Genomic DNA, 229,679 nt, shown 5'->3' on the forward strand with positions numbered 1-229,679 from the left:
CAGATACCCACGCAAGATTGTGCCGGCAAGCACAATCTTTCCGAAAAATGAACTGGATGTGCGTTTAACGGTGCAGGCTGGTCGCGGGACGCTCCTCGCGTGACCTGACGTGATTCGGTAGTCCCGGTTCAACGTACCAGGGGAGTCGGGTTTGCGGCTTTAGCAAGCGGCGCCGACTGGTCAGGCGGCATAAACCACTGTGCCATCTCATACAGATCCTGCGGCGTCAATATCCCCGCTGCCCGCTTGAGTTGCAGATCCGCCTGCAAGTACTGAAAACGCGCGCGCGCCAGATCGCGTTTGGACTGATAGAGCTGTTCTGTTGCTGTCAGTACGTCGAGGTTCGTGCGCATGCCGGCCTGCACGCTTTTGCGGGTCGCCGTAATCTGCAGGGTGGCCGAGTCCACCGCGCCCCTGAGCGCGTCGATTCGTGTCAGACTGCTCACGCACAGGTTGTACTGTTTGCGTAAATCAAGCAACACGTTGTTGGTCTTGTCCTGCAATTCGAACTGCGCGCGCTCGTAGTTAGCCTGTGCCTGTTGGGACGACGCCTGCACGAGTCCGCCCGAATACAGCGGTATCGTTATTTCAACGCCGACCGATTTGGTCAGATAGCGCTGGCCGATCGAATAGACTGTGCTGGACTGGCTCTTGCCTATACTGGCCACAAGGTCCACGCGCGGATAAAAGCCCGCCCGCACGACCTTCACCTGCTGCTGCGCTGCCTCAACAGAGTGTCGTTCAGCGATCAATTGGGCATTGTTCTCCAGGGCAATATCGCGCCATTCGTCGAAGCTGGGCGGCGAGGGCAGTGTCGGTTGATAGCTGTCCTTCAGCCGGTCAAGACCGGCGACGTCCAGGGACGCGGGCAAACCCGTAATCGCCTCAAGCATGTGCGCCGCGTTATCGACGTTGTCGCGCGCGTCGGCCACGTCTGCCTGCGCCAGTTCCGCCTTCGATTTCGTCTCGAGGATGTCGGTGCGCGTTCCTTCACCGTTCCTGAACATAGCTTCGTTGCCCGCGAACTGCTCATCGAACGCCTTCTTCTGGGCGATAGCGAGTGCCAATTGCTCCTGGGCAAAGACGGTGTCTGTATAGGCGGCCAATACCCGTACGAGCAATTCCTGCTTACGGTCATCGAACGTCGCGTCGCCGGCCAGTGCCGTCGCCTTCCCATAGCGGTAACGCGCAATGCCTTCGAAATTAATCAGGGATTGCCGGAGCGAAACGCCCTCGGAATACGCGTGGTAGGTCTGTTGATCAGTCCCTTGTCCGAGAGTCGTCGTGCCGGTCGCATCGCGGTAGTTGGAATAGTTTGCCGACAGGTTCGGCAGCAGGTAGGAGCGGCCGATCGCAACGTTCGCGTCATCGGCTTCCTTCTGCTTCGCCGCCCCTGCGAAGACCGGATCGTGACCTAGCGCTGCCTCATAAACGTCGGCCAGACCAAGCGCGTGCGCCGCACGCGGCGCAATGAGCGCGGCGCCGATCGACATCGCAAGCGCGATGGCGCGCAGCCGTGGGCCGATGGGAACGGTCCGGCCAGGGCGGGCGCGAGACGACTTGCCCGTCAGTAGGGTTGTAAGCACGTCTCGCACTTCAGTCCTCCGTCAATGCGGTATGCGAGCGGTCGATGATCGGCTTGAGCAGATAGCTCAGCATCGAGCGCTGGCCTGCGTTGACGAATATTTCGACTGGCATGCCCGGCTTGACGTTCAGATTCCGTAACAGCTTCATGCCCTGCTGCGAAACCTTGGCGCGCACCCGGTAGTACGGGGCGCCGGTGTGATCGTCCACCAGACTGTCTGCGGACACGAAGGTCAACGTCCCAGGTATTCTCGGCGTACTGTTTTGGTTGAATGCGGTAAACATCAGGTCGACCGGCATGCCTTCGTGAACCTTGTCAACCAGATTGATCTGCAACCGGCCTTCTGCTTCAAGCGGCTCGCCGCTTGGCACCACGTCCATCAGCTTTGCACCTGCTGCAACCGTGCCGCCGTTGGTGAATACGTTCACGCCAACGACTGTTCCGTCGACGGGAGAGCGGACCTCGCTGTTAGCAAGTTCAAATTCGCTTTCGTTCAGACGGCTGCGCAGGGCCTCGGTATCGCGCTGTACCTCACTTAGCTGCGTGCGTACGTCTTTCAAATAGTCTTCCTGCTGCTGCGCGATATGCAGACGTGCTTCGGCCATCTGGCTCGCCATTTGCCCGGTGGCGCCGGTCTGCCTCGACATCTCGCTATTGAGCGCGGCTTCCTGGCGCTCGAGATCCTGTAGTTTGGTGCGTGGCACGTAACCTTCGCCCGCAAGTTGCCGCACGCCGGCCAGCTGATCCTGTAGCGTCTTGCGCTCTGCCAGTTGCTGTACGCGCGAATCGGCTTGCCCTGCCAGCTGGGCACGATATCCGGCGATGTTCTCGTCCAACGCGCCGACTGACGCCTTCAGTGCCAGTCGTCGTGAAGTCAGCAGTTGCTCTTGCAGCCTGACGTCGTCCTCAGCCTCCTGGTCGTGGGCCGCGACCCGATCCATCAGCTCGGGCGGAAAGGTGATCTCCTTCGCATTCGTTGTTTCGGCAACGAGGCGCGCTTTCGTTGCGAGTTCCGTCAGGTATTGCGCCCGGATGGTTGCGGCCTGTGACCGCGTCTGGACGTCGTTCATTCTGACGAGCACCTGTCCAGCCTTCACCCGATCGCCATCCTGCACAAGTATGTCGCGAATGATGCCGCCGGTCGGGTGCTGGATTGTCTTGCGGTTTCCTGCCACGACAACCGTTCCCTGAACCGCCGTACCTTTGCTAAGCGGGGCAAGCGCGGCCCACAGAAGCGAGCCCACTACGCCTACCAGAACGACGGTCCAACCGAGTTTGACGTATCGCGATTCGTCGATATCGACGACAGGCGGCAACGCGGAGCCGAACACCTCGACGGCGGGCACCGCTACTTTCTTGTTTGTGAAATTGAACATGAACACTCTGCGGTCAGCCTGCTGCCTCTGCCGTTTCAGCGGCGGATGGCTGATGGTTTTCGGGTTGTGTCGTTTTTGCCGCGGCCGGCTCTGCGGCGGCTGAATGTGCGGGGGCGTTCTGCAATGCTGCGAGCACGTGCGGCGTCGGGCCGTACATCCTGAGCTGGCCTTCTACGAGGAGCAGCAGCTTGGTGGTGGCCGCAATGATGCTGGTCCGATGAGTAATCAGCACAACGGTCTTGCCGGCGCCGTGCAAACGCTCGATTGCCTGCTTCAGTGCTGCCTCGCCTGTCTCATCCAGGTTCGAGTTAGGTTCGTCGAGTACGATAAAATTCGGGTCACCGTATAACGCGCGAGCAAGACCGATACGCTGTTTCTGACCTCCTGAAAGCCCCGCCCCACGGTCACCGACGAGTGTGTCGTAGCCCTGCGGCAAACGCAGGATCATCTCGTGGACGCCCGCGAGTTTCGCGGCATCGATGACTTTTTCCGATTCGATCTGGCCAAAGCGCGCAATGTTTTCCGCGATTGAGCCGCCGAACAGTTCAATGTCCTGCGGGAGATAGCCGATGTGCGGTCCCAGCTGGTCCTTGTCCCACTGATAGATGTCGGCTCCGTCAAGCCGCACTGTCCCCACGGCTGCGGGCCATACTCCGACCATGAGCCGCGCGAGCGTCGACTTTCCGGATGCGCTTGGCCCGATAACGCCAACGATGTCACCCGCGTCAATCGTGAAGGAAAGGCCATGCACCACAGGAAGACGCGAGCCCGGCGGCGCCGCGCTCACTGCCTCAAGCGTCAGGCGCCCTGTCGGGGCCGGCAGGCTCATGCCTATACGGCGCACCGGATTGTTTTCCAGCAGCTCGACGAGCCGGTCATACGCACTTCTCGCGCCGCTCCATTGACGCCAGACGGAAATGACCATTTCCAGCGGGCTCAGCACCCGGCCCATCAGGATCGAGCCGGCGATCATCATGCCCGGCGAGACCTTGCCGTCAATTGCGAGCAGTGCGCCGACCCCCAGTACCAGCGACTGCAGGGACAGCCGGAAAAATTTCGTGACATTGCCCACCACCGCTGCTTTCTCGCTCGCTTCAGCCTGCCGGGCGAGAAATCCGGCGTTGAGTACCGACCAGCGCGCCATCAGGTTGGGCAACATGCCCATCGCTTCGATGACTTCGGCGTTGCGCAGGTTCGAGGTGGCGAGCGTGGTTGAGCGGATCGACAACGCAGTCGCTTCGGCCAGCGGGCGGCGCGAAACCCGTTCGTTGGCGATCGCCAGCGCAATGAGAATCACAGAGCCGGCTAACGCAAAGACGCCGAGCCACACGTTGAAAATGAAAATGACGGCCAGGTAAATCGGAAACCACGGGGCGTCGAAGAACGCGAACAATGCATTGCCCGTCACGAATTGCCGGATAGTGGTCAGGTCGTTCAGCGACTGGCCAGCATTGACGCCTTGCTGCTTGAGATTCGTTTCAAACGCTGCCGTATACACCCGGGTATTCAGATGCATGTCAAGCTTGCGGCCAATCCGGATAACGATGAAACTGCGCACGTATTCCAGAACGCTTGAGAAAACGTACATGCCAAGCATCATCAGCGTCAGCATCGCAAGCGTGACGCCGTTGCGGCTGGGCAGGACGCGGTCGTAGACCTGCAGCATGTAGATCGACGGCACGAGCATCAGCAGGTTGATGAGCATGCTAAAGATACCTAGCGTGCGGAACACGCGACGGTAACCCAACAACGCCTGAACGATCTCGTTCGAAGGTACCCGGACTTTGTTTGTCATTTTCCTGTTGTCGCGTTGGCTGCCCGCGACACCTCTCGGCTGGTCTGCACTTTGATTTGTTTTCTGATCGACACCGCAGCGTCGACCGTTGCGAAGGCGCCCATTCTGATCCATCGACAAACCGAAAAATGTGATGGCTGTCACATCAATTCGGGAAAACAAGCCGGATACTTGCGCTGCTTTCAGAATCCCCAATTGCAGGCAGTAGATGCTCGAAAAACATAATTCTGACGCTCAACTCGATATCGCAATGGGTGGGCGTGCCTTACTCACACCACTCACCGGTATTGGGCAATACGCGTCGCATCTCGCCCGCGAATTCGTTCAGCTGGGACATAGCGTGCGGTTCTTTTATGGGACGCACTGGTCTTCATCCAGTGAGGGCGGCGGTGCCTCACCGTCGGCGGGGGCAATGGGAATGAGGTCGTGGCGCACAGTGGCTGCGGCGGGTGTCAAGCGTTTTGCGCGCAAATACCTGCCCGGCACCTACCGCTTCATGCCGCACGTCGAACAACATCGCTTTGATTCAGGCATTCGACGGCAGCGAGCCCCGCAGATCTATCACGATCCGAACTTCATACCGTTCCGGTTTCGCGGCCCCACTGTTATCACCGCACACGATGTATCCTGGGTGCGCTATCCCGAGTATCATCCGGCACCTCGCCTTGCGCTTCTGCGCGCAAACTTTCCGCGGGCTCTCGAGCGCGCGGACAGGGTTATCGTCGTATCGGATTTTGTGCGGGATGAATTGCAGGCCTGCTTTCCGGTCGCGAGCGATAAAATCAAGGTTGTGCAAAATGGCGTGTCGACGCGCTTTCAGCCGCATTCTTCCGATACGACCCGTGACGTGCTGAACCGCCATGGCCTTGTGCATGGCCAGTACTTTGCGGCAGTGGGCACGCTGGAACCGCGCAAGAATCTGCATACTGCGCTGGCTGCGCATGCACGCCTGCCTGCCGCGGTACGTCGCAGGTTCCCGCTTACCCTGATTGGTGTCGACGGGTGGCTGACCGACTCCCTGGACGTCGCAATCGAGCCCGGATTGCGCGAAGGTACCGTGCGCAAACTGGGCTATGTAAGCGACGATGAAATCCCGCTTCTGACTGCGGGTGCGCTTGCGATCGTGTATCCATCGGTCTACGAGGGGTTTGGATTGCCGGTCGTTGAGGCAATGGCTTCCGGCGTCCCGGTGCTGTGCTCGACTGCCCAGGCTCTGCGGGAAGTGGCGGGCGATGCATGTATCATGCGCGACCCGGCCGATGTCGACGGCTTCACCGAAGCCATGCAGGCATTACTCGACGACGGTGCGTTGCGCGACCGGCTGATTGCGGCCGGAAGCACCCGCGCTCGCTGCTTTAGTTGGCAACGTACCGCCGACGAAACGCTTGCCGTCTATCGGCAGATCGTCGCCTGACAGCGTCGGATCTGGCAGGCGTAGCGGTTCATTTCAAATTCGTTCATGCATACATTAAGAACTAGTCTCGCGCATGTACTGCTCCTCTCGCGCCAGGATCTCGTTGACCGGCACCGCGAAAACGCGCTCGGCGCCGCATGGCTGCTGATCCAGCCTTTGACTTTTGTGGTGCTGTTCAGCACTGTGTTTTCCCGTTTCATGCGGACACGAATTGGTGCGGATGCGGATCCCTATCTATATACGGTCTATCTGATAGGCGGCCTCCTCACATGGAACCTGTTCGCTAACCTGCTGAACCGGCTTACGCCTGTCTATGGTTCAAAGGCGCATCTGATCCGCAAGATCAGCGTCGACCTTTGGGTGATGCCGCTTCATATTGTGATCGCGGAGTGGGTGGTGTATGGCATCACCATGGCTTTTTTCGCTGTTTTCCTGGTGATTATCGGTCACCCGATCGGTGTGCAATGGCTGGTACTCCCCGTTATCGCACTGTTCCTTAGCGCATTCGCGTACGGTGTTGGCATCATCCTGGGTATCTTGGACGTATTCATTCCGGACATCAAGAATGTCCTTAATGTCCTCCTGCAGTTCGGCTTCTGGTTGACACCGGTCGTCTACCTCGCATCGATCCTACCTCCCTGGGCCGCGAACGCGCTGCACTTCAGCCCCATCTTCTGGGCCATCGATGCCGTGCACGGCATCATCGTATGGCACCAGTATCCGCCGGCGAAGGAACTGATCGGGCTCACTCTGGCAGCGTGCGTCAGCCTGCTTGCAAGCCGCCTGCTGCTGAGTCGTCTGCAATCCGATTTGAGGGATACGTTGTGACAGGTCGTGTGCAGAACGGTTCACCGGTGCTGGAAGTCGAGCGTCTGTCGAAGCGTTTCAGGATATACAACCGGGCCTCCGATCGTCTTATGGAAGGCCTCTTCGGGAAGAAGCGGCATCGCGTGCATGTCGCACTCGAAGACGTTTCGTTTGCGCTCGGACAGGGGGAGGCGATCGGCGTCCTTGGACAGAACGGCGCGGGCAAATCCACATTGCTTAAGCTCGTGAGCGGCGTGCTGATGCCCGATGCCGGAACGATCGAGCGCTGTGGGCGCATTGCCGGCCTGCTTGAGCTGGGTACCGGTTTCGACGGCAGGTTGTCGGGCCGGGAGAATATCGCCGTCAACGCACGGCTGATCGGAATGACCAGCGCTGAAATCGAGGAACGATTCGACGCCATCGTCGCTTTCTCGGAACTGGCCCAGTTCATAGACGCGCCGCTGCGCACCTATTCTTCCGGGATGGTCATGCGGCTAGGCTTTGCGGTGGCCATTCACGCGGACCCCGTTTGCTTCATCGTTGACGAGGCGCTCGCGGTTGGGGATGCTCGCTTCCAGCAGAAGTGTCTGAAACGAATCCGCGAGTTCCGCGACAATGGCGGGTCGATCCTGTACGTGTCTCACGACATCAATTCGGTGAAGCTGCTCTGCGATCGGGCGATCCTGCTGTCGGACGGCAAGATCGTATTCGACGGCTTGCCAGATGAGGCAGCGCAGATCTATTACCGGCTGATTGCCGGTATCGACGACGAAGCGCCGCAGGCGGACCAGTCGGCGCCTGATTCGTACGGTGCGTTGCGCACGCGGATCCGGAGCGTGGTGCTGGCAAACCAGTTCGGACCCGCCACGCGTTTTGCGTCTGGCGAAGACATCACGATCGACCTCGAATGCGAGTCAAACCAGAATGCCGACCTTTCGGTGGGAATCCTGATTCGCGACCGGTTCGGACAGGACGTGTTCGGCACCAATACCGCCCTGTTGCGCAGGGAAGCGCGCTTTTTGGCAGGCAACAGCGCGTGTTGCCGCTTCTCGCTGCCGTTGAATTTCTCTCCCGGCAAATATACGGTAACCGTCGCATTGCATTCGGATGATACCCATGTGCATGACTGCCAGCACTGGTGGGATGCCGCCGCGACCTTCGAGATCGCCGGCTTCAGTGACGTGCCATTTTCCGGACTGTGCTACGTGCCGGTCCGGTTTGAACAATACCCTGTACGGGATTTCGTAGAACCCACGTTACAAGAACCATGACAAACGCGGTACTTCAAGACCTCATTGCGCGCGTCAAGGCCGAGGCTGCCGCGCATGCCTCTCCCGGCGACACGGACGCAATGCTCACCCTGGATCGTCCGGTCTCCGGATCGGTATCAGCGCCGGATGCAGCAGACCTTGCCGATGGTGGCGCCATCGAACGCCTGTTCGTCATCGACAACCACGAGTTTGTCGACGCCGCGTATCGGCTCCTGTTGCGGCGCGAGCCTGACGGGGCGGGCCGCGCCAATTACACGAGCCAGCTGGCGCGCGGTACGGGCCGGCTCGTCGTGCTGGCGAAGCTGCGCAGGTCGGAAGAGGGACGCCGCGCTGCCGTGCCCATGGCAGGGCTGAAGCTCGCCGTCGCGCTGGCGGCGGCAGATCGCCTGCTGCGCCGCGCGGGACTGGGAGCTGTCGCCTCGCGTGCCGGGCGATATGTCGACCGACTTTACGCGCGGTGTGCGGTCAAGCGTTCGCTGGTCGCATGGCGAGGCCGCTTTGAAAACACCGTCGACGTCGTGCTGCGACACGGCCAGCAGGTCGAGAAACTGTCACGGCGCGTGCTCGATATGCAGGATGAGCTTGTACCCAAGCCGGTGGTGTCGCCAGAAATAATCGACACATACTATCTCGCGTTCGAAGATGCAAATCGCGGGACTCGCGAGAGTGTGCTCGGGAAACTGGGCATCTATAACGACTGGCTTGCGACATGTGTTCCACAAACAGGTGGACTGACGCATCAGATCGTGGATATCGGCTGTGGCCGGGGTGAATGGCTATCGTATGCACGGCAGAACGGCCGCGACGCGATTGGCATTGATGTCAACCGCGTGATGGTCGAGGCCTGCCTCGCACAGGGATTGAACGTACGGTGCACGGACGCACTCAATTACCTGCGCAGTCTCCCCACCGGCTCGGTCGCCGCGGTCACCGGCTTTCATATCATCGAGCATCTGCCGTTTGACTATCTGTTCGCGCTCGTGCAGGAGAGTTATCGCGTGCTGGTGGAGGGCGGCTCAGTACTATTCGAGACGCCAAATCCGGAAAACGTGCTGGTGGGCAGTCACACGTTCTATCACGACTTTACGCACCGCAATCCGGTCACGCCGAGCGCGATCTCGTTCCTGCTGAAGTATCACCGCTTTGAAGCGATTGACATCATTCGCAGCAGCCCTTACCCGGAAGAAGCGAAGGTGCCAGGCAACGATCCGCTCACGGAGCGCGTCAATGGGCATCTGTGCGGTCCACAGGACTTCGCAGTCCTGGGGCGCAAGGGGGCGGCAGCAGGGGTTCAGGCGTGAAAATTCTGGTGACGGCCAACCTCGTGCCGTTCATGCACGGAGGTGCTTCATATCACATCGCCGGCGTGGTCCGTGCGTTGCAGCAGGCAGGGCATGATGTCGAGTTATTACGCCTGCCGTTCCGGTTCTCGCCAGAACAGGACATCGTGCGAGCGATGGAACACGCAGCGTCGCTGGATTTTGTGCGCCCCAACGGCGTCACGATTGATCAGGTGATCAGCTTGCAGTTCCCGGGCTACGGGGTCGCCCATCCCGATCACCGGGTATGGGTGATGCATCAGCACCGCGTCGTCTACGAGCTGTACGACGCCTCGCAGGCGAGCGTTGAGTTGACCCGGCTGCGCGAACAGGTGATCGCGTTCGACAACGCCGCACTCTCACGTGCGAACCGGGTGTTCGCCAATTCGCGGCGTGTCGCCGCGCGGCTGCATGATTTCAACCGGATTGTCGCGACGCCGCTCTATCACCCGCCGGCGCAGACCGAGTCGTTCCGGTGCGAAGCCGCTTTGCCGTACGTGTTCTTTCCGAGCCGTCTGGAAACCCTGAAGCGCCAGTCGCTATTGATCGAGGCGGCACAGCGCATGCGCTCGTCGCTCAAGATCCTGCTTGCCGGCGAAGGTGGCCAGCGCGATGCGCTTGCCGCGCTTATCGAACGCCATGGTGTCAGCAATCGCGTATCGCTGATCGGGCATGTTACTGAGGCCGAAAAGCGTGCCTTTTACGCGCGTGCGCTCGCCGTCGCGTTTCCGGCTTTCGACGAAGACTACGGATACATCACACTCGAAGCGATGTTGTCGTCAAAGCCCGTTATTACCTGCACCGACTCCGGCGGCCCGCTGGAGTTCGTTCGCCATGGCGAGACAGGCTGGGTAGAAACGCCCGACGCTGACGCACTTGCGAAACGCCTCGACTGGCTTGCGGAACATCCGCGCGAGGCCGCCGATGCGGGGTTCCGTGGCCGCGAAGCCTACCGCGCGGCGGACATCTCGTGGCGTCACGTTGTCGACGCGCTTACCCAACCTCTTTGACCCGGTTTCCCATGAGAATTGCCATTGTTGCACCGAGCCCGGTGCCCTTTGTGATCGGCGGCGCAGAGAACCTGTGGTGGGGTCTGCTCGATGCGCTGAACGCGCGTCCGGGGATTCAGGCGGACCTGCTGAAGGTGCCGAGTCACGAGCGAAGCATGGGTGAGCTGCTGGCCAGCTATCGCCATTTTTCCCAGCTCGACCTTAACCACTTCGACCTGGTCATCAGCACCAAGTACCCGGCGTGGGCGATCCGGCACCGCAATCATGTGGTGTATCTTCAGCATACGCTGCGCGGCCTGTACGATTGTTATCCGCCTGGCATGCCGACGCACTTCGATCAGGACGCCCTGCTCTCACTTGGCGTGCCGGTGCGCATCATTGACGCGCTGGCGAACTGTCGTCCAGCAAATATCGAGTTCGACGATCTGCTCGATGCGCTCGACGCGGCCTGGCAGCGCTCGCCGCAGGCGCCTTGCTGGACCTTTCCCGGGCCTGTGACGCGCGCGGCCATCCGTCTGCTCGACGCAGTCGCGATGCGGCCTGACAAAATTGTGCACTATGCTGCGATTTCGCAGGTCGTCGCGGCGCGCGATGGCTATTTCCCGCCCGGCGTGAAGGTTGCGGTCCATCACCATCCGACCAGTCTGAAAGGTCTCGCACCGGGGCCACAGCAGACCCTGTTCAGCGCAAGCCGTCTCGATCCGGCCAAGCGTATCGACCTCATCATCGAGGCCTACAGGCAGAGCAACGTAGACGTGCCGCTGCACATTGCCGGCAGCGGACCTGATGAAGCACGGCTGCGCGAGGCGGCGGCTGGCCACAGCGGTATCCGCTTTCTCGGGCGGATTCCCGATGCCGTGCTGGCGCAGGAGTACGCGCGGGCAGTCTGCGTGCCGTTCGTACCACGTGACGAAGACTACGGTCTGATCACGCTCGAAGCGATGCTTTCGGCAAAGCCGGTCATCACCACAACTGATTCAGGCGGTCCGCTCGAACTGATCGAGCATCAGCGCTCCGGTCTCGTTGTCGAGCCCGACGCCGCAGCGCTGGCTGGCGCGATGCGCCGCGTCTGCGGCGATCTGTCGGCGGCACTGGACATGGGTCTGGCTGCCCGCGCGCGCATGGCGCACCTGAACTGGAACACCCTGTGCGATGCGTTGCTCACGGGCTGCCAGCAACCCGCCGCAGGCAGCCCGACAGCTGGCTCCGCGAAGCCGGCTGCGCCCAGTGTTGTCGCCCGGCGTGCAAAGCCTGTTCTCGGGGTCATCAACACCTATCCGATCGCACCGGTGATCAGTGGCGGAAAATTACGGTTGCACGGGCTCTATTCGCGTGTTGCCGAACAGTTCCAGGTGCAATTCGTCAATCTGGCGCCATCGAATCTGCGCGGCGTGCGCAGTCTTGCTGCCGATTTCAGCGAGGAACTGGTGCCGAAATCGCAGGCGTTCGCCGAGGCCGAGCAACAGCTGGAGAACACGCTCGGCACTTCCGTTGAAGATCTCGCAGCGGCGCTGCATCCGACCACGGCGCCTCAATGGCTCGACGCCATTGACGCGCTGGCACGCCGCGCCGACCTGATGGTGTGTTCCCACCCATACGCCATGCCGGCGTTGCGTAAGGTCTCATCCCGCGCTTTCGTCTATGAGGCGCACAACGTCGAGGCCGATCTCAAGGCGGATATTTACGGCTCGCATCGCTGGGCGATCGATCAGGTGTCGGCGCTGGAACGGCGCGCCGTGCTCGACGCGGCACTCGTCACAGCATGCTCGGTGCGGGACCGCGAGCGCATGGGCGAACTCTATGTGGCAGCAGAAGACGGCGCGAAGCTGATCGTCGTGCCGAACGGCATCGATGTCGCTGCGACGCCTTTGCGTGCTGCCCCGCAGACACAGAGTCGCCGCTCGGCGCTTCGCGTGGCGCATCCACTGGCGCTTTTCATGGGTAGCGCTCACGGCCCGAATATCGATGCCGCACGCCTCGTCATCGAGGCGGCCGCGCGGGTGCCCTCGGTCCATTTCCTGTTGCTGGGTTCGGTCTGCCACGCGGTCCAGGCATGGGAGCGGCCGGCGAACGTTGGCCTCGTGGGTATCGTGAGCGAAGCGGAAAAGGCCACCTGGCTTGCCATCTGCGACCTGGGCCTGAACCCGGTGATTTCAGGATCCGGGACAAACCTGAAGCTGCTCGAATATGCAGCAGTCGGCCTGCCTGTGGTGAGCACCGAATTTGGCGCACGCGGCCTGGGCTACCGCGCCGGTCAGGAATACGTGTCGGCCGACGCAGACGCTTTCGGCGATGGCATCGAAGCGATGTTGCAGCTTACGCAGGCAGAACGCGATTGCATGGTGCACAACGCACGCCGTCGCGTCGAAGCGGAGGGAGACTGGGCGGCAATTGCCGCAGCCTACTCGGAGGCGCTTGCGCAGATTCTTGCATGAGCGCGGGTGGTGGCATACCAGTACCGGGCGTCACTGCCTTACAGCAGATAATGGCTCAACGGCAGCAAGCCGTCATACTGGCCCACCACGGTGACTTCCACCGTAGCTGTATGGCCAGTGGATTGAGCCGGGGCCGCGTGGGTGAACTCGTGCAGCAGGCTGTCGACCGAGTCATACGACTGATGCTGCAATCCTTGCCATTCCAGGCACACAGATCTGTCTTCGGCTGTGGCCGCAGGCATCTGAGGAAATCTGACGGAGCTTTTCATGGCGCGAATGTGACGATGAGGGTGCCGCTATTCTAGCGATTGCTGCAGCGATTGTCGCGTCAGTACTTCCAGGACAGACCGAGTGAGCCGTTGTACACGGTGTAGGCGAACAGCGAGATCGAATCGGAAACCCGCTGTGCCGACAACTGCGTGTAGATGGACCAGCCGCGAAACACCGGGTAAGTGTAGCGCAGCGCCGCCGAGCGTATGGTCTGGTGCTGGGTGAGACTGCCGAAGAACAATGGGTCATATGCGGTCGCATCATTCAATGTGCGCTGCTGCAATATGGCTTCCAGCTGACCATGACGGTCCATGTCGTAGTCAAGTGACAGCCACGCCGAATAGCCGCGCTGCATTCCACCCGGGCGGCCGCCGTTTGGCTTGTCCCACGCTGGACCGACGAATAGTTGCATCGATGTGCGTTCGCCGACTTGCGCCTGGAACGCGGCACGCACTTCGAAGTACACAGCGTCGTAAAGTGAATTCCCGGGATAGGCGGAATCCACGACAGTCAGGTCGAGTCCGCTGCGCGCGAGCACCGGCCGCCATGCTGCTGGCGGTAGCCAGAAGCTCACGTGCCATCCTGTGTCACGCTGATAGACGCGGTTGCCGAGCCACAGCAGATTCATCGTGAGCTGGTTATACAGCTCGCCGTGCGTGAAACTTCTCCTGTCAGCGACCCCGATTGTCACAGTGCGCTGGTCGAAGCTGTGCAGGCTGCGGTACTGGCGGTCCGAGAGTCCCGCGAGCAGTTCCAGGCCCGGCATTGCTGAAATGGGCAACTCGCCCTGAACGGCGGATTCGATATACTGGTCGCTATGCGCGAGGCTTTGTGGCGCCAGCGTCAGCGAGTTGAATGGCGCGTCTGGTGCGAAGGTCACGATCGGATTAGATGGCCCGAAGTTCGCATTCGACGTCACGCCTGTTCCGACGCTTGCTGTCAGCTGAGGCCGCGATCCATCCGACGTGCAGGTACTTGCCCTGTAGTAGACGATAAGCTTTTCGATGGCGGGCGGCACCTCGTATTGTGTTTCAATACGGGTGAGCGTCCTGAGCGAGAGATCCCGTTCCCCTAGCTGGCAATACAGCATCGCCGCATCGAGCAAAGCCCCCGCCTGGCGAGGATCGCGCTGCACGAGTTCGTTCAGCAGCGCGAGTGCCCGCTCCCGATGGCCGTCGCTGATCGCGATCTGCGCCTGTGCCTGCAGATCGTCGTCAATGGTCTGCTCGAAGGTGTTGTCTGGCGTTTGAGCCACCGCATGGGGCACCAGGACACCCAGCGCCGCGATCCGGGCCGCAGAGAGCGCCAGCCTGACGATTACGCGCTGTATGCGGTCCAATTGCAGCGCTGGGGTGCGCTGCCTAATGAATTGCATCGGGCTCGCCTTGGTCCATCGTATAGAGCAGCTCAGCAGCAACGCGTCCGCGCAGCGCTGCCTGAGCGCATGCCTTCAGGCGATGACGTCCTGTCTGTCGTGCGGTTTCCTGTCCGATTAGCAAATCGGTTTCGAGCGTCCTGGCATACTCCTGGAGTCGCGACGCCACGTTGACCGTATCGCCAATCGCCGTATATGACTTTCGTAATGTCGAGCCTATTTCACCGACCACCGCGGTGCCGCTATTGACCCCGATCCGCACGCGCATCGTCCTGCCGTCGAAGACCGGCAGTGCACTGCGGTTGAGTGCCTTCAGCTCGCGCAGCATCGCCAGCGCGCAATCAAGTGCACGGTCTGCATGGTCGGGCTGGGCAAGAGGTGCCCCCCAGAATGCCATCAGGGCGTCGCCCATGTACTTGTCCAGCGTTCCCTGCGTTTCATGTACGCAGTCAGTCAGGCGCGTCAGAATGACATCGGTCATCCCGACGAGCTGCTCGGGAGGCATCTGCTCGGCAAGTCGCGTGTAACCTTCAATATCGACAAACAGCACCGAGATCTGCCGGCGCTCCGGTTTAAAGGTGGCGAGCCCGCGCTGCCGGATGATTTCGCGCAACACCGTCGGGGGCAGGTACCGACTGAAGCGGCGCTCAAATGAGTGTATTGCCGCCTGGGAAGAGATCCACTCGATGGGCGCCTGAACGAGCAGGAAGACCGCGGCGGGAACCAGTGGCAACGCAGCCAGACTCGCAGGCACGGCGCGCGTCGAGGGCAGCAGCATAAGCCACAACGACGTGGCCGCAATCAGTGTCGCAAGCGCGATGCTCGCGCGTTGTACCCGGAACAGCACCGCAAACGCGACAATCGAGCAGGCAGTCCACGCTATTGGAAGCCATGCTGCTGGCGAGGTAGCGCCTTCCTTTGACCCAAGATCGAGCAGTTCGCCAAGCAATTCAGCATGCACGATGACAGCAGGCAGCCACGGGTCGATCGGCGACGCGACGTGATCTGTCAATCCGAGCGCCGACGAGCCGACCAGCACATAACGGTTCGCCAGTAGCGCGGAAGGCGCAGTCTGGGCGAGCACATCGTAAGCGGGCACCACGTCGAATGCCTCGATCGAATGTTTGAACGGGATACGCATCAATCCCCGCGAGTTGACGGGCAACCTGTCGATCGGCACCGAGGGTGACTGGTAACCAGCGTGGCAATGTATCAATTGCCACGCAAGCATCGGGTAGAGCGCGTGCGCATACTGGATCAGTGGTGCAATCGAACGCACGACGCCGTCCATGCTGGCATGCGGCGTGACATGGCCGACACAGACGTCGGTCGCGTCAAAGAAGTTGCCAACAAAACCCGAAGCCATTGGTGCATGCGCCGCGTGGGTGCCCGCGGCGAGCGCGCCACCAATATGTCCTGCGTGAGGCGCATCAGCGTCGCCAGACAGTGCAAATGCCTGCGAAAAAACGAGCGGAAACTGATGCGCGACGGCGAGCAGCGCGCGATCGCCATCGGGCGATCCCGCTTCGGGGAACATGACGTCGAGGCCGACGGCCTTCGCGTGATACTGCGCGAACAGATTCTGTGCAAGCCGCGCCATGACAGCGCGCGGCCACGGCCATGGCCCGATCGCCTCGAGTGAGCGCTCGTCGATGTCGACCAGTGCGATGCGCGCGTCGGGTATGCCAGTCACCAATCGCGCTTGCCGCCAGTCGTCAATCGCGTAGCCGAGCCGGCGGTAAGGCTCGGGAGACCACACACCGGCCGCCAGCAGGCAGGCTGCCAGTGAAATCAGTCCGAATATCGTGAGGCGAATGCGGTCGAGCGTCGTCAGGCCTGCTACCGGGACCACTGGGTCGCTCCAATGGCCGTGTTTTTCCCATCAAGACCCTGTGTGAACAGGAAGCCGGCCTGCGTTGCATTCTTGCCGGCGAGCGCCCCCTGAACTGCGGCGGGTGACCCATAGTCGCTAAGTAGCTTGCCGTCCCGGGTAACTCCCCCTTGCGCCGAGATTGGATAGTTCGTGCCGTTCGCGCTGAGGTTGAGGTTCGTCTGGAAGGTGCCGGTGCCGAAATTGATCGATAGCAACGGATTGCTGATCTGCGCCTCTGTCGCTGCCCCCGTTGCCGTATTTATCACATAGGCGCTAGACGACTGCAGATCGAATCTGAACGTGCCGTTTGCAGGCATCACCATGTCCGTCTGCGGAGTGCGTGTCATTGCGAAAGGCGCGATCAGACCAACCTGGTCGCTGCCTTGTTGCAACAGCGCAGCCACTGTCGGCAGTGTTGTCGTATCCGCCTGTGCCGAGGCAAGCGGCGCGAAGCGTCCCCAGAAGATCTGCTGTGCTTCTGGCTGTTGGGCGGGCACAGGCGCGGGTGTCGGTGCGACGGGCGCAGGCTTCGCCTGGGGGGCAGCAGGTGTCAGCGGAAAAATCAACTCTGAAGGCGCAACACCCGGATTGGCCGACGGCTGCGTGGTTGCCGCGCGTGCGCTGTTTTCCTCGCTCTTTAACGCTGCGGCGGCCTGCTCCGGCATCAGCGGCGATAGTGTCGAGTCGACCACAACGGGGCGAGCGTTGCCGCGGTACACCTGCAGCAGTGCGTTGGGCTGCCCGGCGAACAGTTGTGCCGCAGCCGAGCCCTCGCACGGGCCTGTGCCAGTTGCGGCGCAGCCTGCGCCGAGTGGAGTCATCACGATGCCGCCGCTACGCACGTCGGCGCGTGTCACGTCGGCGTCAGTAAATACTGTGAAATCGGTGCCTCGCACACCGAGCGCAGCAACCGGCGTATTCATCCGATAGTGGTCGCGAGCGGCCTGAGCGCCCGTGCCGGATACCTCCCTCACCACGCCCTTATGCAGCGATAGCTTGATCACTGTTTTGCGAGGATCCGCGGGGTCGTATTCGTACCGCTCGAACGTCAGCGACGAATCCGGCCGCACGCTGACAAAACCATGATCGACCGTTGTGATGTACACATACCCATCTGTGCCAGTCTCGATCGTATCGCCCTGTGCAATGGCTGTGCCTCTGGCAAGAGGAGTGCAGTGCGTCTCGGCGCGTTGCGCACATGCCTGTCCAATCACAACAACTGCATTGCCGAGCGCCGCAGGCTGAGCGTGTGCAGTCTGCACGAAAAAAGTTGTGCTAACAACGAATTGCAGTGCGACCGCCCCGGGCGTTCGAATCATGCGTTTTCTCATTTAGTTCATTTTCCCGATATCCGCAATGCCCTGCGATCGACTGATCCGACGATGATTAGCTATATTTAGTCTGCAGGATGTGACGGCCATCACAGATATCTGCGCTCACTGCGCATATTGTCGGTCCGTGCCAAAGCCGGGAAAAAGAAGCGAGAAATGTCGACAGCAGACGGAGGAATCAACAGCGGCCCGTTAAAGGCCATCGATCTCCTGAAACAACAAAAGCTGCTACGCAACGTTGCGGACGATGTCATTGAAGAGACGGGCCGCCATATCCGGTACCGTCGCTTCAGTAAACGGGAATTCGTCGTCCATAAGGGCGATACCGGCTTGTCCCTGCTGATGCTGATGTCCGGGCGCCTGCAGGTGATCGCGCTATCAGAAGACGGCCGCGAGGTGGGACTCGATTTTGTTGAGCCAGGCGACTACTTTGGCGAACTGTCGATTATCGACGGTGGCCCCCGCTCGGCTTCTATTATCGCGACGAGCGAATCGGTCGTCGGTTTTCTGCCAAAGCTTCAGGCACAGGCACTGTTTTACCGCAACCCCGCAGTCGTCGAGGCGCTTTTACAACGGTTGTGCCGAACCATCCGCCAAGCATCGAACTACCGGTCGATGCTGGGTCTGACCCGCGCGTATGCCAGAGTGTATTCGGTGCTGGAAGGGTCGATGAGGAAGAGCACTGGAGACCTGCTGACGATCGAGAACCTGCCAAACCAGCAAGCCATTGCGATCATGGCGAACGTGAGCCGCGAAACGGTATCGCGGGCAATCCGCTCGCTTATCGACGGACAGGTGATCGAACGTGACTATCGACGCCTGATCGTTCGCAATGCCGCCATGCTCGCCAAGCTTGCACGGGGAGAGGCGGAGCTGCAACTGCGCAAGAGAGCGATGGGCGAAGACACCGGCTCCCAGCAGCCGCTCGTTCCATGAAATACGACTGCTGTTCCATATCAATCCGGCTTGAAGAAAACATGGGCATCCGATAGACGCCTTGCTTGAGTGACAGAATTATGCGCGTATTGCATTTTTACCGAACCTATCTGCCGGACACAATTGGCGGGGCAGAGCAGTCGATTTATCATCTGTGCCGCGCAGGTGCAGAGCTGGGGATCGAGAACAGACTATTGACTCTGACGTCCGGACGCGACGGAGATCGGCTCATCAGCATGCCTGGTCACGAGGTCGAACGCGTCAGGAGCCGGTTCAAGATCGCGTCAGTCGAACTGTCATGGCGGGCGCTGCGGCGCTTCCGTGAGCTTAGCGAAGAGGCAGATGTCCTGCATCTGCATTTTCCCTGGCCGATGGCAGACCTTGCGTATCTCGCTGCGCACACGCGCAAGCCGACGGTCGTGACCTACCATGCGGACATTCAGCGGCAACGCCGGCTGCTTGCAATGTATCGGCCGCTCATGCATCGCTTTCTCGGTAGCGTCGATCGCATCGTCGCGACGTCGCCACAATACGCTGCGACGAGTGATGTGCTGAAACTTCACCATGAAAAAGTCGAAGTGGTGCCGCTTGGTCTCACGCCTGGCTACTATCCCCTGCCCAATGACGCACTGATGCGTAGCTGGAAGGAGCGCATTGGTGGCCCGTTCTTCATTTTTGTCGGCGTGTTCCGTTATTACAAGGGACTGCCGATCCTGATCGAAGCGATCAGGCGAACCGGTTACCCACTTGTGCTTATAGGCGACGGGCCACTGACGGCGGAAATCCGTGCGCTGGTAGCAGAGTGCGGCGCGACCAGTGTCCATTTCGCCGGTCCCGTCTCCGACGTCGACAAGATGGCGCTGATCCGGCTAAGCCGTGCAATTGTCCTGCCGTCGCCAAATCGTGCGGAAGCGTTTGGCATATCGCTGCTCGAAGCCGCCATGTTGGGCAAGCCAATGATCACCTGCGAAATTGGCACGGGAACCAGCTTTGTGAACGAGCACGGAAAAACCGGACTGGTAGTCGCTCCAGATGATCCGGCTGAACTGGCGGAAGCGATGCACGAACTGTGGGACAACCCGCTGCTGTGTGAACGCATGGGCCACCGCGCAGCTCTGCGCTTTGAAGACCACTTTACCGCCAGTCGAACCGCTGCTTCGTACAGACAGATCTATCAGACAGTGATTGACGAACGCAAGTCCAGCAAACGCACGGTCGGGCCAACGGCGGCGCCGCATAATGAGCGCATTGCGATGGCATCTGCACCTGCGCGCCCGGATACGATATTGGAGAAGCAATAATGGATATGACGCTCCCCGATTTCAGTGAGACGGAACAGCGCGCCGTTGGCGACGATACCGCCGAAGCGCCCACCGAGGCACCGCTGATCTTGCCAGTGGTTCTCGCAGGCGGCTCTGGCACGCGGCTATGGCCTCTGTCCCGTGAGGGGTACCCGAAGCAGATGATCGGGTTGCTAGGCGATCGTTCGTTACTGGAAAACTCCGTCACGCGGCTAGATTGCGTGGCCACAGCTTTCGCCAATCGCGGGCTGTTGGTCTGCGCAGAGGAACACCGCTTCCTTGCTGCCGATCGGCTGAAGACGAGTTCGCGGGATTGGCAGATGATCGCCGAACCGGTGAGCCGCAATACCGCGCCGGCACTTACGCTAGCGGCACTGAAAGCGCAGTCAGACGGCAGCGATCCGGTGCTCGTCGTGACACCTGCTGATCATGCAATTGCAGACTTGCCGGAGTTCGAACGGGCGATAGGTGCCGCAGCGCGCCTTGCGCAAGCAGGACGGATCGTGACATTGGGCGTCGTGCCAGACCGTGCCGAATGCGGATACGGCTACATTGAGCTCGGTGAGCCAATCGCCTCGGAATCTGCGAGCGGAGCGCGCGCCCTGCAGCGCTTCGTCGAAAAGCCCGATCAGGACGTGGCAGTTGCATTCGTCGAAGGTAAGCGGCACTGGTGGAACAGCGGCATTTTCGTGATGCGGGCATCGGTATGGTTGCGCGCAGTCGATGCGTTGCGGGCCGATATTGCACGAGCGTGCAAGGCCGCATTCGAGCGCGCGAGTGTCGATCAGAATGTATTGCGTGTCGATATGGATGCATTCGTCACGTGTCCGTCGGACTCCATCGACTACGCCGTCATGGAGCAACTTGACCAGATCGGCCTGTCCGCTGCGGTGATACCGCTGAACGCGGGCTGGTCTGATGTTGGCTCGTGGGGCGCGGTGTGGAGCGCATTGCCCAAGGATGAGTCTGGCAACGTCACGCGCGGTGACGTGCTGCTCGAGAACACCTCTGGAACTTATGTTCATTCGGAGGGCCGTCTCGTCGCATGCGTTGGCGCGACCGATTTGATTGTCGTCGAAACAGCCGACGCAGTACTAGTCGCTGACAGGCACCATGCTCAAGACGTCAAGGTGGTCGTAGCCCGGCTTAAAGATCGAGGCTGCAGCGAGGCGAAGTATCACCGCAAGGTTCAGCGGCCATGGGGCTATTACGAATCGATTGAACAGGGCCCGCGCTTCCAGGTCAAGCGGATTGTCGTCATGCCCGGTGCGGCGCTGTCGCTGCAGCTTCACCATCACCGTTCTGAGCACTGGATCGTAGTCAACGGAACTGCGCGCGTCACCCGTGGTGAAGAGACGTTTCTGCTTGCGGAAAACGAGTCGACCTATGTGCCGCTTGGCGTTAAACATCGGCTGGAAAACGTCGGACGTGTGCCGCTTGAGATGATAGAGGTTCAGTGTGGCAGCTACCTCCGCGAAGACGACATCGTCCGTTTCGACGATTACTACGGTCGCGACTGCAGCGCCGAAACGGCTGGCTAAGGTAACTACTGCACAAAGGTACGATTACCCCACCCAGACCGCGCTGAAACATAAAAGGTGGCGACGTTGCACATCGGCAATTGTCAGCCTTCCTATTTAGAGGCCAGTTCAAAAAGAGCCCGGAAGGGCTGTTTACTTCTCCACGAAACGGTTAACCTTGGATGCCTGAACAACGGATCAAGGAATGCCGGCACCTATCATCGATGACGAACTGTGGGCACTGATCGAACCGCTGCTTCCACCGCCCAAACCGCGACGCAAGCGGTATCCTGGACGGCTGCCTGTAGATTGTCAATTACGATGGCCGCCCGGGGCCCATCGTAATTGACAATCTACAAACGCACGCGCAAGAGTCTCCAGCTCTTCCGCGATGCTATCGCGATCCAGTTCCGTGACCCTGCGGTCGCGTAGTTTCGCGGCCTGCGCTTCGGCCCACAGCGCGAAGTCGGAGTTGTGGCCGACAAACGGCACGGTTTGCCCGGCGCGCACCTCGGCAAGGCCTTGCAGCGCCTCAGCCACAAACGTCCGAGGTAAGTCGGAATTATCGCGAGCTGCACGGTCAACTGCAGCTTCGTCAGTTTCTAGCGGTGCATCGAAGGTGGCCGACATGCTGACCCGGCCAGTTAAAACGCCGAAGCGACGACGCGGTGCGCCTTCGACGCCCGGTTGAGTGCCGCCGAGATTGGCAAGCCGCTTTGCGGCCTGGCGGGCCGCGTCTGGATGCAGTGGCGCTCTCACTGCTCGCAGCTGCGCAATTGAATGCTTCAGATGAGCAAAGTTAGCCGGAGAGCGCAGCAGGTTCGCTATATCCAGCGAGCTTTCGTAATGCTCAATGAGGATGCTCAAAATCTCCAGCCTGTCGCCTTCCGGCGTGCCGGGTTCCGGGTCGAGATGGACTAGCGCCGACACTTCTGCCAGTGCTGCGCAATAGTCATCTTCGGTGTGTAGCGGTGGAATGTCCATTTCGAGCCCGAGGCGTTGATTAAAGTCCAGTGTAGGGGGCTGCCCCGCTGCGAGAACAGGTGTTATGTCAAAAAGTGGCGAGCGTTACCCGGCGCGAGCTCTATCCGGATCGCGCGCCGGCACCATGTTTTCGGTAACGACGGAACTGGCGCTTGACGTGATCCAGCGGGCACCATGCGGCACAGTCGCTAACCGTTGTTTTGATTAACCTGCCGCGCCACACGCCCTGCAGCCCCAACGTCCCGTGGAGAGTCGCCGGTAGCCGGCCTGAGCCCTTCTATTTGTATAAAGTTTTTTCGGACACATCCGTTAACCATTTACTACATTTAGTCAACCAGTCACTCTATGAGAGAAAGGTATGCGCGAAGATGATTCATCCCGACCGCCGCGCCGCAGCCTGATATCGCCCACGCGCCGCAAGGTAGTCGGATCGGTGGGCGCGGGTCTGGCGAGTGGATTGCTGTTCGGACGCGCCGAAGCGGCCCCGGCTGCCGGTCCGCTCGCGGTTCCAGCGTGGACCACGCAGCCCGGCGAACCGACGGACTGGCATCCGTACGGTGTGCCATCTGAATTCGAAAAGGATGTGGTGCGCCGCTTTTCGCAGCCGCCCAGGATGCCGGGCTCGGCGTGGACATTGACCCCGCTTGCGGATCTGTTCGGCACCATCACGCCGAGCGGTCTGATCTACGAGCGGCATCATGCAGGGATCCCGCAGATCGCTCCTGAGCAGCATCGCCTCGTCATCCATGGACGGGTGCGCCGGTCACTTGAACTCACGATGGACGACCTGGTGCGCTATCCCTCCGTCACGCGGACGCACTTTCTCGAATGCTCGGGCAATACCGCCAGTGAATGGAAAGGGGCGAGCGGGCTGCCGGTCCAGATGACGCATGGCCTGCTTTCATGCGCCGAGTGGACGGGCGTGACGCTTGCCACGCTGCTCGACGAAGTCGGTGTGCAGGAGGGCAAATGGCTGCTCGCCGAAGGGGCCGACGCCGCCGCGATGACGCGCAGCCTGCCGGTGGACCGCATTCTCGAGAATGCCATCGTAGTCTATGCACAAAACGGTGAGCGGTTGCGTCCGGAAAACGGGTATCCATTAAGACTGCTGGTGCCAGGCTTCGACCGATAGCGAAAACGCCGCGCTCGATCGGCTCATCCAGATACGAACGCCCTATGCCGATGCACTGAAGCCGGCCTACGCGCAGGTGGCCGCGCACGATACGAGCGGGGCGAGCAAGACCCTGCAGGGCACGGGGCCATTTCGAGACGCGACCCTTCAGGCACTGGACGACTTCAGCAATGCACAGCAGAGCTGGATGGCGGAAGAGGTTCAGCAGAGCACGGCGTCATATAACACGGCGCGCGCGGTTCTTTGGGGACTGGCCGTGCTGTCGCTCGTCGTCGCCGCGGTGCTGAGCACGATCGTGACACGCGCCATTATCGGCACGCTTGGAGGCGAGCCTGGCGATGCGGCCGCGCTGGCAAGCGCGGTGGCGGCCGGCAATCTGCACATCGCCGTGCATATCAAGGCAGGCGACCGGTCCAGTTTGATGTATTCGCTAAAAGTGATGCAGGATCAGCTTGCCACCATGGTGCGCGGGATCAAGACGTCAGGCGAAACGATCGCGGTGGCGGCGGGCGAGATCGCCCAGGGAAATACGGATCTATCGCAGCGCACCGAGGAACAGGCCGCGTCGCTGGAGGAGACCGCGTCCAGCATGGAGCAGCTGACCGCGACGGTGCGTCAAAACGCCGACAACGCAAGACAGGCCGACACGCTCGCGAGCGAAGCATCGGGAATTGCGCAACGCGGGGGCGAAGTGGTCGGACGTGTGGTGGAGACGATGCGCGGTATTTCCGGCAGCTCGTCGAAGGTCGCGGAGATCATCAGCGTAATCGAAGGAATCGCCTTCCAGACCAACATTCTCGCGTTGAACGCAGCGGTCGAGGCAGCGCGGGCTGGTGAACAGGGCCGGGGCTTTGCGGTGGTGGCAAGCGAGGTGCGTACGCTCGCCCAGCGCAGTGCGGCAGCGGCCAAGGAAATCAGGTCGCTGATCGAAGAGTCGGTGAATCAAGTGGAGGGGGGGACGCGACTCGTCGACGAGGCCGGGTCGACCATCCACGATATCGTCCGGGCTGTGAAGCGGGTGACCGACATCATCAGCGAGATTGCAGCAGCGTCCGCCGAGCAGAGTACCGGGATCGAGCAGGTCAATCAGGCGATAGGCCAGATGGATCAGACAACACAACGCAACGCGGCCCTCGTCGAGGAGGCCTCCGCCGCCGCGCATTCGATGTTGGAACAGGCGCAAGCGTTACGCAACGCTGTGTCGGTCTTCCAGACCGACGGCAGCGGCGCAAATGTTTCCCTATTCAAGGTCGACGACCGCGGGGCATCCGCATCACCGGTGCTTGCCCCGCGGAGCGAACCGCGTCGGCCGGCACCGAAAGTTCGCACCTCCCCTCCTGCCGCGTTGACAAAGCCAGAGACGGCGCCCCTGGTTACCCCCGACAGGAACACGCTGGTTGCGACCGACACCGGTGCTGCGGACTGGCAGGCATTCTGAGCGGGCCTGAAAATTGGACGATGCCAACGACGCGCTTGAACAGATCGCCAAGCTCGTGACCGCTAACACGAAGACCATGAGCGCGCTTGGCGCGCGGGTGATGGTTCTGGGCAAGTTTCTTGCTGCAGCCTTGCCGCACCTGACGACGTTGCAGCGCGCCGGAATCGCCAGGTCATTCCGACAGGGCATTGAGGAAGCCATGTCACTGATGGACGATGTGCCACTGTCCGCCGATTATCACTCCGCGCTGCTCGAACTCACCAATGGCATCCTCGCCACACTCGGTCACGGGTCGTCTAGGCATCGCATGGATTAGCCGCGACTGCTTCCGCCAGCAGTTCCCGAAGCTGGTCACTGGTGGCGCGACACGCGCCACCAGTAGTCCATGACAGTAGTGCCCCGGTTAGTCACGGCTACCTCCATCTGCAGGTCAGTCCATACTTACGGGCAGGCCCGTGTGTCGCGCATGAGACTTCGTGGATCGATCCGAAGCAGACAGCGGGTCAAGCGACCCGTGTCGACGTCAGCCGCGCTTATGCGGAGTGCTTTAGGCGGATAACCTGTTGAGCCTGTTCGACCAGGACGCGCCGGAAATTAGGTTTCTACAGCTCAGCTCAGCTCAGTTCGTGAGCCAAAACCGGTGAGGCCTTATTTCGACCGGATGCCTTGGCGTTGTACAGTGCCCCATCAGCGGCCTTGATCACAGCGGCGACATCTCCGTCCTGCTCTGGCGTCCAGCTTGCCGTGCCAATACTTGCCGTGATCCGTCCGTACTCGCTACCCGCGTGCTCGATGCCCAGTTCGCTGATGGCCGAGCGGATTCTCTCGGCGATTCGTGATGCACCCGCCGGCGAGGTATCTGGAAGGACCACGACGAACTCCTCGCCGCCGTAACGTGCCGCGCTGTCGATCGGCGTCCGGATGTTTTCGCCTATGCACCATGCCACGGCTCTAAGCGCATCGTCTCCCGCCTGATGTCCATAGGTGTCGTTGTAGGCTTTGAACCGGTCGATGTCGAGGAACAGCAGCGAAAACACATTCCCGGAGCGCCTGGCCCGACGCCACGCCCCGTCAAGGAGTTCGCTGAGCGTGCGGCGATTGAACAGTCCGGTCAGGCCGTCGGTCCTTGCGAGCAATTCCAGTTCCGATTCCGCGCGCATCCGATGACGCAACTGCGTGCGCAGCAGGAAAGTCAACGCGACAAACCCCCCGCTTATGGCGCCCATCAGCGAGCCGATCGTCAATGCACGCGGCCACCACGTCGCGTAGACGTCCTGTTCGGCCTCGGCGACCATGATGTTCAGCGGCAGATCCGGAAGCTTCTGGAACGTGTAGAGCCTGCGCACTCCATCGATTGAGACGCTTTCTGAGTAGCTTTCCTCTTTCTCCGATTCGAAGCGCCGGAACATGCTCGTCCGGCTGATATCCCCGCCAGGCACGCCCGGCCCATACGGCTGGCGCATGATCACGACGCCATCCCTGTCAAGTAACGCGACCGACCCATGGGGCCCGAGCGACAGGCCGGCGAGCAGATCGTGGAAATACTGCAGATTGACAGAAAATTCTGCGATTCCGGCGAACGTCCCGTTTGGATTCGAAAGGCGCCGGCTCAACGCTATGCTGGGCGAGCCGCCACGCAAACGGGACACGAACGGCTTGCTGACATACAGGCCGGCGTTCGGGTTATCGCGCTGGACCGTGAAGTATTTGCGATCCGCATAATTGCCCTTGCGCGGAATGTCGCCGCGGGCGTCAATGACGATGTTGCCCGATGCGTCCAGCACCAGCAGGGCGCCGAGATATCTGGCGGTAGCCGCGCGATCGAACAGCACCGCGCGGCGCAGATGCGCCGGCAGTGCCAGGACTTCCGGTTGGCTCACGCCGTCGACGACTGCCTGTAAAGACAGCGCGTACATCTCAAAATTGCGCTCAATGTCGCGCTCCGCGATCAGCGCCACGTTCCGGGATGCTTCGCTGGCGCGCGCGAGTGCGTCGAGGCGCTCCTGGTACAGCGTTGTCGCGCACAGACAGGCCATGAAGACGACAGTGACGATGCCGCCATACAGGATGGCATGGGGCGCGGGCAGGCGGCGTCGTTTCAGGTAGTCGCCCAAACGGGAAGATTTGCGATTTCTTTTATTCACAGGGTGCACCGTGGCTCAACAATGACAATGGGCCGGGACGAACGTTACGCCGACGCAGTCGACCCCGTCCGCGCTGGCAGCAAGCCGGTGCCGGCGGAATCGGAATCGGACAGGTCTGGTGACGGTTCACCCGTTATTGACGACCGGCGCTCCTGCTGCGTCGGGTTGTTCCACTCGCACCGGTCTCTGATAGAGATAACCTTGCCCGAACGGCACCCCCGCTGCTTGCAGCGCCCGATGCTGCGCTTCAGTTTCGACACCTTCGGCAATGACCTGCAACCCGAAGTGCTTCGCAACCGACACAATCCCCTTGATAAGCTCAGCGCCCCCTGTATCGACCTGACTCACAAACTGACGGTCGATCTTCACATAGTCGAAAGGAAATCGACTGAGAAGATCAAGGTTGCTATGGTGCGTGCCGAAGTCATCGATGGCGAATTTGATACCTTCTGCCTTCAGGATCCTGAAGACGGCCGCGGTATGGGCGCTTTCGCTCAGAACAAGCCGTTCGGTCAATTCCAGCACCAGACTGACGCCTTCCGGCAGCCGACGGCTCAACGCCAGGACCTCAACCGCGAAGCCTTTTCTCTCCAGATCCCGTGGGGCAATATTGACCGCTACGCGTGGCGGGAAGGTCGGCGCATAACGGTTCGCGTCCGCGACGGCCGTGCGCAACACAAATCCTGTCACCTCCGCAAGAAGCGAACTCGACTCAACCGCGCCCATGAAAAGCGACGGACTGATAGCACCCTTCGTAGGATGATCCCATCGTAACAACGTCTCCGCTCCGACCGGCTTGCGACTGGCGACGTCTACGATCGGCTGATAGACGACGTGAAACTCGTTGTGCCGTAACCCGCGATGAACCGCGCGCAGGAGCCGGCGATGTGGCGTCAACGCGAGGCGGTATGTGACAGCGATCAGGCTGTCCAGCAGGACGCCGACAGCACCAAAGGCTAGCCGGTACTTCCAGCGCAGCCGGGAAGCGAATTCCGCAGACGAGGTCAACGTGATCGAGAACGGCCAACGGCCGGACGCGACACGCGTTGAGTAAGACGGCGGGGATTTCGGGAGAGAGACGAACTTGTCGTTGTCGCTCAGGAACCCGACGCCAGCTACTGACAGAGCAACGTGCTGTGCGCCGAGTCTCAAGCCGTAGGAGAGAGCGTCCGCAATATTCTCACCGGAGATCAGGTAGAGCATGCCGGCACCGTTACCCGTCGCATCGAACAGCGCGAGGACCGGATGGTCTGGGTGAAATAAGGTCTGCGGCAAAAGGTTGATACGGGTATCCGGTGTGCTCGAAGGCACATAGACGGATAGCGGAAGATCGAGCGGCCCTTGGCCGGAAGAACAATAAACACGGTCGTCAGCCACGATATCCGCGTTGCGAACGAGACGCATGTATGTATGTAACTTTGCCAGCGACGAGAGGATATCCCCGCATGGTCGCCCCACGAGAGCCGCCAGTTCGGCTCGCTTGGTGGAGCTGACGCGGTTCAATATACGGTCGACGGATGCGACCAGCTCGTTGCCGGTTAGCCATTCCTGTTCAGCCACCGCGCGAGCCGCATCGCGCTCTCCGAGCAGAACAGCGGTCAGCAGGACAAGAGCGGCGCAAATGATTGCGGCCAATAGTGACAGGCGTGGCGAGATCCCGCGCCATATTGGCAGTGAGCCGATGGATTCGGGTGGCAACGTCGTGCTGGTAGCTTTCGATGCGCTGGACATGTCAACTTGGCTAAAGGGAACTACCTATAGCGGGAACGGACGCCATGGTCGACGGTGCGTCAGCGCCAGCCAGTCGGATCGACGCCGGGACAATCCGTGACCGAGTGTGGCGTCGGGGCCTTGAGCGAGAAGAACCTTTGCCCCCTTCTGGAACACCGACTTATAGACAGTCTCGACGTCGTCGAGCGCTGCGAAGAAATAAGCCTCGGGCGGCATGCGGTAGTCGACCGACGCGGCTGGTCTCGCCCGCTTGCCGATTACGCTGACCGCCACTAGATCGCTTCAACCAAAAACTCGCAACCGGTTGAAGGAAGCCATATTCACCACTGATTGACACCGACCATCCCGTGAAATCATAGCGGCTAGAACGTCTGCCAGTCCGGCTCGGTGGCCGGACTCGAGGCGCCAGTCGTGGAGATGGTCGCGGAGAGTCGCGGTGCGGCGGAGGCGGGCAGGGCTTTGAGGGATTTCGGCAAGGCTGGCCTCGTCAGTGTCGGGCGCGCTATCGCGGGCAATGACGGGTTTGTAGCCTGCCGGCCGTCGAGTTTGAATATCGCTACCGAGTCACGTAGTGCCTGGGCCTGTTCAGCCATCGATTGCGCTGCGGCCGCGGCTTCTTCGACCAGCGCGGCGTTCTGCTGGGTAACCTGGTCCATCTGGCTGACAGCCTGATTGACCTGTTCGATGCCGGTGCTTTGCTCATGGGATGCTGCGGAGATGTCACTCATGATGTCGGTCACGCGCTTCACCGACTGCACGATCTCCCGGATCGTGTCGCCAGCTTGCTCGACGAGTTGCGAGCCGACATTCACGCGACCCACCGACTCGCCAATCAGCTCCTTGATTTCCCGAGCGGCGGTCGCACTGCGTTGCGCGAGCGTGCGGACTTCGCTCGCCACCACCGCGAAGCCGCGGCCCTGCTCACCGGCCCGGGCCGCTTCGACCGCCGCATTGAGCGCGAGAATGTTGGTCTGAAACGCGATGCTTTCGATCACGCCGATGATCTCGGCAACTTTGGTGGAGCTATCGGAGATGTCCCGCATCGTCTCGACCACACGGCCAACCTCGTCTCCGCCACGCTGCGCGACCTCCGATGCTTTGCTCGCCAGCGTGCTGGCCTGCTGGGCGTTGTCCGCGTTCTGACGGACCGTCGCGGTCAGCTCTTCCATGCTCGAGGCCGTCTCTTCAAGCGACGCGGCCTGCTCCTCCGTGCGCTGCGACAGATCGCTATTTCCCGCCGCCACCTGTTCGGTGGCGGACGAGATCGCAAGGCTTGCCTGCTTGACTCCGCCGACGATGCCAGCCAGGTTGCCAATCGCCCGGTTCACCGACTCGGCCAGGTTGCCGAGCTCGTCGTGGGTCTCGACGTGTACCTGGACGCGCAGGTCGCCCTGCGCCAAGGCATTGGCACCGTCGATCACTCGCTGCAAAGGACGGACGATCGAACGCGTCACCACCGCGCAAAGTATCAGCGCCATCACCAGCGCCAGCACCGCCGCTCCCCACAGGACTGCGCGCGCCGTGTCATAGACGTCGTTGCTGTCCTTCACATCGGCGTCCATCATGTTCTGAACCAGACTCTTGAACTCGTCTTGCTGCTGGATAAGGGCGGTTCGTAGCAGGCCCGCCTTCAAGAGCGATGCGCGTGCCGCATCGTTCTCATGCGCCGCCAATTGCGCGTACGCGGGCTTCAGGGCCTCATCGTAAAGCGCACGCGCTTGCAGCACGCGGTCGAAGAGAGCGCGGCCCCTCGCCGTGGTGATCAGACGAGGGATGGCCTGATAGGCCGACTCGTTGTTCCTGAAGGCCTGGGCGTGTTCGATTCTATCCTGTTGTAATTCGGGCGTTGGTTCCTCGAGCGCGGCATACTCCAACACTGCTTCCCGGAGCGTCGCCACCTGGATTCTATTTATGAGCCTCAGTTCCTCGGCGCGAACACCGACTATAGTTTGCGTGGTCACATTCATACGCGCCATCTGCAGATGGGCGGTCAAGCAGATCGCCAACAGGAAAGCCAAGGCAACACCGAATGTACCCAGCAGTCGTGCGCCAATTTTCAATTTCATTATTCACACCTGTTTTGAACTTGCGAGAGAGTCGGCTTACCTATGGCGAGCCTCTACCTAAGATTGGGGCGCGCCCCGAGATGAGTGCTGTCCGGGGCGAGTCTTTGAGGCATAACGCGGCGCGCGACACCGTTTTTATTGACGGTGTCAGGCAAAAGGTTCGTCACATAACAGCTTGCTTGCATATCGCTTTTGTGAGTCTTTAGTCTCATGTATTGTGTGTTGTTGACCCTGAGGATGACCCACCCAGACCGGTTGTCGATAGACCGACGACTTCTCTTTCGGTAAACTTGCTCATATTGGATGGTTTGTTGGTTGCTGGTTTCCGACTTCGACAATCAGACTCTCAGCTGAAGCCTCCACCACCTTCAATCTCCCGCCTCAATCCCCCGGTACACCAGTTCCGACTTTATCTTTTCTGCGTTCCGTTTGGCACCTGGTACCTTTCACGCAAATCAGGACAGACTGGCGGTCTCGCACAGCGCCATCCTGATGAATCCCCCTGCCGGGTTGGTCACTACGTTGAAGTCTTCGGTGCCGCAACGAAAATCAGGAGTACGCCGATGACTGATATCGCGGCCATTGCCACGAAGCCGCCAACGAATGTCCCGGTGACCGTCTTGGCATAACCAAGGATGATGGGGCTGAAGAAGCCTCCGAACATACCAATGGTACTGATGCAGCCGATACCGGCAGCTTTAGCTGACGTCGACAGATACTGGGTCGGCATGGCCCAGAAAATCGCAAACGCCGTGAAGATACCAATGGAGGCGAGCGACAGAAGGATGATTGTTCCGTAGATGTTGGCGTAGAACAGACCAATCAGCGCAAAGCCGATTGCAGTCAGAGCAAAAGGAAGCGCGAAGTGCCAGCGCCGTTCGCGCATCTTGTCGGAGTGGCCCGCGATAGTAAGCATACCAATTGCCCCGACGACGTACGGGATGGCTGACAGTATGCCGATATTGAACACGTCGCGGATTCCCGCATCCTTAATCAAGGTCGGAGCCCAGACAGCCAGCGTATTGTTGGCGGCGACAACGGCAAAGTAAGCCAGCCCGAACGCATAAATGCGGGGAAGCCTGATGACGTCATGCAGTCCGACAGCATTGTGGTTTGCGCTCGCGTAGTCCTCGCTCAGGTCGTGCGCGAGAATGTCCTTTTGCTCCTTGCTGAGCCACTTTGCGTCGTTGGGATAATCCTGGAGGTAGTAATAGGCGAACACACCGAGAAGGACAGTGGGCACCCCTTCAACCACGAAGAGCCATTGCCAGCTGCTCATCAGGCCCCATGCTTGCGAAAACTTCAGTATCAGGCCGGAGATTGGGCCGCCGATAACACCGGAAGCGGTCGCGGCGAGGTAGAACAGCGATGTGATTCGGGCACGACGGTTCGCGGGAAACCAATAGGTCAGGTACAGGATGACCCCGGGCATGAATCCCGCTTCAGCCGCACCAAGAAGAAAGCGGACCAGATAAAACTGGGTCGGCGTATGGACGAAAGCAGTCAAGCCAGACAGTAACCCCCAGAGAACCATGATTCGAATGAAAGTCGCGCGCGCGCCTACCTTTTGCAGATAGAGGCTGCTCGGAACCTCGAAGATGACGTATCCGATGAAGAACAGCCCTGCACCGAGTGCGAACGAGAAGTCACTTAGCGCCAGGTCTTTCATGAACTGGAGTTTTGCGAAACTGATGTTGAACCGGTTGAGCTGGTTGATGCCATACGCCACAAAAAGAAACGGCGCGAGCCTCAGAATCAGTTTCCGGTACAGCCTGTTTCTTGTTACATCAACGGCTTCTGCGACCGCAGGTAGGTAAGCGCTAGTTGCCATGCCTCTCTCGTTATTGGATTGATTCGTTCAGGTTCAGTAGTGCCGGCGCAACTGCCTTGCCGGGGTGGCTACGCTGGCGCATCAACGTCCTGTTGCGCCGCTTTGCGGACAGCGTCCACGGACGCTGCCGCCTCGCGAATGCGCTCCCGCAATTCGGTCAGGTTCGGTTCGATACCGATTCCCGCAGCGTTTCCGAGACTCACCCGACCGTTGACGAGCGTGTCGAGCGGACCGTGCAGTAAGGTGCGAAGCGGATTCGGATTCGAATCGATTTCGAGCATCCCGTCCCCGCCAGTTGCGGCGAGCAGATGTGCGGAAGCAAGAAGGCCGACGCCACCGCCCAGGTAGTGCGGACAGTACGTAAGCGCGGCAAGCTGCGTTGACCGGACGACCCTCAGACAGCCAGAAATGCCGCCCCACTTGGCGGCGTCCGGCTGGATGACAGCGAACGCCCGCGACGCAATTGCAGCGTCGAATTCATCATGGCCGGCGATGTTTTCACCTCCAGCGAGCGGCACTGGAGAGCTATCTGCCAGCATTTGCCATTCGCGCAACGGACGGTCGCAGCGCAGAGGTTCTTCCAGCCAGCCAAGATTGAAGGGCGCCAGCAGAGGTACGATTTCGAGTGCTTGGGGCAGGGCCCACGCCTGATTCGCATCGACCATGAGCCGACGATTCGGGCCGATTATTTCCCGAAGCATTTTCAGGTTGTTCACGTCCCGGTCGACGCCAAACCCGACTTTCAGTTTGAACGCCTCGTATCCTCGCTCGAGCTTTTCAGCAACAAGCTCTGCCGACCCGACCGGATTAAGGCCGCTGGCGTAAACAGGGATGTTATCGGACGAACCACCGAGCAGCTTCCAGAGCGGAAGGCCGGCCCTACGGGCGCGGAGGTCCCAGAGGGCGAGGTCAACCCCCGCAATTGCCTGCGCAAAAGGGCCGGGCTCGCCGGATTGCAACGCGAGCACCGCCGTGCGTTCGGTCAGGTCACGGAAAACGTCGGCGGGATGTGCGACGAGGCGGCCGGTGAGCATCGGCGCCAATACGGTCGACACGATGGCCGCGCGATGCTCGGCGCCGCACGCCGGAAAATTCGACCAGATTTCGCCCCAGCCAGTGCAGCCATCCGAATCCGTCACTGAAACAAGGACAGCCGGGCGGTCGTGCATCGTGCCGAACGACGTGTGCACCGGGGTGGCAATTGGACAGCGCAGAACGTGAACTTCGACCCGCGCGACCGTCAACGGCCCAACCTGAACTTCGATTTCATCAATTCGCTTCATGTGGCGCAGGCCTCTTTATTGGGGGCAAATGTGGTTCAAAATTGCTTGTTATTAAAGTATCGTTTACCATACTATATGTATATTGTGCCGTTCAACCTCTGTGTCGTGGTCCCAGGGTTTACGTCCAGATTGGATGGAGCGGTCTGGCGGGAGCCTGCGTCGCACTCAGGGTCACCCGCGAGGGAGAAGTGCAAGTTTTGGCGCCGTTTGTGGCATCGGACTTTATTTATGTTGAACCCACATGACCGGAAACCTGCCGTCGACTTCTGTGCCGCTTATCTGCAAATCGCCGAAGCGCTACTACCTGACGCCCTCGGCCTCCCTAACGGCCTCACTCCACTCGAAGGTCCTGTCTCTACGATGTATCAAAGAATGAGGAACGCCCGGAAATGAACGCATTGCGAAAGAAAGTCGTGGTCAGCGAGTTTATGGATTCACTCGCTGTTGATTCATTGCGAGAGCATTTCAATGTGCTGGACGACCGCGCTCTCGTCGACGACCCCGAACGTCTTTTCAAGGCCGTGCATGACGCCGATGCAATCATCATCAGGAACCGGACGCAGATAAATCCCGCACTGCTCGAGCGCGCCCCGCGCCTATCTGTCGTGGGCCGGCTTGGTGTGGGGTTGGACAATATCGACCTGAAAGCCTGCGAGCAACGGCAGATCAGGGTCATTCCAGCGACAGGTGCCAACGCCCAAGCGGTCGCTGAATACGTGATTTCGACCGCGATGATGCTTCTGCGCGGCGCCTATATGTCATCCGCCGACGTGGCTTCCGGAGCATGGCCGCGACCGCAGCTCTCAAACGGCCGCGAGTTCGCCGGTAGCACGTTGGCAATAGTCGGTTTCGGTGACATCGGCCAGCTCGTTGCACGTCTGGCGACTGGGGTCGGTGTTCGGGTTATCGCATTTGACCCGCGTTTGACCGAGGACGCTCAGGCATGGCAACTGACGGGCGCGCAACGTGTCACCTTTGAGGAGGCCGTCGCCGGGGCTGATGTATTGACGCTGCACGTTCCGCTTCGCGAAGAGACTCGAAACATGCTGGGCAAGGTTCAGATGGAGAGCATGAAGCGCCATGCCGTTGTCATTAACACGGCACGCGGAGGAATTCTGGACGAGTCAGCGCTCGCAGTTGCGCTGCGTGAAGGGCGCTTGGGCGGAGCCGCACTGGATGTGTTCGAGGAGGAGCCCATGCACGACGGTTCCATCTTTGCGGGTTTGCCTAACGTGATACTGACGCCACACATTGCAGGGTTGACGCTTCAGTCCAACGAGCGGGTTAGTACGTTGATTGCCGCGCAGGTGATAAAAGCGCTGCGCCAGAACAACGACTGACTTCTTGCGCACGGAAGCGCGGTTGACCGCAATCAGCCTGGCATGAGTTCGGCGGGCGATTCGCGCTTCCGGGACCCCTGTTCCGGAAAAAGTTGACCTTCTGGAGCCGCAGTCAGTGTTCGGAGCCTCCCGTTATTTGTTTGAAAGACTGCAATCTGGTCTCCTGTAAAGGTGATGCGTGGGTGGGCGGTAGCATGGACCAGGAGTCAATTCGTCCCGGGATGCTGGAGAAGCTTTATAGTAGAAGTCTAAAGTCCATAAGTATCGATAATGTCACGCGCCTCGTTGTCAAGCCCGGTTCCGCTGTATCTGCAGATTGCTGACTCGCTTCGCGACCGGATTGTTCGCGGGGTCTGGCAGCAGGGCGAGGTAATTCCGACTCTCGAGCAGATTGCAGCTGAGTTTGATGTCGCGCGAGTGACAGCCCGTCAAGGCGTGCAATTACTGATGAGCGAGGGGGCACTCACTGCCCAACGTGGAAGGGGAACCTTTGTCTCCGCGACACCACGGAAAATGAAGCCGGTGCAGGTTGTCACGACCCTGGAGGCGCTGGTCGAGATGTATCAGGCGACCAGCCAGCAGCCTTTCACGGTGGAAGAAAGCAGAAGGAAACCACCCGTCACCGCGGCTGATGGGAAACTCGCGGATGAGTACATCTACATGAAACGGGTGCATTCCTCAGATGGTCTGCCCTACTGCGTCATCTCGCTCTATCTGGACGACAAGATCTTTTCGATGTGGCCTGACAGGTTCCGCAACGAACTCGTCATCCCGATTCTGGTGTCCCTCTCTCCGCAGCGCATTGCGAAGGCCAGGCAGACGCTGACCATCGGCAGCGCCGACGCAGAGACTGCGCGGTTGCTTCGCGTACCGACTGATGCGCCCGTAGCCCGGGTCCAGCGTGTTTTCAACGACCCTGATAATGTCGTTATCTACTATGCAGATGTCGTCTATAGGGGTGACGCAGTCAAGGTCGAAATGGATTTGGGAAGCGTGCCTTCCTAAGCTCGACGTATCGATACGAGGGCGAAGGAACCCTCCGGCTACTACACAACAGAATGAACAAGAACCCCTTCGCACCTCGGGCCTTCATCTGGAAAACACTGCGACAGCTGGACGGTCACGCAATGCTGCTATGGGCGGTCGTCGTAGGCGTTGCGGGCGCCTATGCCACTGCTGCCTTCCGCGAAGGTATCGACCTGCTGCAGAAGTGCTTTGGCGGTGAGCCCGGCAATTTTGTCGAGATGGCCCGGCACATGCCCTGGCCCGCCCGGGTTGCGTTGCCAACGGTCGGCGGACTGATTGCTGGCACCTGCCTCGTACTGGCGCGCCGCAGTTCTTCAAAGTCTGGTGCCGACTATATGGAGGCCGTCACGCTTGGTGACGGCGTTGTACCCGTCTGGCAAAGCATGTGGCGCAGCATCTCCTCCCTTTTCACCATCGCGAGTGGCGGCTCGATTGGCCGTGAAGGCTCGATGGTTCAACTGGCCGCTCTATGCTCGTCCATCATCGGACGCTGGGTGCACTTCGACCCGGCACGTTTGCGCACACTCGTCGCATGCGGTGCGGCTGCGGGTATCACCTCGGCCTATAACGCGCCTATCGCCGGCGCCTTTTTCATGACGGAACTGGTGCTCGGTTCCATGGCGATGGAACGGTTTGGCCCCATTCTGGTCTCGTCAGTTGTGGCCAATATCACGATGCGCGAATTCGCCGGTTACCGGCCGCCGTACGAGATGCCAGTTTTTCCAACCATTGCTGGCATCGAAGTGCTGCCCTTCATTGTGCTGGGGCTTCTGTGCGGGGTACTGGCGCCGCGATTTCTTCAGTTGCTTTCCGCGTCGAAGAAGGGCTTCGGCAACGTACCGTTGCCTCTGCCGCTGAAGCTCGGGCTCGGCGGTCTTGTCGTCGGCATTGTCTCCATCCGGGCGCCCGAGGTCTGGGGTAATGGCTACGAGGTGGTGAACTCCCTGTTGCACCAACCCTGGACGTGGACAGCGCTTCTTATCATACTCGTCCTCAAGGTGATTGCGACGCTGGCCACGGCCGGCACCGGAGCAGTGGGTGGCGTTTTCACGCCAACCCTGTTCGTTGGAGCCGTGGTGGGATGCCTCTTCGGGGTAGGCGTTCATGGAATCTGGCCGCACACGACTTCGGAGCCTTTCGCCTACGCAATCGTTGGGATGGGCGCATTTCTCGCTGCAGCCACCAACGCTCCGTTGATGGCCATCCTCATGATTCTCGAGATGACGCTATCCTACCAGGTCGTGCTGCCGCTCATGCTTTCATGCGTCATCGCTTACTTCACCGCGTGTAACGCGGAGCACACTTCGATGTACGAGGTCACCGTACGACGCAACCGTGCTCAGAAGGACCGGCTGCGCCTGGCGGCTACCCGGATGCGGGAACTCCTGAAGCCTGTCGAGACAGTCGTCACGCTTGACGCGAGTGTTGAGGAGCTGACCCGCATGTTCCTCGACCATTCGGTGAAGTACCTGTATGTGTTGAACCAACAGCAGCGCTTTTGCGGCGTGGTGGCCCTTGAGGACCTCGTATCCGACCTCGCTTCGCCCCGGAGCCCGCGGCGGATGATCGCGGCCGACTATCTGCTTCCCGATTTCCATGTGCTGACTCCGGACATGACGCTCGGCCAGGGCCTGCAGCTTTTCCTCAATTTCCGTGGTGAACGGCTGCCGGTCATTGACCCGGAATCCAAATCCGCTCCTATTCTCGGAGTTGTTCACAAGACGTCGTTGCTCGACGCCTATGCGCGGGTGAATACCGCAACACTCTGAATCGCGCCCACCGGCGGAAACGCCTGACCATTTCGTCGCGCGGGCGAAGACCAGCGCTGTTACTGGGTGACGCGACCTTCACCGCACTGCCGGCGCACGCCGAGCTGTTCTGCATTTCGAATTTCAGCTTCCTGCACGGCGCGTCGCACCGTGTTGCGCGATAAGCCCGTTTGCCTCGCTATCTCCCGCACCGCCGTCCCGCGTCTGGCCAATACCTTGATTTCCACTGTTTGCTCCTGAGTCAGCATCGGCGGGGCGGATTCAACCGGTCGATGCAACACAGTGAGCGCTGCACGAGCAGCGGGAGTGTTGCAAATGAAACAGCGACACCGGATTTACTACAGCGAGAAGCAGAAAGCGCTGATGTGGGAGCGCTGGCGGAAATGTGAGTCTCTCCAGCATATCGCCCAGCTTTTGGATTGCGCCCACTCGTCCGTGCAGCGGATTATCGGCGAAACCGGTGGAATCCGGCCGGCACAGTGACATCGTTCGCGGCTGGCGCTAACATTAGGGTTCTGTCGTAGGAAGGCAAGCGGGACAAGCTGTTGATGTTCGTTAATTCTGCTAGCCACATCCACACCTTGCGCTAGCGGAACAAAGGTCGACAAGCCATGCTCAGCAGGCCTTATGCGCGGCCGCCATAGCGATGGCTGCCGTTGCACGCCGACGGGGCAACAACCAGCTACCGACGAACGCGTCGATGGGGGACGGGAGTCGGAAAGCTGTGCCGGCTGGGATGGCTTATGCGCAGGCGGCAGGGATGCCCTCCGTCACCGGCCTGTATGCGTCGCTGGCAGCACTTGTCGTCTATGCGCTCTTTGGACCGAGCCGTATCCTTGTGTTAGGTCCGGATTCCGCGTTGGTAGCGCTCATCCTCGCGGCTGCGACGCCGCTAGCGCATCGTGCCGGCGCGGAAGCCGTCACGTTCGCAGCCGCGCTTGCCCTGCCTTCAGGCGGTCTTTGCGCAGCAGTCGGCTTGCTCAAACTGGGCTTCGTCGCCGATCTTCTTTCGACGCCGATACGCCACGGTTACCTCAACAGACTTGCTCGTTGCTTATGCCTGGCGGCATGGTGCTCGGGTGCTTCTCGTTCGCCGTCACGCATTCGCTCGCGGCGGCGTCGTCGGTGCAGTATGGTACGCGCGTCGAGATCGCAACCAAGCCGTGCATGCCGATCCAAGCGTAAGACGCGCTACTGCAGCGCGCCGATCAGCCGCGCGAGAAACGCATCGCACGCGTCGAGCTGCGCGAGCGCGACGTATTCGTCCGGCTTGTGCGCGACCTCGATGTCGCCGGGCCCGCAGACGAGCGTCGGCACCGCCAGACGCGTCGAAAAAAGCCCGCCTCGGTGCCGAACGCAACCTTGCGTTTGCGCGTGTCCGGCGGCAGCAGCGCTTCGAGAAAGCGCACCGCGTCGCTCGCGACATGCGTGTCGAGCCCCGGATACGCGTTCACATCTTCGATGTCGGGAAGCGGCGTGTGGCCGTCGTGAGCGGCGCGCGCGCGTATGTCGTCGAGAATCGCGTCGGCGCGATCGTTCGCGAGTGTGCGGATTTCAAAGTCGAGCATGCACTCGTTTGGCACGATGTTCAGCGCCTTGCCGCCGTGAATGGTGCCGACGTGAATCGTCGAGTATGGGACGTCGTAGCCGTCGTCGTATGCGCCGTGTTGCGCGAGCTGCTGCTGCGCCGCGCGCATCGCAGCGATCCAGTCGGTCGCGACGTGGATCGCGTTCCGGTACCTGGGCGCGAGCGCCGAATGGCCTTCCTCGCCGCAGCAGACCGCTCGATACGCGGCCTTGCCCTTGTGGCCGGTCGCGATCTGCATCATCGTCGGTTCGCCGACCACGCACAGTTCGGGCCGGACCGGCGCGGTCTCCAGCACGTCGATCAATCGCCTCACGCCGACGCAGCCGATTTCCTCGTCGTACGACAGGGCCAGTTGCAGCGGCTTTTCGAGCGTGCGTGTCGACGCATCGAGCATCGCGACGACTGCACACGCGACAAAGCCCTTCATGTCCGCGCTGCCGCGGCCGTACAGACGATCGTCGCGAAGCGTCGCCTGGAACGGCGGCGTCGTCCACGGCTGGCCTTCGACGGGCACGACGTCGGTATGTCCTGACAGCATCACGCCGGGCACGTCCGCTGGCCCCGTGCTCGCGAACAGATTCGCGCAGGCGCCCGCATCGTCCTTGACCATTGTACACGCGATGCCCGCCGCGCCGAGCACCCGAGCCACGTGCTCTATCAGCGCAAGATTCGGCGTGTGCGAAATCGTCGGAAAGGCGATCAACGCCTTCAGCAGTTCGGCACTGCGGCTCAGCGTCATTCCGGCTTCACCGCGACCACGTCGATTTCGACGAGCCATTCCGGGCGCGCTAGCGCCTGCACGACGATGCCAGTCGACACCGGGAACACGCCTTTGAGCCAGCGGCCCATTACGTTGTAGACGGCCTCGCGATAACGCGGATCGATGATGTACACCGTCACCTTGCAGATGTCTTCGAGCTTGCTGCCGCACTCGTCGAGCAGCATCTTGACGTTCGCCATCGCCTTCTCGGTTTGCGCGGTGACGTCGCCGATGCCGACCGACTCGCGCGTGTCGAGATCCTGGCCGATCTGGCCGCGCAAATAGATCGTTTTGCCGGCGATCACGGCCTGGCACAAATCGTTGTCGAGCTTCTGTTCTGGATAGGTTTCGCGCGTGTTGAATTTACGGATGCGGGTATGGGTGGTCATGTCGTTATGAACGTGCTGTCAGTGGTGAAGAATCTTTGAAAGGAAGCGCTTGGCGGCGGCGCTGGCGGCGTCCTGGAAGAACACGTCGGTCGGACTGTCTTCGATGATCGCGCCGTCCTCCATGAACACGACGCGGTGCGCAACGCGGCGCGCGAAGCCCATCTCGTGCGTGACGACCATCATCGTCATGCCTTCGCGCGCGAGCTCGACCATCACGTCGAGCACTTCGTTGACCATCTCCGGATCGAGCGCCGACGTCGGCTCGTCGAACAGCATCGCCGTCGGATCCATCGATAACGCGCGCGCGATTGCGACGCGCTGCTGCTGGCCGCCCGACAGTTGCCCCGGATACTTGTGCGCATGCGCCGACAAACCGACGCGATCGAGCAGCTCGCGCGCTTTCGTGCGCGCCTTGACTTCGGCACGACCCAGCACGATGCGTTGCGCGAGCGTCAGGTTGCGCGTCAGATCGAGGTGAGGGAACAGCTCGAAATGCTGGAACACCATGCCGACGCGGCTGCGTAGCCTCGGCAGATCCGTCGACTTCGCGGTGAGCGATGTGCCGTCGACGAGAATGTCGCCTTGCTGGAACGGCTCGAGAGCATTGACCGTCTTGATCAGTGTTGATTTGCCCGAGCCGGACGGCCCGCATACCACGACGATCTGGCCCTTGTTCACGTGCGTCGAGCATTGCTTGAGCACGTGGTGCGTGCCGTACCACTTGTCGATGCCGCGAATGTCGATGATCGGCGTCGTCATTTGTCGACTCATTTATCGAAATACCCCGCGCGGATCGACGCGCCGATCAGATTGAGGATCAAACGGCCTGCCGTCACGCACGAGATCAGATTCGCGTCGTCTTTCTCCGGCTGGATCTCGACGATGTCCATGCCGACCACGCGTCCCTTCTTCACCAGACCATGGATCAGCTTGCGCGCCTGCACGAAGGTGACGCCGCCCGGCGCCGGACCTGCTACTGCCGGCATCACCGACGGATCGAGTCCGTCGGCGTCGATCGTCAGGTAGTAGTTGCCGCCGTCCGGAATGCGCGCGAGTACCGCATCCATGCCGATGTCGTGCAGCTCGTAGGCGGTGACGAGTTCCGCGCCGTACGCGCGCGCGGCGACTAGCTCCGCGGTACGGCCGCTGCCCTGCGCACGCAGGCCGATCTGGAAGATGCGATCGACGTGCGTCATCTCCGAGGCGCGGCGGATCGGACTCGACAGGCCTTCGCGCACGCCGTTCACTTCGTCGCGCCAGTCGAGGTGGGCATCGATGTGCACGAGCGTGATCGGGCCCTTCGCATCGAGGCCGCGCAGCACCGGCGTGGTGATGCCGTGATCGCCGCCGAGCACGATCGGCATCGCGCCGCCAGCGACGATGCGACGCACGGCCGCTTCGGCGCGCGCGTAGTGCTCGCCGGGCCTCGTCAAGTCGGGGATCACATCGCCGCAATCGACGAAACGGATATCGGTGCGGCCTTGCAGCAGCGGACCATCGATATCGAAGTCGTAGTGATCGGGCTTGCGCACGACGCGATCGGTCGCCTGACGGATCGCCGACGGTGCGTTGGTTTGATCGTTGCTGTAATCGGACGGCGCATACGGCGCGCCGTATGGCATGCCGAGCACGGCGATATCGGCCTGGAGGTTATCGATATCGAGATCGAGTTCCGAGTACAGCAGCGTCGGGTGGCCGGTGCGTGGCGCAACGGTGTAGTTACTCATGCGAGTGTCTCCAGATGAAAGGCGGGATGCGCGTCAACCGTGGCGCGTGCGGCGTCCGATTACGGTCTCCAGTCGGCGGCCGACGCCAGCGAGAAGAACGCTGCAGATCCAGTAGATCAACGCCGTCGTGCCGAGCACTTCGGAATAGGCGAACGTGTTTGCGGTGAGCAGATTGCTCTGGTATGTCATCTCCGGCAGGCTCATCACGGAGAAGATCGCCGAATCCTTGAACATCATGATCACGAGGCCCGTGGTCGGCGGTGTGATGAACCCGAACATCTGTGGCGCGATCACATGACGCTGCGCCTGCCAGAACGTCATGCCGAGCGAGAAGGCCGCATGCGTCTGGCCGCGCGGCACGCTGCGCAGCGCGCCGCGCAGGATTTCGCAGAAGTAGCCGCCGGTGTAGAACGCCGTGCAGCCGATCGCGACCGTCATCGCCGATGCGGCCACGCCAAGTTTCGGCACGCCGAAAAACGACAGGTAGACGAGGATCAGATACGGAATGTTGCGCACCAACTCGACGTACGACAGCGCGACGGGCCGCAGCCACGTGCGCGACTGCGCCGCATACGCCGCGACGACGCCCGCCGCGATGCCGAGCGGTATGCCGATCGCGCTGACGAGCACGGTCACGCGCAAACCTTCTAGCAGCGGAGGAATCGCTTCGCGGACGATCGAAAAATCAATGGCCATGGGGCAACATCCTCGAAACGCGGCGCTCGCACACGCGCGAAGCGGCCGAGATCAGAAACAGGATCACGAAGTAGACGGCGGCGGTGATCGTGAACACCTGCAGCGGCAGATCGGTTTGTAGCGTCGCGTTGCGCGCGACCGTAGCGAGTTCGGGCACCGCGATGATCGACATCAGCGACGACGCTTTCAGCAGGATCGTAAATTCGCTGGTGAGCGGCGGAATTGACCGGTAGATCATTTGCGGCAGCAGCACGTGACGCCAGACCTGCGCGGTGCGCATGCCGATCGCGTAGCCGGCGGCCCGCTGTCCCGACGAGATCGTGACTAGCGAGCCGCGCAGAATCTCGACGATGTACGCACTGGTGTTGCACGCGAGCGCGGCGATGCCGGCGGCAATCGGCGAGATCGAAACATTGAGCAGCGCCGGCACCACGTAATACGCGATCAACATGTGTATCAGCGCCGGCGTGCCGCGGATCATGCTGACCCACAGCACGACCAGCGAGCGCAGCGGCGCGATCGGCGAGATGCGCGCGAGCAGGAGCACGATGCCGAGCGCAAGGCCGATCACGAACGCGCAGGCCGATGCGGCGAGCGTGAGGGCCGTGCCGGCGACGACGCCATCGAGGAACGGCATCATCGCGCCGCCTTTAGCGATCCAGTCGAACATGGTGGCGTCAGATCGCGCCGGCCGGCAGATAGTTGCTGCGAGGCGTGTCCATCGGCGCGCCGAACCACTTCGTCTGCAACGCGGCGAGCTTGCCGTTCGCGCGGAATTCGTCGAGCGAATCGTTGATGAACTTGCGGATCTCGGGGTCGCCCGGATTGGCGACCCACGCCAGCAGCTTCGGCTGGCCGATCGTGCCGGCGATACGGAACACGTTGGGCTGGCGCTTCATTTCCACCGCGGCGATGTTCGACGGCATCAGCGCGACATCGATGGTCTTGTTCGCGAGCGCGTTCGACACGTCCGGATATGCCTGGAACAGCTTGGTGCCCGCGTAACCCTTGCCGGTCTTTGCTTTCAGATCCTTTTCGAATTCGTCCGCAACCGGCTGCGAAGACGAACCCATCTGCGTGCCGATCGTCTTGCCGCCGATGTCGAACTCGCCTTTGATCGACGCGTCGTCGGCGCGCACCATCAGGACCGAACGCACGACACCGACCGGCTCGCTGAACGCGAAACGCTTGGCGCGCTCCGGCGTGATGCCGACACTGGTCGCAACGAAGTCGAATTTGTGCGCCATCAGGCCTGGCAGCAGGCCTTGAAACGGCAGGTTCATCTGTTCGAGCTTGACGCCGAGCTTCGCCGCCATCAGCTCCAGCACATCATGGCCGTAGCCGACAATCTGCCCGTTTTCGACAAATTCGAACGGCTCGTACGCGGCTTCGGTGCCAACCGTCAGCTTGCCGCGCTTCTTGATGTCGGCGAGCGTGCCGCCTTCGGCGAGTGCGATCTGCGGGAGCGCCAGAGCGGCGCCCGACGCGAGGGCCGCTTTCACAAAGGATCGTCTGGACCAGTTTCTCATTGCTTTCTCCGCGTAATAAACGTGTGGGTGCCGGCCAGGCACCGCGTGGTCGCCGCGACTTCGCACTTTGGACCTGGCGACCGAATGTACGACGTCATAAAGATCGTGAAAAATGATTTTTTTATCGGTATGGTTTCAAAAAACGAAACCTCTCCGATTTTTCTTAAGGTCCTTCAACTTGACCGATCGACAGACTCAACGAGCCGCAGCCGCGACCCGTCCCGACTTCAGCGAACGCGATTTGCGCTCGCTGCGGATCTTCTGCGCGGTCGCGCAGGCGAACGGTTTCGCCGCCGCCGAGAAACAGCTGAACATGTCGAAGGCATCGATCAGCCGCCATATCCGCGACGTCGAGGAAACGCTCGGCGTGCGGCTGTGCGAGCGGGGGCCATCCGGCTTCGTGCTCACGCATGCGGGCAAGGTCGCGCTCGATCTCGCGCGTGAGGCGCTGATGTCGCTAGAGCGCATTCGGCCGCAGATCGACGCGGTGCGCGGCGTATTGTCCGGTACGCTATCGATCGGCATGGTCGAGCACATCGTCAGCGACGAGGGTTGTCATCTGCCCGAGGCGCTCGCCGCGCTGAAGGAGCACGCGCCGGACGTGGACGTCGAATTGCGCGTGATGACCTTCAACGAACTCGATCTGGCGATACGCGAGCGGCGCGTGCAGGTGGCGATTCGCGGGATGTACCGGCGCGAAGCGGGCTTTCACTATCTGCCGCTGTTTGTCGAGCGTCAGCAGCTGTATGTGGCGCGGCACCGTTTGCGGGATGCGGCGACGCTGCCGCTCGTTTACCGGTCGCAACCATTCGTGCACGAGGCGCTCAACACGCTCGGCATGCAGCGCGGGCCGACGGCGTCGGGTCTTGAAGCGGTCGCGATGCTGACGCTGTCCGGGCACTATGTCGGTTTGTTGCCGCAATTCTATGCAGCCGCATTCGCAAAGCGGCACGCGCTCGTCAAGGTGCCCGAAGGTCCGCTCTTCGAGAACAGGATCAGCGCGATCACCGAGATATCGCGGCCGCGAACGCGTGCGCTCGACCTATTTCTCGATCTGCTGCAGCAATTTCATGGCAGTGAGTGACGCGAGCGTTCATACGCCGACGCGGTCGCGCACTCTTCGCGCTCCATATCGATCGCGTCCGCAAGCGCACCGTCAACCGGGCAGCTTCGCTGTATGAGGTTGCCAGTCGGCCTGCAGCAGCTGGGCCCGCGCGTAGACCTTCTCCATCTCCGCGCGCAGCGGCGCGACGGATTCATCCGCGAGGTCGAACTCCGCGCCCAGCGCATGGTAAGCGGCGTTGATCTCCCGCAGCAGCGCGCCTTCATCGACACACGTGAGTCGTCCGTTGCGCATGACTGCCTCGCCCGCAACAAACACGCTGTCGATAGCGGCGCCGCGCTCGGCATACACCAGTTGTCGCACCGGATCGGTTAACGGCGTGAAGCTGATCGCGTCAGTCCGGTAAGCGACCAGGTCGGCGCTATAACCCGGCTTGATTGCACCGAGCTTGCTGCCTAGTCCGAGCGCCGTCGCGCCGCCAATTGTCCCCGCATGCAGCGCTTCAGCCGCGGACAACCAGCGCGAATAATCGTCGCCGCGTATCTTCGACACCGCTGCTGCGCTGCCAAGCACGTTGAGCATATTGGCGGTGACCGTCGACGCGCAGCCGTCGGAGCCGAGACTCACGTTGACACCCGCATCGAGCAGCGCTCGCACTGGTTGAATGCCCGAACCGAGCATTAGATTGCTCCATGGATTGTGCTGAACGCTCGCACCCGATTGAGCCAGACTCGCGATCTCAGCATCCGACAACCAGACCGCGTGGATCAGCGACGTGCCTGGCCGCAGAAATTTCAGTTCGGCAAGGCGCATCACCATGGACTTGCCGTAGAAGGCTTGCGCCGTTACCACCTGCAGGCGCGTTTCCTGAACGTGGATGATGACCGGCAGATCATGCGTGTCGGCGAATTCGCGGCAACGCGCGAGAAATTCTGGCGTGCAGCGCTGCGGTGCGGAAGGGGCGATCAGCATGCCCACCCGATCATGCTGGGGATGGCGATGCGCCAACTCGCTTTCCAGCAGCGCGAAGAACGCATCGGGAGAGGGCCGCGGCTGCGCACGTAGTTGCGCAAGCAGCGCGGGCGGGAAAATGCTGTCGACCTCCGGGAAGTTATCGACGATCGCGCGATCCATCATCGAGAACCCCACGAGCGCGCGAATCCCCGCGTCCTCGTATGCCTGGAAGACGGCGTCGACGGCGGCGGGGTCAATGGCCTGACCGAGGCTCACGTCGTCGACGAGCGTGGTTGTGCCGCTGCGCAGCGATTCGAGAGCGCCAATCAACGTTCGCAAATAGATTTGGCGCGGCGTCAGCTTCACGGGGCGCGGCGCGCGCACGTAGTGCATCCACAACTCGAGCGGCAGGTTTTCGAGCCGTCCCTTGTGAAAATGCTCGTGCGAATGTTGATGGCCGTTGATGAGCCCCGGCACCAGCAGGCAGTCGTCGAGCGGTATGCATTCGCCGTCGGTCGCGCTGCCGCCCGGCACGATAGCGGCGATGCGCTCGCCTTCGATCACGACGTCGACGCGTCGCGGCTCATAACGCTGTTCGGTGCCGTGTAGTGCCCTGACGTTGGAGAGTATCTTGCGCACGGTTTCTGACTGATCGAAGGAAGGGGTTGACTGCGGCGGCTAGCGAAACTGCCGCGACAAGCCGGCGAGCCGCTCCATCAGCAGCATGGAAATCAGGGTGGCGATAATCAGCACACCCGAGGCCGCGGCCGCCCGCACGTCGAGGCTGTCCTCGATGATATGCCACAGGTGGATGGGCAACACTTCAGATCGCGCGTCCGACAGGAACAGCGACAGCGCGACGTTATCGAACGAATTCATGAACGCAATGAACGCCCCCGACGCAATGCCTGGCACCAACGCCGGCAGTACGACGCGGCGGAACGTGAACCAGCTGCCCGCGCCGAGGCATGTCGAGCTGTCGAGCAGCGCGGGATCGAGCTGCGCATAACTGGCCGACGTCGTGTAAAGCACATACGGTGCGCACAGCACGATATGTCCGGCGAGCAGACTGTAGAACGAGAGCCCCGCGCTTTCGAGGTTGAACAGGATCAGGATACCCAACCCCAGCGCCAGCGACGGAATGGTCAGCGGCGCCATGAAAAACGAATCGAGCAGTCGCGCAGAGAACGTGCGGCGGCGCGCGAGTGTCACCGCGGCGGCGACCGCCAGCACGGTCGCGCAGGCGGTCGCGGCGGCAGCGAGCTTCAGGCTCAACAGCAGGTCGTCGATGATCTCCGGCGAATCGAAGATCAGCGCCTGATACCAGCGCAATGACAGTCCCGGCGGCGGAAACTTCAGCGAGTAGCCCGACGTGAGCGACGTCACCAGTACGATCAGCGTGGGCCCGATCAGCATCAACAGCCCGATGCCGCCCATCAGGCCCATCACTGCATTGAAAGACAGGCGACCCGGCTGGGTGCGGCGCGCCGGCATGACGCCCGGCGCGGCAAGCGTGGAATTAGCCATGGACAAACCCTCTGGTCTTGCGGCCGAAATAGTTGAGCAAGGTCACCACGAGCAGCACGCTCACCAGCAGAATCACGGCAAGCGTCGCCGCAAACGGATAGTTCTGCGTCTGGATGGCCTGTTCGTAGATGTAGAACGGCATGTACATCAGCTGGCCGCCCCCCACCAGGGTTTGAACCACGAACGCACTGACCGCGCCGGTAAACACCAGCAAGGTTCCGCTGAGCAGACCCGGCATCGCAAGTGGCACGGTGATCTTCCACCAGGTGCGCCAGCTGCTGGCGCCCAGCGCATGCGACGCCTCGGGCAAGCGCGTGTCGAGCGAAGTGAGCGTGGTGACGAGCGGCAACACCATCAACGGCAATTCGATCTGCGCAAGCGAGAGGATCACCGCCAGCGGCGTGTACAGGAGCTTGACCGGCTGGCCCGTATGCCCGAGCGCCATCAGCAGCGCGTTGACCAGCCCTTCATTGCCGAGAATGACGACCCACGCAAACGTGCGCACCACCGAACTGGTCAGAAGCGGCAGCAGGATCAGCACGATCAGCACACGCCGCCAGTGCGGCGGGCTCACCACGTACAGATGCGCGACCGGATAGCCGAGCACGATCGTCACCAGCGTGGTCGCGACCCCAAGCCAGAGTGTTTGCCAGAGGATGCCGCAGTTATAGCTGTCGCCAAAGAAGACCATGTATTGGCGAAAGCCGAAATGCGTCATGGCAGTGTCGTTGTGCAGGCTGATCAGCGCGACGAGCAACAGCGGCACGCCCACAAACGCGATGAAGAACAGGCCCAGTGGCAGCACGAGCAGCCAGTCGCGCGGCATCCGGTGATTCTCGTTCATGATGCGTCAGGCCTTGACCAGACGGTTGAACCGGTCGATATATTCAGCGCGGCGCGGATTGATGCGTGCCCAGTCGACCTGCACGAACGACGTCATGTCATTGGCGTTATGAGCGACAGCGGCGAGCGCCGCACCAAACGGCACCTTCGTGTTGGTCGGCGCGACGTAGTAGGGCGCGCTCGTCATCTGCTGCTGCACTTCGACGCTCAACGCGGTGTTGATATACGCCGCGGCGAGATCTGCCGCCTGGGTGTTCTTCACGATATTCATCGTGCTGCGCACCATGCCCCAGTTGCTTTCGGGGCGCGCGAGCGCCACCGGCACGCCCTTGGCCTTCAGCGATTCCACATTGTTGATGTAGTGGCAGGCAATATCCACCTGACCTTGCTGGAACAGCGTGCCGAGTGCGCCCGGATTGGCGGCAACCGCGCCGACGTTCGGCATCAGCCGCTTGATGTAATCGAAGGCCGGGTCCATATGATCCTCGTCGCCGCCCAGCATCTTGGCGAGCGCCACCATCCATACCGTGCCCAAGGTGGAGTCGAGACTCACGAGGCCGACGCGGCCCTTGAATTCCGGCTTGAGCAGATCATTCCAGGATTTCGGCGCGGTCTTCACGCGCTCCGTGTTGTACGCGATGCCATAGACCTGCGCGGACACATAGACGCCCAGACCCTTCGGGTCGACGAACCGCGCGGGCAGATTCGCCAGGTTCGGCACCCGGGCTGCCGGAATGGGTTCGAACACGCCCTGCGCGATGCCCTGCAGGTAGGGACCCTCGTCCATCATGACCACGTCGAACGGCGGGTTGTTGCGCGCGGCCACCAGCTTGGTCAGCGTATCGACCGCTTGCGATGCGGTGAGCACGGCGCTCACGCCCGCAGCCTTGCGAAACGCGGGCAACAGGATCTTGCGTTGCGACTCTTCCCACGCACCGGGAAACGTGGTGGCGGCGAGGGATTGGGACGCGGCCATGGCAAGCGGGCTGCCTAGCGACAGGCCGACAGCCCCCGCTGCTCCCATCAGTTGCAGAAGCTTGCGACGTTGGTGATCGATCAGCGACATAGAACCTCTGGATGGATAGTTAAACAGGATGAACCGGCGATAACGAAGCGGGAGGCAGGTTGGACCAGGACGATCGTGACCATGCGCTAGACACCTGCGGTATTGGATTGCGCTGCCTTGAACGTGCGCACTCGCGCACCCGGCTTGAAATCGAGCGCGACGCGCATGCCAGGGCGCAAGTCGGCACCCTCTGCGCGTGGCACGGAAATCTTCACGGTCTGTCCGGCATCGGTCTGCAGATCGACCACCAGCGTGGGACCGATCGGCATCGCCAATTGCACTGTAGCCAGCAACTGACGCGCGCTGTCGCCGGGCTGCGGCAACTGCCACGCCCATTGCTCGGGGCGAACCGCCAGCAGCGCCGCGCCGGCGTCGCGCCACGGGCCGGGCTGGGCAACGGTCAGCACCGTGCCATCGTCGAAGGTCGCCAGGCACTGGTTGCCGTGCACGCGCAAGGTGACCGGCAGCAGATTCGCCGTGCCGACGAAGGTGGCGACGAAGGGGGTTGCGGGCTGATCGTAGATCGCGACCGCCGGGTCGTATTGTTCGAGCCGCCCGCGATTGAGCACCGCGACCCGGTCGGCCATGCTCATGGCCTCCTCCTGATCGTGCGTCACCATCACGGTCGTGATGTTCAGTTCGCGCTGCAGACGGCGGATTTCGATCTGCATATCGAGCCGCAGGTTTTTGTCCAGCGCCGCAAACGGCTCGTCGAGCAGCAGGATGCGCGGCTCGACGGCAAGCGTGCGGGCCAGTGCGACGCGTTGCTGTTGACCGCCCGACAACTCGCGCGGATAGCGTTTCGCAAATGCCTCCATGCGCACCATCTCCAGCATCTGCATGGCCTTCTGAGCAGCATCCCGACGCGCGACGCCGTTGGCTTCGAGACCGTAGGCGACGTTGGCGGCGACCGTCATGTGCGGAAACAGCGCGTAGTTCTGGAAGACGATGCCCACGCCGCGCTGGCGTGGCGCGAGGCCGTCCACGCGTTGCCCGCCGATATGCACTTCGCCCTCGGACTGAACCTGCAGACCGGCAAGGATGCGCAACAGGGTGCTCTTGCCGCAGCCCGATGGGCCGGGCTCTGGTGCAAATAGCGCGGGGGCGAATCGGTTAAGGTGTCAGGCTGAACGAATTGAGAACCGACGATGAGCAAGCTGAAGAGCCTTGACGAACTGTTCGCAGGCCGTCACTTTGACCGCGATGTGATCATTCTGTGTGTTCGCTGGTACCTGCGCTACAAGCTTAGCCTGCGCGATCTGGTCGAGATGATGGCGGAACGGGGTCTGTCGCTGGCGCACACGACGATCCTGCGCTGGGTGCGGCGCTTTGCGCCGGAGTTCGTGAAACGGTGGAACCGCTTTGGCAGGCCCACCGGGCGGTCGTGGCGTGTCGACGAGACTTACCTCAAGCTGCGCGGCAAGTGGGTCTATCTTTATCGAGCGGTGGATCGGGTGGGCCAGACAGTAGACTTCATGCTCAGCGCCAGGCGCGACGTGAAGGCGGCAAAAGCCTTTTTCAGGAAGGCAATCGAACATCAAGGCCAGCCACCGAAGACCATCACGCTTGATGGTTATGCAGCCTCGCACCGCGCCGTGCGCGAGATGAAGGCCGATGGCTTGCTGCCTGAGGACACAAACGTCCGATCCTCGAAATATCTCAATAATCTGGTCGAGCAGGACCACCGCAACATCAAGTCCCGGACGAAAGTCATGCTCGGCTTCAAACGTTTCAGGACCGCAGCGATTACTCTCTCAGGTATTGAGTTGGTCCATCGTATTCGCAAGGGCCAATTCAGCCTCGCGAAGCTCGGCCTCAAAGATACCGCTGCGCCCGCAGTTTGGGAGGTTGTCCTGTCTGCTTGATGAGGTATCCTTTCTATAACAAAAATCTCGTCCAGACCGCCTATTTGCACCAGAGCCATAATTTTGTCCATGGCCCGTCTCCTGAAGTTCTGCACCTGGCCCACCCAGGCGTATGTGGCTCGGCACACTTCGGTGCGCAACCCACGATACCCGAGACGGGCCCCTGCGGTGTTCACTCAGCAGCGACCATTATGTCTAGATTGCCCGGCAGGCTTCCGCGCATCTCCGGGACGCATCGCTGCATGTTCCGCAGTGCTCGGGTGCGTGCCGCGCACATTCATCGGCGCACTCGTCACAGATCCGTGCGCAGAGTTCGCAAAACTCGGGTGCGAAATGGCTTTGTCGAGCCAAGGCCGCAGATGTGAGGCGGCATAGCGAAGCGCAATCGGCGTTGAGGCGAATACATTTGGCCATGTTAACCCGGCCCGGTTCATCGAGGCAGGCGGATGCGCAGCGATCGCAGGCAGCGGCACAAGCATCGCAGGCTTCAATAGACGGCTGATAGATTTCGGGGTTCATCGACGAAGCTCCAGCTTGAATAGAGTTGTTCGGCGTCCGCCGCGTGCTCTCCTCGAAGGCAAGGCGCAACGTGTTGCGATAACTTCAGGGCGGACCAGCGCGGCTCTCATAGCAGCGTAGTCGCTCGTGTCGGTGCAGTAAAGCGAAGCTACGAGCCGGATTCCTCGCGAATAGCTTCGTTAAACGTTTCGAGTTTGATTCACTGTACCGGTTCGCCGCGGTTCCGGAAGAGATTCTTCGAGACAAGGTGAAAACTGAGGCACTAATCTCCCAGGTCGACGCTTTCCGCGATGGCCGCTCGGTGATCGACATTCGTCTCAACCGAAGCGTCCCAGTGCGGCCAACTTTCCTTGGACCAGCGGCGATAGCAGATGAGTGCAACGACCGCAACGGTTGCCGCCTGCTCCAGTGGAGCGGTGGCCGTTCTATCCTTGAAAGCTGCCGCTCAGTCTGCGCCTGCTCGAGGGGCGGCTCAGGGTCGAGCTTGTGTGAAAACACGCTGATCGCCTAGACTGGATTAACTCGGCTTTGTCACCCATTGAAAGGCCGTTGGAAAGCGGTACAGCACTACCCGCAAGGCGCGGCCTTGCGTTGTTGCAAAGCGGTCGCTGGCCCCGTGCGAAGCGAAACGTCGCGGCGCACCCGGTATTTCGTTCATCTGGTTGCGGAACTGATCCGCACCAGTCACCCATCGGGTTCAAGGCGAGTGCCGGTGTTCTGGCCTTCGCCCCTGGCTCACGTGGAGCCCCAGAAAACCGTCGGTACCAGGCCAATGTCCAAGGGGTGAGACAACAATGTGGTTACCCGTGTGGGTACCAGGCTTGCTCGGGCTCATGGTCTGGGCGTCTCAGTCGTTACGCTGCATCGGGAATGGCCGGGGGTGTGTCCCAATCAACTTGCTGGTTTGATGCCAACAATGCCGCCGGGCTCGTCACCCCCCGCCAAGGTCAGCCGAAACATCGGTTGAGGTCAAAGGGTTTGCCCTCCCTCATCATGTAATAAGCGGCACGCGCGAGCTTGTGTGCGAGTGCCTTCATAGCCACCCATCGGGTTCAAGGCGAGTGCCGGTGTTCTGGCCTTCGCCCCTGGCTCACGTGGAGCCCCAGAAAACCGTCGGTACCAGGCCAATGTCCAAGGGGTGAGACAACAATGTGGTTACCCGTGTGGGTACCAGGCTTGCTCGGGCTCATGGTCTGGGCGTCTCAGTCGTTACGCTGCATCGGGAATGGCCGGGGGTGTGTCCCAATCAACTTGCTGGTTTGATGCCAACAATGCCGCCGGGCTCGTCACCCCCCGCCAAGGTCAGCCGAAACATCGGTTGAGGTCAAAGGGTTTGCCCTCCCTCATCATGTAATAAGCGGCACGCGCGAGCTTGTGTGCGAGTGCCTTCATAGCCACGACGGGCAGGCGCTTTGACTTTTTGCGGTCATAGAAACGTCTGGCCTGTGGACAGCAGCGCAACGCTCCAGCGGCGGCCTCGACGAATGCCCAGGCAAGGTAACGGTTGCCATTGCGTGCATTGCCTTCGCCCTTTTTCTTGCCGTTGGAGATGCGCTTGCTGTCCACGCAGCGGCAATAGGAGCTGAAATGGCCAACGCTGGCGAAGCGTGCGATGGTGCCGGTTTCGAGCATGATGGTGGCCGCAAGGATGTTGCCGATTCCGGGCGCACTCTTGAGGATGTCGAACTGTGGGCGCAGCTTGACTTCCTTGTGGAGAATGGTCTCAAGCGCCTGAATCTCTGTGCACAGCGTATGGAGCACGGCAAGGTTAGCCATCAGCGCGCGCTCGACGTGCGGCGGCAACGCGAGTGCTCGCACCGCTGCGTCGTCGAGACGTTGCACGTGTTCTCCATTGATGCGTAGATTGAGCTGCCTGGCGAGCAGGCTTTCGATACTCAGGATGTTCAGGGTACGTTGCTGGACAAGCTGCATGCGCTTGCGCGCCAGGTCGCGTAACGCGCGTTCGTGAGACGGATAAATGTAGCCTTCGGGCAGCAATCCAAGCCGAAAAATGTGGGCAAGGAATACGGCGTCGTGTTCGTCACCTGAGTACTTCAGGCCCTCGTACTGCTTGATCGCTGCAGTATTGGCCAGATGTACGGCAAAACCGTCGGCCATCAGTCCGTCGACAAGCCAGTACCAGTTGAACGTTGATTCCACGATCACTCCCTGCAGTTCATCCCGATAGGGCTCCAGCGCGGCCACTATGAGTTGTAGATCATTGGCAAGCCGCTTGCAGTACAGCACCCGGTCCCGGTCGTCAATCACGGCGACTACGGCGTTGTTCGAGTGCAGATCGATGCCGCTATACTTCATTTCAGCCTCCTGAAAGGGTCGGTTGAGGGCTGCATCTCAACTCTAGACCCTGGCCGCCCCCTTTTCTTGGGCGGCCAGGAGGCCTTTCAATGATTATCAACTTGACGAGCACAGGCTATGTTTTTGGCTAAACGTAGGTATCCTGATCAGATAGCATGCTCGATTTCAGCATCCACGGCCCAACCATGCCAGACGGCGAGGCGTTTCTTGAGTATGGCGCGATGACATGCTGCGTTCATCTGATGTCTGGGCAAGGCGAAGTGCTGCCGGATCGGGCCAAAGCATGAGAGAAACGCCTGGGTGCGACGTGCATCGCGAAAGCCGCACATGTGCCGTTCGCGCCTGCGGGTCGGCTGATGGCTGTTCTCGGCGCGATTGTTCACGCGTGCAGCTGCTTTGACGAATACGTGCTTCACCTGAGCGAGTTCGGGAATATCAGCCTTTGCTGCCGGGTAACTGCGCAACTGGTCCGTAACAATCCTGCGCGGCACCGGGTTCGAACGCAGCACCCGCAGGAAAAAGCGCTTTGCCGCAGCCTTGTCGCGCCGCTTTTGCACCAGCACATCCAGTTCGGCGCCATGTTCGTCGACCGCGCGCCACAACAGATACGGCTCCCCCCGCAGCGTCACGAACATTTCGTCGAGGTGCCACGTACTGCCCGGCTCGCGCCGCACCGCCCTGGCGCGCCGAGAAAATCCAGCGCCGAATTTGTCGCACCAGCAACGGATCGTTTCGTATGTGACTACGACACCACGCTCGAGCAACAACTCCCCGATGTCGCGCAGGCTCAGGCTGAACCGGAAATACCAGCGAACAGCACAGCTGATGACGACAGCGGGAAACCGATGACCGTGATAAAGCGACTTCGTCTTTTTCATTGCTTCATTTTACCGCGGCAGGTCCTCTAACCTGACAGCGCCGTGCTTTCCATTCATTCAGGGCATCCATGAATCTGGACTTTGGCCGAACCGGCGCCCAATAGACGATCATCCAGTTCCTGCAAGGCTCGCAGACAAATTCGATCACTAGAAAAAAGGCGCAACCAGTTGATTGGAATAAGCGCTCTCGCCGGTCGTTTGCGCACACGCCGTCTCACCGGAGATTTCTGGCTTACACTGATCGGGTGAAGGGTCCGTCATCTACACGGCGGCGGATCTGACGTGTGGATACGAGGGGACGTATGATGCGGATCGCACGTTCGAGAAAAGGGCGTCGAGACTTTCTTCGCAAGTCGGGCGTGGTGGCGTCTTCAGTTCTGCTGGCGGTTTGGCGTGAGCCCGAGCACGCACTGGCCGACGAGCTTTCGCCGACGCCCGCATGCAAAGACCATCCGGAACAGACACCGCCGCAAACGGAAGGGCCGTTCTTTTTGCCGCGCTCGCCGCAGCGCGCCTCGCTGCTCGAGCCGGGGATGCATGGCACGAAGATTGTTCTGACTGGCCGCGTGCTGTCCACGCAATGCACGCCGGTAGTGAGCGCGCTGCTTGATTTCTGGCACGCGGACGACAGCGGCGAATACGATGTCGACGGCTTCCGGCTGCGCGGCCATCAGTTCACTGACAGCCAAGGACGCTACCGCCTCGAGACCATTGTCCCCGGCCTGTATCCGGGGCGCACGCGACACTTCCATGTGAAGGTGCAGGCGCCGAACCGGCAGGTCCTGACGACACAACTCTATTTCCCCGGCGAGCAGCGCAATTCGCGCGATTTCCTGTTCGATCGAAGGCTGCTGATGACGATCGACGACCGCAGTGATCGCAAGGCAGCCCAGTTCGATTTCGTGCTGACGCTTGGGTAGCTCCAGTTGACGGCTCTGATGTGATGGACGACTCCCCCAGCGATGCCGGCAGGCCTATGCCAAAGTAGAGACGTCGTTACTCGCCTTTAGGGGAAAGGAGCGTCCCTCACATCAGAGCCTTCCGGTCCAGCCCCAGGGGTTCACTCCAAACTACGGCCTGAAGCGTGTCAATTCTCGGTGAACGTCAGCGGCTGGTGCAACTCGCCATGACGCCGACCCAGCCCTGTCGTCTAGTGTCGCATTTGGACCGTCATTCACACGCGCTCAACCCCGAGAGTCAGGATTTAGGTGCCAGCGTGGAGCGGCAGCGGGATAGTACGTACCTGCTGCGTCGGGGCGCTTAGGGGTCTTGGAAACAATTCCAATCGAACGGCACCTCGTCGATGCCTGTCAGGTGGTGATAGCGCCGGGTTGCATCACGGTGCACAACACTCAAGGAGCGCCTTGCCGTCGGTCACCGGTGCGGCGCACGTGCGATTTCGGCACACGTAGGCGGCAGGCCGGCCCTTGACCGGGTGGCGCCCCCGGCCGATTGGTACGTCTTCGGCAAAGGCCAGCACGCGCGCGGGGAGGTATGCGCGGTGAACGCTTGTTACGAGCGCGGCGGCGCCCGATTTGTCGCCCGCAAAGACGATCTCGAGCGGGCCGCGTTGCGCGAAGTCCCGGGCGGCAAGGAGGTGCGCGAAGCCGGCTGGCGCCCTGGCGGCTGCGACCTCGTATCTCCGGAATTCGTGTTCGGCGCGGTCACGGTAGAGATCGTGGCCGGTGAGTTCATGCAGGCGCAAGAAGGCAAACACGCTCGTAGAGATGCCCGACGGCCAGGCGTTGTCGTAAGGCGCGCGCGGCCTGCGCACCAATGGCTCGCCGTCGCACGGGGTGAAATACAGCCCGTCCTCCCAGAACTTATCGAGAATGAGTGCCGCGAGTTCGATCGCACGATCGAGATAGCGCTTGTCGAAGCAGGACTCGTAGAGGTCGAGCAGCGCGTTGCAGAGGAAGGCGTAGTCCTCGAGAAACCCCGGCACCTTTGCTGTCCCGTCGTTCCAGGCCCGATAGACGCCACCGTCGGGCAGGGTCAAATTGCCCTGGATGAAATTCGCGGCGCGCTTTGCCGCGTTGAGATACTCGGGGATGCGCGTCGCCTGGAAAGCGGCACAGAGCCCCTCGATCATCAGGCCGTTCCAGCCGGTGAGAATGTTGTCGTCCCGAGCCGGGCGCACGCGCCGGCCGCGCGCCGCCAGCAACCGCTCGCGCCAGCCTGCCAGATGCGCTGCTTGCAGCCCATCCAGCTCGACCGCGAAGTGGAGCACCGTAGCACCGTGTTCGAAGTTGCCGTGTTCCGTCACACCGTAGGCCCGGCATGCCAGTGCACCGTCGGACTCGCCGAGGACTGCCTTAACCTCGGCGGGTGTCCAGACATAGAATTTGCCTTCCATTCCTTCGCTGTCGGCATCTTCGCCGGCATGAAAGCCGCCGTCGGGGTGCGTCATATCGCGCAGAACGTAGGCGATGGTTTCCTCGAAGATGCGGCGCCACGCCTGCTTGCCGGTCAGGCGGTAGGCGTCCGCGTACAGCTTAACGAGCTGGCCGTTGTCATAGAGCATTTTCTCGAAGTGCGGCACGGCCCAACGTGCGTCGACACTATAGCGGGCAAACCCGCCGCCGAGTTGGTCATAGATACCGCCCGCTGCCATCTGGTCAAGCGTGCGTCCCAGTGCGTCAAGAAGCGTGGCCTCGCCAGTTCGATGATAGACGCGCAGCATGAGATCGTAGCAGCCTGGGTTGGGGAACTTGGGCGCGCCGCCCAGCCCGCCATGGACCGGGTCAGTGTCCCGTGCCAAGGCGCGGCCTGTCTCTGCCGGCAGATCCGCGACTTCGGTGGCTTCACCGCCCAGGTTCGCTTGATCGAGCTGTCGGAAACCTTGCCGAAACTGCGCAATGGTGTCGCGCAGCTCTTCTCGCCGATGCCGCCAGGCTTCGCTCAGACTCGTCAGCACGCGCACGAGCCCGGGGCGGCCATAACGGTCGTCTGGCGGGAAGTAGGTGCCGCCGAAGAACGGCTCTCCTTGCGGCGTGAGGAACACGGTGAGCGGCCAACCGCCTCCCTGTCCCATCATCTGGCTGACTTGTTGGTAGATGTCATCGATGTCGGGACGCTCCTGCCGATCGACCTTGATGCTGATGTAGCGCTCGTTCATCAGGCTGGCAATACGCGGATTCTCGAAGGATTCGTGCGCCATGACGTGGCACCAGTGGCACGCGGAATAGCCCACGGAGAGCAGCACCGGCTTGTTTTCCTCGCGGGCGCGGCGAAATGCATCTTCGCTCCACGGATACCAGTCCACTGGGTTCTCCGCGTGTTGGCGGAGGTAAGGGGAGGTTTCGGTGGCGAGTCGGTTCGTCATGGCAGTCTCCAGCCGGACTTACGCGCCGGTCGTGATGACAAATGTCGCGCAGACTCGTGCGCCCTGCAAGCGCGGCTGGCGGACTTGATACGAGCGTCATCAGACTGAATTGGACGGCTTTTGCGCTTCTTCTCAGATGTCCGAAGGGTCCCTGGGAGGAGGGTGTCTGCTATTTCTGACGCAGGTTATCGTAGAGGATGCCCTTGAGATGGGGGAGCAGACCGACGTTTGAAGCGGGCGACGCGTCATGTGGCGACCCGGTGCCGGCCGCCGCGTGCTAATGGCCGTTTCCGGAAGCTGGTCAATCGGCGCGTTTGAACACCATGAGACGGACGCGTCCGCCAGCAGGCGGCCATGAACGGCCGGTCGACATACATCCCTGGATTGTTGACAATCGCTATCTCGAGCGGGAGCAGCCACCGGGTAGACTAAGGCCTCCAAAACAATGGTGTGACAGACGCTGAAGGACTTAAGCCGCACGAACGCGGCGACCCGGAAGATCCTCTGACCATGGAAGGAAAGGAGAACTCATGCCAAGCCTCGAGCGAGCGCGACCGGCCATGCTAATCGACTCTGTCTGGCGTATGGTGCTTCGCCTCGGCTTTCGGCTCGCCCGCACCTGGTGGTACCTTCGACGGCCTCACCATGAGGGCGCGCTTGTAGCAATCTACGTCGGGCGGGCGCTGTCGCTGGTGAAGTCATCGTACCGGGCCGAGTGGAATTTTCCGGGCGGTAGTGTCCGGCCCGGGGAGACGGCTGAGGCAGCAGCGCAGCGCGAAATGGAGGAGGAGATCGGTCTCCCGTCGTACCCGTTACTCAGTGCGGGCAGTGCCTGCGGCATCTGGGACGGGCGAAGAGATCGGGTGCATTTCTTTGAACTGCACCTCGATTCACTACCCGAGCTGCGGCTTGATAATCGTGAGATTATCGCCGCGCAGCTGGCATCGCGGGACGAATTGCGCGGCATGGCGCTGACGGAAGCGGTCGCTGCTTATCTTGGCGGAAATCTCCGCTGGTAGTAGCCAGCCTCGGCGGCCGGCTTGACCGCGGGTTTCTCACCGGCAGGGTGAACATGCCCTGCCAGCGGAGGTCCAAGTTATTGTTGTCTTCGACAGGTTTCCGCCAATGTTTCCCGCTTCGTTTGTCCACGCTCACGCTGCCCACGCCGATTGGCGGGTGGCCTTGGCCGAGTGCCAGCGGCAGGTTCAAACCCAGATTGCGGCCCGTGCGGCACAGCAAGACGAATCCGCACCGTTCACGCTCGGTTGGTGTTACCTGAGCGACTATTACGCACCCGCGTCCGAGGCGATCCTCGATGAACTGCAACGGGGTCAGCCCGGCGTCGCCTGGGTCGGTACGGTAGGCGTCGGCGTGGCCGCCAGCGGCATCGAATATATCGACGAACCGGCCCTGGTGCTGATGGTCGCGCCGCTGCCACGGGAATCGTTCCGGCTGTTTTCCGGTCTGCAACCACTGCCTCCGGCATCCTCCGGGTTTGTGGCACATACCGCGCTGGTGCATGCCGAGGGCAGCACGCCGGACGTGCAGGAATTGCTGCACGAACTGAGCGCCCGCACGACCACGGGTTATCTCTTCGGCGGGCTATCCTCGGCGCGAAACCGTCCGTTACACATGGCGGATCGCGTGTTCACCGGGGGTTTGTCCGGCGTGCTCTTCGGCCCTGAGGTCGGTCTGATCTCGCGCGTAACGCAGGGCTGTCAGCCCATCGGGCCGGTGCGCAACATCACTCAGGCCGAACGCAATCTGGTGGTCACGCTGGACGGCATGCCCGCACTCGATTGCGTGCTGCAAGATCTTGGACTCGACCGGGATCTGCCATTCGATGCGTTGTCGCAGGCGCTGTCCACCACCCTGGCGGGTTTGAGCATCGGCGCCGAAGACGTACCTAAAGGGCCTGGAAAGTTCGGCGCGGATACGCTCGTGCGACACCTGGTGGGCGTGGATCTCCAGCACCGGGTCGTGGCGATTGCCGATCTGGTCGAGCCCGGCATGCATCTGGCCTTTTGCACGCGTAACCCCGAAGCCGCCAAGGTCGATCTGGTGCGCATTGCAACGGAAATCCGCGCGGAACTGGAAGGCGGCACGGCGGGGCACATGTCGGGCGCCCTGTATGTCAGTTGCTCGGGACGGGGCGGCCCGCACTTCGGAGCGCGGCATGCGGAGTTGCAGACGGTGCGAAAGGCGCTAGGTGAGGTGCCGCTGGTGGGATTCTTCGCCGGCGGCGAGATCGCAAGGGATCACCTTTACGGCTACACCGGGGTATTGACGGTCTTTACGAGCCGGGACTGAGACCCGAGCTGTATTGATTTTTGCTCCGTAGCAGGAAGGAGACCCGTACCAGTTTTGTCCACCTGAGGGATGGGCCCATATGAGAGGACCGGTTGTTTGAGTGACGCGTCACTGGCCCCATATCGGAGCAGCTACTTAAACGACGCGGCGCGACTCCTCGAAGTCTACTGAACACTTGCCTGAACATGCATATAGACTCGGGATTCTTCCGATAACCGCTGACGCACATCTGCAAATCGAGGCGGAGGTCCGCGCCTCGATCGTCCCGGCGGTTCGGCCCGGTACGCCAACAACCATTCGTGCGTCGCGCTGACAGATCCATGCACGCCCTCTTCGAACCATGGCTTGTCAATGACGCGTTTGGCGACCCAGGTGTATACGTGGACTTTCGCGACGAGCGGCGGGCCCTCCTTTTCGATCTCGGCGATATCGCCAGGCTGCTGCCCCGCCAACTGATGCGCATATCACATGTGTTTGTCACCCATACGCACATGGACCATTTTTCGGGCTTCGATCATCTCTTGCGTGTGACGCTCGGGCGCAAGGCTGGCATCGTGATGTTTGGCGGACCCAACTTTCTTGCACAAATCGAACACAAGCTGAGCGCCTATACCTGGAACGTTGTGCATCGTTACGAGGTCGAGCTGGTGATCGACGCGCGCGAAATTGGAGTGGACGGAGGCGGGCAGCGCGCACTCTTTTCAAGTCGGCGACGGTTCGCCCCCGAAACCGTTCCATCCTTTGACCGATCAGGTGACGTGGTGTACGACGAAGCAACCTTTCGCGTACGTGGCCGCTTTGTCGATCATGGCATCCCGTGCGTTGCGTACGTGCTCGAGGAGAAGGTCCGCGTCAACGTCGCGAAGGACCGGCTCGCGACGCTGGGGGTGTCGACGGGTGGGTGGCTGCGCGAACTGAAGCACGCGGTGCTGACCGGCGCCCCTGACGAGGCAATAATTGACATGCGGTGGCGCGACCGGCGTGGCGAGCACGCCATGACCCGGCAGGTCGGCGAACTGCGTCACCTGATTCTCGACATCGTTCCTGGGCAGCGCATTGGCTACGTAACGGACTTGCGCTACACGGAACCGAACATAGAGACGCTGTCGCAGTTGATGCACGACGTGGACCTGCTTTTTATCGAGAGCGTATTTCTTGACGAGGACAAGGCGCATGGCCTGCACAAGAATCACCTGACGGCCCGCCAGGCCGGTCTGATCGCGCGCCGGATCGGAGCCCGGGCGGTTGTGCCGTTCCACTTCTCGCCACGATACGAAGGACGCTCGGCAGCACTGATTGCAGAAGTGCAGGCGGCATGGTCCGCTACGTCGGCGCTGGTTGGCGAAAGGCCTGGTTAGACCCGGGATGCTTCACTACCGATCGCTCGCTCATCGTCCAGGGACCACTTTGGCCACCCGGCCACAATTGGTAAAGGGGAGGTTGCCCGCGACGTTGCGATCGCACAAGGTTGCAAGGTCGAATGGAGCGCGTATCGGATGCCGCATACGGTGTGCGAGGAGGAGATCGAGGCGCTGCGCATGTGGCTCGGCGCGGGCCTCGCGCCGGGTTAAACGCTGTGGCGCAAAACTTGCGATGCCCGGCATGCCCCGCATTGCCATGAAAGACGATGGCTGTACCGCGCGCGGCTTCGGCCGGCTCGGCCACGAGACCCCGGGAGTTTTGTGGTGTCGCTTTGCCCTGGTTGGCCACCGGCAGAACGCATTCTGCGCAACGCTGCCTCCAACCTATAATCATTGTGTTGGACGAGCGCTCTGTTGACGCAATGAGTGGCTGCCAGGACAAAATTCGCGGAGATGGGTATGCACTTCGAAGCGTTTTCCTTTGGTTCCATCCGTATCGATGGCGTTACCTACCAGCATGACGTGGTGATCGACCATGGGCAGGTTCGCAAACGCAAGAAGAAGCCATCCAAGGCGTTCCGCGAGGCCTTTGGGCATACACCGCTATCAATGGCAGAGGCGATCCCATGGAAATGCCGGAGGTTGGTGATTGGCACCGGTACTGGAGCATTACCGGTGATGGACGAGGTCAAGCACGAGGCCGAGCGTCAACAGGTCGAACTGGTGATCCTGCCGACGGCGGAAGCCATTGCCAGACTGAAGGAGCAACCCGACGAGACCAACGCGATTCTGCATGTCACGTGCTAGGCGCAAGGGGCGCGGTGCGAGTCTGCATTGAACATGAGCAGCATTTGGTATGTCAGGTGAGCCCGTCCATCATGGGTCACGCGGTCAGTCTGCCGTTTCGAAATCCGATCCATGGACGTCGGGCCAGTCCTCAACAGCTCGAGCCGCCGAACGCTGCTCGCATTTCATGACGTAGCGACGCAGCCGGGCACGCTGCCAAGGCACGCGTCGAGGGGAAAGCGGGAGCGCTTCAGAGCGCCCCCTGGTAGTTCGCATCGTCTGGCCGACAAGCCGATTGAAACGCCACAGTTCGCCAGAACGCCTTGTCGCGAAGCGCGTGGCGGGCAGCCCCGTTACAGTGTCGCTATAACTACTGGTTGCAGGTTTTTCGCAGGGGTTAAAACGGGCGGGGAGGCCGGCTGGGTAAGGGATTGGAGCGGTTGTCGTCGAAGCGGCTAGAATCCATCAGCTTTGCTGATGGAAAATGGCCCAACGCCAAGCCCGACAACGGATTCCGGTGGAATTGAGCGAAGCGCAATTCAACGAATTTGTCTTGCCTCATTTGCCACGGGGTCGTCGAGGCCCGCTGCCGCGACTGCCGTTGTACAGGATCTTCAACTACATCCTGAAGGCGCTGTACCTTGGCTGCCAGTGGCACATGCTGCCGATCGACAGGAATCAGCAGGGTCGACGCGAAATCCATCCGACGAGCATTTACCGGATCTTTCGTCGCTGGCAGGCGAGCGGATGTTTCGACGCGATATTTCTGGCCTCAGTACGCCGACTCCAGCAGGACCAGTTGCTCGATCTGTCGATCATTTACGGCGACGGCACAACGACTGCGGCAAAGAAGGCGGCGACAATCTCGGTTTCAGTGGTCACAAAAAACTCAAGGGCTGCAAGGTCGTGGCTTTCTGTGACCGGAACTGCAACGTCATCGCACCGTTCGTGGTCGCACCCGGCAATCACAACGAATCGCCGATGTTACGCGAGGCATTGCCCACATTGATGAAGACCGCCCGCGAAGCAGGCCTGGCACTACACGGCACCATCGTCAGCCTTGATGGCGCCTACGATTGCCGGGTGAATCGCAAGGCCATCTTCAATCGTGGCATGGTGCCCAACATCAACCCGAACCCGCGACGCAGGAAAAAGCCCAAACCCGGCCGCAAGGCGCTGTTCGAGCCGGCCATTTTTAAAGAGCGCTTCAACACCATTGAGCGGCTGTTCGGCTGGGAAGACAAGTTTCGCCGTCTGCTATTGCGCTTCGAACGCCTCAGCCCTCTTCACTACGCGTTCAAGGCACTCGCGTACACGATGATCAACCTGCGGCACAATGCCGCATCTAATCGAACGGCGTCGCTGAGGTTTTCCGTTCCGGCGCAGCGCGTCGTGATCCAGCTCACGCGTACCTTGCCCCATTCACCCTTTATCACCTCAATCCGGTCTTCAATTCAGTCTGGTCTCAACCGTTTGCAATCCTGACGACATGGCGAAAGCCCATCATGGCCGATCACATCAAAACCTGCAACCAGTAGGGCATAATCCCTGCGAAAATTCCATTCGCCCGTTTGTCGTCGCACGCAAAAGCTTCCTGTTTGCCGATACAGTTGCTGGTGCACATGCGAGTGCGAATCTTTATTCGCTGGTCGAGTCAGCAAAAGCCAACGGCATCGACCCGTACTGCTACCTCACCTGGCTGTTCCAACGTCTGCCACTGGCGAAGACCATCGACGACTACGACGCGCTGTTGCCGTGGAAGATGCCCGCCAATCTCCACTGACCCTTCTCCCTGCCACACAATTTACGCCTCAGAGCACCCCTGAGTGGCGTCGTTCGTGGACCGCATACGGACAACCCGCGAGGCAACGCCGAATGGAGGACACGTTCCGCTGTAAAACTCAACCGCAAATCTATCCGTCGAAGCGGGTCAATCTCAAGACATCGTGACTCGCGGTCCCATCCGGCTCATCGCGCCCCGCTTGGGTTTGCAGGTTCCCATGGGGCGGCTACCGAAGTGCTGTACGGATTGAATGCGTCGCAACACTCCAGTTATCAACGTTGTCAGCTCCACGAGAGCAGCGGACTTTTTCTGATCACGTCGTCATGGCGCTCGATCTCCGCATACCGGGATCACAGAATGAACCCGGTATTGACAAATTTGGAGTCGCGGTCAGTAACAATTGCTTCCAACAGCGCCTTGCTGTTGTCCGTCTGTTTGGCAGCAACCATAGAACGGATCGAGAAGGCCCGTAGTGCGTCTGTCACAGACAATGTGCCTTCTGCCGAATCTTTCCGTCCGGCAAACGGAAACACATCTGGACCACGTTGACACTGGCAATTGAGGTTCACTCGGCACACCTGATTGACGAGTGGATCGACCAGCGCGCCGATCTGGGTCGGATCCGAACCGAAAATACTGACCTGCTGGCCGTGATCGGAAGCCGTCACGTACTCAAGTGCGGTTTCGACGTCATCGAACGGCGCCACCGGAATGATCGGACCGAACTGCTCCTCCCGGTACAGCATCATGCCCTCGCTGACCGGATAGACCACTGCCGGATAGAACAGCGTCTTGCAGAACAATCCACCTGCGTTGTTGACCACGCCTGCGCCTTTGGCTTTGGCATCGTCGATGGCCTCGGTCATGTAGGCGGTGCGGTGCATGCCTGGCAATGGTGTGATACTGACGCCGTGTTCCCATGGCATGCCCACCTTCAGCTTCGCCAGTTCCTCAGTGAAGCGCTTCAGGAACAGCTCGACGATCGACCGGTGCACCAGCAACATCTTCAATGCCGTGCAGCGCTGGCCATTAAACGACAACGCCCCGAGCAGGCACTCCTTCACGGTCAATTCAAGATCCGCGTCGGGCAAAATGATGGCGGCATTCTTCGCATCGAGACCGAGGATGGCACGCAGCCGATGCGACTTCGGATGCTGTTTCTTCAGATGGTCCGCCACCTTGCTCGAACCGATCAGCGCCAGTACGTTGATCTTGCCGGACGCGAGCATGTGCGGCACGACAACCGCACCAGGTGCGTAAATCGTGTTGATCACGCCTTTAGGAAACGCGTCGCGGAACGCCTCGAGCAACGGATAGAACAGCAACGTGCCGTATTGCGGCGGCTTGAATACCACCGTGTTGCCCATCAGCAGTGCAGGAATCAGCGTCGCGAAAGTCTCGTTCAGAGGATAGTTGTACGGGCCCATGCACAGCACGACACCTAGCGGTGTGCGCCGGATCAGACCAATGGTGCCCTCCGCGATCACAAAGCGCGAGTTGCTGTTGTCCAGGTCCTTGAGTGCATCGATTGTGGCGAGCATGTAGGTGACTGTGCGGTCGAACTCCTTCTGAGAGTCAGTGAGACTCTTTCCGATCTCCCACATGATCAGATTCACGATCTGAGCGCGCTGCGCAACCATGCGCTTGATGAAGTCCTGCATGCAGCCAATACGCTGGGCCACGGTCATTGTCGGCCATTCGCCGCGGCCCGCGTCGTAGGCACGCACGGCGGCGTCGAGTGCCGCGTCGCTCTCCAACTCGCCCATCACAGGGTAGCTACCGATTGCGAGTTGCTGTACCTCGCCGTCGGGTTGCCTCACGCAAACCGGCGACAGCACGGTTTTGCACGTGCCGACCCACGGTCTGAGCTCGCCGTCCACGAGCGACACACGCTGATGGATCGGTGAGGACAAACGGGCTTCTACCGGCACCTCGTCGGTGGACGGAAACAATTTCTGCAGACTTTCAAAGTCGATCGTTGACATGGATTTTTCTCCGTGTGCCTGGCATCGCATCCTGTCTCACACGCATGTGATCCGGATCGTAAAGAAGGAGAGCGGGTGTCCAGGGAATATTGAAATGGCACTTTCAGGGCAAATTCCGGGCGGCGTTCTCCCAAAAATCGTCAGCTGGCTTCTCCAATGGCACAACATTTCCCAATATCGCGTCGACCTGATTATTGAGTCAAGACCTCAAACCGGTAGGCGATTTCGACAGGCTCGCCTGGTTCGATCACGACGGCGGTCGGCACGCCACGCTCATTGATGGGGTTCACGGACAACGCGGCGCGGCAGCCGAGTTCAAAAGCACTGGCAACTGGCTCGACGCCAAGACACAGGTTCCTGCTATTCCAGGGACTATGGCTGCGGCCGCGATTGCTGATCCACAACAGCAGGGATGGAAGTACAGCGGCGTCCCAACTGAGCCGATACGCGACCTGCGATTCGTCATCGGTCAGAACGACAGATCCGTCAGTACCACAAAGCTGGACGATTTCTTCGGTATCGTGGGCGAATGGAAAACGATCAAACGCCCCCGTGCCGCCCGTGCGCAGTGGCACCTTGTCAAGCTCATTGAAAATCGCGCCAGGATCCGCGCGCGACACGCCGGGTTCGGGGCCGCCCGGGTGAACGACACCAAACTGGAACGTGCCCGGATGGATCTGAAATGCACCAGCGACCGACGGCAGCGCCAGATTGGGATGCAGACCGATCGGACGGCGCGTTCTTTTGCGCGCCTGAACCTTCAACACGAAATCGATCGCGGGCCCATCGGGGTCGGCGCGGATCACCCGTACTACGCGGGCGATCGACGAAGCAGGCGGATACTCGAGCGCGACCTGGATTTCCAGTTCCGTCTGTCGCACGAGGGTCCAGTCGCCCGTACACGCGTAACCGTGAAGCAGATCGTCGCTCGCATCGAGCGGGTAATCGTGTTCGCGGACCGGCGTCGCAAGGCTCTGCTGCCAGCTCTCCACGACGGTCTCGGCAGCCCAGGGAGTGCCGAAAGGCACACACGGAAATTCGCTTCTCATATGCCCGAGCAATCCTGGCGGATGGGCTGAGGCGTCGCCGATCCATGGCGCCTCGTAAAACGGCTGCAGTTGCCGCTTGTCTCGCACAAGCGTCACGTCGCTGAGCATCCCGCCTTTTGAATGAACATCAAGATGGCCATGGGGCCACTCAAGGTGCCAGACTGTATCCATGATTGTGGTTCGCTTAACAGATCAGCTGGACATAAGAGTCGTCACTGAAGATTTTGAGTGCGTTGATCGTTGCAGTAGGCGCATCGGGGCGTCACGAGTGCGACACCGCCGTGCCTGCGCACCTTAAACTCAAGGGCGGGCTGACCACGGGTTTGCTTGGCGGCTCAGTTTTCTTCCTCCTGCCAACAGGTGCTGTGCCGCGCAAGCAGCGCGCTTGCCGCGGCCGGGCCCCAGGTGCCGGCTGCGTAAGGTTTCGGCGGGTTGTCCTGGCTTGCCCAGTCAGCGAGGATCGGCGCAACCCATCGCCATGCGGCCTCCTGCTCGTCACGCCTTACGAAGAGTGCGAGCCGTCCCGCGATCACATCGAGCAGCAGGCGCTCATACGCCTCCATCCGCTCCTGCTGGAAGAACTGGTCAAATGCGAGGTCGAGATGCACGCCTTGCAGCGTCATGCCAGTCCCTGGCTGCTTGGCGAGCGCGCTGAGCCGGATCGATTCGTTCGGCTGCAGCCGGATCGTCAGCCGGTTCGAGCCCGGGCGTAATGCCATCGGGCCCAAAGCCGAGTGAGGTACGGGCCGGAAGTTGATGACGATCTCGGCCACGCGGCCCGCAAGCCGCTTGCCGGTGCGCAGGAAGAACGGCACGCCCGACCAGCGCCAGTTTTCGACCTCGACCTTCAACGCGACGAACGTTTCAGTCATGCTGTGCTGGCCGACACCCGGTTCCGTCTGGTAAGCCGGCACCGGTACGCCTTTGATAGCGCCGGCGTGATACTGGCCACGCACGACACTCTGCCTGATCTGCTCGCGAGTCACCGGTTTGAGCGCACACAAGACACGCAGTTTCTCGTCTCGCACCGCGTCTGCGTCCATTGAGTGCGGCGGTTCCATCGCGATGATGGAGAGTAACTGAAGCAGGTGGTTCTGCACCATATCGCGTAGCGCGCCAGTCTGGTCGTAGAAATTGCCGCGGCCTTCAACGCCCAGTTCTTCCGCGACAGTGATCTGAATGCTCTCGACCCATTCGCGACGCCACAATGGTTCGAATAACGAGTTGCCGAAACGTAGCGCGAGCAGGTTCTGGACTGCCTCCTTGCCGAGGTAGTGGTCGATCCGGTAGATCTGGTCTTCAGCGAAAATCTGGCCCACCGCATCGTTGATCGCATTGGACGATTCGAGATCGTAGCCGAGCGGTTTCTCCAGCACGACCCGCGAGCCCTCAGTCAGTCCGGCCGACGCGAGACCGCGGCAGATCGGCACAAACAGTGCAGGCCCGGTCGCCAGATAGAAGATCCTGCGGCCGCGCACCGCGCCAAGCGTATCGCGTAGCAGGGAAAACGCATCGGGCTGGCTCACATCGAGCGCGACGTACGTAATGCGTTTGAGAAAGCCTTCCCACACTGCATTATCGATCGCTGTTCCAGGCAGGTGGGGTTTCACGTGCTCCTCGACCCATTTCAGATAGCCGCTCCTATCGTTAGCCGTCTGTGAGAGTGAGACGATCCTGCCGTCTGGCGCGAGCATGCCGTCGCGGTGCGCGGCGTAGAGTGCAGGCAAGATCTTGCGCATCGCCAGATCGCCTGTGCCTCCGAACAGGACGAAGGCGAAGCCGGCATGCGCTGAAGGGCTGCCGGACGGAGTTTTCATGAGAGTCATTGGGGGAAATCCATAAACGGATCGGACGAGCCAGGGACAGTCGTCACCTCGTCCAGAGTGGGCGCATAGGCACCTTGATGCGCGCACGTCACGGCAGCACAGGCGGCAGAAAATTTCAGATGGGATGCCAGCGGCGCGTCGGGCCGGATGATCAGGCTCGCAATCCATCCGCCAACGCAGGCGTCGCCACAGCCGACCGTGTCGACGACCTGCGCCGCGAACGCCGGCTGAACAAGCTCCTCCTCCGAGGTGAGCAACCTCATGCCTGCGGCGCCGCGCGTCACGAGAATGTCGGCAGTGGGCGCCCACGAGCGAAGCTGGGCGAGTGCCGACGCTTCATCGAGTTCGGGGAACAGGCCTCGCAGATCCTCGTCCGATACCTTGATATAGCTGGCCAGTTGCGCCATGCAGCGCAGCGTCGACCGGTACGCGGGCCCTGCCATCAGATCCCGGTAGTTCGGGTCGAACGAAATCCGCTTGCCGGCCGCGTGCGCGGCTTGTGCGAGATCCAGCAGCTGCGATGCGAGCGGCTGACGTACCAGGCTGAGCGAGCCGAAGTGTACGATTTTGGCTGACTCCATCCAGCCGGACGGCAATGCATTGACGTCGAAAGCCAGGTCGGCGCTGTTGTCGCCGATAAAAAAGTATTTCGGCGGGTGTTTCGACACGACCATGGCAAGAAGCGGCGAGCGCTCCACCTGCCGGGTGAAACGCATGTCGAGACCGGCCTGTGCACTCTGCTTCATCAACTGGTCGCCGAACGGGTCATGGCTGACCGTGCCGGCGAAGCCGGTAGGCACACCCAACCTCGCGCCCACGCGGGCGACGTTCCAGCACGAGCCGCCCGGCGCGCTACGCCAGTGCTGCTCGTCTTCGCGGATAAAGTCGGTCAGCGCCTCGCCGAATACGACCAGTTCAGGAAGCTTCATGGCCATTCCGATTGACTCCGGTTGCCGATTCTGCCTTCGTCACCCGCCGCTGCCTGAAGCGCCTGATCAGACCGTAGGTGGAGCTGTCGTGGGTGCTTGCCGCGCCTGAGCTCCTGACTTCGCTCTCAATCACCACCGCCAGCTTCTTGCCGAGTTCCACTCCCCACTGGTCGAACGAATTGATGTTCCAGATGATCCCCTGCACAAACACCTTGTGCTCGTACAGTGCGAGCAGGGCGCCAAATGTCGCCGGCTCAAGCCTGTCCATGCAGATCGTATTGGTCGGGCGATTGCCGTCGAAGCTGCGGTGCGGTTGTCCCGCGACCTGCAAGCCGTTCATCAGCGCTTCGGTTTGCGCAAAGCAATTGGCCAGCAGGACATCGTGGTGGACATCGAGCGCATGCTGCGGCTGCATGCAGGCGATGAAGTCCGCCGGAATCGGCGCGGTTCCCTGATGCAACAACTGGAAAAAAGCATGTTGACCGTTGGTTCCGGGCTCGCCCCAGATGACCGGCCCTGTCGCATAGTCGACCCGCTCGCCCGACAGCGTGACGGACTTCCCGTTGCTCTCCATGTCGAGTTGCTGCAAATAGGCCGGCAGGCGGTGGAGATACCGGTCGTACGGGGCAATCAGCTGGCTGTTCGCACCGAAGAAATTCGTGTACCAGATGCCGATCAAGGCTAGCACGACGGGCAGGTTCTGCTTGAGCGGTGCCTCGGCAAAGTGCCGGTCCATCGCATGTGCGCCGCCCAGCAGCGCCTCGAACGCGTCCATGCCGATCTGCAGCGCGACAGGCAGCCCGATCGCGGACCACAACGAATACCGGCCACCAACCCAGTCCCAGAATTCGAACATGTTGTCGGGATCGATGCCGAACGCCGCAACCGCATCAGCATGGGTCGACACCGCGACGAAGTGTTGCGCGACGGCTGACTCGGGCGCACCGCTGCTCAGCAGCCAGTTGCGCGCGGTGCGCGCGTTGAGCAGGGTTTCGCGCGTCGTAAAAGTCTTCGATGAAATCACGAAGAGGGTCGTCTCGAGATCGACGCTTTGCAGCACTTCGGCAATGTCCGCGCCATCGACGTTAGAGACGAAGTGCATCGTCAGCCCCTTGTCGCCGTGGGGCTTCAAGGCCTCACACACCATGCGCGGACCAAGGTCGGAGCCGCCGATGCCGATATTGACCACATCAGTGATCGCGCGCCCCGTATGGCCGCGCCACGCGCCCTCACGGACCGCGTCGGTAAAGCGCCGCATTTTGGCGAGAACTGCAAACACATCCGGAACCACGTCCTTGCCGTCCACCAGAATCGGCGTCCTGCGACGCTCGCGCAGCGCGACATGGAGTACCGGCCGGTTCTCGGTGGTGTTGACGCGCTCACCCGCGAACATGGCGTGCCGCCGCTCCTCCACGCCGGCCTGGCGCGCCAGCGCGCCAAGCAGGTCCAGCGTGCCGGTCGTGATCAGATTCTTGGAGTAGTCGACGAAGATGCCTGCGGCTTCCAGCGAGAATCGCTCGAACCGTTCGCAATCCTGCATAAAAAGATCGGCTATCGAGACGTGCGCCATGTCCTCGCGATGTTCTGCGAGCGCCCGCCAGGCGGGCGACTGAGTGAGATTCGACATGAGTGTTTGAGTGTTTGAGATTAGTGGGGTGCAGACCAGCCCTTGTAGCTCTTCACGTTGTCGCGTGTCACGAGCGTCGAGGGAAGCAGGATCATCGAGTTGGCCGGCTTCTTGCCGTTCATGAGGCCGTATCCGACCGTGACGGCCGTTTGCGCCATGGACCACGGATCCTGGCTTGCGGAAGCCTGAACCAGCGTATCGGTTTTCAGAGCCGTTTCGATGTCCGGTGCGCCGTCAACGGACGTAATGAAGAGGTTCTTGCGGTTGAGCTGTTTGGCCGCCAGATCGCTGCCCACGGCCTGCGGGTCGTTGATCGCGAACAGGGCATCGACTTTCGGGAACCGCGTCAGATAACCCTGCATGGCATTCATGCCGCCTTCGCGGGAGCCCTTCGCGTCCTGATCGTCAGACAGCACCTTGATATCCGGATGTTTCGCGAATACCGACTTGCAGCCCTTCACCCGGTCGACCACTGCCGAGACGGGCGGCCCATTTTCGATGATGACGTTGCCCTTGCCATTGAGTTTTTTGGCAATGTAGTCGCACGAGATTTCGCCAGCCTGCACGTTGTTCGTCTGCACCGTGGCGTCGGCGCCCGCGGCGGCCACATCCACCGCCACGACCACGATGCCGGCGGCCTGGGCTTTCTTCACGGCAGGCAGGATCGCGTTCGGGTCGGCTGCGTTGATGAGAATCATGTCGACGTGAGCCGCGATGAAGTTGTCGATCTGCGTGAACTGTTTGTTCATGTCGTAATCCGCCGACACTGCAGTGACGTTCACGCCGGGATTGATCTGCTTGGCCTTGGCCTCGGCGCCTTTGACGATCGTGACGAAGTAGGGATTGCCGAGCGAACCGACGGTGATGCCGATCGCCTTGAGCGGTTTGTCGGCGGCATTAGCCGCGGGCAGCGTGAGGCTAAGACCCATTGCGAGGGCGATGCTGGCGATAGCAATTTTCTGCTTGAACATTTTCGTGTCTCCAGGATGATCCGTTGGATGAGTGGGGCGCAAGGGGACCGGCTTACGCCTATAGGTTGGTGAGGCAAGCGGGAACGGCGTACGGATGCGGTATTTCAGGTACGCGCTGATCCGCGTTGACGGAAACGGTCGAGCGCCACGGCGCCGATGATGACGAGGCCCTTGATGATGTATTGCCAGACGTCGGAGACGCCGAGCAATACGAGCCCGTTGGTCAGGACAGCGATGATCAGCGCGCCAACCAGCGTGCCAACGATCGAGCCCACGCCGCCGACGAAGCTGGTGCCGCCGAGAATCACGGCGGCAATCGCGTCCAGTTCGTACGACTGACCCATCTGAAGGCCGTTCGCCGCATACAGGCGGGCCGCGGACATCACGGCGCCGAGGCCGGCCAGCAGACCCGACATGGCATAGACGAACATCTCGATGCCCCACACCTTGATGCCCGAGAGGCGCGCCGCTTCAGGGTTGCCACCGACCGAATAGATGCGCAGTCCGAGGACGGTGCGACGCAGGATGAACCACGACAGCGCGACCACCACGATCGCGATTATCACCAGCCAGGGCACGCCGAGGACCGTGCCATTGCCGATGAAGGCGAACGACAGTTGCGGATTGAACACGGTCGTGTCATGGCCGAGCAGCCGGGCGATACCGCGCACCGCGGTCAGCGCACCGAGCGTGACGATAAAGGGCGGCAGCCTGAGCAGGGCGATCAGGGCACCGTTGATGAGGCCGAAGCCGATCCCGACGGCGAGCGCGGTCGGGATGCCGAGCCAACCCCAGCCCGGAATGTTCGACGCCAGCAGGGCCGTCACCGCGGCGGCCGACAGCACGGAGCCGACTGACAGATCGATCCCGCCGGTCAGAATGACGAAGGTCATCCCGGCGGCCAGCACGATGTTGATCGACGCCTGCTGCGTGACGATCGACAGGTTCTGCAGACTGAAAAAGCTGTCGGTCCCGACGCCAAAGCCGATACACAGCAGCACGAGCACGGGCAGCATGCCTGCCGTTCGCATCAGGGACTGCATGCGCTCGCGATGTTCGATACGCGATTGCCGCTGGGCCTGCGTGGATGCCTTCGGCGCCGGCACCGTGTCGGCGTCGTGGTGCTTGGTGGTATTGCTCATGTCGTCCTCCTGGATACTCGGGATCCTGTCTCTTATAGAAATCAGGCTGCTTCGCCCAGCGCGGGGCGAGAGCCCGTGGCCAGTTCGATGATGGTTTCCTGAACAATCGGCGTGCCGGTATGGCCGCCGAGTTCACCCGCAAATTCGCCTTCGCGCATCACCAGTACGCGATCGGCCACGCCGATGATTTCCGGCAACTCGCTCGATATGACGATGATGCCCACGCCTGAACGCGCGAGGTCGTTGATAATCCGGTAGATCTCGGACTTCGCGCCGATGTCTACGCCGCGCGTCGGCTCGTCGAGAATGAGCACGCGCGGTTTGGTCTCGAGCAGACGCGACAGCAACACTTTCTGCTGGTTGCCGCCAGACAGCGCGCCCGCGTTGACCTTCGAGTTCGGCACGCGGATGGAGAGCGCCGCGATCGCATCGCGGGCGCGCGAAGCGCCGCGTGCCAGATCGAGTACCCCCAACCGCGCGTCGCGGTTGCAGACGGCGACGTTGATGTTGTCGCGCACGCTCATGTCGAGAAAGAGACCCTGGCCCTTGCGGTCTTCGGTGAGGTAGACGAGGCCCGCGTCGATTGCATCGCGCGGCGTGCGCAACGCGAGAACCTTGCCACCCACCGACACTTCGCCGCGCACCCGCGGTTCCGCGCCAAAAATGAGCCGGGCCAGTTCGGTGCGGCCCGCGCCGACGAGGCCCGCGATGCCGAGCACTTCGCCCGCGTGAAGATCCAGACTGCAGCCACGCACGCGCCTTGTGTCGGCGACGTCGCGCACCGAGAGCACGACCTTGCCCGGATCGTAGGGCGCGTGCTGCTTCTTGTAGAAGCCGGAGATGTCGCGGCCCACCATCATTTTCACCAGACTCTCCGCCGAGAGTTGGTCGCGCTCCAGCGTGCCGACATAGGTGCCGTCCCGCAACACGGAAACGCGATCGGAGAGTTCATAGATCTCCGCCATGCGATGGCTGATGTAGATGATCGCGAGGCCTTCGGCGCGCAACTGGCGGATTAGATCGAAGAGGCGGTCCGTTTCGCGCGACGACAGCGGTGTGGTCGGCTCGTCCATCACGAGGATACGGGCGCGGGCGTGCACAGCCCGCGCAATCTCGACGAGTTGCCGCTCGGCGATCGACAGGTCGCCCACCAGAGTGTGCGGTTTGAAGGCCGCCCCAAGGCGCTTGAGCACGGCTTCGCAGGCCCGCTCCATGCCCGGCCGGTCGATCACGCCCCACCGGCCGCCCTTGCGCAATTCGCGCCCGGCGTGGATGTTTTCGGCAACCGACAGATTGGGGGCAAGGCTCAATTCCTGGTAGATGACCGCCACACCCAACGCCTTCGCCGCGAGTGGGCCGTCAATGACCGCGACTTTGCCGTCGATGAGGATCTGTCCGCCTGCGTCGGCCTGATAAGCGCCCGAGAGGATTTTCATCAGGGTGGACTTGCCCGCGCCGTTTTCGCCCATCAGCGAATGCACTTCGCCTGGGTGCACGGTCAGACGCACGTTGTCGAGTGCGCGAACGCCTGGAAAGGTTTTGCTAATGCCGCGCATCTCCAGCAGCGCAGATCGGGATTCAGAACTGGACATGGCTCACCTCCTGGGGTGTAGTCCCCGCGCCTTTGAGAATTCCCGTGCGCGGCGAAAAGTTGAAGAACATCGGCAGCGTCGCCGCGCCGAGCGCGCCGGCGTCCGGCCCGAACGTGCCCTGAACGAGCTCCGGGATGCCGCGCGCCTCCGGCGCAGCCGCGACCATGGCGGTGCGCAGGCGCTTCATTAGCGTACTGAGCAGGCCGCAGTCGACGTCGGCGTCCAGAATGACCACCGGAACGTCGAGCACGCAAAGCATTGAGCGCAGGGCGGGGGCAAGCGCATCGATGCAATCGTCGATCCATTCATCGACCGCTGGCAGATCGCGCGCCACGCAGGCTTCGAGATCCGCGCGCTTTTCAATCGACTCGCCGCTGTAGCGCAGATGCCGTGCGAGCGCGTTGAGGGACGCGCGCGAGAGCAGGATGTCCCATTGCCCGTTGGGCTGAAGAGCTGACGGCAGGCGGCTGGGTGGAACCGGCATGACGCCGATGTCGCCTGCATTGCCGCTCACACCGCGCAGACAGTCGCCGTCGATGGCGATGCCGCCGCCGATGGCTGGTCCTAGAAACAGGTAGACGAAGTCGTCAGATTGACGCCCGCGACCGTAGAACAGCTCAGCGATGGCAGCAGCATTGCCATCGTTCTCGCTGAATACGGGTAGCGAAACGGCTTGCCCGAGTTCGCTCGCAAAGTCCACTCCGTCCCAGGCGCGGAAAGTGTTGGCCGGCAAGCCAAGCTCGCGCAGCCAGCTTCCCAGGTTATATGGCTGTGCAACACCGACGCCGGCCAGCCGCTCACGCTCTTGCGGGGCGAGAATCTGAAGGATGTTGTGAATATCGTCCTGCACGATGTCGAGCACCTTGGCAGGGTGGGGCAGCACCAGGTCGTGCGCGCGCCGGGCCAGCAACTCTCCAGCGAAGTTCACCAGCACCGTTTCCATGCTGGTGCGGTCCAGCCGCACGCCGATGCCGAAAGCGCCGCGCGGGTGCAGGCGAATCAGGGAAGCAGGTTGGCCGCGCTGGCCTTCCAGGCGGCGGCCGGTGAATTCGATGAGTCCTGCCTCGCCGAGCGACGCGATGATGCTGCCCACTGCAGTGTTCGTCAGGTTTGCCTGGCGGGCCAGGTCGGCTTTTGAGGCGGGCTGGCCGCGACGCAGCGCCTGCAACAGCAGGCGTTCGTTGTAACGGCGCACGTTGGCGGAATTGCTGCCTTGGCCGATATGAGGACTTCTCACGCTTCCGCTCCGGGGTGGGCGCTGCTGGGGCGACTAATTAAATCATGTTGATTTATTTAATACCATGCGTTGCCCCCTGTCAGTTAGGGGAAGTCCTGGGCAGCCTCGCCGTGGAGCATCCGCCACGACCGCGCTGCCCGATTGAGCAGCTCAGGTCGCTTGAAGCGATTGAATTTTCGGTGCACTTCAGGCGGACACTCGTTAATGGGCCGTGTCACGTGAACGAATTTGGATATGGGCTCTCACGGAAGGGCTCCGCGACTGCCGGGAAGGCACACCTCAGCGCAACCGATTACGTCTTCAATACAATCCTGTGGCCAAGGCTGGCTCCCTTGACGCGTACTTATCCGGATATCGACATCGACCTTTCTATTACGGACTGACGCAGACTGTGGGGCAGCAGTTTGACGCCGGGGTACGTGGGTAGTTGTCCTTTTCGTGCAAAATCTGGCGCTTTGATCCTGAAAGCCCATACTTATCAATGACTTGAACAATCATGGTTTGCTTGGCGGTCGCCGACACGCAGCGCATTGCTGCAAGCGGCTCTGCGCGATGCTGCCGCCAGACTTTGCACGAAAAGGACGACTACCCCGGCTTGAAGATTGCGAAGTTCTCTACAGCGAAGACATGCAACACGGCCAGGTCATCTTCGACCGGCTGACGGTGGTTAATCCGTTCCGGTCACCCAGTTGACCGCCGTCTAGTTCGTTATCACGCGTCGCACGGTTTGTACCGTCCACGGGTACGTCACTCGGCGCCCGGAAGACATTCCCGGTCCTGCCCGGGTGAGCTGGGACTCGGGCATGCCTGATGCTGTACCGAAAAACATCTCTCACCAGTTTCGCGGGCAGTTGGCATCAACCGGCACAGGAAATCCGGTCCGATGTTTAGAAAGCATTCGGCGGCGCCAGATCTCGGGCGAAACGCAGGAATCTTTGCGGATCGGCATGCGGCAAAACCGCGAATCATGAGATCGTCGATCTGCTCAATGACCTGCCCGAAAAATGACTGCGGTCTCGTGCCACCGTGCAGGCGAATCGTAGTGACGAGTGCGTCACGTCATTTCCTGCATCCGTTATTGATAGTAAGGAGTGTTGTCATGAATCCGACCCTTCAGTCCGCCAATGAAGGCGGAGCACAGATCACGCGAACGAGTGCCGATCCGGCCGACGGGCCGGGCCGCGATGTCATGGCTGCCGCAACGCTCGACGGCAATACCGTGCTGAGCGCGGACGGCGACGACGTTGGCAAGATCAAGGAGATCATGCTCGACGTGCGCACCGGCCATATAGCGTACGCGGTGCTGGCAAGCGGTGGCTTTCTCGGCATCGGCGGCAAGCTACTCGCGATCCCGTGGGCCATGCTGACGCTCGACACGTCGCGCGAACGTTTTGTGCTGTCGGCATCGTCCGAGCAGATCAGGAATGCACCGGGCTTCGACAAGGATAACTGGCCGGCGATGGCGGATCCGAACTGGGCCACCACCGTGCATGCATACTATGGCAGAAAGCCATACTGGGGAAGCCGCACGGAACTACCCGTCGACGAGCGCGGCGATATGCGGATTGGTGAAAGCGTTGGGGATTCGCCTGCGTCGCCTGAACGAGGGGACGTCAAACTTTAACACTGGCGACGCCTATCTCGCGGAAGTAGTCGCTCCGTTTCGGAAGTAAGGTCAACCGCCGCGCAGAATGGCGAGTTGTGACGCTGCGGGCATAAAAAGTCTGGACTGGGAGTTGCCGGTCGGCTTCAAAAGCCTCGGTGAGGCTCACACCGGGGCTTTTTATCTTGAAGCTCTCGATGGAAGTTTGTGCTCTGCAGTGTATTTGCGACGTACCTTGTTGTAGCCTTTGGTCCGGGCCTTGTAGGCTCCAAGGCTGAGAACACCGGAAGCAAAGCTTGCTTCTCTTGTCATGCTGAGAGCTTCATTTCACTTCAAGCAGTGCCCACCAATCCTGCGCCGCATGCAGGATACGCACGATTGAAACACGTTCCGATCGCCGGTTCGGGCTGAGCGCCGCAGGAAGCCAGGGCACGCCACGGTGGTGCTGATGGTATCGCAATTTGAATGATATGAACGCCCCCACCCAGTCGGTCCGTGTGAGCGATCCACCGCTATGCGGAATTTCGACCGGATTGAGAAGTGGTTGATCATACTCATCTGCTCAACCGAACAGAGGGGATCTGTCATGGCACATATGATCGTGGGTGTGGACATCGCAATGAATGTAATGCAGGTTCACTGGGTGGATCCCGAAAGCGGCGAAATCGTGAACCGGTCCATCAAGCGAGCGGCGTTTCTCGAATACTTTGCCAATCGCAAACCGTGCCTTGTCGGCATGGAGTCGTGCAGCGGATCACAGCATTGGGCCCGACGGTTGATCGAAATGGGGCATCGGGTAAAGCTTATGCCGGCGAAGTTCGTCAAGGCGTTCAACATCCGCAACAAGAACGATGCGGCCGACGCGCGGGCAATCTGGATGGCCACCCAGATGGATTGCAGGGAAGTTGCCGTAAAAAGCGAAGCGCAGCAGGCCATCCTTGCACTGCATCGTATGCGTCAACAACTGGTGAAGTTTCGCACGATGCAAACCAATAGTCTTCGCGGATTGATCAGCGAGTACGGCGAGGTGATGGGAGTAGGGAGGGCGGCGTTGGACAAGGCAATGGTGGGAGTTCTGGAAAGATTGTCAGGACGCTTGCCTGCGATACTGATCGATACGCTGCGAGAGCAATGGAAAGGTCTGGATGACGTGGACCGTCAGATCGGCCAGATCGAGCGCCGGATGCGGGAGTGGATGAAAGGTGATCAGGCGGTCAAGGCAATCGCAGCAATCCCAGGCGTGGGGCTGCTTACCGCAACAGCTGCCGTGGCAACGATGGGGCATGCCAAAGCCTTCAAATCTGGCCGCGAGTTTGCGGCCTGGCTCGGACTTGTGCCGGGACAGACCGGATCGGGCGGCACGATCAAGCTACAGGGAATCAGCAAGCGAGGTGACACGTATCTCAGAACTCTACTGGTTCACGGCGCGCGGAGCATCATCTATCGCGCGAAAGAGCCAGATCTCTGGGTCGAACAGATGAAACAGCGGCGCCCGTTGAATGTCGTCATCGTCGCAATGGCCAACAAGCTTGCGCGAATAATCTGGGCGGTGCTGGCGCATCAACAGCCCTATCGGAAGGATTACGTCAGTACGAGGCCAGCCTGATCTCACCGGTCTGCTGGAAGGTTTCCTGTTTCAAGGGATGGAACGTCAAAAGTTGCGGCGGCATTCGAGTGTAATGACAAATCGGGCGGGACCCGGGATTCACCAAACCTGCTTTTATGTCTGAGCTTCACAAGCTCGCGATTTGAATGAGGCGTGAGTCAGCGGATTTCATAGGGGCCGGCAGCGAAGCGGAAGCTGCAAAGAGGCCGGATGTAGAGCTGCAGCCCGTTCTGGTGCGGCGATAGTAGTTGTCCGGCAAGTACAGAACAGGCTCAGCGGCCGCACTTGGGGATTTCCGGAGCATGCGATGAAGACGTAGCTCAAACGAGGTGGCAGGCCACCCGGCTCCGCGTCCCGAGCAGCTTGAGTTCCGGCTCACGCGTCTCACATATCGGCTTCGATAAAGGGCAGCGCGTGTGGAATCGGCAGCCCGATGGCGGCGAACTCGGACTAGGCGGGTCACCATCGAGCAGAGAGACGTGCCGCACCCGCTCAATCTCAGGGTCAGTCGAGGGAGCGGCATCGAGCAGGGCACGCGTGTAGGGATGCCGCGGCCTTGCAAATATCTCTGAGGTGGGTCCGGTTTCGACGATTTTGCCAAGGTACATCACGCTCACTCGCGTACATACCAGGCGAACAATCGCAAGATCATGTGCGATCAGCACGATCGTAAGGTCAAGTTTCTTCTGCAGATCCGCGAAGAGATTCAGAATCTGCGCCCGAATTGAAACGTCCAGCGCGCTCAGCGGCTCGTCACAGATAAGAACCCTCGGATCGAGCGCCAGCGCCCGTGCGATGGCAACGCGCTGGCGCTGACCGCCCGAGAGTGCCCGAGGCAATCGATCAAGGCAAGTCTCGGGCAAACTCACAAGCTGGAGGAGTTCCACTACTCGCGCACGGCGCCCGGAGGCAGTGCCCAATCCGTGTACTTTCAGGGGCTCCTCCAGGGACTCGAAGATCGTCTGGCGACTACTGAGCGATGCCAACGGATCCTGAAAAATGAACTGCACGTGGCGACTAAAGGCAAGACGATCCCTGCGCCATTCTTCTAGCTCACGGCCATCTATCAGCACGCGACCGCCGGTCGGTCGCTGCAGCCCGGCGATCGTGCGGGAAAGGCTGGTTTTACCGCAGCCCGATTCGCCGACAATACCGTGAAGCTCGCCCTGCTGGACCTCGAGATCCACCCCGTCAACTGCGCGTACGGGCCCACCACGCCGGCTCGCAAAGTGCACTTCAAGCTGCTTTACTGCAATTGTGTTCGATAGACTCACTTCAAATCCCCTGGCCGTTCGCGTGCATCACAAGGCACGCAACCTTGTGTGTTACAGGCTGAGACGAAACAGGCACCAGGGCCGGACGAGTCAGGTTGCATGAAGGCTTTGCGGCGAAGCAACGGGAAGCAAACCGGCATCCTCTTTCCAGATGAGAAAGGTCGGGAGGCGCACCAGGAATTTCGGTCAGCCGTTCGCCGACGGGCGTGTCAAGGTCAGGGACCGAAGAGAGCAGGCCTTGCGTGTAGGGGTGGATCGGATGCTTAAGGACATCCACGACTGCCCCTTGTTCAACGATCCGCCCTGCGTACATAACGGCAACCCGATCCGCCATTCCTGCCACCACGCCGATATCATGTGTGATGAGGATGATCGCCAGGCCGTCTTCGGCCTGGATTCGTTTGAGCAGGGCGAGGATCTGGGCCTGCACCGTTGCATCCAGCGCGGTCGTGGGTTCGTCGGCGAGAAGTATCTTCGGGCGGGACGACAGTGCCAACGCGATCATCGCGCGCTGGCGCATGCCGCCAGAGAACTCATGCGGATAGCGCCAATACCGGTCCGCTGGGTCTGCTATGCCGACACGGCCCAGATTCGCTATAGCATCCGCCTTCGCATCGTCAGCGGAGAGGCCCGCGAAGCGACGAGCCTGCTCCGCAAGTTGTGGCCCGATGCGTCGCATGGGGTTAAGTGCGCTCAAGGGATCCTGGAACACCACCCCAAACTCGTTACCCCGTATCTTCACGAGCGTTTTCCCACTCGCATGGAGAAGATCTCCCCGGGCCGTCTTTGCCTTGCCACGCATCTGAACCGCAATACCTTCGGGGAGCAAGCCCAGCGGACCAAGCGTCATCACGGTCTTGCCGCTTCCGCTCTCGCCGACGATCGCCAGAGTTTCGCCAGGCCTTATCGATAAGGAGCATTCGTCGACGGCGCGGATCGTCCGCTGTTCCGTGTAAAGATCGATGACCAGCCCTTCTATCTCGTAAAGCGGTCGGGCGGCCACCTGTTCAGTGATCTTTGACATTATTGGCTGCTCCCTTCAATGGCCTGTTCCTCACGCTCTCTTGCACGTACGCGTTTGAGCAGAGCCCGGCCTTTGATCGCGCGTGGCAGCTTCTGCAAGGCGATCGCCTCGCCCAACACGTTGAAGCTCACGACAACTAGCGTTAATGCCAGACCTGGCAGAATCACCATGCTCGGAAAGTCTTCCAGGTAGTTCATGCCGTCGACCAGCATCTGCCCCCATTCTGCGGTCGGTGGTGTAACGCCAAGCCCCAGAAAGCTCAGTGTCGCAATGGACAGGACAAGTGCACCGGCGTCGGCGCTCGCATACACGAGCACTACGCCGAGTACTGACGGGAGGATGTGGCGCGTAAAGACCCACCAATGGCTAGCGCCGATCACCCGGCAGGCCTCGACGTGTGGCTGATGGACCTCGCCTGCCACCACTGCGCGGCTCATCCGGGCGTAATTCGCCCACCATGCCAGCGTAAGGGCTGCGATCATCGACCAGTAACCAGGCCCGACGATGCCGATCAGCGCCAGCGCAATAATCAGACTCGGCAGACTCAGCATGATGTCAATGATGCTAATCAACACCAGATCGGCCTTCCCACCGAGATAGCCGGCCACCGACCCGACCACGACTCCGATCGCAAGTGCCGAAACCAGCACGATAGACATTGCCATGAGGGAAACGCGGGCCGCCCAGACAAGACGGCTGAAAAGATCGCGCCCCAGATAGTCGGTGCCGAACCAGTGCGACAGACTCGGTCCCTGCATTGCATCAGCAATGACCTGCGTCCCTGGAGGGTACGGTGCGAGCGCAGGTGCGAGTATCGCAACCAGCAAGAAGAGCAACACCGGAACCAGTGCGTATGGACTGATGCCTCCAAACCGCTTCCTAAGTCGATTAGCCATTTCAGGTGCTCGCTACTTGCGACCGGCGGATGCGCGGGTCAATCAACATACATACCATGTCGACCACAAAGTTCACCGACACAAAGAACACAACGAAAGTCATCAGAATGGCCTGCATCACAGGGAAGTCCCTGAACCGGATCGCGTCAATGAAGAATGCCCCGACGCCCTGCCACGCAAAGACCGTTTCAACCACCACAGCACCAATGATCATCAACGCGAACTGCGCACCAAACGTCGTCAGAAACGGAACGGCGAGATTTGGCAAAGCCTCGCGCAGCAGGACTCCTCTGCGACTGTAACCTTTCGCGAATCCGGTCGTAGTGAATGGGCGAGACATCAGCTCGTGGAGGCTGACGCGCACCACTCGACTGAGGACACAGGTTGGAAAGAGGCCCACGGTCAGCCACGGCATCACCCAGGACAGCAGTCCGGACGTACCGAAGCTCGGCAGCCAATGCAATTTCACGGAGAACAGAAGGACGAGCAACGCTCCAACGAAGAAGTTTGGCGCGGATGCTCCCACAAGCGCGAGCGCTCTCAACGTCCGATCGAGGATGCCACCGTTGCTCATGGCTCCGGCTACGCCCAGTATCAACGGCAGGAAGAATGCAATTACTCCCCCTCCCGCCAGGAGCCGAACTGTCGTCGGCAGCCGTTGCGCGAACTCCTCGGTGACAGGACGCCCAGTGCGCAGGGATTCGCCCCACTGGCCCCGCACGGCGTTTTCCACCCAGTGACCGTAGCGAAGGTAGAGCGGATCGTTCAGGCCGAGATCACGTTCGATCTTCTCCACCAGTTCATGTGTCGCTTTCGGACCGGCCGCGCGCTCTGCAAGGAAGTTGGCGGCATTGCCGGGTGCCAATGCGATCAGTGCGAAGGTTAGCGCACTTGCCACTGCGATGAGGCCAGTTGCGAGTGCCAGCCGCCGACAGAAGAGTTTAAACATTACGTCCGATTCCTATAAACCCAGAATGTGGCTGCCTCACTGATTCAGAGAGAGCCCCGACACAGGCATGTCGTACTCGGTAGGAGGCAAAACAAAACCCTTCACGCGTTTGTTGTATGCCCACAAACGCTGCGGATAGACGAGTGGGCAGATGGCGGCGTTCTGGCTCATCCAGTCATAGATCTTCTGGACTTTGGCCTTCCTGTCCTCTCCCGTTGCTAACAAGGCTGACTGGATGACTCCATCCAGTTCCTTCGAAACAAATATCTTTCCGTCCGGACCGCTGTCGGCAGTCGAAACCAGCATCGCAGACAGTGTGCCGTGAGGATCATAAGGCGCTGCATAGGTGGTAAAGAAAGCCAGGTCGTAGTCGAACTTCTGCCGGCGATCGTGATAGGTCGCATCATCAAGAGAAGAGACGCTCACCGTGATGCCCAAATCGGAGAGCTGGCCGAGAATCAGCTCGGAAAGGCGACGGGCACCCGGAAGAACCTGATCCGACGCGAGCAGGTCCAGTGTCAGTTCCTTGCCGTCCTTCCGTCTCGTGCTCCCGGATCTGACCCATCCCGCTTCGTCCAGCAGCTTGCTAGCAGTTGCGACGTCGCGTACGGGTACCGGTTGACGTTTGCCTGCATCGGGAATGGTTGGTGGGAAAAGGTTGCTCGCGGGGTCTGCATACCCTTGATAAAGAATCTTCGCGATCGACGCGCGGTCAAGCCCCAGGTTGATTGCCCGACGAACCCTAACATCTGCAAGTGGCCCGCGGGTATTGTTGAAGCCCAATAACACCGTCGAAACACCCGGTGCGGCAAATACCCCAACCCCCGGGTCAGTAACCAGAGCCTTGGCGCGATTCGGCAGAAGGGGTGCGACCCACTCACCGCCGATAATGTCGAGGTCGCCGGCACGCAGGGCATTTACTCGTGAAAGCTCATCAGGAACGACTGATAGCTCTATCCTGCTGAACGACGGTTTGACGCCCCAGTAGTCATCGTTTCGGACAAGCACGGTCCTGCTTTTGCCATTTTCGACGACCTTCCAGGCACCGGTGCCGATCGGCGCGGTTTGCTTTCCTTTGGCATCTACCGATTTTGGTGATAGGAACCGGACTGGACGCACGATTGAGAGTTCAGCCAGAGCAACGGGGACAGGAGCCTTGAGGAGTATCTTCAGCGTATAGGGTCCTGTCACCTCCATTTTCTGAAAGTTGTCGGATACCCCGATCCACGAGAAGTCACTCTTGCCGATCCAGCGCGCGAAATTCCATTCAGCCGCCTTCGCATCAAAGGGCGTGCCGTCGCTAAAGCCCACGTTCTTGCGCAGTTGAAAAGTGATGCTCTTTCCGTCCGCCGCCAACTCCCACTTCTCGGCCAGGCCCGGCTCGAGCTTACCTCCCGCACCATAGCGTACGAGTCCATCAAAAACCAGTCCGTATGCACTCAACGCCGATTCGTTCTGCAGCAGGTCAAGATTGCCGGCCTCCTGTGCCAGTGCAATATGCAAGGTTTGCGTATCCTTCGCGAACGTCGGAATCGCAGCCTGCAGGGACATCAGCAGCGACACGCAGACGAGTCCTGTCTTGCGGAGAGTGGTAGACATCACGATCTCTTTGTTCAAATGTAGAAACTCGGGGAGGCGAATGTAGATCTTTGCGGTGCGTTGACCCAAAGTTTCACGATTGATCGCCATTTCATTAGATAAGGGATACTAATCTTTACGATTGCTTCCGCAATACATCAATCTACCTCCCACGCTTCAGAAAAATCCTGCGCAAATCGTCCAATGCGTCGGTACGAACAGGCTGGCGTCAGAATTTGTGTTTCAGGCCTGCGACAACCAGAATCTGCTTGTTGGTCGAGGAAGCCTGGTCCAGTTCCGCGATCTCCGCATTCGTTGCGTCGCCTGCCGCACGCTGGTAGATACCGACCAGATATACCGCAGTACGCTTTGAGAGGAAATAGTTCGCGCCCAGCGCAGCTTCATGGAATTTCGGAGTCTGAGTCCCGGACGCCAGATTGCTCTTGCCTGTCGTATACGTGTATGCCAATCCCAACAGCAACGCAGGGGTCAGCTGGTATTGCCCGTTGATCTCGTAGTTGTCAAGGTGAAGACTGGTCTGGTCGAAGTAAGCGAGCTTGACGTTGGTATACACCGCGCCCAGAGTCGCCTTTCCTATCGTATAACCCCCGCCTGCGGCGATCACAGTCTGTGACGAGACGGCGGCTCCAGATTGCGGGCTGGTGTAGAGCGTCCCGCCATAGTCACCGCTCACCGCGCCGCTTGTGTTACTCGAAGCGCCCGGGTTATTCAGCTTCAGGTAGCCGGCGGCAAGATTGAGCGGTCCATTCGTGTATGTCGCGGCGGCACTGTATGCACGGTTGTTGGAAAATCCTGATCCCGTGTTGTTGCCTGCCTGGTTACTGAAGCCATACAATGCCTCGAATTGCAGCCCGGCATACATCGGACTGACGTACTTAGCCGCGTTGTTTATGCGGAACGAGCCGTCAAGATTGTCCGCATCGCCGATATGCGCGAAGTAATCCGTAGCCCATTGATTCTGCGCAGACAACCCGCTGACCATATCGACAAGCGGATCGTACTGGCGGCCGAGCGTCAGTGTGCCGAACTTTGAATCCGACAGGCCCACGTAAGCCTGTCGGCCAAACTCCCGGCCACCTTGGCCCATGCGCCCGGTATAGCCATTAAAGCCGCCTTCGAGCGTAAACACTGCTTTCAGGCCGGCGCCCAGATCTTCGGAGCCCTTCAAACCCCAGCGATTGCCGAACAGGTTCGCAGTCGAGGCCTGCCATGCATGGGCACCACCAATGTTGCTGACGTACGCGATGCCGTTGTCGATAATGCCGTACAGCGTCACGCTGCTCTGCGCGTGTGCTGAGGCGGTGATACCGCCGATCGCAATGGCTGCGAGGATGTGCCGGGTCTGCATGGAAGGCCTCTTCGTAAATAACACAGGTTGGTTTGTTGTCAGGCGGGACGCGCCACACCGTACTGCGACGACAGGTATCGACGGATATCGTCGGGCGAATCGATAAAGCGGGTCTGGTTGTGGACACGAATCTCCACACCGTCGTCGAGGGGTACCCGCCCCGTGCTGAGCACCAGCACGGGGGCAGACTGATTCGCCTCGCCGATCAACTCGATAATCGCCATGCGAGGCCGGGGAGCATCGATGTATTCAATGTCGATTTCACTGCGTAGCTGCGGGAAGAAACCAAGCAGGCCTTCAACTGCAACGGAATCGCCACAGTAAAATGGACCGTCCGAGCCTTGGAAAAAACCGGGGCGAAGCATAAATAGCTTGTCTTTCACTTTCTCTCTCACTGCGGGGGGAAATTGATGGCCGATGCGCGTCCCTTGGCTTGTGCATCGGCGACAGGAAAACGCGTGACTACCTCTTTTGACTCGACAGTTTGCGCACCAGTCGCTTCCAGCCGATCGTTACGCTCGTGGCGCTAAACGCGAAACCGAGCGCCAGCAGAATGAGCATCAGTGGCTTCCAGATCACGTTGTTTGACAGGAACGGAAAGTCGAGTGTGTGAAGACCAAAGTAGAGCCAGCGATAGGCGCGGCGGCTGGTATCCATCACCTCGATAACCTGGCCGGTAACCGGATTGACATATACCGCCGAGTTCCGGTCGTCGTGGACCACGACGCGCACGCCGTCGCCACCAATGCCATCGCTGCTACGCAGACGGGCGTAGATGTCATCCGCAGGAATCGATGTCGGAGCATCTACCTTGATGCCAGGCCATGCGGCGCGCACGGCGGCGAAAATATCCGTGTCAGCGAAAGAGTCCGATGGAATCGCCGCGCTTCCAACCTTCAGGACCTTCGGCCCGGTGCCTGCGCCACGGGCGACCACGTAAGGCTTGCCGTTAAGGGCCGCGATCTCGATCTCTGAGGCAGGCAGCATGCGACGAAGAAGATCCGGCGATACTTTCTTTGCAGCATCCAATGTTGAAATGCCGGTGTAGGCCGCAGCTTCTGCGTCGCTCATGTCGCCGGTCGAAAAAAGGCGTCCATGGTCCATCGACAGCCAGCCGCTAAAAATCCACGTGAAGACGAAACCTGCAACGACAAGACCGCCAACGTGATGCCAATTCATCCAGCCGCGATATGGCGTCATGCCACCACGCCCTGACTTAACCTGGTTGCGCCAGCGCACGATGCCCAGCCAGATGCCGGCAATCGTTACCGCCACGCCCACTAGCGAGAGCCACCACACGGTGCGATCCCATGTGACCCAGTTCTTACGCAGTACCGTCGGATAGATCCAGTGCAGGACGGCTCCGACGTAGTTCCACGAACGCTCGAAATGCGTGGACCGCTGGATCACTTCTCCGGAGCGCTGGGAAACGTAGAGTTGCGTGCCGGCCTCGTCCGCCAGGCTGACGCGATAAAGCGGACGATATCGGTCAAAGCGATGATGCACCACCCACTGATCGTAATCGAACGGCTCCGAAACGCTCAGCACCGGCGTCTGCGCAAAGTGCCCGGCAATCGCTTTCGCTTCTACGGGCGATATTCCGTCGATTCGCTTGCCCGTTGACGCCGAGACCACCGCCTGCGGGCCTTTAGGCGGATTGATCACGTACATCGCCTGGCCGGCAACTTCCAGCAATCGCACTCGCGCCGGATTTTCTATACCAGCAGCAGAAACAGCCGCAGCGGGAGCAACGGAAATCTGGTCGGCCCGAAGCGCCTCGATATGCGATATGCGTGCACCGTCGCCCAGAAACGGATACGGAACAAACATCATCACCGCGCCAGTCGCAAACCACATTGCAAAGAACAGACACAGAAGAATGCCGACCCAGCGGTGCCCAATGACGAGCGCCCTGAGGAAGTTCAGGCGCGACTTTGGGCGCGCCGCAGGACTAGCTGTTGTACTCATAAAAGCTCCTCTTGATCGCGCCGCGGCGCGGGCCGTATCAGCTCCTTCGGTTGTCGGACCGCGAGCCACAGATCACAGGGTAAGTAGCGGATATTGAACGCACTAGTGGCACAAATGACGTTTTGCGTAAAGATCGTGCCAAACTTAGGGGCGTGGCGATATTGTGTTGTTGTGTCAGCACTTCTGCTAAACGTTTTACTTCTATCCTTCAGAGTAAAACCGGTATGGGCTGTGCGTGGCGATGGTGCCGCTTTGCACGAGGTGCGTGACAGCCGCGATATCCGGTCCGAAGTAGTGCTCGAGCTCGTAGTGCGCGACGTCCTTGCGCACCGCGTCCATCACCTTCTGCAGGCTTGGGCTGGTCTTGTGCGGCGCGCGCAGATCGACGCCTTGCGCGGCGGCGAGCAACTCGATCGACAGAATGTTCGCGGTGTTTTCGGCAATGTCACCGAGCTTGCGCGCGGCGAACGTCGCCATCGACACGTGGTCTTCCTGGTTCGCGGAAGTGGGCAGCGAATCGACCGAGGCCGGATGCGCGAGCGTCTTGTTTTCCGAGGCGAGCCTGCAGCGGTCACGTGAGCGATCATGAAGCCAGAATTCACACCGCCGTCGCGTACGAGGAACGGCGGCAGGCCCGACAGCGTGGCGTCGATCAGCAACGCGATGCGGCGTTCGGCCAGCGCGCCGATTTCGGCGGCGGCAAGCGCGAGGTTGTCGGCGGCGAACGCGACCGGCTCGGCGTGGAAGTTGCCGCCCGACAGCACTTCGCCGGTGTCCGGGAAAATCAGCGGATTGTCGGAAACCGCGTTGGCTTCCAGCAGCAGCACGTCGGCCGCGTGGCGCATCTGATCCAGACACGCGCCCATCACTTGCGGCTGGCAGCGCAGGCTGTACGGGGTCCTGCACCTTGTCGCAGTCGGCGTGCGAGACGTTGATGCCCGAGCCTTGCAGCAGCAAGCGGTAGGCCGCCGCTGCCTCGATCTGGCCTTGGTGGCCGCGCAATTCGTGAATACGCGCGTCGAACGGCTTCACCGAACCCATTGCCGCGTCCACCGACAGGGCGCCCCGCACCAGCGCGGTGCGGTACAGATCTTCGATCGCGAACATGTTGTACAACGCGAGCGCGGTCGAAGCCTGCGTGCCGTTCAGCAGCGCGAGACCTTCCTTGGCTTGCAGCGTGAGCGGCTTGAGGCCGACGAGCGCGAGGCCTTCGGTGGCCGGCACGCGCTCGCCCTTCGCGAACACTTCGCCGACGCCGAGCAGCACTGCGGACATATGCGCGAGCGACGCGAGGTCGCCCGATGCGCCGACCGAACCCTTGACCGGGATCACCGGTAGCACGTCGGCGTTATACAGCGTGATCAGCGCTTCCATCACTTCGCGGCGGACGCCCGAGTGACCGCGGCCAAGGCTCGATAGCTTCAACGCGATCAGCAGACGCACGACCGGACGCGACATCGGCTCACCCACGCCGACCGCGTGCGAGAGCACAAGGTTCCGCTGCAGCAGTTCGAGCTGATCATGCGGGATATGGGTGCTGGCGAGCCGGCCGAAACCCGTGTTGATGCCGTAGGCCGGCTCACCCTTCGCGGCGATGTCGGCAACCGCCTGCGCGCAGGCGTCAATGGCGGCATGGCTGGCGGGATCGAGTCGCAGCGAACCGGACTCCCGTGTGACACGGCGCAGTTGCGGCAACGTCAGATGGCCGGGCAATAGACAAATCATCGTGAAGCTCCTGGCAGACGGCGACTGGAGGTCTCGTATTGATGGAGGAAAGCCTGAAGAATTTCGGCTTAAAGATCGAGCACCAACACTTGCGATTTCGAGCGTGAGCAGCAGGGCAGAAAACGGTCGTTCGCCTTACGTTCTCTACCTGTCAGGTATGTATCCCGGTGATCAGGCTCCCCCTCGAGGACTGTGGTCAGGCAGGTGCCGCACGTGCCTTCTTCGCATGACACAGGAATCCGTACGCCTGCGTCGACCAGCGCGTCAATGACCCGTTGGTTCGGACAAACCTGAATCGTCCTGCCGCTGCGTGCAAGCTTGATCGCGAAGCCCCCTTTGACACCGACCAACGCTGGCTGCGCGGCAAAGTATTCCCGATGCACCGTCGTGTCATCCCAACCGGACGCGTTTGCGGCGTTCAGACAGGTTTCAATAAGTCCGCCAGGACCGCACACATACAGATGCCTGGTGGGATGAGGCGCGCCGAGCGCCTCCGCCAGGTTCAGCGTCGCTGACCCGGCGTCGCTATCGAAATAGAGGTGCGAGTGGTCAATGAGGTCCATCTGGACAAAGCGCTCGCGAAAGGCAGCGCGTGCGCGATCACGTGCGCAGTAGTGCACTTCAAACGATGCCCCGATCCTTGCCAGGAACTGGGCCATGCACAGAATCGGCGTCACGCCGATGCCGCCGGCTATCAGGATCGAATGCTTTGCCCTTCCGTCCAGAGGAAAATGGTTTTTTGGCTCGCTGATTTCAATCTCGTCGCCTTCGACAAGCGCATGCATCGCGCGAGATCCACCGCGCGATGCCGCCTCGCGAAGCACGCCGAGAACGTAACGCCGGGTGTCGCGCGGGTCGTTACATAGCGAATATTGGCGAATCAGATCGCCCAGGAACACGTCGATATGGGCACCGGGGGAAAACGCTGGCAATGCTTCCCCACCGGCGAGCCCAAGATGAAACTCGCAGATGCCTTCTGCGGCATCGACCTTCCGAACAAGCTTCACTTTCATCAGATCTACTCCCGTACGGACAGATTTCGCAGCGCACTCAACGGATATTTTGAAGTTCTTGCGAGACGTAGAGTAGATAGGGCAAAATTCAGGCGACAGTGGCATCAATGACTATTTGCGTCCATATCGTGCCAAATATGAAATCACAAGCTTCTGCAAATGCGGGACTGGTTGCCGTTGTCGTGTATGACGGTCTGAGCCTGTTTGAATACGGCTGTGCCGTTGAAGTTTTCGGACTGCCAAGACCAGAAATGGGTGACGCCTGGTATCGCTTCGCGACCTGTGCAGCCGAATCCGGAATGTTGCGCGGTTCGGGCGGCATTCAGGTGCAGGCTGACGGCGGTCTTGAACTTCTGGCCAAGGCGAAGACCATCATCGTCCCAGGATGGCGCGGGATCGAAGAACCCGTCCCGCCGGGACTTTGTCGCGCGTTGAAAAAGGCAAACAAACGCGGGGCACGAGTCATGTCAATCTGTACAGGAGCGTTTGTATTAGCCGCAGCAGGGCTGCTCGACGGAAAGAGTGCGACTACGCACTGGCGTCACGCAGCAGCACTCGCGACACGATATCCGGAAGTCCAGGTGGAAGCGGATGTGCTCTACGTCGATGCCGGCGATGTCCTCACTTCCGCGGGAAGTGCGGCGGGAATCGATCTGTGCCTCCACCTGATTAGGCGTGATCTTGGCCCACGCGCGGCAAATCAGGTCGCACGCCGACTTGTCATGCCGCCACACCGCGAAGGCGGGCAGGCACAATATATCGACGAACCAGTCGCAAGGCGTAGCGGCTCCGCGCTGGCACCTCTGGTGGACGCGGTGCGCGCAACATTGGACGAAGACTGGTCGATTGTGAGAATGGCCGCGCAAACTGCAATGAGCGCCCGTACCTTTCAGCGGCACTTTGTAAGTACGATGGGCATGCCGCCGGGGGAGTGGCTGCTCACGGAGCGTATGGGCCGAGCCAGGGAGTTGCTCGAAGAGACGGGTTTATCCGTGGACAAAATCGCAGTGCAGGTCGGATTTGGTGCTGCGGCAACGTTGCGCAATCATTTCCGGACCCGACTTGGAACCAGCCCCGGATATTATCGGCGACGGTTCAACGCGTCCGAGACACACTAATTTGGTCAGGTAACTTTGCGTCGCTACACTAACTTCGCGGAAACGACGTGGTGGAACCGCCTCGTCCAGATACGCGACCGACACAAGTACCTCGTATTTCGATGCGGAACCAGCCGGCCGACCTTCGGCGGGCGTAGACCAATCAATGGTCGTCCGGGTCGTCAGCACAGCATCTCCTGAATCCCCGACGTTGTCGGCTCAACAAGCTGGGTCAATCGGCTTTCCTTGGAGGGAAGGTGCCGCTCACAGCAGATGATTGAAGAGGTCGATTGCTTCGCTGGCTCAGCGCAGTATCGCGACTTCCTTCCCGGTTTCGACATCCTCGTACGGCCGTTGTACCTCGTGAGCGGTCGATCGAGCCAACAAGGTGTGAGGCCGATTCCGAATTGCAGCGGACGTTCGCACTCGCACAGACATGATCCTGCGGGCGATCGCGAACACTGTGTCGGTCTTACGATTCCATCGGTATCATCTGAGATAAGCGAAGGCAACGATTACGGGGACCATAATCGGACACCAGTCATCGCCACCGCTCGCCCTTCGCCGAGAACGTGGTGAAAAAACTTTCAACACTTAGGAGAGTCCATGCGTCATTTTCGATTTATTGCGCTTGCGACCATCGGGATGATTTTTAGTCATGCTGTCCTTGCTATGAACTTCGGAACTTTCAAGAAGGCCGATAAAGGCGAGCAAGAGCGTCAGGCGCTAAATGCAACCTACAGCCTGGGAAGTCGACCGGGTTTTAGCGCAAATCGGACTAGCACTTGCATGAGCTTGTTAGACAAGGGCGCTGGCAGTTACGCCAGGACTATTGCCGACCGGGCACTAGCGGAAGCTCATGCTGACGGCGAAGATGTCGCGCCCGTTCTCGTAGCTACCTTCACAAAAGTGTGCAAATTTCTTAACGTCAATGTGCAGGAGACGGCTGATGACGTTGCCCAAGCGCACCGGTTCGACAATCTCACGTTCGGGCAGTTTCGCGCGCTTAGCCAAAATGAGCGATACGCGGCTTTCGTTGCGGCCAATGTATCGTTGCTCCACAACACCAAGAGTTTTAATGAAAATGCGTACCTAAGCTGTCAGCAAGCAGCAGGCGGCGGAAGTAAGTTCGCCGACTTTGTAATGCGCAACATATTTGGCAGCAGTTCCGACGACAGTCGTTTTTTTGATGACTTCGCCTCACAAGCTATCAATCTTTGCCAACAAAACGGATTTCGGGTTGTTGAGTTTTGAAGAATGACAGACACGACCTTAGTTGGATGGATTGACGAGATAGTCGACACCTTGGCCGGTATCCGTCTGCACCGCCTGATGTACCCGAGAAATTAACCATTTGCTCCGATCGGCGAATGTCCGGCCCACGACGCTTTGCCGTCGCCCGCTATTCATAGGCGGTGGACCGTTTCGGGTGTGCGCCGTGAAAAGGTGGCGCTTTCCAGCGGGTGCAAGCCCCGCCCGGCAAATGCTCCAGCCGGAAGCAACCGGAGCAGCTATGGAGGCAACGAAATGGCTGAAGCCTTCGGTGATGCGTGTCACAAATTGGTGACAGCGCGAGTGTGCAGGCCGTAACGCGAGTGAACGCCGAGCAAACCTCGAAAAGGTCGATGCGCAGGCCGACCCGACAACCCTATCGGGGAAGGCTGATACGGCTGGGCGAATGAGCAGGCTGGACGCCCAGTCGCTGCGCCGGGGTAGTGGCGACAGCATGTACACAAGGAAAGCGTACGCAACACGGGAAGTCCCTCGGCGTGGTCAGGGATGACCAACCGGACGCCCGTGAGGGACAGGCCGGGCGCCTTGGGATGACGGAGAGGCCCGTAGTACCGCTGAAGCCGGGTAATGCCGGTGGAGGGAAGGGGCCTCAGTTCAAGACGAACGCAATACGTAGTGAGGACGTGGAGATTGGGCAACCTATCAACTCCGATTCGTGTTCAGAAGCTGCAGATGGCGTTACACGCGAAAGCGAAGGCAGAAGCCGGGTATCGCTTCTACGCGCTGTACGACAAGATCTATCGCGAGGATGTGCTGGCGCATGCGTACGCCCAGTGTCGCTCGAACAGGGGCGCGCCGGGTGTCGACCGGCAGGACTTCGCGGATGTTGAGGCGTATGGGGTGCAGAAGTGGCTCGGCGAACTGGCGCTTGCGCTCAGGCAGGAGAATTACCGGCCGGACCCTATCAGAAGAGTGTTTATCCCGAAGGCCAATGGCAAGTTGAGGCCACTGTGATGGTCTAATTTCCTCGGACAGGTCGATAGGAGGACAATCCTGAATCGACGAGGAAAAACAATAGATGACAAGAAGGCGCCGACAATTTGACGCCAGCTTCAAGCTGGAAGTGGTACGGATGATACGAGACCAGGGTTTATCGGTCGGTGAAGTCAGCCGGTCGATGGACCTTGTTGAGACAGCCGTACGGCGGTGGGTGGCGCAGTACGATGCGGAACGTGCCGGCGGCCCCGGTGAGGGCAAACCGCTGACGGCGGAACAGCAGCGCATCCGGCAACTTGAAGCTGAGAACCGGCAATTGCGAGAGGACAACGCGCTGCTAAAAAACATCCAAAGGGCCATGCCCTCCCCAAGGAGCAGAAACTCCGGGCAAGTCCTACACTGGCCACGCTGAAGGGAGCGGCCGTCCGCTTACTGGTGACTCATCCCGTTAAAAAACATGGTCCAGGGACCGATGCGGACCCGGCATTGGTGACACCGTGAGGTGATCCCGTTCAGGAAAGTGATAGATACCGCAGTCCCGCCCTTTGGCACTTCCATGACCAGGAGGGCCAGACATGGCACAGCCCAAACCGAGGCGAACCGTCGCTCGCCGCACCGATATGTCCGTTGTCAATCGGCACGCCGCAGGCATCGATGTCGGCGCACAGTTTCACGTGGTCGCGGTTGGACCCGAATGCGCCGAGGACCCAGTGCGTTCGTTCCGCAGCTTCACCGCCGATCTTCACGAACTTGCCAGGTGGCTCAGGCAGGTCAAGGTCACGACTGTCGTGATGGAATCGACCGGGATTTACTGGCTTCCCGTGTTCGAAATCCTCGAGTCTTATGGTTTCGAGGTGTTGCTGGTCAACGCCCGGGAGGCAAAGAGCGTACCGGGCCGCAAGAGCGATGTGAACGATGCCCAGTGGCTGCAGAAGCTGCACCGGTACCGTACGCCTGCATTCGACTTTGGGCTATCTGTCGCCCGCTGCCTACGAGGCGAAACCGACAGTGAAAGAACCTATCGGCCTGTCCGAAATAACTTGACCACTACACACTGGGCATCTCGACCTTGCGAGATCGGGTGTGCATGACAGCAGCAATGCTGGTGCTCGAACCGATCTTCGAAGCGGACCTTCCATCAGAGCAGTACGCTTACCGCCCGGGGCGCAACGCCCAGCAAGCGGTGACCGAGGTGGAGGAACGGCTGCATAGAGGGCAAACGGACGTTGTTGACGCCGACCTCGCGGACTACTTCGGAAGTATTCCTCACGCCGACTTGATGTTGTCGCTCGCGCGACGCATCGTTGATCGGCGGGTGCTGCATCTGATCAGGATGTGGCTGGAATGCCCCGTTGAAGAAACCGATAACCGAGGCCGGAAGACACGTACGACGGAGGCCAGGGACAGCAGACGTGGCATTCCGCAAGGATCACCCATCTCACCTTTACTGGCAAATATGTATATGCGCCGGTTTGTGCTGGCATGGAAGAAGCTTGGACTTCAGCGCAGTCTTGGCAGTCGCATCGTGACCTATGCGGACGATCTTGTGATCCTGTGCAAGCGGGGTAACCATCGAGGATGTAGACGGCTTCGTGCACGCCGCACGGGATGAAGTGGCTGAACAGCGCGATGTACTTGTCCGACACGTGGTAGTAGCCGATGCCGCCATAGCCACCGTACCGGATGTGATATTCGGACAGCAGATTCTGCTCGTAGAGGTTCCACTTCGTGCCATCGGCCGACACGCGCTTGCCGGAACCCCAGAATTTCGGCAACGCGAACTGGTTGTACGCGTTGCGGTCTGGCTCGGCCCGAGATTGCACCCATAGCAGAACAGCGTCGTGATGAAGCGTTTGCGCGGATCGTCGATCTTCGCCTCGAAGCCCGACAACGGGCCGAACAGCTTATGCAGATCGAGCCACTGTTCGGTTTCGGTCAGGATGTCCAGAATGCTAACCGGCCGCATTGACGCGGTGATGGCCTGATCGATGAGCGTCTTGTTCGGTGGGTCGGGCTTTTTCTCGAGCTTGTGGAGAATGAGAATGTCGCATTGCCGCTGGGCAACAGAGTATGGTCAGCGCCCGCTTGCCACATGAACGGGCGCACATAACCATTCCAGGGTGAGATCACAGGACTCAATGCTGCCGCAACACCGACCGTGACAATCCACCAGGCCGCCGTGCGCCAGCATCGCCGCACGACGAGCCATATCAGGACGCCAGCGGTCACGAACAGACCCACGCCGTAGGTACTGAACCCGGCAATTCCTGCCATCACGTAATCGGTTGGCGCTGTCCGCAAGGTCTGCAGGAAGCTGTAAAGTGCCGTGTCAGCCCGAACCAGCGGATCATGAGCGACCACGTCCTGCAGGATGCCGAGAAACAGCCACACACTGCCAATGAAGAGCAGCGCGAAAACCAGGAGTGTCTGCGAATCTGGCCTGGCCGGGTCGACGAAGCGCGATAACCGGTCCGCCAGGCGTGGATGCCGCTGACTCAGGCGCCGAACAGCCAGCTGGCTGGCAGTCTTCAGAGGGGAGCGCCGCGCTCAATGGCGAAACGCGTCAGCCTGACGACAAACCAGAGCAGCCCCGCCAGCAGGAGCAGCATCGCCGCGAGGCGGCCGCTGACTGCCTCGGCCAGTTGTGCCGATGCGCCGAACAGGATTCCCGGGCCGATATGCGCGGGTGACCACAGCACCGCTGAGCCGGCGTTGATCGGATAAAACGTGCGCCGCGGCATGCGCGCCGCGCCGACCACAAGTGGCACGACCGCGCGCACGGGCGCGAAGAATCTGGCCAACACGATACTTTTCCTGCCGTGCTGGTGCACGAAGCGCTCGCCACGTTCGTACGCCGCTTCGTGCCCCTGGCCACCCACCATGCGCGTACCTCGTCGTGATAGCGGCGGCCGAGCTCGTAGCTGATCCCGTCGCCGGCCACCGCGCCGAGTGCGGCGACAGCGAGCGTGACCCATCCGTTCAGCGCGCCGGCCCCGATCAATGCGCCGGCGACAAACATCACGATGCCTGCCGGGACGAGCGTACCCACGACCGCCAACGACTCCGCGCAGGCGACGCCGAAGACAATCGCGAGCACAAGATGCGGATGGGTACTGATGCTGGTGAGCCATGCGTGCATGTGCGTCCCGGTTCTTATCCGTTCGATGACGCGGCCAGCGGCTCGGCCAGCGTGTCGCGCTCGAAGCGGCCATAACGCAGGGCGAGCGTGGGCAGCACGATGAGGTTCAGCACGGTGGAGGTAATCAACCCGCCCAGAATCACGATCGCCATCGGCCCCTCGATCTCGTTGCCGGCCGCGCCGCTCGTCAGCGCTAGCGGCAGCAGCGCCAGTCCGGTCACGAGCGCGGTCATCAGGATCGGCACCAGCCGCTCGGACGCGCCAAGCACTGCGGTGTCGGCACCCCAGGGCATTTCGTCGACATGCACCAGGTGTTCGTAATGGCTGATCAGCATGATGGAGTTGCGCAGCGAAATGCCGAACAGCGTCACGAAACCCACCATGCCACCTAGCGACAGGTCACCGCCGGTCAGCACCACGCTCAGCACTCCGCCCACCAGTGCGAACGGCAGATTGACCATCACCAGCACCACCCCACGACGACTTTTCATCGCCAGGAACAGCAGCAGTGCGATGCCCACTGCAGACATTGCGCCATACACAAGCAGGTCGTGCTGCGACTGCGCTCGCGCCTCACTTTCGCCGGAGAACACCGCGTAGGTGCCCGGCGGCATCGCGATCTCGCGATTCACGCGCGCCTGCGCCTCACTGACGAAATCGCTTACTGCGCGGCTGCCGAGATTCACGGACACGCTCTGCATGCGTCGCCCGCCGTCATGGGTGATCTGATACCGGCCGGAGACCTGGCCGATGGTTGCCAGCTCGCGCAAGGGGACGGCCAGCCCGTCCGGATTGCGCAGCATCAGCGAACCGATATCGCCGAGGGCCTTGCGCGCCCCGGGTGTGAGAATCACGGTAACGTCATAGGTGCGGTTGCCTTCATGGGTTTGCGTGACAGTGGCGCCCTGGTAGGCGCTTTGAATCGCATCGAGTACTTCGACCGGCCTGAAGCCCCAGCGGCTCAACTGGTCGGGCTTGAGTTTGACGTCCAGCTCGGGGATGCCCGGAGGCGATTCCACCCGCACGCTCGCTGCGCCGCGGATCGTCCCGAGTAACCTGGCAATGTCCTGCGCCTTGCGGTCGATGACATCGAGGTTGTCGCCGAACACATTGACGACGACGGGCGCGGTCGCCCCCGAAATTGTCTCGTCGATGCGCTCGACGAGGAACGTGTTGACCGACGTGGTCAGCCCGGGGAATCGCGAGAGCGTGTCCTGGATGCGACGAAGGGCCGCGCTCTGCCCTGATGCGCCCATCGGCGCGAGTTCGACCTCGAACTCGCTCAGTTGCACACCGACGGGATCGACCACCTCGTTGGCGCGGCCAGCGCGTTGCGCGACGTAGCGCACGCCCGGCACGTGCATCAATGCCTGCGAGACCTGCGTGCCGATGCGCATCGACTCGGCAAGCGATGTCCCTGGCGCCAGCCCCATATGCACGATGTAGTGGCCCTCGCGCAGTTCCGGGATGAAGTTACCGCTCATGAACGGCAGCGATGCCAGTGCCGCGACGCACATCAGCGCGACAACCACCATGACGGTCTTCACGCGCTGCTCGACCGCCATCAGCAGTGCGGTATAGCGCCCCTTGAGGCTCACAATCAGGCGTGGCTCGTGCGCCGGCAGCGGGCCGCGTGTGAGGAGGGCGAGCGCCATCGCGGGCGTGAGCGTCAGTGCCACGCCGAGCGAGGCCAGCACCGCAAGGATGTACGCAATGCCGAGTGGCGCGAACAACCGGCCTGCGACGCCTGAAAGCGTAAGCACCGGCAGGAAGACCAGCATCACGATGAAGGTGGCGAACACCACCGCGCTACGTACTTCGAGCGAGGCACGCAGCACGACGCGAAACGCTGGCAACGGGGTTGGCCGGGCGCGATTCTCACGCAGCCGCCTGTAAATGTTCTCGACGTCGATGATCGCGTCGTCGACCACTTCGCCGAGTGCGATCGCGAGGCCGCCAAGCGTCATCGTGTTCAGACTCACGCCGAACGCGCTCAGCACGATGATTGCGACAAGCAGCGAAAGCGGGATTGCAACAGCTGAAATGACGGCAGTGCGAACGTTGAGCAGGAAGAGGAACAGCACCGCGATCACCAGCAACGCGCCGACCAGCAACGCGGTGCGCAGGTGGCCAACCGCCACGTCGATGAAGTTGGCTGGCCGGAACACATTCTTGCGCAACTCGATGCCTTGCTTCGCGAGGACCGGCTGGAGTGCAGCCAGCGTTTTCTCGATATCGTTCGTGACGGCAAGCGTGTTGGTGCCGTACTGGCTTTCCATGACCAGCATCACACCGGGCTGGCCCATGATCGAGGCCGCGCCGACAGCGGGGGCGCTACCCCAGGTGACGGTGGCGACGTCACCGAGGCGGACCGCCGCGCCGTTGCTCCAGCGCAGCACGACGCCGGCGAGCTTGCCAGGCGTCGTGATCTGGCCGTCTACGTTGACCGCAATGCGCTGATTCGCGTTCTCGATGAACCCCGCGCCTCGCACGCCGGTCGACAGGCGTGCGGCGGCAATCACGTCCTGGATCGACAGGCCGTAACGCATCAGCCGGGCCGGATCGACCTGAATCTGCAACTGGCGCGTTTCGCCGCCGAACACGATCGCATCGGCCACGCCCGGCACGCTCAGCAGCTGCGGCTTGACCGTCCACTGCGCGATGTCGTACAGGTCCATCAGCGAGCGGGTCTTTGACGTCAGGCCGATAGTGCGCACCACACTCGTCGTCGTCGTGAGCGGCAGCAGCCGTGGCGGAAGCACGCCTGCCGGCAGCGTCGCGGCCAGCGCGTTCACGCGCTCGGACACCAGTTGCCGGGCCTGCATCACATTGGCGTGCGCGTCGAACACAAGCGTGACTGCGGACAGGCCCTGCAGCGACTTCGAGCGCATCGACTGCAGCCCGACCATCCCGCCAAGCGCGTTTTCGACCGGCTGCGTGATGAGCGTCTCGACCTGTTCGCTCGTCAGCCCCGGCGCTTCGGTTTGCACGATGCTCATGGGCGGTGCGAACTCGGGAAACACGTCGAGCTTCGCGCGCGTCAGCGTATAGACACCGTAGCCGGCCAGGAGCAGGGCCAGCGCGTAAATGACGCCGCGAAAGCGCAGCGAAAAACGGATGATCGCGTTGAGCATGAGCAGTGGTTAGGTTCGTGTTATGCAGAGCAGCCCTGGTCAGTCATCACATTCGGGCGGATCCTTGCAAGCCGTCGCAATGCCCTGCGGCTTCAGCTCCTCTGAGAGCAGCAACTGCGCGCCTTGCGTCACGACGGCGTCGCCGGCGTGAAAGCCGCTGGTCGCGACGAATCCCTGGTCGTTCTCGTTGGCAGCCGGCACATAGCGCCGCGTGAAGCGATCAGGTGCGGTGCGCACGTAGGCCCACGGCTGTCCGCCATACCACACGACGGCACGCTCCGGAATCACGAGCGCAGACGTGCTCTGGTTCGATGAAGGCACGTGCGCCGTCGTCCGGGTTCCAACCGGCAGCGCGCGTCCGGCCGCGTAGAACCACGGGCTGCCCTGGACTGCCGGGTCTCCCTGTGGCGACGCCGAGAGCTTTTGCGCCGACACTCTCTGGTCGTCCGGCGCATCGACCGTGATGCGCGCGGGCGCGTCTTCCCTGTCGTCGGCGGGTAGCGTAACGCGCAGCACGACGGCGCGGCCGCCCAGCAGGCGCTGGAACAGCCCGGACTGCGGCGCCATCGCGGCACGCGTCAAGGCGTCGCCGAATTGCTGCCGCAGTGTCGCGGTCAGCGCGCTCTGTGCCGCGTCGGCTGACTGCAGCTTCGCCTGGGCGGCCTGCATGACCGCCTGTGCGTCCTGCAGGCTCTTTTGCGAGATGTTGCGATCATCGGCGAACAGCACGCGACTGCGTTCATACTGCGCATGCGACGCGGCAGCCTGCTCCCGCGCGCTGTCTCGATCCGCGAGCGCAGCAGCCAGCCGGTTGCGCAGATCGAACAGCGGCTGCAGATCGACCACGGTCGCGTACGCGCTGCTCTCGGGCTGCACAGGTACAGCCGCAAGTGGCACAACCTCGATGTGGCTGGCGCGCTGCACGTCGGCGCCGACTACCACTACCGTTTCGCCGTTCACGGTTTGCACGGTGGGCTGAGATGCTGCCTGCACCGGCGTGCTCCGCGCGGGCGGGCTCGCGTAGAGGGACTGATAGATGTACCAGCACGCACCGGCAAGCAATGCCAGCGTGAAGGCGCAAAACAGGAATAGACGGTGTTTCATCGCTGTATCTCCTGTTCGGTCACGGTTGCATTTGCGATGTCAGGTGTGAGCGGGCGTTGCATTGCGTCTTCGAGTGCGCCGGCCGCCTGCTGTGCCGCCAACACGGCATCCAGATGGGCAATCGCGCTCGCCTGGTAGTCCGCTCTCGCCTGCGTCACTGAGAGACGGTCCGTATTGCCAGTATCGAAGCTGGCCGTCTGGCTGTTCAGCTGCTTGCGTGCAGCGGCCCGATGAGCCGCCGACAACTGGACTGCGTCGAGGCGCGCCTGATAGCGTGCAAGCGCATGGTCGAGGTCGCCGAGGATGGTGTCCTGCAACGCCGCCGTGCGCGCGGCGGCCTCCTTGCGCTTCGCCTCGGCTTGGGCGATGCCCCCCTGGTTCTGATCGAAGACCGGCAGAGTAATACCGGCGAGCCCGAACGCAATCTTGTTTGTACCAGTGTCATACGTATAGCCCGGGCCCAGGTGGATGTCCGGATATTGCTTTGCGACTTCGAGCTGTAAGGCAGATTCGTCGCCCGCATATTCGGCGAGCGACGCAAGCAGATCGGTACGATGGAGAATCGCCTCGCGCCGCGCGTCCGCGATGGGCGGTGCCGGCGGTTCATCGCCGGGCGCGTCGAGTTCGAGCTGGGCTGCGTCGAGTGTCGCGACTGGCACGCCGATCGCTGCAGCGAGCTGCGCGCGCGCATCCTGCTCCCCACTGCGCGCCCCGGCGAGGTCTGCCTGCGCCTGGGTTGACGCCAGCACCGCAGCATCGACGTCCGGTCCCGCGTTCTCGCCGACCGCGCGTCGCCTGGTCACCATCTCGACGATCTGCTGCTGCGCATCGGACTTGCTCGACAGGAATGCTACGCGCTGCTGCGCGGCGTACAGAGATAGCAGCGCATTGCGCACCTGGGCGCGCACCTTCCATGCTTCGCTGGCAAGATTCAGACGCGCGACTTCCGACAGGTGCGACGCCTGGTCGATGCGGTAGCCGCGCTTGTGGGCGGTCTCGATCGGAATGTCCAGTGACGGACCGGTCACGTAGGGCCCACCCGGTCCAGGATTAGGCGTCGCGTACTGGAACGGCAGTTGCAGCACCGGGTTCGGAATCGCTCCGGCGACGTCGATGCCTGCTCTCGCGGTGCCCCACTGGGCACGCGCGATATCGAGCGCCGGACTGTAGTACCAGGCCGCCGCCGTCAGCATCTCGCGGTTCCAATGCACGGGCGGCCACGGCTCAACGTCGTGCCCGAGCGCGCGCACCAGATAGGTATGCAGATCGGTGCTTGCAAGCGAACGCTCCTCGAACTGCTGGACAAGCTGGGCCGGCGCGACCGGCTGGGCGTGATAGGTCGCGCAGCCGGACAGCACCGCGCAAATAGCTAGCAACGCTCGGCGCATAGGGGCATCCATAGGGGTTCATTGCCGACCGGTACGGCGGCTTCAGGCTCGGATATTACGCAACCGGTTGTGAAGTTTTCGTCAAGAAGCGCGAACCGATCGGCGCTGCGAGCGGGTCATGCTGCGTTGACGACCTCGAGGCCAGTGCAGCATGCGTCGGTGAGCCTAGTGATGCGCGAAGAGTGTCTGGCCCGATGGCTGCGAAAGCGGGGCGCCTGCCTGAAAGTTCCCGGTTACTGGTGCTCCATAGCCGGAAGCGTCACAAGCCGTCCCGGACATCCTCGCCGGGGCGGGATAGTAATTTTTGGATTGACGAATCGGCGCCTGTTGCCCGGCACAGCCCAACTGGGACTGAACCCCGGCACGCGTGAGTTCATGAGTTTGCTGGGCAAACGAAAGCGAGGGGACAATCGTGATTGACGCGACGACCAGCGCGGCGATAAGCGATTTCATGGCGAGCTCCTTCACGGAGAGGTGAATGTGCTTTCCAGAGGTTCATGGAAAGGCCCATGACCCCATGCTACGCAGCGGGCCGTGAAGTTTTCGTCAAGGCGACGTCAATTTTTTGTGAAGTCAGGCGAAATGCGATTCGAGGGCGGCAACCGGAGCGAGACGCAGGTGCCTTTGCCCGGCTCGCTGTCGATCTGGATCGACCACCTGTAGCGGTCACAGATCTTCCTGACGATCGACAGGCCGATGCCGAAGCCCTGCGCGGCAGCGTCTGCCATGCCCGACCGATAATACCGGTCGAACACCCGCGGCAGCGCATCTGAAGGAATGCCACGGCCGGTGTCCCTGATCTGAAGCAAGCCGTCCATATAGGCGAAACTGACGTTGCCGCTGTCCGTGTAGCTGATCGCGTTGTCGACCAGGTTCGACATCACGAGCGCCAGTGCGGACCGATCGGCTTCAACGTACAGACCACGATTGACATCGATCCGTGCCTCGATATCCTTGGCTTTCAGTGTTGCTGAAACCGCATCGAGCGCGTCCTCTATCGCGCTGACGAGCCGCACCGGTCCCACCGCGGCGGGCGAGTCTTCGCGCGCAAGCAGTAGCAACGCGTTGACCAGATCTTTCATGTTGTCGGCCGCGCGCTCGATCTGTCGCAGGCGCGTCCGTGACTTTGCGCCGATCGAGTCGTCGTGCTCGAGGAGTTCGCAACTGGTCTTGATCGCGGTGAGTGGCGTGCGCAGTTCATGACTGACGTTACCGGTGAACTCCTTCTCCCGCTCGACCATGTCAGCCATGCGCCGGTGATAATCGTTGAAGGCGTCGACCAGTTCAACGACCTCGGCCTCATCATATTTTCCCGGGTTGATCGACGCCGATCCACCGAGCCGCAGTGTCTTGACCTGCTGCGCAAGGCCAGCCACCTGCCGGACCAGCATGCCGGACAACCAGAAGGCACACCAGATCGTTAGCAGTGCGAACACGCCAGTGCCTGCCATCAGCGCATTGATTACCTGCTTGAAACGCTGTTCGTAGGCGCTGAAATTGTAGACGCGATATAGCCGGGTCCCGCCAAATGACACGATCGCGACGTGGATTTCCCGTTCATCGAGAATGATCTCGTGCGTGCCGAACGGAAGGTTCCTGACTGATGCCGGTAACGCGTAATGTGGGCTGTCAGCTGCCGACAGGTACCCGTTCAAGTGCACGTCGAAAGGCGGTAGCAACGCAGGATCGCTACGGTAGGACTGCATCACATTGACCAGGTCGTCGTGAATGAGCGCGGTAATCAGTCGTTCTTCCTGCGCTTCCGCAAGCGTCTTGACGCCAAGTGCCTGGGCGACGAGCAGTATGATCGTCAGCGCCGAGAAGAACAGCGCAACCTTGATGCGAAGGCTACGACGCGTTTGCATCGCCCACCGCGAGCCGGTAGCCGAGACCATGGACCGTTTCGATCAGATCGTCCTCGCCGCGCGCGGTGAGCGCGCGCCGCAGCGTGTAGACATGCGCCCGCAGCGTATCGCTGTCGGGCAACTGTTCGCCCCAGATTTGCGTTTCGAGCTCAACGCGACCGAACACGCGGTTGGGTGACTGCATCAGGATGCGCAGGAGATGCAGGCACTTCGGGGGCAGCTTGAGCGGCCGACCGGCCCGTTCGACAGTGAGCGTGGCCAGTTCGAAACGCAGGTCCGCGCACCGTAGCTCGGACTGCGTCACCTGGCCGTTGTAGCGCTTGATCAGCGCAGCGAGGCGCGCGCCCACTTCCTTGAGCGAAAACGGCTTGACAAGGTAGTCGTCCGCACCCTGCCCGAACCCCTGCAGCTTGCCGTCCAGCGTATCTCTTGCGGTCACCATCAGAACCGGCGTGTCCTGATGCGCTTCTTCGCGCAGCTTGCGGCAAATCGTCAGGCCGTCCATGCCCGGCAACGAGAGGTCGAGCAGAATCGCATCCCAATGCTGTGTAGTGGCCAGTTCGAGGCCCATGACCCCATCGGTCGCGATGTCCGTCTCGTAGCCGGCGCTCTCCAGATAGTCATAGAGGTTGGTCCCGATATCTGCGTCGTCTTCGATAATCAATATCTTCATCGCGTGGCCTTCCGGGCGAACGGGTGTAGAACTCGCGGCCATCTTTACCCACGATCGCCACGTCGATGAGCTGGCAGGCGCTAAAAGCCGTGAATTCGGCGACGAAATGGCGGGATTTCCACGGACTGCGCGGGGGCATTCTTTTGTTCCCGAGTTGATTGTAGCGCGAGGCTTGAGCGCCTCCACTGCAATACATGCCATGTGTTGCACCGTCAGGTCGCCTGGCGGGAACGTCTCGTCGCGCGTGCCGGTACAGGCTCGGCGCGCGCGGCGAGCTGCCCTTGCAGTAGCGCGACCTGCTGTGCAAGCGCGACGCGCTCACGTCGCAGTTCGCGCGCCTCGTCCATAACGCTCGCGAGTTGCTTCTCGTGCCGTTCGGCCAGGCGCCGCTGCTCGCCCGCATCAGCCGTGAGCCGCTGTACCTCGCCGACGAGTTGCTCGTTGCGCTGCTGGATCTTGGCCACGGCCGCTTCCGCGCGGCGCTGCGCATTGCGCGCCTCCTCGGTCTGCAGCATCACGCGCTTTTGGACGCCCTCGAGCCGCACGGCCGCCTGATCGACCTGCGCGCGCAGGGCGGCTTCGCGCTCAGCGTGCTCAGCGCGAAGCGCCTCGAGCTCGCGCAGATTGGTGACCCGCGCCGTACGCTGGGCTTCCTCCGCGTCGGCGCGCGCGGCGTCTCGCTCGGCTGCGACAATCTGGACCTCGCGGACGGCCGCCTCGCCCCCGGCCTGGGCGCGCGCGAGTTCGGTGGTCGCCGTGGCGAGCCGCGCTTCGCGATCGTCGAGTTGCGAGCGCAGCGATCGCGCTTGAGCTTCGAGCGCCGCATGAGCCGTCTCCAACGATTCGGCGCGCGCCGTGGCGTCGGCCACTTCGCGCTCAAGCTCTTCGCCGCGCTGTGCGAAAACCGCTTCGCCGTGTTCGATGGCGAGCGCCCACACGGACAGCATCGCACTGGCGACCGGCGGTGGCAGTGCCGCGGCGAGCGCGTCGTTGCGCGCCTGCTCGTCCTTCCACAGCTTCAGTTCGTCGTTGATCGTGGTGCGGCTGCCCTGGCGAATCTCCGCGTAGATCAGGTCGACGGTGAGCTCATGGGGGAGCCTGCCAGCGCCGACGAGGCGCGCGGCGGCTTCACGGGTGCGCAGACGGGTGTCACTGATGCGGCTCATGGGCGGTTTTGCACCGTGAAAGTGGTCGAGGGCGTGGGCTTTCGATGAAAATTATATATGTATATCCATGTATCACGTTATATATGTAACGATAAGCTCTTGAAATTTGTGATAATCCGCATAATCGCAAGTATGTTTGCTGTACGCTGCCAAAACCTGATTCCGGAACGCGTCACACCATGAACCTCGCCGTCCCCGCCTCCGAACCCGCCCTGGCGATCACACTGCCGGCCACGCTCGATGGCAGTTGCGGCACGAACCGGGCACATGGCGCGCACAAACAGATCGCCGCCGGCACCGATGTCGAGGCCGTGCGGCTGTGGCTCGCCGAATACGCCGCGTCGCCGCATACGCTGCGCAGCTACCGCAAGGAAGCCGTGCGTCTGCTGCTGTGGGCCACCCAGGCGCTGGGCAAACCGCTGTCGAGCCTCACGCGCGAGGATTTTCTGCTGTACGAGCGCTTCCTGGCCTCGCCGACGGGCGACTGGGCCGATCCTGAACTGCCACGGCGCGGACGCACGCGCCGGCTGTTCGACGGGCCGTTGTCCGAACGTAGCCAGCATCAGGCGCTCGGAATCCTGTCGGGCATGCTGACGTATCTGGTGAGCGCCGGCTATCTGGCCGGCAATCCGCTCGCGTTACGGCGGGGCCGCACGACTGCCGGCAGGCGTTCGCGGCGCATCGAGCGCTATCTCGATCACGCGCTGTGGAATCACGTGCTCGCGAGCGTCGAGCAGTGGCCACGCCTGACCGAAAGGGATGAGCAGCACTACGAACGCAGCCGCTGGCTGATCCGCCTGCTGTACCACGCAGCCCTGCGCGTCTCCGAAGCCGCTCACGCGAAAGCGGCCGACTTCTACCTGCGTCGAGGCAAATGGTGGCTGCACGTTCTCGGCAAGGGCGGCGCCGAGGGCGAGGTGCCCGTCAGCGATGCATTGATGACTGACTTCGCGCGTTATCGCGTGTTTCACGGTCTGCCGCCCGCACCGTCAGCCCGCGAAACCGGCCCGGCCGTGATGAGCATCACTGGCGACGACACGCGGCACCTGACGCCGGCGGCGGTCTACCTGATCGTCAGGGAAGTGTTCCGGCGGGCAGCGAACGCCCTGGAGTTCACCAGTCCGGCTGGCGCGGCCACGCTGCATCGTGCGTCGACCCACTGGCTGCGACATAGCGCGGCCTCGCATCAGGCCGACGCGGGCACGGACCTGCGTTTCATCCAGAAAAACCTGCGGCACGCGTCGATCGAGACCACCGGGATCTACTTGCATGCCGAGGACGACCGGCGGCATGCGCAGACGGTCGGCGGGGCGGACCGGTCGGCGCCGGCCGACACCATCGAAACCCCATCAACGTCACTGGGACCGGCATGAAGCATTCGGATTTCCATATTGGCCTCGAATTCCTCGGCTCCGCCGGCTTCCGCTGGCGCTGCACCGATGTCGGCACGCGCACGATCCTGGCTATCCAGTTGGACCATGAAGACCCGAACTGGTATCAGGGTCCGCCCTACATCGCAAAGGAAGTCGTGTTCGATGAGCACGATCTGACGCACTGCCATCTGACCGAGGACGACGCGATCCGCGCTGCGCTCCACGAGGCCGACACGTCGGGACATCCGGGTTATCCCAACGCAGTCGTGAACCACATGATGCGTGCGCGGTTCGAAGAGCCTGGTGCACCCTATCCGCACAAGGGCGTGCTGCGTTTCGACCGGTTGCGGGCGGACGGCGAAATTCTGCATCCGTATGCGGCCACGAAGGATGGCGATGCCTGGACCGTGAGGCTGTATCTGCCGTTCCTGCACGTGTACGAGAAGATGGCTGAGCATGCGTTCATCGCGTTGCCGGTCGTGACGGCCGCCGACGTTCGGGCGCGGGCCGATCAAGCGCCCGCGCGTGAAGAAAAGCGCTAGCCGCGGTGCGCGCATACCCCGGAAGGGCGCTGGGAGCCAGTTCTGGCGCAGGTTATGGGGAGATTTTCAATTTTCGGGGGATGGTGGTAGGCAAAAATGGGCTATTTCACGGCTATCTGCACCGAAGGACACTTGACTGAACCGAAAGAGCAGAACACACAACAGTCGCCGGCCTTCGGTCGAAAGACCGTATGGCAATGCCTGCACTCGTGATAGAAGCGGCAGGCGTCCAGCGGCATCGTCTCCTCACTGGCGAACCCACAGTGCGGACAGGTCAGCACAGATTCCAAAATAACGTCGCTCATCGTCGCCTCACTTGCGCACGGTCGATGGATAGCCCGCGTCTGCAGTTGCACGGGTCAGGTTCTCCGCTCGCGTCTTGTCGGGGTCATAGGTGACGGTCGCCGTTTTCCTCGCGAAATCGACTTTGACGTCGTCCACGCCCGGCACCCGATCGAGCGACTTGCGGACCGTGATCGGACACAGTTCGCAAGTCATGTTCTGCACGTCGAGCGTCACGTGTTGAGGCGCGGCGGCGAACGCCGCCAGCGGCAACGCGACGATCGTAGCGGTCAGTAGCTTGCCCATGGGTGGCTCCTTTCAGTCAATCAGCGGAATGAGGGACGGCACGGCCAGCAGGCCAAGCAGCGGGATGGCGACAAGCCAGAACGTCGGTCGCTGCCGCCTGATCGTGCGCGGATTCGCGCAGACGGTTCCCGGCTCACACGCTTGCGGCATCCGGTAAAGCCTGCGGAACGCCAGACCGAGAAAGACCACCGTAAGCCCAACAAAGATGGGGCGGTATGGCGCCATCGCGGTCAGATCAGCGACCCATGACCCACCTATGCCCAGCGCAATCAGGATCAGGGGCACCACACAACACGCTGACGCTCCCACGGCGGCCAGCGCGCTCGCCATCAGGCGAGCACCGCCTCGATTTCGTTTCATCGTTCCCTCCTTGTTACGCGGAGCACCGGCCGGCTTTCATGATTTGACCTCTGCATGACCGTCCGCCCGCGCCAGGGCGGCCAGGATCGGGCACGCGTCGACGGCCAGGCTGCCATCGGTACATTCGGCAATCATCTCGTCCAGCGCAGCCGACATGGCCTGCATCGCGCGGATCTTTTCGGCCAGCTGATGCTTTTTTTCGAGGGCGCGATGTCGTACGTCCGCGCAGCACGCGTCGCCCGTCTGACGAAGGCTGAGCAGATCACGGATCTCAGCCAATGTGAAACCACAGCGCTGCGCGTGCCGGACGAAGCGTATCCGGTGTGCCGCGTCGGCATCGTAAAGCCGGTACCCCGCGGCGGTTGTCGCGGCAGGCGCAACCAGGCCCTCGCGTTCGTAGTAGCGCAGGGTGTCGCGGCTCACGCCCGCATATGCCGCCAGCTTGCCGATGCTCAACATCCCGTCACGGCTGGCCGAGTCCAGCTGCCTTCAGCGTTTGCTCATCGACGCCGCGCCCGGCACAGCAATCCGCGACCTGCCCGTCGATCACTACGGTGGGTACCGACCGGATTCCCAACCCGCGGGCGCGATCCGCGACCTGCACGTCGTTCATGTCGAGCACGTGCACCTCGCACGCGGAACCTGCAAGCCGCCTCACCACGGCCACGGCCTCTACGCAACACGTACAGCCGGCGCTGAAAACTTCCACCTGGCGTTTCGCAGTCATGTCACACCTCCCGGACGGGTACGACGGCGGAAACCTCTTTGCGCGATGAATAGCCCCGTCACCATCTTCAGGATAGACCCTGGAGCGTACTCCACGGTCAAGGCCGTGCCGGTCAGTTTCCTTCGGGTGGCGATCGGACCCAGCGCCGATAGATCAGGTAATCGAGCGACACGTTGCCGGCGCCGCGGCAGAGCAACACCAGCAGCATCGCCGCCCATTGGATGTGGGTTGGCCAGGCCTGCGGATAGACGAATATCTCGATGACCGAGGTCATGCCCAGCAGCACCAGTGCAGCAGGCCGCACACCCAGGCCGAGAACGAGAAGCACCGGGGCGCTGAGTTCGATCGAGACCGCCAAGTAAGCCGCTATGTCCGGCGGTAGCAAGGGGAACTGATACTCATCACGAAACAGTTCGAGTGCCGCGTCCCAATTTGCGAGTTTGGTCATCGCCGAATTCCAGAAGACCGTCGCCACCGCAAGCCGCAGGGGAATCGCGAGCAGCCAGTAGGGAATCCGGTCGAGACGCTGCGTGGCACGCAACATCCCGTTCACGCGAACGGGCGGACTTCCATCCGTTTGCAGCAGTCGGGGCATGATGGTGAATCTCCATTGAACGCATGACTGCCAGCGGAAAGCACGGCGCTCGTGAAGCATCCGCGTGCGAGAAGACCGGCGACGAGCGCGTAGCCGTCAGCCTCGGGGGCGCGGGCCAGTGCCGAGCAAATCGGCACGCTATCGAACAGGGCACCGGCAATTTGCCATTCCCCCGCACCGAGGCGACGCACGTCCGTGCCCGCGTCCGTGCGTTGCACCAGCAGGTGTGCGGGCCCATCGTCCAGCCGGATGACGCGAAGCGCACGGTCATCCTGTTCCAGCACCGCGCGCCAGATGAGTTCGGACGGGTATTGACAGCGAAGCAGTCGTGCCGCGGGATGCGGATGAAGTCGCAAGGCGCCGAGGGCCGCTTCGTCGAGATCGTTGAGACGCGCAAGATCGAGCACGGGCGCGTCCGGCGCATGCAGCACGCGATTGACTTGCCACTCGAGATCGGCGACATCCGCCAGATACAGCACTGCGCTGGCACGTGGCATCTGTACAACCAGAGACGGCCTCATTCGAGTCTGGAAGACCGCACGCCGGATGAGGCATACTTCGCAACACTGCCTGCGATCAAATTGGCAGCATGACTGCCCCGGACGTTCCACTTAAAAATATCGAGAACCTGTCCGAACAAGCGAGGCCACCTCTTAGTGGGACGTTGAAAGATGGAAGCTGTTATTGGATGCTCGCCATGCGGGTTCCCGTGATGTCGGCTTGACGGCGGAGTGGCATCCAGCAAACCATCGTTTCCCGGACTAGGCGTGGGCGACGCAGCCAGAAGGCCGAGTGCCGCCGTGATCGGCCGCAGGCGGCCAGGAACAATGGGATGGACTCCTCCTCACCCGACTAGCTCACGGCGCATGATTAACGACGTGTTCGACCGGTCAACGAGGAGGAACCCGAGATGGACATTATTCGCGTTGGGATTGATCTCGCAAAAAACGTTTTCCAGGTGCACGGCGTCGATCGAAGCGAGAAGCCGGTGTGGCGCCGCAAGCTTACCCGTAGGGAATGGCTGGACGTCTTGCAGCGAACCGTTCCTTTGCGCGCCGTGATAGGGATGGAAGCCTGCAGCGGTGCACACCATTGGGCGCGGCGTCTTCAGGTGATCGGATACACGGTCAAGCTGATCGCCCCGCAGTTTGTGAAGCCGTACGTCAAGAGTAACAAAAACGACGCAAACGACGCCGAAGCTATCTGTGAAGCGATGAGTCGGCCAGGCATGCGTTTCGTCGCCGTCAAGACCATCGGGCAGCAGGACGTGCAGGCAGTTCACCGCGTTCGCGCCGGATTGATGGAGCAACGTAACGCAAAGGCAAATCAGATCCGCGGCCTGACCTCCGAGTACGGCATCGTGGCGCCCAGAGAGATTCTCCAGTTGCGACGCGCTGTTCCTGTTTGGCTGGAAGACGTGAACAGCGGTCTGAGCGACCGTTTCCGGCGCCTGCTCACGGGGCTGTGGGAAGATCTGCGTTCCCTGGACGATAGGATCCGCGAACTCGACCGCGAAATTGCCGCAATTGCTGCATCCGATCCAGTAGCTAGACGTCTGCAACAACTACGTGGTGTCGGGCCGATGGTAGCAACCGCGCTAATCGCAACCGTGGGCGATGCCAGACAGTTCGCCAATGGCCGACAGATGGCCGCGTCGCTCGGACTAACGCCCAGGCAAAACAGTTCCGGAGGAAAGGAACGGCTGCTAGGAATTAGTAAGAGAGGCGACGCCTACGTGCGCTGCCTGTTAATTCACGGTGCGCGCGCGATGATCCAGATGGCCAGACGACGGACTGATGCACTAAGTCTGTGGGTTATGCGCATAGCGGGAGACCGGCACCCGAATATTGCAGCCGTGGCGCTGGCAAACAAGACGGCTCGAATTGCCTGGGCGATGATCACAAGGGAAACCGACTATCAGCCGGAGCTTGCTGCGCACTGAAACCGAGAGCAACCAGCTGTACCTTCATCCACGATTGCAAAACAAGCCGCACGATGGCCAACAGGTCGAACCGGCGCTGATCAAACCCGCGAAGGACCGAGGCCTCGAGCCCGTAGGAGCGATTGGGAGTCAGCGCGCGAATAGCCCATCAGGGTCCGTTGCCTCGCAGAGGCACATTTGTACGAGACCGGATATACGTCAGCGATCGACCATGAGGCTTGCTAGGCGACATGTTTGCAAACGAGGAGGAGTCCATATACGGTCCCTCGCTATTCTTTCTCGAACGCCCGCTCGCGCGGGATGAGCAGTCCTTTGAACGCGATAACGCTCGCACACGCGCCTTTCGAGGCTAGATCGGTCCAGGCCCTCAATACGGCCATAGCTGTAATGGCTGAGCCCAACGTCCTGCGGTTTCAACGCCGCTTCTGTCGCGCCAGCGTGTCGAACACCGAGCATGTTGGTGATGAGTTCCTCTGCGTGATCCGTGCCTGGGTATCCTGGGCCGGTCAGAAAGTACAGCGCGATACCGTATTGAACACATGTTTGGCACGGCCCGACTTTCATCCGATATTCGTCGGCCACACGACAACACTTCGCCAATCCGCATCCCGCCGATAACGCTGAAACCCGCGCCAGTCAAGTCTGGCGCCATGTGGCATGGACGCTGCATTACACAGCGTCCAGCCGTAGTACGAACCGCGCATCAATCCCACCCGGATGTCCCGCACTGAATGCACGCCTGGGCCCCATGTATCGCGCCCCGTTCGGGCCGATACGTAATCGACCAGCCCGACCGGAGGACGCTGTGTTCATCCTGTTTGTCTATCTGTACCCGTTGTTGGGGAAGGCGCTTGACCGTGCCGAACACAATCGTCGCGACGCGTATCTCGCGTCCGCCGTCGACATCGGTGAACTCGAACGCCGCATGCACACGATGGAGATTTGACCGCTGAGGTATGCGATCTCGAAGCGGACCGCCGATGGCATGAGTTGTGGAGACTATCGGGGCGCGGCGACTTCGTTCGCTAACTAACGGGGCGGCCGGGGCGCATGGGAAGCGCCGCGCCCCCCCGCTCACTAGCAGAGGTAGCACAATGAAACGCTCAAATATTGACGCACGGTTGCTCGTTGCGACGCTGACGACCGTAACGCTTGTGACCTTGAACGGGGTCACGCTGGCTGCCACCATGGGCGACAGTCCGGATGCCATTCGGGCGGAAACTGCGGCGACGCGTAATGCTCCAGCAAAGCATCAACAGGAAACGGCTATCACGCATTCACCGCTCACGTTGCTGGTTCAGTCCCCTAGTGGCAGCACGGTCCGACTCACCTACATCCAGGACGACGGTTGGATGTTTGACGACCGCGATGCCAGTCTCGAGCAGACCGAAGGGCGCGTTACGCCAGCGGTGGCGTCACAACAGAAGGAAGGCGCTATCGCAAACCGCCCACTAACGGTATTCATCGACGGTCCGAGCGGCTATACATACGTCTGGATACGCGACCAAGGCTGGAAGTTCGTCGGCCGTATCACTGATCAAATAAAATAGCGCCGCGCGAGGCGGAGCCCCTCAGCCGCGCGGAGTCGACGCAACGCTGGATCGTAGCACCGGTAAAGGACAATGCAATGGACAGCCACAATAGCGCGCGACTGTTGTCAAGGCGCTGCGCGGTTGTAGTCGTAGTCATGATTGCGGTTGCAAAGCCGGCCCAGGCCGATGTGAACGCCGAGCATGCTGGCCGTCCATTGACCGATGACGCCATCGTTAGCGCCTGGCGTCTCCTGCGCGCCGTCGACTGCGCCCGCTGCCATGGCAAGGATTATGAGGGGTTGGCCGCACCCTCGATCGTTGATTACGCGCGCACGCAGAGCCGTGAAATGTTTGTCCGGATGGTCCTTGACGGTGACCTGTCTCGTGGAATGCCCGCGTATCGCGACAACTCCTTGATTGCCGACCACATTGACGATATTTACCGATACTTTCTCGGCCGTGCCGACGGCACCATCCGCACCGATCCGCGGCCTCCGCGGCCTTAAGCGGCAGTGATGCGCCAGGGATGCCCAGCCCGGAACCCTGCATTCCGGATCACAACACGAAACGGCCGTTGTACTCCGAAGATCGGTCATTCAACTTCCTGTCCCGACAGCCCGCAATGGGTCGGCTATCGCCGATCGTCGTCAGGCGCGAGCCGGCCGAGGCCGTGTGAAAACGCATGCGGAATGCGGTGCTCGAAAAAATTGACCCTCCAGATCGCTCTGTGTTGGCCTAGTGGCAACTCGGGAAGGGTAAAGCGACACCCAAAAACCGAGTACTTTTGCGTTTTCACACGGCCTCGGCCATGAACGGCCAACCCGCCATCGATTTGCTCAGACACTCAGACGCCCGCTTCGGGTCCGATTTCGGTCGCTTGTCAGGCGCGAACCGGCGCACGTTCAGTGCCCGTCCGTCAAGGCGCGCTCGAGCGCATCGGCCGACATGGCGCCGAGGAGCCGTTGGCCGTTGGCCGTTGGCCAGAATGATCGTCGGGGTGCCCGTTCATGCCGTGTCCGAGAGCGAGATTCTTCTCGAGCACGCCTCGTGTCACATGCAGCGGGTACCGGGGACGGCGCGCGGCGACCGTGGAGTCGGCTGATACCTTCATGGATTTTGAGAGACCGTGATCGGGACGATTTTTTCCAGTTGGTCCAGCAACAGCTCCTTTTGCTGCTCCGGCAGCTTGACCAGACTGGGATACATGTTAATCAATGCCAGCCGTTGCGAAGACGACTTGGAGGGCAGCAGCATGAGCAACCCCGCCTTCTCATGGTCGGACAGCGATGACAGATGCGGTAGCGCGCTGAGTTGCACAAAACTGGCGGACTCTACCGAAGGTACGGCAGCTTCATCCGTCACGGCCGACGGTGCCGATTTTTCCCCTCCTGGCGACGTGCTTTGCGCGACCAGTGGGCTCGGTCCCGACGAAGCTTGCTGCGGGGCTGTCATGGATGCCGGGGGGGAATCCCCTCCGCCGCAGCCGGTAAGCAGCAGACTGAACAGCAGCATCCACCGGGCATGCAAAAAATGGCGCGGTGCATGTGGGACATGCCACACGCGGCAATTAAGGTGAACGTCTTGATGCATGGCCAAGCATCCGATGATTCAGGAAAAGTGGGCGTGGTACTGAAATGACGGTACCAGCCGCCACCGATTGCAGACGTGCCAGCGGATGCTGGCACGCCCATCCCTATGGCTTAGGACGCTCTCGCTAGTGTCGGGTTTTCCCGTATCAGTCGAATGTGCCGAAGCCTGTGCTAAGTCAATCAAGGACCCGTGACACTGATATAAGGCCCGGTGAAGCCCGCGAAGGCGAGCGTATACACGAAATTCGTAAGGGTTGGGCCTGCCTCCAGCTGCTTGGTCCAATTCCCGTTGGGGCAGGTGGCCTGGGCTAGTAACTGCTGGGCGGACGGCGCCGCCGCACTGAGCGGCGGCACTACCAGTTGCCCGTTTTTGGAAGCTGTCAGTTGTCCCGACGAACTAGCAGTAGTGGCCTGCGTCTTCACATCGACGATCTGGCCGCCATGGTTTCGGCATTGCACGGTGCCTGAGTAAGTCGCTGACAGCATCGCTGTCGCATTGGTGTGGCCGACCCCCCCGATGGTGGTCCCGCTACAGCTGACATCTTGGGCTTGATCTCCGGTGCCTACGGTGCATACCGGCTCGGCAGAGCCGCTCGCAAAATGTGCTCCGCTGGGCCCATTGGCGGCATTCGTTTCGGCCCAAGCTGCGGGAGCGGTCAGCACGGCAGCCAATGTAACTAAAGCTAGATACTTCATATTTGTCTCCAAGAAATACTTCGCTCCTTCTGTCGCTAAAGCTGTGGCTGCGACAACGAAAAGAGCCTCTGCTATTACGCCTGGTTCAATTTGAGCCTTGCTCAATGAAAAAGAAATACGAAAGCCTCGGCTTGCCCAAATCGCTTAAGCAATCTCGAGTTCAGTACTTGCACATTTCATAACAGAGTTTTCCCATAGGCACTCCTGGACAATTAACTGTCTTGACACGCTTGTTGCCATGAAGTAGTTGCAACTAGAATCTGTGTCGTAATCCTCAGGATAATGGGCCATCCTTTTTTAATAAAAAAATATCGAAGATTATTTATCACGATATGTCGAGCAGTGGCGCAACGAGTTGGCCGAAGTGTTGCCGGATTACTTAAATTCAAACAAATTCACCCTCGCGCGCTGCCGGCTTGAATTGAGCCGGGCACGAGTATTGAGGTATTGCCCGATGTGATGTCGACAAAGGACGTGACGAAGTGCTCTTAAGCAGTAACCTCTTGGACAGGACTGTTAGGCTTCTTTAAGCTGCCTGGAATGCAATATAGGTCAGGTGAGTTACCAAAAATTCTTTTTTTTATTTTTCCGATACGGGCGGTGTTATGGCGGAGCATTGCGATCCTTATTGTCTAGAATAATTACTTTGCCCGCCTTTGGTCGGGCCGCCCCGATCCCTCTCCCGATGCGCTTTGCGCACCCAGGACGGACTTCTCCCATGACGGGTCAACAACGATTTTTTGGCCAGTACCAAATTTGCCAGAGCAAACAGGCTTAACAACTGCGCAGTGTTCTTCGCCGGACCTTTGCAGCGTACCTTGGCCAAACAGATCCTTGATCACGTGGAAAGGATGCTCGACCCGCGGCCGGATCTGAGCCTGGTTCTCCGCATTAGTTGCAGATCCTTTGCGCTGATACCGGCCGACCGAGGCTGGCTGCCCGATAGAGGCATGGCCAAGTGCGGTTCTCAGTTTTTTAATAATAGATAGGACTTACGCAAATTTCATCTGAACACTCGGATTTTTGAGCTGCTGACGGAGGAAGTCATCGAGCATCTGGTGTTTGACCTGATAGAGGGTGCGGCAGGTCTGCCTGGCGATCTCAGCGAGACGAATCCACACGAGTACGGCGCATGCGATGTGATTGCGCTGGATGCGCGCTTTGCGGCATTGGCAGCGCTCGATCCCGGTCAGTTGTTTGGCCTCACGATGAAACTGCTCGATCTTCCAGCGCAGGCCGCACGCGTCTTGTGTGGCCTGCGAAGAATCCTGAGTGAGGTCGTTGGTGACGACCCAGTCCGTGCGGTGTGTCGACACCTCGACCCGGAACAGCTTCACCTTGTGATGCTTGGGAAAGCCTTTGATCTTGATGGTTTTGCCATGCGCGAGAGCGCTCGCATCCCACTCCAGCGAATCGACGCGCCGGTACGGCAATTGCGCGCCGGAGTCGTCCACCTGCCGGTTGGCGCGCAGCGGGCAGTAGTAGATCTTCTCCAGCGACTCGATGAACAGCATCAGATCGCGGGTGGCATACCAGGTATCCATCAGGACCCGACGGAATGGCAGACGCTTATGATGAACCAGGTTGGTCAGCATGTCGCGCACGTGATCCAGTTTCGTCTTGCCATCGCTGTCCGGATCGTAGATGCGGTAGTCGATGATCCAGTGCTCCTGAGTCAGCGGGTTCACGTACACGCAGTTCACCATGCCGATCCCTTTGATCAGGCCGTGGGCGTTGCCGCTGTACTGGCGTCGGACCAGTTCGATCCTGTGCGAGAAATCCTTGTCGATGATCGTGTCGTCGAACGCGATGCAACCTTCCTCGTGAGCCGTGATCTGCTCACGCACGTTGTCCCATACGAGACGCGGCGTCATCTTCTCGTTACGCAAAAACCGGTTGATGGCATCGTGGCTCATATCTTCAACGTGGTCGGCGAAGTTCGTCAGCGTGTGGTTGATCGGACTCACCAGCAAGAACTGGCAGTAATCCAGGCGGGTCGGCCGTTTCGTCATGCCCTCGACATTACGAACCTTGGCTTCGCTTTGGGTTTACGTCGCTTCGTAACAATTCGTTTCTGCGCTCAGGCGTGGCTGTTTGCGTAAGTCCTAATAGAAAAACGACAAAGCGTCGTACGGTTTCAGCGTGCGGCTCGGGACTCGTCGAAGCGGCGAATAAGTCTGCGTTTGAGTTGTACGTAATACACGCTATGCCGACAATGCAGCCGCAGAGGTGACGCCTAATTCAAGGTCCGGAGAGGGTCCGATACTAGCCATTGTCGCCAAGACGCGTCGGAAGACGGCTTCGGGTCGCGTGCCGCCAATCGCTGTCGGGCGGCTGGCGGCCAGTTTCAGACAGCGGCAAGCTGCACGGAAAGAGGCGCTCAACGCCTCAGAGCGGACGCGGCGTGGTCATGACGCCCCATCGGCACGACTCACCACGGTGTGACTCCTGAAGAACGGCCGCGGCGTGAGATCGTTGGCGGTATGGTGGAACTGTCCGCAGGTCTGGAGGATACCGGGGGAAACTGGTTGCTGAACTGAAACAGGCTATGGCCTGACGCTAGACGGCGGCCGCAGTCTCGACGGCGAGACCGGCCGCCTTCCATTCGGGGAATCCATCCTCGAGACGCATCGCCTTGAAGCCTTTTGCCCGCAATGCGGCGACAGCCTCGAAGGCCAGCACGCAGTAGGGCCCTCGGCAGTACGCGACGATCTCAGTGTCGGTCGGCAGCTCGCCCAGGCGACGTTCCAGCTCGGCCAGTGGGATGTTGCAGGCCCCGGGCAGATGACCCTCGGCAAACTCATCCTGCGGCCGCACATCCAGCACCGTGACCAGGCCATCGGCAAGACGCCGGGCCAACTCCTCTCGTGACACGGCTTCCATCGAATCTCGCGAATGGAAGTAGTCGTTCAGCGTCTGGTTGACTTCCGCGAGGTTTCGCTCGCCGATCCGGCCAAGGGACTTCATCAGACCGACAATCTCATTGTCGCCAGCAAGGCGATACACGATGTGCTTGCCTCGTCGCTCGGTGTCCACCAGGCGCGCTCGCCGAAGGATTTGCAGATGGCGCGAGGTGTTCGCGAAGCTCATGCCCGACAGCGCGGTCAGATCCTCAACGGACCGTTCGCGCTGCGCGAGGTGCTCCAGTAACTCAAGCCGGCCTGGATGGCCGAATGCCTGCGCTATCTCTGCGAGGCGCTCAAAGATCGCTTGCTTCGGTCCCACGCTTGACACTCCACCCTCATTGGTAAATCATTCTCGATAATGATTGAATGTTATCACCCCCATCAGTGAGGAGCAATCTAATGATCGTACGGCAATTCCTCCATTCCGATCCCGTTGGGATTTCGTACCTCCTGGGCTGCGGCGGCAAGGCGACGGGCGTTGTAATCGATCCGGTGGCCGCGCCCGGCATCTATCTGCAAGCGGCCGAGGTCACGGGGATGAAAATCAGCTACGTGATCGACACGCATGTGCATGCCGATCACGTCTCTACCGGGCGGGCCCTCGCCGATGCGGCAGGCGCTGAATATGTGCTTTCGGCGAAGGCCGACATTGCAGTGCCCTTCAAAGGCGTTGATGACGGCGACGAGATCCCGCTCGGCAATGTCGTCCTCAAGGTGCTCCACACACCCGGTCATACACCCGAGCATATCTGTCTGCTTGTGACAGACCGCACGCGCGCTGATGAGCCGTGGCTGGTCGTAACCGGTCACACACTCATGATCGGCGACCTCGGCCGAACTGAACTGGCCGTGAGCGCGGCAGAGGGCGCGAAAGACCTTTTCCGCAGCGTGCAAAAGCTCAGGGCGCTTCCTGACTACCTGGAAGTCTTGCCCGGTGCCTACGCGGGTTCGGCCTGCGGCCGCAGTCTTAGCGCAAACCCGACCTCGACACTAGGCTTCGAGAAGCGGCACAACCGGGCGTTCGGCATCGAGAGCGAGGAAGAATTCATCCGCTTCATGCTAGACGATGTACCGCCGCCACCGCCTGAAGCAGCCCGCCTGCGTGCGGTCAATTCCGGCCGCAGCGCCGCTGGAGCATAGCGTAATGAGAGAGCCAGCCGTTTCGTCTGCTCGGCCCTCAGTTCGGCTAGGACTCAAGGAAAACTGGCGGCAGTTCTCATTGCTCGTGCTGGTCAATGCATTCGTGGGGGGCATGGTTGGCATCGAGCGGACGGTCGTACCTCTGATCGGCGCGAAAGAATTCCACCTCGAGTCTGCGACGCTCATTACCTCCTTCATCGTCAGCTTCGGGGTGGTCAAAGCCCTCGCCAACCTAGTTTCGGGACAGTTAGCCGACACGTGGGGCCGCAAGCGTGTGCTGGTCGTCGGCTGGCTGCTTGCGCTTCCCGTACCCTTCATGATCATTGCCGCGCCACACTGGGAGTGGGTGGTCGCGGCCAACGTCCTGCTTGGCGCCAGTCAGGGCTTTGCATGGTCCATGACCGTGCTCATGAAAGTAGATCTGGTTGGCCCGAAAGGGCGCGGACTTGCGGTCGGCCTTAACGAGTTTGCAGGCTATTTCGCAGTTGGTCTGACCGCGTTTCTCACTGGCTATCTGGCGAGCCGGTACGGCCTTCGACCTATCCCGATCTACCTGGGGATCTTCTATGCGGCAGCCGGCCTGATGCTGTCGGTCCTTGTGGTGCACGATACGCGCGAACATGTTCGGCTTGAGGTCGCGGGCAAGCCCAGGGAAGCGTCGTCACTCTCGTTCCGCGATGTTTTCCTGCTGACCACCATCAGGGACCGCAATCTGTTCGCGGCGTCGCAGGCCGGATTGATCAACAACCTCAACGACGGCATGAGCTGGGGCATTTTCCCATTGTTTTTCACGGGACTCGGACTCGGCGTCGAACGGATAGGTATCCTCAAGGCTGTTTATCCGATTGTGTGGGGCGTCTGTCAGGTTGTCACCGGCCCGTTGAGCGACAGGTGGGGCCGCAAGGGCCTTATCGTCATCGGCATGTGGGTTCAGGCTGCCGGACTCTTACTGACTGCGCTCACCGGGCAGTTCTGGTGGTGGCTGGTTGCGAACGTGTTGCTCGGCCTCGGCACCGCAATGGTCTACCCGAGCCTGATTGCAGCAGTATCGGACGCCTCGGAGCCGAGCTGGCGGGCTCGATCACTTAGCGCATACCGGTTCTGGCGAGACCTCGGTTACGCGATTGGCGCGCTTTCGGCGGGCGTCATCGCTGATCGCTTTGGTTTTGCCGATGCCATTCTGGCAATCGCCGTCGTCACGTTCATGTCGGGCGTTGTCGTCGCGATCGCCATGCGAGAACCATCATTGAAGAATTCTGCGGCGACTCGCACGCTCTGATACCGCGTGGGGGCAGACAAAAGTGAGAGGCCGACGGGAGCGATTGATGGCCGCTCCCGGTTGCGTTTGAGTCATTCGTATTAGAGCTGATCGGGTGGCTGCTCAGGGTGAGTGCAGTCGATCGAGCTGCGCGTCAGCGCGGGCGTCGAATGTTGAGGTACCACCTGATCGTGCTACAGCGGCCGCGTTGCGCGACAAGATGCTCGCGGCCGGGCTGCCGATCTGAGTTCCGTCAGTTGCAGATAATGTGAGCACGCGACGATGGAATGCAAGCACGCGTGGCTGAATGCAAGCACAGTTGCAGATAATCCGAGCACGTGTGTTCCGTCAGTTGCAGTTAATCCGAGCAGGAAACCCCTTGGATTGCAAGCACGGCCGGTTTCAAATGCAAGTCGCTACAGATAGCGTCTGCATCGCCAAAACAGCGCGATGGGAAAGGGCAAAATTCCCACGTCAAATCAATGCCATAAACGAACTTTGGCGAAAAATTCACGAATCCCGGCCGACCCTCATTTAGCCCAGGCTCTGGGCCACTGCGCAGCCCGTCAAGGACGCGACGTGCTGTTCATCTCCCAGACCGATCTGCTCAAGAAGCTGCACGCAGCCCGTGCCACCGGTCTGTATGAACGCAAGTTCCAGCAGTTCGTGCGTGTGCCGCTGCTGATCGTCGATGACTTCGCCATCAAACCGCTGCGCTCACCACACGACGAAGACATCCACGATCTGGTCGCCGCCAGGTACGAACGTGCGGCGTCAATCCTGACGTCAAATCTCGACTTCAGCGAATGGGGCGACGCCTTCCCCGACAACCGTGTCCTTGGCGCCGCCACGCTCGACCGTCTACGCCACGGCGCCTATCGCGTCGTCATCGAGGGCGAGAGCTTCCGCAAGCCTAAACCCATGCCGGAAAACAGCGAAAACCTCGTTGCAAAATCCGGCAAAAAACCGCATTCTTGAGTCCCTTCGAAATCGCGTTTCGGGGCCATTCTGAGTGGCCTCATTATGCCGATCATCCCCGGCTCGATTAGGCCGATCCGTGACAACGTGGACGCATCACATGCGACAGGCCCCTGACGACGCTTGCTGGACAGCGTCAAGCAGTACGGCCGGCCGGCCAACATGTTGTCGCGGTCCAGCGTGCGACGCGATATCAACAAGATCCTCCACGACACGCGCCAAAATCGACCGCGGAAGAGATTCTTCGCCGCGAGCTAAGCCAACTCGCTTGACCCTCGCGCGGTGCGATGGCGGAGCACCGCAGCGCTCACGATGAGCCGACGTGCGCGGCGATGCGAATCCCGCGCGTTCGCGATCGCGAGGCTCCGTTCCCAGAGCCGTCTCCGGCATTCCGTGGAATATTTCGAAGTTCCCCCGCGTTCTTGTAGCGGAGTCGAAGTGCAATGGTGTTCACGGGTTTTCGATCTGCGATGCAGTCGAGCCTGTTGGCGCCATTGCGTGAATGTCGAGCTGTCTCCGCCACGAAGCAGCGGTATGGACAGGCCATGGGTGCGGTGCCGGTTCCTACCCATGCATTTCGGCGAGCTGCTTGCTTAAGTCTAACTAACTATCGAGAGAACACCTGACGCAGAGGCGCTCGGGGCCGATGTCCCCGACACTGTGCCCGGCACGTCCTGCGGCAACGTGGACCGTTCAAGGAGAAACATCATGACCGACAGATACCATGCTGCGTTCGTGCTGAGCGCGGTTGTGCTCGGCGTTGCTCCGCTAGGCAGTCACGCGGACGAAACGATACAGGTGAAGCTGACTGACACTACGATTCAACTTGATCCCGGAAGCGCAAAAGGAGGGCGCATCACGTTCGACGTGAGCAACGTGGCGAACGGCAACACCGAACATGAACTCGTGGTGCTGAAGACCGACGCGGACGACTCGCATCTACCTATCCACAAAGGTCAGGTCACGGAAAGCAAGTTCAAGAAGATGGGCGAGGTGGAGGACGTGAAGCAGGGTGCGAGCAAGCGCCTGTCGGTGAAGCTCGCACCTGGACATTACGTGCTGATCTGCAATCGCCCTGGACACTATGAGATGGGGATGCATGCATCGCTGGTCGTAGCGCGTTGATGAGGGCAACAGGCGTGTCCGCTGGCGGTTGCATCGCAGCTGCACGATCGCGTGGATCGAGCCCGAGGTCTCGTCACCGCATTGAGCCGGGCCGCGCAGCCATCGCTGGGCGGCCTGGCGGCGCCCACTTGTCCACCGTTTGTGCAACGCGCCTGTCCCACTTTGCCTCAGCACCGGGTCGCGCTGGAGCGGGGGAGGCAGAACCTCTGGCGGCGCGACCGTTCATCGCCCGATCGCCGGATCGGCGCGTTGTGCCAACACGTCAGCCAGTTTTTCCGGTAGTCGGTCCCCGGCAAGAATCTTCCATTCCCACACCACCAAGGAAACAATTGCGCTCATGGTGCCTCTAACCGTTCCTGTCCGCGTGCCTTACGGGGAGGTCTATGCTAATCTTGTCCGCGTGAGGGCACCTGCAGCCCCATCGCGGTGCACCCTCGCCACTTCCTGACGGTGACGAGGTCACCGTCAGGAAGCCACGCACGACTGCCGGCTATTGCCCGTTCTGAGTGGACGCTCGCGCCTTGGAGGCGCTCACTGGAGTTATGGTACCGAACAGTCCATTGGTCTCTTTGTTAGGACCTGCCGAGAAGTACAGCGTGTCTGAACTCGAATTGCGGCCGCCACCGAGAGTCAGAGTCCACAGGCCGTCGATGGCCAGTGGATTGCCGTACGCATCCTCCAACTGATCGACGAACGTGCCATCATTGTTAAAGACATTGATTCGGCCATCGCCGAAGTTGCCAATCAGGATCTTGCCGCTGAAGCGGCCGAATGCAAACGATGCGCGCGTGATTGCCCAAGGCGAGTTGAGCGGCCCTCGGCTGGCGAAGCGGCGCAACAGGTGGCCATCTGTATCGAATACATCGACGAATCCATGACCGCGGCCCGCATCATCGTCGTGCTTCTGATCGTCCTGCTTGGCATACGTGACGAAAAGATCGCCATCGATGTTCGCGATACCAAACGGCGCGTAGCCGGCTGGGAGGTTCGGGTCCGTGAAGCCGCCGTCCGTCGTCGCGGGCGTGAACAGGCCATTCGCGCCGCTCGGTCCGAATACATCGATCTGGGCGGAGCGGAAGTTCGTCGCAAAGAGGAATCCGCCTTTCGCGTTCACACCGAAGACGAGCCCCTTGTAGACGGCCCCGCTCGCGGCGGATGGAGAGGACGAGTTATCGACCGCGATCACGGCATTGTTCGCCGGATTCAACCCACCGGCCCAAGCGGAAATCGTGCCGTCCTCAGTGGCGAAAATGAATGCGGCCGCGATATTGGTACCGGGCACGAGAAATGCCGATGAGGGATTCCACACGATTCCGGTCGGCGCCGCAGGCGCGGTTTTGTGTGCATGGTTGGGCAGGACGGGACTACAGGCGCTTTTCGGTATGACATTGCCTGGCAGCGGGATCGAGACTTGCAGCGGCAACTTTGCCCCCTCGCCGTCATACAGCGTGGAGCAGCCTGTGGCATTGTCGTTGATCCAGAATGGACTTGCAGCCGGACTAAAGGCAATACCCCAGGCATTCCGTAGTACCCCGTCGACCTTGGGGGCAGCGCCTGCCACGTTCGACACGAGTGGTGTGACGACGTAAGCATCATCGCCAGCGGCATGCCCGCTTGTGAAAGCGGCGGCGAGGACGATCACGGCCGCCGCTTTGAGACCCCACGAGACCTGAGACATGACCACGCTCCTTAGTCTGACCGGTGAGAAACTGCTCAGCGAGTTAGCGCCAGAGGAGCGCGTAAACGACCGCTGTACTTCAAATTATTCCCGCTGTACTTCAAAAATCCCACTTGCCAACCGGTTGAATGGCGCGATCGGTCAACCGCAGCCCTTCGACTCGATTCATAGATCAGAACGTGCTTTAAGCAAGCTGCTTTGAGTGAGCGGGTCCTCTGATATCTCCACAATTGAGCCAAGTCGCTCCCTCATAGGGACACCTGGCGTTGTAGCCATATCTCCTGCCATTGTAGGAAACGAGGCAAGGCAGTCGGTTCGGTGACGCAAGGCGTCGCGCAGTCGGAAAAATGGTAGCAAACGATAACCTTCCCTCCGGCCAAAATCCGTTCCCGGCGCGCCAGTTACGCGACCGACAAGGCCGGCTTACGACCGGCGATAGGCGCCACGTTGCCGCGCCAGGGTGATCCCCTCACGCTGGCGTTCGTGAATCAGCGCGCGCTCGAATTCCGCAAAGGCCTCCATTACCGGCAACATCAGATTCGCCATCAGCGAATCCTCGCCCGTGAACGTCAAACATTCCTTGGCGAACTCGATCCGCACGCTGCGTTGGGTCAGCGTCTGCACGATATGGCGCAGATCATCCAGATTTCGGGCGAGCCGATCCATGCTGTGCACCACTTACCGTGTCGCCGCTGCGCACAAACGCCATCAAGGCGTCGAGCTGCGGCCGCTTCGTGTCCTTCCCCGACGTCTTGTCGGTAAAGGTGCGATCAAGCTCAATTCCGTCGAGCTCGCGCCCGGCGTTCTGCTCGAACGAGGTGACCCGGACGTAGCCGACGCGCTGACCGTTCATGGCGAATTTCCGGCGAAGGTGTCAGCCTGAAATCTATGACGTCGGTGAATCCGCGTCAATTGTCCACAAGGCTTCTATCCTGACAACTTTGACAGTCATTGTCTGACGTCCGGTTAGGCTACAGATCAAGTGGACATGAGGCGGATGTCCTATCCATAAGCCGAGCGGCAACCTGTTAGGCGTGGCTGATCTGTCGAAGAAATTGCGAGGGCGTGTCCATCAGGTTTCTTTCGTCGATGACGGCTGCTCTGCGCTGACATCCGCCGTGCGTTTCACGCTGGTTACGGAAGCTTTTTGATCAGCAAATTTCGAAACTGCGTCCGTGATAAGAAATCATGGGCCTGCAGGGCAATATAGCCCGTCTGCTCGCGTGCACTCTGGTAATCGTTCACCATCTGTCCGTTGAGCGTGACGCGGATACGCGCCCCGTTGGCCTCGATGACGAAATTGTTCCAGGCGCCGATCTGCACGACGGTTGACGCGGAAGGTGCCTGCAGGTCATAGATCGCACCGGTGATCTTCAGCGGATGCCCCTCCGTGTTATTGATTGAGTCGTAGCCTCGCTGATCTATCTGAATTTCATGCCCCAGAGCGTCCGCTTGCTGAAGTGCGTTGGGCAAATTCGGTCCGGGAATCCGAATGTAGATCCCGGAGTTTTCCTCGCGGCGGCTGATCCGCCAGTCGACAGACAGGACGAAATTCGAGAACTGCTCCTTGATGTACCAGTACAGGCCGTACCATCCGGACGTTTCCATCACGGAACCATAATGAATCATCGCGGCCGGGCTACCGGGTTGCTTGACCATGAGCCAGTCGGCCGGCGCCATCGACAGCGCAGCAAAGCCTGGAACCGGGCCCGGATTTGTTGCGGCCACGATGGTGGCGGCAGAGCGCCGGACTAGCGAGAGCGCGGTGAGAGACGGGTTCGCGGAGCCCAATGTCGGAAAGGCCGCCGGCCCCGCGATGTAGGCGTTGTTCAACCCTTGGAATTTGCCATTCGTATCGGTAATCGCGCTGCCGGTCTGCCCCATAAAAAGAGGCCCCGCCTCGTGGTGCGTTGTCCCCAACCGGTCCCGCCAGAATCCCTGTCCGTTGCCGTCCGGCTGTGGCCGTGAGGACTGCCACTGATTGGAGGACGCGTTCCAATACTCGATGCTCGCCGGCGATTTCGCAAGGGCGAGCGCCAGGTCAAACGCGGCGTTGTCCATTGCCGCCCACAACGACCTGTCATTCTGGGTCGCAGCAAGATGCACATAGGCGCGACGCATGCCCCACTGGTCTGTTTCTCCGCTGAGGTCGATCCAGCTCCGCGCCGGGTCGATGTTGTGGGTTAATTGTTGATCTTCCATTTCGCCGATACCGCGGAACGTGATGCTAATCCAGGTCGGATCCTGATTCGCAAGGAGGCTACCAATCACGTCGATGTCGGGCACCATGCTCCACATGTTTTTTTCGGGGTTCGGTCCGGCCAGTGACGCGGCGGTCACCTGGAAGTGATACCGCCTACCGAGCGCGCTTCCGCGCACGATCAACGCCACCGTTTCGAGGTCGCTTGGTGGAACGCCGAGCCCGAGCGCACTCCGCTTGATGCGGACGGTAATGTTGCTGCGCAGGTGCGCCATCAAATTGCCAAGGCGCGGTGAACCGAATTGCTGTGAACCGACGCCCAGCGATTCGAGCGCGAGGCGGGTGGCTTCAATGGTGCCGTTGGCGATCACCACCGCACACGTCGGCATGAGGGGGAGGGTCGTCCGCATGCCGTCGACGCTCAGGTCGATCGATGCCACGGTGGAATCAGCCACGTTCAGACGGTGCACTTGCACGCGGGGCACGAGAAAGATGCGGCGGGTTTGGTCGCCGGATGCAGTGTCCGAGGCGACATCGCTGCGCAACGCGTCCATCAGGAATGGAGCACTGCTGAATTTATCGAAAGCGAACAGACCCGAACGCGGGGCGGCGCCTTGCACAGCGAGTGGGGCTTCCTTGACCTCATCGATTCCATCAAGCGGAATCGCGCCGCCGATGCCATTCAACAGTGCGTCATAAAGCGCTGACTGCGTGATGAAGTCGGTCGTGCTGGCCGCCCCGATCTCCTGCGCCGTGTAGGCGTACCCGCCCGGGCTTTTGAGGTAATTCGCAACGTCGGCAGGCCAGTTGGCCAGATCGGCGTCGGTAAGTGCCGGAGACCAGCCCCCCCAGAACAGTGATCGCCCGCCGAAACAGTAAGCAAGCCCCGGAAACGGCTCATTGCTGATCCACGGCATGCCCCAGATCACGTTCTGCGTGCCGCTCGCGTCATCACGGGTCCGGAGGTAACTGGGCCCGCCCACCTTGCCTCCCAACTGCTGGGGCAAGTTCTGGATGTGAGCCGGTAGTAATACATCGCCTGCATCGAGCACCAATATCCGAAATGCGCTGGCCGTGCCGAAGCGAAAGAGCTTTTCCGCGCAGTAGCCGCCGAACATCCCCGCGCCGATGACGACCGCGTCGAACGGATAACCACCGGGGCCATTGGCTGCGGCGACCTCCTGCCAGTTGTTGCAGAGATATCGCCCTAGTACGTCGTAGCTAAAGGCAGTTTGCTGAACATCATCCCGGGCGGCATTGGGACCGTCGACGAGTTCCTTGAGAGGCATGGCGCGTCCTCCTGCAGGCATTGCGGTCCGACGCAATTGCCACCGCTGTCAATGGCGTGAGCCACACGACCTGCAGCGCACGAAGACGGCTCGGATATCCGCCCTCGTCAACAATCTGCCTCTAACGATAGTCGGTGCACAGGCGAAAATCCAAAAAATTTATTGTGAAGTATGCTACATGCATGTAGTGTAAATGACATGAATACCATAACCGCGTGGTCCGTGTTCGTCCTGACACTTTCCACAGAAAACGCCACGGCCCGCATGCGATTCTGGCGCGCGCTGAAGGCAAAGGGCTGCGCGGTGCTGCGCGACGGCATCTACCTGCTTCCTTACACCGAAGAACGCGAGGACATGTTGCGCGAACTGGCCGGCGCCATCGCCGACAGCGGCGGCACAGCGCACCTGTTGCGGGCACCCAGTCTTGATGCGTCTCAGGAAGCAGAATTCCGCGCGTTGTTCGATCGTGGCGACGACTACGCGAACTTCGTTCGCGCGCTCGCCGACGCGCGCAAGACGATCTCGGGTCAATCCGCCGCCGACCTGACCCGGCTGCTGCGTCGGTTGCGCAAGGACTACGAGACGATGGTCGCAATCGACTATTTTCCCGACGATGCGGCAACGCGCGCTAAGGCGGCCTGGCAGGACTTCGTCGCGCTCGTCGATACGGTGCTCTCGCCGGGCGAGCCGCACCCCGCGCAACGGACCATCCGTCTGCTGCCGCTTGACGGGTACCAGGGCCGGACATGGGCCACACGCAAGCGCCTGTGGGTCGATCGCGTGGCAAGCGCATGGCTGATCCGGCGCTTCATCGATCGGGACGCACGCTTCATCTGGCTCACGTCCCCCGATGCGTGTCCCACTGATGCACTGGGCTTTGACTTTGACGGTGCGGCCTTCACGCACGTCGGCGATCGCGTGACATTCGAGGTATTGGTTGCGAGCTTCGGCCTTGACAAGGACCCGGCGCTGCTGCGGCTCGGTGAAATGGTTCACGCACTCGATGTCGGCGGAGCGCCGGTGCCCGAGGCGGTTGGCTTTGAAGCGGTGATGGCCGGTGCGCGCGAACGTGCGCCGGATGACGATCAACTGCTCGATGAAATGAGCCGCGTACTCGATTCGATCTACACGCACTTTGCGGCGACCACAAAAAACGGCAGCGCGGGCAGCCGCTCATGAACACCACTGCAGCGACGGCGCCTGGCTATACCCTGGGTCAGATGATCCTGTACATGCTGCGACTGGGCACGTTCGGGTTTGGCGGACCCGTAGCGCTCGTTGACTACATGCACCGTGATCTGGTCAAGCGGCGGAGCTGGATCAGCGAGACCGACTACCGCGAGGGGCTGGCGTTGGCTCAAATGATGCCGGGGCCACTCGCCGCACAACTCGGGATTTATCTCGGCTACGTGCACTACCGCGTCGTCGGCGCGACGCTGGCCGGCATCGCCTTCGTCCTGCCTTCGTTCCTGATGGTCGTTGCGCTGGGTTGGGCCTACGCCCATTTCGGCGGGCTCTCCTGGATGCAGGCGACTTTCTATGGCGTCGGCGCCGCAGTGGTCGGCATCATCGCGATGAGCGCATACAAGCTGACCATGAAGTCCATCGGGACCAAGCGACTCCTGTGGGCGATCTACCTGACGCTCGCGGCGGTGACCGTTATCACCGAATCTGAAATCGCGTGGCTCTTTATCGTGGGCGGCCTGCTCAACTGGTTCTGGCGTGCTCCTCCGAAATGGCTCAGCAAAAGTGGGCTGAACGCGCTTGCAGCGACACAGGCGCCCACTGTGAGCGGCGTCCTCAGCGGTCTGGATCTGCCACTGCTCGGCCAGATCGGCCTTTTCTTCGCCAAGGCCGGCGCGTTCGTGTTCGGCTCAGGACTTGCAATTGTGCCGTTCCTCTACGGTGGCGTCGTGACTGAACACCACTGGCTCAACGACAAGCAGTTCGTTGATGCAGTGGCCGTCGCGATGATCACGCCGGGCCCGGTCGTGATCACGGTCGGTTTCATCGGTTACCTGGTCGCGTGCTTTGCCGGCGCCTGCGTCGCCGCGCTGGGGACCTTCCTGCCCTGCTATCTGTTCACGGTGCTGCCCGCGCCGTACTTCAAGAAATACGGCAAGCTGCCCGCCGTCAAGGCGTTCGTCGACGGCATCACGGCCGCAGCGATTGGCGCGATCACCGGCTCGGTGATCGTCATCGCGCGAAGGTCCATCGTCGACTGGCTCACTATCGCGCTCGCGCTTGCCACGGTTCTGCTGCTGTGGCGTTTCAGGAAGCTGCAGGAGCCTGTGATTGTCGTGGCAGCCGCGCTCGTCGGCTTGATTGCCTATCCACTTCTGCATCACTGATTTCCGCCGCACACGGAGACACTCATGACCTGTTCAATGAAACCACTAGCCTGCGATCCCGCCAGGCTCTCCGGCCTGTCGGAAAAACTGATCGTCAGCCACTACGAGAACAACTATGACGGTGCAGTAAAACGCCTGAACGCCATCACTGACCAACTGGCCGCGATCGATGTGGTGAGCGTGCCCGTCTTCGTACTGAATGGGCTTAAGCGCGAAGAGTTGATCGCGGCGAATTCAATGATCCTGCATGAGGCGTACTTCGAGTCTCTCGGCACCAGCGACCCGGTGGAGGGCGCACTTGGAGCCGCGCTGATGCGCGACTTCGGCAGCGTCGAGCGCTGGCGTGCTGAATTCGGCGCAATGGGCAAGGCGCTGGGCGGCGGCTCGGGCTGGGTCTTGCTGACATACTCGGCACGCCTGGGCCGGCTGGTCAACCAGTGGGCGTCCGATCACGCGCATACGCTGGCGGGCGGCATGCCGATCCTCGCACTGGACATGTACGAGCATTCGTACCACATGGACTTTGGCGCCAAGGCTGCCGCCTGCGTTGACGCGTTCATGCAGAACATTGATTGGACGCGGGCGGTGACACGGTTCGAGGCGCTGGGCATCTGAGCAATACGGGCCGCACTATCTCACGCGACAAGGAGCACATCATGTTGACTTGTACCAGGCAGTCAGCCATAGCGAGCATTGTTGTTTCCGTTTGCCTGACGCTGCTCGGTTGCAAGGAGAAGCCCGTCGGGGAGCGTCAGCAGGAAACGGTCAGCCTGCCGCAACTACCGCCCCCGGTCAAAGCCACGATCGATCAGCAGGCACAGGGCCGCACTATCGGCGAAATCGAAAAGCAGACCGCCAGGGGCACGACGCGCTATGCCGTCGCGCTGGGCTCCCGTGACCAGAAGCAGGAACTGCTCATCGACGAAAGCGGCAAAGTAGTCGCCACCAACGCTGGGGAAGAAGACGACGACTGAATGGTGCCAATAGCCATACTGCGTGCCGTCAGCGGCAACGCGGGAGCACATCATGAAATGGGTCACACGCGAACGCCCCAAAGTCGATCGGATCGCATGTCCGTGGCTGATCGTCAACTTCATTGACAAGGACGCCGAGTTTCTTTATGTGCCGCGAGATGATGTGTTGCGGGTGGCGAACGAGACCGGTGCGATTCCATACGATGTGCCAAACGTTGAACTTGGACACCACGGCGAGCTGTGCAGCTTCGACGCGTTCCTGCAGAAGTACCAGCTGAGCGAACCCGCCTTGCTCAAGCTCGCCCGCATCGTGCGCGGGGCGGACACCAGCCGGCTCGACCTCGCGCCCGAAGCGAGCGGGCTTTACGCGATTTCTGTCGGGCTTTCGCGTCGTTTCACCGACGATCACGATCAGCTGCGGCACGGCATGATCGTCTATGACGCACTGTACGCATGGTGTCAGGGCGATGCGCGCACCTGAGGACGCGGCGTTGACCGCAGGTGGCAGTCGGGTCCCGCGGTGGCTGCTGCCGGCGGGGGTGCAGCCGAGCGCGCTGTTCCTGCTTGTCGGCCGCGGCTTGCGCGGTTTCTGCGACGGCTTTATCGCCGTGCTGCTGCCGGCATACCTTCTCGCGCTCGGTTTCGGGGAGCTGGACGTCGGACTGGTCAGCAGCACGACGCTGATCGGATCGGCCCTGGCGACGATCGCGGTCGGCATGCTCGGCAATCGCTATGCGCCGCGTCGCATGCTGACTTTTGCGGCTGGCCTGATGGCTGTCACCGGCATAGGCTTTGCCGGCCTGTCTGCCCTGTGGCCGCTGCTGATCGTGGCGTTTGTCGGGACGCTCAACCCGAGTTCGGGCGATGTCAGCCTGTTCCTGCCGATCGAGCAGGCGCGACTGGCCGAATCGGCGATGGGCGACGCACGCACCGCGGTATTCGCGCGCTACAGCCTGATTGGAGCGCTTTCCGCCGCCGTCGGCGCACTGGTCGCGGCACTGCCCGACTGGCTGGCGTCGCACACCGCAATGTCATTGCTTGCCGGCATGCGCGCCATGTTCGTTCTCTATGCGCTGACGGGCGTCGCGCTGTGGTTGCTGTATCTGCATTTGCCCAGGCCGTCGGCAACGACACGCGCTCCGAGTGCGCCGCTCGGTCCGTCGCGCGGAATCGTCACCCGCCTGGCGCTGCTTTTCAGCGTCGACGCATTTGCGGGCGGCCTGGTGGTGAATGCGTTGCTGTCGCTGTGGCTGATGCAACGCTTCGGTCTCTCGCTCGGTGCGGCGGGTCGGTTCTTCTTCTGGGCAGGGCTCCTGTCGGCGGGCTCGCAACTCGTTGCGGTACCGCTGTCGCGCAAGATCGGCTTGCTGAACACGATGGTGTTTACCCACATCCCGGCGAGCCTCTGCCTGATCGCCGCCGCGTTCACACCGTCCTTGCCGCTGACGTTGGCGCTGCTGCTCATTCGCAGCGCGCTGTCGCAAATGGATGTGCCGACCCGTACGGCTTACGTAATGGCCGTCGTCACCCCACCGGAGCGGCCGGCGGCGGCAAGTTTCACCACGGTACCGCGCAGTCTCGCCGCAGCGCTGGGACCGACGCTGGCGGGAGCACTGATCGCATTGGGCTGGGCCGGTGCGCCGTTGCTTGCGTGTGGTGTGCTCAAGATTACCTACGACCTCTCGCTGCTTGGCGCATTTCGTCACGTCAAGCCCGACGGCTAAGCCGAATGAAACAGTTCCGTGCCCACAATGCGGGCGGCCGGCACGCTCTCTGGATCTGATAACGGCGTCGCTTGCATTGCCCGCTGTTAATTCAAAGGAGGACATCCTGATGTCATCGCTGAAATGTGTCTCGCGTGCATTGCTGATCACCGTTGGCGCCTGCGCCGCTGCGACCTCGGTACTGGCCGCGCAACCAGCCGCTCTGGACACCGGTCGCATCGAACAGATCACCGGCCTGAAGGGCACGTATTCGAAACAGGAAGACGTGTTCAAGGTAACGAAACCGCGCAACGACGTGAAAGTCCAGGTCGACGACTGGACGATGCCGCCATTCATGGGGTTGACCTCCTATGCCGCATTCAAGCCGGCACATGGCTCGCAGGTCATGATGATGGGCGACACCGTGTTGTTTGAAGACGAGGTGAATCCCGTCATGAGTGCCGCGCTCGATGCCGGACTGGAGGTTACGGCGCTTCACAACCACTTCTTTTTCGATCATCCGAAGGTCTACTTCATGCATATCGGTGGCACTGGGGACGTGGCACAGCTCTCCGAGGGTGTCAGGAAGGTCTACGACAAGATCGGAGAGATCCGTTCCGCGCACGCGGATCCGGAGAACATCTTTCCCGGACACATCGCCAGCCCGAGCAGCATCAGCCCCGCGCCGCTGGAGGCGGTGTTCGGATCGAAAGGCCAGACGAACAACGGCATGTTCAAGGTGGTCATCGGGAAAACAGCCAGCATGCACGGCGCTACGGTCGGCAACGAGATGGGCGTCAACACCTGGGCTGCATTCGCTGGCACGGACGACGAAGCCGTCGTGGATGGCGATTTCGCGATGCGTGAAAGCGAACTGCAGGCCGTGCTGAAAAGCATGCGCGCATCCGGAATCAACCGGCTCTGGACGCGCAGAGCGCAAGCACGCGATAACGGTGCACGGCACTCTAGATGCGTGATGCCACCGCTGCCGCTTGCGTGCAGCGGTGGTAATCGCGCGTGGGGGGTTTCATGAGAACCTTGCAACACTGGCGCTTCCGTCCAGTTGTCCTTTCGTACCCCGTCCTTCTCGTTCTATCCGCAGTTGCAGGCGTTCTGCTGTACATGGTTCCCCCCGCTGCCGGGGAAGAAGGAGCCCATGGCCTGCCACTGACGCATGTCGCCGACATCCCGTTGCCGGGTCGCGCCACCCGGCTCGACTATGAAAGCTACGATCCCGCTCGCCATCTGCTGTTCATCGCCCACCTCGGCGACGGCGAAGTGATCGCCTTCGATGTGGGTGCGTCGCGCGTGATCGCACGCATTGCTGGTGTCTCATCCGTTCACGGCGTGCTCGCCATTCCCGAACTGTCCCGCGTGTTTGCTTCAGCATCAGGAACGGACGAAATCGTCGCCATCGACGAAGCGACGCTCAAAATAGTCGCGCGCATGCCAGGTGGACACTACCCGGACGGGATGGCATACGCGCCGGAGGTGCACAAGCTCTACGTATCAGACGAGACCGGTAACACGGAGACGGTCATTGACGTCCGAAGCAACCAGCGTGTCGCGACCATTCCGCTCGGCGGTGAGGTTGGCAATACGCAATACGATCCGCGATCGCAGCACATTTTCGTCAACGTTCAGACACGCAACGAACTCATTGAAATTGACCCGGCCGTCGACAGGATCGTTGCGCGTGTCGGGCTGCCGGGAGCCGAACACAATCATGGGCTGCTGATTGATTCGCAGGATCGGCTCGCCTTTATCGCTTGCCAGGGAAACGACAAGCTGCTCGTTTTCGATATGGAAGCACGGCGAATTATCCAGTCGTTCGGAATCGGCCGCGACCCGGACGTGCTCGCGTTCGATCCGGCACCGGGCACGCTCTATGTGGCGGGCGAAGCTGGCATTGTCTCGATGTTCAGCGTCAGAGGCGCGAATATCAAAAAGATCGGTGAGGGCCGTCTCGGGCCGAATGCGCATGTCGTTGCCATCGACCAGGCTACACACCATTCGTTTTTCGCGCTGAAAGACGTCGGCGGAAGTCCGGTGCTTCGTATCATGTCATCGCAATGACGCTACCACCCTTCGTAGGCGCGAGTTCCGCGGCGCCAGCGTTGCCAGTCGTCCTCCTGTATCGCAAGGGACCCAAGGTGGCCCCACGTGGTCACGAGGCCGACACGCTTCGGGAACTCGCGCGACAGATCGCGGAGCTGAAAGGCACGCAGCTTGCGGGCGAATTCGACGAAGCATGCGCCTATCCGGCACATCGCTATCTCATTCCCGACGACACGCTGACCCTTGCGGACGCGCGCAAACTCGGCGTGCGATCCGTACGCGATCTGTATGGTGGCGTCGTGCCGTTTCCCTTTGTTGCGACGAAGCTGATTGCGCATGGCCTGCCCGATGATGCAAAGGTTTCGCCGCCCGGCTGGTCACATGCGTTCAGCTCGCATACGGCGTCACTGGTATTGCCGGGGTATTCGGCGTTTTCACGCGACGATGCACGCAACGCCGCGCGCATCCTGTTGGAAGGCGGCCGCGTGCGCGTCAAGCGGCCCTATGGAATCGGCGGCGCTGGGCAGACGCTGGTTGCGAACCGCGACCAACTGGAGGCGGAGCTCGATGCGCTTGGCGATGAGGCATTGCGAGCAGAAGGCATCGTCATCGAGCGGCATCTGGATGCGATTGAAACATTCAGCGTCGGCCAGATCGAGATCGACGACATGAAAGCGAGCTACTATGGCGTGCAGCACCTGACCGTCAACAATCACGGCCACCATGTTTATGGCGGCACGGATCTGATTGTGGTGCGAGGCGGCTTCGATGCGCTTGTGCGGCTCGAGCTTCCGGAAAACATACGGGAAACCGTCGCGAAGGCGCGCGCGTTCGATGCCGCTGTGCACAACGACTACGCCGGGTTCTTTGCATCGAGGCGAAACTACGACGTGGCGCGCGGTCTCGATGAAGCGGGCGTCCTTCATTGCGGCGTGCTTGAGCAGTCCTGGCGCGTCGGTGGCGCAACGGGTGCCGAGATCGGCGCACTGCGCACGTTCAGAGCCGAACCGCACGCGCATCTGGTGTACGCATCGACACGCGAGATCTATGGAAAAAACGTACGGCTACCCTCTGGGGCGTGTGTGGTGTACCGTGGTGTCGATGCGCACGCTGGTCAAATCACAAAGTACTACACGCCTGGCAGGGAACCCCGCAAAGGAGCGTCGATTGATGACAGCTGACCGTTACGAACTGCAGATCAAGGTCGAACACGGCCATCTCGACAGCACCATGCTTGTGCCGAAAGCGACCGTGCCCGGGATACTTTTCGTGCACGGATGGGGCGGCAACCAGGGACAGTATCTCGAACGCGCGAGGCAGGCGGCGGCCATGGGCTGCGTATGCCTGACATTCGACCTCACAGGGCATGCCCGGACGCAAAGCGAACAGCAGACGGTGACGCGCGAGACGAATCTCAACGACCTGACTGCCGCGTACGATACGCTGGCTGAACATCCGCTGATCGACCGCAATTCGATCGCGGTGATCGGCAGCAGTTATGGCGGCTATCTCGCGGCCATCCTGACGGAGTTGCGCCCCGTGCGGTGGCTCGGTCTGCGCGTGCCCGCGTTGTATCTCGACGACGGCTGGACCATGCCGAAACGCGCGTTGCATGTCGAGCACGATCTTGTCGAGTATCGCAAGCGCATCGTGCCGGCGACGGAAAACCGGGCGTTGCGTGCCGCCGCGAGCTTCAATGGCGACGTGCTGCTGGTCGAATCGGAACACGATGAGATTATTCCGCACACGGTCATCGCCAGCTATCTGCAGGCCTTCCTGCGCGCGCATTCGCTGACGTATCGCATCATCGAGGGCGCGGATCACGGCCTCTCTGACGACGGCAGCCAGCGCGCGTACACGGCGCTGGTTGTGAACTGGCTGGCGGAGATGGTCGCAGGCTTGCGCGCCGGCAGCAGCGGCGCGGCGCCGGGTCATACGGAAACCTAGGCGCAAATTTGTCGCCGAGGGGCGACGTGTCGTGGTTCCAGCCTCCGCAGTGTTGGGTGTGCATCTTGGGCGCTATTTACCGGCTCCGGCCGATGCAATACAGCTAATCGCAAGCGTGCTGGCGTTCGCCTCGGGACTGACGGCGGCGGTATGGAATTCCTGCATGCCGCACCTCCATTCAGCCAGATAGTCCTTCTTGCATTCAGACAATGGATTGTCCGTGCGCCGGTCTTTTATGACATATCGGCATGACATGCGACCACCGCATTCGGCCGCAAGGTGGCGGGTATCGTTACCGTGGCGCACCCCGCAGCTACCGCCGTAAGTGCCTGAAACAATCGCAATGGTCTGCGCGACTGCGGTAGATGCTAGCGAAACAAGTACAACGGCGAGCGTCGCGGAGGCCAATTTGCGAAATTGGACTGTCGTCTGCCGCTTCGGACAGGCCGGGCAAGTTGCGGAGCCGCGCGGAAAAATGAAAGGGGCTTCATGATGGCGCATGACAAGACCTCCAGCGCGAAAAAACCTGAAAGCGACCCGCTTCAGGTGTTGACATCCAGGATTGTAGGACCGCAAGGCGGTAATGCAAGAACGCTTGCTCCGGCGGCTGCTGAACCAAAGCTCTTGCGCGGAACGGGATTCCCAGTCGTGACATCTATCTACATACGCAACGTCGCGTTGGGCTGGCTCGGGTCGTTCCGGGCTGGTTGGAGACATCCACGGAGATACCATCATGAGATTAATAAACCCAAGCTGGTTAGGCGTCCTGGCCCTGATCAGTGTCGCTGGCTGGGCGCAAAACGCCGGGCCAACCGATCCGCAGATCGCGGCGATCGTGGTGACGGCCAATCAGGTCGACATCGATGCTGGCAAGCTCGCCGAATCGCGGTCGAAGTCGACGGACGTGAAAGCATTTGCCCAGCAAATGATCACCGACCACAGCGCGGTCAACAAATCGGCCGCGGATCTCGTGCATAAGCTGAACGTGACGCCCCAGGAGAACACCACGAGTCAGAGCCTGAAGAGTGGCGGGGATGCGAATCTCGCGGCCCTCAGGAAACTGGATGCTCACGCATTCGATCGCGCCTACATCGACCACGAGGTGGCGTATCACGAAAGCGTTCTTGATGCGCTCGACAAAAGTCTGATACCGAATGCAAAAAACGAAGAACTGAAAGCGCTCCTTGTAAAGGTTCGGCCGGCCTTTGTCGCGCACCTCGAGCACGCCAGGCACTTGCAGGCGTCGCTGGGAAAAAGCGGTGGCTAGGCGAGGGCGCGCAGCCGGAGTCGAACTGATAATGGACCACATTCGGTCGGCTGGCATCGCGCTGGCGTGCAAGGTCGTCACCTGTGCCATGCTGGCATCCGCTGGCAACGTGCTCGCAGCGCCAGAAACCTACGTCGTCGCTGTGGAAGACATGCGCTTCAGTCCGGCAACACTGAAAGTGAAACGCGGGGATCGCATCGTGTGGATCAACAAAGACCTGTTTCCCCATACGGTGACCGCTGATAACCGTGCATTCGACTCGGGGAGCCTTCCCGCGAACGCGTCGTGGTCTTATGTCACCGGCAGGGCCGGCACTTATCCATACGGATGCAGCTTCCACCCGACGATGCACGGCTCCCTTACTGTGCGATGAGAGGCAGCACGCAATGACGAACACAAGTTACTTATCTTCCGCGCCCAACGGTGATGACCTGTCCCTCGCTGGACGCATTGCCGCAGGCGACCACCCGGCGTTCGAATTGCTCATGCGGCGACACAACCGGCGCCTGTATCGTCTGGCACGCGTGACGCTGCGCGATGACGCGGAGGCCGAGGACGCGTTGCAGGAGGCGTATCTGTCGGCTTACCGATCCATCAGCCGGTTTCGTGGGCAGGCCTCCTTGTCCACCTGGTTGTCGCGGCTGGTACTGAACGAATGTCTCGGCCGGTTACGTCGTGCTAACCGCAGGCAGAACATCATCCCCATGGTGACTTCGAACACAGCTGACATTGAAATGGACACCACGCCACTACCTGACTCTGCCTCTCCGGACAAAGCGCTGGCACGCGCCGAGATGCGCGCGCTCATCGAGCGAAAGCTCGATGCGTTGCCGGAATCTCTGCGCACGGTATTCGTGCTCCGGTCGGTGGAAGAAATGAGCATCGACGAAACTGCGCAATGTCTGGGGATTCCCGAGGCCACGGTCCGCAGCCGGCATTTTCGGGCGAAGAGCCTCCTGCGTGAATCGCTGGCCCACGACATCGATCTTGCCGAGTGCGAACTTTTCGAGTTCGCCGGTACACGCTGCGACCGGATTGTTCAAAACGTCATGGCCCGGATCGCTGGGAACGAAGACCCTGGGCGCTGACGGTGTCCGAGTCCGCGTTCGTGACGAAGCGAATCGCTCCGACGGACGACATCACTGACATTGTGAAGGAGATTTCAATCATGGAACCTGGCCTGATTTTGAAGACCGCGACGGTATTGCTCGCGCTTGGCGCACTCGGTGGTCTGTTGATGGCCGGTATGCGCTTTGCCGGACGGCCCCATCCTCCGGCGTGGCTTGCGATGCTGCACGGTGTGCTTGCCGCCTCCGCGATCACACTGCTGGCCTATGCCGCCGCAACGATCGGACTACAAGTGCTGGCGCTTGTCGCACTTGCCTTGTTCCTGATCGCGGCTGCTGGCGGAGCGGTTCTGAATCTTGGCTATCACTGGAAGATGATCGCCCTACCAAAGTGGTTGATCCTCGTCCACGCTGGCATCGCGGTGTTCGGATTTGTGCTGTTGCTGGTCGCGACATGGACGTCGGCGCGCGGATGAACTCCCGGTGTCGGTAAAAAAGAAAGGTGTCCGTTGACTAGGGTGGTTGCTGGCTTCCTGTTACTGCGCCGCATTTCTGGTCTTGTACAGATAGCGTCGCAACCGGGGGCAAACCGGCGAGTAGGCTGGCCGTGACGGGTGCATTAGCCCGTGGCGATCGGAACGCTGTTGCGCCCAAGGCCGCATGTCGGCGCAGAGATAGGTCAAACGTCTGAGTATCAAGACGGCGTGCATTTCCGTGCATAAGTGACCTGCCTTGTTGCAGATCGCGACGTAGTGACCCGGTGAGAAGCTGAGTATCAGATGGTTGCTCGTGCCGGACTCCATGTCTCCCGCCTCGCCCATTTTCTTGAACAGGCTTTTGGGGATCTGCTGGTTCTTTGCCGGTAACGGGTCGTCGGCCAGATCGGTCTTCGGCACGACCAGTTCGTGCTTCGTCTTATCGCCAGCAGCATCAGTCACTGCGAACGTGACTGTTCCCGCCTTGACGCTGCTCCTGTCGAGCCGGCTCGATTGATCCACTGAGGATGGATTATCCCGGTGCCGCAGAACGTTTACCAGTTGGAAACGGGTGTCAGAAAGCGCCAGCGAGCTAACGGTATCTCTGTTCCTGTTAGCCTTGGACCGGAAGCCGGCACAGGATGTTCGCCTTGACGGCATATGATATATGCGAGGCGCGAAGTCGGGTAATGCGCCCCAGTCGCGCGCACAGGAGCTCAAGATGAAAGCAACCAGGCTGGAAGTGGCCTTCCTCATGATTCTGTCGGTCACCTTAACGGGATGCCCGTCAAACGCGGGCACACATGACAGCGGTACGGCGGCGAGCAGTGGCGGCGGATATTAACCACTACAAGGTCGCCACGAGCTCGATGCCGTCAGGATTCGGACGCTTACGCATGCCAGACGGGTGGCAGGTCACGATCAGACGGATCCGAGCCGGTGAGTTGGGCCAGTCGATCATCACGGACCACGCTTTGCGCCGGCCCCAGACCTGCGGCTGGCGAAGTCATGGAGGAGATGTGCGATGAAAGACGATATCGGCACGAAGGCCTGGCTCGCGTTCGTGGCGTTCCTGCTTGTGGTGACTGTCGCTGGGGCGGGCTGGTATCTTTTTTCCGCAAGCCAATACGCGACCTACCAGATCGATACAGAGGAGTCCGTCTCTGGTCTCATTGCCGATGCCCCAGTCGAATTCCACGGCGTCGACGTGGGAAAGGTGAAAAGCATCAGGCTGGTCAATCCGCACTCGGTGGACATCGTGCTGACTATCGCCAAGACGGCGCCGGTTACTTCGGCGAGCGTAGCCACGATCACATCCCGAGGCCTTGCGACACGAGGATTTACAGGCTACGTTTATATTTCCATCGAGGACGTCGGCAACGATTTTCGGCCGTTGTCCCCACGGCCAGGCGAGCCCTATCCGATCATACCGACGGCGCCATCGAAAGCCGTGACGCTCGATACGACTATAAATCAGGTAAACGAAAACGTTCGCGTCATCACCGAACTGCTGGAATCGATACTCGACAAGACAACCGTAGCATCGCTCAAGCAATCAGTCGACAGCTTGCAGAAAGTCACCACGGTGCTGGCGGAAAACACCGGGAAACTGAACGCTATAGTTGCTAACACCGAACGCGCCAGTCATCGTTTCGAGCCGCTGCTGGAGTCGAGCCATGATACCGTGACAGCGCTCCAGACGCAGATCTTGCCGGAAGCGCACAAGGCGCTGTCCAACCTTGACAATCTGTCCAGGTCCGTCGCCGACGTAGCGGCCAGGATCGATCGCGACCCCTCAATCGTGATTCGCGGCACCGCACCGCCGGCACCCGGGCCGGGCGAACGGAAATGAAAATCGACAAGGGCAGGGCGACTTTCATCGCACTATGCGTCGTCGCGTTTTCGGCCTGCACTCTCTTCTCGCCGGTCAAGATGGATATGAAAAAATATGTATTGGAGAATATCCCGCTTGATCTGCCCAGCGAACAGACCCATCCTGCGACCCTGCTGGTACTGATCCCCGAGGCCGAGCCGATCTACGCCACAACGCAGATGGCTTATACGACCCAGGCGCACCAGATCGCGTACTTCAGCCAGAACGAATGGGCGGAAACACCACCGCGGATGATTCAGCCTTTAATCGTCGAGACACTTCGCCAGACCCGCTATTTCAGCGATGTTCTGTCCGCCCCTCACTTCGGCCACCACACTTTCGTGCTTCACACCGAAATCTTGACGCTTAAGCAGGATTTCACTTCGGACCCCGCGATACTGCAGTTCGCGATGCGCGTCTCTCTTAGCCTCGAGGCAACGAATCAGGTGATTGCGACGAGAGAATTGTCGGTGCGGGTACCCATGCGAGACGGGAACGCCGCCGCGGGAGTCGCAGCGGCCAATGAGGCTATGGCAAAACTATTGCGGGAACTCGCCAGTCTCGTGGTCGAGAAAGCACATTAAGGCAACATTCTGCGTAAAGTATCGTCCTTGCGTAAGAAATGATGCATCAGCGCCGCGCCCACATGAACGAATATCAAAAGGATCAGTACGTAAGCGAGCCATTTGTGGATGTCGATGAGTCGTTGAAATAGATAGTCGTCGCGAGGAAGGAAACCGGGTAGCATGAACAGGCCGAAGAACGAGACCGGGATGCCAGCGGCAGAGGACATCAGCCAACCAGTCACCGGCAACGCGAACATCATTGCGTAAAAGCAAAGATGGACGAATCGGGCGGCGATTTTTTGCCATTGAGGCAGATCTGCAACCAGTTGCGGCAGTATCTGGGTTAGCCGCCAGGCCAACCGCGCTGGGAGTAACACGAGTACCGCAAAGCCGATCTCCTTGTGGTAGAGAATCAGCACGATCTTTCTCGTGTCGAACCCGGCATCGGGAAGCCTGACCATGTAAAGGCCCAATGCCAGAAGTCCAATGATAAGTACCGCCATTGACCAGTGGAACAGGATCGCGACCGCTCCGAAGCGCTCCTCGGTGTTCTCAATCGGCATCATCGCTCGCGTTCCGTTCATTAAAGGTCGCATCGATGCAGGGCCGCGGAACCACTGGCCTCCGGTCAACGCCACCAGGAGTCGTTGGCTCACGACAAAACGTTGCTCATGCCTTTGCCGGCTGCAGACTTCCCGCCCGGACGGTGCATTTCGGACTCGAATGGGGTTCCGGGCGCTGATCATCCGGCCCGCCTGCGTACCATAGGAAAACGTTCAGCGCGGTGGGCTTATTCCCGTGTGCCAGCGTCCCTCCGGCGGCCGACGACCCGGCTGCTGCCGGCGACCTTCCGTTGACGCTGGTCGTCGATCTTCCGCTGGTGGCCGTGCAACCCGTCTTGATTACAAAAGCTTTGACCCCGGGCGGCAACTGCCATTTATCGCTCACCCCGGTGACGGCGCGGTGATTGCGTTCGACACGCTTCGCCCAACGGTGGTTCTCTGAGAACTGTGTTGCGCGACTGTTTGAACAGAAATCTGCAATATCTAGATGACCGGGAAGGTGACTGCCGATTAAATACTCGACGGGACCCGATTCTAAACTTACGTCACCCAACGCGATCCACGCTGTCACCAGCGCGAGCTCGGCGAGCACTGCCAACAATCGTAGTCTTGATGCCATCCGACTATCGACGAAGACATTGGATACTTGACTGGTATATGAGAGGCCCGCGCCCGAATATTATCGGTACCCAGCAAGACAGAAGCTATTCCACAAAGGCGGGAACCAGTGCGAAGCGATCGAAGTATCGACGGACTGCGAAACGCTACGCATTCGCCAATGCGGGCCGTCTATGCGAGGTCATGTTGCTGATGATCCTGCGACAGATGATCGATGGCGGTGCGACGGCGCCGGGACTGCTCGCCGGACTCTCCCACCCGGCGCTTCATCGCGCGTTGGTTGCGATGCACGACGCACCAGACCGGTCGTGGCGCGTGGAAGACCTTGCGTCTGTCGCGGGCATGTTACGCAGCCAGTTTATGGCCTCGTTTCGACAGACCGTAGGAACGACGCCGAGCGCGTACCTCACGGCGTGGCGTCTTATGCTCGCGCGTCGCGCACTGGCCAACGTGGCAAGGTCAAGGCAGTTGCGCAGCGCGTTGGTTTGGGCAGTGCGTCCGCGTTTTCTCGCGCGTATTTGCGCGCCTTTGGATGCCCTCCGATTGCGATGCGCCAGTGCTAGCTGCGCGCAGCACACGATTCATGCGCACAGACGTCGCCGCCTCTTCCGAGGCGAGATGATGCTGATGCGACCGCGACGGGCGCAAACCGAGCCAGCTCGAGCTGTTGGTCGGCGCTGCCACGCGGACGCTATTCTTTACATGCATCGCATGCCGGCATCTTGGGGCTTGCCCTAATACACCCTGCTGCGTCGTTGGCGTAAGCCACTATTGACGAGTCTGTTAAGCGCGCAGGTGAGCCATGAAGAAGCTCTGGGTTTGGCTAATGTCGATCGCAATGCTGAGTAGCGTGGTGGCATGTGGAGGCGGCCACGACGATCACAGCGCCCGAAGGCCGTTTGGGGTTGCCGGCATCATGGAGGGAATCTGGAACGGCAATCTGCACTCGAACTTGACGGGCCGCGATACGGGCATGTTCGTGATCGTGACAGCTGGTGGCGCGTTTAGCCTTATCACCGACGACTGTGGGCAGATCTCTGCAAACATCGCCGCGGACGGATCATTTTTCTCTGGTGCCGGCACGACCTATTTGCAGACAAATTGCGATGGGGCAGATGTCACGGCGGCGCCGTTTACCGTCAGTGCGGGTCCTGTGCAGCCTTTCCAGATCGCTGGAGAGTTCGACGATCGTACCGGCACCGCATTCGCCAATTACACCACTGCCAATGACAGCGGCACGATCTCGTTCCTGGGCTTCTATCAGGACTACTTTGATGAGTCGGGCACGCTACCGCGCACCACAGGGGCTTACTCCATCTCACGGACACTCACCGCTCTGAGTATCGATGCCAACGGAAGTCTCTCTTACCGGGATGCGGCCGGGCAGATTTTCCCCGGCACGTTGTCCATTATCGATCCGACGGTCGATGTCTATCGCATGACCCTGCACGTGGGCAGCCAGACACTGACCGGTATGGCTACCCTCGTCGATGACGGACATGGCAGGAACAACGACTTCCTGTTTGCGGTCGCCAATGGTGCACTGGCGTACAACGCAGAGCTAAGACGCAACTGAGTAAAACCAACACCATTTCGCGGGCAAAGACTGGCGCGGCTACAGGCTCCGCGCTTCGGAAACTGGGGGCATTTTCAGCCTGGCTAGTTCGCAACCGTGGCCGGCAAAGCCTGCACACGGCATTTCGCGTCGAGACTTGACAGTCGCCGGGAAAGGTAGGCCATTACGAGCACGACACGATGGCGGTGGTCTGGCGAAGCTGGACGAACGCAGATCGCCCGGATCGAGCGGCGACTGCGTCAGTGGATGCAGGAGGACAAAGCGGACCGGGCGACATTCGGACCGCCAGCAAAGCGCCTTCAGGGGTACGCCGCTCGTCTGTCGGCCCACCGCCCCTATTGAGTCGCAGCTTTCCAGCACCTTGGGTGAATGGCTGAAATTGGACGCTTCCTGCGGCTCTGTCGACTGGCCGACACCAGCCAGCCGGACTGAGACGGTCATGACGGGTGGCATGTCGGTGTTTGCGCCGCGCCAGAGCAGGCATCAGGCATCCATTCGCGCACTGTTGATAGCGGCGCAGCGCGACCGGCCGTTTTGGCCAATGACTTTCCGACCGACTCGAAGGGATGAAAGACCGCTGTACCCTGAAAGCTGCGGATTAGACGGCCCATACGCCAGCGTCCGGAGTGGGGGTCGAGGGAGCTGTTCCCTAGCGCCCCACGTTTATTCGCTGCGGGGCGTCACACTCAGCGTTCGTCGGAAATACGTCGGGCCGGCGTTGTCACGTTAAAGTGTTCGCGTCGCAGTAGTGCGATGAGCGGAACTTTTCTCAAAAACCGGACGGATTTTGGCTAAGCTCGGTGAAACGACGCCATGCGGCAAAGCGATCGCCGAGTTGTTTGCGGTGGAGCGAGGCACGTAGTAGATGTCGCTTCAGTGCGAAGTGCTGCCGGATCGGTCCAAAATTCGACAGGAATGCTTGCGTGCGCTCAGGATCGCGGAAACCACGCATGCGGCGCTCGCGTTCTCGCGTGGGTTGATGACTATTTTCGGCCCGGTTGTTCACTCGGGCGCTGGCTTTGACGAAAACGTGCTTCACGTTTGCCAGTTCAGGGATCTCGGCCTTCGCCGCCGGATAGCTGCGCAACTGGTCAGTGACAATCTTGCGCGGCACCTCAGGACAAGCCGCCAGTACACGTTTGAAGAATCGTTTTGCCGCAGCCTTGTCGCGCCGCTTCTGCAGCAGGATATCAAGTTCGGCGCCATGCTGATCGACTGCCCGCCAAAGTAGACAAGGCTCACCGCGTAGCGTCACAAACACCTCATCCAGATGCCACGTGGTGCCGGACTTGCGACGAGCAGCCTTGACGCGATGCGAGAAGCCAGCGCCGAATTTGTCGCACCAGCGCCGCACTGTTTCATAGCTGACGATTACACCGCGCTCGAACAGCAACTCTTCAATGTCGCGCAGGCTCAATTGAAACCGAAAATACCAGCGAACGGCGCAACTGATAACGGCGCCCGGGAATCGATGGCGATGGTACAGCGGCAGGGTTGTCTTCATCGCATCACTCTACCAGCCCGACCAGTTACCGTGACAACGCCGCACTGCCTACCGCGGCGCCGTCAACTGTGCGTCCATATGCCGCGAAATCGCACCCGGCGTCGTCAGCCAGACCTCTCCTCCTGCCCGCGCTGCTGCGATGTGCTGCAGTGCGCGCCGCAATTGGCGCAACCGGTACGGTTGCCCCACGAGATAAGGATGAAGCGCGATGCCCATCACCAGGGGCTGCGGATGACGGGCGGACTTCACCTGTTCGAGCATTTCGTCGAATTGATCGATGATCATGTCGGCGAATGCGCGGCCATCGAGTCGACGTGTCACCATCATGGGTATGTCGTTGAGTTCCTGCGGATACGGGATCGACCAGATCGAGCCATTGCGCGTTTTCATACGCACCGGACGGTCGTCGTGACACCAATTGAGCGTATAGCTGTAGCCAGTTTCGGCGATTAAATCCGGCGTGAGATGCGATTCCGAAATCCATGGCGAGAGCCAGCCGGAGGGCGGCACGCCGGTACGATCGGCGATGCGTTCGCGGCAATGGAGCAACAACGCGCGTTCTGCGCGCTCGTCGAGATCGCTTTGCCGTTGCGAGTTCGTATGACCGTGCCCGATGATCTCGTCGCCTCGCGCAACGCATGCATCGATGACTTCCGGGCAGTGGTCGAACAGCGACGTATTGATCAGCATGCCTGCGGGCATTTCCAACTGATCGAAGAGTTCGAGACATCGCCACACGCCTACACGATTGCCGTATTCGCGCCAACTGTAGTTGAGTACGTCGGGTTCGGGCGAAAGGGGCCCGAGTGCAGCGCCGAGTCCTTCGCCGAATGCAAAGTGCTCGATGTTGAAGCCGAGATAGACGGCGAGCCCGGTGTCACCCGGCCAGCGAAAGTTGTCAGTGTCGGTGATGGGACGATAGGGGAAGCGTCCATGCGAGACAAGCGGACCAAAAGCAGCTTCGCCTGAAGCTGGAAGTTTCTTTATATCGTTCATTTGCGAAGACTTCGAGGATGGGAAATTACGGCATCCGAAAAATGCGGGAGAGCATACAACGTGCAAAAATCGCGTCGACAATACGCCATTTTCTTGCATTCAACAAGTCAGGATCTTGTGCACAAATAGGGGGCCAAGATTCCCGGAACTTGGGCAAGCGTGCGCTAATCGGGAGCGCGATAAGCTTTCAACGTTTCCGAAATTGTGGAATAAGAGCTTTCAATTGGTCACGTATACGGTAAGACACCATCTTGCATCCATGAAATTGCTCGTCTGGCATACCTTTTGCATATAGACACCGTATCCTTAATGCCTAACATACGTATTTCATCTGGCTTTCATGACCTCAGTCAGTCGTGCTGATATCGCTTATCTGTCGTTGCGGCAGGCCATCGTCGAGCAGGCGCTCGTGCCCGGCATGAAGCTGCGCGAAGACGTTCTAGCCACGCACTTCGCTGCCAGTCGCACGCTAATCCGCGCGGCGCTTGCGCGGCTTGCCAACGAAGGCCTTATCGACACGGGCAATAAGCGGACAGCGACCGTTGCACGTCCAAGCCGGGAAGAGGCGAAAGCGGTGTTCGACGTGCGCCGCTGTCTTGAAGCCGAGGTCGCGCGCCTCGTCATCAAGAACTGGCAACCGGGCTACACGGCCCTTCTCGAAGAGCATGTGCGCAAGGAAGAAGAGGCTGACAGGGCCGGCAATCCAAAGTTATCGCTGCGAGTCGCGAGCGACTTCCATTTGCTGCTTGCGCAGCTAACCGGCAACGCGCTGCTGGAGCGATACGTGTCTGAAGTTGTTTCGAGGTGCTCGCTGATTCTGGCCGTGCACGGCCAGGAAAAATCGCAGGAGTGCGGTATTCGCGAGCACCACGATCTTATCGTCGCGCTGTGCGAGCGCGACGATGTCCGCGCACAGCATCTGATGGAACACCATCTGCAGTCGCTCGAGGAACGAGCGCTTGCGCCGAAACCCGACGCTTCGCATGCCGACATCACGGAAATACTCGGCCGTTATTCGGCGGGCTTTTCGGCGACCGAAAAATAGCCGCCTTCTCTCGAAGGCGGGGGCGCCGCGACCCGGCACACGCACGACAAGCGATGGCATGCATGTCGGTGCTGCTGGCGACGGGAAATGAAAGAACACGAGACTTGTGCTGGGCGAGATTTCCCGGACCCCCGGGTTTGACCGCGCGGTGATAACTGAATTGAAACTAGATTGATGAATGACGACTGGAGCAACAACAAGATGGAAAAGCAAATGGATCGACGCAGGTTCTTGACCCTGTCTGGCGGTGGAGCGATGGGTCTCGCGGCTGGACTGTTGCCGCGGCTTGCGAGTGCAAAAGAAAAGCTGACGATCGGCGTCGTCTATGTCGGTGCGCGCGACGACTTCGGCTGGAATCAGTCGCATGCCGTGGCCGTGCAGGCGTTGCGCGGGCTGCCGAACGTCAAGGTGATCGAAGAAGAAAACGTGCCTGAGACGATCGCGGTCAGAAAGACCATGGAGTCGATGATTCAACTCGACGGCGCCTCACTGATTCTCGGGACTTCGTTTGGCTACTACGACCCCTACATGGTCGATCTGGCGCGTGCCTATCCAAATGTCCAATTCCGCCACGCCAGCAAGCTTTGGGAACCAGGCAAAGCGCCGAATAACCTGGGCGGATTCTTTGCGTATCGGGACCAGGGGCACTATGTCAACGGTGTCGCCGCGGGCCTTTCGACGAAGACCAACAAGATCGGCTACGTAGCGGCGAAGCCGATCGGGCTGGTGCTGCGTACGATCAACTCGTTTACGCTCGGCGTGCGCAAAGTGAATCCGAACGCAACGGTCCAACTCATCTTTACCGGTGACTGGAGTTTGCCGGTGCGCGAGGCTGAAGCGACCAACGCGTTGATCTCGAGCGGATGCGACGTGATCGCCTGCCATGTGGATAGCCCGAAGGTGGTCGTGCAGACAGCCGAACAGCATGGCGCGAAGAGCTGCGGCCACAACACATCGCAAGCAGCGCTGGCGCCCAAGGGTTTCATCACGGGTGCCGAAGCGAAATGGGAAACCGCTTATAAGGCCTATGCGGACGATATCGCCGCAGGACGCAAATTGCCGAATCTCATCTTCGGCGGCTACGACAAAGACCTGCTGGCGAGCACGCCGTTCGGCGCGGGCGCCACGGAAGGCGCACGTAAGGCCGCGCTGCAGGCGATTGCCGATCTGAAGACCGGCAAGCCGATCTACGTTGGTCCCATCCGCAGCAATACCGGCAAGATCGTGATCGAGAAAACCTACGGCAACTACGATCCATTCCTCGAGCAGACCACCTATCTGGTCGAGGGTGTGCAAGGTTCGATTGCCTGAGTGCCGCATCATGGCTGGCCGGTCTTGATGTATCAAGGCCGGCCAAGTTTTTCTTTTCTCAAGAGATTTTATGGCGAGCGATTCGACGCAAACCATCCGGCAGCCGGTCATGGCTGACGGCCCTTCGGAACGTGACGCACGGTTCGTGCACATCAAGCAGTGGGCCGAGTTGCTGACGATCTCCGCACTCGCCGTGTTTGGCGCCGCAGTGGTTTTTTCCCTGTTGCTGCTTTTGCTTGGTGCTTCGCCCGGCGAGTTTCTCGCACTGCTTTGGCGCGGCGGTTTCGGTACCTGGTTTTCACTCCAGAACACGCTGGTGCGTGCAGCCCCGCTGATCTTCACGGCACTTGCCGTCGCGATACCGGCCCAGCTCGGACTCGTGGTGATTGGTGGCGAAGGGGCATTAGTGCTCGGCGGGTTCGCTGCCGCCTGTGCGGCACTCCCGTTTCACGGCGGTGGTTCAGTGCCGGTCGTGATGGCCGCGATGATCGCGGCCGCGCTCGCGGCAGGCGGTCTGTGGATCGGCGTCGTCGGCGCTTTGCGGCACTTTCGCGGCGTCAACGAGACCATTTCCAGCTTGCTGATGTCGTACCTCGCGATAGCGGTCATGAACTACTTCGTCGATGGTCCGCTGCGCGATCCGGCGAGCCCGATCAAATCGTCGACCTTGCCGATCGGCGACGCGAACATGATCGGCAACATTCCAGGCACGTCCGTGCACTGGGGGCTGGTCGTTGCCGTCGTGCTCGCGTCGGTCTGCTGGGTATTGATGCGACGGACGACCTTCGGCTTCGCCGCACGGCTGACCGGCGGCAACGTCCGCGCGGCACGCGCGCAAGGGTTGCCCGTGGGCTGGCTGATCATTACCGCCTGTGCGCTCGCTGGTGCTTGCGCAGGGCTTGCCGGCTATTTCGAAGTCGCCGCGGTGCAGGGGCGCGCCAACGCGTCGCTCGCCGCCGGCTATGGTTTTTCCGGCATCCTGGTGTCGTTTCTTGCCCGCCACAATGCGCTCGCCATCGTGCCGGTGGCGATTCTCGTCGGCGGCATATCGGCTGCGGGCGGCTTGATTCAGCGCCGGCTCGACTTGCCCGACGCGACCGTGCTGGTCTTGCAGGGCATGGTCTTTCTTTTCCTGCTGGTCAGCGAGACGTTGTATGGGCGCTTTGCCGTGTTTCGTCCGCAGCGCAGCCCGTCGGATATCTAAAAAGCACGCTCTATGGCAACTATCGATATTGGCCTCTGGTCCATTCCGCTCGCCATGTTCGCCGGCGCGATCCGGGTCTCGACGCCGTTTCTTTTTGTCAGCGTCGGCGAATGCCTGACCGAAAAGTCCGGACGGATCAATCTCGGACTCGAGGGGACGCTCGTGTTCGGGGCAATGGCCGCCTATGCGGTGAGCTTTCATACGCACTCGCCGTGGCTCGGAACACTGTTCGCCGGTTTTGCCAGCGCCGTGTTCGGGGCGCTGCATGGCGCCATCTGCCGATTGCCGAAGGTTAACGACGTGGCGATCGGTATCGCACTCATGCTTTTCGGCACCGGTCTCGCGTTCTTTTTCGGCAAGCCGTACATCGAGCCACAGGCGCCACATCTGCCGTCGATAGCGCTCGGCAACTGGTCTTCGTTGCCGCAGGTGAGGGAGGCGTTGCAAATTAATCCGCTGTTCTTCATCGGCATTGCCATCGCGGTGCTGCTAGCCTGGGCCTTGCGACGCACCCGCTGGGGCTTGATCGTGCGCATGTGTGGCGACTCGGCCGCGGCTACGCGCTCGGCCGGTTATTCGGTGGATGGCGTGCGGTTCGTGGTGACGGCCATCGGCGGGTTCCTCGCCGGTGTGGGCGGCGCGTTCCTGTCCCTGTCGTATCCAGGCAGCTGGAGCGAAGGCCTTTCGTCCGGGCAGGGCATGATGGCGGTGGCGCTTGTTATTTTTGCACGCTGGAGTCCGCTGGGTTGCCTCGGTGCGTCGTTGCTTTTCGGCGCGGCGGCGGCGATAGGGCCCGCACTGCAGACGGTTGGTATTTCCGCGGGCTACGACCTCTTCAATGCGGCACCCTATTTGTTGACGCTCGTGTTCTTGATCGCATCGTCTTCGTCGCGCCGCAACCTGAAAGGGGCACCGAGCGAGTTGTCGATCTCGCGCCGTTGATAGACGGAACATCGCAGCCTCGTCGCGGACGCTACTGCGGCGACATGTGTTCGAATAGTTTAGTGATTTGTTTGCTTTAGAGCGGTAATCCATGACTTTACAATCGGCTGTACCCGGCGCGCCGCACACCCGCGACAACAAGCGGGAGAGGGGCCTCGCGCTCGAAACCGTCGGCATGGCGAAGCATTTCGGTTCGCATGTCGCACTCGACGACGTTTCGATAAAGGTCAGTGCCGGATCGATTCACGCGTTGCTCGGCGAAAACGGTGCCGGCAAATCGACGCTCGTCAAGTGCGTGATGGGCGAGTACACGCCGACTCGCGGGCAGATTCTTCTCGACAATCGGGAGGTCGCGATCGACGGACTACGTGATGCGCACCGGTATGGCATGGGCATGGTTTATCAGCATTTCACGCTCGTTCCTTCGCTCACCGCCGCCGAGAATCTCGTGATGGCGCGGGCGGACGTTCCCGCGCTGATCGACTGGCAAGCCGAGAAAGCGCGACTACGCACCTTCCTCGATCGCATGCCATTCAGATTGCCGCTGGATCGGCCGGTCTCTACCTTTGCAGCCGGAGAGCGCCAGAAGCTCGAAATACTCAAGCAACTCTATCTCGCCCGCCGCCTGCTTATTCTGGACGAGCCCACCTCGGCGCTTACGCCGGGGGAAGCCGATCAGGTGCTCTCGCTGCTGCGCGAGCTGACTCGCACCGACGGTTTGACGGTCATCATGATCAGCCACAAGTTTCGCGAAGTGATGGCGTATGCCGACGACGTCAGCGTGCTGAGGCGCGGCAAGCTCGCCGGCGCCGGCCGGGTCAGCGAGCTGTCCGTCGATGCGATGAGCCGCATGATGATTGGCAACGCTGTGTCGCGAGACGTTGCGCCTCGCCATCAGTGGCAGGGCGGCGAGCAACCCGTTGCGTTGGAAGTCGTCGGCGTAGGCGCTGATGACGATGACGGAGTACCCGCGGTGCGTGACGTCAGCCTCTGCGTCCGCGCTGGCGAAGTGCTCGGCGTGGCCGGGGTATCGGGCAACGGTCAGGTCGAACTGGTCGAAGTGCTGTCGGGCCAACGGCAGCCGACCCGCGGGCAGCTTCGCGTGCACGGAAGCCCGTATTCGCCACGGCGCGCCGAGATGGAGCGCAGCAAGGTGTTCTGCCTGCCCGAAGAACCGCTGCGCAATGCCACGGTGCCGCATATGTCGGTGGCCGAGAACATTGCATTTCGTGTGTTCGACCAGCCGGGCGTACGTTGTTTCGGCGGCTGGCTCTCGCCGGCGCGCATTCGCCGGCATGCGCGCAAGCTGATCGACACCTACCGGGTGAAGACCGCGTCGCCCGATGAACCCATCCAGAATCTGTCGGGCGGTAACGTGCAGCGCGCGATTCTTTCTCGCGAGCTGTCCGCCGACGTCAAGCTGTTGATCGTCGCCAATCCCTGCTTCGGCCTCGACTTTGCATCGGCAGCCGATATCCGTGCACGGATCATCGATCAGCGTAATCGCGGCGCCGCCGTGTTGCTGATTTCAGAAGACCTCGACGAAATCATCGAACTCGCCGATCGCATCGCGGTGATGAGCGAAGGACGCATCGCTTACGAGGCTGCGGCGCATGTTGCCGACCCGCAAGCGATCGGGCGGGCGATGGCGGGCGAGGCGCAGACCGCGCCCGCTTGATCGATGAGAGGCGCAGCGCAACTCGCGGGCGGCTTGCGCTGTTCAGCCGGTTGGAGCGGCCCACATCCGGTTGGGCCGCTCCTTAAAACGGTGGATCAGCAGCAGCCCCTCCATGCGCTCTTGAGATAGAACGGCCCCAGATCTTCGCTCAACGCGCGTAGCGTGCCCTGCCATGCACTTACCGCAGGCTGCGCGGCGATACGCTCACGCATCTGCGCGATCAGTTCCGCGCGCAGCGCGGGTTCGTCGACGCCGCACACGCGGCCTTCAGCCACCACGGTCCTGCCGCCGATAACAACCTCGTCGATGTACGCGCCGCTGCCTCTCGCGAGCAGCAGATCGAGCGGATCGACCGGAAACAGCGCGTCGTTGTCGAGCACGTCCCAGTTCAGCAGGACCAGGTCCGCGGGTTCGCCGATGGCGAGGCGGCCGCCCGAAGCGGCATGATGAGCCGCTCCGATAACGCTTTGGCGGCCGTTGCACGCCGCGAAGCTCCACAGTTGTGCGCGGGTCATGGCCACCTCGAAACCCCAACCGCGGTGTAACTGGTACGCGAGGCGCATTTCCCGCAGTGCGTCGTTGTCTTCGTCGATGCCGGTGGCGTCCAGCCCTAGCGCAATGCGGCAACCCTGCCGCAGCATTTCCGGCACCGGTGCGATGCCGGACTTCAGGTACAGATTGGAACTGGTGTTCACGGCAATCGTCACGCCGCGCTCGGCTAGCAGCGCCAACTCGTCGGGCCGGGCCCACACGCAATGTGCCAGTGTCAACCTTGGACTGAGCATGCCGAGATCGTCGAGAAAACTGACGATTCCTTGCGGATAGGCGTGATCAGCCCATTCGCGCTGATAGCGCGTTTCGAGCAAATGCATGTGAATCGGCCGGTCGTGATCGGCCGATTGCTGCGCGATCGCTTCGAGCAGTTGCGTCGAACACCATTGCACGCCGGTGGGCCCGTATTGCACCGTCATATGTTCGGCGTACCCTTCCTCTTCGACCATGCGGGCGACTTCATCGACAAGTGCCAGTTGCTGTGCTGCGGGCACTGGTTTGGTGGCGAGGCGTGCCGCGACCTCGTTGCGGATTTCCGGGCGCAGCGCAGCCAACGCCGTCGCATCGTCGCAGTAAGCGATACCCTGGCGGTCGCGTAGCGCGATAGCGAAGCCGATTCGATTGCCGACGTCGTGGGCAGCACGGGCGATAGCCCGGGCTTCGTCGACGAAGGGCATGCCGCCTTGCACGCGCGTGTAATGGACCATCAGGTTGGCGACACCATGGCGCACCGACTGCGCAAATGCCGTCGCTGCGCTCAAATAGGGATCCGCGCCCGGGACGAGGCCCATGAAAGGCAGCCAGCTCTCCAGCGGCTTTTCGAATGCGTCGACGGACGCGCTACGCAGGGGTCGGCCGTGATCGTGCGCGTTGGTCAACGCGGGCAGCGCCAAGCGGCGTGGGCCGGCCTGCGAAGCGGATGCGGGGACGATGGCTGCAATGCGGCCGCCCTCGACGATCAGGCGCAGGTTGGCCTGCGGTTCCAGAGATCCAGGCGCGGCCAGGAGCCATGCGCTGTCGTGGGTGGTACTCATGGTACTGATCTCAGTGAATGCATTGTGGATGGGGCGGCGATTCGATGCCGGGATGCTACAGAGCCAAACCGGTCATCCCAGCATCGCGTGCACGGCGCGCGCAATGGCGGCCACGCCGCTATCGTCGCCGCGCGCGCCGATGATCGAAAGGCCGAGCGGTGCGCCGTTGAATGCCGTCCACGGCATGCTGACTTGAGGCAAGCCCGCAAGGCCGGCGAGACAAAGCATCTGCACCGAACGTGCGCGCGTCGCGTCTACCACGTCGGCCGGCGCATCCACGCGCGGCGCGACGCAAGGCACCGTTGGCAGCAGAAAATAGGTGCCCGGCTGGGCGAACGCTTGCGCGAGCTGGCGGGTAGCCGCGACTCGCGTGCGCTGCGTAGTCGACACGGCATCCCTCGTGATCTGCATCGCGGATTTCATACGCGCTGCGATGTCCGTGCCGAAGCTGTCGATATGCGCCGCAGCCCAAGCCCCGTGCTGTTGCGCGATTTCCGCGCCTTGGAGAACACGAAATGCGCTAGCCCATTGTTCAAGGGGCCAGCCGGCAGCGATTGACTCGATCGTAAGGCGTTCACCCAGAGTTTCAATGGCTGCGCTGAATGCGCTCGCCGCCTGTGGATCAAGCAGCGGCAAGACGTCGTCAGGCACGAGCAACCGTGTCGGTGCGAGGGGTTGCTGCGGCGCTTCATGCGTCAGTACGCTCAAGACCTCGGCCAGCAGCGCGCCATCGCGCGCGAACCACCCCACTGTGTCGAAGCTTTGGGCGAGCGTCAGGCAACCAATCACGGCGATGCGACCGTGCGTGGGACGCATGCCCCAGATGCCACAGTAACTTGCCGGCAGCCGAATCGAGCCGCCGCAATCGGTGCCGAGTCCGATGTCGGCATAACCGGCAGCCACCGCAACTGCCGAACCCGAAGACGATCCGCCCGGCACACGGTCTGCATCGGCAGCGTTGCGTGGCGTGCCGTAGTGCACGTTGATTCCGGCAAGACTGTAGGTCAACTCGTCGGTGACTGTCTTGCCGATCCATTTCGCTCCGTGTTCGAGGATGAGCCGCACGGCGACGGCCGTCGTTGTCGCCCTTGGCTGTTCTTCGGCCCATGCGGGGTTGCCCGCACCTGTACGAAGTTGTGCCACATCGAACACGTCTTTGACTGCGAGGCGAAAGCCGGACAGCGTCGCATGCCGGGACTCGACAGGTCGCGGCAACGCGCCAAACCCGTCCCGCACAAATGCGCCGTTCATGCCTGGTTGCAACAGGTCGTCCCGTTTCATTCGTCCATCCAACTCACGTGTGCCGCTACCACTTTCCAACCATCTGTTACCTTTACCCAACTTTGCGACTGTCTACCAATGCGCGATACGCCCGAGCGTGTGAAGGTGATGTTCGCGACGGCGAAATCGTGGCCAAAGGTAGTAATCGATCGACCGACGATCGTGCGAATCAGCCCTTTGGTAGGGCGCGTTGCACGAAATTCGCGAATCGCATCGTAGCCTTGCAGATTTTCTGTTGCGCCGTAGCGCAGCGTGTGGGGGCTATCCCAGAAAAGCGCGTCGAGGGTTGCGACGTCGTTCGTGGTTAGCGCCACCTCGTATGCGTCGAACGCCTTTTCGACAGCAGCATACGTGGCAGGATCGTTGATGAGCATGATGATTTGGTTGAGCTTGGACGGGAAGGTGGAATACCTTCAAAAGTACAGGGCTGGAAGTCTACATCTTCCAAATAAGGCTTGCACCACGGCAGGCGAGGTCGATAAACGGGATCTGGTGCAAATAAGGCGATCAATTCGGTTATCGTAACGGGCTGACCGATGAGAGGGCCACCAATGAGCAAGCGCCAGAACCTGAAGGAGTTGTTTGCGGGCCGTCACTTTGACGGTTGTCGAGATGATGGCCGAGCGCGGCGTGGCTCTGGCCCACACGACGATCCTCCGTTGGGTGAAGCGCTATACGCCGGAGTTCGTCAAACGTTGGAATCGATTCGACACGCTCGCCGGACGGTCGTGGCGTGTCGACGAGACCTATCTGAAAATTCGTGGCAAGTGGGTCTACCTATATCGGGCGGTTGATCGAGGCGGGCACACGGTTGACTTCATGCTCCGGGCAAAGCGCGATGTCGCCGCGGCGAAAGCGTTCTTCAGCAAGGCAATCAAACATCAAGGCCAGCCGCCGCAAACCATCACGCTCGATGGATACGCGGCGTCGCATCGCGCGGTGCGCGAGCTGAAGGTCGACGGCTTGCTGCCTGAGGACACGCAAGTCCGATCCTCAAAATACCTCAACAATGTGATTGAGCAGGACCATCGCAACATCAAGTCCAGGACGAACGCTATGCACGGCTTCAAACGGTTCAGACACGCGGCCGTCACAATCGCTGGCATCGAGTTGGCGCATCGGATTCGCAAAGGACAATTCGATCTCGCAAGTCTGCGCCTCAAAGATCTCACCATGTCCGCCATCTGGAAGCCGGTTCTCTCAGCTTGATCGGGCAACGGCAACGCAGCGGCTTTTCTTTTGATCGCTCGCCTCCGATATTCGTCACCTCGTGTTCGACAATAAGATGATGCTTCGTATCAACTGCTGTCTGGACGTTGTAGCCGACCGTTCCGGTTCTCTTGCCACCACTGGTCATAGAGCGGGAATCCGGGTCAGTGAGCGACAACTGTCCGTCCGGTTCATTCTTCAACTGATGTTTGATCTGCTCGAGCTCACGCATCCGCTGGCGCAGGAGCGCGATCTTCTCGTACAGGCGCACGGTCTTCACATCGAAACCTGTCGGACTGATCCGGTCCGCGGCTTCAATCATGTCGAGATATCGCTGGACGCTTTCCTCAATCTGCTGCTGACGCTTGTCGATCTTGCCAGCAGTGTAGATTCTGTCACGGATGTTCACAGCCTTGAATTTGCTGCCGTCGATGGCCACCATGTCGCCCGATAGCAGCTTCAGTCCGCGACACAGTTCGACGAGGCGATGGCATACGTTGCGGATGGCCGGGCCGTTGTCGCGACAAAAGTCGGCGATCGTCTTGAAGTCTGCTGCCAGACGTCCAGTCAGCCACATCAGCTCGACATTGCGCTGGCATTCGCGCTCAAGCCGCCGGCTGGAGGGTACGCGGTTCAGATACCCGTAAACATAGATCTTGAGCATCACGCCAAGGTGGTAGGACGGGCGGCCGGTGATTGCGGGCGTCACCCGAAATGTCCGTTGCCGCCCGGATCACCCGGAGCGCGTCCCGCAGGAATCGTTGAACGCTCTCCGAAGCGGGCTGGCGACTGAGCGTATTGCGATGCACATGCGCCTGCTGGGCGAGCGTTTGCAGATCAATATGCAGGGCCTCGCCAAAACGACGCGCGGACACGATTGGCGCAGGACTATCCGGATCGCGAAGCGATGCCATGAACTGGTCGAAGCTGCCGCCCGCGTTCGGACGGGCGAGAACGGAATCCGGATTCATTTGAAATACCCCGCGCACAATATGTGCACAATAATAGCTCAGAGCCTGAGTGCACCAATTAGCGACGGTTCTGATTCCGGAGGGTTAATTTGAATGATATGAACGCCCCCACCCAGTCGGTCCGTGTGAGCGATCCACCGCTATGCGGAATTTCGACCGGATTGAGAAGTGGTTGATCATACTCATCTGCTCAACCGAACAGAGGGGATCTGTCATGGCACATATGATCGTGGGTGTGGACATCGCAATGAATGTAATGCAGGTTCACTGGGTGGATCCCGAAAGCGGCGAAATCGTGAACCGGTCCATCAAGCGAGCGGCGTTTCTCGAATACTTTGCCAATCGCAAACCGTGCCTTGTCGGCATGGAGTCGTGCAGCGGATCACAGCATTGGGCCCGACGGTTGATCGAAATGGGGCATCGGGTAAAGCTTATGCCGGCGAAGTTCGTCAAGGCGTTCAACATCCGCAACAAGAACGATGCGGCCGACGCGCGGGCAATCTGGATGGCCACCCAGATGGATTGCAGGGAAGTTGCCGTAAAAAGCGAAGCGCAGCAGGCCATCCTTGCACTGCATCGTATGCGTCAACAACTGGTGAAGTTTCGCACGATGCAAACCAATAGTCTTCGCGGATTGATCAGCGAGTACGGCGAGGTGATGGGAGTAGGGAGGGCGGCGTTGGACAAGGCAATGGTGGGAGTTCTGGAAAGATTGTCAGGACGCTTGCCTGCGATACTGATCGATACGCTGCGAGAGCAATGGAAAGGTCTGGATGACGTGGACCGTCAGATCGGCCAGATCGAGCGCCGGATGCGGGAGTGGATGAAAGGTGATCAGGCGGTCAAGGCAATCGCAGCAATCCCAGGCGTGGGGCTGCTTACCGCAACAGCTGCCGTGGCAACGATGGGGCATGCCAAAGCCTTCAAATCTGGCCGCGAGTTTGCGGCCTGGCTCGGACTTGTGCCGGGACAGACCGGATCGGGCGGCACGATCAAGCTACAGGGAATCAGCAAGCGAGGTGACACGTATCTCAGAACTCTACTGGTTCACGGCGCGCGGAGCATCATCTATCGCGCGAAAGAGCCAGATCTCTGGGTCGAACAGATGAAACAGCGGCGCCCGTTGAATGTCGTCATCGTCGCAATGGCCAACAAGCTTGCGCGAATAATCTGGGCGGTGCTGGCGCATCAACAGCCCTATCGGAAGGATTACGTCAGTACGAGGCCAGCCTGATCTCACCGGTCTGCTGGAAGGTTTCCTGTTTCAAGGGATGGAACGTCAAAAGTTGCGGCGGCATTCGAGTGTAATGACAAATCGGGCGGGACCCGGGATTCACCAAACCTGCTTTTATGTCTGAGCTTCACAAGCGCGCGATTTGAATGAGGCGTGAGTCAGCGGATTTCATAGGGGCCGGCAGCGAAGCGGAAGCTGCAAAGAGGCCGGATGTAGAGCTGCAGCCCATCCTATTCGTCAAGACCTCGAACATCTGGCGCAAACGGGGGCGTTCATGTAGACATAAAAGGAATGATCGCGATTTGCTTCGTATTCCTATGTATGTGGCATAGGTGCGGTGCCGGCTAACGAGCTTCTGGCATATCAGCCCTGTAACGCCTCCGCACGGAAGCCACTGTGCAGTGCGACCTCATCGAACGCGTCGATCATGGATGGCGTCACCGTCCGGGTCCCGCGGCGCAAGACGCCCGGCGCCAGTTAGGAGCAGTTCGCAGTGTCTGTCAAAATAGCGGCATCCGACCGCCAGTTGCTGCGCACCCAAATGCGTCTTCGCGGGGCCGCATGTTGCCGTCAACGGGCGATCAACCGTGTCAAGAACGGCACCGGCAACCAACATCCTGGCGATCGCAGGAAGAACCAATACAGCAGGCACGACATGGCACATGAGCGATGCGAACAATGCGGCAACCCGACGCCGCCCTGGGACGCCATCCACTGCGGCTCCGGCGAAGGCAATTATGAGTTGCTCTGCACTTCGTGCTTCAACGCCAGGATAGCCGAGTCCACCGGATTCACCGATTTCGAGAATGTCCGGCTTGACCCCATCCGGATGATTGACTGCGAGGGGGAGGCCCACCAGTTCCATTTCCAGCTCCGGCTCCTGGGCGACCGGATTGCACTGGATGCCTTTGAGCTTCGCGGAGAACTTCGCACCGGTTATCGGTTCCAGCTGATCGGCGAAGCTGACGACGATGTGTTCGTGCTGCTCGGACGCCTGGTCGAAAGGATGCGACGCGCGCTATCGGTCAGGCACATCGATTTCCGGGAGCGCCGGATCATTGACAGCACGGTGCGCGGACGGATCGAATGGGATGAGTCGCAGGCGGGGTACCTGCCACTCGCGGTGGTCGACGGCAAGGAGGTCTCGTGGGACGATCTTGGGCAAATGCTCATGAGCATGGAAGGATGGCAATTCCGGCTCGATATCGCTGACCCGAGCGAAGAGCTTTAGGTCGCGTCGCCGACGCGGCGATACGGACGGCATATCCGGCCCTGAGCCGGCATGTCACGTGGCACGTTCAACCTATGTGAGCAGAGCCATGATCGCAGTCAGACTCGACGATCTTTCTTTGGCTTTCGATTTCGTCAGCTACGCGGCGCCAATGGAGCATAACGCGTATGTCTCGCTCGATACGGGCAAGATCTGGTGGACTTCCGATTCCAGTGACGCGTTCGACGAGGAGGTCCCTGACGACCTTGAAACTTCAGATCGCTACCTTGCCATACCGCATAAGAACGAGCTTGATCTGGGAAGACGTCTCGCCATGCGCTTTGTCACACAGGAGTTACCCGCGCATTACGAGCAGGTCGAAGCATTTTTCCGACGGCAAGGGGCCTATGCGCGTTTCAAGGATTTGCTGGAGCATGAAGGCGTTCTGGAGCGCTGGTATTCGTTTGAAGCTGATGCTGTCGAAAGCGCGCTGACGCAATGGTGTGCCGAAAACGGGCTTGAGCTTGTTCAGACGTGACGGGTGCTGTCAGCTTTCACCGTGCCAGCCCGCCATCCCCTTTTTATCAAAGCGAAGGTTCTGGTGACGCGACCCCCGCTGGTTTGCCCGACCGGCTACAGGCCATGCGAAAATCGCCGACCCCATATCGCCAGGAGCGGGCGCACATGACGTCTGGAATCGCGTGAAAAGGAGCTTTATTCCAACGAAAGAGCAGCAAGCCGTCGTCGAGGCGGCGCTTCGAGTCGGGGATCTGAAGATCAAGGCATTTGCCGGCGCGGGCAAAACCTCCACGCTCCAGCTCGTGGCGGGGCACTTCGGCCATCGGCGCGGCATGTACCTCGCGTTCAACCGGGAAATCGCGGCGAATGCAGCCCGGCGTTTCCCGTCTCACGTTGGCTCGAGGACGATGCATTCGCTGGCGTGGGCCTCCGTCAGCCTGTCGCTCCGAAATCGTATGAGCCTTCAGGGCGAGCCACCGCACGAACTGGCCGCGCGTTATGGGCTGGGCCCGCTGGAAGTGCGGACAGTAACGGGCACGGCCGTCGAAATCGCTCCATTCGAGATCGGGCGGATGATTGCCGATGGGCGGGACAGGTTCTGCCGGTCCGCGGACATCCAGCCGGCAGCGCAGCATATTGTTGTCGACGAAAAGATCGACGAAATGTTGGCCGCGCAACTGCGCACCTACCTGCTGCCCTATGTCCGGCGTCTGTGGGAAGAGAGCAGGGCTGCCCACGCGGGGAGCGCCATTTCGCCTGACGTGCTCCTGAAGCTATGGGCGCTTTCGGAGCCACGCATCGAGACCGATTTCATCCTCTTCGACGAAGCGCAGGACAGTGACGGTGTGATGCTGTCGGTCCTTGGCCGGCAGCGCCACGCGCAGATTATCTACGTGGGCGATCCTTACCAGCAGATTTACGAGTGGCGGGGCGCAATCAATGCGATGGCGCAGATCGACGCACCCGAATGCGCGCTCACGGAGTCGTTCCGCTTTGGCGCAAAGTTCGCGGCGCTCGCCAGTCGCCTGCTCGCACTTCTCGGTGAGCTCACGCCCCTCCGGGGACAGGAAACCATCGGCTCGATCCTGGTGGACGATCCCGCGCTTGCGCCGCCGGTCGACGCAATCCTGTGCCGGAAGAATGTCACGGCGATCTGGCAGTTCGCCGCAGGACTCGAGGCGGGACATCGACCTGCGATCCGCATGAGTCCGGCCGAGATTCTCGCTTACGCTGACGGCGCGGACCGCTTGCTTGCCGGCCAGCGGGCATTCCGCCCGGCGGCGTTTTCGCTGTTCGAGACATGGAGCGATGCGCAGGCGTTTGCGCGCAGTGCCTTTGGCCAGGACCTGCTGCCGGTTGTGCGCATCGTCGACGAGCTCGGTACGGGCTATCTGCGGGCGCTGGCACAGCGCTCGGCGGCGGAAGGCGACGCCGACTATGTGATCTCGACCGTGCACCGTGCCAAGGGCCTCGAATGGAAGCGGGTCAAGGTGGCCAACGATTTCCGCCTGCGCGGTGCCGATGGCAGCCCGATGCCGGACGACGATGAGCTCCGCCTCCTCTATGTGGCCGTGACCCGGGCGCAGCATGTCCTCGATATCTCGGAGTTGCGCGACGAGCTGCGGCGGCTTTTCACTCTCCGGCGCCAGGACCGGCCGGCGTAGCAGGTTACCAAATGGGAAAATCTTGATTCCCGTTTGAGAGTAATCTAGAATGAGAATAACGATGTTCTCATCTGGGAGGCTCACATCATGGCCGTGCATCATCCGTCAGGCCGTCACCCGGCCGCAGCGCATACCGGCAAGGCATTGGCCGGCTCTGGCCGGTCCGGCGCCCACCCTGACGATATCGAAACGTTCCTCGTCGAGTTCGACCCGCTCGAGCAGCGCCGGCAGATCCGCGAAGGCATGGAAGCGGCGATCATCGAACGCGTTGCGAAAGACCTGCTGCACGTGCCCGTGCAGACGCTGCTGGCGAACCTGAATCTGCCGAGTTCGACGATCCTGCGCAAGATGGCGCGCGAGGAGCGCCTGTCGCCAGCCGAGTCGGATCGCGTCGCGCGCGTGCTCTATGTGCGCCAGCTTGCTGTCGAGGTGTTCGAGGATCCGGCGCTGGCCACCGAATGGATGCAGCGATCGAACGCGGAGCTGGGTGGGCTCAGCCCGCTCGAAGTACTCGACTCACAGCCGGGGTACGATCGCGTGCGTGAAATTCTGCTACGCGTCATCCACGGCGTGTCCGCATGAGGCTTTACCGTCTGGCGAAGGAACGGCGCGGGTATTACCGCGCCGATGATCTGAGCGGCAACGGTGCGGCGATCGCCGGAGGCCGCTGGAACCCGCGTGGCATGCGGGTACTGTACACGTGCTGCCACGCGTCGACAGCGCTGCTGGAGGCGCTGGTGCACATGGCGGGCTTGCTGCCGGCCGGGGGATATTTCCTGGTGACGCTGGAGGTGCCAGACGCCGTCGACGCCGCCGCGTTCGTCCCGGATGTGCCAGAAGGTTGGGCAGACCTGACGCGCGATCCCGCGGCGACAAGGACGCTTGGGCGGCAATGGCTCGAAGCGGGCGAGCAGCTGGCGATGCGGGTACCGTCGGTCGTCTGTCCGAGTGATTTCAATCTGCTGCTGAACCCGATGCATCCGGAGATGGCAAGCGTCAGGGTCATCAGCAGCGAGCCCTTTACGCTGGATCCGCGGCTGTTTGGTCAGGTGAGGCGATGAGCCCGATGTCGATCTCGCCAGCGCAAGGACGAGGCGTCCGGGAGCAAACGTCATAAACTGAACAGGAGCGCCCCCGGGGGTGTGCCGCTGGCTTCGTGGTGGCGAGCCGCGCAAGTTTCCTGCGGGGAAATCCGCCGGCGCGGGAAGTGGCCCTGTTGCGCCGTTTGCGTCCGGCGTATCCCGGACGGACTTGTGCGGCCCCGCTGCTCACTGTCTGAATCGTTGATACCGAGTGCCTGTAGACAGCTTGACCCAAATGGCGAATCGACCAGGACGACCCACTGATCGGAGGAACGTAGTCAGCACGCTTTCGCGCGGGGACCGGCGAACGTTGGCCGTTCACGGCTCTGGAAAACGAATCGTTCATCCGCGAAGGCGAACGCTTTTAAAGGAGCGACGGTTGCCAGAATCTCTCCGTCCTGACCGAGAATTTGACCTGCGACAAATCCGGCATTCCCGGCCAGACTCATGATGTAGTCCTGACGTCAGTAAAGGCGCCCCCGAAAACTTCTTCACGGAATTCGGGCCAACCCTTGGGGGTTTGCGACTGGTCCATCCAGATGATGTTGAGCTGTTTGCCATGCCCGCGTCCGAAAATCGCTGTTCCAGCGTCGTACAAGCATCGCGTCAAAGGACGCATTGTCCCGTCTCGATCAGGCGAATGGGGTTGGAGTCGCTTTCTGGCGTGCACTGATCGGCTTCGCGACGGTCAAGGCGTTGCGCGCTGCGAGGATGTGCCGGATGGTAGCGAGAGATTGTTCCGCCACCGGGCTTGGGCTTTCCCGCCGTGGCAGAGGAAACTCCGGAACACGGACGCGCAGCTGCCGGCAGACGGCGGAAAGATACGGCTTGCCCGAGTTCTCGCATCGTTGGATGGCGGCAGCGATGGCTGCGTCGCCAATATTCCGGCGCAGCCATTCCATCGTTTGCCGGTCCTTCTCGTTGTGTACTCTGACCCAATGCTCCATCGTCGCCTCCCGACTGCCCCTACAGGTGGAATGGATAGACGTTAGCGCGAGGTCGGGCCGAATTAGGGGCGGCAACGCACACCTACAAACGATCTGGACATGCACAGCGCGTCCGGAAACCGGGTCTATCCGAAATTACATCGCGACCCTAATGTCGAGGCCAGATTGAAATGTCCGCTTTCTGGCTAAGTTGAAATGTCCGGGTTTAAGGGGTTTGTTTCTAACGCCTTTTGTCTCACACATTGTTGAAGGACGATGCCTGAACTGGCAGGGCGCTTACGTCTGTGTCGATCACCTTTGCAGACCGACGGCCAGGTTTGCGTGGTTGTTGCATTTGCCGCTGCTGCGACTGTTCCAGAATCACACCATTGATATCGGCCTGCGTGAACTCGCGCTGTTTCTTCTTGCCGGGCGAGCTGCCTTCAGCTTTGGTCGCAACGCCGAGATGGGTTCGCGAAGGCGCTTTACCAATCCGGCGGTTGTCGCGTTGGGCCTGCATCGCCTGCGAGACCTGCAGCACGGGACCCAGCCGCTTGTGCTCAACGACCGCGCCCTGGTCAACTTCGGCCAGCCGGTCGTACTGCCGGCACGTCAGAACACGGTCGTCCGACCGCAGTTCGATCCGCCCGTCCGGATACTCCCGGACTTCGATATGCCGGCCGATCAGCTTCCGGTGCTCCGGCGTGTCATCCAGCAGATACATGACCCGGTCGTACCGCACGGTCAACGACTTGGTCACCTTGCGCGGCTCGCGCCATGTGAACACCAGATCGAGATTCTCGTCTGCCCTGAGCGGCCGGTGAGCATCAAACCCGCTCTTTGGCGGCTTTGCGAAGCGCGCGTTGTAGGCCGCCATGAAGGCAGGCGCGTATGCATTGGCCTGGGTGACCGTGCTGATGCCACGCAACCTCAGTTCCTTGACGAGCCGGTCCTGCAACGTCAGGTTGGCGCGCTCGACACGACCCTTGGCCTGGCTCGAGTTCGCACAGAACGCCTCGATATTGAGCTGGTACAGGGCGCGGCCGAACTGTGTGACTCCCTTGCCAGCCGTGCTCGCCCGATCCTTGACGTAGAAGACGCTGAACTTGTCGCTATAGAATGCGACGGGCTTGCCGTGTGCCGCCAGATACTTCGAAAGGGCCTCAAAATAGCCGAAGGTCGATTCGGTGCCGTGAAATGCAACGCCATCAGCCGGCCCGTTGCATCGTCGATGAACACCAGCAGCGTGCAGGCCGGCGCACGCTCCTCGAACCAGCGGTGATCGCTGCCGTCAATCTGGATCAGTTCACCGAGGCACGCGCGGCGGTTGCGCGGCTGGTACACCCTGGGCGGCCGATCCTTGCGGGGAATCCACAGACCGGCGGCAATCATCAGCGCGCGTACCGTCTCGACCGACAGACCGATACCGTGACATTCCCACAGTTTCTCGCACGCGAGCGTCGGCCCGAAATCGGCATAGCGCTCGCGAATGACAGCCAGCGCGCGTGGCGCCATGCCCTCGGGCAACTGATGATTGCCCGGTCGGCCGCGCCTGCCTGATACCAGACCGGCCACACCGGCAGCCTCGTAGCGCAGCACCAGACGTTCAACCTGACGGACGCTCAACGCAAGGCGGTCCGCTGCCTGGCCCGGCTTCAGACGCCGCTCGCAAACAGCCTGTACCACTTTCAACCGGTCCAGCTCGGTCATCGACATGGTGATCGTCCCGGATGCGTTCATGGCCAGCGCTCCTGAAGAGATACTGGCCGCCAGCCTGAACCCGCAAACACGACATTTCAATTTAGCGGAAACGCGACATCTGAACTTTGGACTAACACCTATGTCGAGGCCAGATAGAAATGTCGTAGCGCTGGCTATTTACAGATGTCGTAGTCTTGATGTCGGGTTTGAGTCTGTCTTTAACGGTTTGAATCCACGTAGTGTCGAAGGACAGCCTTGAACGGGCAGGGCGTGTCAGTCCGTTCAGCGAGTGCGTGCAGACCGTTGGCCAGGTGTTGAAGGCGTCTTCGACTGCTGTGCGATCTGCACGATTGCCTGGTTCAGGTCGGCTCGGGTGAATGCGCGTTGCTTCTTCGTGCCGGGTGAGGGTTTGGGTTTGCGTACCGCCGCACCACGATTCGTACGTGATGGCGAGCCCGAGATCCGGCGGTTGTCGCGCTGCGCCTGCACGGCTTGCGCGACCTGCAGCGCATGACCGAGTCGCTTGTGCTCGATCACGGCACCCTGATCAATCTCCGCGAGCTTATCGTACGGCACACAGGGCAGCACGACGCCGTCCGCGCGGATCTCAAGGCGCCCGTCCGGATACTCCCACACGTCGATGTAGCGGCCGATCAGCCTGCGGGTGGCCGGCGTATCGTCGAGCAGCCAGATCACGCGATCGTTCAGCAGCGTCAGCGCATCCGACACCTTGCGCTGGACCCGCCACGTCAGGATCGTGTCGAGATTCTCGTCGGCGCGCAGCGGCCGGTGCGCATCGTACCTGCTTCTGGGCGGCTTCGCGAAACGCGCGTTATAAGCGGCCATGAAAGCGCAGGCATACGCGTTCGCGGCTTCGATGGTGCTGATATCGCGCAAACGCAGTTCCTTCACCAGGCGGTCCTGCAGCGTCAGGTGAGCCTGTTCGACACGCCCCTTGGCGGGGCTGCTGTTGGCGCAGAACGTGTCGATGTTCAGCTCGTACATCGCGCGGCCGAACTGCGTGACGCCTTTGCCTGCCGTCTCCGCGCGCTTCTTGACATGGAACACGCTGGCGCGGTCGCTGTAGAACGCCACTGGCTTGCCATGCCTTTCGAGATACGCGCGCGTCGCTTCAAAGTAGCTGAAAGTCGACTCGGTCGCCGTGAAGTGCAGCGCCATGATCCGGCTGGTGGCATCGTCGACATACACCAGCAGCGTGCACGCCGGTGCCCGTTCCTCAAACCAGTGATGGTCACTGCCGTCGATCTGCACCAGTTCGCCGAAACAGGCGCGTCGGGTACGCGGCTGATAGACCTTCGGCGGTCGCTGTTTGCGCGGCACCCACAGGCCCGCGTCCGTCATCAGGTGCCGCACGGTTTCCTTCGACAGCACCAGCCCATGGCATTCACACAGCTTCTCGCACGCGAGCGTCGGCCCGAAATCCGCGTAGCACTCGTGGATCAGTCCGAGCGCCCGGTCAAGCACCGTCTGCGGCAACTGATGATTGCTGCGCACGCCGCGCCGCTGCGAAACGAGCCCAGCGGTGCCTTCGTCGCGGTAGCGAATCACAAGCCGCTCGACCTGGCGTCGGCTCAAACCCAGCCGTTCAGCAGCGCGCCAGGTCATCAGCCGCGCTTCGGCAACCGCCTCAATGACTTTCAGCCGGTCAAGCTCCTGCATGCTCATCGTGATCGTCCAGGTGCGCGTCATGGCGGTCTGACCTTGCCCGCAAAAAGCGGATCCCTTGCTGAGTGTGTAAAACTCACGCAAGGAGGTTGTGCCATGAACGTGTTCGAAGCTGAACACGATGCTATACCTGAGATGGAGGTAGGCCCTCCGAAGTCGGCGTGCAGGCGCTGGCTTCAAACAGCCGTAAGCTGCTGCAGTCGGAAACGGTGTGGTGGTGAACGTTACGGTTAAAAGGCGTGATCAAACACGTCATGTATGGATTAGAGAGACGAACGCAAGTGAACCACTGATGACGCATCGAAAGTGAGTTCGATGACATCAAAACCGGGGGCGCCTCCTTCCCCCGGGATCAGCATGGCGAGTACCTGCTTATTGGCCATGTGGTGTCCGGTGTATAGGTGGCGTGACTCTAATCCGGGCTCGGGTGTGGAACTTGGGAACTCTTCATGTGATGCCAAGGGAAAACCTTATAAGTGGGACCCACGAAGGGGGAAAGTACCGATGCACATGCAGGGGGCGGATCATCCCGTACGAGCGTTGAAGCGCCTGTAATGGGTGTGGAGCAAAGGGGATGACCCAGCTCACGGAAGGTTGTCTGCCAACCGGGAAACCGGGATGAGCCTTGGCCTTCCGCGTCGCTCTGCCATCGTGAGATGACAGAAGGATGGCTGGGACGAGCCGTGTAAATGGAGACGTTTACGCACGGTTCTGTGGGCGGCTGGTGGTGAAATTCCACCGGCCGACCCGGCAAGGAAAGATGGGTAATCCGAGAGCCCGGTATACGCAGGAATTCATGATAGAAGCCGTGCGCATGGTCCGCGGCGGCCAGAGTATGGCGGCAGTGGCAAAGATACTGGGCATCAGCCCGAAGACGCTGCACAACTGGGTTAAGGCCGATGCCGCTGGCAAGCTGAACGGCGCAGGCAAACAGGTTTCTCCTGAACAGATGGAGATTGCCCGGCTGCGGGCGGAGTTGGCACGCGTGAAGATGGAGCGCGACATATTGGAAAAAGCCACGGCGTACTTCGCAAAGGTGTCGGAATGAAGTACGCCTGGATTGAGCTTCACAGCCGACAATGGCCGGTGTCCCTGACCTGCCAGGTGCTGGGTGTCAGCCCCAGCGGTTACCACGCCCGCAAGGCCCGGGATGTCGATGCGGACCGTCCGCGCCGACGCATCAGCAACGACGCCCTGCTGGTCCACATAAAGGCCGTGCACGCTGAATCCAAAGGCGAGTACGGCTGGCCGCGCGTGTGGAAGAAGCTGCTGGCCCAAGGCATTCGCGTCAGCAAGGATCGTGTCCAGCGGCTCATGAAGCTGCACGGCATCAAGGCGAAGACCAAACGCCGCTTCAAGGCCACGACCGACAGCAACCACAGCCTGCCTGTCGCCCCAGACCTGCTGCAACGTGACTTCTCTCCCGCGCGTCCCGACCAGACCTGGAGTACGGACATCACCTATATCTGGACGGACGAAGGCTGGCTGTATCTGGCCGTCATCCTCGACCTGTTCAGCCGTCAGGTGGTGGGCTGGTCGATGCAGCCGCACATGCGCACGGAGCTGGTATCGGACGCGCTGCGTATGGCGTGGTTTCGCCGCCGTCCGGAAGCGGACCTGATTTTGCACAGCGACCGAGGCAGCCAGTATTGCAGCCACGACTTCCAGGACCTGCTCAAGGACTACGGCATGCGCAGTTCGATGAGCCGCAAGGGAAATTGCTGGGACAACGCGCCGACCGAGAGCCTGTGGGGATCGCTCAAGCGGGCACGCATTCTCGGCCAGCGCTTTGTAACGCGTCGCGAAGCGATGGACGAAGTAGTCGATTGGTTGAGCTTCTACAATCACGGCCGTCTTCACTCGACGTTGGGCTACGTCAGCCCGATGCAGTTCGAGCGGGACTGGTACGCCGCCCAGAACCAACGGGTGGCATAATCTCCGCTCAGTTAAGGGATCCGAAATTCGCGGGCAACGTCAGTCTCCACAGGCAGGAAAACCGCACCAGCATGCGCTACAGATCCTTGGGGTACGACATCTGTACTTTGCTCAGGTACGACACTACTACTTTGCTCCCACAACCTTGTCGAGGCCATTCTGAAATGTCCGCTTTCCGGCTAAGTTGAAATGTCCAGGTTTGGGGGGTTGTTTCTAACGCTTTTTGTCTCACACATTGTTGAAGGACGACGCCTGAACTGGCAGGGCGCTTACGTCTGTGTCGATCACCTTTGCAGACCGACGGCCAGGTTTGCGTGGTTGTTGCATTTGCCGCTGCTGCGACTGTTCCAGAATCACACCATTGATATCGGCCTGCGTGAACTCGCGTTGCTTCTTCTTGCCTGGCGAGCGGCTTTGAACCCTCGTTGCGACGCCCAGGTGGGTTCGCGAAGGCGCTTTGCCGATCCGGCTGTTATCGCGTTGAGCCTGGATCACCTGCGAGACCTGAAGCACGTGACCCAGCCGCTTATGCTCAACGACCGCGCCCTGGTCAACTTCGGTCAGCCGGTCGTACTGTCTGCATGACAGTGCGCGACCATCGGCGCGGAGTTCGATACGCCCGTCCGGATACTCCCACACGTCGATGTAGCGGCCGATCAGTTTGCGGTGCCCGGGCGTGTCGTCCAGCAGATACATGACGCGGTCATACCGCACAGTCAACGACTTGCTCACCTTGCGCGGTTCGCGCCACGTGAGCACCAGATCAAGATTCTCGTCAGCCCTGAGTGGGCGGTGAGCATCGAAGCCGCTCTTCGGTGGCTTCGCGAAGCGCACGTTGTAATTTGCCATGAAGGCAGACGCATACGCATTGGCTCCGGCAGCCGTGCTGATGCCACGCAACCGCAATTCTTTTACGAGCCGGTCCTGCAACGTCAGGTGTGCCCGCTCGACGCGCCCCTTGGCGGGGCTACTGTTCGCGCAGAACGTGTCGATGTTCAGCTCGTACATCGCCCGGCCGAAATGGGTCACGCTGCTGCCATCCCTGTTCGCGCCGGTCTTGCGAAACACGCTGTACTTGTCGCTGTAGAACGCGACGGGCTTGCCGTGGCGTTCAATGTACGCGCGCGTCGCCTCGAAGTAGCTGAAGGTCGACTCGGTGGCTGTGAAATGCAGCATCATCAGCTGGCTCGTTGCATCGTCGACGTACACCAGCAGCGAGCAGGCCGGCGCCCGTTCCTCGAACCACCGGTGATCGCTGCCGTCGATCTGGATCAGCTCGCCCAGACACGCGCGCCGCGCGCGTGGCTGGTAGACCTTCGGTGGTCGCTGCCGGCGGGGAACCCAGAGACCTGCATCCGTCATCAGGCGCCTGACCGTCTCCTTTGCAAGCCGGATGCCGTGACATTCGTACAGCTTCTCGCAGGCCAGCGTGGGCCCGAAATCGGCATAGCGCTCACGGATGATCGAGAGTGCCCGATCAGCCGTCATCGCGTCCAGCTGGTTGTTGCTGGGCTTCGAGCGCCGACGCGACACGAGACCTTCCGGTCCATGTTCGCGCAACCGTCCAACGAGACGGCGAACCTGCCGCGTCGTCAGCCTGAGCCGTTCCGCCGCGCGCCAGGGCTTGAGCCTGCCGTCGGCGACGTCCTGAATGACCTTGAACCTGTCCAGTTCGCGCATCGTCATCGTTATCCGTTCGGTCGCAGCCATGGAAGCCTCCCGCGCCGAAACGCCGGCGGCCGGTCAGCTTACGCTGCGAAAAAGCGGACATTTGAACTTGGCTAAAAGCGGACATTACAACTTAGCCTCTACAAACCTAAATGGTGATAATTTATATTATGTCAAATCGCTCGAACGCTGAGCGTGAAAACCCTTGAAGCTTCGCCCATCGGCAGCACGGACGGCGCGACTCCCACTTTGAACATCTTGCGCGGGGATAAAGTTTGGAGTAAACTAAGTTTACTAAACTAAGTTCATATGGTGCTGCCATGCATATTTACAACATTCACGATGCCAAGACCAACCTGTCGCGGCTAATCGAGGAAACCGTGAACGGCGGCGAGCCGTTCGTCATCGCTAAGGCCGGCAAGCCATTGGTCAAGGTCGTGCGCATCGATGCCGAAGCCGCAAAGCCGCCGCGGCGCATCGGATTCCTGAAGGGGCAAATCAAGGTACCCGCAGATTTCGACACTATGGCAGCGGACGAGATCTGCGACATGTTTGAGGGTAAGACAAAGTGAGGCTGTTGCTCGATACTCATCTGTTGGTCTGGGCTGCGGCTGACGACCCTGCCTTGTCGAACGAAGCGCGCGCTGCCATCGAGGACGCCGACAACACCCTCTACTTCAGCGTCGCCAGCATCTGGGAAATTGTCATCAAAAGCGCACTGGGCCGTGAGGACTTTCAGGTCGATGCACGCGTTCTTCGCAGGAACCTGCTTGATGCTGGTTATGAAGAGCTGTCGATTGAAGCACAGCATGCGTTCGAAGTTGCGGCCCTCCCGCCTCTTCACAAGGACCCGTTCGACCGGCTCCTCGTCGGTCAAGCGATGGCAGAAGGAATCGTGTTGTTGACCCACGATGACCAGATAAAGCGATACGACTTCGCGCCAGTACGGTACGTCTAGGGCGCTTTTCGTAATATCTGTACGCCCTCTTCGTCAGCTACTGAAGCAAAACATCGCCCGGTATCGCGGGAGACGCTCAAACAACGAGGGCGCGCTCGTGCCCGAGCTGATGATGCGTGCGAAACCGGAAGGGCTGAAAATGCCGGGTGCGATCGCACCCGGTACGCCGATTCCGACCTGACGAAGACTGGCTGGCGACTCGTTCTACTCGAAGGAAAAGGTGGACAACGTCGTGGTGTCGCCCAATGGGTTCTGCCATGCCGAGGCAATTGTGTACGCGCACGCTCATGATCTGAAGGACCCGCTGCTCTCACCCGTCTACGGAGATACAGCAACACGGTCCGTGAACACCAGAAGCTTCAGCAGTCCGGCGTCGATGCACAACTCGAAGTTTTTGACGGAATGTCGCACGCTGGAGGAACGTCTACGGCTCGGCGCGGCTTCGCCGATCGATAAACTTATGCAGAGCCAGTGCCCAAGCGATTAACTCCCCGTCCGTCCCCGGCTTTCCGACTAATTGCACACCGATCGGCAGGCCATCCTCGCTCAATGCAGTGGGCAAATGGATGCACGGCCAGCCCAGCAGGGACCACGCTTTATTGAAGGCCGCGGTTCCGGTCGATTCGAGCCCTCTGGGAGCTGGACCCAAAGCGCTCGACGTCAGGACGACGTCTGCATCACCGAAGTAATCCGCCCAACGCAAACGCTGCGTGTATTGCCACGCCTTCATCTCGCGATAAGTCTGCACCGGCATCGCCAGTCCTTGGTCGATAGCCTCACGCAACGGCCGGCTCAGTTGCGCTGCGTGCTCCGAGGCCACCGGTAAGAGGCTGCGCGCCAGTTCGTAACGCATGATCACCGAATGCGCTTCGAGAAATCTGGCTGGGTCGGCTAATTCAGGGACCGGTTCGATCGTCGACAGATCGCGAAGCACACTCCTCGCGTCTTCGAGGGCAGCCTGTGCGGCGTGCTCCAGCACATGGCCGGGATTGCCCGGGAGAAAACCGATCCTTACCGTCCGCATATGTTCAGTCGAGTACAACGGAGGCGGCGCATCGGGGAGCATGACTTCCGCGACTCGCGCCGCGTCGGCCACATCGGCGCAGTACCAGCCGATCACATCCAGCGACTCGCACATTATTTTCGTACCGTCGCGACCGAGCGCCCCGAAACTCGGTTTGAAGCCGACGACACCGCAAAACGCCGCCGGCCGGATCATCGATCCGCCAGTCTGCGTGCCCAATGCCATTGGCACCATGCCTGCGGCTACGGCAGCGGCCGAGCCGCTCGATGACCCTCCCGGCGTATGTTGGCGGTTTGCAGGATTGCGCGTGGGTCCCGGCGTCATATAAGCGAATTCGGCCGTCACCGTCTTGCCGACCGGCACCGCTCCGGCTCGCCGTAGCAAGGCGACGCAGGATGCATCGAATTGGGACGGCGAAGTGTTGCAGGCCTCAGAACCGCATCGGGTCGGCATGCCGGCTACGTCGATGATGTCCTTTACGCCGAATGGAACACCCGCCAGCGGACCGGATGCGGTCTGCGCGGACGCTCCAATGAGATCACTCGCAGACGCGAGGTGCGACCATGCGTACAACTCTTGTTCCCGCCGTGCAATGACCGAAAGCGCATGGCGCGTTGCATCGAGTGACTCGTCGACCCCCGTTTGAACTCGCCGGGAAATCTCGACGACGGAATAGGCCTCTGTTGTTATTTTCATTCCCGGATCTTGAATAGTTGGCCGCGCTGCACTTTCTTCAACTCCGCCTTGTCACGCTGAAAGGATGTTCTTGCAACCAGTGATTCGCGATATCAATGCGGCGACACATCCACACATCCTCCCGCCGCGCGAGACTGTCGAGCAAACGTTCGAGTCCAGCGGCACGGCCAGGATGGCCGATCAGACGCATGTGCAGCCCGATCGACATCATCTTCGGCGCTTGAGCGCCTTCGCGGCAAAGCATCTCGACCGCGTCGTTGACGAACATGTAAAAGTCGTCCCCGGTAGCCATCGCGTCGCGCGCGAATTTGACGTCGTTATTGGTCAGGCTATACGGAATCACCAGATGCGGCTGCTGTTGTACCGTCGTCCAGTACGGGAGCTCGTCGTTATACGCGTCAGAATCGTAGATGAATCCGCCGTGCTCAACCAGCAACTTGCGAGTATGAACGGTCGGCGCATAACGGCAATACCAACCCGCTGGTGGCCGTCCCGTAGAGTGAGCAATAGATTCGAAGGCGCGCCGGATTTCCTCCGCCTCCTGCTCTTCAGTGAGATCTTGCGCCCTCACCCAGCGCCGACCGTGACTGCACACGTCAATGTCGCCATCGCGGATTACCTGCGCGAATTCCGGATTGCGCTCCAGCGCCTGCGCGCAGGCGAACGCGGTGGCGGGCAAACTGCGCTCCTCCAGCAGGCGCAGCACGCGCCAGATACCGACCCGACTGCCATACTCGAACATCGACTCGGCAGCGAGATCGCGGCCTTCGAAACCGCCCGCCCCTCCTTCGGCCAGGCCACTTTCAGAGTGGCTGTCGTCATCAGGGTAGGACGCTTCCGCGCCTTCTTCATAGTTGATGACTATGTTGACTGCGAGTCGGGCGTCGTTCGGCCACCGAGGGTTGGGCGGCCGGCGTCCATAGCCGGTGAAGTTCCGTTCCAGGTGATCGTATTTGCCGTCCATTGCGTGCTCCTGCTCTATAGCGCGACCATAACCGGTTCGGCCAGTCTCGTTACGACGGTGTCATCGCTGCGACCGCTGTCTGCCATGATCACAGCTACCTCGTTGACGTCGTCGAGCGACGTAAACGCGAAGTGCCAGACCGAGCGCCGATAGCACACGCCCTGGCCGCCGTCACTGGCAAAAGCGGCGAGCGTGGCGAGGTCGGGAAGGCCGTCTTCGCCGGGTAGTGCAACCGCGATCAGGTATGGAATCTCGCGCATCGGAATGAAGGTCTGATGGGAGTGCGGATGGCACTCCATCGTATCGATTGCGATTGACCGAGTGTGGCTAGGCTGCAAGCGGTTAATCCACAAACGCGGCGTAGTACCCGCGTCGAGTCCGGCAAACGGCATCAAAAAATCGCGCCGTCGTTTTTCAGTCTTGTTCTCGAGAACTTCGCCATATATCTCGAACGCATTCGCGCTCAATGGCTTTACATCGATGTACGGTGCTGTGCCTGCCGTCGTCATATCAAACTACCTTCCCTAAAGCACGTCGCGATGTAATAAACATCGGTGTGCGACTGAAGAGTACCGTTAGCACGGTTCCCAAGACTAAAAACCCCGCAAAAATCCACGCTGGCAGAGCGAATCCGCCGCTGACCTGACGACTCCATCCCAGCAGACTGGGCGCGATCACACCAGACAGGTTGGCCAATGAATTAATGAAACCAATTGCCACAGCTGCCGCTGTACCAGTCATCAATTCGGAAGGCAGTGTCCATAACAGCGCGTTGGAAGCATAGACGCCCATCGCCGCGAAGCAGAGAGCGATCATGGCTGCCCAGTGCACGGGCAAAAGGAACGCGAGAGCAATGAAACCGAGCGCACCGAACAGCGTCGCTGTGGCCAGATGCGCGACGCGTTCGCGATGGGTATCGGAATGGCGCGCCCATGACACCATTGCAATCACGCCAGCAAGATACGGTACGGCGCTCAAAAAACCAACTGCCGTATTGCTATAACCAAAACTCTTGATGATCTGCGGCAAAAAGAACGCGATGCCAGTCGTACCAAATACGATACAAAACAGCGTGCCGGCAAGCAGCAAGACAGCGCGGTTCGCGAACGCCGCGGACAACGGATAGCGCGCCGCCGAGTCGAGTGCGCGACGCTCGCTCTCGAGCATGCGTTCCAACCTGTCCTTGTCGTCAGTGCTTAACCACGTCACGTCCGCAGGTTGATCGGCCAGCCACCATAGACAGCCGACGCCCAGTACAACCGCGGGGATGGCTTCCAGTAGAAACATCCATTGCCAGCCGCGCAGGCCAGACACGCCGTTCATGCCGTCGAGGATCAGCCCGGAAATCGGACCACCGATCAGGCCCGACAGGGGGATTGCAACGATGAAGATGCCTGTGACTCGTCCCCGGTAACTCGCGGTGAACCATCGGCTCAGGTAAACCACAATGCCCGGAAAGAAGCCTGCTTCTGCCATGCCAAGCAGGAAGCGCAGTACATAGAAGCTCCTCTCGCCCGATACGAACATCATCGCGCCGGAGATCAGCCCCCAGGTCACCAGGATGCGTGCGATCCATCTTCTTGGGCCGACTTTCGAGAGTATGAAGTTGCTTGGCACCTCGAACAGAAAATAGCTGACAAAAAACGCACTCGCCCCGATTCCGTAAGCAACGCTCGACAGCCCAACGTCAGCGTTCATCTGCAGCGACGCGAAGGCGATATTGACCCGGTCGACGAACGCGACGAAATAAAGCAGCATCAGGAAAGGCAGGATCCTCCATGCCACCTTTGTCATGACCGCTTGTTCGACACCGGAAATGTTGGCGCTTGCGACTGTATTCATCGGGGTGTCTCATTCAGAGGGGTTGTGCCGTCACGGCGCGCATCCGGTCTTCGGTATGCGATAACTGGCATTATCAAAAGCGGCCTTACAATAATCAACTATTGAAAACTATTCACACCATATAAGAGAAGGTTATTGTGAACACGAGACTGCTGGGTATCTTCAGAACCGTGATGACGTCGCAGACCACGGTCGGTGCTAGCCGCGTGCTCGGGATCTCGCAGCCGGCTGTCAGCACTGCGCTCGGTCAACTTGAATCGGAACTTGGATTCCTGCTCTTCAATCGCGTGGCGAACCGGCTGGTCCCGCGCGAGGAGGCGAAGCTGCTGTTCAGCGCGTCAGAAGCAATGTTCATGTATTCCGAGGCTCTCGACCAGACCGTCGAGGACATCAAGGAGAACCGCCTCGGACATGTGCGCGTGAGCGCCACGCCGCAGCTCGGTCACTCGATACTTCCGCAGGCAATTCAGCGCTTCATGATCGGCAAACCCGACGTAAAGGTGTTTTGCGACGTCGTCGATTCATTCAAGGTGATCGAAAGCGTTGAAGCGCTCGCGGCAGATTTCGGCCTGGCGATGGCGCTCGAACCCGAGCTTGACCAGTCGCTGAAGATGGTGAAGATCGCGTCGATCGAGATGGTTTGCGTCGTGCCCCATGGACATCCGCTTGCGCGGCGCAAACGTGTCGTGCCGGCCGATCTCGAGCCGTATCCGCTGATCGGTCTGTCGAGTCTGGCGCGCGTCAGCACGCTGATTGCCGCGGCATTCCGCGACACCGGCGTGCCGTGTGAACGGCTGTGAGAAGCCGACACCAAACGGCGGCGTCGATCAGAAATACGGAATGGTCATGCTCTGCTGAGCGGTTTGGGAATGGTTTGCGCGAAGAGCGGGGGCGCTACCGGGCGCGTCGGAAGGAGCCCGTAGGGCGAGTGCAGACGCACCCGACGCGGCTCGTTTCAGGAAGTGATGACGCTGAAGTCGGGATGCGGTAGAAGAAGGCTTACCGCCGAAGAAACAGGCCCGACACCGGCTCAAACCGCCAAGTTCACTCCGATGTCGAGCCCCACACGCGCATGGGGCACGGGTGCCGGGCCAGTATGGCACGGCCCACCAGTCCCGTCGATAGCGTTTCGGCATTGACGGGGATTGCCGATGCCGGCCACCGGCCGCCTGTTTGTGTGCGCCCGCTGCAGGGCGCAGGTCATCGTTTGCCGCCGTTGCGACCGCGGCCAGATCTACTGCGACGGTGACTGTTCTGAGGTCGCACGTCAGGCCAGCATCCGCGTGGCCGGCCGGCGCTATCAGCGCAGTCGTCACGGCCGCTTCGCGCATGCCGAACGGATGCGCCGCTATCGCAGCCGCCAGAATAAAGTGACGCATCAGGGTTCCTCTGTGCCTGCCGCCGATGCTCTACTGGCACCGACTTCGACGACGTCGGCGGCAACAGCGGCGGTATCCGCCACCGCCCCAGCTGTGCCTGAGCGGTGCCATTTCTGCCACTGCGTCTGTCCGGACTTCGTGCGCCTCGGGCCACTACGCCGTCGGGTCTTCCGTGATGTTCGTACTACTACCTACTGCACAGGAAGTGACCCATGACCATTGGAGTTGAACTCGAGGCGCAGATCCTGCGCTACTACCACGTGGAGAAGTGGCGCTGCGGCACCATCGCACGGCAGTTGCACGTGCACCGTGGCACGGTCCAGCGCGTGCTGGCGCAGGCCGGTCTGCCTCGCGTCGGCGGGATGCTCAGACCTTCGCAGATCGATGCCTACCTGCCGTTTATCCATGACACGCTCAACAGGTTTCCGTCGCTCACGGCCAGCCGGCTGTATGCGATGGTCACCGAGCGCGGCTACCGTGGCAACCCTCATCATTTCCGGCACCTGATCGCGGTACACCGTCCGCGACCTACACCCGAGGCTTATCTGCGGCTGCGCACCTTGCCCGGAGAGCAGGGCCAGGTTGACTGGGCCCATTTCGATCACCTGCAGATCGGGCGCGCGCGCCGGCCGCTGATGGCCTTCGTCATGGTGCTGTCGTGGTCGCGGCAGATCTATCTGCGCTTCTTCCTCGATGCCCGCATGGACAGCTTCCTGGCAGGCCACGCCGGCGCGTTCGCGGCGTGGTCCGGATTGCCACGGATCCTCCTCTACGACAATCTCAGGAGCGCTGTGCTCGAGCGTCAGGGTGATGCGATCCGCTTCAACCCGACGCTTCTCGCGTTCGCCGCTCATCATCGCTTCGAGCCCCGTCCAGTGGCAGTAGCCAGAGGAAACGAGAAGGGACGCGTCGAAAGAGCTATCAGGTATGTACGTGAGAATTTCTTTGCCGCGCGCAAGTTCGCCGATCTCGACGATCTGAACATCCAGGCCGCGCAATGGTGCGCGGGCATGGCGGCGGATCGTCCCTGCCGGGAAGAGCCCACGATCACGGTGCGTGAAGCCTTCGCCCGCGAGCAGCCCAGCCTGCTTACCTTGCCGGAGAACCCGTATCCCTGCGAACTGCAACTGGCCGTGAAGGTCGGCAAGCAGCCGTATGTGCGCTTCGATCTGAACGACTACACGATCCCGCATACCCACGTGCGGCGCGTGCTCACGGTCCGGGCCGATCCCCGGCAGGTGCGCATTCTCGACGGCGCCGATCTGCTTGCAACCCATGTGCGCAGTTACGATCGCGGCGCGCAGATCGAGATTGCCGCGCACATCGACGCCCTCGTTGCACGCAAACGCGAAGCCCGTCACCATCGCGGCCTCGACCATCTCGCCCGCGCGGCGCCGGCCAGTCACACGCTCATGCTGCGCGCGGCTGAACGCGGCGCCAATCTGGGCAATATCACCGCCCACCTGCTGCGGCTGCTCGACCGTTATGGTGCAGCCGAACTGCAGGCAGCGATCGAGGAAACGCTCGCCAGCGATGCCGCGCCTCACCAGAATCCGGTGCGTCTGGCGCTGGAGCGTCGGCGCGAGTCGCGGCAGATACCGCCGCCGGTGACGGTGAACCTGCCCGAGCACGTGCGTAGCAAGGACACGCTGGTGACCCCTCACCGGCTCGACATCTACGACCAGATAACGGGAGGTGCTGATGAGCTCGCCTGAGAACCTGCAGGAGCGCGCCAACGCCCTGCGCCTGTACGGGCTGCTGGCACACTGGCCGGATCTCACGGACGCCGGCTGGGTTGCGCCGCTGCTGCAGTGGGAAGAAGACGAGCGTGCCCGCCGTTCGCTCGAGCGACGCATCCGGGATGCCCATCTGGGTAGCTTCAAACCGCTGTGCGACTTCGACTGGGCCTGGCCCACGCGTTGCGACCGGGCCGCCGTTGAAGAACTGATGTCGCTCGAGTTCGTCAGGGACACCGCCAACGTCGTACTGATCGGCCCGAATGGCGTGGGCAAGTCGACCCTGGCGCTGAACCTCGCCTACCAGGCGCTCGTCAACGGGCACACGGCGCTGTTCACAACTGCTGGCCAGATGCTCGGTGAGCTCGCCGCGCTTGACAGTGACTCGGCGTTACGCCGGCGGCTGCACCGGTACGCCACGCCTGACGTGCTTGTAATTGACGAGGTCGGATACCTGTCCTACTCGAACCGCCACGCCGACCTGCTGTTCGAACTGATCAGCCGCCGGTATGGCGCAGCGAGCACCGTGGTCACGACAAACCGGCCGTTCGCAGAATGGTCGGAGGTGTTTCCGAACGCCGCCTGCGTCGTCTCGCTGGTTGACCGGCTGGTGCATCGCGCCGAAGTCGTCGCGATCGAAGGCGAGTCCTACCGGGTGAAGGAGGCACGTGAACGGGCCGAGCAGCGCGCAAAGAAACGCAGCGCGGCACGCATGGAGAAGAAGAAAACATGAAGAGCCTTCATCTGCCTTCGGGCATCACTCACGGGCTGGACTTCCTGATCCCGGACAACCGGTCCGCAGATCAGGCGCTCGCCGTCGTGGAACTCATCGACGATCTACGCGAGCGGATCGCCGCGCACTACCAGATTCCGCTAAATGACCTGCTGCACGAACAGCGCGCGCCTCCCGACAATCCTCACCGTCGCGACATCGACGATCCATTCTGATGGCCATCACCCAACAACAGTGGCCCATAACCGCCCCTGTTGTTGACGCTTCTACTCAACTTTGCGCCGCCATCTAATGGCGCTTTTACACCGCCGCTAACATGCCGTACCGCGTGGCTGTCGAGACACGCTATTCGGAGACCGCGTGCAGGTTGGTAGGCGCTGGTGCCGGTGTCGCGGTGGTCGACGCACTGTCGGCCGCCGCACATACCGGTCAGCAGCAGATTGTCGCGCTGCCGTTTCGGCCGAAGAACACGATCGACGCCTGGGCGATTTCCTCGAAAGACCGCCCTCTGACGCGACTCGCGGAAGCGTTGCTGGTTGAAACGCATGATGCGATGAAGGCTCTTCGGCCATAGAGCCCGTTAGACTTGAGATCCCACCCCGACAGTGTTTTTTTTCCTTTCCGCGCAATGAGTCATCTAAAAGACATCGACTGGCAGTTCAATGGCCGGGCACTTCGACCGCAAGGCCATCGTCCTGCGTGTGCGTTGGTCACTGTGGTACAAGCTCAGCCGTCGGGACCTCGCGGAAATAATGGCGAAGCGCGGAGCACCTTATGCATGGTGAATTATTCGACGAGCTATTGGAAAAGGCGTTTAGAGTCCTACCGGCGTTGTCACGTTCGCGGACTGGTCAGCTAAGATGACGTGATGAAGAAGACGAAATCGCGCTGTCGTGAGACGCCATCTCCCCACCACCCAGAAGGTTTCGCAGGCTCAGCGAGTATGCCACGCACCATCGCACGCACAATAGCATCACGTCCAGTGGATAGTGCAGTCGCTTCAGCACCTTGCCGATGCCAGGGAGCAACGTCTTGCGCGGCGTCTTCGTCGTCTTGGCCATCGTGGTCGTCAGCAATTTCCGTCCGCCAAATTTACCTCAACGCCTTGTTGCGACAGAACCTTCGTCTATCCCTTGGCAATGGTTTCCAAGGCAGCGCGGTCCTGGACTGATATCTGGCGTCCCCGCCTCGCGATCACGCCGCGGCGCTCCAGTGACGCAAGCACGCGTGACACGGTTTCGCGGCTGACTTTCGCCATTGCGCCGAGCGTTGCGTGACTGGGAAGCTCGATCACCGCTGGCGCATCCTTGCCCGTCTCGCTGAGGGCTGAGTTGATCAACGCGGAGACTCTTGCTGCGGCTCGCGGCATCCCCTGCTCGGCATGTCGAGTCGCGAACCCCTGTACCAGGCTCGCAAACGAGCGGTTCAGTGCACGCGATACCTCTGGCTCCAGGAACAACCGGCGAGCGTCGGCGCGCGCCAGCAGAACGAGGGTGCTTTTCTGTGTTGCAATGACATTTTCGGCAATGGGCGAGTCGTCGACGATCGAAACAGCGCCGGTCGATTCGCCGGCGTTAAGAGTCCGTATTGGAATCTCATGCCCTTCGCTGGAAAGACTACAGGTCCGCAGCTGACCGGATAACAGCATTATCAGGGGCGAAGCGGCATCGCCCTGGAAACATACATAGTCGCCTGCCTTGACGTCGGCGACGCGTCCCATTGCCCTCGCCAGCTGAATTACTTTCTCGTCAGAAAAACCAAGAAGCGCCTGCTTTCTCAGGCGCTCCATAACAAACTCCGAGCGCTATTCATTTGTAATTTTTAGTTCATCGTTAGAACAGGGCGGATTTTACGCGGGCGCTTGGAGAACTGTTAAATGGTTTTTTTCGCAACTTTCATAAATGAAAATGAAAGATATAGCTGCGACGCTGATGCGGCGGACGTTCGGTTATTCGTGGGGAAAATTTCGGTGGTCTTTGCGCAACGACGAGCGACCAAATGCCGCACGTACGCGAACGTCACGAGGAAGGTCGCTGCACGCGCAACTATGCTCAGGGGCACAGGGGTGATGTGCTATGACGCTGCCGAAGGCGGCGGTTCCAAAACTCAATACAGGTTTTGCACCCGATACCCGTACAGGAAGTTTGACCATGAATGTCAAAACACTTGTTTCCGCCGTCGCGCTTGCTTCGACCCTGGACGCACCGGCCGTATCGTTCGCCCAGCAATCGAACGTACTTGTCACCCGCGCTCAGGTGCGCGCCGAACTCGTCGAGCTCGAGAAGGCTGGCTATCACGTGGGCGAAGGCGACCAAACTACCTATCCGGCTGAAATCCAGGCCGCCGAAGCCAGGGCGGCTGCGCAAAAGTGGCGCGTTAAGTGGTTACGGTGGTGTCATAAGTGGTTCGTTGAAAGCAGGCCGCGGAGCCGCGTCCGCGACCGATCGGAACGCGATGTACAGCCGCCACTGATCAATGGATTCGTGCGCCTCGGAAGGATACTGGCAACGGCGAAGGTCCGCCGAGCCGCCCTGGCATGCCCAGCCTGGAGGCTGATTCCCTGGCCTTGACCGCGCAGTACGAACTGGAGCGTCCCGGCCAGCTACGACTCCTTGACCGACGCACACCGTCAATTGAGCGATTCGATGAAAAGAATCTACGCATACCAAAAGGGGGGTGCGACAGAAATCTTGGACTACTTGGAGGTAGTCCATGTACTCGTACGAGGACCGCATTCGAGCGATTGAGCTTTACATCAAACTCGGAAAGCGCGTCGCCGCGACCATTCGTCAGTTGGGTTACCCGACAAAGAATGCTCTCAAAAGCTGGCATCGACACTACGAACGATGTCATGATCTGCCGGCGCGCTATGTGCGTTCAAGGCCGAAGTACTCGGCCGAACAGAAGAAGGCGGCCGTCGAGCACTATCTGAACCATGGTCACTGTCTTGCTGGAACTTTGAGGGCATTGGGATATCCGGGGCGCGAGACACTCGCAGCCTGGGTCGACGAGCTGCACCCCGAAACCAGGAAATGCGTTGTCGGCAAAGGGGCGTACCGCAGCCCCGAGAGTTGAAGGAGGCAGCAGTCATCGAGCTGTGTACTCGAGAGGAAAGTGCGCGCGTGGTTGCACAAAGGATGGGCGTGAGCAGGCCGACGTTATACAACTGGAAAAATAAGCTACTCGGTCGTGAGGTTCCGGCTTCCATGAAACGCCACAACGATTCGCCGCACGCCCCTGGGCGGGGAGAACTGGAGCGGCAGGTCGAATCGCTTCGACGCGATATCCGGCAATTGCAGCTTGAACACGACATCCTGAAGAAGGCCAATGAACTGCTAAAAAAAGACCTGGGCGTCGACCTGCAGCTCCTGCCCAACCGGGAGAAGACGTTGCTGGTTGATGCCCTGAAACAAACCTATTGAGCTAAATCACCGCTGCTACGGCTATCGAAGGGTACGGGCGGCCCTCGGCAGGCAGCAAGTCTTCCTCTCCGAGAAAGTCGTGCGGCGTTTGATGAGGCAGGAGCGCCTGGCCGTTGCCACTACGAGGCGACGTCGCTACGGCTCCTATTTGGAAAAGATCAGCCCCGCGCCTGAAAACATCATCTACCGCGATTTCCAGGCGGCAGCCCCGAATGAGAAGTGGCTCACTGACATCGCCGAGTTCCAGATTCCGGCTGGTAAGGTGTATCTGTCGCCCGTAATCGACTGTTTCGATGGGCTGGTTATCAGCTGGACGATAGGCACGCGTCCGGATGCTGAGCTTGTGAACATCATGCTGGATGCAGCCATCGAGACGGTGGCCAATAGCAACGAGCGGCCTGTCGTCCACTCTGATCGCGGTGCTCACTATCGCTGGCCGGGGTGGCTCTCACGTATGCGCGACGCGAAGCTGATTCGCTCGATGTCGCGCAAAGGGTGCTCGCCCGACAATGCGGCCTGCGAAGGCTTCTTCGGCCGGCTGAAAACGGAGCTGTTCTATCCCCGGGACTGGCAGGCTACAACCATTGAGCAATTCATCGCGGTAGTCGATTCCTACATCCGCTGGTATAACGAAAAGCGGATCAAAATCTCACTGGGCTCCCTCAGTCCCCGCGAATACCGGGAGAGCCTCGGACTTGCAGCATAAACGAGTCCAAGATTTCTGCCGCACCCCCTTCTGGGGAAATTACGGGCGGCATTGACAACATACTGTGTCGCGAATCATCGGTCTGGTCCTTCTCGGTCTCCGTGCGCAAGCGTGTAGCCGGGTCAAGGGCAAGCGAAGCCTGGCGCAGCGCCACCCTTGACGCTGCTGCAGCACTCGGGATCTGTCATGGCATTTGACCGAGTGGCGCACGACTACGGATCACCTGGACGTGTCTTCAACTGGACGAAAATGCGGTCGCGGACCGTTTGATGGCCCTCGAGCAACTTTTTCGAGACCTTATTCAGTGGACGGAACAAGCGGCAATTCGGCAGGTTACGCGTCGAGACGCTGCGTTGGACGATTTGAATTCGTATAAATGCAAGCTATTGAAGGCTCCATATGCCAAGAACTGAGGCGGCGAGCGAAACCATTGCAAAGCAGCTGTCGGACATGGTATCTATCTCGCGTCAATTCTTGCGGTCTGTTCGAATCGACGCAGACGTCGGGCGCGAAGATGCCCCCTCGGGCTACATCTGCCAGGGGACTGCTCGTGTCCGAGCTGGCGTTGTTGCCTTCCATCGTTTAGACCTCGCGCGACACCACGGTGCCGCCCTGCTCCGCCACCGAAGCAGCCTGCGCAGCGAGCTGGTTGGCCTGACTGGCATTGTCGGCATTCTGGGTGACGGTCGAGGTCAGTTGCTCCATGCAGGACGCCCTTTCCTCGAGTGAGGCGGCCCGCTCTTCGGTGCGCTGCGACAGGTCCTGGTTGCCCGCTGCAATCTGGTGCGTGGCGGTGGCAATCGACGCAGCTGATCGTCACCAGTCGCCTGCTATTCGTGCAATGCGCTATTACACCATTTCAAGGTCGCGGTGCGGCGGTGGTGGCAACTTGACGGCGATCTCATCGCCCGGGCGTACCGGCCCAACTTTCGCCACAACACCCATCACGCCCGCCTTTCGCAAGAGCCTTCCTTCCGGCGAGAGACCAAGAACGGCTGACATCAGCCCAGCCTGGAAATTATCTATTTGCGCGCACGGGTTTCTAAGGCCAGTGAGTGTGGCGACCGCATGCTCGCCAATATGCAATTCTGTGCCCGCGGGCAACGATAGAAGATCAAGGCCGCGCGTCGTGACGTTTTCGCCGAGATCGCCAGGGAGAACGCTAAACCCCTTCTCTATCAGCTCATCGAATAGTTCACCATGAATGAGGTGCACCTGGCGCAGGTTGGGTTGCGAGGGATCTCGAGCGACACGAGAGCGGTGTTTGACCGTTGCACCACAGTGAGCATCGCCTTCGACACCCAAACCTTCCAGCAGCATGATTTGTCCAACGGATCGCTTGGAGAATGTGTGTGAGGGATTCAGGTGGACCGCAATGACTTTTCCGTCCACTACAAGTGACCTCCAATGATTGGCATGGCTCAGTTGAACGCGCGCAGCGATGCTTCGATCTGCGCTTGCGGTGGCAATCTGCCAATCAGCACCAATTGCGAGCGCCGCTCGCCGTCGGGCCATCCCGACAGATGCACCGGTGCGTGAATCAAATGCTGGACGCCATGAATGACCAGCGGCAAGTCGGAGCCACGAACGTTCAGAATCCCTTTGACACGCAAGATGTCGGCGCCACGGCTGTGCATCAGCATCGACAGCCATATACCGAAAGCGACCCAGTCGATCGGCTCGTCAAATGTCAATGAATGCGTCGAAATCTCACCGCGGTGCGGACCTTCCGGCTCTCGCCCAAACGCTCGGTATTTCGGCGATCCGGTGTTCGATGCGGCCGCAGCGATGCCCGCCGGCTGGAACCAGCGCCGCACCTCGTTAATGCGCGCGGCGGGCTGATCGAGATCCTCACTCAGCAGCACCTGCGCATCGCCGGCATCGTCGCGCGACACGGCCAGCCACGCAGACCCATTGATCTGGCGCAACGCGCTCTGCACGGTCTCGAGCTGTGCGGCATCGACCAGATCCGCCTTCGTGATCACCAGCCGGTCAGCGATGGCCGCCTGCTTGCGCGACTCGGCCTGCTGTGCGAATTGATCGAGCGCATGGACCGCGTCCACTGTCGTCACTACATTGCCGAGCCTGAAGTGGTGCCGTAGCACCGGGTCGCCGGCGACGGTATTGAGCACCGGCATCGGGTCGGCGAGGCCGGTCGATTCGATGATGACCCGATCGAAGTGCGGTACTTGATGGCGTTCGCGCCGGTCATATAGATCGAGCAGAGCCTGCCGCAAATCCTCACGCACGCTGCAGCATATGCAGCCGTTCTGCAGCACGACAGTCTCGTGATCGAGCTGTTCCAGCAGCCGATGATCGAGGCCGATTTCGCCGAGTTCGTTGATCAGCACCGCGCAATGAGCGAATGCCGGTTCCCCGAGCAGGCGCTTCAACAGCGTCGTCTTGCCGCTGCCGAGAAAGCCCGTCAGCAGATTGATGGGGATGCGTTGCGCGGGGTTAAGCGGTTCGTTCACGATGCCTGCCGCAAACGATCGAGCAGATCCACGGCCAGCGGATCGACACGGCGACCGCTCAGGCGCTCGACCGCCGGCCACAACTGCGTGAGGTTTTCGACGATTTCCATCTTGCCGGTGAATGTGCTGATCAAATAGGCGTGACTTTGCCAATCGCTGACCGTACAGGCAAACGCTCGCAGCACCCGGTTCAGACAAGCGACCCGCAACTGCCGCTCGCGGCGTCGCACCTGTGCACGCTCATCTTCCGATGCCGGGTTGCCGGCATCGGTCCAATGTGCTTCGCCGCCGAGCATTCCACATAACCCACACATCACACACCTCGCCCCGTATCCGCTCAGCTGCGCGGGAAACGCCGCGCGTAGTCGTTGGCCATCTCTTCCATGCGGACGAACTTGACACCAGCATGCCCGGAAATGTATTCGAACAGGCGCTCGAGCATCAGCAATACTTGCGGCCGGCCAGACACGTCCGGATGGATCGTGATGGGGAACACGGCGTAGTCATATTCCCGATAAACCCAGTCGAACTGGTCGCGCCACATCTGCTCGATATCCCGCGGATTGACGAAGCCGTGGCTGTTCGGCGCTTTCTTGATAAACATCATCGGCGGCAGATCGTCCAGGTACCAGTTGGCCGGAATCTCGATCAGATTGGTGTCCCGACCGCGTACCAGCGGCTTCATCCAGTCGCGCGCATCTTTGCTGTAGTCGATCCTGGTCCAGGAGTCGCCAACACGCACGCGATAGGGCTGGAAATCGTGATGCATCAGGCTGTGGTCGTACACGATGCCACGCTCGATCAGCAGTTCGTTGGTCACATTGCTGAACTCCCACCACGGAGCGACATAACCGGTCGGCTTGCGGCCGGAAAGCCGCGTGATGAGCTCGATGCTTTTGTCGAGGACGTCCGCTTCCTGCTGGCGCGTCATCGCGATCGGGTTCTCGTGCGAATAGCCATGCACGCCGATTTCATGACCCGCGTTCGCCACCGCCTGCATCTGTTCGTGGAAGGTTTCGATCGAGTGACCCGGTATGAACCAGGTGGTCTTGATCTGCATACGCTCGAACATCTTCAAGAGCCGCGGCGAGCCTACCTCACCGGCGAACAGACCACGCGAGATGTCATCGGGAGAGTCCTCACCGCCGTACGAGCCGAGCCAGCCGGCTACCGCGTCCACATCCACACCGAAACCGCACAAAATCTCTTTAGCCATGTACATGCCTCACAAAACTAAATGAACTGATGGTCGAATCGCGCTGCAACGGTCGTTGCGCCACCGAGGCACAAGTCCCATTGCGAGCGCCTTCACGGAAAGTCGCCTGCGATAATCGGGGCGAGCGCGACACCGGCGCGCAGCAGTCGCGCTTCGTGCGCGGCCGGCGCGCTAAGCAACAAACTGGTCGGCATCTGCGCGGCGCCCACTCCGTTCGGCAACGCAAGCCCGCAGGTATTGAGCATATTGCCGAGCAACGTATTGCAGATCGTCTTCAGGTTCACTCGGGCGAACACGTCGGGATCGGCCGCAAGCGGCGCAATCGGCGGCGCGACGTGCGGCACCGTCGGCATTACGAGCAGCGCGTCGCCGAGCGTAGCCCATAGCGAACGCTGCAAGGCGACGCGGCCCCGCTGCAATGCATCGAAGTCCTCTGCCGACATCGTCTTGCCGCCCATCATCCGCTTATAGACGGTCACATCGATTTGCGCATGGCGCGGGCTCTCGAGCAGTTCGCGATGCGATTGATAACCCTCGGCTGCGGCAATATTGCCGTGACGCGCGATCAGCTCGCGCACCTGCGTAAGCTCCGGGACAGGCTGCCAGCGCACCCGCACACCGGAAGCCGCCGCTCGCGCGAGCGAAGCGATGAAGTTGCGCCGCACTTCCGGCTCAACCTCGTCAAGTATCGCATTTTCCGGGGCGACCAAAGTCAGCGATGCCAGCGGCGTCGCGTCAGGTGCGAGCGATGGCGCCTTAAGGCCGCGCAATGCAAGATCGAGCAAATAGCAATCGGCGACGTCGTGCGCGAACACGCCGATCGTGTCGAGCGTGCGCGACAGCGGGAATACATCCTCAGTGTCGATCCATCGCTCGGAGCTCTTGAAGCCAACCACACCATTGAATGCCGCAGGCGTGCGCACGGAGCCGCCCGTATCGGTTCCGATCGCGACCGGCACGAGTCCCGCGGCGACAGCCACAGCGGAGCCCGAGGATGAACCTCCGGGCACGCGCGGCACGTCACTTGCGCGCGGATTCAACGGTGTGCCGAAATGCGGATTCAGCCCGAGCGCGGAGTAGGCGAATTCAGACAGATTCGTTTTGCCAAGGGTCACCATGCCCGCGGCGGCGAGGTTGCGTACAATCGGCGCATCATGCGGCGCTGGCTGTGCATCCCGATAGATTGACGACCCGGCGGTGGTGGCGAGACCTTCAATATCGATCAGGTCTTTCCATGCGACGGGCACGCCATCGAGCGGGCCAAGAGGCTGACCGGCCCGATAGCGAGCCGCGCTTTGCGCCGCCTCGCGGCGCGCCCGTTCGAAGGACGTGGACGTAAAGACCCCCGCGTTTGCCCCCGCCTCGATACGCTCAACAAAGTAATCGGTTAGTTCGCGCGCATCGACTTTGCGATCATGCAGCAGACGGCCGAGCTCCGCCGCCGTTAGCGCTGCAAACGAGAAAGACAATGTAGTCATCGTTATCTCAATGCCGCAGCGACGGCTTTGCCGACGTCGGTAGTATTGGCTCTGCCGCCGAGATCCGGCGTGCGCGGTCCCTCGACCAGAACCGTTTCGATTGCATGGATGATCGCGTCGTGCGCCTCGCGATAGACAGCGCTTCCGTTGCCGAGGAAATCGAGCATCATCGCACCCGACCAGATCATCGCGATTGGATTGGCGATATTTTTGCCGTAGAGGTCGGGCGCCGAGCCGTGAACCGGCTCGAACAGCGACGGGAAACGGCGATCCGGGTTCAGGTTAGCCGACGGCGCGATGCCGATGGTGCCGGCGCAGGCGGGGCCCAGGTCTGACAGGATATCGCCGAACAGATTCGAGGCGACGACAACATCGAAGCGCTCCGGGCTTAGCACGAACCGCGCGGCCAGGATATCGATGTGATATTTGTCCGTGAGCACGTCCGGATAATGCTTCGCCATCTCCTCGACGCGTTCGTCCCAATACGGCATCGTGATCGCGATGCCATTCGACTTCGTTGCCGAGGTCAGGTGCTTTTTAGGCCGGCTCTGTGCGAGATCAAAAGCGAAATTGACGATCCGATCGAGGCCCTGACGCGTGAAGACCGTTTCCTGAATCACGAACTCGCGGTCAGTCCCTTCGAACATGCGACCGCCAATCGACGAGTATTCTCCTTCAGTATTTTCACGCACCACATAGAAGTCGATGTCACCCGGCTTGCGCCCGGCTAGAGGACACGGCACGCCGGGCATCAGGCGCACCGGACGCAAGTTTACGTATTGCGAAAAATCGCGCCGGAAGCGCAGTAGCGAGCCCCACAGCGAGATATGGTCGGGCACGGTCGCGGGCCAGCCGACCGCGCCGAAAAAGATCGCCTCGAACTGCATCAACTGGTCGAACCAGTCGGGCGGCATCATTTCGCCGTGCTGCGTGTAGTAATCGCAGCTGGCCCAATCCATTGTCTTGAATTCGAGGTTGATGTCGAACCGGCGTGCCGCCGCTTCGACAACGCGCATGCCCTCCGGCATCACTTCCTTGCCGATGCCGTCACCGGCTATAACTGCGATCTTGTGTGTTTTCATTGACTCTTCTCATCTTGCAATAGGCTTACCGGAACCAACCAAGCCTGACAGAGGCGAATCATAGCGCGCACGCTTCGCGATATAGTGGTCGCTTACGTGATCCAATCGACTACAAAAAGTGAACAATCTCCCATCGATGGAAGACCTGCGCCTGTTCTGCATGGTCGTGCATAAACAGAGCTTCGCCGCCTCCGCACTCGAAATGGGTGTGTCCAAAGCCTTGATCAGCAAACGCATCGCTGTGCTCGAGAGCATGCTCCAAGCGCGATTACTGCATCGCACCACACGGAAGGTATCGGCAACCGAGAGCGGTCATATCGTCTATCAGTGGGCACAGCGCATCCTGGAGGATGCCGAACAGATGGCCGAAGCGATTTCGTCCTCGAAGATTGTGCCTCGCGGATTGCTGCGCGTCTGTACCAGTTCAGGTTTCGGCCGTAATCATCTGTCGCGGGCGGTGTCGGCGATGGCGCAGCGTTACCCGGAACTCGAATTTCAGTTGGAGCTGCTCGACCGGCCGGTCGATCTGGTGCGCGAGGGGTTCGATCTGGACATTCGAATCGGCGCGGTGCATGAAGAGAGTCTTATTACAAAGCTGATCGCACGCAACGCACGCGTGCTATGCGCGTCGTCGGCCTATCTGGAGCAGTGGGGAACTCCGGCGCGTCTCGCCGACCTTATACAGCATAAATGCATTGTGATCCGCGAGCGCGATCAGGAATTCGGCCGCTGGAAACTGGAGGGCTCCGACGGGGCAGAAACGGTGCGCATCAGCGGACCGCTTTCCGCAAATAACGGTGAGATCGCGCATCGCTGGGCAATCGACGGACACGGGATCATCCTGCGCTCGATGTGGGACGTCGGGCCAAGCCTGAAACGCGGTGAACTCAAACGCGTGCTGCCCGATTATGGGCAGGAAGCCAATGTATGGGCGGTTTATCCATCCAGGCTATCGACATCGGCGAAGGTCCGCGTATGCGTGCAATTCCTCGAGGAATGGCTGGCCACAAACGTTTGAAGCCCCGTCCCAGCCGGTCGCCGGCACGCGCCATTACATATCAGTTCAAAAATCGGAGCGCAAACCCTTATCGTTCACATTTTGTGTCTTATGTTTTCACGAACCGACCGATTAGCTATCGACTTGTGGACACTACAATGCGTCCAGCTTGGCAATTAACCTGTTGAAGGAACGCTGATGGGAAACCAAACGAAACCGTTGAAGAGTCTTAAAGACGTGAAAAAAGTCGGCTTTATCACGCCGTCGTCGAATACGGCACTGGAGCCGATGACGATGGCAATGACCGATCAGATCAGCTCGCGGATCTCGACCCATTTCAGTCGGGTTCCGGTGAAGACACTGACGCTCGACAGCAAGGACGTCAACCAGTTTCAGACGCAGAAAATGGTGGACGCGGCGGCGCTCCTGAGCGATGGTGGTATGGACGCCATTTTGTGGAACGGCACCTCTGGCAGTTGGACTGGCAAGGGGTTCGAAGCCGACATCAGCTTGTGCGAGGAAATTAGTCGAGTCACGGGAGTGCCGGCGTCCACCTCTTCACTGGCTCAACTCGACGTGCTGAAGCACTACGGCATCAAGCGCTTCGCGCTGGCGGTGCCATACGTCGAGGAACCGACTCGCAAGATCATCGAGACTTACGGTAACCAGGGATTCACCGTGGTCAACACTGCCAGGCTCGATCAAACCGAAAACGTCGTGATCGGCAATACGCCGTTTGAGCGGATCAAGCAGTTGCTGCGCGATGCGGATTCGCCCGATGCCGAGTGCCTCGTCGTCGCCTGTACCAATTTGCCGGCGACCACCGTGGTCGACGAGATGGAGGCGGAACTCGGCAAGCCGGTTTTCGACAGCATCGCGGTGACGTTGTGGAAAGCGCTGAAGATGACGTCAATCGACGTGCCGCTCCATGGCTTTGGCAAGTTGCTCAGGGCCAATCCCGTGCTTGGGGAACTCGAGCGTGTCATGGCCACCCTTCGTGAAGTGACGGGCGGCAGCCGCACCACATTGCGCATCGACATTCCCGAGCACAACTGCAATGTCGACAGGGTCTGCGCTGAATCGGTCGCGCCGGGCATCGCCGAGCTGAAACTGAATACCTCGTTGAATCAGCGCAGCCTCGCGACCGTGCAGTGGCTCATCGCGACCCGGAAGCCCTTGGTCCAGGACGACTGTGCGAACGCGGAGGTCAAGCCGCCGAAGGCGCTGATGGAAGTCTATGGTGTCAAGGCACAGATGCTGGTCGGCCTCGAGGCGGCCGATGGCGAGGTGATCGGATGGATCTCGGTCCATTACGTGCCGGGGACGCGCAAGTGGACTGACGCCGAAGTCGCCGCGCTGCAAAGCGCAGCCGGTCAGGTCCGTACCATCTTGCAGCGAAGCAACTGGACGTCTTTTAAATAAGTAGTCGCTATCGCGCTCGGCCGTTCACGCAGAAATCGTACGCGGCCGGTCGATCATTCCATACGACTACAAACCATATTCAGCTAAGGAGGGATGGGGGACCATGAGCATACCTGTCGAGAATGTCGCCGTTCAAGTCAAGACGACGGTAAGGTGGAAAATCTTTTTCGTATTGCTGGGGTTGGTAGCGATCAACTATATCGATCGTGCGTCGCTGTCGGTCGCGATGCCGTTGATCTCGAAGGAGTTCAACATAAAGCCGGCGTTGCAGGGCTTGATTTTCAGCTCGTTCTTCTGGACCTATGCATTGATGCAGGTGCCGGGCGGCATGCTGGCCGACCGTTTCAAGCCACGCATCGTGATCACGGCCGCTGCAGTCTTCTGGGGTGGGTTTCAGGCAATTGCGGGCGTGGCCACCAACGCCACCACGTTGCTGCTGACACGGTTCGGACTGGGTGCGGCTGAGGCTCCGATCTATCCGTCCGGCGGCAAGCTGAACGGGATCTGGCTGACGCAGAACGAACGCGGCCGCGGCGCAACACTGCTCGATGGCGGCGCCCCGCTGGGCGCGGCCATCGGCGCGATATTGATCACCTCGTTGATCACCATGCTGGGATCGTGGCGCCTGGCGTTCATCGTGGCCGGCGTCGGCACGGTGCTCGCCGGGATCTATGCGTGGTACTTCATTCGCAACAGCCCGCGCGAGCATCGCGGCGTCAATGAAGCGGAGGCCACCTATATTGAGGAGGCTCGGGCGATCGAAGACGAGGGCGAGCCGACTCAGTTAAGCGGCAAGAGGCTCGACCTGCTCAAGTACCGTACCGTATGGCTCATGGTCCTCGGCTATATGTTTTCGAACGTCGTGTTCTACGGCTTGTTGACCTGGATGCCTAATTACCTGAGCAAGGTACATGGCTTCAATATCCAGCAGATGGGAGGCGCGAGCTTCATCATTTTCCTGTCGGGATTCGTCGGCGAACTGGTCGGCGGCTTTTTGTGCGATAAATGGAAAAGCGCAGGCGGCTCGCCGAACAAGGTAATGCGCACCATGCTCGCTTTCGCCTCGATCGTAGTTACCGTCGCGGTGTTCTCGGTTGCTTACGCGAGCGGGCCCGCGCTGACGGTCGTATTGTTGTCGGTCACATTGTTTTTTCAGCGCTGGACCGGGCTCTACTGGAGCATCCCGTCGCTCGTGGGGACGCGCGACAGGGTGGGCCTGCTCGGGGGCCTGATGAACCTCGGCGGCAATATCGGCGGGGTACTCGTACCGCTCGCCGTCGGCTTGATCGTGCAGTTGACCGGCTCGTACTTCCTTGCACTGATGGTCTTTACCGGTGCCGGTATCGGTCTGCTGCTCTGCTCGACTTGCATCAACTACCAGAAGAAGATTCCAGTCTGAGGCGCTTGCACTGCAGAAGAACGGCGCAACGTTGCCGGACCTCTAATGCAGGTCCGGCCCGGCTGATGCAACGCAAAGCAATCGTCGTCGGATAGGGTATTGGTGGGAATGCTACTTCCGGACTGACAATCAAAGAGCAGTAGAAATCGCTATAATTTAGAATACCTAATGAACGTCAAAAGCTACACCTCGTCGTTACCTACTCGGAAAATTCTTCCTTTTGTAATCTTCGCGTCGCTGATCGCGGCCACGCCTCTCGCGCCCGTGCGCAAAGCAGCGTGACCTTATATGGGCTGATCTCGGTCGGATTGAGCTATTCCTCCAATGCAGGCGGCAAACCTCTCTACCAGATGGCGAACGGCCCCCAGCAACCGTCTCGCTGGGGTTTGAAGGGACAGGAGGATCTGGGCGGCGGGCGATCGGCTATCTTCGATCTGGAAAACGGATTTTCGATCACGAACGGTTCCGCAGCTCAGGGGGGGCGATTGTTCGGTCGCCAGGCGTGGGTCGGAATCGCGGACAAGAATCTGGGTACGATCACAATGGGCCGCCAGTATGATGAGATGACCAAGCAGTTGAACTGGACGGAATCCGCGGTTCAGTTCGCGACCTACGGTGCGCACATCGGTGACAACGACAACATATTCGATGCGGTGCGGTTACAGAATTCCGTTCGCTATGAATCTCCTGTTATGGCTGGTCTTTCGTTCGCCGGGCAATACGCTTTCTCGAATCAGGCCGGGGCCTTTTCGAATAACAGCGCTTTCAGTGCCGGCAGCACCTATGTGCGCGGGCCATTCAAAGTAGCTGTCGTGATGTCCCAATACAATCACCCCGCTGCGACGGACAATTCTTCGGGGGCGATCAGCGACAACTATGGATTCACCTCCCCGTTTGCGACGAGCCTGAGTGGTTCGGGCGTCGAGAAGCAGCGAATTCTTGGCGTCGGGGCGGGATACGATTTCGGAATTGTACAAGCTACCCTCGCCTACACCAATGTGCTGTTCGACTATCTGGATACGTCCGGCCTTCGGTTGCAGAACGCCGAGTTGTCGCTGACTCACAACATCACTCCGAGTCTCCTCGTCGGCGCTGCGTACATCTATACGACGGGTAAATATTCAAACTCGGAAGAGCCGCACTATAACCAGGTCAATCTGGGGATCGATTATTCGTTGAGCCGCCGTACGGATGTGTATCTCGTTGGCCTTTACCAGCGCGCCGGCGGTGCAGCGCAATACGCGCAGATTTTCTCCTCGACTGCCTCAACCTCCGATTCGGAAACGCAGGTCATCGCCGGGGTCAGGACGCGGTTCTGACGTAGCGATTTACATTGGCTCCGGGTCCTGGTGTCCGCCTCGGCGAGAGAGTATGCCTACGACCGGGCGTCGAAAATGGGCAAGCTTGCTAGGGCCCTCGACCAAGCACCAGGCAAAGGATGGCTCGTTGTCGACATGAAGGCAGATCGGGCAACTGTGTTTCCAGCTGTCATCCCATGGCATACGCTGACAGTACGTTTCTCAGCGCACCTCTAGGGGGGCGTCTGGGGTGGCCACTTTTTGATCGAGCTACAGACGCTCGAAGATGCGGGGCGACACGCTGGTCAGGGTCGACTACGGACGCGCGAGACTGGACCAGCTTCGGCCATTTTCAGCCATTGACGGGCATTCCCAAAGGGCATGCAAATGTCGCTCCCCAGACGGCGGACTATCAACCACCGATGACACTCGTCCCTTCGTGGGACATTGTCGATGGTAGCGGTACGCCGGCCTTCGGAATATAAGGTTTGTTGCCGCAAGAGCTAGGGCTTTCAATCATGTATGCCGTGATTAAACGGCAGACCACTAAAGCTGCGCGCTTGCGCAAACCAATCAGGAGATGTAGGTGCTCAAGTTGTCTTTTTCGCAAAAACTCTGGCTGCCGCTGGTTTTGTGTCTTCTGTGCTTCGCCGGACTCTCGGTGATCGACGCCTATCGCACTCGAGACGTTCGTCTAGAAGAAAGAAAAGCGGATCTAGTGCATGCCACGGAACTCGCCCTTGCAGTCGTCAAGACGTTCGCCGATCAGGCTGCTGCCGGATCGATCACGGTCGACGAGGCGAAGAACAAGGCCATGGATGCCGTGCGCAACATGCGCTACGCGGGCTCGGACGGCTACTTCACGATCATCGACTCGGAGCACGTTCTGATGCATCCGATCTATCCGGAGATCCAGGGCCGGGACGTGAGAGGGTTCAAGGACCCGAATGGCGTACTCACCTTTCAGGTCGCCATCGATATAGTGAACCGAGAGGGCAAAGGCTTCACTCGTATTGGGTTTTCGAAGCCCGGTGTCAGCGGCGTCTTCCCGAAGATCACGTATGAGGACACCTATCGTCCATGGGGCTGGATTATTCTGACGGGTGTCTATCTCGACGATATTAACGCTGCTTTCCATACAACCTTGTACGACAGCGTCGGTTTGCTTGTCGCGGTCGGCGCTTTGCTAAGCCTTGTAGTGATCCTGCTCAATCGCGGCATTCTGCGCTCGCTCGGCGGCGAGCCCGGTTACGCGGCCGAGATCGCGACGCGCGTTGCGAATAACGACCTCAGTGTCGTCGTCAAGACCGCGCCGAGCGACCGCAGCAGCCTGCTCTACTCGATGCAGCGGATGCAGGATCAACTGACGGAGACAATTCGCACGATCACGACGGCGGCCGAGTCGATCGCATCGGCAACGGGCCAAATCGCCGCCGGCAACCAGGACCTCTCACAGCGAACGGAGGAGCAGGCGGCGGCGCTGCAGGAAACAGCTGCGACCATGGAAGAACTTACCTCGACAGTCAATCAGAACGCCGACAACACGCGTCAGGCGAGTCAGGTCGCCGCGCAGGCGGTACAGGTCGCGCAGCGCGGCAGCGGCGTCATCTCGCAGGTCATCGATACGATGAACGGCATCCAGGCGAGTTCGGACAAAATTGCCGATATCGTCGGCATGATCGAAAGCGTCGCGTTCCAGACCAACATCCTCGCGCTCAACGCAGCCGTCGAAGCCGCCCGCGCGGGCGAGCAGGGCCGGGGGTTCGCCGTCGTTGCGAGTGAAGTACGCTCGCTCGCGCAACGCTCGTCGTCGGCCTCGAAAGAGATCAAGGGGCTCATTCAGGACTCCGTGGAACGCGTTCGAACCGGCGCCGAGTTCGTCAACGCGGCCGGCGTGACGATGGATGAGATCACACAATCAGTGCAGCGTGTCACCGACATCATGGGCGAAATCGCCGCGGCGTCGATCGAGCAGAGCAATGGTATCGGCCAGGTCAGCAAGGCTGTCACGCAGATGGACTCGGTGACACAGCAGAACGCGGCGCTCGTCGAGCAGGCCGCTGCGGCCGCGAGTTCGCTCGAAAAGCAAGCCGGCGATTTGCGCTCGTCGGTGGCGGTCTTCCGGCTACCAACGACTCATGCGCATCTTAGCGAGACGGTTGTCACGCATTCACTCTAACTCACGGCAAAAAACGGATTCCGATGACTTACCCAACCGATATCAGAGATGTCGAGACAATTGATCGCGGCACGCGAGTGCGGGCGCTGTTGGCCAGCGGGATCGGTAGCACCATCGAATGGTATGACTTCATCCTTTACGGAACCATGGCGGCGATCGTTTTCGGCCCCTTGTTCTTCCCCGCCAGCGATCCTTCAATCGCATTGATGCTGTCGTTCGCGTCATTTGCGCTGGCGTTCGCGATGCGCCCCATCGGCGGGATCATCTTCAGTCATATCGGTGACAGGATCGGCCGCAAGAAAACGCTAGTCATGACGCTCTCGTTGATGGGCGGCAGCACCCTGGCTATGGGGCTTTTGCCCGACTACAACGCCATCGGAGTCTGGGCTCCTATCCTTTTGACAGTACTGCGCGTCATTCAGGGAGTCGCGCTCGGGGGTGAATGGGGCGGAGGCGTACTGCTGGCGGTGGAGTACGCGCCTAAGAAATACCGGGGCCTTTTCGGCGCGGTCCCGCAAGTTGGAACCATGCTGGGCCTTGCCTTGGGTTCGCTGGCAGCATTGGAGGCGAGCGCGATCTTCTCGAAAGAGGATTTTCTCAGGGTCGGCTGGCGGATTCCGTTCATTCTGTCCTTCGTCCTGGTCATGATCGCTTTTTGGATTCGCCGCTCGGTCGATGAAACTCCGTCGTTCAAGAAGGTCCTTGCGAACGAGAGCGCGAACAAGGTGCCATTGCTGGAAACCATCAAATTCCACTGGCGGGCAGTGCTGATGACCATCGGGGCGAAGTTCATCGAAACCTCGGTTTTCTATATCTTCGCAGTGTTCTCGATTTCCTATACCATCGGCCTCGGCTTCGAGCGGACCGATACGCTCAATGCAGTATTGGTTGCCTCGCTTTTATCTGCTCCGATGGTCCTCTTTAGCGCGTGGATCTCCGACCGAATCGGCCGGAAAAAGATTTTTATAATCGGCGCCCTCGCTAGTATGGCCTTCGTTCTACCCTTCTTCTGGCTCGTTCATCAAAGATCGGTCGCGTTGCTGTACCTGGCCGTCGTTGTGGGCTTCGCCGTCATCTATCCCATGGTCGGCGCTGTAATGGGTCCTTTGTTTGCCGAGAATTTCCCGCCGGAAGTTCGATACACAGGTATTTCGCTGGGTTACCAGCTCGGAACCGCACTGGTTGGTGGTCCACTCCCACTTATCGCTACGGCGCTCCTGGTTGCCTTCCACGGCTCCTATGTCCCAATCGCCCTTTTCGTCGGTCTCTGCGGCATCGTTTCCTTGATTGCCATCTCGTTCGCCAAGGAAGGCCGCGGCCAGGATCTCGACGCCAGAAGGACCGTTCCGCGCTTGGGGGTAGGGCCTGCGCTCGACGCCGCAGAACGCCCCCCACGGCTCAAGAACCCAATATCCGATAACGGATGAGATATGCGTAAAGCTACGGGAATCTGGATGACCAACGTGGAGGTCGAGGTGATCGCGTGGAACGGGCTGTCGCATCGTTGCTGGACCCGGCGCAACACCCGGAACGGCTCTGTCGCAGTAAGGTCAACGGGTCAAGCAGCGGTGATATGCGGAGGATTGCTTATGAAACGAGCTAGTAGAACTGCTGTGCGGGAGACACCGGCAATTCAGACAATCGGCGATTGCGCCTGCCGGGTACGTTTCACGGACACAGGCAGCGGAGCGCATGAATAGGAACTTTGCCGGTTCTGTCGCAGCAACGCGATTTGGTCGAACGATAGCGATATGATGAGGATTGCTTACATCGCCAGTGTGTAGAATTGCCGGGCGGCCGATGGCTTCAGTTTGCCTGCGTCTTTCATCTGCCCCTTGGCGATCATATGCATGGCGGCTACCCGACAAAGTCATACTGCCTTCCCCTGCCCTTTGACCTTGATATACATTTCGTCTACGTGCCAGCTCTTGCCGACCGGTCGCCTGCGACGCCGGAACGCCTCTTGAAGAACGGGCAGCAGCTTGCTGCCCGACGCGGGGGGCAGTAATCGACCCGCCTTCGGCTGATGTGCGCACTGGACTGGGGCCATCCGGCCCAATGCGCGGATGATCGGCGAGCGTCGCCTTCGGCGAATTGAACGACGCTTCGATCTAACCGAATCGACGACGGCCGCGCCGGCGACGCGTTGCAGCGCTCATTTGCGGCCGGCACCTCGGCGGTCGAATCATAAGCCCCGCGCCATCATGGGATCGCTCACCGATGATCGGCCGTTTTCGAGCCTGCCGGCGAATCGGCGTTCGATGTGCGCGCCCGAAACGGTGAAGTCGTACCAGTTGCCGCTCGATGACACATTCCAGTGCTGCTCGACGGTGACCCCGCCTGGCACGCGCAGCACCCACGGTCCGTCGTGACGATACGCGTTCGCCGTGATCGTCAGGTCGATCGGATTCCGGCTGTTGTTGTGCGCTTTGACCGATACCGTGTTGTCCTGTGCCCCGTAGCCAACTTCGATCTCCGCCACCGCGACCGCCACGTTGCCGCTGAAGGTGCGCACGAACCCGTTCGGACCGTAGACCCAAAGATCGTATGCGCCTTGATCCGACATCATCGGATTCCAATAGTTGTCGGACAGTTCCTTGCCGGCTTCCACCGTGTACCGGCGCGGAATTCGGTCAAGATGTTTCTTGTCGTAGATGTGAAACACAGCACCCTGCGATCCGGTATTTTGAAACTTGAGCGTGACAGCGCCGTTCGGTTGAACCACTGCGCTGACGTTCAACTCATATGGCAACGCGTTCGAGTACCGCGTGCCGGGCTCCTGGAAGAGCGCCGCGGGCGTCGCCGGTGCGGTCGCTGTCGGCAGCGACTTCGACTGCGCTTCGATCTGGGCCCAATTGCTCATGTCAGGCATTTCCGGGAAGCGCTGGTCGTTTGGATGTTCGAAGTCGAATGCGGACGTGAGATCGCCGCTGACGGCCCGATGCCACTTGCTGATCGCGGGAATGGTTATGTTAAAGCGCTTTTCGAGGAAGAGCCCAAGCGACGAATGATCAAAGACTTGCGAGTTGACGAAGCCACCCTTGCTCCAGGGCGATACCACGTACATGGGCACGCGCGCGCCCATGCCCCACGGACGAACGTTGCCGCTGGCCGTATCCTGCGGCAGCAGATACGAAGGCTTGTTGACCGCGAAGTACATGCCGTTTACATCCATCGTCGATTTACCGGCGAGAGTGCCGTCGGGGTTATACGAGGGCACGGCTGGCGCGGGGACGTGATCGAACAAGCCGTCGTTCTCGTCGAACGTCAAGATGAATGCGGTCTTGCTCCATGTATCGGGATTCGACGTCAGCGCCTCAAGCACCTTTTCGGTGAAGTAGCCGCCGTGGGCGGCGCTCGATGGCGCGCCCGGATGCTCGGATTCCAGTTTCGACGGCAAGACCCAACTGACTGCCGGCAACGTGCCGTTGCGCACGTCGTTGGCCAGGTCATCGAGCGACCAGTTGCTCATGCCTTTTTCGTAGATCGGTGAACCAGGCTTGGCATTGCGGAAGCTGTTGAACGCAAGGCAGCCGTTCATCGCACCGGTCCAGTTGTCGTTCGGGTCCTGATAGATGCGCCAGTTGATTCCCGCGCTCTCGAGCACATCCGGGATCGTCGGCCAATCGAAGCCGGAGCCCGCGTACGTGTATCCGGGCGTCGGCCATGTGCCGGTGACCCAGCAGCGAAGATTGACCGGCTCGGAATCGGTATCGGTGCAGTTGATGCCTTGATCGCGCAGTGCGGGGTTGTTGTTCGAGCCGGAAAAAAACGCGATGCGGTTCGGATCGGTTCCCGTCGCAACCGAGCAGAAGTAGGCATCGCAGATCGTGAATGCTTCGGCAAGCGCGTACTGGAACGGCGCTTCCTCGCGTGTGTAGTAACCCATCGACGTCGGCGTCTTGTACTTCGGCCAAAAGCCATAGCTGCCCTGGTTCCACGCGGCCTGCGCGTCCGGGAAATTGTGCGGCATGTCGGGAATCAGCGCCGCGTTCATCGTGTTTTTGTTGAAGCGGAAGGGCGTTATCTCTCTTGTGCCGTCCGATTGATACCAGACGGTCTTTCCGCTTGCCAACGGTATCGGGAAGCGATCGCCATATCCACGCACGCCTCGCAGCGTACCGAAGTAGTGATCAAATGAGCGGTTTTCCTGCATCAGGATGACGATATGCTGAATATCGTTGATCGTGCGGGTCTTGCTATTCGCCGGGATTGCAAGAGCACGCTGGATGCTCCCGGGAAGCGCGGCAAGCATCGCAGCCGATGCAGCGGCGTTTGCCGAACTCTTCAAGAATTGACGGCGATCGAGTTTAACCATGACAGATGACCTTGGGTGAAAGAAACGGAATGCGGAAACGAGCGGGCCAGACGCGTGTCAAGACTGAATGAATACGCGCGCAAAGAGCAGGCGAACGTTGACGGGAGTTCCTTGCGGCCCCGCGCCGCAGGTAGCTCAGCGGCGCGGTCAGGTATTCACGCTTGTCGAACGCGTACTCCATTGCTACAGAAGCCGGTGCCATCCTGGCACCGGCTTCTGGCCAGGTGGCGACGAGTTCCAGCAAGCGGTTCATATCCTGGTTTCTTAATTGGTGAGGAAGCTTCCGGCATAAGTCCGGTGAGTTGATCCTCGCAATGTTCGGCAGGAAAGATGACGGGGGTGTGAAGTTTTCTCAAACAAATTACGTTTTCGATTGAGCATTTCTCAATATAATTTGGAGCCGTGCTCCACGGCTGGCGTGCTTAGCATCCACCGATCACATGAACCCACAAAGCAACATTGAATACATCGCCATCGAGGAAGCTGGAGTTTGTTTGGCGCAGGCAAAGCACCTGATCGTCGATCTCGATGGAACATTGATCCGGGAAGACGAGGCGGTTGAGGGTGCTGTCGAGTTGCTTGCGAGGTACCGCGATCGCTACGTCATCGTTTCCAACAACTCGACCCATACCGCTGACGGCGTGGTACGTCGCTTGGGCCGTCTAGGGCTCCACGTCGTACCCGAACGGATCGTGCTGGCTGGCGAGCAGACCGTCGATTTCATGAGGCATCAGCATCCCGAGGCGCGCCTTCTGTTCGCCGGCAGCAGGGCCCTACAGCGCTATGCAGTCGGGAGCGGGTGCCTGCTGGTGAAATCCGAAGCGGATTTTGTTGTCCTGGGTCTTGATCCGGGATTCAACTACGCACGCCTGTGCGTCATAGTCGACCAACTGCGTTGCGGTGCCCGCCTAGTGGTCACTAATTGTGACGTCAGCCACCCCGGCGCCGAAGGCAGGCTGGTGCCGGAAACCGGCGCAGTTTTGGCCGCTGTGATGGCGGCGAGCGGCGTTCAGCCTGTGCACGTTACTGGCAAGCCCGAGACCCCGCTGCTGCAGGAAGGGCTGCGAAGGCTGGGCGCGACGCCAGACAACACCGTCGTGATTGGAGACAACCCCGCAACCGACGCAAAGGGTGCGGGCAATTTGGGCATGCGCTGTTTGCTGGTGGATAACAGCGGGCAAGCCGGCGCGGCGAGTCTGTCGGCGCTTTTGCGCGCGGCAGATGCGGCGCGAGCCGGAGAGCTCACAGCGGTGCAGTCAGCTAAGCGCATATCCGCCCTGCTGAGGCCTTAAGTTTCAGTAACGCTTGAGAGACAAGACGTCGAAGGTCTGGCGCAACATCTTGATTGACTTGTCGAACTCGCTCAGGGCCAGGCAGGCGATCAGCGCATCAATGATCGCCAGCTGAGCCAGTCGGCTTGTCATGGCCTCCGTTCGAAAGTTGGTTTCGCGCGCCATCGTGAAGAGCAGCACGTCCGCATACGCCTGGATCGGAGACTTGCCGAAATTGGTGATGCATATGGTGGCGGCGCCCGCCTCTTTGGCCAGCCGGGTGGCGAGCACGGTCTCATGCGTGCTACCCGAGTGCGACACAGTCAGCACGGCTACGCCAGGCCCTGTGAGCGAGGCGCTAATGGCCTGCACATGGGAATCGACCACGACCTTGACATCGAGACCGATGCGCAGCATTCGGTAGTGCGCATCCTCGGCAATCGTGGCGGCGCTGCCGATGCCGTAAATCTCGATGCGCCGTGCCTTTCTGATGAGCTTGACCGCCTTTTCCATGGCATTGGCGTCTAGAGATGCCTGCGTGTCGTGCAGGGTCTGTACGTTACTCTGGAAAATCTTGCGTATCGTCGACTCGACCGTATCGTGCTGTTTCAGGTCTTCGTGGATAAACTGTACGGGCTGGACTATTTCTTGAGCCAGCGCGATCTTGATCTGCTGAAATCCGCTCGCGCCGAGGCTTTTGCACAGTCCAACCACGCTGCCCTCGCTTGAGCCGGTGCGGTCGGCAACTTCGCTAACAGACATATGGACCACTTCGCTGGGGTGGTTAGCGATGAAATCTGCAATGCATCGCCCCACGGGCCCTAATGACGCCCTCAATGTACCGATGCGCCTGAGCACGGCCGAGACAGACGCGTTTTCATCATTGCCCGGCTTGCCAGCGGCTTTTGGTTTATTCATAGTTCTGTCACAGTAAGATGGCCGAAGATCCCCACGCGCCATCGTCCGAATAATTGTAAAACTGCTGATCGAGTTCTGAGATGTTATCTCGATAATGTAGATGATTTTTGGTTCTGGCAATCATGTCGCCGGCCCACGCCCTGTAAGTGGTCAACCGCAAACTGACATTTACTCAACCGGCGAAAGTGAACTCGTCATAAGTCGTCGAGCCTGAACAATCCGGTGGGGCTTATATGGCGTGCCTTTGGGGCCGAGATGACGCTGTGGGAATTGCAGAGACCTGGCATATTGATGCGTGAATCCTGCAAATCCTGACGAGGTGCAGATGGGTCCGAAGACGCCTGTGACGGAACAAGATTTCTTCCGACAACCACTGCGAGAGCAGATCAACCTTAAGCATCCGCTGGTGCGCCTGACTGATCTGATCGACTGGAAGCGGCTGGACGCAGCGATGAGCGAGAGCTTCGTGTCGCACAAGGCGCGACCGGCAACGTCGCCGCGCCTGATTGCCGGGCTGCTGTATCTGCAGCACGCGTTCGACCTGTCCGACGAAGAGGTGGTCTGGCAATGGGTGGCCTGAGCTTCAGTCCGTGCCGCGCTGCGGCCTTCACCAGATGTTCGCGACACCGCTCAAGCAATCGTGAGTCGGTTGGATCTGAGCGACGTCGGCGAGTTGCACCCTCTCGCCGCCCGTCCCTGACGGATACGCTGTGCGACCGTGCTCACTGCTCGTAAATGGAATCCCCGAACAGATCCAGGGTCATGCCACGCTGCTGCGTCGGCAGCGCCCCGCTGCGGACCTGGGCAACCACTTCCGGCGGCAGCCACGCGTCTTCCATCGCGTCGATGCCCTTCTCGATCAACTGCTGGAGAAAAAACGACTGGCTGCGCCCGGTGACTTCCGCCAGCAGTCTCAAGCGCTGTTCGATCGCCGGCTCGACGCGGACCGCGATGACGTGCGAGCTGTTCCCTGACTTCCTTCTCAACCTCGGCTCCTGATTGCATCGGTGCGCCGCAGACCGGCGCTGCTTCTCTCAATAGCAGCATTTCGTGGCATAACCTGGGCGATGCGATCTACGCCAGAGAACTGCTGACGCGGCCGCGCCGATACCGATCAGTCATTCTTGCACCGCGCCGCAGTCACACAACAGCATTAATATGTACTCCATATCTATCGACGCTTAATGGCGGCGCGACCATCGTCGGGAACGTCGCGTTGTTGCGCTGGAGGTGGCGGGGATTCCCTGTCTCCGTTCCTCTTTGGTCACTGGCGACGATCCCTGTCAAACGACGCGATCCGCTGTGTTGACCTGAACGGCCTGATTGCCAGCGATGGCAACGCACGCGAAGTTTCCAGAACGCACACCGCCTCACGCTTGTCCGGTCGGCATCGGGTCTGCGCTCATGTGAGCATTCCGCGGCTTCGCCCGCTCGAGCATCACTTTTCGACGGCTTTCGCTCGCGGCAATGCGTTCATCGAGCTCCCGTTCAAGATCACCGTCTGCCATATCAGAATTCCACTGTGCTGCGCCATGCTTCCTTCGTGTCAAGCGCGCCAGTGTGAGCGCCCGTTTTGCCAGTTTGGCGCACTCGAATTCCACGTCGTGACAGATGTCCGGTGCCAGCGCGTAGTCCCGCGTCGAGCTGACATACTCGCGCGCGTAGTGGACTGTCGTCGGGAAGTCACGCAGAAAGCATGTGATTTTGTGAGGTAGCCATTTCCATTCGACCGTGGGATACGTGAAATCGGGCACATGAACCCCATGCACCGGCTGACTGCTATTCGTGCGAATCGCTTCGTCCGATGCCCAATCCGCCTTATGCATCATGGCACGGCAGGTGCGGGCGTATTTTTCCAGCGAGAGATCACACTCGAAGGAAGGACGACCCTTAGCGTGTTCTGCCAGTCGAATTGCTGTACAACGCCAAACCAAACCGGGTTCATCTCGTCACTCTCCGCCGGGTGCGCGGCCTTCCTTACCTGGTCCGCGTCTACGGCACAGTGAACATCTTGCGCGCTGTTGTTCGTAATGGAGCCTAACGCCAGACCGACATTCTTCCCGTTTGTCGCAGAAATATATGGGCACCGGCCAGCCGGTCGATTGACATACCCGGCCACTTCCCGGAACAGCTCACCGTTCGCTCGACGGTGAACGCCCCTCCCCCATTTTTTGTCCACGCCCATAACTAACGAACATCAACACCAGGCGTGACCCTTGCACGCATAAAACTCGTCTGAATCAGTTGGCTCCGACCGAACATCGCAGGCAGTCTTTGCGAACACCAACAGCAACTATCTGTTCGCTGGCGCAGACTCGGGCGGGGACCGTGCCGCCGCAACCTACAGCCTCGTTGGCAACGCAAAACTCAACGACATCGATCCTGAGGCGAATCTGCGCTAGGTGCTCGCCCGCATCGCCGACCATGCGATGAACCGCATCGATGGGCTCGCACCAAGAGTCGTCGCCGGTCAGCTCCGCACCGTATAGTCTGAAGATCACGATCTCCAGTCAGGAGGTTGCAGGTGTCAGCTGGTGCCACACCACTAATATGCAGACCCGTCAGCCGCCGGCGGCGCCACCCGAAGCCGGTCGTCGAGCAGTCGCGCAAAATCCGGGTGTTGGGAGAACGGCGTGTCGGATCGTGCCACCCCGTCCCTCAATTCCGGCAGGACGCGCGAGGAAATTGCGACCGCAGTGTGGCCCCGGTGGCGCCGCGACGGGTACATAAAACCATCCGGCCGCATCGCGCCGTCGATAGACTGCATCGCGACATCCATGTAATACCCAAACCACTGACACCAGTCGTAGTCGGGGCTGGAAAGGTTGTCGTAGATGCCGAGACGGCTGGCAACGGAGCCATTGAGATTCCAGAACCGGAGCGGCCGCGCAAAGCGCAGTTCGGCGATGATGCCGTGCTGTACCGCAAACGCATCCAGGTAGAACGTTCCTGGGCGTGTCACGTCATTCCTGCAGAAGCGCGCCTCCCAGATCGCCGTTTCCGCAACGTGCGCCGCGTATAGCCACCAGAACGGCAGTTCGATGCCGCCCGCATACAGTTCTTCCGGCGGCCCGAAGCGATACGCTTGCGCCACGCTCATCGGCAGGACGCTCCCGGGAACATACGCAGCGCGGTAGAGCTGCGCCTCACCGCCGACCGCGAAAGGCTCGTTGGTGAGACACTCCTTCAATTGCCCGGGCGACGGGAGGTACGCGCGCAGGTATGGCGGGGGTTCAACGGTTGGGTTTCTGTTATCGCTCATTGGATAGCCGTTCATGCGGCCATGGCTGTTCCCGGTCCGTTGATCAACGCAAGGACCTTGCGCTGCCGCTCGTTCGAGGGCAGTTGCAGGAACCTTTGCTGACTCGCATGCAGGGACGCGCGTGTCTCGAACGGAGCGCCGGCCAATACCTCTGCTGGCGCCAGTTCGTTCAGCGCGTCCTGCGCCGTGACCAGGAAAGCATGGACCTCAGTTCTCAACGCCCCCCGAAGGGCGAGCAGCACAGGCGGCAACAGTTCAGGAACCGGTCCGTTGAATTGCCACGCGGGAAATTCACGACCGTTCGTCTGGCCTGACGGCACGACGCAATAGAACCTGTTCGCTTCGACATAGCGGTACAGGCTCGCGAGCGACATGCGCACCTTGCGCTGCCCGATCACCTCCGAAGGCTTCAGGTTGACAACAGGCAACGGGGAGGACCGGACTTCGGACCCGCCGGCATCACCGGACGCCAGGATCGTTGCGAAGCGCTCTTCCAGGACATGTCGCAGCAACTGCCTGATCGAGCTGTCTGCCAGCTCCGGGACTCGCACTCGCAACGTCCCTTCGATATCGGACGCAAACGACTCGGCGACATCCCGGACCAGTTGGCGCGCATCGCCCGCATAATTGCCGGTCAGTGCAGCCCGGATCGTGAGGGCAGACGCGTCGTTTCGTTCCTTCGTTACCTGTGTCATGAAAGCCTCCTTCAGGCAAATTGCGGGGGCGCGCCCAACAGACTGATCCGCTTCGCAATTGCTTTCTCGCTACCGGTTTGCGGCTTGGCAAACAACATCGCGGACCTCAGCGCGGCAAGTGCCCGCCCTCGAATCTCACCGAGCCATCGACGCAGGATAGCAGCGCGCAAAATGGAGGCGTTGCGGCTCCAGGCAGTCTGCCAATCAGCGTCACCAGGCTCGAAGTACTCAAATTCGAGTACGTCATGGACATATCGGGAAAGACATGTGCGCGATAGATTCCCGACCAGGATAACAACCTTGTTGACGACCGCATGCGCGGTTGAGTCTCCCGCGCGGGCGCGCCCGCCGATCTTGCGATAGGCTCGCGCCTCTGATGGGGTTACCGCAGTGATTTCATCGTCCCAGTTCAACATCCGAGCCTCTTTACTCGATCAATAAGTCCAGCATACACCATATTTTCTCATTTTTCTCATATTTCTCATACGTCGCAACGCTGCCGGGACTCGTGGTGGGTCGGCTCCGCCGGCGCGGCCTTCTTGAAAATTCCCCGGTAGCTGTATATATATACAATATGTTCGCATATACAGTCTCCGCAGGCGTCATGGAACACCTGGTGCGTGTACAGAATGAGCGGGACCGTCATACGCTGGCGTGGCTGCGAGCGCACGTGGGTGACGCGGCGATCGCGGCGACGGTGCAGCGGTGCGCGGGCCCAACGAAGCCGTACCTGTCCACACTGTGCCGGATGCTCGGCGTGACGGCGCCGCGGTTCACCGCGCCGCGCGGGCAGGTGGCGAGTGTGACGGCCGAACAGTCGCTGGCCACCATCCGGCAGATCCTGGCGTTGCGCAGCGCCCGGCGGTCGCCGAACTCCGTGACGGTGCCGCGGGCGAAAAGTTTATCGTCGCCGGCGCCGTGACCGTAGATGTGGTCCGTGTTCAAAGCACGCGACCACAAACGGGGCAAGGCGGGGCTGGCGGCAGGGCTGGCCGCCCGTCTGTGCCCCGCCAGAACCAGGTCTGCGGCACGCGGGCCGTTTTTTTGCGACCTGGTCCTGATAGTCGTAGTCGCAGCGTTATATTTAATCGGTTAATCGGTCGGTCAGGTTGGGGGCGCCTCGTCCCAATGCAGGCCGTTGCCCATCCGGCTCCATCAGCGAGGGCAAACCAGGGCGGTCATCCGGAACAGCTGCCCGACCTCTTGCCGCAATGCCTGCCCGGGAAGAATGCCGGCGGCAAGCGAACCCAGCCGACCGGATGTGCCCGGCCTCACGCGCCGTTAACAGCATCCTTGAAAGCCTTGCCCGCCGTGAACTTGACCGTCCTGGCTGCAGCGATCTGGATCTCGGCACCGGTCGCCGGGTTGCGGCCGACCCGCGCCGCACGCGCGCCGGTTGAAAACGAACCAAAACCGATCAGCTGCACCGTCTTTCCCTTCGTCAGTTCGCCGGTGATGGCCGCGATCACCGCGTCGATCGCCTCGCCCGTGGCGGCCTTGCTGTCGCCGGTCTTCGCGGCGATTGCATCCACCAGTTCCTGCTTGTTCATGGTTTCGTCCCTGTTCTGGCTGTGAAGATGTCGTCACCCTACCCGATTGGCCCGCCTTCGCGCAATCGACACGCAGGACTCGCACCGCGTCGACGGGGAAATGATAATCCGCGGCCGGTCTGATTACGGCGTCGGCGGAGCAGGAAGAGTTGCCGACGCTATGTCGATGCGCAAACGCCCCATCCCTCTCAAGGGTGCCCGCACGCCAATCCGTGAAGATGCTTTCGCGAAAAACGCGTCGTGAGACCCGGCCATTAGGCTACCGCCGCGTTAAAACTGCCCGCGGACGGCCCAATCTGTCTTCAAACCCGTCACCGGGGCGTGCGCCGGCGAGCGTCCGGATTGTCTCCGCAGTGCGGAGACAATTACGGATACCTGTTCGGCCTCGCGGCCGTCTCCTTGCCCGGGCGAACCGTCCGCCCCCGGTCGCATCTCGCGAATGATTGCAGAACGACTGCCCGATGTGACCATTCGCGGCCGCGCTCACCGATCACCGGTGCTGCACTTTCCGTGTCGCCATGTAGGTGTCGAACAGGCCCGCATGCAGCCGGCTGGGCTCCTGGCGCAGCCCGATGAGTTCATGCTGGTCGCCTTCGTGCTCCCGGCGCAGGATCTCGCCGAGCAGGGCCGTCGCGCGCGATGCCGCAACCTCACGTTGCGTCCGGGCGTCACCCAGCCGGCCTGCGAGCGCCGGCTTCACCACCAGCAGCCAGGCCGGCAACCACGCGTAATCGTCGATCTCGCCGGTGCCGGGGAATTCGGCATCGAAGCGCCGGCGCAGCGCGTCCAGCGAAGCATCACCCAAGGCGGGCAACAACGCCACGAACCTCGCGGGCGCCAGCCACGCCAGCTGCGCGAGCAGCGGCCACGCCGCATCCAGGCCGGCCGCCCGGTAGCGTGCCTCGGTCATCCACGCGAGCGGTGCCGGGATGCGCGACCAGGACTCAATGGCTTCGACTGCTTCAATCGCAGCCGCCCCGTCGCCCGCCAGAAGCCACAGCGGCACGGCGTGACTGTCTGCGTCGGCGGTACGAAACGGTAGCGATTCGGCCCGCTGAGCAAGCGCTCGCCAGCACGGCGTGAGCCACGACTGGACATTCTGCGCGGGCAGCACCCGCCGGGCGGCAGGTACGACCTCGTCCTCGAGATGCCGGCGTGCGCTGGCCAGCGTCTCGTGATCAGAAAAGGGCGTGGGGATCCGCGTTCCAGCTCACGAACCAGCACCCTCATCGCTGGAAGCGCGCCATCGTCCGGATATTCGCCGGCGAGCTGCGCCAGTGCCGTTCGCGCGGCCGCCACATCGCGCCGCTGCAACGGCGCCAGCACGTCGTTGCGCAACATCACGTCACGGTTGTCGGCGAAGATGTCGAGCTGCTGCATGGTCCGGGTCATCCCGTTCAGAAGAGCTGATCGTGAAGAGCGGTGAGGCTAGCCCATTTCACCATGCTACGGAAGGTGCGGCCGTCTTCGTGCACCGACCCGATGATCACGCGCTGGCCGCTCGCTTCGGCGATCACGCGCACGGTCCGCTCGCCATAGCGCATCAGCGCGCCGATCGGCGGACAGACCGGGGCCTTCCGTCTCCTGCGCGGGCGGGTTCTATTTTCCATCCCTCTTTCCCCGCTTGCGGTGCACTACGGTCTGGCTGGCTGGCGCGGGCGTGACACGCGGCGCGCGTGAAGGGCGTGTCGCCACCGGCCGCGCCGCGGTGGAGGCGGACTTCGCGCGGGCTGGGCGGGCGTCGCGTGTATCCGCCTGCCGCAGTGCCGCCAGCTGTTGCTGCAGCGTGACATTCGCGGCCAGCACGGCATCGAGCCGTCCCTGCAGCACGCCGGCCTGGTGACGCACGTCCCCGAGCTGCGCCTGCAGCGCCTCGACCGCCCGGTGATGGTCCGCCCCCCGACTGTCGGCCCGCTTCACCGCGGCATCGAGGTCGTTCTGCAGCTTCGCGGCCGCACCCCGCTCGCGGTCGATCTCCAGCAGCGCGCGCTTTTCCGACGCCCGCAGGCGCGCTTCGGCGCGTTCCGCGCTCTCGCACAGCTTCTCGAGATCCCGCGAGAAAACTTCGCGCACCTTGTCCAGTTCACGGTCGCGCGCGAGCGCCTCGGCCTTGAGCCGGACGACCTCGGCCTCGCACGCCTGCCGCGCCGCGTGGCCCTCGGCCTGCGCCTTTTCCAGTTCGCGCACCGCGACCTGCGCGGCAAGGAGCGCCGCCGTGCGCTGTTCGAGCGCGGTCTCGACGCGACCCAGTTCGTCGCGGGCAGCAACGACCGAGCGTTGCGCCTCAACGCGTTGCGCCTCGACCTCGGCGCGCAGCGCGTCGAGCGCGGCTTCGGCAGAGGCGGTTGCGCGGGTCCACAGCGCCGCGACCAGTTCGCCGGCAGCCGGCCCCAGATCGGCGGGCAGGTCCGGGTGGTCGATGCGGACCCGGCTCTTTTCGCGCAGTTCGGCCCAGAATTCACCGAGCACCTGGGTCGGCGTGCTCATGCTGCCGCGCTTGACCAGCTGGTAGAGGCGGTTCGCGGTCGGCGTGATCCCGAAGCGGAAGAACAGTAGCGCGCAGACCTCGCGGTACAGCTCGCGGGTCTTCGGGAATGCGGCCTTCAGGCGGTCGATTTCAGCGGCGAGACGGGTTTCGTCAGGGAGGGCGTCGGCCATGGAAGCATGCTGAGGTGGAATCTGATAAATAATACAACGTAAACCGCCCCATATCTGACGCATCAATGGCCATATTTTGACATTACGGCTATAATGTTGAAAATTGCCACGCAGGGCCGCCTGCCATTGCGCGCCTCGACGCGCTTCCCGGAAAAGCTCACCTTCATGTCGAATCCGGCCGCCCGCAGCGGCGTTGCGCTGCAACCCGCTCCGCTCGAAACGCTCGCTATCCCTGCGGCGCTTGACGGTCGCACGGGATCGAACCGCGCGATCGGCGGCCATGCGCAGATTGCCGCGGCAAATGACCTGGAGGCAATACAGGCATGGCTCGCGCGCTTTGCCGACAAGCCGGCGACCTTCGACAGCTACCGCAAGGAAGCCGAGCGGCTGCTGCTCTGGTCGCTCGTGCAGCCAGGCAAACCGCTGTCGTCACTCACCCACGAGGACCTTGTCCGCTATCAGCGCTTTCTCGCAGACCCGCAGCCCGCCGCAACATGGGTCTCGGGCAGGGGGCGCAAGCATCCGCGCGGCGACGCGCGCTGGCGGCCTTTCTACGGCCCACTGTCCCCTGCCAGCACCCGGCAGGCGATGGTCATTCTGAACGTGCTGTTTTCATGGCTGGTGCAGGCCGGGTATCTGGCCGGCAACCCGCTCGCGCTCTCACGCCAGCGGGCGCGCCAGACTGCGCCGCGCATTACCCGCTATCTCGACCCCGGGCTGTGGCAGGAGGTGAAGGACACCATCGCGTCGATGCCACAGGACACCGCGCGCGCCCGCGCGCACCATCACCGCGTGCGCTGGCTCTTTACGCTGCTGTATCTGGGCGGCCTGCGCATCGCCGAGGTCGGTGGCAACACGATGGGCCAGTTCTTCGTGCGGCGCGATGCGGATGGCATGATGCGCTGGTGGCTGACCGTCCACGGCAAGGGCGACAGGGAGAGGCTGGTACCGGCGACGCGCGAACTGATGACCGAACTCACGCGCTACCGGCAATCGTTCGGGATGACGGCCCTGCCCTCACCCGGCGAGGCTACGCCGCTCGTGCTTCCTATTGGGCGGACTTCAGAAGCCAGGACGAAGCGCGCCCGCGAACGCGCTGACGGCCGATCACCCGCGCCGCTCACACGGGCCGCGCTGCACGCGATCGTGAAAAACGTGTTTGCAGGCGCCGCCGCCCGGCTGCGCGAACGCGGCGAAGAATTTGTCTCCCGCGCGGATCTGCTTCAGGCGGCGTCTGCGCACTGGCTGCGCCACACTGCCGGTTCACACATGGCCGACCAGAAGGTCGATCTGCGCCTCGTGCGCGACAACCTGGGACATGCGTCGCTGAGCACCACCAGCGTGTATCTTCATGCTGACGATGATCGCCGGCATGATGAGACCGATGAAAAACACCGCATCGGCTGGTGAGGCCGGTTACTTTTCGTATTGCGGATGTCAGCGCCCCGGCGCAGTACAGGACAGCCGTCCCATATTCAGATTGCATCGCCTGTGCAAAAATGCTCTTAACGCTCCTTGAAGCGTCGTCCCTGACCGCCTATGGAACTCCTCGACCTTGAACCGCAAGTGCTCGCGAATCGCCGCGGAGTGGCCTTCGGCCTCCCCCATCAGAGCACGGTTGGATGCGTAATCACCATCCGGGCGCTGGAAGCCTGCTTCTGGCTTGAACCGCAGGCCAGCGACGCACGGATCCTGAAGACATTTCGTGACGGTTACAGCCGCATCCGGGCCATCGCGGAACGGAAGCTGCTCGCCCATCCGACCACCACGCTTGAACTGACACCGACCGACTTCGTGCGTCGCTGATCACCAGACGGCTGGCGAATGCGCTCGAGACGCGGTGCTCAGGTGGCGCCCAGATTCGCGCTTCGTGCGCGGGCGGGAGAAGAAGGAGGGCGCAGCGAACTGAACGAAGACGCACTATTGAAGCTTGCCCGTCGTTGAGGTGTTGCCGCCACCCCGCGGCCCTCGGAAAAACCTTCACTGACCGCCTCAGGGCGTGAAGCGGAGGTGAGCAGTTTGACAAGGCAGACTTTTCAGGAATGGTGAAGCACAGACGCGAGCGGCATCCTATCGACGCGAGTCGGCTCGAACGACTGGTTGGACCTCTGCATTTGCGACATTGGGCTGCTTGTACAGGTTAAGGCGCTCTGGTTCGGCTTGTGCCAAGGCAAAGAGGGCTTTGCCGATTCCGGCTATGAGCTTGTGGAGGAGCGTTTCCAGCGGTCTGCATTGCGCCGCCTCAATGTAGAGGGATTCAGTGAACTGAAGCCGGGGCAAGGAAATGGGCGAATCTTCAAGTAGTTGATGCGTTGAAGCCCTGAAGTGCATAAGTTGCTCATCCGAATGCGCAATGACCTTTCGGCGAAGGCTGAGCATCGCCTCCTTCAGACTTGTCTCTTCCGGATTGAGCTGTAATCCGATTGCTTTTAGGCCAATGGTGGTCTGCCCCCTCGAGGGTTCAAATGGTCTTGCAAAGGAGATGATGAGACTAGCCTCGTAGCAGCGGAATTTGCGAAGCTCCACACGATTGTATCTGGCCTCAAAATCGCACTCTTCCATGAGGAACGTTAGGGCCGAAAGAGCCTGCTGAAAGTCCCAGGTCGAATAGATTAGGCGTTGGAGTTGACCATCGGTGAGATTGGGCAGTGGTTCAAGCATGGGTAGCTTCCAGGGGCATAACTGTGGCCACACGGGTTCTTAGGTCCGCATATCAACTCAAGTATGCCATTTTGATGACTAGGGTTGCCGGCGTGAGAAATCTCTCAACCAACGACTGCGTTGGACGTGCATTACTGACAAACGCTATTGGCCGAGAGGCGTCTCATTTCATTTGAGTCCAGCCGCGAGACGGCGCCTTGACATTGGTCGGTGATAGGTACGATAGCCAGACAGATTGTCTTTTACCGACCGCCCTACTGATGAACCGACCGCCCGCCCTTCTCTTAGCCTTCGGACTGCCCCTACTCCTTGACGGCGGGGTTTTAGCGAAGCGGGAGCTTCGCTATCATGGGAGAAGGCGCAATTTCAGTATATACATTTATGGATTCCGAACTCTGGCTGTCGGACCCTGAAACGGCTTATGCCGAATGGCAGCGCGCCGAGGCAACCGGTGCGGATAGGCGCGCGTTTGCCGAGCGCTCCATCGTTCAGCATCGCTCGATGTTTGCCCGCTTCCATCGCTATCTCGGCGGCCGTGGCATTTCCCTGGTGGACTTTGGCACTGACCACATCGACGGCTTCTTTGCTGACCTCGACCGCGACTGCGAGCCGGGTACGTCGACACGCCTTCGTTATCTGAAACTGATGGACCGGCTCTCACGCCATCTATCCCTGCTGGGTCTGCGCACCGACAACCCTGCTGCAAGCCTCCTGCCGCGAGAGCATTGGCCAGACGATGAGCCGATGCCGGTCTTTCTGTGGCCGGACGAAGATGCCCGTCTTCAGGACGTCTGCCGCGCAGCGACCTTCGAGTCGTTCAAGGAACTGCGTAACCGGGCGATCGTGGCGCTGCTGCTCGGGGCCGGTATCACGGCGGCCGAACTCAGCGCGCTGACAGTGGACGATCTCGACGCGCGAGGGGCACGGGTCAGCGTGTTCGTCAGAAAGCGCGGGCCGCGAATCGCGCGCCGCGTGCCCCTCGACGCGTTCGCGCTTGAGATTGTGAGTGAGTACGCAAAGGCGCGCGCTGCGCTATCCCCGGCGGACGGTCTGCTTTTTATGGCGACGGCAGGCGGCAAGCCAATGAAGCCCGCAACGCTCGGGCAGTGCGTGCGGAGTGCGCTACGCGCTGCCGGCGCTGCGGCTGCCGACGAAAGTCCGCGGTTGTTGCGCAACACGTATGGTCGCAGGCACCTTCTGAAAGGCAAGACCAACGAACAGGTGAGCAGCCTGATGGGCCTGTCCAGCCATAGGACGGCTACCCGGCTGCGCGAGACTATTTTTAACGCAGGTGAGATGGACGAGCAGCAAGGAGAGGATGAAGCCGGAAACGCCGCATAAGTCTCATGGGTGCCGGGTGCTCCCTTGACTTTGGCCACCGCCGCGTAGCCTGGTGTGTGAACCGTACACGGGGTACGGCCATATCTCCGGGCTACAGTCATGATCTATAAAAGCACGTTCAAGGACATCATCTACCCGGCGCAGAATCGGGAACCACGCGTCACCCGATACCGCATCGTGCTCATGAAAAATTCCAGGCTGGTTCGAGCGATCGTTCATCTCGTAGCCGACGAGCCGACGCAACCACAATCCACGGAGATCGACACCGCGCTCGACGTCGTTCTGAACCGAATCATTGAGGCAGAACTGGTCGGCGTGCGCCATGACTGCGTAAGGCTGGTCGTTCAAGCGGACGCGCAGATGACCGAGTACCCGATCACCTTCAACGCGCTCGATGTGGCGCGGCCCGGCGATTCAGAGAGGCGGCCGCCGCCCACCGCCGATCAGGCAATCCATATCCGCTCGCTCGACGTCGTCGGAGGTTCGGTTGCGTTCTACGTCGATCGCGAGAGCGGCAAGCCTGTCACCGCCCGCGTTGCGGAAATGCTGCGATGAGTGTGCCGCTTCGTCGCTACGCCGTCGGTCGGTGGGAGTCCCTGTGGGCGAGAGAGCCGTACTTATCGCACCGGATACTTATCGACCTTCCGGCCCGGAAAGTCATCGCCGGAGATGTCGGGTGACACATAAAGTGAAAACTGTGCCAGGTAAGTGAAAAACTGCTGACACGGTTAGTGAAAAAATCCGGGCGGCGGCCCCCTACCCGACGGGACGCTGACGTCCGCGACTGTCGCTGGTCGACCCCTATGCTCAGGTCGCAACTATGCGCAGATGGTCAGTCGCTGACGGCGCCGACCCAAGCATGGCACAGCTCTGGCAAGGCGGGCGAGCAAGGATCTGGACATAGTTCTCGTCTGTGGATGCAGTGATGGTCCCACTTCTGGAGATCACCATGGGCATCGTTCGCCGCCCCCACCGCACTGGCATAGACGGTTTCGCCGACCGGCCGTGGATAACTCTCGAAAGCCAGTTCATGGCGTCAACAGAACGGGTACCGCTCCATACGACTACGATGCACCTGTTGCAGGCGGGCGTTCCATTCAACGTGATCGCCTGGTGGCTCGCTCACGAGAGCCCGATGACAAGCCATCGCTACGTCGAAGCTGACCTCGCGATGAAGGAGAAAGCGCTCGGTCGGCTAGAGGCGCCCGATGCCAGGATTCGCCGGTATCAGGCGCCGGACTCGTTGCTTCGATTCCTGCAGACGCTGTAACTATGCGTAGGCTCCGCCAGCCCGTACCGCACCCCTTAAGGGGCTGGCCGCGTTCGCTATAACCATCTGCGCATAGTTGTGACCTGAGCATAGTGGTCGCTGTACTAAACCGCTGACGCGGTAGTGGGAGGGAAGCGGAGGTCAGTGCCTGGCGTTCGGTCAGGACGGTTATCGGATGCCGGGGCACGAGGAAGGGACGAGCAGGCGGCCAGGAGCAGCATGGAGGTGCCCGACCGGGCATGCCGTCCCCTGTCTCCTGGAGGTTCGTCATGACACTGCTCCGCCAACGCATGCTGCACGACATGCAGATCCGCAACCTTGCTGTCAACACGCAGAAGACCTATCTCCTGCAGGTTGCCAGTTTCGCCCGGCACTTCCGCCGCTCACCCGAGGTGCTCGGTCCAGAAGAGATCCGTGCCTGGATTATCCACCTGACCAACGAACGCAAGCTCGCGCCAGCCAGTGTCCAACTCGCCGTAGGCTCGCTGCGCTTCCTGTACCGCATCACGCTCAGGCGGGACTGGAGTGACGAGGATTTCCCGTTGCCCAAACGGCCCGTGAAGCTGCCCGTCATCCTGAGCTTCGAGGAAGTCATGCGTTTCTTCGAGTCGATTTCCAGCCTGAAGCAGCGCGCCATCCTGATGACGGCCTATGCGGCCGGCCTGCGTGTCTCCGAAGTCGTGCATCTGAAGGTCACCGATATCGACAGCCAGCGGATGACGATCCGTGTCCGCCAGGGTAAAGGCCGTAAGGATCGCTACGTAATGCTCTCGCCGCGTCTGCTCGAGGTCCTGCGACTGTACTGGCAGGACGCCCACCCGAGGGAATGGCTCTTTCCAGGCAGCATTCCGGGGCGGCCCATCAGCCGCCATGCCGTGGGCGACGCATGCCAGCTTGCACGTGAGCGCAGCGGCATCACGAAACCCGTTACACCACATTCCTTGAGGCACGCGTTCGCCACTCATCTGCTGGAAACCGGTGCCGACGTGCGCCGGATCCAGTTGCTCATGGGACATCGCAGCATGGCGACCACGGCACGGTACCTCAAGCTGGCGACGAGCACCGTGTGCGCCACCACCAGTCCCTTCGACCTGCTGCCGCATCCCGCACCCACTCCCTCCCAGCCGCCTGCGCCCGAGTACTTCTGAAGCCGGCGATGCGACCGGCGCTCGAGGTGGCGGACATCTTCCGCCGCTGCGGCCCACAGTACCGGCAGACCCATGCCGACGCCCTCAGTCGTGCCCAGCGGCGCGCGATGAGCGCCATCGAGCTGTGCCGTACCGCCGCGCTCGGCGGTCATGTCGAGCAGTGCGATGCCTGCGGCCATCAGCGCATTGCCTACGACTCGTGTCGCCATCGCTGCTGTCCGAAGTGCCAGTCGCTCGCCCGCGCGCAATGGCTCGAACGCCGGCGCGCCGAGCTGCTTCCCGCGGTCGAATACTTCCACGTCGTCTTCACACTCCCCGAGCCCGTCGCCGCGCTCGCGTACCAGAACAAGAAGACGCTCTACGATCTGCTGTTTCGCACCAGCGCCGAGACGCTGCGCACGATCGCCGCCGATCCGAAACACCTGGGCGCGGAGATCGGCTTCATCACGGTCCTGCACACGTGGGGGCAGAACCTGCTGCACCATCCGCACGTGCATTGCGTCGTACCCGGCGGGGGCATCGCCCCGGCAGGCGAGCGCTGGCTCGCCTGCCGGCCCGGCTTCTTCCTGCCCGTGCGGGTGCTCTCGCGGCTCTTCCGGCGGCTCTTTCTCGCCCAGCTGCGCCGCGCGTTCGACGCCGGCGCGCTGCGCTTCCATGGCCAGCTCGAGCCGTTGCGTGACCCGCGAGCGTTCGCCGCCTGGCTCGCGCCCGCTGCTCACGCGGAGTGGGTCGTCTACGCGAAACCACCGTTTGGCGGCGCTGCACAGGTGCTCGATTACCTGGGCCGCTACACGCATCGCGTCGCCATCTCGAACAACCGGTTGCTGCGCTTTGATGGCGATTCGGTGTTGTTCCGGTGGAAGGACTACCGTCACGAAGCCCGCCACAGGACCATGACCCTGACGGCCGACGAGTTCATCCGCCGCTTCGTGCTGCACGTGCTGCCCGACGGCTTCAAGCGTATCCGCAGCTACGGGTGGCTCGCCAATTGTCATCGGGCAGCGCGACTGGCGACCTGCCGGCGGCTGCTCGGCATCGAGCCTCCCGCCGCTGCGTTACCCGCCATCGCGGAAGACTACCGTGACCGTTACCAACGGCTCACCGGCAGGTCACTGCGCGATTGCCCCGTGTGCGGCAAGGGCCACATGGTCCGTATCGAAGGCGGTGTGCCTGGCATCCTGCCGCGGGCTCCGCCTGACCCGAGCCATGTGCACTGACCGGCATCAGCACAGCCGCGCGTACGTTGGTCTTCCCCCATGCGGCCAACGCGAACCCACTCGTGCTTTAGCGTCGTCGCACCATCACAATGCCGCGAAACTCCGCATTCCCTGCCCATTGATGTCCGCATTTCCGCTGTCTTTGCGCGACGGGCCCCGCCAACCGCCCGGCTCCGGCGTGCGCCAACCGTGCGCCGGGCATCACAAATCACCGCGACGATCATTCAACGCCCATAAACGCCAGCGCCTGCGGAGCGGTTTAGCACAAACATTTTTTTGATTACCGATCGCGGACTGGCCCCGACCAGCCTGTACACGCGTCAGTAGCCGCGATCGCCAACCAAAAAAATCTCTGCCCTATGCAGAGGTTTACATAGCGACCCTGACCAGCCCTTCAGGCCAGATTGCGGGTGTCCGTTTTAGCGTTGATATCGGCCTGTCGTTGTTCGACTGCAGGACTCAGTTCCTCCGTCTAGCCAGTTTGGTACCTTGAGGAAAGCACTCTAGCCATAGCCAACATTTGCCGCTTGCCGCCCGCGAGCGCCTGCGCGGTTGCGGAGTCCATTTGAGGTCAACCTTCGTTCCAGTGAAGGTCAGATGGGAACGCGTATTACAGCGTCGCAGAGTACCTGCAAAGCGTGAACCGAAATCGTGGTGTCGTAAGAAAGCGGCACATGAACGAGCACCTGTGCCGCTGCAGGAACGACAAGTCTGGAAGCGGGGTTTACAAGGAACCAAAAGACTGCTAAAACGCGATTACTTCTCCACGACGCCCAGTAACGTCTGTCTACCTCCGACATATTTGTACAGCGAAATTACGCCGTGCCGCAGATCACCTTTCGAATCGAACTGCGTTTCACCGAGCACACCGTGGTAGTCGGTGGCCGGCATCGCGGCGAGAATCTTCGCGGAGTCGGTCGATTGCGCGCGCTTCATCGCAGCGACGATAACGCCCACCGCGTCGTATGCGAACGGTGAGTTCAAGACCGGTGCATAGCCAAAACGCTTCTTGTAACGTTCGACAAAAGCTGGTCCTTCGGCCATTTTCAGCAGCGGCGCACCGGCAATCGAGCAGATCACGTTATCGGATGCGTCGCCGGCAAGTTTGGCCAGATCGTCGGCACATAAACCGTCACCGGCCAGTACTTTCACCGTCATGCCGAGTTGCTTCGCCTGCTTCGCGAACGGGCCGCCCGTGCCGTCAAGTCCACCGTACATGATCGCGTCGGGCTTTTCGCCTTTGATTTTGGTGAGAATCGCGCGGAAATCGACCGCCTTGTCGGTGCTCGCGTCATGTGACAACACCGTGATGCCGTCCGCCTTCGCCTGCTTCTCGAATTCGACGGCAAGTCCCTGACCGTAGGCGGTCGAGTCATCGACGATCGCAACCGTTTTCACCTTCAGCGTTTTTGCCGCGTAGTCGGCAAGCGTCGGACCTTGCTGAGCGTCCGTCGCGACGACACGATACGCAGTCTTGAATCCCTGCAGGGTGTACGCCGGATTCGTCGCGGATGGCGACACCTGCACGATACCCGCATCGTTGTAGATCTTTGAAGCGGGAATGGTCGAGCCCGACTGCATGTGCCCGACCACCGCGACAACCTTGTCGTCCGCCAGTTTCTGGGCAATCTGGGTCGCCTGACGCGGGTCGCCGGCATCGTCCTGTGCGTCGAACACCAGCGTCACCTTGCGTCCGCCGATCACGAGGCCGCTCTGGTTGATTTCCTCGATCGCGAGGCGCGCGCCGTTTTCGGTGTCCTTGCCCAGGTACGAAGCCGGTCCGGTCACGGGCGCGGCTTCGCCGATCTTCACCATCTCGTCGGCACGGGCGACGCCTATTGCAGCGGCCGCCAACGTTCCCAGAATCCCGACAGTCGCCATGCCGCGACCCAAGGCTGTGCTTTTGCTCATGCTTCACCCGAAAAAGTAGTTGTGGTTGGCCGGGACGAGCGGCCAGCGCCGTCTGTCGACCGGGACGCACAAGCCGCACGCGTCTCAATGCGGCCGGTATGCCTGCCTTCGCTGGAGCGTGCCGCACCTCGGGGCGCGGCGTCGTTCGTTAGCGGTTACAAATTTATGCAGCCAGAATGCCGCGGCATTGAATCGATCTGCCGGAAAATAGAAGAATTGCGGCAAGCGCCAGCCACACCGATTCGCAACCCGTCACCGTATAATCAGAACGAACCGCCCACGAGTTCGCGCATGCCGACTGCTGCCCCTCCTACTAGCGTTTCCCAGCCCCATGCGCAGGCGGCTCACGAACTGGTCGAGCAGTTGGACGCGTTACCGCGTACGCTCCAGAAACGCGAAAGCCGCTCCGAAGCGGAATTGAGCGTTGGCATCCTCTTATGGCCGCGCTTTCCCATGCTGTCGCTCGCCGGCCTGTGCGATGCGCTGCGCCATGCCGCGGATCGCGGCGACCAGAGCCGGCAGTTGCGCTGCCTGTGGACGATCGTCGGCGTGCAAGGCGAATCGGTCGAGGCGAGCTGCGGTATTCCGGTGCAGGTGCAGTCCGCGTTTCCAGACGTCGCGCAATTCGACTATCTGGTCGTGATAGGCGGCCTGCTGCCGCATCTCGATCACGTCGACCGTCGCTACTGGGATTATCTGAAACAGGCCCTCCACGCGGGCATTCCGCTAGTCGGCATGTGCACCGGCAGCTTCGTGCTGGCGCGTGCGGGCCTGCTCGAAGATCGCGTCGCCTGCGTGCACAGCTTCCATCTCGACGACTACCGGCGCATGTTTCCGGCCTTGCGTGTCATCACGCACGCCGACTATCTGATTGACGGTGACCGTATCACCTGTGCGGGCGGGATTTCCGTGGTCGAACTGGCCGCGCGCCTGATCAGCCTGCATTGCGGGCCGGATCGCGCGTCGAAGGTGATTCATCAGATGACAGTGAGCCGTCAGGGCGGCTCCTCGTTTGTCGAGCGGCGCGCGGCGCTCGGCTACCTTTCCGTCGACGATGCCACGGTGCGTCACGCGGTGCTGCTGATGGAAGAGAACCTCGAAGCACCGCTGAACATTGCCGTCATCGCGAAGATGATCGGCACCAGCGTGCGCAATCTCGAACGCGCGTTCATGGCGGAGATGGACACATCGCCGAACGAGTTCTATCGGCGCATGCGCATGCGCTACGCGCGCTGGATGCTCGTCAACACGGCACGCAAGATTACTGACATTGCGTACGAGTGCGGCTTCGCCGACTCGGCACATTTCATCCGCGTGTTCCGCGAGGCTTATGGCGTGACGCCGGGCAAGCTACGCGCGTCGCGGAGCGCCGCCGCGGCCTGACCCTCGCGGGCCGCGCGCGGCGCATTTCGTCTCGTCCCTCAGGCATCTGTCGCGTTTCTTCTATTTTTCGGCAGATCGGTGCAATTCCTCTGCGTCGATGCCACCGTACAGTGTAGTTTTCGGGCAAACCATGCATCGCATGGCACACGCCCCAACGCAAATCACCCCAGAGAGCGAGTACGGCAGCATGCGGATATTGATCGTCGGCGCAGGCGTCATCGGCTTGTCGAGCGCGTATTACCTGAGTCGCGCGGGCCACGACGTGACGGTCGCCGACCGGCACGCGGACGTCGCGGGCGAGACCAGTTCCGGCAACGGCGGCCAACTGTCGTACAGCTATGTCGCGCCGCTCGCCGGCCCTGGCGTCGTCTCGAAGCTGCCGCGCTGGCTGACGCAGCGCGATTCGCCGGTGCGTCTGCGGCCCAAGCTGAGCGTCGAGCAATGGCGCTGGTGCTTCGAATTTCTCTCAGCATGCACTCGCGAACGCAGCGAACTGACGACACGCAGTCTGCTGTCGCTCTCGTTCCTGAGTCGAACGCTCATGCACGAGCTGATCGGCACAGAACCCACGCTCGACTTCGACTTCGTTCGCTCGGGCAAGCTCGTGGTGCACCGTGACGCGAACGCCATGCAAAATGCCCTGAGTCTGCTCGAATTCCAGCGCGCGCTCGGTTGTGAACAGCAGGCGCTGAGCGCTGACGCCTGCGTCGAACTAGAACCGGCGCTCTCACACGTCAAGCCGCTTCTCCAGGGCGGCATTCATACACCGAGCGAGGAAACCGCCGATTGTTTGCGCTTCTGCGAAGGCCTCGCGGCCGTGTTGCGCGAACGAGGCGTTCGCTTGCTGATGAATACGCCGATAGACACTTTGAGACTCAACGCGAACGGCAACGTGGAAGCTCTCCAGAACGGCGCACCGCTCGCAACAGATCATATCGTCGTCGCGTCGGGCGCCGGGGCGGCACACCTTCTGAAGGCGCTGCATATCCGTGTGCCGGTCTATCCGCTCAAGGGTTACAGCCTCACGTTCGATCTGCAACCGGAGACGGTCGCGCCGCGCCTCAGCGTCACGGATTTCAGCCGCAAAGTCGTTTATGCGCGACTGGGTGATCGATTACGCGTTGCGGGAATTGCCGACATTGAAGGCTATTCGCTCGAAGCCGATCCCATCCGGCTGGGGACGCTGCATACCGAGACAGCCGCTCTGCTCCCTGATTTGACCGGGTCCGTCACTGCCCGCGAATGGACCGGCCTACGCCCGGCTACCCCACGCGGCACACCGATTGTCGGACCGACACGTTACCGCAACCTGTGGCTCAACGTCGGCCACGGCGCGCTCGGATTCACGCTCGCGACG

General features: G+C 60.8%; 202 protein-coding genes and 25 pseudogenes (1 of these 227 running past the window's edge). 107 read left to right on the forward strand and 120 right to left on the reverse strand.

Annotated features, from left to right (window positions below; all coding sequences use genetic code 11):
• Positions 1–128: 128 nt before the first annotated feature.
• Genes OKW44_RS00005 through OKW44_RS00015 form a run of 3 tightly spaced genes read right to left on the reverse strand, consistent with a single transcriptional unit; the run spans position 129 to position 4,756 of the window.
• The gene (locus tag OKW44_RS00005; RefSeq protein WP_239499081.1) at positions 129–1,595 is read right to left on the reverse strand and encodes a TolC family outer membrane protein; all 1,467 of its coding nucleotides are present in this window, start codon (positions 1,593–1,595) and stop codon (positions 129–131) included.
• A 1-nt stretch (position 1,596) separates the two neighbouring features.
• The gene (locus tag OKW44_RS00010; RefSeq protein WP_018420472.1) at positions 1,597–2,961 is read right to left on the reverse strand and encodes an HlyD family type I secretion periplasmic adaptor subunit; all 1,365 of its coding nucleotides are present in this window, start codon (positions 2,959–2,961) and stop codon (positions 1,597–1,599) included.
• Between the two features lie 13 nt (positions 2,962–2,974).
• A complete protein-coding gene (locus OKW44_RS00015; protein WP_018420471.1) occupies positions 2,975–4,756 on the reverse strand; it encodes a type I secretion system permease/ATPase in 1,782 nt (593 codons plus the stop codon).
• Between the two features lie 208 nt (positions 4,757–4,964).
• Between OKW44_RS00015 and OKW44_RS00020 the strand changes: the two genes are divergently transcribed.
• From OKW44_RS00020 to OKW44_RS00045, 6 genes are read left to right on the forward strand one after another with little or no spacing between them, the layout of a single operon-like run.
• Positions 4,965–6,170, forward strand: a complete 1,206-nt coding sequence (locus OKW44_RS00020; RefSeq protein WP_035470704.1) for a glycosyltransferase family 4 protein — start codon at positions 4,965–4,967, stop codon at positions 6,168–6,170.
• Positions 6,171–6,215: 45 nt separating this feature from the next.
• Complete coding sequence (locus tag OKW44_RS00025) at positions 6,216–6,998, forward strand: ABC transporter permease (RefSeq protein WP_018420469.1); 783 nt, start codon at positions 6,216–6,218, stop codon at positions 6,996–6,998.
• Between the two features lie 26 nt (positions 6,999–7,024).
• The gene (locus OKW44_RS00030; RefSeq protein ID WP_035470830.1) at positions 7,025–8,248 is read left to right on the forward strand and encodes an ABC transporter ATP-binding protein; all 1,224 of its coding nucleotides are present in this window, start codon (positions 7,025–7,027) and stop codon (positions 8,246–8,248) included.
• A complete protein-coding gene (locus OKW44_RS00035) occupies positions 8,245–9,549 on the forward strand; it encodes a methyltransferase domain-containing protein (protein ID WP_018420467.1) in 1,305 nt (434 codons plus the stop codon). The genes OKW44_RS00030 and OKW44_RS00035 overlap by 4 nt, the downstream gene beginning before the upstream one ends.
• The gene (locus OKW44_RS00040) at positions 9,546–10,577 is read left to right on the forward strand and encodes a glycosyltransferase family 4 protein (RefSeq protein ID WP_018420466.1); all 1,032 of its coding nucleotides are present in this window, start codon (positions 9,546–9,548) and stop codon (positions 10,575–10,577) included. Before OKW44_RS00035 ends, OKW44_RS00040 begins: the two co-directional genes overlap by 4 nt.
• 11 nt (positions 10,578–10,588) lie before the next feature.
• Complete coding sequence (locus tag OKW44_RS00045) at positions 10,589–13,012, forward strand: glycosyltransferase family 4 protein (protein WP_051103782.1); 2,424 nt, start codon at positions 10,589–10,591, stop codon at positions 13,010–13,012.
• A 38-nt stretch (positions 13,013–13,050) separates the two neighbouring features.
• Here the strand turns inward: OKW44_RS00045 and OKW44_RS00050 are convergent, their stop codons facing one another.
• Genes OKW44_RS00050 through OKW44_RS00065 form a run of 4 tightly spaced genes read right to left on the reverse strand, consistent with a single transcriptional unit; the run spans position 13,051 to position 17,849 of the window.
• Complete coding sequence (locus tag OKW44_RS00050; RefSeq protein WP_162633937.1) at positions 13,051–13,281, reverse strand: hypothetical protein; 231 nt, start codon at positions 13,279–13,281, stop codon at positions 13,051–13,053.
• A 59-nt stretch (positions 13,282–13,340) separates the two neighbouring features.
• Positions 13,341–14,699, reverse strand: coding sequence for a tetratricopeptide repeat protein (locus tag OKW44_RS00055; protein ID WP_239499080.1), 1,359 nt, complete (start codon positions 14,697–14,699; stop codon positions 13,341–13,343).
• Positions 14,644–16,509 (reverse strand): CHASE2 domain-containing protein, encoded by a 1,866-nt coding sequence (locus OKW44_RS00060; protein WP_018420462.1) that lies wholly within the window; start codon positions 16,507–16,509, stop codon positions 14,644–14,646. Before OKW44_RS00060 ends, OKW44_RS00055 begins: the two co-directional genes overlap by 56 nt.
• Positions 16,497–17,849 (reverse strand): FecR family protein, encoded by a 1,353-nt coding sequence (locus OKW44_RS00065; protein ID WP_018420461.1) that lies wholly within the window; start codon positions 17,847–17,849, stop codon positions 16,497–16,499. Before OKW44_RS00065 ends, OKW44_RS00060 begins: the two co-directional genes overlap by 13 nt.
• Before the next feature lie 168 nt (positions 17,850–18,017).
• Between OKW44_RS00065 and OKW44_RS00070 the strand changes: the two genes are divergently transcribed.
• The 4 genes and pseudogenes from OKW44_RS00070 to OKW44_RS00085 all read left to right on the forward strand — a co-directional run.
• A complete protein-coding gene (locus OKW44_RS00070) occupies positions 18,018–18,797 on the forward strand; it encodes a Crp/Fnr family transcriptional regulator (protein WP_018420460.1) in 780 nt (259 codons plus the stop codon).
• Positions 18,798–18,862: 65 nt separating this feature from the next.
• Entirely contained in the window at positions 18,863–20,098 is a 1,236-nt protein-coding gene (locus OKW44_RS00075) for a glycosyltransferase (RefSeq protein ID WP_239499079.1), read from the forward strand.
• A complete protein-coding gene (locus OKW44_RS00080; RefSeq protein ID WP_018420458.1) occupies positions 20,098–21,639 on the forward strand; it encodes a mannose-1-phosphate guanylyltransferase/mannose-6-phosphate isomerase in 1,542 nt (513 codons plus the stop codon). Before OKW44_RS00075 ends, OKW44_RS00080 begins: the two co-directional genes overlap by 1 nt.
• 184 nt (positions 21,640–21,823) lie before the next feature.
• Positions 21,824–21,925, forward strand: a pseudogene (locus OKW44_RS00085) (IS5/IS1182 family transposase); the annotation flags it as partial.
• 5 nt (positions 21,926–21,930) lie between these two features.
• Here OKW44_RS00085 and OKW44_RS00090 read toward each other — a convergent pair.
• Positions 21,931–22,602: a DUF29 family protein gene (locus OKW44_RS00090; RefSeq protein WP_018420457.1), complete on the reverse strand. Its 672-nt coding sequence runs from the start codon at positions 22,600–22,602 to the stop codon at positions 21,931–21,933.
• Positions 22,603–22,960: 358 nt separating this feature from the next.
• Here OKW44_RS00090 and OKW44_RS00095 point away from each other — a divergent pair.
• The 3 genes and pseudogenes from OKW44_RS00095 to OKW44_RS00105 form a co-directional block, all read left to right on the forward strand.
• Positions 22,961–23,728, forward strand: a pseudogene (locus tag OKW44_RS00095) (molybdopterin-dependent oxidoreductase); the annotation flags it as partial.
• An 82-nt stretch (positions 23,729–23,810) separates the two neighbouring features.
• Positions 23,811–25,172, forward strand: a complete 1,362-nt coding sequence (locus OKW44_RS00100) for a methyl-accepting chemotaxis protein (RefSeq protein ID WP_018420455.1) — start codon at positions 23,811–23,813, stop codon at positions 25,170–25,172.
• 13 nt (positions 25,173–25,185) lie between these two features.
• Positions 25,186–25,488 (forward strand): hypothetical protein, encoded by a 303-nt coding sequence (locus OKW44_RS00105; protein WP_018420454.1) that lies wholly within the window; start codon positions 25,186–25,188, stop codon positions 25,486–25,488.
• A 298-nt stretch (positions 25,489–25,786) separates the two neighbouring features.
• Here the strand turns inward: OKW44_RS00105 and OKW44_RS00110 are convergent, their stop codons facing one another.
• The 6 genes from OKW44_RS00110 to OKW44_RS00135 all read right to left on the reverse strand — a co-directional run bounded on the left by OKW44_RS00110 (position 25,787) and on the right by OKW44_RS00135 (position 34,227).
• Complete coding sequence (locus OKW44_RS00110) at positions 25,787–27,208, reverse strand: sensor domain-containing diguanylate cyclase (protein WP_084754091.1); 1,422 nt, start codon at positions 27,206–27,208, stop codon at positions 25,787–25,789.
• Positions 27,209–27,442: 234 nt separating this feature from the next.
• The gene (locus OKW44_RS00115; RefSeq protein WP_026225790.1) at positions 27,443–29,047 is read right to left on the reverse strand and encodes an EAL domain-containing protein; all 1,605 of its coding nucleotides are present in this window, start codon (positions 29,045–29,047) and stop codon (positions 27,443–27,445) included.
• 24 nt (positions 29,048–29,071) lie between these two features.
• Positions 29,072–29,320, reverse strand: coding sequence for an alpha/beta hydrolase fold domain-containing protein (locus OKW44_RS00120; RefSeq protein ID WP_239499078.1), 249 nt, complete (start codon positions 29,318–29,320; stop codon positions 29,072–29,074).
• An 89-nt stretch (positions 29,321–29,409) separates the two neighbouring features.
• Positions 29,410–31,113, reverse strand: coding sequence for a methyl-accepting chemotaxis protein (locus tag OKW44_RS00125; protein ID WP_018420451.1), 1,704 nt, complete (start codon positions 31,111–31,113; stop codon positions 29,410–29,412).
• A gap of 517 nt (positions 31,114–31,630) precedes the next feature.
• On the reverse strand, positions 31,631–32,944 hold the full coding sequence (locus OKW44_RS00130; RefSeq protein ID WP_018420450.1) for an MFS transporter: 1,314 nt from the start codon (positions 32,942–32,944) through the stop codon (positions 31,631–31,633).
• A 68-nt stretch (positions 32,945–33,012) separates the two neighbouring features.
• Entirely contained in the window at positions 33,013–34,227 is a 1,215-nt protein-coding gene (locus OKW44_RS00135) for a mandelate racemase/muconate lactonizing enzyme family protein (RefSeq protein ID WP_018420449.1), read from the reverse strand.
• A gap of 389 nt (positions 34,228–34,616) precedes the next feature.
• Here OKW44_RS00135 and OKW44_RS00140 point away from each other — a divergent pair, with 389 nt between their 5' ends.
• From OKW44_RS00140 to OKW44_RS00150, 3 genes are all read left to right on the forward strand, one after another.
• The gene (locus OKW44_RS00140; RefSeq protein WP_018420448.1) at positions 34,617–35,567 is read left to right on the forward strand and encodes a hydroxyacid dehydrogenase; all 951 of its coding nucleotides are present in this window, start codon (positions 34,617–34,619) and stop codon (positions 35,565–35,567) included.
• A 270-nt stretch (positions 35,568–35,837) separates the two neighbouring features.
• Entirely contained in the window at positions 35,838–36,572 is a 735-nt protein-coding gene (locus tag OKW44_RS00145) for a GntR family transcriptional regulator (RefSeq protein ID WP_018420447.1), read from the forward strand.
• Positions 36,573–36,625: 53 nt separating this feature from the next.
• Positions 36,626–38,362, forward strand: a complete 1,737-nt coding sequence (locus tag OKW44_RS00150) for a ClcB-like voltage-gated chloride channel protein (RefSeq protein WP_018420446.1) — start codon at positions 36,626–36,628, stop codon at positions 38,360–38,362.
• Positions 38,363–38,484: 122 nt separating this feature from the next.
• Here OKW44_RS00150 and OKW44_RS00155 read toward each other — a convergent pair.
• A pseudogene (locus OKW44_RS00155) lies at positions 38,485–38,610 on the reverse strand (helix-turn-helix domain-containing protein); the annotation flags it as partial.
• A gap of 67 nt (positions 38,611–38,677) precedes the next feature.
• On the opposite strand from OKW44_RS00155, the pseudogene OKW44_RS00160 reads away from it, so the two are divergent.
• Both OKW44_RS00160 and OKW44_RS00165 read left to right on the forward strand, forming a co-directional pair.
• A pseudogene (locus tag OKW44_RS00160) lies at positions 38,678–38,836 on the forward strand (IS30 family transposase); the annotation flags it as partial.
• Between the two features lie 250 nt (positions 38,837–39,086).
• Positions 39,087–39,419, forward strand: a pseudogene (locus OKW44_RS00165) (SulP family inorganic anion transporter); the annotation flags it as partial.
• A gap of 151 nt (positions 39,420–39,570) precedes the next feature.
• Here the strand turns inward: OKW44_RS00165 and OKW44_RS00170 are convergent.
• From OKW44_RS00170 to OKW44_RS00200, 7 genes are read right to left on the reverse strand one after another with little or no spacing between them, the layout of a single operon-like run.
• Positions 39,571–40,689, reverse strand: a complete 1,119-nt coding sequence (locus tag OKW44_RS00170) for an acetylornithine deacetylase (protein WP_239499077.1) — start codon at positions 40,687–40,689, stop codon at positions 39,571–39,573.
• Positions 40,686–41,099 (reverse strand): RidA family protein, encoded by a 414-nt coding sequence (locus tag OKW44_RS00175; protein WP_018420443.1) that lies wholly within the window; start codon positions 41,097–41,099, stop codon positions 40,686–40,688. The genes OKW44_RS00170 and OKW44_RS00175 overlap by 4 nt, the downstream gene beginning before the upstream one ends.
• 18 nt (positions 41,100–41,117) lie before the next feature.
• On the reverse strand, positions 41,118–41,858 hold the full coding sequence (locus OKW44_RS00180; RefSeq protein WP_018420442.1) for an amino acid ABC transporter ATP-binding protein: 741 nt from the start codon (positions 41,856–41,858) through the stop codon (positions 41,118–41,120).
• Positions 41,859–41,866: 8 nt separating this feature from the next.
• Complete coding sequence (locus OKW44_RS00185; protein ID WP_018420441.1) at positions 41,867–42,826, reverse strand: agmatinase; 960 nt, start codon at positions 42,824–42,826, stop codon at positions 41,867–41,869.
• Between the two features lie 33 nt (positions 42,827–42,859).
• A complete protein-coding gene (locus tag OKW44_RS00190) occupies positions 42,860–43,522 on the reverse strand; it encodes an amino acid ABC transporter permease (protein WP_018420440.1) in 663 nt (220 codons plus the stop codon).
• Positions 43,512–44,192 (reverse strand): amino acid ABC transporter permease, encoded by a 681-nt coding sequence (locus OKW44_RS00195; RefSeq protein WP_018420439.1) that lies wholly within the window; start codon positions 44,190–44,192, stop codon positions 43,512–43,514. The genes OKW44_RS00190 and OKW44_RS00195 overlap by 11 nt, the downstream gene beginning before the upstream one ends.
• A 7-nt stretch (positions 44,193–44,199) precedes the next feature.
• Positions 44,200–45,051, reverse strand: a complete 852-nt coding sequence (locus tag OKW44_RS00200; protein ID WP_026225787.1) for a transporter substrate-binding domain-containing protein — start codon at positions 45,049–45,051, stop codon at positions 44,200–44,202.
• Positions 45,052–45,229: 178 nt separating this feature from the next.
• Between OKW44_RS00200 and OKW44_RS00205 the strand changes: the two genes are divergently transcribed.
• The gene (locus OKW44_RS00205; protein ID WP_018420437.1) at positions 45,230–46,135 is read left to right on the forward strand and encodes a LysR family transcriptional regulator; all 906 of its coding nucleotides are present in this window, start codon (positions 45,230–45,232) and stop codon (positions 46,133–46,135) included.
• A gap of 72 nt (positions 46,136–46,207) precedes the next feature.
• Here the strand turns inward: OKW44_RS00205 and OKW44_RS00210 are convergent, their stop codons facing one another.
• The 6 genes and pseudogenes from OKW44_RS00210 to OKW44_RS00235 form a co-directional block, all read right to left on the reverse strand.
• A complete protein-coding gene (locus OKW44_RS00210; protein ID WP_018420436.1) occupies positions 46,208–47,707 on the reverse strand; it encodes an amidohydrolase family protein in 1,500 nt (499 codons plus the stop codon).
• 39 nt (positions 47,708–47,746) lie between these two features.
• The gene (locus OKW44_RS00215) at positions 47,747–48,595 is read right to left on the reverse strand and encodes an ABC transporter permease (RefSeq protein ID WP_204357115.1); all 849 of its coding nucleotides are present in this window, start codon (positions 48,593–48,595) and stop codon (positions 47,747–47,749) included.
• Entirely contained in the window at positions 48,588–49,439 is an 852-nt protein-coding gene (locus OKW44_RS00220; RefSeq protein WP_113061910.1) for an ABC transporter permease, read from the reverse strand. Before OKW44_RS00220 ends, OKW44_RS00215 begins: the two co-directional genes overlap by 8 nt.
• Positions 49,440–49,445: 6 nt before the next feature.
• Entirely contained in the window at positions 49,446–50,504 is a 1,059-nt protein-coding gene (locus OKW44_RS00225) for an ABC transporter substrate-binding protein (protein ID WP_018420433.1), read from the reverse strand.
• 86 nt (positions 50,505–50,590) lie between these two features.
• Entirely contained in the window at positions 50,591–51,175 is a 585-nt protein-coding gene (locus OKW44_RS00230; protein WP_348524895.1) for an ABC transporter ATP-binding protein, read from the reverse strand.
• Between the two features lie 39 nt (positions 51,176–51,214).
• Positions 51,215–51,571: pseudogene (locus tag OKW44_RS00235) on the reverse strand (ABC transporter ATP-binding protein); the annotation flags it as partial.
• Between the two features lie 90 nt (positions 51,572–51,661).
• Between OKW44_RS00235 and OKW44_RS00240 the strand changes: the two are divergent.
• A complete protein-coding gene (locus OKW44_RS00240) occupies positions 51,662–52,369 on the forward strand; it encodes an IS6 family transposase (protein ID WP_429409422.1) in 708 nt (235 codons plus the stop codon).
• Positions 52,370–52,564: 195 nt separating this feature from the next.
• Here OKW44_RS00240 and OKW44_RS00245 read toward each other — a convergent pair whose 3' ends face one another.
• The 3 genes from OKW44_RS00245 to OKW44_RS00255 form a co-directional block, all read right to left on the reverse strand.
• On the reverse strand, positions 52,565–52,888 hold the full coding sequence (locus tag OKW44_RS00245; protein ID WP_084754057.1) for a four-helix bundle copper-binding protein: 324 nt from the start codon (positions 52,886–52,888) through the stop codon (positions 52,565–52,567).
• A 1,302-nt stretch (positions 52,889–54,190) separates the two neighbouring features.
• Positions 54,191–55,204 (reverse strand): IS110 family RNA-guided transposase, encoded by a 1,014-nt coding sequence (locus tag OKW44_RS00250; RefSeq protein ID WP_018420430.1) that lies wholly within the window; start codon positions 55,202–55,204, stop codon positions 54,191–54,193.
• Positions 55,205–55,350: 146 nt separating this feature from the next.
• On the reverse strand, positions 55,351–56,082 hold the full coding sequence (locus OKW44_RS00255) for an IS6 family transposase (RefSeq protein WP_018420429.1): 732 nt from the start codon (positions 56,080–56,082) through the stop codon (positions 55,351–55,353).
• A gap of 302 nt (positions 56,083–56,384) precedes the next feature.
• On the opposite strand from OKW44_RS00255, the gene OKW44_RS00260 reads away from it, so the two are divergent.
• Entirely contained in the window at positions 56,385–57,002 is a 618-nt protein-coding gene (locus OKW44_RS00260) for a dioxygenase family protein (RefSeq protein WP_018420428.1), read from the forward strand.
• 416 nt (positions 57,003–57,418) lie between these two features.
• Here the strand turns inward: OKW44_RS00260 and OKW44_RS00265 are convergent, their stop codons facing one another.
• Positions 57,419–59,407 (reverse strand): thioredoxin domain-containing protein, encoded by a 1,989-nt coding sequence (locus OKW44_RS00265; RefSeq protein WP_026225784.1) that lies wholly within the window; start codon positions 59,405–59,407, stop codon positions 57,419–57,421.
• Between the two features lie 530 nt (positions 59,408–59,937).
• Here OKW44_RS00265 and OKW44_RS00270 point away from each other — a divergent pair.
• The 3 genes from OKW44_RS00270 to OKW44_RS00280 all read left to right on the forward strand — a co-directional run bounded on the left by OKW44_RS00270 (position 59,938) and on the right by OKW44_RS00280 (position 63,075).
• On the forward strand, positions 59,938–60,426 hold the full coding sequence (locus OKW44_RS00270) for an NUDIX domain-containing protein (protein WP_018420425.1): 489 nt from the start codon (positions 59,938–59,940) through the stop codon (positions 60,424–60,426).
• Between the two features lie 106 nt (positions 60,427–60,532).
• On the forward strand, positions 60,533–61,717 hold the full coding sequence (locus OKW44_RS00275) for an FIST signal transduction protein (protein WP_026225783.1): 1,185 nt from the start codon (positions 60,533–60,535) through the stop codon (positions 61,715–61,717).
• 320 nt (positions 61,718–62,037) lie between these two features.
• Positions 62,038–63,075, forward strand: coding sequence for a ribonuclease Z (locus OKW44_RS00280; protein WP_018420423.1), 1,038 nt, complete (start codon positions 62,038–62,040; stop codon positions 63,073–63,075).
• A gap of 190 nt (positions 63,076–63,265) precedes the next feature.
• Here the strand turns inward: OKW44_RS00280 and OKW44_RS00285 are convergent.
• Positions 63,266–63,403, reverse strand: a pseudogene (locus tag OKW44_RS00285) (alpha/beta hydrolase); the annotation flags it as partial.
• A 134-nt stretch (positions 63,404–63,537) separates the two neighbouring features.
• Here OKW44_RS00285 and OKW44_RS00290 point away from each other — a divergent pair.
• The 4 genes and pseudogenes from OKW44_RS00290 to OKW44_RS00305 all read left to right on the forward strand — a co-directional run.
• Positions 63,538–63,885, forward strand: a complete 348-nt coding sequence (locus OKW44_RS00290) for an MTH938/NDUFAF3 family protein (protein ID WP_035470809.1) — start codon at positions 63,538–63,540, stop codon at positions 63,883–63,885.
• A gap of 463 nt (positions 63,886–64,348) precedes the next feature.
• A pseudogene (locus OKW44_RS00295) lies at positions 64,349–64,570 on the forward strand (transposase); the annotation flags it as partial.
• A gap of 41 nt (positions 64,571–64,611) precedes the next feature.
• Positions 64,612–65,349 carry a transposase gene (locus OKW44_RS00300; RefSeq protein ID WP_239499076.1) on the forward strand — a complete coding sequence of 246 codons (738 nt, stop codon included), beginning with the start codon at positions 64,612–64,614 and terminating at the stop codon, positions 65,347–65,349.
• A 46-nt stretch (positions 65,350–65,395) separates the two neighbouring features.
• Positions 65,396–65,647: pseudogene (locus tag OKW44_RS00305) on the forward strand (transposase domain-containing protein); the annotation flags it as partial.
• A 350-nt stretch (positions 65,648–65,997) separates the two neighbouring features.
• Here the strand turns inward: OKW44_RS00305 and OKW44_RS00310 are convergent.
• The 9 genes from OKW44_RS00310 to OKW44_RS00350 all read right to left on the reverse strand — a co-directional run bounded on the left by OKW44_RS00310 (position 65,998) and on the right by OKW44_RS00350 (position 78,005).
• Entirely contained in the window at positions 65,998–67,632 is a 1,635-nt protein-coding gene (locus OKW44_RS00310) for an NADP-dependent glyceraldehyde-3-phosphate dehydrogenase (RefSeq protein ID WP_018420419.1), read from the reverse strand.
• A 191-nt stretch (positions 67,633–67,823) separates the two neighbouring features.
• Positions 67,824–68,852 carry a hypothetical protein gene (locus OKW44_RS00315; protein ID WP_035470701.1) on the reverse strand — a complete coding sequence of 343 codons (1,029 nt, stop codon included), beginning with the start codon at positions 68,850–68,852 and terminating at the stop codon, positions 67,824–67,826.
• 164 nt (positions 68,853–69,016) lie between these two features.
• On the reverse strand, positions 69,017–70,498 hold the full coding sequence (zwf, locus tag OKW44_RS00320; RefSeq protein WP_026225781.1) for a glucose-6-phosphate dehydrogenase: 1,482 nt from the start codon (positions 70,496–70,498) through the stop codon (positions 69,017–69,019).
• Between the two features lie 5 nt (positions 70,499–70,503).
• Positions 70,504–71,442: a carbohydrate kinase family protein gene (locus tag OKW44_RS00325; protein WP_018420416.1), complete on the reverse strand. Its 939-nt coding sequence runs from the start codon at positions 71,440–71,442 to the stop codon at positions 70,504–70,506.
• On the reverse strand, positions 71,423–73,063 hold the full coding sequence (pgi, locus tag OKW44_RS00330; RefSeq protein WP_051103781.1) for a glucose-6-phosphate isomerase: 1,641 nt from the start codon (positions 73,061–73,063) through the stop codon (positions 71,423–71,425). The genes OKW44_RS00325 and pgi overlap by 20 nt, the downstream gene beginning before the upstream one ends.
• Before the next feature lie 20 nt (positions 73,064–73,083).
• A complete protein-coding gene (locus tag OKW44_RS00335) occupies positions 73,084–74,034 on the reverse strand; it encodes an ABC transporter substrate-binding protein (RefSeq protein WP_018420414.1) in 951 nt (316 codons plus the stop codon).
• Positions 74,035–74,138: 104 nt separating this feature from the next.
• Positions 74,139–75,176, reverse strand: a complete 1,038-nt coding sequence (locus tag OKW44_RS00340) for an ABC transporter permease subunit (RefSeq protein WP_018420413.1) — start codon at positions 75,174–75,176, stop codon at positions 74,139–74,141.
• Between the two features lie 41 nt (positions 75,177–75,217).
• Entirely contained in the window at positions 75,218–76,768 is a 1,551-nt protein-coding gene (locus tag OKW44_RS00345; RefSeq protein ID WP_026225780.1) for a sugar ABC transporter ATP-binding protein, read from the reverse strand.
• Positions 76,755–78,005, reverse strand: a complete 1,251-nt coding sequence (locus OKW44_RS00350) for an ROK family transcriptional regulator (RefSeq protein ID WP_018420411.1) — start codon at positions 78,003–78,005, stop codon at positions 76,755–76,757. The genes OKW44_RS00345 and OKW44_RS00350 overlap by 14 nt, the downstream gene beginning before the upstream one ends.
• A 1,099-nt stretch (positions 78,006–79,104) precedes the next feature.
• Between OKW44_RS00350 and OKW44_RS00355 the strand changes: the two genes are divergently transcribed.
• Positions 79,105–79,629: a PRC-barrel domain-containing protein gene (locus tag OKW44_RS00355; RefSeq protein WP_018420410.1), complete on the forward strand. Its 525-nt coding sequence runs from the start codon at positions 79,105–79,107 to the stop codon at positions 79,627–79,629.
• Positions 79,630–80,194: 565 nt separating this feature from the next.
• On the forward strand, positions 80,195–81,214 hold the full coding sequence (locus tag OKW44_RS00360) for an IS110 family RNA-guided transposase (protein ID WP_026225759.1): 1,020 nt from the start codon (positions 80,195–80,197) through the stop codon (positions 81,212–81,214).
• Positions 81,215–81,534: 320 nt separating this feature from the next.
• Here the strand turns inward: OKW44_RS00360 and OKW44_RS00365 are convergent, their stop codons facing one another.
• From OKW44_RS00365 to OKW44_RS00410, 10 genes and pseudogenes are all read right to left on the reverse strand, one after another.
• Entirely contained in the window at positions 81,535–82,401 is an 867-nt protein-coding gene (locus tag OKW44_RS00365) for an oligopeptide/dipeptide ABC transporter ATP-binding protein (RefSeq protein ID WP_239499073.1), read from the reverse strand.
• An 88-nt stretch (positions 82,402–82,489) separates the two neighbouring features.
• Entirely contained in the window at positions 82,490–83,512 is a 1,023-nt protein-coding gene (locus OKW44_RS00370) for an ABC transporter ATP-binding protein (RefSeq protein WP_018420408.1), read from the reverse strand.
• A complete protein-coding gene (locus OKW44_RS00375; RefSeq protein WP_026225777.1) occupies positions 83,512–84,408 on the reverse strand; it encodes an ABC transporter permease in 897 nt (298 codons plus the stop codon). Before OKW44_RS00375 ends, OKW44_RS00370 begins: the two co-directional genes overlap by 1 nt.
• Position 84,409: 1 nt before the next feature.
• Positions 84,410–85,357 carry an ABC transporter permease gene (locus OKW44_RS00380; protein ID WP_018420406.1) on the reverse strand — a complete coding sequence of 316 codons (948 nt, stop codon included), beginning with the start codon at positions 85,355–85,357 and terminating at the stop codon, positions 84,410–84,412.
• A 36-nt stretch (positions 85,358–85,393) separates the two neighbouring features.
• Positions 85,394–87,046: a nickel ABC transporter substrate-binding protein gene (locus tag OKW44_RS00385; protein WP_018420405.1), complete on the reverse strand. Its 1,653-nt coding sequence runs from the start codon at positions 87,044–87,046 to the stop codon at positions 85,394–85,396.
• A 118-nt stretch (positions 87,047–87,164) separates the two neighbouring features.
• A complete protein-coding gene (locus OKW44_RS00390) occupies positions 87,165–88,304 on the reverse strand; it encodes a porin (RefSeq protein WP_018420404.1) in 1,140 nt (379 codons plus the stop codon).
• A gap of 38 nt (positions 88,305–88,342) precedes the next feature.
• Complete coding sequence (locus OKW44_RS00395) at positions 88,343–88,687, reverse strand: DUF3088 domain-containing protein (RefSeq protein WP_018420403.1); 345 nt, start codon at positions 88,685–88,687, stop codon at positions 88,343–88,345.
• A 79-nt stretch (positions 88,688–88,766) separates the two neighbouring features.
• The gene (locus OKW44_RS00400) at positions 88,767–90,272 is read right to left on the reverse strand and encodes a PepSY domain-containing protein (protein ID WP_026225776.1); all 1,506 of its coding nucleotides are present in this window, start codon (positions 90,270–90,272) and stop codon (positions 88,767–88,769) included.
• A gap of 201 nt (positions 90,273–90,473) precedes the next feature.
• A pseudogene (hutH, locus tag OKW44_RS00405) lies at positions 90,474–91,997 on the reverse strand (histidine ammonia-lyase).
• A gap of 68 nt (positions 91,998–92,065) precedes the next feature.
• On the reverse strand, positions 92,066–93,010 hold the full coding sequence (locus OKW44_RS00410; RefSeq protein ID WP_018420401.1) for a PDR/VanB family oxidoreductase: 945 nt from the start codon (positions 93,008–93,010) through the stop codon (positions 92,066–92,068).
• Between the two features lie 137 nt (positions 93,011–93,147).
• Here OKW44_RS00410 and ftrA point away from each other — a divergent pair, with 137 nt between their 5' ends.
• From ftrA to OKW44_RS00440, 6 genes and pseudogenes are all read left to right on the forward strand, one after another.
• Positions 93,148–94,128: a transcriptional regulator FtrA gene (gene ftrA / locus OKW44_RS00415; protein ID WP_026225775.1), complete on the forward strand. Its 981-nt coding sequence runs from the start codon at positions 93,148–93,150 to the stop codon at positions 94,126–94,128.
• A gap of 585 nt (positions 94,129–94,713) precedes the next feature.
• Positions 94,714–95,361, forward strand: coding sequence for a hypothetical protein (locus OKW44_RS00420; protein WP_018420399.1), 648 nt, complete (start codon positions 94,714–94,716; stop codon positions 95,359–95,361).
• A 711-nt stretch (positions 95,362–96,072) separates the two neighbouring features.
• Complete coding sequence (locus tag OKW44_RS00425; protein ID WP_239499069.1) at positions 96,073–96,354, forward strand: reverse transcriptase family protein; 282 nt, start codon at positions 96,073–96,075, stop codon at positions 96,352–96,354.
• 64 nt (positions 96,355–96,418) lie between these two features.
• Positions 96,419–96,679: pseudogene (locus OKW44_RS00430) on the forward strand (transposase); the annotation flags it as partial.
• A 232-nt stretch (positions 96,680–96,911) separates the two neighbouring features.
• Complete coding sequence (locus OKW44_RS00435; protein WP_018420397.1) at positions 96,912–97,427, forward strand: IS110 family transposase; 516 nt, start codon at positions 96,912–96,914, stop codon at positions 97,425–97,427.
• A gap of 8 nt (positions 97,428–97,435) precedes the next feature.
• Entirely contained in the window at positions 97,436–97,948 is a 513-nt protein-coding gene (locus tag OKW44_RS00440) for a reverse transcriptase domain-containing protein (protein ID WP_280785299.1), read from the forward strand.
• On the opposite strand, the pseudogene OKW44_RS00445 reads toward OKW44_RS00440, so the two are convergent.
• From OKW44_RS00445 to OKW44_RS00485, 9 genes and pseudogenes are all read right to left on the reverse strand, one after another.
• Positions 97,905–98,377: pseudogene (locus OKW44_RS00445) on the reverse strand (Tn3 family transposase); the annotation flags it as partial. The gene OKW44_RS00440 and the pseudogene OKW44_RS00445 overlap by 44 nt on opposite strands.
• Positions 98,378–98,864: 487 nt before the next feature.
• Entirely contained in the window at positions 98,865–99,218 is a 354-nt protein-coding gene (locus OKW44_RS00450) for a DedA family protein (RefSeq protein ID WP_018420396.1), read from the reverse strand.
• A gap of 271 nt (positions 99,219–99,489) precedes the next feature.
• Positions 99,490–102,609 carry an efflux RND transporter permease subunit gene (locus tag OKW44_RS00455; RefSeq protein WP_018420395.1) on the reverse strand — a complete coding sequence of 1,040 codons (3,120 nt, stop codon included), beginning with the start codon at positions 102,607–102,609 and terminating at the stop codon, positions 99,490–99,492.
• A 39-nt stretch (positions 102,610–102,648) separates the two neighbouring features.
• Positions 102,649–103,713, reverse strand: coding sequence for an RND family efflux transporter (locus OKW44_RS00460; protein WP_018420394.1), 1,065 nt, complete (start codon positions 103,711–103,713; stop codon positions 102,649–102,651).
• On the reverse strand, positions 103,710–105,101 hold the full coding sequence (locus tag OKW44_RS00465) for a TolC family protein (RefSeq protein ID WP_018420393.1): 1,392 nt from the start codon (positions 105,099–105,101) through the stop codon (positions 103,710–103,712). Before OKW44_RS00465 ends, OKW44_RS00460 begins: the two co-directional genes overlap by 4 nt.
• Before the next feature lie 165 nt (positions 105,102–105,266).
• Positions 105,267–105,554: a hypothetical protein gene (locus OKW44_RS00470; RefSeq protein ID WP_018420392.1), complete on the reverse strand. Its 288-nt coding sequence runs from the start codon at positions 105,552–105,554 to the stop codon at positions 105,267–105,269.
• A 104-nt stretch (positions 105,555–105,658) separates the two neighbouring features.
• Positions 105,659–106,966 carry a sensor histidine kinase gene (locus OKW44_RS00475; protein ID WP_026225773.1) on the reverse strand — a complete coding sequence of 436 codons (1,308 nt, stop codon included), beginning with the start codon at positions 106,964–106,966 and terminating at the stop codon, positions 105,659–105,661.
• On the reverse strand, positions 106,950–107,639 hold the full coding sequence (locus tag OKW44_RS00480) for a response regulator transcription factor (protein ID WP_018420390.1): 690 nt from the start codon (positions 107,637–107,639) through the stop codon (positions 106,950–106,952). Before OKW44_RS00480 ends, OKW44_RS00475 begins: the two co-directional genes overlap by 17 nt.
• A 212-nt stretch (positions 107,640–107,851) precedes the next feature.
• The gene (locus OKW44_RS00485) at positions 107,852–108,805 is read right to left on the reverse strand and encodes a coiled-coil domain-containing protein (RefSeq protein ID WP_018420389.1); all 954 of its coding nucleotides are present in this window, start codon (positions 108,803–108,805) and stop codon (positions 107,852–107,854) included.
• Between the two features lie 179 nt (positions 108,806–108,984).
• Between OKW44_RS00485 and OKW44_RS00490 the strand changes: the two genes are divergently transcribed.
• Together OKW44_RS00490 and OKW44_RS00495 are read left to right on the forward strand one after the other, a co-directional pair.
• A complete protein-coding gene (locus OKW44_RS00490) occupies positions 108,985–110,178 on the forward strand; it encodes a tyrosine-type recombinase/integrase (RefSeq protein WP_018420388.1) in 1,194 nt (397 codons plus the stop codon).
• Positions 110,175–110,720 (forward strand): hypothetical protein, encoded by a 546-nt coding sequence (locus OKW44_RS00495; RefSeq protein WP_018420387.1) that lies wholly within the window; start codon positions 110,175–110,177, stop codon positions 110,718–110,720. Before OKW44_RS00490 ends, OKW44_RS00495 begins: the two co-directional genes overlap by 4 nt.
• A gap of 101 nt (positions 110,721–110,821) precedes the next feature.
• Here OKW44_RS00495 and OKW44_RS00500 read toward each other — a convergent pair whose 3' ends face one another.
• The 7 genes from OKW44_RS00500 to OKW44_RS00530 all read right to left on the reverse strand — a co-directional run bounded on the left by OKW44_RS00500 (position 110,822) and on the right by OKW44_RS00530 (position 113,469).
• Complete coding sequence (locus OKW44_RS00500; RefSeq protein ID WP_084754055.1) at positions 110,822–111,025, reverse strand: GDCCVxC domain-containing (seleno)protein; 204 nt, start codon at positions 111,023–111,025, stop codon at positions 110,822–110,824.
• Between the two features lie 7 nt (positions 111,026–111,032).
• On the reverse strand, positions 111,033–111,308 hold the full coding sequence (gene merP / locus OKW44_RS00505; protein WP_018420386.1) for a mercury resistance system periplasmic binding protein MerP: 276 nt from the start codon (positions 111,306–111,308) through the stop codon (positions 111,033–111,035).
• Positions 111,309–111,320: 12 nt separating this feature from the next.
• The gene (locus OKW44_RS00510; RefSeq protein ID WP_026225772.1) at positions 111,321–111,668 is read right to left on the reverse strand and encodes a mercuric transporter MerT family protein; all 348 of its coding nucleotides are present in this window, start codon (positions 111,666–111,668) and stop codon (positions 111,321–111,323) included.
• Positions 111,669–111,704: 36 nt separating this feature from the next.
• The gene (locus tag OKW44_RS00515; RefSeq protein ID WP_018420384.1) at positions 111,705–112,127 is read right to left on the reverse strand and encodes a heavy metal-responsive transcriptional regulator; all 423 of its coding nucleotides are present in this window, start codon (positions 112,125–112,127) and stop codon (positions 111,705–111,707) included.
• A gap of 4 nt (positions 112,128–112,131) precedes the next feature.
• Positions 112,132–112,395, reverse strand: coding sequence for a thioredoxin family protein (locus tag OKW44_RS00520; protein ID WP_018420383.1), 264 nt, complete (start codon positions 112,393–112,395; stop codon positions 112,132–112,134).
• A 112-nt stretch (positions 112,396–112,507) separates the two neighbouring features.
• Positions 112,508–112,939 carry a DoxX family protein gene (locus tag OKW44_RS00525; protein ID WP_018420382.1) on the reverse strand — a complete coding sequence of 144 codons (432 nt, stop codon included), beginning with the start codon at positions 112,937–112,939 and terminating at the stop codon, positions 112,508–112,510.
• Between the two features lie 5 nt (positions 112,940–112,944).
• On the reverse strand, positions 112,945–113,469 hold the full coding sequence (locus tag OKW44_RS00530) for a hypothetical protein (RefSeq protein ID WP_162633952.1): 525 nt from the start codon (positions 113,467–113,469) through the stop codon (positions 112,945–112,947).
• Positions 113,470–113,900: 431 nt separating this feature from the next.
• On the opposite strand from OKW44_RS00530, the gene OKW44_RS00535 reads away from it, so the two are divergent.
• Entirely contained in the window at positions 113,901–114,932 is a 1,032-nt protein-coding gene (locus OKW44_RS00535; protein WP_018420380.1) for an IS110 family RNA-guided transposase, read from the forward strand.
• A gap of 315 nt (positions 114,933–115,247) precedes the next feature.
• Here OKW44_RS00535 and OKW44_RS00540 read toward each other — a convergent pair.
• A pseudogene (locus OKW44_RS00540) lies at positions 115,248–115,406 on the reverse strand (Crp/Fnr family transcriptional regulator); the annotation flags it as partial.
• A 331-nt stretch (positions 115,407–115,737) separates the two neighbouring features.
• On the opposite strand from OKW44_RS00540, the gene OKW44_RS00545 reads away from it, so the two are divergent.
• The 3 genes from OKW44_RS00545 to OKW44_RS00555 all read left to right on the forward strand — a co-directional run bounded on the left by OKW44_RS00545 (position 115,738) and on the right by OKW44_RS00555 (position 116,970).
• On the forward strand, positions 115,738–115,878 hold the full coding sequence (locus tag OKW44_RS00545) for a DUF3563 family protein (protein WP_018420379.1): 141 nt from the start codon (positions 115,738–115,740) through the stop codon (positions 115,876–115,878).
• Positions 115,879–116,026: 148 nt separating this feature from the next.
• Positions 116,027–116,482 carry a hypothetical protein gene (locus tag OKW44_RS00550; RefSeq protein WP_026225770.1) on the forward strand — a complete coding sequence of 152 codons (456 nt, stop codon included), beginning with the start codon at positions 116,027–116,029 and terminating at the stop codon, positions 116,480–116,482.
• A 77-nt stretch (positions 116,483–116,559) separates the two neighbouring features.
• A complete protein-coding gene (locus OKW44_RS00555) occupies positions 116,560–116,970 on the forward strand; it encodes a c-type cytochrome (RefSeq protein WP_018420377.1) in 411 nt (136 codons plus the stop codon).
• 601 nt (positions 116,971–117,571) lie between these two features.
• Here OKW44_RS00555 and OKW44_RS00560 read toward each other — a convergent pair.
• From OKW44_RS00560 to OKW44_RS00575, 4 genes and pseudogenes are all read right to left on the reverse strand, one after another.
• Entirely contained in the window at positions 117,572–118,054 is a 483-nt protein-coding gene (locus OKW44_RS00560) for a hypothetical protein (RefSeq protein ID WP_239499067.1), read from the reverse strand.
• 1,407 nt (positions 118,055–119,461) lie between these two features.
• A pseudogene (locus tag OKW44_RS00565) lies at positions 119,462–119,630 on the reverse strand (transposase); the annotation flags it as partial.
• Positions 119,631–119,741: 111 nt separating this feature from the next.
• A complete protein-coding gene (locus OKW44_RS00570) occupies positions 119,742–120,761 on the reverse strand; it encodes an IS701 family transposase (RefSeq protein WP_018420374.1) in 1,020 nt (339 codons plus the stop codon).
• A 547-nt stretch (positions 120,762–121,308) separates the two neighbouring features.
• Complete coding sequence (locus tag OKW44_RS00575; RefSeq protein WP_018420373.1) at positions 121,309–121,983, reverse strand: ArsR/SmtB family transcription factor; 675 nt, start codon at positions 121,981–121,983, stop codon at positions 121,309–121,311.
• Between the two features lie 71 nt (positions 121,984–122,054).
• Here OKW44_RS00575 and OKW44_RS00580 point away from each other — a divergent pair, with 71 nt between their 5' ends.
• From OKW44_RS00580 to OKW44_RS00595, 4 genes and pseudogenes are all read left to right on the forward strand, one after another.
• Complete coding sequence (locus OKW44_RS00580) at positions 122,055–122,795, forward strand: MBL fold metallo-hydrolase (RefSeq protein WP_018420372.1); 741 nt, start codon at positions 122,055–122,057, stop codon at positions 122,793–122,795.
• Positions 122,796–122,799: 4 nt separating this feature from the next.
• A complete protein-coding gene (locus OKW44_RS00585) occupies positions 122,800–124,074 on the forward strand; it encodes an MFS transporter (RefSeq protein WP_035470697.1) in 1,275 nt (424 codons plus the stop codon).
• A gap of 510 nt (positions 124,075–124,584) precedes the next feature.
• A pseudogene (locus OKW44_RS00590) lies at positions 124,585–125,031 on the forward strand (ATP-binding protein); the annotation flags it as partial.
• A 708-nt stretch (positions 125,032–125,739) separates the two neighbouring features.
• On the forward strand, positions 125,740–126,156 hold the full coding sequence (locus tag OKW44_RS00595; RefSeq protein WP_018420368.1) for a hypothetical protein: 417 nt from the start codon (positions 125,740–125,742) through the stop codon (positions 126,154–126,156).
• Positions 126,157–126,646: 490 nt separating this feature from the next.
• On the opposite strand, the gene OKW44_RS00600 is transcribed toward OKW44_RS00595, so the two are convergent.
• Entirely contained in the window at positions 126,647–127,834 is a 1,188-nt protein-coding gene (locus tag OKW44_RS00600; RefSeq protein ID WP_018420367.1) for a TIGR03118 family protein, read from the reverse strand.
• Here OKW44_RS00600 and OKW44_RS00605 point away from each other — a divergent pair.
• Complete coding sequence (locus OKW44_RS00605; RefSeq protein WP_162633951.1) at positions 127,833–128,036, forward strand: hypothetical protein; 204 nt, start codon at positions 127,833–127,835, stop codon at positions 128,034–128,036. The two genes, OKW44_RS00600 and OKW44_RS00605, sit on opposite strands and share 2 nt — an antisense overlap.
• Positions 128,037–128,257: 221 nt before the next feature.
• Here OKW44_RS00605 and OKW44_RS00610 read toward each other — a convergent pair whose 3' ends face one another.
• The 3 genes from OKW44_RS00610 to OKW44_RS00620 form a co-directional block, all read right to left on the reverse strand.
• The gene (locus OKW44_RS00610) at positions 128,258–128,500 is read right to left on the reverse strand and encodes a recombinase family protein (protein ID WP_429409283.1); all 243 of its coding nucleotides are present in this window, start codon (positions 128,498–128,500) and stop codon (positions 128,258–128,260) included.
• Positions 128,472–128,687, reverse strand: a complete 216-nt coding sequence (locus tag OKW44_RS00615; protein ID WP_429409285.1) for a recombinase family protein — start codon at positions 128,685–128,687, stop codon at positions 128,472–128,474. Before OKW44_RS00615 ends, OKW44_RS00610 begins: the two co-directional genes overlap by 29 nt.
• A 281-nt stretch (positions 128,688–128,968) precedes the next feature.
• On the reverse strand, positions 128,969–131,323 hold the full coding sequence (locus OKW44_RS00620) for a 3-keto-alpha-glucoside-1,2-lyase-like domain-containing protein (protein ID WP_018420366.1): 2,355 nt from the start codon (positions 131,321–131,323) through the stop codon (positions 128,969–128,971).
• A 198-nt stretch (positions 131,324–131,521) separates the two neighbouring features.
• On the opposite strand from OKW44_RS00620, the gene OKW44_RS00625 reads away from it, so the two are divergent.
• The 10 genes from OKW44_RS00625 to OKW44_RS00670 all read left to right on the forward strand — a co-directional run bounded on the left by OKW44_RS00625 (position 131,522) and on the right by OKW44_RS00670 (position 140,356).
• Entirely contained in the window at positions 131,522–132,502 is a 981-nt protein-coding gene (locus OKW44_RS00625) for a chromate resistance protein ChrB domain-containing protein (protein ID WP_026225768.1), read from the forward strand.
• A complete protein-coding gene (locus OKW44_RS00630) occupies positions 132,499–133,674 on the forward strand; it encodes a chromate transporter (protein WP_018420364.1) in 1,176 nt (391 codons plus the stop codon). The genes OKW44_RS00625 and OKW44_RS00630 overlap by 4 nt, the downstream gene beginning before the upstream one ends.
• A 24-nt stretch (positions 133,675–133,698) precedes the next feature.
• Positions 133,699–134,289 (forward strand): superoxide dismutase, encoded by a 591-nt coding sequence (locus OKW44_RS00635; protein ID WP_026225767.1) that lies wholly within the window; start codon positions 133,699–133,701, stop codon positions 134,287–134,289.
• Between the two features lie 41 nt (positions 134,290–134,330).
• A complete protein-coding gene (locus OKW44_RS00640; protein ID WP_018420362.1) occupies positions 134,331–134,648 on the forward strand; it encodes a hypothetical protein in 318 nt (105 codons plus the stop codon).
• A gap of 52 nt (positions 134,649–134,700) precedes the next feature.
• Positions 134,701–135,129, forward strand: a complete 429-nt coding sequence (locus OKW44_RS00645) for a chromate resistance protein ChrB domain-containing protein (RefSeq protein ID WP_018420361.1) — start codon at positions 134,701–134,703, stop codon at positions 135,127–135,129.
• The gene (locus OKW44_RS00650) at positions 135,116–136,372 is read left to right on the forward strand and encodes an MFS transporter (RefSeq protein WP_018420360.1); all 1,257 of its coding nucleotides are present in this window, start codon (positions 135,116–135,118) and stop codon (positions 136,370–136,372) included. Before OKW44_RS00645 ends, OKW44_RS00650 begins: the two co-directional genes overlap by 14 nt.
• 109 nt (positions 136,373–136,481) lie before the next feature.
• Complete coding sequence (locus tag OKW44_RS00655; protein ID WP_018420359.1) at positions 136,482–137,384, forward strand: LppY/LpqO family protein; 903 nt, start codon at positions 136,482–136,484, stop codon at positions 137,382–137,384.
• Complete coding sequence (locus tag OKW44_RS00660; protein ID WP_026225765.1) at positions 137,381–138,427, forward strand: YncE family protein; 1,047 nt, start codon at positions 137,381–137,383, stop codon at positions 138,425–138,427. Before OKW44_RS00655 ends, OKW44_RS00660 begins: the two co-directional genes overlap by 4 nt.
• Positions 138,424–139,590 carry a DUF3182 family protein gene (locus OKW44_RS00665; protein ID WP_035470694.1) on the forward strand — a complete coding sequence of 389 codons (1,167 nt, stop codon included), beginning with the start codon at positions 138,424–138,426 and terminating at the stop codon, positions 139,588–139,590. The genes OKW44_RS00660 and OKW44_RS00665 overlap by 4 nt, the downstream gene beginning before the upstream one ends.
• Positions 139,580–140,356: an alpha/beta hydrolase family protein gene (locus OKW44_RS00670; RefSeq protein WP_018420356.1), complete on the forward strand. Its 777-nt coding sequence runs from the start codon at positions 139,580–139,582 to the stop codon at positions 140,354–140,356. The genes OKW44_RS00665 and OKW44_RS00670 overlap by 11 nt, the downstream gene beginning before the upstream one ends.
• Before the next feature lie 72 nt (positions 140,357–140,428).
• Here OKW44_RS00670 and OKW44_RS00675 read toward each other — a convergent pair whose 3' ends face one another.
• Entirely contained in the window at positions 140,429–140,857 is a 429-nt protein-coding gene (locus OKW44_RS00675) for a hypothetical protein (protein ID WP_162633950.1), read from the reverse strand.
• A 232-nt stretch (positions 140,858–141,089) separates the two neighbouring features.
• Here OKW44_RS00675 and OKW44_RS00680 point away from each other — a divergent pair, with 232 nt between their 5' ends.
• The 4 genes from OKW44_RS00680 to OKW44_RS00695 are packed head-to-tail and all read left to right on the forward strand — an operon-like array spanning position 141,090 to position 143,166.
• On the forward strand, positions 141,090–141,623 hold the full coding sequence (locus OKW44_RS00680) for a DUF4142 domain-containing protein (RefSeq protein ID WP_018420355.1): 534 nt from the start codon (positions 141,090–141,092) through the stop codon (positions 141,621–141,623).
• A gap of 31 nt (positions 141,624–141,654) precedes the next feature.
• Entirely contained in the window at positions 141,655–141,996 is a 342-nt protein-coding gene (locus OKW44_RS00685) for a cupredoxin domain-containing protein (RefSeq protein ID WP_018420354.1), read from the forward strand.
• Positions 141,997–142,009: 13 nt separating this feature from the next.
• On the forward strand, positions 142,010–142,711 hold the full coding sequence (locus tag OKW44_RS00690) for an RNA polymerase sigma factor (RefSeq protein ID WP_018420353.1): 702 nt from the start codon (positions 142,010–142,012) through the stop codon (positions 142,709–142,711).
• 20 nt (positions 142,712–142,731) lie between these two features.
• A complete protein-coding gene (locus OKW44_RS00695; RefSeq protein ID WP_239499066.1) occupies positions 142,732–143,166 on the forward strand; it encodes a hypothetical protein in 435 nt (144 codons plus the stop codon).
• A gap of 60 nt (positions 143,167–143,226) precedes the next feature.
• Here OKW44_RS00695 and OKW44_RS00700 read toward each other — a convergent pair whose 3' ends face one another.
• The gene (locus OKW44_RS00700) at positions 143,227–143,688 is read right to left on the reverse strand and encodes a hypothetical protein (protein ID WP_162633949.1); all 462 of its coding nucleotides are present in this window, start codon (positions 143,686–143,688) and stop codon (positions 143,227–143,229) included.
• Positions 143,689–144,190: 502 nt separating this feature from the next.
• Between OKW44_RS00700 and OKW44_RS00705 the strand changes: the two genes are divergently transcribed.
• Complete coding sequence (locus OKW44_RS00705; protein WP_018420350.1) at positions 144,191–145,018, forward strand: MlaD family protein; 828 nt, start codon at positions 144,191–144,193, stop codon at positions 145,016–145,018.
• Complete coding sequence (locus tag OKW44_RS00710) at positions 145,015–145,623, forward strand: ABC-type transport auxiliary lipoprotein family protein (RefSeq protein WP_018420349.1); 609 nt, start codon at positions 145,015–145,017, stop codon at positions 145,621–145,623. The genes OKW44_RS00705 and OKW44_RS00710 overlap by 4 nt, the downstream gene beginning before the upstream one ends.
• Here the strand turns inward: OKW44_RS00710 and OKW44_RS00715 are convergent.
• Positions 145,620–146,261, reverse strand: a complete 642-nt coding sequence (locus OKW44_RS00715; protein WP_239499065.1) for a cytochrome b — start codon at positions 146,259–146,261, stop codon at positions 145,620–145,622. The genes OKW44_RS00710 and OKW44_RS00715 overlap by 4 nt on opposite strands.
• Positions 146,262–147,071: 810 nt before the next feature.
• On the opposite strand from OKW44_RS00715, the gene OKW44_RS00720 reads away from it, so the two are divergent.
• A complete protein-coding gene (locus tag OKW44_RS00720; protein WP_429409425.1) occupies positions 147,072–147,524 on the forward strand; it encodes an AraC family transcriptional regulator in 453 nt (150 codons plus the stop codon).
• Between the two features lie 64 nt (positions 147,525–147,588).
• Positions 147,589–148,362 carry a hypothetical protein gene (locus OKW44_RS00725; RefSeq protein ID WP_018420347.1) on the forward strand — a complete coding sequence of 258 codons (774 nt, stop codon included), beginning with the start codon at positions 147,589–147,591 and terminating at the stop codon, positions 148,360–148,362.
• Positions 148,363–149,131: 769 nt separating this feature from the next.
• On the opposite strand, the gene OKW44_RS00730 is transcribed toward OKW44_RS00725, so the two are convergent.
• Together OKW44_RS00730 and OKW44_RS00735 are read right to left on the reverse strand one after the other, a co-directional pair.
• Entirely contained in the window at positions 149,132–149,866 is a 735-nt protein-coding gene (locus tag OKW44_RS00730; RefSeq protein ID WP_018420346.1) for an IS6 family transposase, read from the reverse strand.
• Positions 149,867–149,914: 48 nt separating this feature from the next.
• Positions 149,915–150,862: a polysaccharide deacetylase family protein gene (locus tag OKW44_RS00735; RefSeq protein ID WP_018420345.1), complete on the reverse strand. Its 948-nt coding sequence runs from the start codon at positions 150,860–150,862 to the stop codon at positions 149,915–149,917.
• A 340-nt stretch (positions 150,863–151,202) separates the two neighbouring features.
• Here OKW44_RS00735 and OKW44_RS00740 point away from each other — a divergent pair, with 340 nt between their 5' ends.
• From OKW44_RS00740 to OKW44_RS00760, 5 genes are all read left to right on the forward strand, one after another.
• Positions 151,203–151,907, forward strand: coding sequence for a GntR family transcriptional regulator (locus OKW44_RS00740; protein WP_018420344.1), 705 nt, complete (start codon positions 151,203–151,205; stop codon positions 151,905–151,907).
• Positions 151,908–152,120: 213 nt separating this feature from the next.
• Positions 152,121–153,218 carry a BMP family ABC transporter substrate-binding protein gene (locus tag OKW44_RS00745; protein ID WP_204357114.1) on the forward strand — a complete coding sequence of 366 codons (1,098 nt, stop codon included), beginning with the start codon at positions 152,121–152,123 and terminating at the stop codon, positions 153,216–153,218.
• A 109-nt stretch (positions 153,219–153,327) separates the two neighbouring features.
• Complete coding sequence (locus OKW44_RS00750; RefSeq protein WP_051103788.1) at positions 153,328–154,422, forward strand: ABC transporter permease; 1,095 nt, start codon at positions 153,328–153,330, stop codon at positions 154,420–154,422.
• A gap of 54 nt (positions 154,423–154,476) precedes the next feature.
• On the forward strand, positions 154,477–155,364 hold the full coding sequence (locus tag OKW44_RS00755) for an ABC transporter permease (protein ID WP_018420341.1): 888 nt from the start codon (positions 154,477–154,479) through the stop codon (positions 155,362–155,364).
• Positions 155,365–155,539: 175 nt separating this feature from the next.
• Positions 155,540–157,042, forward strand: a complete 1,503-nt coding sequence (locus OKW44_RS00760) for an ABC transporter ATP-binding protein (RefSeq protein WP_018420340.1) — start codon at positions 155,540–155,542, stop codon at positions 157,040–157,042.
• A gap of 95 nt (positions 157,043–157,137) precedes the next feature.
• On the opposite strand, the gene OKW44_RS00765 is transcribed toward OKW44_RS00760, so the two are convergent.
• From OKW44_RS00765 to hpxZ, 3 genes are all read right to left on the reverse strand, one after another.
• A complete protein-coding gene (locus tag OKW44_RS00765; RefSeq protein ID WP_018420339.1) occupies positions 157,138–158,628 on the reverse strand; it encodes an amidohydrolase family protein in 1,491 nt (496 codons plus the stop codon).
• A gap of 72 nt (positions 158,629–158,700) precedes the next feature.
• The gene (locus tag OKW44_RS00770) at positions 158,701–159,909 is read right to left on the reverse strand and encodes an amidase (protein WP_018420338.1); all 1,209 of its coding nucleotides are present in this window, start codon (positions 159,907–159,909) and stop codon (positions 158,701–158,703) included.
• On the reverse strand, positions 159,906–160,283 hold the full coding sequence (gene hpxZ, locus OKW44_RS00775) for an oxalurate catabolism protein HpxZ (RefSeq protein WP_018420337.1): 378 nt from the start codon (positions 160,281–160,283) through the stop codon (positions 159,906–159,908). The genes OKW44_RS00770 and hpxZ overlap by 4 nt, the downstream gene beginning before the upstream one ends.
• A gap of 229 nt (positions 160,284–160,512) precedes the next feature.
• Here hpxZ and OKW44_RS00780 point away from each other — a divergent pair.
• Positions 160,513–161,118: pseudogene (locus OKW44_RS00780) on the forward strand (IS6 family transposase); the annotation flags it as partial.
• Positions 161,119–161,146: 28 nt separating this feature from the next.
• On the opposite strand, the pseudogene OKW44_RS00785 reads toward OKW44_RS00780, so the two are convergent.
• Together OKW44_RS00785 and OKW44_RS00790 are read right to left on the reverse strand one after the other, a co-directional pair.
• Positions 161,147–161,824: pseudogene (locus OKW44_RS00785) on the reverse strand (transposase); the annotation flags it as partial.
• Positions 161,724–162,089 carry a DUF2384 domain-containing protein gene (locus tag OKW44_RS00790; RefSeq protein WP_084754053.1) on the reverse strand — a complete coding sequence of 122 codons (366 nt, stop codon included), beginning with the start codon at positions 162,087–162,089 and terminating at the stop codon, positions 161,724–161,726. The pseudogene OKW44_RS00785 and the gene OKW44_RS00790, both read right to left, overlap by 101 nt.
• Positions 162,090–162,303: 214 nt before the next feature.
• Between OKW44_RS00790 and OKW44_RS00795 the strand changes: the two genes are divergently transcribed.
• The 6 genes from OKW44_RS00795 to OKW44_RS00820 all read left to right on the forward strand — a co-directional run bounded on the left by OKW44_RS00795 (position 162,304) and on the right by OKW44_RS00820 (position 167,777).
• On the forward strand, positions 162,304–163,323 hold the full coding sequence (locus OKW44_RS00795; RefSeq protein ID WP_026225759.1) for an IS110 family RNA-guided transposase: 1,020 nt from the start codon (positions 162,304–162,306) through the stop codon (positions 163,321–163,323).
• A gap of 493 nt (positions 163,324–163,816) precedes the next feature.
• Complete coding sequence (locus OKW44_RS00800; protein WP_239499063.1) at positions 163,817–164,554, forward strand: DUF7686 domain-containing protein; 738 nt, start codon at positions 163,817–163,819, stop codon at positions 164,552–164,554.
• Between the two features lie 88 nt (positions 164,555–164,642).
• On the forward strand, positions 164,643–165,071 hold the full coding sequence (locus OKW44_RS00805) for a UPF0158 family protein (RefSeq protein ID WP_018420331.1): 429 nt from the start codon (positions 164,643–164,645) through the stop codon (positions 165,069–165,071).
• Between the two features lie 163 nt (positions 165,072–165,234).
• The gene (locus tag OKW44_RS00810) at positions 165,235–166,716 is read left to right on the forward strand and encodes a UvrD-helicase domain-containing protein (protein WP_018420330.1); all 1,482 of its coding nucleotides are present in this window, start codon (positions 165,235–165,237) and stop codon (positions 166,714–166,716) included.
• Positions 166,717–166,803: 87 nt separating this feature from the next.
• A complete protein-coding gene (locus OKW44_RS00815; protein ID WP_018420329.1) occupies positions 166,804–167,298 on the forward strand; it encodes an Xre family toxin-antitoxin system antitoxin in 495 nt (164 codons plus the stop codon).
• Positions 167,295–167,777, forward strand: a complete 483-nt coding sequence (locus OKW44_RS00820) for an RES family NAD+ phosphorylase (protein WP_018420328.1) — start codon at positions 167,295–167,297, stop codon at positions 167,775–167,777. Before OKW44_RS00815 ends, OKW44_RS00820 begins: the two co-directional genes overlap by 4 nt.
• A gap of 299 nt (positions 167,778–168,076) precedes the next feature.
• On the opposite strand, the gene OKW44_RS00825 is transcribed toward OKW44_RS00820, so the two are convergent.
• The 4 genes and pseudogenes from OKW44_RS00825 to OKW44_RS00840 form a co-directional block, all read right to left on the reverse strand.
• Positions 168,077–168,247: a hypothetical protein gene (locus OKW44_RS00825; RefSeq protein WP_162633948.1), complete on the reverse strand. Its 171-nt coding sequence runs from the start codon at positions 168,245–168,247 to the stop codon at positions 168,077–168,079.
• A gap of 183 nt (positions 168,248–168,430) precedes the next feature.
• Complete coding sequence (locus OKW44_RS00830; RefSeq protein WP_018420327.1) at positions 168,431–168,745, reverse strand: CppA family protein; 315 nt, start codon at positions 168,743–168,745, stop codon at positions 168,431–168,433.
• A gap of 235 nt (positions 168,746–168,980) precedes the next feature.
• Positions 168,981–170,464, reverse strand: a pseudogene (locus OKW44_RS00835) (ISNCY family transposase).
• A 243-nt stretch (positions 170,465–170,707) separates the two neighbouring features.
• Positions 170,708–172,135: an ISNCY family transposase gene (locus OKW44_RS00840; RefSeq protein ID WP_018420324.1), complete on the reverse strand. Its 1,428-nt coding sequence runs from the start codon at positions 172,133–172,135 to the stop codon at positions 170,708–170,710.
• Between the two features lie 736 nt (positions 172,136–172,871).
• On the opposite strand from OKW44_RS00840, the gene OKW44_RS00845 reads away from it, so the two are divergent.
• A protein-coding gene (locus OKW44_RS00845) for an IS3 family transposase (RefSeq protein WP_085952335.1) occupies positions 172,872–174,046 on the forward strand; the annotation gives its coding sequence in 2 pieces (ribosomal slippage) (positions 172,872–173,127 and positions 173,127–174,046; 1,176 coding nt in all).
• A 228-nt stretch (positions 174,047–174,274) separates the two neighbouring features.
• Here OKW44_RS00845 and OKW44_RS00850 read toward each other — a convergent pair.
• A complete protein-coding gene (locus tag OKW44_RS00850) occupies positions 174,275–175,756 on the reverse strand; it encodes an ISNCY family transposase (protein ID WP_429409298.1) in 1,482 nt (493 codons plus the stop codon).
• A gap of 278 nt (positions 175,757–176,034) precedes the next feature.
• Here OKW44_RS00850 and OKW44_RS00855 point away from each other — a divergent pair, with 278 nt between their 5' ends.
• Positions 176,035–176,286 carry a type II toxin-antitoxin system Phd/YefM family antitoxin gene (locus tag OKW44_RS00855; protein WP_018420320.1) on the forward strand — a complete coding sequence of 84 codons (252 nt, stop codon included), beginning with the start codon at positions 176,035–176,037 and terminating at the stop codon, positions 176,284–176,286.
• Positions 176,283–176,672 (forward strand): type II toxin-antitoxin system VapC family toxin, encoded by a 390-nt coding sequence (locus OKW44_RS00860; protein ID WP_018420319.1) that lies wholly within the window; start codon positions 176,283–176,285, stop codon positions 176,670–176,672. The genes OKW44_RS00855 and OKW44_RS00860 overlap by 4 nt, the downstream gene beginning before the upstream one ends.
• Before the next feature lie 424 nt (positions 176,673–177,096).
• Here OKW44_RS00860 and OKW44_RS00865 read toward each other — a convergent pair whose 3' ends face one another.
• From OKW44_RS00865 to OKW44_RS00880, 4 genes are read right to left on the reverse strand one after another with little or no spacing between them, the layout of a single operon-like run.
• The gene (locus tag OKW44_RS00865) at positions 177,097–178,392 is read right to left on the reverse strand and encodes an amidase (protein WP_063713711.1); all 1,296 of its coding nucleotides are present in this window, start codon (positions 178,390–178,392) and stop codon (positions 177,097–177,099) included.
• A gap of 37 nt (positions 178,393–178,429) precedes the next feature.
• Positions 178,430–179,356, reverse strand: coding sequence for a polysaccharide deacetylase family protein (locus OKW44_RS00870; RefSeq protein WP_018420317.1), 927 nt, complete (start codon positions 179,354–179,356; stop codon positions 178,430–178,432).
• A 14-nt stretch (positions 179,357–179,370) separates the two neighbouring features.
• On the reverse strand, positions 179,371–179,865 hold the full coding sequence (locus OKW44_RS00875; RefSeq protein WP_018420316.1) for an ureidoglycolate lyase: 495 nt from the start codon (positions 179,863–179,865) through the stop codon (positions 179,371–179,373).
• 1 nt (position 179,866) lies between these two features.
• On the reverse strand, positions 179,867–181,198 hold the full coding sequence (locus OKW44_RS00880) for an MFS transporter (RefSeq protein ID WP_018420315.1): 1,332 nt from the start codon (positions 181,196–181,198) through the stop codon (positions 179,867–179,869).
• A 137-nt stretch (positions 181,199–181,335) separates the two neighbouring features.
• Here OKW44_RS00880 and OKW44_RS00885 point away from each other — a divergent pair, with 137 nt between their 5' ends.
• From OKW44_RS00885 to OKW44_RS00905, 5 genes are all read left to right on the forward strand, one after another.
• Positions 181,336–181,998, forward strand: a complete 663-nt coding sequence (locus OKW44_RS00885) for a LysR family transcriptional regulator (protein ID WP_162633947.1) — start codon at positions 181,336–181,338, stop codon at positions 181,996–181,998.
• 791 nt (positions 181,999–182,789) lie between these two features.
• Positions 182,790–184,292 carry an IS21 family transposase gene (istA, locus tag OKW44_RS00890; protein WP_018420313.1) on the forward strand — a complete coding sequence of 501 codons (1,503 nt, stop codon included), beginning with the start codon at positions 182,790–182,792 and terminating at the stop codon, positions 184,290–184,292.
• Entirely contained in the window at positions 184,279–185,046 is a 768-nt protein-coding gene (gene istB / locus OKW44_RS00895; RefSeq protein WP_018420312.1) for an IS21-like element helper ATPase IstB, read from the forward strand. The genes istA and istB overlap by 14 nt, the downstream gene beginning before the upstream one ends.
• Positions 185,043–185,261 (forward strand): hypothetical protein, encoded by a 219-nt coding sequence (locus OKW44_RS00900; RefSeq protein ID WP_018420311.1) that lies wholly within the window; start codon positions 185,043–185,045, stop codon positions 185,259–185,261. Before istB ends, OKW44_RS00900 begins: the two co-directional genes overlap by 4 nt.
• Positions 185,262–185,362: 101 nt before the next feature.
• Entirely contained in the window at positions 185,363–185,620 is a 258-nt protein-coding gene (locus OKW44_RS00905) for a LysR substrate-binding domain-containing protein (protein WP_018420310.1), read from the forward strand.
• A 346-nt stretch (positions 185,621–185,966) separates the two neighbouring features.
• On the opposite strand, the pseudogene OKW44_RS00910 reads toward OKW44_RS00905, so the two are convergent.
• A pseudogene (locus OKW44_RS00910) lies at positions 185,967–186,107 on the reverse strand (IS6 family transposase); the annotation flags it as partial.
• A 65-nt stretch (positions 186,108–186,172) separates the two neighbouring features.
• The gene (locus OKW44_RS00915; RefSeq protein ID WP_018420309.1) at positions 186,173–186,835 is read right to left on the reverse strand and encodes a Crp/Fnr family transcriptional regulator; all 663 of its coding nucleotides are present in this window, start codon (positions 186,833–186,835) and stop codon (positions 186,173–186,175) included.
• Positions 186,836–187,196: 361 nt separating this feature from the next.
• Here OKW44_RS00915 and OKW44_RS00920 point away from each other — a divergent pair.
• Together OKW44_RS00920 and OKW44_RS00925 are read left to right on the forward strand one after the other, a co-directional pair.
• A pseudogene (locus OKW44_RS00920) lies at positions 187,197–187,518 on the forward strand (DUF4148 domain-containing protein).
• Positions 187,519–187,758: 240 nt separating this feature from the next.
• A pseudogene (locus OKW44_RS00925) lies at positions 187,759–189,174 on the forward strand (IS3 family transposase).
• 498 nt (positions 189,175–189,672) lie between these two features.
• On the opposite strand, the pseudogene OKW44_RS00930 reads toward OKW44_RS00925, so the two are convergent.
• The 7 genes and pseudogenes from OKW44_RS00930 to OKW44_RS00960 all read right to left on the reverse strand — a co-directional run.
• Positions 189,673–189,978: pseudogene (locus OKW44_RS00930) on the reverse strand (methyl-accepting chemotaxis protein); the annotation flags it as partial.
• Between the two features lie 45 nt (positions 189,979–190,023).
• Positions 190,024–190,566, reverse strand: a complete 543-nt coding sequence (locus tag OKW44_RS00935; protein WP_026225756.1) for an MOSC domain-containing protein — start codon at positions 190,564–190,566, stop codon at positions 190,024–190,026.
• 29 nt (positions 190,567–190,595) lie between these two features.
• On the reverse strand, positions 190,596–191,648 hold the full coding sequence (locus tag OKW44_RS00940; RefSeq protein ID WP_018420303.1) for a CobW family GTP-binding protein: 1,053 nt from the start codon (positions 191,646–191,648) through the stop codon (positions 190,596–190,598).
• Entirely contained in the window at positions 191,645–191,944 is a 300-nt protein-coding gene (locus tag OKW44_RS00945) for a hypothetical protein (RefSeq protein WP_018420302.1), read from the reverse strand. The genes OKW44_RS00940 and OKW44_RS00945 overlap by 4 nt, the downstream gene beginning before the upstream one ends.
• Positions 191,945–191,985: 41 nt before the next feature.
• Positions 191,986–192,864 carry a polysaccharide deacetylase family protein gene (locus tag OKW44_RS00950; RefSeq protein ID WP_018420301.1) on the reverse strand — a complete coding sequence of 293 codons (879 nt, stop codon included), beginning with the start codon at positions 192,862–192,864 and terminating at the stop codon, positions 191,986–191,988.
• Positions 192,865–192,956: 92 nt separating this feature from the next.
• Positions 192,957–194,342: an amidase family protein gene (locus OKW44_RS00955; RefSeq protein WP_051103777.1), complete on the reverse strand. Its 1,386-nt coding sequence runs from the start codon at positions 194,340–194,342 to the stop codon at positions 192,957–192,959.
• A gap of 2 nt (positions 194,343–194,344) precedes the next feature.
• A complete protein-coding gene (locus OKW44_RS00960; protein ID WP_018420299.1) occupies positions 194,345–195,424 on the reverse strand; it encodes a tartrate dehydrogenase in 1,080 nt (359 codons plus the stop codon).
• 136 nt (positions 195,425–195,560) lie between these two features.
• Between OKW44_RS00960 and OKW44_RS00965 the strand changes: the two genes are divergently transcribed.
• From OKW44_RS00965 to OKW44_RS00990, 6 genes are all read left to right on the forward strand, one after another.
• Positions 195,561–196,442: a LysR family transcriptional regulator gene (locus tag OKW44_RS00965; protein ID WP_018420298.1), complete on the forward strand. Its 882-nt coding sequence runs from the start codon at positions 195,561–195,563 to the stop codon at positions 196,440–196,442.
• Positions 196,443–196,658: 216 nt separating this feature from the next.
• The gene (locus OKW44_RS00970; protein WP_063713716.1) at positions 196,659–197,843 is read left to right on the forward strand and encodes an aspartate racemase/maleate isomerase family protein; all 1,185 of its coding nucleotides are present in this window, start codon (positions 196,659–196,661) and stop codon (positions 197,841–197,843) included.
• 103 nt (positions 197,844–197,946) lie between these two features.
• Positions 197,947–199,242 carry an MFS transporter gene (locus OKW44_RS00975; RefSeq protein ID WP_018420296.1) on the forward strand — a complete coding sequence of 432 codons (1,296 nt, stop codon included), beginning with the start codon at positions 197,947–197,949 and terminating at the stop codon, positions 199,240–199,242.
• A gap of 278 nt (positions 199,243–199,520) precedes the next feature.
• Entirely contained in the window at positions 199,521–200,561 is a 1,041-nt protein-coding gene (locus tag OKW44_RS00980) for a porin (protein WP_429409306.1), read from the forward strand.
• A 565-nt stretch (positions 200,562–201,126) separates the two neighbouring features.
• Positions 201,127–202,719: a methyl-accepting chemotaxis protein gene (locus tag OKW44_RS00985; RefSeq protein WP_018420294.1), complete on the forward strand. Its 1,593-nt coding sequence runs from the start codon at positions 201,127–201,129 to the stop codon at positions 202,717–202,719.
• A 23-nt stretch (positions 202,720–202,742) separates the two neighbouring features.
• The gene (locus OKW44_RS00990) at positions 202,743–204,146 is read left to right on the forward strand and encodes an MFS transporter (RefSeq protein ID WP_018420293.1); all 1,404 of its coding nucleotides are present in this window, start codon (positions 202,743–202,745) and stop codon (positions 204,144–204,146) included.
• A gap of 452 nt (positions 204,147–204,598) precedes the next feature.
• Here the strand turns inward: OKW44_RS00990 and OKW44_RS00995 are convergent.
• The 3 genes and pseudogenes from OKW44_RS00995 to OKW44_RS01005 form a co-directional block, all read right to left on the reverse strand.
• Positions 204,599–204,703: pseudogene (locus OKW44_RS00995) on the reverse strand (IS6 family transposase); the annotation flags it as partial.
• 201 nt (positions 204,704–204,904) lie between these two features.
• On the reverse strand, positions 204,905–207,037 hold the full coding sequence (locus OKW44_RS01000; RefSeq protein ID WP_018420292.1) for a phosphocholine-specific phospholipase C: 2,133 nt from the start codon (positions 207,035–207,037) through the stop codon (positions 204,905–204,907).
• Positions 207,030–207,290 carry a hypothetical protein gene (locus OKW44_RS01005; protein ID WP_162633945.1) on the reverse strand — a complete coding sequence of 87 codons (261 nt, stop codon included), beginning with the start codon at positions 207,288–207,290 and terminating at the stop codon, positions 207,030–207,032. Before OKW44_RS01005 ends, OKW44_RS01000 begins: the two co-directional genes overlap by 8 nt.
• A 187-nt stretch (positions 207,291–207,477) precedes the next feature.
• On the opposite strand from OKW44_RS01005, the gene OKW44_RS01010 reads away from it, so the two are divergent.
• Positions 207,478–208,329, forward strand: coding sequence for an HAD-IIA family hydrolase (locus OKW44_RS01010; RefSeq protein ID WP_018420291.1), 852 nt, complete (start codon positions 207,478–207,480; stop codon positions 208,327–208,329).
• A gap of 3 nt (positions 208,330–208,332) precedes the next feature.
• Here OKW44_RS01010 and OKW44_RS01015 read toward each other — a convergent pair whose 3' ends face one another.
• On the reverse strand, positions 208,333–209,226 hold the full coding sequence (locus OKW44_RS01015; protein ID WP_239499059.1) for a MurR/RpiR family transcriptional regulator: 894 nt from the start codon (positions 209,224–209,226) through the stop codon (positions 208,333–208,335).
• Between the two features lie 325 nt (positions 209,227–209,551).
• Between OKW44_RS01015 and OKW44_RS01020 the strand changes: the two are divergent.
• Positions 209,552–209,800: pseudogene (locus OKW44_RS01020) on the forward strand (transposase); the annotation flags it as partial.
• Between the two features lie 148 nt (positions 209,801–209,948).
• On the opposite strand, the gene OKW44_RS01025 reads toward OKW44_RS01020, so the two are convergent.
• A complete protein-coding gene (locus tag OKW44_RS01025) occupies positions 209,949–210,143 on the reverse strand; it encodes a YlcI/YnfO family protein (RefSeq protein ID WP_343219817.1) in 195 nt (64 codons plus the stop codon).
• 453 nt (positions 210,144–210,596) lie between these two features.
• The gene (locus tag OKW44_RS01030) at positions 210,597–211,055 is read right to left on the reverse strand and encodes a hypothetical protein (protein WP_018420287.1); all 459 of its coding nucleotides are present in this window, start codon (positions 211,053–211,055) and stop codon (positions 210,597–210,599) included.
• Positions 211,056–211,517: 462 nt separating this feature from the next.
• On the opposite strand from OKW44_RS01030, the pseudogene OKW44_RS01035 reads away from it, so the two are divergent.
• A pseudogene (locus OKW44_RS01035) lies at positions 211,518–211,715 on the forward strand (transposase domain-containing protein); the annotation flags it as partial.
• A gap of 56 nt (positions 211,716–211,771) precedes the next feature.
• On the opposite strand, the gene OKW44_RS01040 reads toward OKW44_RS01035, so the two are convergent.
• From OKW44_RS01040 to OKW44_RS01050, 3 genes are read right to left on the reverse strand one after another with little or no spacing between them, the layout of a single operon-like run.
• Positions 211,772–212,503 carry an RES domain-containing protein gene (locus OKW44_RS01040; protein WP_239499058.1) on the reverse strand — a complete coding sequence of 244 codons (732 nt, stop codon included), beginning with the start codon at positions 212,501–212,503 and terminating at the stop codon, positions 211,772–211,774.
• Entirely contained in the window at positions 212,500–213,183 is a 684-nt protein-coding gene (locus tag OKW44_RS01045) for a hypothetical protein (protein ID WP_018420284.1), read from the reverse strand. Before OKW44_RS01045 ends, OKW44_RS01040 begins: the two co-directional genes overlap by 4 nt.
• A gap of 11 nt (positions 213,184–213,194) precedes the next feature.
• A complete protein-coding gene (locus OKW44_RS01050; protein WP_018420283.1) occupies positions 213,195–213,599 on the reverse strand; it encodes a hypothetical protein in 405 nt (134 codons plus the stop codon).
• 188 nt (positions 213,600–213,787) lie between these two features.
• On the opposite strand from OKW44_RS01050, the gene OKW44_RS01055 reads away from it, so the two are divergent.
• On the forward strand, positions 213,788–214,105 hold the full coding sequence (locus OKW44_RS01055) for a CppA family protein (RefSeq protein WP_018420282.1): 318 nt from the start codon (positions 213,788–213,790) through the stop codon (positions 214,103–214,105).
• A 349-nt stretch (positions 214,106–214,454) separates the two neighbouring features.
• Here OKW44_RS01055 and OKW44_RS01060 read toward each other — a convergent pair whose 3' ends face one another.
• Positions 214,455–214,733: an HU family DNA-binding protein gene (locus OKW44_RS01060; protein ID WP_018420281.1), complete on the reverse strand. Its 279-nt coding sequence runs from the start codon at positions 214,731–214,733 to the stop codon at positions 214,455–214,457.
• Between the two features lie 490 nt (positions 214,734–215,223).
• The gene (locus tag OKW44_RS01065; RefSeq protein ID WP_239499057.1) at positions 215,224–215,739 is read right to left on the reverse strand and encodes a hypothetical protein; all 516 of its coding nucleotides are present in this window, start codon (positions 215,737–215,739) and stop codon (positions 215,224–215,226) included.
• Between the two features lie 149 nt (positions 215,740–215,888).
• On the opposite strand from OKW44_RS01065, the gene OKW44_RS01070 reads away from it, so the two are divergent.
• On the forward strand, positions 215,889–216,143 hold the full coding sequence (locus OKW44_RS01070) for a hypothetical protein (protein ID WP_018420279.1): 255 nt from the start codon (positions 215,889–215,891) through the stop codon (positions 216,141–216,143).
• Here the strand turns inward: OKW44_RS01070 and OKW44_RS01075 are convergent.
• Both OKW44_RS01075 and OKW44_RS01080 read right to left on the reverse strand, forming a co-directional pair.
• A complete protein-coding gene (locus OKW44_RS01075) occupies positions 216,131–216,343 on the reverse strand; it encodes a hypothetical protein (protein WP_162633936.1) in 213 nt (70 codons plus the stop codon). The genes OKW44_RS01070 and OKW44_RS01075 overlap by 13 nt on opposite strands.
• Positions 216,333–217,391, reverse strand: a complete 1,059-nt coding sequence (locus OKW44_RS01080; protein WP_018420277.1) for a DNA-binding protein — start codon at positions 217,389–217,391, stop codon at positions 216,333–216,335. Before OKW44_RS01080 ends, OKW44_RS01075 begins: the two co-directional genes overlap by 11 nt.
• 165 nt (positions 217,392–217,556) lie before the next feature.
• Between OKW44_RS01080 and OKW44_RS01085 the strand changes: the two genes are divergently transcribed.
• Positions 217,557–218,801 (forward strand): tyrosine-type recombinase/integrase, encoded by a 1,245-nt coding sequence (locus OKW44_RS01085; RefSeq protein ID WP_026225750.1) that lies wholly within the window; start codon positions 217,557–217,559, stop codon positions 218,799–218,801.
• Between the two features lie 129 nt (positions 218,802–218,930).
• The gene (locus OKW44_RS01090) at positions 218,931–219,197 is read left to right on the forward strand and encodes a DUF1488 family protein (protein ID WP_018420275.1); all 267 of its coding nucleotides are present in this window, start codon (positions 218,931–218,933) and stop codon (positions 219,195–219,197) included.
• A gap of 264 nt (positions 219,198–219,461) precedes the next feature.
• On the opposite strand, the gene OKW44_RS01095 is transcribed toward OKW44_RS01090, so the two are convergent.
• On the reverse strand, positions 219,462–220,052 hold the full coding sequence (locus OKW44_RS01095; protein WP_018420274.1) for a hypothetical protein: 591 nt from the start codon (positions 220,050–220,052) through the stop codon (positions 219,462–219,464).
• A 381-nt stretch (positions 220,053–220,433) separates the two neighbouring features.
• Here OKW44_RS01095 and OKW44_RS01100 point away from each other — a divergent pair, with 381 nt between their 5' ends.
• The 5 genes from OKW44_RS01100 (at position 220,434) to OKW44_RS01120 (ending at position 225,028) form a co-directional block, all read left to right on the forward strand.
• A complete protein-coding gene (locus OKW44_RS01100) occupies positions 220,434–221,393 on the forward strand; it encodes a tyrosine-type recombinase/integrase (protein WP_018420273.1) in 960 nt (319 codons plus the stop codon).
• A 99-nt stretch (positions 221,394–221,492) separates the two neighbouring features.
• Complete coding sequence (locus OKW44_RS01105) at positions 221,493–221,948, forward strand: hypothetical protein (protein WP_018420272.1); 456 nt, start codon at positions 221,493–221,495, stop codon at positions 221,946–221,948.
• A 394-nt stretch (positions 221,949–222,342) separates the two neighbouring features.
• Positions 222,343–222,663, forward strand: a complete 321-nt coding sequence (locus tag OKW44_RS01110; protein WP_239499056.1) for a site-specific integrase — start codon at positions 222,343–222,345, stop codon at positions 222,661–222,663.
• Positions 222,664–222,932: 269 nt separating this feature from the next.
• Positions 222,933–223,811 carry a tyrosine-type recombinase/integrase gene (locus tag OKW44_RS01115; RefSeq protein WP_026225748.1) on the forward strand — a complete coding sequence of 293 codons (879 nt, stop codon included), beginning with the start codon at positions 222,933–222,935 and terminating at the stop codon, positions 223,809–223,811.
• An 8-nt stretch (positions 223,812–223,819) separates the two neighbouring features.
• The gene (locus tag OKW44_RS01120) at positions 223,820–225,028 is read left to right on the forward strand and encodes an IS91 family transposase (RefSeq protein ID WP_018420269.1); all 1,209 of its coding nucleotides are present in this window, start codon (positions 223,820–223,822) and stop codon (positions 225,026–225,028) included.
• 756 nt (positions 225,029–225,784) lie between these two features.
• Here the strand turns inward: OKW44_RS01120 and OKW44_RS01125 are convergent.
• Positions 225,785–226,909, reverse strand: coding sequence for a branched-chain amino acid ABC transporter substrate-binding protein (locus tag OKW44_RS01125; protein ID WP_018420268.1), 1,125 nt, complete (start codon positions 226,907–226,909; stop codon positions 225,785–225,787).
• 321 nt (positions 226,910–227,230) lie between these two features.
• Here OKW44_RS01125 and OKW44_RS01130 point away from each other — a divergent pair, with 321 nt between their 5' ends.
• Positions 227,231–228,322: a GlxA family transcriptional regulator gene (locus OKW44_RS01130; protein ID WP_026225747.1), complete on the forward strand. Its 1,092-nt coding sequence runs from the start codon at positions 227,231–227,233 to the stop codon at positions 228,320–228,322.
• Positions 228,323–228,509: 187 nt separating this feature from the next.
• Positions 228,510–229,679, forward strand: the 5' portion of a protein-coding gene (locus OKW44_RS01135) for a D-amino acid dehydrogenase (protein WP_018420266.1). Its footprint extends 81 nt past the window's final position; only the first 1,170 of its 1,251 coding nucleotides appear in the window; it begins with the start codon at positions 228,510–228,512; its stop codon lies off the right edge, out of view.

The sequence above is a fragment of the Paraburkholderia lebeckiae genome, from assembly GCF_050436325.1.
In the GTDB taxonomy this organism is placed as follows: Bacteria; Pseudomonadota; Gammaproteobacteria; order Burkholderiales; family Burkholderiaceae; genus Paraburkholderia; species Paraburkholderia tuberum.

Bases quoted from the DNA above. Each gene is read 5' to 3' on its own strand.
- OKW44_RS00010 (WP_018420472.1), bottom strand. From the start codon at position 2,961: ATGTTCAATTTCACAAACAAGAAAGTAGCGGTGCCCGCCGTCGAGGTG.
- OKW44_RS00015 (WP_018420471.1), bottom strand. From the start codon at position 4,756: ATGACAAACAAAGTCCGGGTACCTTCGAACGAGATCGTTCAGGCGTTG.
- OKW44_RS00020 (WP_035470704.1), top strand. From the start codon at position 4,965: ATGCTCGAAAAACATAATTCTGACGCTCAACTCGATATCGCAATGGGT.
- OKW44_RS00025 (WP_018420469.1), top strand. From the start codon at position 6,216: ATGCATACATTAAGAACTAGTCTCGCGCATGTACTGCTCCTCTCGCGC.
- OKW44_RS00035 (WP_018420467.1), top strand. From the start codon at position 8,245: ATGACAAACGCGGTACTTCAAGACCTCATTGCGCGCGTCAAGGCCGAG.
- OKW44_RS00045 (WP_051103782.1), top strand. From the start codon at position 10,589: ATGAGAATTGCCATTGTTGCACCGAGCCCGGTGCCCTTTGTGATCGGC.
- OKW44_RS00050 (WP_162633937.1), bottom strand. From the start codon at position 13,281: ATGAAAAGCTCCGTCAGATTTCCTCAGATGCCTGCGGCCACAGCCGAA.
- OKW44_RS00065 (WP_018420461.1), bottom strand. From the start codon at position 17,849: ATGATTCGAACGCCCGGGGCGGTCGCACTGCAATTCGTTGTTAGCACA.
- OKW44_RS00070 (WP_018420460.1), top strand. From the start codon at position 18,018: ATGTCGACAGCAGACGGAGGAATCAACAGCGGCCCGTTAAAGGCCATC.
- OKW44_RS00080 (WP_018420458.1), top strand. From the start codon at position 20,098: ATGGATATGACGCTCCCCGATTTCAGTGAGACGGAACAGCGCGCCGTT.
- OKW44_RS00090 (WP_018420457.1), bottom strand. From the start codon at position 22,602: ATGGACATTCCACCGCTACACACCGAAGATGACTATTGCGCAGCACTG.
- OKW44_RS00110 (WP_084754091.1), bottom strand. From the start codon at position 27,208: ATGGCCTGTCTGTGCGCGACAACGCTGTACCAGGAGCGCCTCGACGCA.
- OKW44_RS00115 (WP_026225790.1), bottom strand. From the start codon at position 29,047: ATGTCCAGCGCATCGAAAGCTACCAGCACGACGTTGCCACCCGAATCC.
- OKW44_RS00125 (WP_018420451.1), bottom strand. From the start codon at position 31,113: ATGAAATTGAAAATTGGCGCACGACTGCTGGGTACATTCGGTGTTGCC.
- OKW44_RS00130 (WP_018420450.1), bottom strand. From the start codon at position 32,944: ATGGCAACTAGCGCTTACCTACCTGCGGTCGCAGAAGCCGTTGATGTA.
- OKW44_RS00135 (WP_018420449.1), bottom strand. From the start codon at position 34,227: ATGAAGCGAATTGATGAAATCGAAGTTCAGGTTGGGCCGTTGACGGTC.
- OKW44_RS00140 (WP_018420448.1), top strand. From the start codon at position 34,617: ATGAACGCATTGCGAAAGAAAGTCGTGGTCAGCGAGTTTATGGATTCA.
- OKW44_RS00145 (WP_018420447.1), top strand. From the start codon at position 35,838: ATGTCACGCGCCTCGTTGTCAAGCCCGGTTCCGCTGTATCTGCAGATT.
- OKW44_RS00150 (WP_018420446.1), top strand. From the start codon at position 36,626: ATGAACAAGAACCCCTTCGCACCTCGGGCCTTCATCTGGAAAACACTG.
- OKW44_RS00170 (WP_239499077.1), bottom strand. From the start codon at position 40,689: ATGACGCTGAGCCGCAGTGCCGAACTGCTGAAGGCGTTGATCGCCTTT.
- OKW44_RS00175 (WP_018420443.1), bottom strand. From the start codon at position 41,099: ATGACCACCCATACCCGCATCCGTAAATTCAACACGCGCGAAACCTAT.
- OKW44_RS00180 (WP_018420442.1), bottom strand. From the start codon at position 41,858: ATGACGACGCCGATCATCGACATTCGCGGCATCGACAAGTGGTACGGC.
- OKW44_RS00185 (WP_018420441.1), bottom strand. From the start codon at position 42,826: ATGAGTAACTACACCGTTGCGCCACGCACCGGCCACCCGACGCTGCTG.
- OKW44_RS00190 (WP_018420440.1), bottom strand. From the start codon at position 43,522: ATGGCCATTGATTTTTCGATCGTCCGCGAAGCGATTCCTCCGCTGCTA.
- OKW44_RS00195 (WP_018420439.1), bottom strand. From the start codon at position 44,192: ATGTTCGACTGGATCGCTAAAGGCGGCGCGATGATGCCGTTCCTCGAT.
- OKW44_RS00200 (WP_026225787.1), bottom strand. From the start codon at position 45,051: ATGAGAAACTGGTCCAGACGATCCTTTGTGAAAGCGGCCCTCGCGTCG.
- OKW44_RS00215 (WP_204357115.1), bottom strand. From the start codon at position 48,595: ATGGCTAATTCCACGCTTGCCGCGCCGGGCGTCATGCCGGCGCGCCGC.
- OKW44_RS00220 (WP_113061910.1), bottom strand. From the start codon at position 49,439: ATGAACGAGAATCACCGGATGCCGCGCGACTGGCTGCTCGTGCTGCCA.
- OKW44_RS00225 (WP_018420433.1), bottom strand. From the start codon at position 50,504: ATGTCGCTGATCGATCACCAACGTCGCAAGCTTCTGCAACTGATGGGA.
- OKW44_RS00230 (WP_348524895.1), bottom strand. From the start codon at position 51,175: ATGCAGATCGAAATCCGCCGTCTGCAGCGCGAACTGAACATCACGACC.
- OKW44_RS00245 (WP_084754057.1), bottom strand. From the start codon at position 52,888: ATGAACCCCGAAATCTATCAGCCGTCTATTGAAGCCTGCGATGCTTGT.
- OKW44_RS00250 (WP_018420430.1), bottom strand. From the start codon at position 55,204: ATGAAGTATAGCGGCATCGATCTGCACTCGAACAACGCCGTAGTCGCC.
- OKW44_RS00255 (WP_018420429.1), bottom strand. From the start codon at position 56,082: ATGAAAAAGACGAAGTCGCTTTATCACGGTCATCGGTTTCCCGCTGTC.
- OKW44_RS00260 (WP_018420428.1), top strand. From the start codon at position 56,385: ATGATGCGGATCGCACGTTCGAGAAAAGGGCGTCGAGACTTTCTTCGC.
- OKW44_RS00265 (WP_026225784.1), bottom strand. From the start codon at position 59,407: ATGACGAACCGACTCGCCACCGAAACCTCCCCTTACCTCCGCCAACAC.
- OKW44_RS00270 (WP_018420425.1), top strand. From the start codon at position 59,938: ATGCCAAGCCTCGAGCGAGCGCGACCGGCCATGCTAATCGACTCTGTC.
- OKW44_RS00275 (WP_026225783.1), top strand. From the start codon at position 60,533: ATGTTTCCCGCTTCGTTTGTCCACGCTCACGCTGCCCACGCCGATTGG.
- OKW44_RS00280 (WP_018420423.1), top strand. From the start codon at position 62,038: ATGCACGCCCTCTTCGAACCATGGCTTGTCAATGACGCGTTTGGCGAC.
- OKW44_RS00290 (WP_035470809.1), top strand. From the start codon at position 63,538: ATGCACTTCGAAGCGTTTTCCTTTGGTTCCATCCGTATCGATGGCGTT.
- OKW44_RS00300 (WP_239499076.1), top strand. From the start codon at position 64,612: ATGTTTCGACGCGATATTTCTGGCCTCAGTACGCCGACTCCAGCAGGA.
- OKW44_RS00310 (WP_018420419.1), bottom strand. From the start codon at position 67,632: ATGTCAACGATCGACTTTGAAAGTCTGCAGAAATTGTTTCCGTCCACC.
- OKW44_RS00315 (WP_035470701.1), bottom strand. From the start codon at position 68,852: ATGGATACAGTCTGGCACCTTGAGTGGCCCCATGGCCATCTTGATGTT.
- zwf (WP_026225781.1), bottom strand. From the start codon at position 70,498: ATGAAAACTCCGTCCGGCAGCCCTTCAGCGCATGCCGGCTTCGCCTTC.
- OKW44_RS00325 (WP_018420416.1), bottom strand. From the start codon at position 71,442: ATGGCCATGAAGCTTCCTGAACTGGTCGTATTCGGCGAGGCGCTGACC.
- pgi (WP_051103781.1), bottom strand. From the start codon at position 73,063: ATGTCGAATCTCACTCAGTCGCCCGCCTGGCGGGCGCTCGCAGAACAT.
- OKW44_RS00335 (WP_018420414.1), bottom strand. From the start codon at position 74,034: ATGTTCAAGCAGAAAATTGCTATCGCCAGCATCGCCCTCGCAATGGGT.
- OKW44_RS00340 (WP_018420413.1), bottom strand. From the start codon at position 75,176: ATGAGCAATACCACCAAGCACCACGACGCCGACACGGTGCCGGCGCCG.
- OKW44_RS00345 (WP_026225780.1), bottom strand. From the start codon at position 76,768: ATGTCCAGTTCTGAATCCCGATCTGCGCTGCTGGAGATGCGCGGCATT.
- OKW44_RS00355 (WP_018420410.1), top strand. From the start codon at position 79,105: ATGAATCCGACCCTTCAGTCCGCCAATGAAGGCGGAGCACAGATCACG.
- OKW44_RS00360 (WP_026225759.1), top strand. From the start codon at position 80,195: ATGGCACATATGATCGTGGGTGTGGACATCGCAATGAATGTAATGCAG.
- OKW44_RS00370 (WP_018420408.1), bottom strand. From the start codon at position 83,512: ATGTCAAAGATCACTGAACAGGTGGCCGCCCGACCGCTTTACGAGATA.
- OKW44_RS00375 (WP_026225777.1), bottom strand. From the start codon at position 84,408: ATGGCTAATCGACTTAGGAAGCGGTTTGGAGGCATCAGTCCATACGCA.
- OKW44_RS00380 (WP_018420406.1), bottom strand. From the start codon at position 85,357: ATGTTTAAACTCTTCTGTCGGCGGCTGGCACTCGCAACTGGCCTCATC.
- OKW44_RS00385 (WP_018420405.1), bottom strand. From the start codon at position 87,046: ATGGCGATCAATCGTGAAACTTTGGGTCAACGCACCGCAAAGATCTAC.
- OKW44_RS00390 (WP_018420404.1), bottom strand. From the start codon at position 88,304: ATGCAGACCCGGCACATCCTCGCAGCCATTGCGATCGGCGGTATCACC.
- OKW44_RS00400 (WP_026225776.1), bottom strand. From the start codon at position 90,272: ATGAGTACAACAGCTAGTCCTGCGGCGCGCCCAAAGTCGCGCCTGAAC.
- OKW44_RS00410 (WP_018420401.1), bottom strand. From the start codon at position 93,010: ATGAAAGTGAAGCTTGTTCGGAAGGTCGATGCCGCAGAAGGCATCTGC.
- ftrA (WP_026225775.1), top strand. From the start codon at position 93,148: ATGAAATCACAAGCTTCTGCAAATGCGGGACTGGTTGCCGTTGTCGTG.
- OKW44_RS00420 (WP_018420399.1), top strand. From the start codon at position 94,714: ATGCGTCATTTTCGATTTATTGCGCTTGCGACCATCGGGATGATTTTT.
- OKW44_RS00425 (WP_239499069.1), top strand. From the start codon at position 96,073: ATGGCGTTACACGCGAAAGCGAAGGCAGAAGCCGGGTATCGCTTCTAC.
- OKW44_RS00435 (WP_018420397.1), top strand. From the start codon at position 96,912: ATGGCACAGCCCAAACCGAGGCGAACCGTCGCTCGCCGCACCGATATG.
- OKW44_RS00440 (WP_280785299.1), top strand. From the start codon at position 97,436: ATGCTGGTGCTCGAACCGATCTTCGAAGCGGACCTTCCATCAGAGCAG.
- OKW44_RS00450 (WP_018420396.1), bottom strand. From the start codon at position 99,218: ATGGTGGGTGGCCAGGGGCACGAAGCGGCGTACGAACGTGGCGAGCGC.
- OKW44_RS00455 (WP_018420395.1), bottom strand. From the start codon at position 102,609: ATGCTCAACGCGATCATCCGTTTTTCGCTGCGCTTTCGCGGCGTCATT.
- OKW44_RS00460 (WP_018420394.1), bottom strand. From the start codon at position 103,713: ATGAAACACCGTCTATTCCTGTTTTGCGCCTTCACGCTGGCATTGCTT.
- OKW44_RS00465 (WP_018420393.1), bottom strand. From the start codon at position 105,101: ATGCGCCGAGCGTTGCTAGCTATTTGCGCGGTGCTGTCCGGCTGCGCG.
- OKW44_RS00470 (WP_018420392.1), bottom strand. From the start codon at position 105,554: ATGAAATCGCTTATCGCCGCGCTGGTCGTCGCGTCAATCACGATTGTC.
- OKW44_RS00475 (WP_026225773.1), bottom strand. From the start codon at position 106,966: ATGCAAACGCGTCGTAGCCTTCGCATCAAGGTTGCGCTGTTCTTCTCG.
- OKW44_RS00480 (WP_018420390.1), bottom strand. From the start codon at position 107,639: ATGAAGATATTGATTATCGAAGACGACGCAGATATCGGGACCAACCTC.
- OKW44_RS00485 (WP_018420389.1), bottom strand. From the start codon at position 108,805: ATGAGCCGCATCAGTGACACCCGTCTGCGCACCCGTGAAGCCGCCGCG.
- OKW44_RS00490 (WP_018420388.1), top strand. From the start codon at position 108,985: ATGAACCTCGCCGTCCCCGCCTCCGAACCCGCCCTGGCGATCACACTG.
- OKW44_RS00495 (WP_018420387.1), top strand. From the start codon at position 110,175: ATGAAGCATTCGGATTTCCATATTGGCCTCGAATTCCTCGGCTCCGCC.
- OKW44_RS00500 (WP_084754055.1), bottom strand. From the start codon at position 111,025: ATGAGCGACGTTATTTTGGAATCTGTGCTGACCTGTCCGCACTGTGGG.
- merP (WP_018420386.1), bottom strand. From the start codon at position 111,308: ATGGGCAAGCTACTGACCGCTACGATCGTCGCGTTGCCGCTGGCGGCG.
- OKW44_RS00510 (WP_026225772.1), bottom strand. From the start codon at position 111,668: ATGAAACGAAATCGAGGCGGTGCTCGCCTGATGGCGAGCGCGCTGGCC.
- OKW44_RS00515 (WP_018420384.1), bottom strand. From the start codon at position 112,127: ATGTTGAGCATCGGCAAGCTGGCGGCATATGCGGGCGTGAGCCGCGAC.
- OKW44_RS00520 (WP_018420383.1), bottom strand. From the start codon at position 112,395: ATGACTGCGAAACGCCAGGTGGAAGTTTTCAGCGCCGGCTGTACGTGT.
- OKW44_RS00525 (WP_018420382.1), bottom strand. From the start codon at position 112,939: ATGTTGCGTGCCACGCAGCGTCTCGACCGGATTCCCTACTGGCTGCTC.
- OKW44_RS00535 (WP_018420380.1), top strand. From the start codon at position 113,901: ATGGACATTATTCGCGTTGGGATTGATCTCGCAAAAAACGTTTTCCAG.
- OKW44_RS00550 (WP_026225770.1), top strand. From the start codon at position 116,027: ATGAAACGCTCAAATATTGACGCACGGTTGCTCGTTGCGACGCTGACG.
- OKW44_RS00555 (WP_018420377.1), top strand. From the start codon at position 116,560: ATGGACAGCCACAATAGCGCGCGACTGTTGTCAAGGCGCTGCGCGGTT.
- OKW44_RS00560 (WP_239499067.1), bottom strand. From the start codon at position 118,054: ATGCATCAAGACGTTCACCTTAATTGCCGCGTGTGGCATGTCCCACAT.
- OKW44_RS00570 (WP_018420374.1), bottom strand. From the start codon at position 120,761: ATGACGAAACGGCCGACCCGCCTGGATTACTGCCAGTTCTTGCTGGTG.
- OKW44_RS00580 (WP_018420372.1), top strand. From the start codon at position 122,055: ATGATCGTACGGCAATTCCTCCATTCCGATCCCGTTGGGATTTCGTAC.
- OKW44_RS00585 (WP_035470697.1), top strand. From the start codon at position 122,800: ATGAGAGAGCCAGCCGTTTCGTCTGCTCGGCCCTCAGTTCGGCTAGGA.
- OKW44_RS00595 (WP_018420368.1), top strand. From the start codon at position 125,740: ATGACCGACAGATACCATGCTGCGTTCGTGCTGAGCGCGGTTGTGCTC.
- OKW44_RS00605 (WP_162633951.1), top strand. From the start codon at position 127,833: ATGACCACGCTCCTTAGTCTGACCGGTGAGAAACTGCTCAGCGAGTTA.
- OKW44_RS00600 (WP_018420367.1), bottom strand. From the start codon at position 127,834: ATGTCTCAGGTCTCGTGGGGTCTCAAAGCGGCGGCCGTGATCGTCCTC.
- OKW44_RS00610 (WP_429409283.1), bottom strand. From the start codon at position 128,500: ATGGATCGGCTCGCCCGAAATCTGGATGATCTGCGCCATATCGTGCAG.
- OKW44_RS00615 (WP_429409285.1), bottom strand. From the start codon at position 128,687: ATGAACGGTCAGCGCGTCGGCTACGTCCGGGTCACCTCGTTCGAGCAG.
- OKW44_RS00620 (WP_018420366.1), bottom strand. From the start codon at position 131,323: ATGCCTCTCAAGGAACTCGTCGACGGTCCCAATGCCGCCCGGGATGAT.
- OKW44_RS00625 (WP_026225768.1), top strand. From the start codon at position 131,522: ATGAATACCATAACCGCGTGGTCCGTGTTCGTCCTGACACTTTCCACA.
- OKW44_RS00630 (WP_018420364.1), top strand. From the start codon at position 132,499: ATGAACACCACTGCAGCGACGGCGCCTGGCTATACCCTGGGTCAGATG.
- OKW44_RS00635 (WP_026225767.1), top strand. From the start codon at position 133,699: ATGACCTGTTCAATGAAACCACTAGCCTGCGATCCCGCCAGGCTCTCC.
- OKW44_RS00640 (WP_018420362.1), top strand. From the start codon at position 134,331: ATGTTGACTTGTACCAGGCAGTCAGCCATAGCGAGCATTGTTGTTTCC.
- OKW44_RS00645 (WP_018420361.1), top strand. From the start codon at position 134,701: ATGAAATGGGTCACACGCGAACGCCCCAAAGTCGATCGGATCGCATGT.
- OKW44_RS00650 (WP_018420360.1), top strand. From the start codon at position 135,116: ATGCGCGCACCTGAGGACGCGGCGTTGACCGCAGGTGGCAGTCGGGTC.
- OKW44_RS00655 (WP_018420359.1), top strand. From the start codon at position 136,482: ATGTCATCGCTGAAATGTGTCTCGCGTGCATTGCTGATCACCGTTGGC.
- OKW44_RS00660 (WP_026225765.1), top strand. From the start codon at position 137,381: ATGAGAACCTTGCAACACTGGCGCTTCCGTCCAGTTGTCCTTTCGTAC.
- OKW44_RS00665 (WP_035470694.1), top strand. From the start codon at position 138,424: ATGACGCTACCACCCTTCGTAGGCGCGAGTTCCGCGGCGCCAGCGTTG.
- OKW44_RS00670 (WP_018420356.1), top strand. From the start codon at position 139,580: ATGACAGCTGACCGTTACGAACTGCAGATCAAGGTCGAACACGGCCAT.
- OKW44_RS00675 (WP_162633950.1), bottom strand. From the start codon at position 140,857: ATGCGCCATCATGAAGCCCCTTTCATTTTTCCGCGCGGCTCCGCAACT.
- OKW44_RS00680 (WP_018420355.1), top strand. From the start codon at position 141,090: ATGAGATTAATAAACCCAAGCTGGTTAGGCGTCCTGGCCCTGATCAGT.
- OKW44_RS00685 (WP_018420354.1), top strand. From the start codon at position 141,655: ATGGACCACATTCGGTCGGCTGGCATCGCGCTGGCGTGCAAGGTCGTC.
- OKW44_RS00690 (WP_018420353.1), top strand. From the start codon at position 142,010: ATGACGAACACAAGTTACTTATCTTCCGCGCCCAACGGTGATGACCTG.
- OKW44_RS00705 (WP_018420350.1), top strand. From the start codon at position 144,191: ATGAAAGACGATATCGGCACGAAGGCCTGGCTCGCGTTCGTGGCGTTC.
- OKW44_RS00710 (WP_018420349.1), top strand. From the start codon at position 145,015: ATGAAAATCGACAAGGGCAGGGCGACTTTCATCGCACTATGCGTCGTC.
- OKW44_RS00720 (WP_429409425.1), top strand. From the start codon at position 147,072: ATGCACGACGCACCAGACCGGTCGTGGCGCGTGGAAGACCTTGCGTCT.
- OKW44_RS00725 (WP_018420347.1), top strand. From the start codon at position 147,589: ATGAAGAAGCTCTGGGTTTGGCTAATGTCGATCGCAATGCTGAGTAGC.
- OKW44_RS00730 (WP_018420346.1), bottom strand. From the start codon at position 149,866: ATGAAGACAACCCTGCCGCTGTACCATCGCCATCGATTCCCGGGCGCC.
- OKW44_RS00735 (WP_018420345.1), bottom strand. From the start codon at position 150,862: ATGAACGATATAAAGAAACTTCCAGCTTCAGGCGAAGCTGCTTTTGGT.
- OKW44_RS00740 (WP_018420344.1), top strand. From the start codon at position 151,203: ATGACCTCAGTCAGTCGTGCTGATATCGCTTATCTGTCGTTGCGGCAG.
- OKW44_RS00745 (WP_204357114.1), top strand. From the start codon at position 152,121: ATGGATCGACGCAGGTTCTTGACCCTGTCTGGCGGTGGAGCGATGGGT.
- OKW44_RS00750 (WP_051103788.1), top strand. From the start codon at position 153,328: ATGGCTGACGGCCCTTCGGAACGTGACGCACGGTTCGTGCACATCAAG.
- OKW44_RS00755 (WP_018420341.1), top strand. From the start codon at position 154,477: ATGTTCGCCGGCGCGATCCGGGTCTCGACGCCGTTTCTTTTTGTCAGC.
- OKW44_RS00760 (WP_018420340.1), top strand. From the start codon at position 155,540: ATGGCGAAGCATTTCGGTTCGCATGTCGCACTCGACGACGTTTCGATA.
- OKW44_RS00765 (WP_018420339.1), bottom strand. From the start codon at position 158,628: ATGAGTACCACCCACGACAGCGCATGGCTCCTGGCCGCGCCTGGATCT.
- OKW44_RS00770 (WP_018420338.1), bottom strand. From the start codon at position 159,909: ATGAAACGGGACGACCTGTTGCAACCAGGCATGAACGGCGCATTTGTG.
- hpxZ (WP_018420337.1), bottom strand. From the start codon at position 160,283: ATGCTCATCAACGATCCTGCCACGTATGCTGCTGTCGAAAAGGCGTTC.
- OKW44_RS00790 (WP_084754053.1), bottom strand. From the start codon at position 162,089: ATGAATCCGGATTCCGTTCTCGCCCGTCCGAACGCGGGCGGCAGCTTC.
- OKW44_RS00795 (WP_026225759.1), top strand. From the start codon at position 162,304: ATGGCACATATGATCGTGGGTGTGGACATCGCAATGAATGTAATGCAG.
- OKW44_RS00805 (WP_018420331.1), top strand. From the start codon at position 164,643: ATGATCGCAGTCAGACTCGACGATCTTTCTTTGGCTTTCGATTTCGTC.
- OKW44_RS00815 (WP_018420329.1), top strand. From the start codon at position 166,804: ATGGCCGTGCATCATCCGTCAGGCCGTCACCCGGCCGCAGCGCATACC.
- OKW44_RS00820 (WP_018420328.1), top strand. From the start codon at position 167,295: ATGAGGCTTTACCGTCTGGCGAAGGAACGGCGCGGGTATTACCGCGCC.
- OKW44_RS00825 (WP_162633948.1), bottom strand. From the start codon at position 168,247: ATGAGTCTGGCCGGGAATGCCGGATTTGTCGCAGGTCAAATTCTCGGT.
- OKW44_RS00830 (WP_018420327.1), bottom strand. From the start codon at position 168,745: ATGGAGCATTGGGTCAGAGTACACAACGAGAAGGACCGGCAAACGATG.
- OKW44_RS00840 (WP_018420324.1), bottom strand. From the start codon at position 172,135: ATGACGCGCACCTGGACGATCACGATGAGCATGCAGGAGCTTGACCGG.
- OKW44_RS00850 (WP_429409298.1), bottom strand. From the start codon at position 175,756: ATGGCTGCGACCGAACGGATAACGATGACGATGCGCGAACTGGACAGG.
- OKW44_RS00855 (WP_018420320.1), top strand. From the start codon at position 176,035: ATGCATATTTACAACATTCACGATGCCAAGACCAACCTGTCGCGGCTA.
- OKW44_RS00865 (WP_063713711.1), bottom strand. From the start codon at position 178,392: ATGAAAATAACAACAGAGGCCTATTCCGTCGTCGAGATTTCCCGGCGA.
- OKW44_RS00870 (WP_018420317.1), bottom strand. From the start codon at position 179,356: ATGGACGGCAAATACGATCACCTGGAACGGAACTTCACCGGCTATGGA.
- OKW44_RS00875 (WP_018420316.1), bottom strand. From the start codon at position 179,865: ATGACGACGGCAGGCACAGCACCGTACATCGATGTAAAGCCATTGAGC.
- OKW44_RS00880 (WP_018420315.1), bottom strand. From the start codon at position 181,198: ATGAATACAGTCGCAAGCGCCAACATTTCCGGTGTCGAACAAGCGGTC.
- istA (WP_018420313.1), top strand. From the start codon at position 182,790: ATGACCATTGGAGTTGAACTCGAGGCGCAGATCCTGCGCTACTACCAC.
- istB (WP_018420312.1), top strand. From the start codon at position 184,279: ATGAGCTCGCCTGAGAACCTGCAGGAGCGCGCCAACGCCCTGCGCCTG.
- OKW44_RS00900 (WP_018420311.1), top strand. From the start codon at position 185,043: ATGAAGAGCCTTCATCTGCCTTCGGGCATCACTCACGGGCTGGACTTC.
- OKW44_RS00905 (WP_018420310.1), top strand. From the start codon at position 185,363: ATGCCGTACCGCGTGGCTGTCGAGACACGCTATTCGGAGACCGCGTGC.
- OKW44_RS00915 (WP_018420309.1), bottom strand. From the start codon at position 186,835: ATGGAGCGCCTGAGAAAGCAGGCGCTTCTTGGTTTTTCTGACGAGAAA.
- OKW44_RS00945 (WP_018420302.1), bottom strand. From the start codon at position 191,944: ATGCTCGGCGGCGAAGCACATTGGACCGATGCCGGCAACCCGGCATCG.
- OKW44_RS00950 (WP_018420301.1), bottom strand. From the start codon at position 192,864: ATGGCTAAAGAGATTTTGTGCGGTTTCGGTGTGGATGTGGACGCGGTA.
- OKW44_RS00955 (WP_051103777.1), bottom strand. From the start codon at position 194,342: ATGACTACATTGTCTTTCTCGTTTGCAGCGCTAACGGCGGCGGAGCTC.
- OKW44_RS00960 (WP_018420299.1), bottom strand. From the start codon at position 195,424: ATGAAAACACACAAGATCGCAGTTATAGCCGGTGACGGCATCGGCAAG.
- OKW44_RS00965 (WP_018420298.1), top strand. From the start codon at position 195,561: ATGGAAGACCTGCGCCTGTTCTGCATGGTCGTGCATAAACAGAGCTTC.
- OKW44_RS00975 (WP_018420296.1), top strand. From the start codon at position 197,947: ATGAGCATACCTGTCGAGAATGTCGCCGTTCAAGTCAAGACGACGGTA.
- OKW44_RS00990 (WP_018420293.1), top strand. From the start codon at position 202,743: ATGACTTACCCAACCGATATCAGAGATGTCGAGACAATTGATCGCGGC.
- OKW44_RS01000 (WP_018420292.1), bottom strand. From the start codon at position 207,037: ATGGTTAAACTCGATCGCCGTCAATTCTTGAAGAGTTCGGCAAACGCC.
- OKW44_RS01005 (WP_162633945.1), bottom strand. From the start codon at position 207,290: ATGAACCGCTTGCTGGAACTCGTCGCCACCTGGCCAGAAGCCGGTGCC.
- OKW44_RS01010 (WP_018420291.1), top strand. From the start codon at position 207,478: ATGAACCCACAAAGCAACATTGAATACATCGCCATCGAGGAAGCTGGA.
- OKW44_RS01015 (WP_239499059.1), bottom strand. From the start codon at position 209,226: ATGAATAAACCAAAAGCCGCTGGCAAGCCGGGCAATGATGAAAACGCG.
- OKW44_RS01030 (WP_018420287.1), bottom strand. From the start codon at position 211,055: ATGATGCATAAGGCGGATTGGGCATCGGACGAAGCGATTCGCACGAAT.
- OKW44_RS01040 (WP_239499058.1), bottom strand. From the start codon at position 212,503: ATGAACGGCTATCCAATGAGCGATAACAGAAACCCAACCGTTGAACCC.
- OKW44_RS01045 (WP_018420284.1), bottom strand. From the start codon at position 213,183: ATGACACAGGTAACGAAGGAACGAAACGACGCGTCTGCCCTCACGATC.
- OKW44_RS01050 (WP_018420283.1), bottom strand. From the start codon at position 213,599: ATGTTGAACTGGGACGATGAAATCACTGCGGTAACCCCATCAGAGGCG.
- OKW44_RS01055 (WP_018420282.1), top strand. From the start codon at position 213,788: ATGGAACACCTGGTGCGTGTACAGAATGAGCGGGACCGTCATACGCTG.
- OKW44_RS01060 (WP_018420281.1), bottom strand. From the start codon at position 214,733: ATGAACAAGCAGGAACTGGTGGATGCAATCGCCGCGAAGACCGGCGAC.
- OKW44_RS01075 (WP_162633936.1), bottom strand. From the start codon at position 216,343: ATGGAAAATAGAACCCGCCCGCGCAGGAGACGGAAGGCCCCGGTCTGT.
- OKW44_RS01080 (WP_018420277.1), bottom strand. From the start codon at position 217,391: ATGGCCGACGCCCTCCCTGACGAAACCCGTCTCGCCGCTGAAATCGAC.
- OKW44_RS01085 (WP_026225750.1), top strand. From the start codon at position 217,557: ATGTCGAATCCGGCCGCCCGCAGCGGCGTTGCGCTGCAACCCGCTCCG.
- OKW44_RS01090 (WP_018420275.1), top strand. From the start codon at position 218,931: ATGGAACTCCTCGACCTTGAACCGCAAGTGCTCGCGAATCGCCGCGGA.
- OKW44_RS01095 (WP_018420274.1), bottom strand. From the start codon at position 220,052: ATGCTTGAACCACTGCCCAATCTCACCGATGGTCAACTCCAACGCCTA.
- OKW44_RS01100 (WP_018420273.1), top strand. From the start codon at position 220,434: ATGGATTCCGAACTCTGGCTGTCGGACCCTGAAACGGCTTATGCCGAA.
- OKW44_RS01105 (WP_018420272.1), top strand. From the start codon at position 221,493: ATGATCTATAAAAGCACGTTCAAGGACATCATCTACCCGGCGCAGAAT.
- OKW44_RS01110 (WP_239499056.1), top strand. From the start codon at position 222,343: ATGGGCATCGTTCGCCGCCCCCACCGCACTGGCATAGACGGTTTCGCC.
- OKW44_RS01115 (WP_026225748.1), top strand. From the start codon at position 222,933: ATGACACTGCTCCGCCAACGCATGCTGCACGACATGCAGATCCGCAAC.
- OKW44_RS01120 (WP_018420269.1), top strand. From the start codon at position 223,820: ATGCGACCGGCGCTCGAGGTGGCGGACATCTTCCGCCGCTGCGGCCCA.
- OKW44_RS01125 (WP_018420268.1), bottom strand. From the start codon at position 226,909: ATGGCGACTGTCGGGATTCTGGGAACGTTGGCGGCCGCTGCAATAGGC.
- OKW44_RS01130 (WP_026225747.1), top strand. From the start codon at position 227,231: ATGCCGACTGCTGCCCCTCCTACTAGCGTTTCCCAGCCCCATGCGCAG.